Below are 230,686 nucleotides of genomic sequence, written 5' to 3' on the forward strand. Positions count from 1 at the left end.
GTCCACAGGCATCACGGCCCAGCTGCCGGCATCCGGCCAGGTGGTGCTGGCATTACTCATGTTCATCGGCAGGGTCGGCACGATCACCCTCGCGACCTCGCTCGTTCTGGGCAAGCGGCGCATGCCCTATCGTTATCCGGAGGACCATCCAATTGTTGGGTAGAATTTTCACAGAACAGTTCGCCTTTTCGGCGGGCGACAGCGTCGTCGTGATCGGCCTGGGCCGCTTTGGCGGTGCGGTTGCGCAATCGCTGATGCGCCTGGGGCACGACGTCATGGGCATCGACCGCAAGGAAGAGCTGGTGCAGCTCTGGAGCGAGCGGCTCACGCATGCCGTGCAGGCCGACTCCACCAACGAGAACGTGATGCTCCAGCTGGGCGTGGCCGACTTTTCACACGCCATCGTCGCCATCGGCTCGGATCTCGCCGCCAGCCTGATGACGCTGATGGTACTGTCCGAACTGGGCATCAAGGATATCTGGGTCAAGGCGATGACGCCCGAACACGGCCAGATCGCGCAGCGCATCGGCGCCCATCATGTGGTCTACCCCGAGGCCGACATGGGCGCGCGCGTGGCCCACCTGATCACCGGGCGGCTGATGGACTTCATCGAGTTCGAGGACGGGTTTGCGATCGCGAAGATCAATGCGCCGGCCGAGACGCACAACCTCACGCTGGCCGAGTCGCATGTGCGCGCGCGCTTTGGCGTCACGGTGGTGGGCGTGAAACGGCTCAACGAAGACTTCCAGCATGCACTGGGAGAAACCCGCATCCTGCCGGGCGACCTGTTGATCGTGTCAGGCCCGACCAAGAAGATCGAGCTGTTCGCCGGTGGCGAGAAGAAAGGCAGGAAGCGATAGAGCCGTGCCAGGGCCCCGGGTCTATGCGACCGCTTACTCGAACACTTCCGCGGTGGCGAACATGGTGCCCTTCTCGTCCTTGGCCGACACCGACGGCGTCGCGCTGATCGGCCAGGTAATCGCCAGGCTCGGATCGTTCCAGACGATGCAGCGCTCGTGCTCGGGCGCGTAGTAGTCGGTGGTCTTGTAGACGAACTCGGCCGTTTCGGACAGCACGACAAAGCCGTGCGCGAAACCTTCCGGCACCCACAGCTGGGCCTTGTTCTCGGCCGACAGGATTTCACCAACCCACTGGCCGAACGTCGGCGATGCGCGGCGCAGGTCGACCGCGACGTCATAGACGCTGCCGGCCACCACGCGCACCAGCTTGCCTTGCGGCTGCTTGATCTGGTAGTGCAGGCCGCGCAGCACGTTGCTGGTGGATTTCGAGTGGTTGTCCTGCACGAACGACACCTTGCGGCCGACCGCTTCTTCAAAGCGGGCCTGGTGGAAGCTCTCGTAGAAAAAGCCGCGGTCGTCGCCGAACACGCGTGGTTCGATCTTCAGGACGTCTGGAATTGCCAAGCGAGTAATCTGCATCAAAATACCTTTTCATTCAAAACGCGCACCAGATACTGGCCGTAGCCGTTCTTGCGCAGGGGTGCTGCCAGTTCTTCGAGCTGGGCAGCGTTGATCCAGCCCTTGCGATAGGCGATTTCTTCGGGACAAGCCACTTTGAGGCCCTGGCGCTGTTCGATCGTTGCGATGAACTGGCCGGCGTCGAGGAGCGACTCGTGAGTGCCGGTGTCGAGCCAGGCATAGCCGCGGCCCATGATCTCGACATCGAGCTTGCCGATGTCCATGTACATGCGGTTCAGGTCGGTGATCTCGAGCTCGCCGCGTGGCGACGGCTTGAGCGTGCGCGCCATTTTGGCGACGTTCTCGTCATAGAAATACAGGCCCGTCACCGCATAGTTCGAACGCGGCTTGGCCGGCTTTTCTTCCAGGCTGATCGCCTTGCCGTCATCGTTGAATTCCACCACGCCGTAGCGCTCCGGGTCCTGCACGTGGTAGGCAAAGACGCTGGCGCAGTCGGTGCGGGCATCGGCACGCTCGAGCAGCTGGTTGAAATCGTGGCCGTAGAACAGGTTATCGCCCAGCACCAGTGCCGACGGCGAATTGCCAATGAAGTCTTCACCGATGATGAAGGCTTGCGCCAGGCCATCGGGCGACTCCTGCACTGCGTACGACAGGTTCAGGCCCCAGCGCGCGCCGTCGCCCAGCAGTTGCTGGAAGCGCGGCGTGTCTTGCGGCGTCGAGATGATCAGGATGTCGCGGATGCCGCCGAGCATCAGGGTGCTCAACGGGTAGTAGATCATCGGCTTGTCGAAGACGGGCAGCAGCTGCTTGGAAATTGCCAGCGTGGCCGGGTGCAGACGGGTGCCGCTGCCACCGGCGAGGATGATGCCTTTACGTTGCATAGCATTGCTCATAGGTTTCCTTGTGCCGACAGTTCGGCGATCAATCGGTTGACGTGGTGGCGCCAGTCGGGCAGGCTCACGCCAAAACTGGCGCTGAACTTGCTGCAGTCGAGCCGCGAATTGGCAGGCCGCGCGGCCGGGGTCGGGAACGCGCTGGCCGCAATCGGCTGCACCGCATCCGGCCCGGCCTTGAGCACGGCGCCATGGCTTTGCGCCTGCGCCAGCACGTGCTGGGCATAGGCGTGCCAGGTGGTGGCGCCGGCAGCGGCCAGGTGGTACACGCCCGACAACCCCTGCGCATCCACGCCAGGAGCGGCAATGCGGTGCAGCGCCAGCGCGGTGACGTCGGCCAGCAGTTCGGCGCCGGTCGGCGCGCCATGCTGGTCGGCGACCACGTTGAGCGACTCGCGCTCTTTGGCCAGGCGCAGCATCGTCTTGGCGAAGTTGCCGCCGCGCGGTGCGAACACCCAGCTGGTGCGCAGGATCAGGTGGCGCGCGCCGCTGGCGGCAATCCGCTGCTCGCCGTCGTATTTGGTGCGGCCATACACCGACAGCGGATTGACGGCGTCGGTTTCGACCCAGGCGCCCTCTTTCGTGCCATCGAACACGTAGTCGGTAGAGTAATGCACGAGCCAGGCGTTGCCGGCGGCGGCTTCCTCGGCCAGCACGCCCGGCGAGACGGCATTGACGTTGTGCGCCATGGCGGCGTCGGCTTCTGCCTTGTCGACCGCGGTGTAGGCGGCAGCATTGACGATGACGTCGGGCGCAAACGCGCGCACGACGGCGCGCAGCGATTCGGGATCGGTGAAATCGGCGTCGGCGCGGCCCAGCGCGCGCAGTTCGCCCAGCGGCGCGAGCGCGCGTTGCAGTTCCCAGCCGACCTGGCCATCTTTACCCAGTAGCAGGATCTTCATGCGGCAGCGTTTTCTGCCGTGTACTGGCGGTCGACCCATTCCATATAGGCGCCGCTGGTGACGTTCTCGACCCAGGCGCCATTGGCGAGGTACCACTCGACGGTCTTGCGGATGCCCGTATCGAACGTTTCGGCCGGGCGCCAGCCCAGTTCGCGCTCGAGTTTGCCGGCATCGATCGCGTAGCGGCGGTCGTGGCCCGGACGGTCTTTCACGAACGTCATCTGCGTTGCGTACGACGCGCCATCGGCGCGCGGCTGCAGTTCGTCGAGGATCGCGCACAGCGTGCGCACGACGTCGATATTGGCTTTCTCGTTCCAGCCGCCGACGTTGTATGTTTCGGCCAGGCGGCCGTCTTCGAGCACACGGCGAATCGCGCTGCAATGGTCGGTGACGTAGAGCCAGTCGCGGATCTGCTGGCCATCGCCATAGATTGGCAGCGGTTTACCGGCCAGCGCGTTGTGGATCACGAGCGGGATCAGCTTTTCCGGGAAGTGATACGGGCCGTAGTTGTTCGAGCAGTTGGTGGTCAGGACCGGCAGGCCGTAGGTGTGGTGGTAAGCGCGCACCAGGTGATCGGACGCTGCCTTGGTGGCCGAGTACGGGCTGTTCGGTTCGTAGCGGTGCTGCTCGGTGAAGGCCGGCGCATCGCTACCCAGCGTGCCATACACTTCATCGGTCGACACGTGCAGGAAGCGGAAGTCGGCCTTGGCTTGCTCATCCAGACCGTACCAGTAAGCGCGCACGGCTTCGAGCAGGTTGAAGGTGCCGACGATATTGGTCTGGATGAAGGCGCCCGGGCCTTCGATCGAACGGTCGACGTGGCTTTCGGCCGCGAAGTTCAGCACGGCCCGCACCTTGTGCTCGGCCAGCAGACGCGCCACCAGGGCGCCATCGCCGATGTCGCCGCGCACGAAGTGGTGGCGGCTGTCGCCTTCCAGGCTCGTCAGGTTTTGAAGATTGCCGGCGTACGTCAGCTTGTCGAGGTTGACGACGGGTTCGTCATTGTGAGCGAGCCAGTCGATGACGAAGTTCGAGCCAATAAAGCCCGCTCCGCCAGTCACGAGGATAGTCATGCCTGCAGTTCCTGGTAAAGGTATCGGTGGCTGCGCGGCGCCCTGGGCGCTGCGCGAACCTGAGAATTGTCGTGGACGTACGGCGCTGGCCGCCCATGCACTGTTGCTTCTATTTTATGATGACTAGATAGCAAAAACGTGACATGTTGGCACATTCTCCCGGCACTGTAGGTATTTTGTCAATGCCGGATAGCCTCGTACGTTTCGTTGAGGTAATACTAACATTTGGCTGGAAAGTGTGCCGCGCGAATAGGCGACCGGCTGGGTGGAACCAGCTATATCCCGTCAGATTGCGGGAACAGCAGGGTGAAGCAATTGCCCGTGTCGTCGCTTTCAACCCGGGCTTCACCGCCGTGCAGATGCATGATCGAAGCGACAATGGCCAGTCCCAGGCCGCCCGAATCACCGCCCTGGCTGCGTGCCGGGTCACAACGATAGAATCGTTCGAACACGTGCGCAAGATGGACGGCTGGGATGGGTGCACCGGTATTGTGCACGGCAATGCTGACCGTTTCGCCATCGGCGCCCGTGTGGATCGTGACCGTACCTTCGGCAGCGCCGTAGCGCAGCGCGTTGGCCAGCAGGTTAGCCAGGGCACGCCGCACCAGCGCGCGGTCAGCAACCAGTTCGCCGGCCGCGCGCACCACCACGGCAATCCCGCGTTCTTCGGCCACGCCTTCGAAATAGTCCACCAGCTGGGCGCACAGCTCTGCCAGATCGATTGTTTCAAGCGTGACGCCGCTGGCCGGCTGCTCCGAACGCGCAAGGAACAGCATGCTGTCGATCATGCGCGCCAGGCGCTCGTATTCTTCCAGATTTGACGCCAGCAGCTGTTCATAGTCGTCGGCACTGCGGCGCTTGCGCAGCGCGTGTTCCGTGTGGCCCATCAGGTTATGCAGAGGCGTGCGCATCTCGTGGGCAAGGTCTTCGGAAAAGCGCGACAGCTGGACAAAGCCGTCGGCCAGGCGTGTCAGCATCTGGTCGAGCGCTGCGCCCAGTTGCTGCAGCTCCTGCGTTTCTTTCAGCGGCACCGGTGTCAGCTTCACCGCCACGTTCTGCTGCAGGCGCCGCACGTCGACGGCGGCGGCCTGCTGCGCCATCAGCCGCACAGGCCGCAGCGCGCGCTGGCTGATCAGCCAGCCCAGTACAAACGACAGCAGCGCCCCGCCGGCCAGCGCCGCCCCCAGGGTCATGCGGTAGCTGGCCAGCATGCGCTCGCGCTCGGCCAGCATCTTGGCAGCGACCACAGTGAAACGGCGGTTGCCCTGCCAGACATCGACCCAGGCCAGCCGCGCCGCCTGGCCGGTGGCGACATCGGTGAGGCGGATCGATGGCGCAGGCGGCAGGGACGGCAGCGCCAGGCCACCCGGATTGACAGCGATCAGCAGCTGCCCCGTGGCGTCGAGCATCCACAAGGCGTTGTCGCGGTTGCCCAGCATGTTGGCGTACAGCTGCGGGCGCCGGCGCAACGCCTCGATACTGTCGCTGTCGGCAACCAGCGCGCGCATGCGATCGATCCGGCCTGCCAGCGCGATGTCGTCGCGCCACGCCAGCTCGCTTGCCAGGGACCGGTACAGGAACACGCCGATGGCCCCCAGCAGCAGCGCGCTTGCCAGGGCAAACCACAGCGCCAGGCGCATGCTCAGCGAACGGGGCGCGAACGCAAGTCTCATGGCGTCTCGCCCAGCATGTAACCCATGCCACGGACTGTATGAATCAGTTTCAGGGGATAGGGATCGTCGATTTTCACGCGCAGGCGGCGGATGGCCACATCGACGACGTTGGTGTCGCTGTCGAAATTCATCTGCCACACGTGCGAGGCGATGACCGCACGCGAGAGCACCTCGTCGACCCGGCTGACCAGCAGGTGCAGCAGCGCGAATTCCTTGCCCGTCAGGGTAATGCGGTCGCCCTGACGCGTGACCCGGCGGCGCAGCACATCGACCTGCAGGTCAGCGACGCGAAATTCCTGCATGTCGCGCGGCGGGCCGCGCCGCAGCAAGGTACGCACGCGCGCCAGCAGTTCGGCAAACGAAAATGGCTTGACCAGATAGTCGTCGGCGCCCAGTTCGAGCCCGCGCACGCGGTCTTCGATGGCGTCGCGCGCCGTCAGGAACATCACCGGCGTGGCCGACCTGGCGCGCACCAGTTGCAGCAGCGCCCAGCCGTCAAGGCCCGGCAGCATCACGTCGAGGATCACCAGATCGAAGTCGAACTCCTCGATCATGTAACGGCCGTCAAAGCCATTGCTTGCCACCTCGACGATATAGCCAGACTCGCGCAAGCTCTTTTGCAGGTAGTCGGCCGCCTTGCGTTCATCTTCCACGATCAGTATGCGCATTGCCTGCTCCTTGTGCCGCAATCTTACTGCCCGCCGCGCGCCAGATGACAAAACTGTCATCTGGCCGTCATCTGGTTGTCGCCGGGCGCTGCGTACCATGCGGCCATTCGAACACCACCGGGATGATTCCATGTACCACCCACTGCCTGCAGGTTTGCTGATCGCGTTGTCGCTGGCCTGCCCCCAGGTCAGCATCGCCGCCCCGCTGACCGTACCCCACCGCACTATCTCACTCGATGGCGCCAGTCGCCTGCTCGACGCGGCGATGACCGCCTGCCATGCCGACGGCAGAGTGCTGGCCGCCGCCGTGGTCGACCGCGGCGGCAACCTGGTTGCTCTGCGCCGCGACGATGGCGTCGGACCCCACAACACCATCGCTGCCCAGCGCAAGGCCTACACGGCGCTGTCCACCAGAACGGCGACCCGCCTGCTGGCCGCCAATGCCCGCGCCAGCGCCGAAGGGGCCAACCTGAACACCGTCGACACGCTGCTGCTGCTTGGTGGCGGCGTGCCACTGATGGCTGACGGCGAGCTCATTGGCGCCATCGGCATTGCCGGCGCTGGCGGACCGGCCACAGACGAAGCCTGCGCGCAGGCCGCCATCGACAACGTGCTGCGCAAGACACCCTGATCGCTGGCGGCATTGAGGTTCCGATTATTTCTACACCCACCCCTACGGAGAACGCATGAAATTCATTCAGACCCTGCTCGTTATGACCCTCGGCGCTGCTGCGCACTGCGCCAGTGCTGCAGCCGCACCCACGGTCGCACCTGCCACCGCGATCAACCCGCTCAGTGTCCATGTCCTCAACCTGCAGGACGGTTTGCCATCAGCCGATGTGGCTGTGACGCTTGAGCAGCGCGTGGGCGACGGGTGGACCATGCTCGGCGAAGGCGTCACCAACGCCCAGGGCCGTATCCCGGCCCTGTTCCCCGCCGGCGTGGCCATGGTACGCGGCACTTACCGGGTCACATTCAAGACCGGCAAGTGGTTTGCCGAGCACAAGAGCCCGACGTTCTTCCCCGAGATCCCTGTCATCTTCACGGCCGACGGCAGTGTGCCGCATTACCACGTGCCGCTGCTGCTGAGCCCTTACGGCTATTCGACTTACCGCGGCAATTGAATCCGTACAGCGGGAAACACAATCAGCGGCGCGCCGGCACAGAGCATCAGGCGCCTGACGTCAAATCCCGCACCAGGTCGGTCAATACGTCGACCAGTGCTTTGCTTGCCGCTGTGCGATACGCCCCCTTGCGCCAGGCATAGACGATATGGCGCGACGGCATTGGCGGCAGCAGCGCAACCGCGTGCAGATCGGTATAGGCGGCAGAGATCGGGTTGGGCAGAACTGTTCCCAGCGTTCCCTGACGGACGATCTGGACCAACGCGCCGATGGCATTGACTTCGACGGCGACCTTTGCCGCGATACCGTGCGACGCGCAGTACGCATCGATTTGCTGGCGGGTAGCGAAGGACTTGTTGAGCAACACCAGCGGTTCGGCAGCAAACGCCGCCAGCGGCAACTCGGCAGACCGGGCGGCGAGTCGATGACTGGCGCCGGTCACGAAGCCAAGCTGCTCTTCGTACACCGGTGTGTAGTCGAATTCACCCGGCTGCTGGGGGCTGAAGGCGATGCCGAGGTCGAGTTCGTCGTTGATCAACATCGCTTCAATGTCTTCCTGCGCGATTTCCAGAAAACTGACTGTGACCCCTGGATGCAGTGTATGGAACCGGGCGATCAGCGGACCGATCAGATACAGCGATAACGTCGGCGGCGCAGCGCAACGCAGCACGCCGCGGTGTGCGGTACCGACATCCTGGATCGCGCGGGCGCCGGCGTGAAGATGCTGCATGCCGAGTTTGGCGTGGCCCATCCATGCCTCGCCGGCATCGGTCAGGCGCACGCTTTTTCCACTGCGGTCAAACAGCTGGACACCCAGCAATGCTTCGAGCTGCTTGATCTGCTGCGACAACGCCGGTTGCGACACATGCAGCGCGGCGGCGGCACGGGTGAAGTTGCGATGCTCTGCAACGGCAAGAAAATAGCGGATATGGCGCAGCAGCATGGACGTTCCGATGATTCGTTTTACTTATCAACATCATCGCATATCGATCTTGGACCTTATGGTTGTGGGTTGTTATATTCGCAGCCCTCCCACTCAGTTTTTTAGAAAGATGTCATCTTGTCGTCCTTTCAGCAATGGTGCCGCGATTTCCTCCCCGCCCCGATTCAAATAGCGCCTCGTGAACAGTTACGCAGCAGTCTGGGCGCGCTGATCGGGTATCTTCTTTACGGGCGTGATTGCCTGGTTTTTCGGCGGGCCAATCGACAATCTGCCATTGCTGGCAGCGCCCTTGGGCGCGTCTGCCGTGCTGTTGTTCGGCGTACCGGCAAGCCCGCTGGCCCAGCCATGGGCGATCATCGGAGGAAATCTGGTCGGCGCAGTAACAGGCGTCAGCTGCGCTTACTTGATCCCGATGCCGCTCCTGGCGGCGGCAGTTGCCGTGGCAGTCACGGTCATGCTGATGTTTTCGTTTCGCTGCGTGCATCCGCCGTCCGGTGCGGTGGCAATCACAGCGGTGCTGGGAGGCAGCAAGATTCATGCACTCGGCTACGCATTCGTGCTGTTCCCGATCGGTCTCAATTCTGTTGCCCTGCTTGCCGGCGCCCTGGTTTATCACAGGCTCACCGGGCATCGCTATCCTCACCGCGCGATTCACAAGACGCCTGCGGCCAACCATGACGCGACGGAGATATTTACACGTGCGGATCTTGACGCGGTATTACGCAGGCGTACCGAAATACTGGATGTCGATGTCGATGACCTGGAATCGGTGCTGGAAGAAGTGGCGCAGGAAAGTCAGCGACGTCGTGTGAGCATGGCGAGTTCGTCCTGAAATGGAAGATGGTTGAGCAGTGTGCGTCGCGGCGGAAAGTGCCATGCCACTTCCACCGATAGCAACGACGGGAAACTCTGCGCTTACTGCTTGCGAAACACGACCGCATGCTGGATCGGCAGCGACTTGATGCTGCGTTCCCACTTCAGGCCATGCGCCGTGGCTTCACGCCGTATCTGCGACTCGCTCATCTTGTGCAGCGGCTTGATCGCAACTGCCGGATCCTCGGCGCGATATTCGACAAAGACAACGCGCCCGCCCGGCTTGAGGGCGCCGACGATGCTGTCGAGGACTTCCGCGGGATAGGCAAGTTCGTGATAGACATCGACCATGATGGCCAGGTCGACGCTGGCCGGCGGCAGTTTGACGGTGGTTTCGCTGCCCAGCACCGAGACGACGTTGCGCACGCCGCGCTTTGCCATCTGGCTGTCGAGCATGGCGATCATTTGCGGCTGCACATCGACGGCGTACACACGTCCATTGGGCCCGACCTTTTTCGCCAGTTGCCAGGTGTAATAGCCGGTACCGGCGCCGATGTCGGCCACCGTCATGCCGGGCGCCAGCGCCAGTTCCTGCAACAGCAGTGCCGGCCGTTCCTCATGTGCGCGGCTTTCGCGCTCCAGCCATTGCGCGCCCTCCCATCCCATCACGCCGGAGATCTCGCGGCCCATGTAGCGCTTGCCGATCCCATCCGGGCTGGGAGCGACACGTTCATAGCGCGTGTCGGCGGTCGCCGGCTGTGCCACGGCATCGATGCTGGCGGATGACAGTAGCGTCAGCGCCGACAGGCAGGCCAGCAGGACAGGGAGTATACGGCGGGTGTGGGAATTGCTAGAGCGGGTGCGGTGCATGATCGGTTTCCATAAGAAGTCGCTGCCTGCAATCGCGCGGGCAGGCTTGCCGTGAATAGGAACGATCAGTGTAGCTGCGTCGGCGGCCCGATGTACTTTCGCGTGGCGACTGGCGTCCCTGCCGCACTTGCGCTGATACCTTCCAGCTGGAACGCCGGCAAGACGCATGAAGGGGAATCGGCCAGCCTTGACAAGGCCGGCCTCGTGGATGTTCTGGAATCAGCCCGAAAAACGACTAATCCTGGAAGTAGAATTGCTGGCTCGACGCTGCGCTATACGGCCAGGCGCTGGCCCACGAACCTGCACTGCTGGTGTCCATGGTGAGGGCGTTCCCCGTCGTCTTGGCAGTGAAGTACACCAGTCCGCCAGCCTCTCTCATGGCAAACAACTGACGATCTCCCAGCGTGCAGCTTTCCCACGTCACCGCATTCGCGTTGCTCGACCCGGCTGTCAGACACAGACCGCCATAAGTCAGCTTGTAGAAATTCTGGCCCGAGACGTTTTGGTAGACCAGATTCCAACTGGCGGCGGATGTACAAACCTGCTGCTCCGCGTGACCACTCGTGGCCGACAGGCAGAGATAGCTGGCTTTGTTAACGATCTTGTGGCTCAGGTTACCCCAATTGACGCTTGACGCTGTCGTGCTGCTGCCATTCAAGAGCTCGGTTTCTCGTGCCCAGTATGGCGGCAAGCTTCCCCAGGTATTTTCGCCAGCCTGCCAGTTGCCGCCGATGTTGGTGACATAGCCATAATCCGCACCACGGTTCTTGATTTCCTGAACAACACGTTCCATATCCGCCTGTGCAGGTACGGAGTGCACGAGATGCCATGTCAACACGCCTTTGGCGCGTGCTGCCGCCGTTGCGTTGGTGATCGGTTGGACCTGGCTCGTGTACGAGGACGTATCGCTCTCGAACAGGACGGCTATTTCGCCTGCCTGTGTTGCGGTGACCACGCAGTTGTCCGGCACGCCCGCATTGAACGCAATCGTTGCATCCGCACGGTACTTCTTCACGATGGTTCGCAGCTGCTGGTATTCGTTTACGAACGCTGCACAGTTCCAGTTTGCCGGGGCAGCTTCGTCGAAAAAGATTCCTTTGATATTGGGCATCTGCTGGAAATAGTTGCGGACCTGGGCTTCGATCCGTTCCCAGGTTTGGCAGACCCCCATTTGATTGCAGGAATGGTTGAAATAACCCGTCGGGACGTACCCGATCAGCCGTACGTTGCGGCTCGTCTGTTGATCGACGATGCTTTTGTAGCTGGCAAGATCGGGGACCAACGTCGTTGTCTGGCCCTGAAAGATGCCGCTGTCAGGGTTGATCAAGGCCAGCGATCCGGCAGGTAGCTGGTTGTACAGGCTGGCATTCGTGCCCCAGTAGCTAATGACGCCGATCTTGGTCGCGACTGCCTGCGCCTGAACCGGGGTCGACATGCCGCTTGCAACGCAAGCCAACATGGCGCTCAGAAGTACATATTTTTTCATACTGTCTCCTTTGTATGATTCGGTGAACATCAATGAATGAGCGCCGGTTGACGCAGCGCGTGAAGATAAAGCGCGAATTGACGGCGAGCGTGCGCTGACTGGCGGCAGGCACATTGTTGGCCAACAGGCCTGTTTGACACAGGTTGCGATTGACTTTCGTTTCATATCGGCCGCGCCGGGCCAGGACCTTACGTCAGCAACGGTCGAAGAAGCAAAAATCCACTTCAAAACCACGTTTCATCGCGTGTTGAAGCTTATAACGTTGCCGCGGCGCGCACAACGACTTACGAGGTACTTTTATATCTCGTTGTTTTTTTGCTTTTTCGTTACATTTTGCTTTCGAGCTCTTTCGATAAATGCGTGCCAGCTTGCGCAATGACCTTCTATTGGCTCGAGCCAGCCGGCGCTGCGCGCAGCAGCGCTTCGATGGCGTCCGGCGCCACCGGCCGGCTGTAGCAGAAGCCCTGCATCTGGTCGCACCCGTGGGCCAATAAGAAGGCGAGCTGGTCCGCCGTTTCGACCCCTTCGGCAATCACGTTGAGCTTCATCGAGTGCGCCAGGCCGATCACGGCGTCGACAATGGCGGCGTCGTCGGCATCGTCGATCAGGTCGCTGACGAACGAGCGGTCGATCTTGAGGCTGTGGATCGGGAAGCGTTTCAGGCTGGCCAGGCTCGAATAGCCGGTGCCGAAGTCGTCGATCGCCAGCTGCACGCCCATCGCCGCCAGGCGCGCCATCGTGGCAGTGGCCGCCACCGGGTTCTGCATCAGCACGCTTTCGGTGATTTCCAGCGTCAGCGCGCGCGGGTCGCACCCGGTTTTTTCGAGCAGCACCGCAACGCGCTGGGCCACGTCCTGGCCCAGGAACTGGCGCGCCGACAGGTTCACGCTGACGCGCACCGGCGGCAGGCCGCCCTGCTGCCAGGCCACCTGCTGGGCCATCGCGGTTTCCAGCACCCACTCGCCGATCGGTACGATCAGGCCGGTTTCTTCGGCCAGCGGAATGAAGTCGGCCGGCGACACCATCGGCTTGCCCTGGGGCTGCCAGCGCAGCAGCGCTTCTACGCCGCCCAGATGGCCAGTGGCGATGTCGACCACCGGCTGGTAGTGCAGCACGAATTCGCGGCGCTGCAGCGCCCGTTGCAGCTCGCTTTCCATGCGCAGGTGCAGCGCGGTCTGCGCGCCCATGTCGGCCATGTAGAAGCTGAAGCCATTGCCGCCCTCTCCCTTCGAGCCGTACATGGCGCTGTCGGCGCACTTGAGCAGCGTGGCGCTGTCGGTGCCATCGCGCGGGTACATGGCGATGCCGATCGAGCCGGTCGGGAAGACCTCTTGCCCGCACAGCAGCAGCGGCTGGAACAGGTTGTCGAGGAGTTTACGGGCCACGCGCGCGGCATCGGTCTCCCCGGTCATCTCGGGCAGCACGACAACGAATTCGTCGCCGCCCTGGCGCGCCACGGTATCGCTCTCGCGCAGCGAACCGGCCAGGCGGCGCGCGATCTCGACGATCAGCTGGTCGCCCGCGTCGTGCCCGAGCGTGTCGTTGACGTGCTTGAACCGGTCCAGGTCGATGAACATGACGGCTACTTGCGTGCCGGCGCGGTGCGCATGGGCAATCGCGCGTTCGAGCCGGTCTTGCAGCAGCACGCGGTTCGGCAGGCCGGTCAGGGCGTCGTGATTGATCACGCGCAGCAGCGCTTCTTCGGCGCCCTTGCGGCGCGAAATGTCTTCGACCACCGAGATGAAACGCTGGTTGCCATAGGCGTCGCGCATTGTTGAGACGCTGACATTGACCCAGATCGGCGTGCCGTCGCGCCGCAGCAGGCGCCGCTCGCGCTGGTAGTCGCTGATATCGCCATCGCGCAGGCGTTTGACCAGTGTCAGCTCGTCCGGCAAATCATCGACGTGCGTCAGTTGCTGGAAGAAGCGCTGCAGCAGTTCGATTTCGGTGTAGCCCAGGATCTGCGCCATCTTGCCGTTCACGCGCAGCAGGCGCCCGTCCGGGCCCAGCAGCACGATGCCCACCGCCGCCTGGCTGAAGGTCAGGCGGAAGAATTCCTCGCTCTCCTGCAGACGCAGGCGCGCCTTGCGGCGGAAGGTGATGTCCTGGCCAATCAGCAGCAGCATGTAGCCACCGGCCTGCTCGGTGCGGCGGATATTGAATTCGAGATGGCGCACGCCGTCCGGCTGGCCTTCAATTGAGACGAGCACATGGTCTTGCGGCATGCCAGTGAGGAGTGCATCGCTCACGCGAGCGGCCAGGCCGGCGTCGGGCAGCCAGCGCGCCAGTGGATGGCCGGCGCTGGCCGATTCTTCCGGCGCGTCGATCAGCTCGGCCATCATGCGGTTCATCGAGCGCACGCGGCGCTCGGCGTCGATGACCAGCAATCCCGCCGGCATGCCGTCGATCACTTGCTCAAGATAGTTTCGGTTCTGGCCAAGCAGCGCGTGGGCGTCTCGCAGCGCGTGGGCTTCGCTGGTCTCAGGTTGATCCTGGATGGCTGCGGCGTGCAGGCTGGGGGCCACATCGGTGTGTGGTGCGGGAGTCTCGTTCGTCTGGATCATGATGGGAAGCGCCTCTGGCTATCCAACATGATCGAGTGTTATTTTTTGTTGGATACGATTGTTGCATGATAGCAAAGCAACGCCATGCAGGCGACCGTTGTCGATCCTCTGTTGTTATTTTGTGTGAGATTTTTGCGTAGCAGATGACATGATTCAAGTTCGCCAATTCGCGGCGCTGCCGCGGCTCAATGTGGACAGAGAAAATAAGGTGAGAGTTATCCGGTCCAACCCAACCGGAGTCCACCATGCATTCAGGTTTTCTGCTGTCGCGCGCCGCTGGCGCACTCGCCATCGTGTGCAGTGCCGGCGCGGCGCATGCCCAGGTCAACGTCACGCTGAGCCCGGCGCAGCCGGCGGTTGGGCGCGGCGACAACGTCCTGGTTAGCGTCACGCTGACCAATACCTCGAACACGGTCCAGCAATTGCTGCGCTGGCGCACGCCGCAGCAGGTGCTTGAGGCGCCGCTGTTCGAGGTGCAGCGCGACGGTCAGCCGGTGCGCTACCTGGGCCGCCGCATCAAGCGCGCCGCGCCGGGGCCGGCTGATTACCTGCAACTGGCCCCGGGCGAGGTGCTCTCGCAGACGGTCGAGCTCTCGCGGTTCTACGAGATGAGCATCACCGGCAAATACACGATCCGCTACCGCAGTCCGGCCATGCCGGCGCCGGGCGCGACCACCGGCGCGGTAGTGGGCGAACTGGCCTCCAACCCTGTCACGATCCGGATTGACGGCAGCAGCACGCCGACACTGCAGGATGCCACGTCCACTGGTCCTGGCTTTGCCAATTGCACCAATGCGCAGCAGACGCAGCTGACAGCCGCAATGGCGGCCGGGCGCGCAATGGCGGCCGACAGCCAGGCCTACCTGACCTCGGGCACGCCGTACGGCGCCCGCTATGCGATGTGGTTCGGGGCACAGGACGCCGCCCGCGGCGCGAAGGTCACGGCCAATGTCACGGCCATCAAGGAAGCGTTCGAGAACAAGCCCGTCAAGATCGACTGCGATTGCGACGAGCCGTATTTCGCCTACGCGTATTCGGCGCGGCCCTACACGGTTTGGGTGTGCAAGGCGTTCTGGGCCGCAGCGCCCACCGGGACGGATTCGCGTGGCGGCACGCTGATGCACGAGCTGAGCCACTTCAATGTGGTGGCGGCCACCGACGACCACGTGTACGGCCAGGCCGCGGCAGCGGACATGGCGCGCAGCGCGCCGCAGCGGGCGATTAACAATGCCGATTCGTATGAGTATTTCGGCGAGAACACGCCGCGGCAGGCGACTGCGGCCCAGGCTGCCGGGGAGTGATTGACCATGACACTGCTTCCAACGACCCTTGCCGCCGCCCTGGCCGACTACCGGCTCGACACGCGTAACCGGCCCCTGCGCATGGTGCTGGGCCAGGCCGGCTCCGCCGATGCGAATGCCCTGCTGCCACACCATGCCAGCGCCAGCGAAGCGGTGTGCGGCGGCCTCGAGCTGCAGATTCTGTGCCTGTCCGAAAACGCGACGCTCGAACTGAAGCGTTTTATTGGTCTGCCCTGCGAACTGCAGATCGTGACCGACCGGGGCAACCTGCGCAGGCTGTGCGGAATCGTCACGGCGGCGGCATCGGGCCACAGCGATGGCGGGATAGCGAGCTACAAGCTGACCGTGCGCGACGCGCTGTCGGTGATGGACTCGACGCGCACGACGCGCGTTTTCCGCGACAAGAGTGAGCTCGAGATCATCGAACTGGTCCTCAAAGAGTGGCAAAGAAACAATCCCGTGATCGCGTCGACCTTCGACTTCGATATCCACAGCGGTCTGCTCAACCGCAATCTCCCGAAGCGCGCGCTCACGATGCAGTTGAACGAATCGGATGCCAGCTTCGTGCGCCGCCTGATGCAGCGCCGCGGCATCGCCTGGTTTTTCCGCCCGGGCAGAACCGACAGGCAGCGTCAGGCTGGCGGCGATGTCGCCGGCATCGGCCACTCGCTGGTGCTGTTCGACGATGACAGGGAGCTGGCCCACAATGCAGCCGGCACGATCCGTTTTCACCGCGACGGCGCGACCGAGGAGCGCGACGCGATCACGCTCTGGAGCGCCGAGCGCACGCTGGTGCCGGGCCATACGTCGTTGCACAGCTGGGATTACCTGAACCCCGGCAAGGGCGGCTCAACGACCAGTTCGCCGCTGCGCGTCAACCAGGGCAAGACGGGGAACGCACTGGCCGCCAACCTGGAACAGTACCAGGTGACGGCGCCGCATCTTGGCGACAACCGGCTCGACCTGCTGGCCATCAGCGATGCGCTGGTGGCGTACAACGAATTCGTCGCCAAGTGCTTCCATGGCGAAGGCACGGTACGCGACCTGGCCGTTGGCGAGTGGTTTGGCCTGACCGGCCATCCCGAGATCGACAAGCACCAGCCTGAACAGCGCGAATTCGTCGTGACCGCGCAGCGCATCGATACCACCAACAACTTGCCGGCGGACGTCAATGCCAAAGTCGAGCGGCTGTTTGCACGCAGCGGCTGGGACATCGTGCGGCTTGACGACACCGCACAAGCGCTGCGCTACCGGTCCAGCTTCAGCTGTGTGCGGCGCGGCATACGGATCGTGCCGCCGCCACCGGTGATTCCGCAGCCGCAGCTGCAAAGCGCAATCGTTGTCGGACCGAAGGACGAGGCCGTGTGGTGCGATCACCTGGGGCGCGTCAAGATCCGTTTTCCGGCGACGCGCGCGGAGGAGCACATGGATGGCGCCGGCGCGTCGGGTTCGGATCGCGACTCGGCCTGGGTGCGCGTGGCATCCGGCTGGGCCGGCAACCAGTGTGGCGCGCGCCTGCTGCCGCCCGTGGGCGCCGAGGTGCTGGTGGCGTTCGCCGGTGGCGATCCCGACAAGCCGGTCATCATCGCCCAGGTCTACAACGGCGCCGCCCCGCCACCGGCCTTCCGGCGCGAAGACGGCCTGCCCGCCAACCGCTTTCAATCGGGCCTGCGCAGTCGCGAAGTCCACGGCCAGCGCGGCAATCAGCTGCGGCTCGATGACACGACCGGACAGATCAGCGCGCAGCTGGCGAGCGACCATGGGGCCAGTGAACTCAATCTGGGCTACCTGACCGAACCGCGCCAGGAAGGCAGCGCCAGGCCGCGCGGCGAAGGGGCCGAATTACGCACCGAGGAAGCCATTGCACTGCACGCGGCGCGCGGCATTCTTCTCAGCGCCTGGAAGCTGCTGGGGGGCGGCAACAAGGGTGCGCAGCTGGCCCGTGACGATTATCTTGGCCTGCTGCGCGACTGCGGCGAACTGTGCGCGTCGCTGGGCAACTACGCGGCGCAGCACAACGGGTTGCCCATCGACACGGCCGAGCAAGAGGCGCTGCTGGCGCGCTTCACGGGGTGGGAAGACGGCAGCAATACCAAACCGGAAGCGGCGTCGCCGGGCGAACCGGTGATCGCCGTGACATCCCCGGCAGGAATCGGCTTTGCCAGCTCGAAAGCCGTGGTCACCTACGCGGGCACCAACGTCGACATAGCCGCGCAGCAGCACATGCAACTGACCGCAGGCCAGCGGTTCTCGGTCAATGCCGGCAAAGGGTTGTCGCTGTTCGCGCATCACGGCGGGCTGCATGCAATCGCTCACAACGGCAAGCTCCTGATGCAAAGCCAGCACGACGACACGGCCATCGAGTCAGCTCAGAACATGCAGCTCACGGCGACGGAAGGCACGGTGACGGTCACGGGCAAGGTCATCCTGCTGGTGGCTGCGGACGGCTCGTTCCTCAAACTGGGCGACGGCCCGCCTGTACTGGGCAGCAAGGCTCCTCTGCAATTTCGTGCGCCGGATTACACGTTCGACGGGCCTGGATCGATGGCGGCGCAGTTTCCTGATTTTGGCGCCGGCGGTGCGGACCAGCGACTGGAACTGCGCTATCCACGGGGCGTGGCGGACGACGACGGCGCCGAACCGCTGGGCGCGCTGGTGAAGGACATGAAGATGCACGTGGCGCTCAGCGACGGCACGAGCCTGGAGGGTGTCAGCGATGCGCAGGGCAAGTCCGAACTGATGGCACGTGATGCGATGCACATGGCTGAAATCGTGCTGTCGCGTGGTGGCAAAGACCAATAGGAGAGCGAGATGGCCAACAAATATCCGAAAAGTGAATACGTCATCAAACGCGACAACGCGCTGCTGCAACCCTGTCGCATCAGCGACAAGGTTGTCGACGTACCGCGCGAGCAACCCTGCAACATCATCGTGGTACACGGCGTAAACGATGTTGGCACCAGCTATGGCGCAGTCGAGGAAGGGCTGTGCGCGGGACTGCAGGATCGCCTGCTGCGCAAGTTCAAGCCTGGGACGTACCGGATGCCTAACGCGAAGGATAAGGAGACGCTGCTGGATGATCCTGATGCGGTGTTTTTCAAGCGCGACACGGCGCCCGACACGGATAGTCCGGTGATCCCGTTTTACTGGGGCTTTCGTGAAGTGGGCAATCTGACGAAGACTGTGAATGGCCAGAAGACGGATCGCAACGGCAATCGCCTCGACAAGGACCTGTCCAAGGGCGGCGGCCCGTTCGGCAATGCCACCAGTACCCTGCCCGACATGTGGAATAAGGGCATATATGCGCCATTCGATCCGGCCGGTGACCCGCTCCGACCTGTCAAGAACGGACCGGGACGAATGTACATGGTGCTTGCTGCGCGACGCCTGGCGGCGCTGGTGGCCATGATTCGTCAATATGAGCCGAATGACACTGTCAACATCGTCGCGCACAGCCAGGGTTGTTTGATCAGTTTGCTGGCACAGGCGTTCCTGATGGAGATGGGTGAGCGTACGGCGGATACGCTGATTCTGACGCATCCGCCGTATAGCCTGGATGAAAAGATGGGCATGGCAATGCGGACCGCTACCTTCGTCCAGGGCGACAAGGACGTAGCGATGGAAAGATTCTATGATCTGATCGATAGCAGGCAAAGCGTCCAGGCACGCTTGCAAACGCTAGTAAATATCGTTGCAGGCGTCGCGAAGTCCAAGGCAACTTCGCCCGTATTCGCCCGCATCAGCGGGTTCCAACGGCATGGTGCATGGACGCTGGACGCCAGATGCGGACCGCGACAACCGGGGCAAGGTCTACCTTTATTTCAGTCCGGAGGATATGACAGTTGCACTCGACAATATGCGCGGGATTGGCTGGCAAGGCGTGCCCGATAGTATTGACGATACGCGCACATCGGTCGACACGGGGATAAATTCCATTGCCAACGAAACGAGCTTCGAGGCGACGCGCGCATTCATGCCGGTGCAGCGCAAGGCGCTCAGTGAGCTGGGACTTGCGTTCCGCCAACGGGTGTTTACCGCCAAGCTGCGCCCCGCTTCGGGTTCAGGAAAGGCCGCGCCAGTTCTGGTGGGCCAGAGACCACATGATTTCGTGTTGCGGTTGCCCGGAGAAGACGATCGTGCGCACGTAGCTGCCACCGGCCGTACGCTGCGCGGATCGTTGCCAGCGATTCCGCATCCGGACACACAGCGCCGTGGCGTCAGGACGATTAATGGCGAGGCGCTCAAAATCCCATGCCAAGCCGACATTCAGGGTAATCAGATTGCTGCTGACAAGATTCCAGCGGATTCGATGCTCTCACAGGTCGAACTCAAGGATCGCGGGCCTTGCGAGGAAGTTGATGCAATTGACGCCGCCACTGCCGTCACAAGCAATAAAGGCCTTCACGTCAGGAGCGAAGGCCTGAAGCCTGCAGTCATTGCGTCATTGCGGTCATGGAGGACCGGCGATGTCGTGGAGTCTGATCTTAAACGGCTGGAAGCCGCGTACAACCAGGTCAAGCGTCCCGGCAACACCAACCCCGAGGATAGGGAACGCATAGTGTCAGGCGAACGTTTCGCCAATGGTGCGATCAAGGCGCAGATAGAAGAAAGTCCTAATGCGGCAAGGCTGCGCTGGCAAAAAGAATTGAGTCCGAAATCGTTTCATAGCGTGATTTTTGCAAGTAGCAAGAATCATCGGCAGGTCACTGCATACGATTTATCGATTGGGAGTGGCAAAGCAGTGAGTGATCCGGCGTTTCGCGCATATTTGTGCGCTGTGGCGGATTGGCGGCTGAAGAAACCAGACCCGAAAGTGCAGTCACGAGAAAACATACTAACTTGGGACCTGTTTCGTCAGCAATTCAATTCTTACTATGAAAGCGAGCCCGATTGGCGAAAGGGTTTGATCAGAGGGAACTGCGACTATTACAGTCTCGGCATTCTGCCAACTGCTCTGCCGCTATTAACTGGAAAGTTATGGGATATTGTTATTTCAGAAACAATATCAGGAAAACGAGTTACTTCCATATTGAGAGGTTAGTAATGGAAAATAGTCAAATCGATAAATCTCAAATCAAGTGGCCACCATTGTGGAAATATCTGCTGGGTGCATTTTTTACATTTCCAGTTCTATTTTCACTGTGGGTAGTGTTCGATATCTGGGCTTTGCGTCCGGAACTTACTGATATTGATACGGGAGCGGCGATGAACAAATTGCGATGGTTCGGTATTCCTCTGATAGCGGTGATCACCTTATTCGGCGGAAAATGGCTAATCGATGTACATGCTGCCAATGGCCGAGAGCACGAATGGCAACAAAAAAAACGATACCTTGCGGATCAAGATGCTCGCGCAAAAAAATCGGAACACTCTAGACGTGAATACGTGCTTGAAGTGTTGGGTTTAGGTATTACAGTAGAAAAGTACCGTCAAGGGAAACTTTGGCATGTACTGCAACAAGGTGGGCCCTATACAAGTATTCGTGAACCAGATCCCGAGAAGTATCCATGGACTGGATTCGACAAAATGGGCCAAACCGGTAGTCGGGCCTGCGATGCTCTCGAAAACGGCGCTAATTCGTCCCCGATGTTTTGGGGAGTACCATCGATGTATGCAGGTAGCTCAGTGGAGAATCCCAAAGACCAGCCCAGCGAAGTCTCGCCAATGTCCGGCCTTGCGGCAAGCGCAGAAGGAACTGGCATGGCGTGGCATCTATTTACAATAGGGCCGTGGCAGCTTAGTGAAAATCCTGACCAATTACTGGAACAGGCATTCGCTTTTTTCGATGCACACCCTGATCTTCCATATTTGCTGCTGCTTAGCACCGAGAGCGATTCAAGTCGTGACTATGGACAATTACCAGGTAAAAAGCCTCGTGTTCAAACTGGTCACTACATCCCCGAGTACTCCGATGCCAGTGCAGTCTTCGTTCTGGCCCGGCGCGAGCGGGTCGAGCCACTGCGGCCCTACGCATGGACCGACCCGGACAATAACTATTTGCAAGAAACCCTGCGCCAGATGTACTACCAACTCATGAGCACAGTACCCATGCGGCCAGAGTTGAAAGCCGAGTGGCCAAATAGCACCAGACAACCCACCGTCGCCGAATGGCTCCCCGCCGCCGCCAAATTCGCCAAACACCCCGTCTTCGACCGCCCCGAAAGTACACTACTCGACGACTACAAGCGCTGGGCCAATCCGCCTCCAAAAGACTGGAAACCAACCCCCTGGTTCCCGGTCCCCTGGAACCGCAACCAGCTCGCCGCCTTCGACGCCCTGCCCTCGATGGGCTTCATCCACCGCCCCGTGTTCGTCAAGTTCGAGGATGACCAGGGCAAGCCGGTCAAGCGCCGCGACGCGCGTCAAAAGCTTCTGGAAGCCGGCTGGCAGCAGGCGCTGCAAACGCTGCCCGACGCACAGCGCGCCACAGGCCCGGCGCGCATTATCGCCGCGTTCAACCACGACACCGAACAGAAGATCGCACTGGCAGGTACGCTGCACGCGTATGCCGCGCAGGGTGGCCCGGAGATCGACACCGGCAAGACGTCGCAGTTCATCGATACCGACCAGCGCATGGGCAATACCGGCGCAGCGACCTTCTTCGTCCAGATGGCCGTGGGCGTGATGGGCAGCTATATCGACGGCGGCGCCTCGGCCGCGATCAATCTGCGCGATCCCACCGGCGCCAGCATCGTGTTCATCAGCCCGCCGAGCAAGGAACGGCGCGAGTCGCAAGGCCCAAACATCTTCAAGCACATTGTCCAGCCGTCGATCGATCCGGACAATTACAAGCCACCGACCGTGGCGTCGGTACTCGGCGCAGAGGCCATTCCCGAACACGACACCGCAGCCGACTGATTCATCGTCACAAGAAAGGCTCAATCATGCGCAACATCATCAGGCTCGGCGACGCCACGTCGCATGGCGGCAAGGTTCTCAGCGTCAGCGCGCGGCATTTCAGGGTGGGCGGTATTCCGGTGGCTTGCGTGGGCGACACCTGCAGTTGCCCCATCAAAGGTCACAATGGCTGCAAGATCGTCAGCGGCTCGGCGCAGCACAAAATCGATGGCAAGTTGATTGCCTTCGATGGCGACAAGACAAGTTGTGGCGCGACGCTGATTGCCAGCGCCACCAACTGCAAGGCGCCGTAATCAGCGCGCGGCCATCCTGACCGTGTGCGAGAACTTCACCGGCAGCGCCGGGCTGCTCTTGATGCCGCCCGCGTCGAGCTTGCGCAGATCCGTCACCCACGGGCCGGCGTAGCGGATCTCGTAACTGTGCTGGCCCGGCTTGAACGCATACGCCTGCGTGATGTCGAGCGTGTTCAGGTAGGTCGTCTGCGGCTTGACCTCGAGATAATCGGCAGCGTTCAGCGGGCCGCGCTTGACCATGCGGCCCGTGTAGGCGACCGTGTCCGTCAGTGAACTGAGCGCAAAACGGGGGGCGCTCAAATCGTCGCCCAGCGCGATCTCGCGCGGGATCCATATCGGTACATCGCCCCGGTTCTCGATCAGCACCCGCACCTTGACCTTGCCGGCCCCGGTTTCCACTTCGAGCCGATGCTGGACGTTCACCTTGGCCTCCACGGCCTTGACCACGCCAACCAGGCCGACCAGCGACAACACCATTGCCAGCTTGGCCGCCGGCGAGCTTCGTTTGACATGCATTGCGACTCCTCGAGGATCACGGCAGGCGTCACCCGCGCGACGCTGCCTGTCGATTATGACATGATTCGATCAATACATTCACGGAAGTATGTTTCCACCGGTCTCGGGCAGCGCCGCCAGGATCATCACCGCCACGCGCCGGTTGCGCGCCTTGCCGGCCTCGTCGGTGTTGGGCGCCACCGGGCGCGTCGCGGCAAAGCCGATCGCCGACAGGCGCACCTCGGGCACGCCGTTGGCAGCGAACAGGCGCACCACGCTGCTCGCGCGCGCGGTGGACAGTTCCCAGTTCGATGGATACAGCGGATTGGCGATCGGCAGGTCGTCCGTATGACCTTCGACCTCGATCCGGTGCGTATCGTTCCTGAGCAGGCCCGCCACCTGCGCGAGGATTTCCTGGCCTTCGCCGTCCAGCACTGCTTCGCCCTGCGGGAACAGAATGCTGGCGTTGATCTCGACGCTGATGCCGCGCGCGTTCTGGATCACCCGCACCTGGCCCGACTTCACCAGCGGCAGCAAGGTCGCCGACAGTTCGCGCGCCATCACGCCCATCTTTTCCTGCTCGCGCCGCGCTGCTTCGTTGCGGCGGCGGTTGATGATGTGCGACAGCGGCAGAACGGGCTCGACGTTGGTGTTGACTTTGGTGGCGGCGCCGCGCCCGCCAAAGGCATCGCCCAGCGCATCGGACAGCACCTGGTACTTGCCCTCGTTGACGATGGAGATGGCGTACATGACGACGAAAAATGCGAACAGCAGCGTGATCAGGTCGGCGTACGAGATCAGCCAGCGCTCGTGGTTTTCGGTGGAGACATCGTCGTCGTAGCGCTTGCGGGCCATGGCAATGACCTAGTGGTGCGTGAGCAGGCTGGCAACGCGTTCGTCGATGACGCGGCCGTGGTCGCCGCTGGCCAGGTCGGAGAACACTTCAGCCAGGATCTCGTACTGCGACACCTTGTCGCTGACGATGGCCTTGAGCTTGTTGCCCACCGGGTAGAAGAACAGGTTGGCCATGCCCACGCCATACACGGTCGAGACGAACGCCACTGCGATGCCGGAGCCCAGGCGGGCCGGATCGGACAGGTTTTCCATCACATGGATCAGGCCCAGCACGGCGCCCAGGATGCCGATTGTCGGCGAATAGCCGGCGGCCGATTCCCAGATGCGCGCCGCCTGGCGCTGGGCAAATTCATAGCCGTTGATTTCGTGTTCGAGCAGGCTGCGCACCTTCTCGGGCGCGATGCCGTCGACCACCAGGCGCAAGCCCTTGGCGATGAACGGGTCGGCCTTGCTCATGAATTGTTCGAGCGACAGCAAGCCATCGCGGCGCGCCGTCAGGCTCCACAGTGCGATTTCGCGCGACAGTTTCTGGCGGCCGTTTTTCGGTGGCACAAACACCCAGCGCAGCATGGCGATGCCGCGCAAGAAGGTACGGGTCTCGCTTTGCAGCAGCACGGCGCCGAAGGTGCCGACCACCACGATGGCAAATGCGGCAGGCTGGATCAACGACGAGAACTTGCCGCCGTCGAGGGTGTAACCCAGAAAGATGCCGGCGATTGCCAGCACCAGGCCGATTACGCTGGCCCAGTCCATAATTGCTCCCGTAAGGTGGTGCGCAAACGTGCGACGGCCTGGGTGTGCAGCTGCGACACCCGCGATTCACTCACGCCCATCACGGCGCCGATTTCCTTCAGGTTCAGTTCTTCTTCGTAGTACAAGCCCATCAGGAGTTTTTCGCGCGGCGGCAGCTTGTCGATTGCGTCGATGACGGCCTGACGGAAATCGGTTTCCATCAGGCTGCGCAGCGGATCGGCATCGTCCACGGCATAGCGGTCGAGGAAATTGTCGCTGCCTTCGTCGGCATGAAAGTCTTCGTAATACAGCAGCTGGTGGCCGCCCGAATCGGCCAGCATGTCCTGGTACTCGTCGAGCGAGATCTTGAGCGACGCGGCCACTTCGGATTCGCTCGGCGGGCGGCCCAGGCGCTGCTGCAGCGATTGCATCGCGCCCTCGACCTTGCGCATGTTCTGGCGCGTGCTGCGCGGCATCCAGTCGCTCGAACGCAGCTCGTCGAGCATCGCGCCGCGGATGCGCAGCACGGCGTAGGTCTCGAACTGGGCGCCGTGGTCGTCTTCGTAGCGGTTGATCGCGTCGAGCAACCCAATCATGCCGGCCTGGATCAGGTCATCGACCTCCACCGAAGGCGGCAACTTCGCCTTCATGTGGTGGGCAAGACGCTTTACCAACGGCATATGCTCCGTCAGCAAAGAATTCTTGTCCGCTTTCCCTTTGACCGTATACATGCTGGCGTATGTCTTTTTCTTTATATGTCGATGGCGACTGTGTCAGGAACCGATGGACGCGCTGCCCTGGCGGCCGAACTGCGGCATTGCAGGCAGTGCGAACTTGCCGGCCAGCTGGCGAAACGCAACCGATGCGCCGGCCAGCGGGAAGGCATCGACCACGGCCCGACCCAGACGCGCGGCGCGGTGCAGGTATTCGTCGGCCGGCACGGCGCCCATGAAACTGAGCTTGACGGCCAGATAACGTGTTGCTGCCAATGACATATTATCGTATACCACCTTGGCCTCCCCCTCAGTCGCGCCGGTCACCAGGATGCCGAATGGCCGGCGGCCCAGTTCCTGCGTCAGGCGCTTGATGAGCGAGTAGGCATTGGTGATCGAGGCCGCGCTGGTCGACACCTGGATGACGATCTCCGAACTCGACATCAGGGGCACCGGGAACTCGCCGTCCGGGCCCAGTTCGCCATCGACGATCACGATGGCGGCCTGCGTGGCCAGCACGTCGAACGTCTTGCCCAGGCGCCGCACATCGTCGGTCGATTCGGGCGTGCCCATCGGCACCACCGAGAAGCCTTGCGGGGCCGGATGGATCACCTGATTCAGCGCGCTTTCCTGGCGCGCGACCTGCAGCAGCGAGGCACCGCGGTTCAGGCCCAAACGGCGGGCGACACCGTACTCGACGTTGCAGGCGTCGACGATCAGCACTTCGTTACCGGCCTGGGCCAGCGAGGCGCCCAGGTTCACCAGCATCGCGCCCTTGTCGTCTTCCGGCGTGGCCGAGAGAAATGTGACCACGCGCGGACGCGGGCCTTGCAGCATGCGGCGCAGGCCTTCGGCCTGGTCGAAGTCAAAACTAGCCATGCGACACCTCGCGGCGGCTGGCTTGCGCGGTGGCTGCCATCAGCATCGGCAGGTCGGCGTCCGCCGGGGCGGTGCCGCGGTTGCGGAACGCGCGGTCGATCAGCATCGCGCTGTCGGCCACGTGCAGGTCTTCCGGCACGCGCTGGCCGTTCGAGACGTAATGCAGTTTGAGCTTCTGGCGGATCACGATGTCGAGCACGCCGCCGGTCGAGGCAGCCTCGTCCATCTTGGTCATGATCGCGCCGTGCAGGCCGCTGCCCTGGTAGGCACGGACGACTTCGTTGAGCGTCTCGTTGGTCGACGTCGAGTTCAGGCACAGCAGGCGTTTCACTTCAGCGCCCGAGCCCGACAGCATCGCGACCTGCTCGGCCACCATGTGGTCGCGCTGCGACATGCCGATGGTGTCGATCAGCACCGTGTGCTTGTTGCGCAGTTCCTTCAGGGCGATGCGCAGGTCGGCCTCGTCCTTCACCGAGTGCACCATGACGCCGAGGATCTTGCCGTAGATGCGCAGTTGTTCGTGACCGCCGATACGGTAGGCATCGGTGGTGATCAGTGCCAGCTTGTCCGGGCCGTGGCGCATCACGCAGCGCGCGGCCAGCTTGGCCGTGGTGGTGGTCTTGCCCACGCCGGTCGGGCCGACCAGAGCGAACACGCCACCTTCGGACAGCATCGCGTCTTCGTTGCCGATGGTTGCCAGGTTGCGCGCCAGCACGGTCTTCACCCAGCGCATCGCTTGCGCCGCATCGTTCATGGCCGGCATTTTTTCGATGATGTAACGTGCCAGCGTGGCAGAGAAACCGGCAGCGAGCATTTCACGCAGGACGGTCGCCTTGTGCGGTTCGCGCTGGGCGGTCGAGCCCCACGACAGTTCGGCCAGCTGGGTTTCCATCAGGCCGCGCATGGCGCGGATTTCGCTCATCATGTTGCTCACTTCCGAGGTCGCCGATTCCTTGGCCTGGGTGATGGCGGCGCTCATCATGGCGGTCATGGCGGCCATGTCGATCGTCGGTTCAGGCGCGGGGGCGCGGCGTTCGGCGTAGGTTGCGGCCGGCTCGACCGGGGCCAGTGGGGCGACAGGTGCGACATAGGCAGGCGCGACCGGTGCGTTCATCACCGGGCCGGCATCCTGGTAGCGGCGGGCCGGCGTGGCACGCGGCGCGGCTGGTGCGAGTTCGTCAAAGTGCTGCAGCTGCGGCTTCGGCTGGGCCATCTCGGAATCGGCGACAGGCGCGGACAGCGAGGCGACATCGTCGTTATCGAGTGCCAGGATTTCGACGGCGCCGTCGACCGGACGGTTGGACAGGATGACGGCATCCGGACCCAGGGCTTCGCGCACCTTGCGCAAGGCATCCCGGGAAGTTGCCGCTGTAAATTTCTTCACTTTCATCGTGGTTCTCCGCACTTCAATCTATGTTCTGCATGACGGGCACATGCCCATCGATAGGAATCATTATTGTCGATGCCGTGTGGAAACGATCAACCGAGAAGGACGGGGAAAAGGGCCTATTTCCCCACAATCAGAAAAAGTGATACTGGTTTCTTGAAATTTGGCAGGTAGGTGCGGGTGCTGCCCGGGTTTGCGTCGGCGCAAAAAGGTGGTGTGCACGTGCCGATCTTGCCGATGCCGGCCGGGTCGAACCGTGACTGGCACGGCTGGCGTGCCAGTTCCACTCATCAGGAGACTCTCATGGCACGCTCGATCCGGCTGATCTACCGAAACATAAAGGGCCGTGTACGCCAGAATTTCGGCTGGGACGGCCTCACCGAACGCTCCGCCGTACTGATTACAGCGGCCGAATGGCGGCCGACGGCCGACCCGTTCGATTCACCACCCGGCCGCCCTCTGCTGGGCGAAGCCAATGTGTATGTCACCAATATCGGGCCGCATGATCCCGAAGGCAACGTCGGTGGTGTCGAGTTTCATCTGCATGTCGACTGGAACAGCCCCTTGCATGTGATGGTGACCATCACCGACCTGGGGCCGATCGAAGAGCAGATCGTGATTGGCTAGACGCCATGGCACGCCGCTGTGGCAGCGTCATCGGTTGTGGCACCTCATTGCACGCTTATGGCCGAGTAACTGTCCAATGAAGAGAGCACTGATACGACTGTCTCTGATCATCTGGGTCCTTGCTGGCACCGTTGTGCTCGCCCGTTTTCTGATTATCCATCACGACCTTTTCCCACCGTTCCCGGAAGCGTGGGCAATATGGCTGATCAACCTGTACGGCTCAAGGGATGGCGAAGAGCTGGCCGATCTTGAAATACTCGTCGCCCTGGGGCTGGCCTTGGGCGCGATTCTGACGGTCACGACGCTTGGCTGGCTGGTCTGGCGTCAAGTCCATCGCCCTGCTCCGGCATGATGAGCACGGGGGCAGCGCCTGCGCTGCCCCATCCCTGTTACATCGGCACACCCACGAGACTCGTCACGCGAATCGTCTTGGTCTCGGGCACTTCGGCGTGCGACAGCACCTTGAGCGCAGGCACGGCGCGGCGCAAAAAGCGCGACAGCAGCACGCGCAGCGGCGCCGGCACCAAGAGCACGGGCGACAGGCCCATCTGCTCTTGCTGGTTGGCGGCGTGCGCAGCCTGCTGGGCGATCGTGTCGGCCAGGCCCGGCTCGATGCCGGTACCGTCGCCGCCGGCGCCCATCGCCTGCATCAACAGGCGCTCGAGGCGATTGTCCAGCGTCATCACCGACAGCTCGTTCTCGCCCGGGAACAATTGCTGGACGATCGCACGGCCCAGCGACACGCGCACCACGGCGGTCAGTTCGGCCGGGTCCTGCGTCATGCCAGCGTGCTCCGACAGCGCTTCGATGATCGAGCGCATGTCGCGGATGTGCACGCCTTCGACCAGCAGGTTCTGCAGCACTTTCTGGAGCGTCGACAGCGAGACGACTTTCGGCACCAGGTCTTCGACCAGTTTCGGGGTCTCTTTGCCCAAGTGGTCGAGCAGTGCCTGCACTTCCATACGGCCCAGCAGTTCCGACGCGTGCAGCGTGATCAGGTGGTTCAGGTGCGTGGCGACGACGGTGCCCGCATCGACCACCGTGTAGCCCATGCTTTGCGCTTCGTCGCGCAGGCTCGCTTCGATCCAGGTCGCCGGCAGGCCGAAGGCCGGGTCGGTGGTGACCACGCCTGGCAGCGTGCCGCTGGCCATGCCCGGGTTGATCGCCAAAAACTGGCCGTTGAGGGCTTCGCCACTGCCCACTTCGACGCCCTTGAGCGTGATGCGGTAGGCCGATGGCTTGAGTTCCAGGTTGTCGCGGATGTGTACTGGCGGCGCCAGAAAGCCCACTTCTTGCGCGAACTTCTTGCGGATACCCTTGATGCGCTTGAGCAGCTCGCCGCCCTGGTTCTTGTCAACCAGCGGAATCAGGCGGTAGCCTACTTCCAGACCCAGCGTGTCGACTGGCATCACGTCCTGCCAGGTCGCTTCTTCGCTTTCGGCCGGGGCCGTACGGGCAGCGGCTGCGGCATCGGCCACGGCGGCGGCTTCCGCCTGCGCCGGCGCTTCTTTCTTGCGCTTCGAGATGAAATAACCACCGGCAGCAAGCGAGCCGGCCAGCAGCAGGAACACGAAGTTCGGCATGCCCGGGATCATGCCCAGGCCGCCGATGATGGCCGCCGTGATGTACAGCGATTCAGGGCGGGCAAACAGTTGCGTGGTCAGCTGCGAGCTGACATCTTCATCGTTGGCCACGCGCGAGACGACCATACCGGCCGCGATCGAGATGATCAGCGATGGAATCTGGGCGACCAGGCCGTCACCGATGGCCAGCAGCGTGTAGATCTTGGTGGCTTCGCCAATGGCCAGGTCGTGCATCACGACGCCGACGATCAGGCCGCCGATAATGTTGATGACGGTAATCATGATACCGGCGACGGCATCGCCCTTCACGTACTTCGAGGCACCGTCCATCGCGCCATAGAATTCGGCTTCTTGCGAGACTTCCTGGCGGCGCTTGCGCGCTTCGTCTTCACCGATCAGGCCGGCGTTCAGGTCGGCATCAATGGCCATCTGCTTGCCCGGCATCGCGTCCAGCGCAAAGCGTGCGCCGACTTCGGCGATACGGCCCGCGCCCTTGGTCACGACCGAGAAGTTGATGATGGTCAGGATGACGAAGACGACGATACCGACGGTGTAGTTACCGCCGATCAGGAAGTGGCCGAATGCCTCGATGACCTTGCCGGCAGCGGCGCCGCCCGTGTGGCCTTCGGTCAGCACGATACGGGTCGAGGCAACGTTCAGCGCCAGGCGCAGCATCGTCGAGACCAGCAGGATGGCCGGGAAAGCCAGAAAGTCGAGCGGCTTGACCGTGTACAGCGCGGTCAGCAGCACGATGATCGACAGCGCGATATTGAAACTGAAAAACACGTCCAGCACGAACGCCGGCAACGGCAAGATCATCATGGCCAACAGCATGATGATCAGGATCGGGGCTGCCGCCTTGCCGCCTTGTGCTCCAAGGCCGCTCATCCAGGCTGGCAGTTTCATGCTGTTGGTCATTCAGTTGCTCCATTATCGGGTGCCGGTCGCTGTTGCGAGGCCGGGTTCAGCGGGTCCATCTCGGCAGGTACTTTCAACCTGGTCGGGCGATCCGGGTAGTCGCCCTCGCCTTTCTTGTAAGCCCGCAGCTGGTACACGTAGGCCAGCACTTCCGCCACCGCCGAGTACAGCTTTTCCGGAATCTCTTCATCGATCTCGGTGTGCTTGAACAGGGCGCGGGCCAGGGCCGGGGCTTCGAGCATGGGCACCTTGTTCTCGGCGCCCATTTCGCGGATCTTGGCCGCGACGTCATCGACGCCCTTGGCCACCACCCGCGGTGCTCCCTTGCCATCCGCGTACTTCAGTGCGACTGCATAATGCGTCGGATTGGTAACGATCACATCAGCAGTAGGGACATTTTGCATCATCCGGCCCCGGGCCATTTCGCGCTGCATCTGCCGAATCTTCCCCTTAATCTGAGGATTGCCGTCCGATTCCTTCGATTCCTGGATCATTTCCTGGCGCGTCATTTTCAGTTTGTCTTTCCAATGCCACAACTGATACGGCCCATCGATGAGGGCAATCACCCCCAGCGCGCCGGTGATGAACAGGAACGAGCGGCCAATCATGTCGCCGACGTGGGCGCTGCTTTCATTGAGCGGCTCGACCGCCAGGCCCAGCATCGCCTCTTTCTGGCCGCTGACGACGATCCAGGCCACCACGCCAATGACGATCGTCTTGATGATGGCCTTGAGCAGCTCGACCAGCGCGTTCTTGGAGAACATATTGCCGATCCCCTTGATCGGGTTGAGCTTGCCGAAGTTGGGCATGAATGCCTTCGCCGAAAACAGCCAGCCGCCGATCAACATCGGCGAGATCAGCGCGATCAGCATGACGGCCCCGGCAATCGGCAGGCAGGCCAGCATGACGCTGACGATATCGTTGAGAATGCGTTCGAGCAGGATATTGGGATTGAAGATTTGCTCGCGGTCGAGCGTGAGGCCGGACTTCAGCGAGGTCGCCAGCCTGCCGACGAGCATGCCGCCAAACGCCCACAGGCAGGCGCCGGCCGTCATCAGGACCGTGAACGTCGCCAGTTCGCGCGATCGGGGAACGTCGCCTTCTTCGCGCGCTTTCTCGATCTTTCTGGGCGATGCGTCTTCGGTCTTTTCTGCGTCGCTATCATCCGACATGGTGCCCCCGCTCGATTGCTCTGGAATATCTCGGCCGCGCCTTGGTACGCGCGAGCGAGATTATCGCTGAAATTGCTGCGGGGACAGATCGAGAACAAACGTGGAAACCGGCCCCAGTTCAGGGGCGGCGTCGTGCGGAGGACTTGCTACAGACTGCGGGGAGATTACATGCGGCGGCGCGCGAGGACCGGCGCTGCCTGCTTGTGGCTGTGATCCGCCAGGCCGCTAGGCTGGTTGGCCGATGGATTGGCAGCGATGCGGGCAGCCACCAGGCCGGACGTGGCGCCCTGGCCATTGCTGCTGGTCGTGATGAGGGGCTTGACGGCGACGGTGGCCACTTTTGGCGCCAGCGGCGCGGCAGCGACCGGCATGACGGCTGGCATAACAACGGGTACGTGACCGTGGCGGCGACGGGCACGCCAGGCCGAAACGACCAGTGCATACACGCTCAAATATAGCGCGAAACTGGCCAGCGCCCCCTGCACCAGCACCGCTGGGTCGCCCGCATAATTGACGGCCAGCGCCGCCGGCACCAGAGCGATGCCCCACGAAACCGGCGAGACGAAGGCATTGCGCAGTGGCGGGGGCAGCATGCGCAGGTAGCGCGCCGTGATTGCCGTCTTGACCAGACTGTGCAGGTGCCAGCTGTCCGGATGCCCCGGATGACGACGGCACCACAGGCGGCGCATGATCGTGAAGACCGTCTCAAAAACCGGGTAGGCGCAGGCCAGCAGCGGCGCCCAGGCCGATACCGACGGATTGCGGTAGACCAGCATCACGGACAACCAGGCCAGCAGGAAACCAAGCAGGTAGGCGCCGCCATCCCCAAGGAACAGCTTGCCCAACGGGAAATTGACGACGAAAAAGCCGGCCGTCACGGCGCAGATCACGAAGCACAGCTGCGCCAAATGAATGTCGCCAGCGCCCATGGCGATCAGGCCCAGCGTGCCCAGGCCGATGACGACCGTGCCGCTGGCCAGGCCATTGAAACCGTCGATGATATTGACGGCATTGGCCACGCCGCCAACGGCAAATGCGGTGAACAACACCGAGAACGGCAGCCAGCCAAGCATGCCGTCGAGCAGTGGCAAGCCCGTGTGCTGCAGCGTGACGCCCGTGAGGAACCAGCACACCACGCCACTGCCGATCGTGGCCAGCAGGCGGGTGCGGACGGAGACAGTGCGGGTCAGGTCTTCGGCCAGGCCAAAGACAAAGGCTGGCAGCGAGGCAATCAGAACCGGCAGCAGCAAATCGCGCTGCGCCTGCGGCAGGACGCCCAGCGCCAGCCAGAGGCCGGTCATGATGGCGGCGCCGCCGATACGCGGGGTTGGGGTGATATGAAATTTCTGCACGCCACGCGTTGCATCAAGCGAGTAGCGGCCGTGCCAGCGTGTGGTGAGCACGAGCAGGAGCGATACGATCAGCGATGTGGCGAAGCCGATTTCGAGGCCGGCTAATGGCAGGTTATAAATACTCATAGAACCACTTTGTTAACTCGTCAATTCTATCGCATTTCGGGTCATTTCTCCCCCAATCGTGTTGCTGCAGAGTTTCTCAAGCAATTTCATGCATCATTAACGGTGCGGTACAAGCCCTTGATTGTGAACGATTTATTTGGTGATTTTAGGTACGTTGCGCTGCAACAATCAATAGTACAGATACTTCTCCTACCATTTCTCCACAAATTGTTACACTTTTCTCTAGTGATATTTAGATAGATTTATTTCTTATTACCCAATTGGGGCGAATCATGACGCGTCGATATTCAACCGCACGAGCGTTCTATTTGATCGTCATGTTATGTCTGGGCTCCCTGTATTCTGCGCATTCAAATGCCCAGAGTTCTGCGTCGGCCGACCTGCTCGAAGCACGGGCCCGGCTGCAGGAAGCCGAAGCCCGGCAGGCAATCGCCGAAGCCGAGCGCGCCGAATTGCTGGCGCGCCTGCCATTGGCGCAAACCAAAGCGCTGGGCGGGAGCGTCGATACACGCGGCTTCGGCGCCGCCGGTCTGGCGCGTGCGTTCGACCTGACCCTCGAACTGGCCGCCGGGGTCTGCCGCCTTCTGCCGCCCGAGCGCATCGTCATCCTGTATGACCCGCTTGTCAGCCAGGGCATCGTGGTGGCGCGCATCGTCGACGCCGCGCTGGTGCGCCAGGCGCAGGAACTGGCCACGCGCAACGCCGCGCTGCAGCGCTACATCGAGGCCAGCACGCCAGCGGCCGCGCGCCGGCGCAGCACCCTGCTGCTGTCCTGGCTGACGGCGCCGACGATGATGCTGCGCGCCGGCGCCGACCTCGCCAGCCTGTTCAAGACCGATACCACGCTGGCCGGCACCGCCTACGGCGACGGCGCCCGCGCCCTGTTTGCCAGTGCCATGGCGCGTAGCTGCCCTGCCCGCCTGGCTGGCCTGAGCGGCGGTTATATGGGCGAACTCGACGTCACGCGCCATGCGGCGCTGCTGGAACGGGTGCGGCTGGTGGGGCTGGAGCGCGCCACGCTCGCGCAGCACATCGATGCACTCGACCTCCTGGCCGCCGCCGCCAAAGGCGAGCGCAAGAAAGAGCTCGCCGCCGTGGCGGCCGCTGCGACGGTGCAGCTCAAGGCGGTCGACAGCTTCATCGACTCGCTGCGCGCGGGCGAGGCCAGCGACAAGAGCCCATTGTTCACAACGGCGCGCTATCTCGGCCAGGCCGAACGCAGCGGCGGCGCACTGGTGCTCGATGTCGACCTGCGGCTCGAAGGCCTTGCCGTGCAGCGCAATCATCTGTTCACGGGCGAGCAACTGGCCTTGTCCGGCGTGGCGTTTCTCTGGTACCGGCTGCATGAACCGGATGGGCGGCTGGTGCGCGCCGATGCGCTGCGCCGGATCAGCCGGCCAGTGCGCGTCGATCTGCGTGGCGTGCCAGATAATGATGGCTTCTGGGACGAACCCGGCGTCAAGTCCCCGCGGCCCTGAGCGTCTGCTCGATCGCCCCGAACAGCGATGTGCCCTTCTCGTCGAGCATCTCGATGCGTACGGTATCGCCAAAGCGCATGAACGGCGTGACCGCGTCGCCGCCAGCGGCCATTTCGATCCAGCGCGCCTCGGCAAGGCTGGCGTAGCCCGGCGTGTGGCGCCTGGTCGCCCGGTTCGACACGACGCCCGAGCCAAGAATTGTCCCGGCCGTCACCGGCCGCGTCATTGCCAGCGCCGACAACAGCTGCGCAAAATTGAACGTCATGTCCTCGCCCGCCTCGAGCGTGCCGACAGGGTTGCCGTTGAAGCGCACGCGCAGCGGCAGCGCGGCCTTACTGGCTGCCCAGGCGTCGCCCAATTCGTCCGGCGTGACGGCCACTGGCGCAAACGCGGTAGCCGGTTTGGCCTGCAGGCCGAAGCCCGCGGCAAATGCATCCGGCGCCAGGTTGCGCAACGTGATGTCATTGGCCAGCAACAACAGGCGGATCTGGCCCAGCGCCGCATCGGGCGTCGCACCCTGGCGCAGGTCGCCGCTGACGATGGCCAGCTCGGCGCCAAAGTCGATGCCCCATTCTTCGCGCGCCAGCACCAGATCCTGTGTGGGGCCGAGCAACCCATCGGCTGCAGCCTGGCGCAGCTGCGGCGCGTCGCGCCATGCGGCCGCCAAGCTGCTGCCAAGTGCGCGTTGTTCCAGGTCGTGATGCTGCAGATAGGTGGTACCGCACACGCGGGCACTCGCGCGCGGCAATGGCGCCATGCAACGGGTGGGGTCGAAGTCGAATGCGCGGCGCGCTTTGGCGTCGCCCTTGCCGTCGTTCAGTTGACGGTAGAGTGCATCGAGTTGCGGGGCAATGAAAACCCAGTCATCGAGTGCGGCGCGCAAACTCGGTGCGATGCCGTCGGCAATGTGGGCAGTGGACAGGTCGCGCGACACCACGGCCAGTTGGCCGTCGCGGGTGCCGTCGTCGAGCGAGGCAAGTTTCATGGGCGGGCTCGTGGGAACAAGCCCGCCATTCTACGGTACGGCAGGTGTGAAACGATCAATACTTGACGATGACACCGACGCCCAGGCTGCGCTGGAAGTAGTTGTAGTCGATCATGCTCTGGCCATAGCCGGCGAACGCATTGACATAGCCCTTGATCGGGCCGACGAGCGGGAAGGCCCAGCCGACCTGCACTGCACCCTTGTCGGTACTGAAGTTACGGCGCACGAGGGCCGAGATTTCGTGGCCACTGCCCATGCGGTAATTGCCGGCCAGTTCGAAGCGACCCATGTAATCGGTGATGTCCGGGTTGTTGTCGTCTTCCAGCGACTCATTGACGCGCTTCCAGAGCTTGGCGGTCATGGTCAGCGGACCACGTTCCAGGCCGACCTGGGCGTAGTAGCGGTTCCAGCTGCGCGACAGGCTCGACGACTGGCCGTTCGACTGGTGCACGAAGCCCAGGTTCAGGAAGCGCACATTGATGCCGGCCAGGGCGAAGTCCAGTGGCATGACAGCCATGATCTCCGGCTGGTAATTGGTTTCGCGGAACGGGCTCGATGCCTTGTGATTGGCTGCTTGCCAGAACGAATTCTGGGTGTAGCCGAACCAGACGTCGATCGGTTGCTCGAACAGGGTTTCGACCAGCTTCATCTTCACGCTGAGCTGGAATTCCAGTTCGGCCTTCGACAAGCCTTCGGCATCCGGATCGGTCGCCAGGAAGTCCGCATACGGCGCTTCGTTCGGGCGGTGGGTGCGGGTCGCGATCAGGTAGTTCGGGTGGTGCGGACGGAACTTGAACGCGCCGCGCTTGTCACGTGGATCGAGTTCCCAATGGCTGCTCAGCGTGTATTCAGCGGCGGCCTGGACGGTTGGATCGACGGTGGCGGTGTGGTCGACGGCGCTGTTCAGCGGTGCGTCGAACGCGCTCTGGGCAGCCACGGCCGGTGCGACGACCGGGGTCGATGCGGTGCTCGCGGCAGCAGCGCTGCCGGTGCTGGCAACGCGGTCGAAGCAGGCGAGGCGCTGGGCGCTGTCGAGGATCGGGGTGCATTCGGCCAGGGTGGCCGGCTGGCTCTGTGCCATGACTGGCAGCGCCAGCAGCAATGGAATCAGGGCGAGGGAATGGGAGAGGCTCGGTCGGTATGCGTACATGGTTATTTTTCTGGAAAATTCATTCGTGCGACAACCGGTGCCCGGACGCCGTCGGAACGGAGTGTCGCGGAAATCGGCTGACTATGTCGCACGAATATTGTGGTTAAGCATGTTCCGTTGTGAAATTTCCACAACAGCATGCGGATGTGGTATGTCAGCCGGGCACGAGCAAATCCAGCTGTGCCTGGTCGAGGAAGCACCACTCGCCTTCTTCGAGTCCCAGCGCGGCCAGCGTCAAGCCGCCGATCTGGGCACGGTGCAGCGCGCTGCAGTGATTCTCGGCAGCGGCCAGCATGCGCTTGACCTGGTGGTATTTGCCCTGCTCCAGCACGATCTCGATAGTGCGTTCGTCCAGTTTGACGCACGACACCGCCTTCAATGGCGCCGGCTCGTCGTGCAGCTGCACGCCAGCGAGCAGCCTGGCGACGAGTTCCTCGGTCACGGGCTCGGCCGTCGTGGCGTGGTACACCTTCGGCACGTGGCGCTTGGGCGAGCTTTGCGCGTGGATGAACGGGCCGTCGTCCGACATCAGGAGCAGACCGGTCGTGTCATGATCGAGTCGGCCGACCGGCTGCACATCGCGCCAGGTGAATTGCTCTGGCAACAGAGTCAGCACGCCAGGATGGTGGCTCGGCTTGCGCGAGCATTCGAAGTTGGCCGGCTTGTACAGCGCGATATAGACATGCTCGCGGTACGCCCACTCCTCATCGAATACGGTCAGCACCAGGCCGTCGGTTTCGAAGGTGGCCTTGAAGTTATCGGCAACCTCGCCATTGATGGTGACGTCGCCATCCTCGATCAGGGCGCGGCAGTACTTGCGGGTGCCGAATCCCTGCGATTGCAGGATGCGGTCTAGGGACAATTTACTCATGGGGCGAGACTTTACCAGAACAGGTCCGGCGCGGACAGACTGACAATTAGAGCAATGTTTTTTAGTCAACATGCATGCCGCGATTCATTTGAGCAGCGTCAAGTCTGCAGAAATTCTTATTGATAGACTTCAACATGTTAGGAATCCGCTTAACGACCATGATGGTTGTTTGCCATACATCAAGGTGCAATTCCGTCAGAGAACAGGACTGAACGTGAACGATGATCTCGATCCTTGCTACGAAAAGCTGTCCCCGCATGAAGTACACTGCGCGCGCCAGCGCCTTGCACGAGCCCATGCGGCGCTTTTTCCCACGTTGATGGCATTGTCGCGCTGGAGCAGCGGCGCCCGCCTGTTGCCGCACGACGAACAGTTCCGGCTGCGCGCTGCGTGGTTTGCCCGCATCGGCGGCGACCATCAGGGCTGGCTCGAACTCGGCGGCTTTGCCCAGCATGACGATTTGCCACCTTTGCGCCAGCCCACCATGTGGCACCCACCGCGCCTCATGTCGCCCGGCGCACCCCAGGCGGATGACAGCGTGACCGACCACTGCAATGACAATGAACTGCATCACCCGTCACGCCGCACCGGCCTCGATGACGATGCCGCCAGTGCTGCAGCCTGACCTGATTCCTGCAACGCCTGTTACGGCAGCGCCAGCCGCACTCCCTGTCCACCAAAAAAACACGGCAGCCTGGTCGGCAGACGTAGGGTGGGCGGCTGCGCCGCCCACGCGTTCAAACCAAGCGTGCTCCATGGTATGCGAAAGTGCGTTGAACGCGTAGGCGGGAAGACCCGCCCACCCTACGTCCACGATCACGCCAGATCGGACCCACAAAAAGAAAACGACGGCCTGGGCCGTCGTTTCCATTCCCGCTGCGCGCATGCACGCGCCCGGGACAGTCTTACCGCGAGGAATAAAAATTCTCTCGAAAACCGCACAGAGGTGCGGTCGCCAGCGTTCACCGTCCGGGATCAATGGGCAAGCAGCTTGACTGATCCACCGCAGCGTCGGCCACCGTTTCACTATAGCCGCATATCCTCTGGTTTCAAGGACAACATGCTCAGCGCAATTTGGGCACGGCGCTATGATACGCCGCCCGCACGGCGCTCTCGCCCACCGACGCCCCAAATTTCTTCAGCACCCGTTCCGGCAAGCCTTCGTGCGCCGTGTAATCGACGATGTCTTCGGCCTTGACGATGTCGCGCGCCACGGTGTCGACCGTGCCAAAGGCATCGGCCAGGCCCATGTCGATGGCGCGTGCACCGGTCCAGTACAGGCCCGAGAACGTCTCGGGCGTTTCTTTCAGGCGCTTGCCGCGCCCGGCGCGCACCACCGAGATGAATTGCTGGTGGATCTCATTGAGCATCTCCTGGGCATGTTCGCGGTGCTTTTCCGATTGCGGGCTGAACGGATCGAGAAACCCCTTGTTTTCGCCGGCCGTCAGCAGACGGCGCTCGACCCCCAGCTTTTCCATCGTGCCCGTAAAGCCGAAACTGTCCATCAGCACGCCGACCGAGCCGACGATCGAGGCCTTGTTGACGTAGATGCGGTCAGCCGCCGAGGCAATGTAGTAGCCGCCCGAGGCGCATATCTCGTCGACGACGACATACAGCGGCTTGTCGGGATAGCCCCGTTTGAGGCGCTGGATTTCGTCGACGATGATGCCGGCCTGGACCGGGCTGCCGCCCGGGCTGTCGATGCGCAGCACGACGGCGGCCGAGCCGGGATCGGAGAACGCCTTGTTCAGCGACGGGATCACGGTGTCGGCAGCGCCGCTGCCTTCGGCTTCGATCTCGCCGTTGATTTCGATCAGCGCCGTGTGGCGGCCGAGGTTTTCGGTGTCGCCGCTGGCGAAGTTGAAGTCGTAGTAGGCCCACAGGGCCAGCAGCGCCACGATCAGGAAGCCGAGCTTGAAGAAGATGCTCCAGCGGCGCGCAGAGCGGCGCTCCTGGACCGTGGCAAATACCAGTTTCTCGAGCGTGTCGCGCTCCCAGTTGCTCATCGTCGGATTCGACGCGAGCCGGCTGTCGCCAGGTTGGTCAATGCTCGTATGGTCACTCATAAAGTCGGAAGGTGGACAACGAAACGCCGTCCCCGCGCGTCACGCGCGGGGCTGTTCGTGCGGCAGTCAGTATATCTTGCCAGCGCCGTCGCGTACGGTTGGGAAGACCACCCGTACGCCGTGGGCCTGCTGTAGGCCCGCGTTCAAGCCTCAGCGGGCCCGACCTCAGGCGTGCTCGAGCAGCCAGTCATGCAGCTCGGGGATGTTCCTGGCAGAGAACAATGGCTGGCAGGCCTGAAGCTGGCTGACCGGATGGGCGCCGAACTCGACCGCGATTCCGGCCGCGCCGGCATTGGTGGCCATCAAGAGGTCGTGCGTCGTGTCGCCGATCATCACCGTGCGCCGCAAATCCTGGCCGAGCTCGCGCGTCAGCTCTTGCAGCATCGCCGGATGCGGCTTGGAGAATGTCTCATCGGCGCAACGTGTGGCATCAAAGATCGACAGCAGTCCGGTCGCATTGAGCGCGCGGTTCAGACCGACCCGGCTCTTGCCCGTGGCCACGGCCAGGAAATAGCCTTCATTCGACAATGCATTGAGCATCTCGGGCACGCCCTTGAACAGCACCAGCTGGTGGTCCTTGGTCAGGAAATGGTGCCGGTAACGCTCGACCATGCGCGGATACAGCGCCGGCTGGATATCGGGCATCACTGCCTGCATCGCTTCGGCCAGGCCGAGGCCGATGACGTGCGCGGCCGACGAGTCGGTTGGCACCGGCAAGCCCAGGTCACGCGCCGCCGCCTGGATGCACTTGACGATGGCGGCGGTACTGTCCATCAAGGTGCCGTCCCAATCGAAGACGATCAGGTCGAATTGTTTTCTAGCCATAATTAGTGGCGGCAAGGCCGCCGGTCCCCTGTTGTTTTTTATTGGTGCGCTGTCGTACTTGCGCGATTGGTTGCTCTGCGCCTGACGGTGTTACACCGGGGCGCCCAGACTGGTCAGGAAGCGCTCGCACTCGGCCGGCATCGGCGCGCGCAAGGTCATGCGCTCGCCCGAATCCGGATGCGTGAACGTGATCTGGTGCGCATGCAGGAACATGCGCTTGAGCGCGCCACGGCTGTCGGTCGCCTTGTGCAATTGCTTGTTGAACGCGAAGTCACCGTACTTTTCGTCGCCCAGGATCGGAAAGCCCGACGAGGCCAGGTGAACCCGGATCTGATGCGTGCGCCCTGTCTTGAGCTCGGCTTCGAGCAAGGCGAAATTGTGCCATTTTTTTAACAAACTGAAAATCGTGTGCGCTTCCTGACCACCGGCCTGGACCAGCACGCGCTTCTCGCCCTCTGCGCTCGTGTATTTATGCAGCGGCAAGCGGATGTGCTGGCGCTTGTTGACCCAGTCGCCTTTCACGGCTGCATAGTAACGCTTGTCGGTCGTGCCTTCGCGCATCTGGTCATGCAGGTGCGTCAGTGCGCTGCGTTTCTTGCCGATCAACAAGAGGCCGGAGGTTTCGCGGTCGAGCCGGTGCACCAGCTCCAGAAACTTCGCTTGCGGACGCGCGGCGCGCAATTGCTCGATCACGCCGTACGACACGCCGGAGCCGCCATGCACGGCCACGCCGCATGGCTTGTCGATCACCAGCAGATGCGCGTCTTCATAAACGACCGCAAATTCCGCGCCCGGCGCGGCGTGTTCGGCCGACTTTTCGGCGATGCGGATGGGTGGAATGCGGACGGTGTCGCCGGCAACCAGGCGGTACAACTGGTCGATGCGGCCCTTGTTGACACGGACTTCGCCGGAGCGAAGGATGCGGTAGATGTGGCTCTTTGGTACGCCTTTACAGACACGCAACAAGTAGTTGTCGATGCGCTGGCCGGCTTCTTCTTCGTCGATTGTCACGAACTGCGCTTGCAGTGCTGCGGGGGATGAAGGGGGGACACTATCGTTCTGCATTGCCATTCGGTCTGTCTTCCCAGAAATTCTCTCTAAGTCCTTCATTTTGAATATATAATCGACAGGCGGCGGTCAAACCTCTGCTGGTGTAAGAATTAAAATGAAATTTTACACTGGGGCACGCCCCATCGGCCCCGCCAAGTGCAAATTCGATGGAAAGAACGTGTACGCACATCCTTGCGCCAATCAAGGTTGCAACCGATTTGTAATCGGATTGCGCGCAATGATGCCGGATTGGATTGTCAGGATTCTTAAGGATAAGTACCAGCAAGCATCCTTAACAAAGTGCTTGCCGGTTGATGGTGTCGATAACGCTTGTCGTTTTCGCTGACCCCGCTGCTGCAGCATCCACACCGCTTGAGCAAGGCTGTCTCTTCGCCTCCAGGCCGGTCGGTTGCTGGCGCCCAGGGTCGGCTGGCTGTGGCACACCCTCCCTTGTTCGTTGCTGTGCCAACCCCAATGTGGTGGCAGGTAACGAACAAAAGTTGCGGCGTGTTTAGACAATGACGTTCGGCCCCACAGCGCCCCGTTGCGGCAGCGAAATTACTTTGCTGTACCGCACGCCCGGGCATACCCCCTCCTGTCACCCGTCCCCGCATACATCCCTGTAGCTGCGCCGCCCGTGAGGGCGGCCTTCACACGGCCCCCGGGTCACGGAGTACTAAAAATGAAACGCATGTTGTTTAACGCGACGCAGCAAGAAGAGCTGCGCGTCGCTATTGTCGATGGCCAGAAGCTGATCGACATCGATATCGAGACTGCCGGTCGCGAACAGCGCAAGTCGAATATCTACAAGGGTGTCATCACCCGCATCGAACCCTCCCTCGAAGCCTGCTTCGTCAGCTACGGCGAAGACCGCCACGGTTTCCTCCCCTTCAAAGAAGTCGCCCGCACGTATTTCCGTGAAGGTGTCGACGTGCGCAATTGCTCCATCAAGGAAGCGCTGCGCGAAGGCCAGGAAATCATGGTCCAGGTCGAAAAAGAAGAACGCGGCAACAAGGGCGCTGCCCTGACCTCGTTCATCTCGCTGGCCGGCCGCTACCTCGTCCTGATGCCGAACAACCCGCGCGGCGGCGGTGTATCACGCCGCGTCGAAGGCGAAGAACGCCAGGAACTGCGCGAAACGATGGACAAGCTCGACCTGCCGCAAGGCATGTCGGTCATCGCCCGCACTGCCGGTATTGGCCGTAACGTCGAAGAACTGCAGTGGGACCTGAATTACCTGATGCAACTGTGGCGCGCGATCGAAGGCGCCGGCAAGTCGTCCAACGGCGCGTTCCTGATCTACCAGGAATCGTCGCTCGTCATCCGCGCGATCCGCGATTACTTCCAGCCGGACATCGGCGAAGTGCTGATCGACACCGACGAAATCTATGAGCAGGCGCAGCAGTTCATGAGCCACGTGATGCCCGACATGGCGCACCGCGTGAAGCGTTACAGCGACGACGTGCCGCTGTTCTCGCGTTTCCAGATCGAACACCAGATCGAAACCGCCTACGCGCGCACCGTGCCGCTGCCATCGGGCGGCGCCATCGTGATCGACCACACCGAAGCGCTGGTCTCGATCGACGTCAACTCGGCCCGCGCCACGCGCGGCTCGGACATCGAAACGACCGCCTTCAACACCAACTGCGAAGCAGCCGACGAAGTGGCGCGCCAGTTGCGCCTGCGCGATCTGGGCGGCCTGATCGTGATCGACTTCATCGACATGGAAGTGGCCAAGAACCAGCGCGAAGTCGAACAGCGCCTGAAGGACGCGCTGCACCATGACCGCGCCCGCGTTCAGATGGGCAAGATTTCGCGCTTCGGCCTGATGGAACTGTCGCGCCAGCGCCTGCGTCCGTCGCTGTCGGAAGGCTCCCACGTGACCTGCCCACGCTGCTCGGGCACCGGCCACATCCGCGATACCGAATCGTCGGCCCTGCAAGTCCTGCGCATCATCCAGGAAGAGGCGATGAAGGAAAATTCGGCCGCCATCCACGTGCAGGTGCCCGTCGATGTCGCTGCTTTCCTGCTGAACGAGAAGCGTGGCGAAGTGCTCAAGATCGAGAACCGCCACCGCATCACCGTGATCCTGATCCCGAACAAGCATCTGGACACGCCGCATTACAAGCTCGAGCGCATCAAGCACGACGATCCGCGCCTCGAAGACGCACACGCCAGCTACGCGATGGCCGAGTCGGCCGATACCGACATGGCTTACGCGAAACGCCAGAAAGAAGAAGCCAAGCCGCGCCAGGAAGCCGTCGTCAAGACGATTACCCCGGCCCAGCCTGCGCCGCTGGTCGACCGCAGCGAAGCGGCCAAGCCAGTCAAGCCGGCTGTCGCCCCTGCGGTTGCGGTGCCCGTGCCTGCGCCGGTGGAAGAAGAAGGTTTCTTTGCCAAGCTGCGCAACTTCTTCTTCGGCAAACCAGAACCAAAAGGCGCCGCACCGGCCGTGCTGGTGGAAGTGCCTGTCGCCGCCCCTGCGCAGGCAGAGCGCGACCGCAACAACCGCACCAAGAATGGCCGCACCGGTGGCCGTCCAGCTGGCAAGCCGGGCCGTGAACGCGAAGAGCGCGAGCCGGTTGCCAAGACCGCCGCACCGGGCGAAGAGCTGGCCAAGGGCCCGGACGCCGAAGCGCGTCCACCACGCCCGCCGCGCCCGCCACGTCCACCGCGCGAAGGCCGCGAGCCACGTGAACCACGCGACCCGGCCGATGCCGCGCCACGTGCCGAAGGCGCAGAGCGTCTGGAACGCGCCGAGCGTCCTGAACGCGGCGAGCGCAAGGAGCGCCAGCCACGTCAGCCGCGCGAGCGCACCGAGCGTACGGAGCGCACCACCCAGGTCATCGAAGCCAAGCTCGATGAAATCAATGTCAGCCAGGTGGTGTCGAACACCACCGTTGCCGTGACCACCACCGGTCCGGAAGGCAGCCAGGAAGTCGTGCAGCAAGTCATCAAATCGGTGACCACGATCGGCCCGGATGGCGAAGAAGTCGAGATGGATGGCGACGAGCCACGCCGTCGTCGTCGCCGCGGTGGCCGTAACCGCAACCGTCGCGATCGTGACCAGATCGAAGGCGAAGGCGGCGAAGGCAACGAAGACGCACCAGCGTTCGCGCCGGTAGCGGACGAAGAAGTGGCCAAGGTGGCAGCAGCTGCCCGCGCCGCCCGTGGCAAGCAGGCGCAGTCCGGCGCCCAGGCGCCGTGGCCGTTCCCGACCTCGGCATCGATCGCCGCCAAGGATGATGCGGCGCAAGCTGCAACTGCAGCACCGGCACCAGCAGCTGCGCCGGTGATCTCGCAAGCGGCGCCGGTCGAGGGCAATATGTTCCCGACGTCGGCCTCGATGGCGGCAACGACGACCGAGGCAGCGCCTGCCAATGTCGAGCCGGTCAATTTCCCGACGGCGGCATCGATGGGCGTAGCGGCAGAAGTTTCGGCACCAGCATCGGCACCGGCATCGACCGAACCGGTCATGTTCCCGACGGCGGCGTCGGTGGCGGCTGAGCATGCTGCTGAACCGGTCGGGGCCGAGGCCGCTCCTACTCCTGCTCCTGCACCAGCGCCTGTCGAGCCGGCGCCGGTGGTGGAAGTCGCCCCTGCGCCAGTGGTCGAGCCTGTGACCGCGGTGGCCGTCGAACCTGCACCGGTGGCAGCCGCGGAAGTGACCACGGCGCCAGCGCCAGTGGCTGCTACCCCTGCGCCAAAGCTGGACGACATGCTGGCCGAAGCGGGCCTGCAACTGGCCGCGACCGATCCTGAGAAGCTGCGCGCCGCCCAGGCCGCAGCAGCGCAGGCAGCCACGCCGGTGCGCGTTGGCCGTGCCCGCAAGCCGGTCATCGTCCCGGTCGACGAGCCGCTGGTGCAGGTCGATACCAGCCGTCAGTAAGCAATCGGCAGTACCGTACGTCGTTCCCGCGCAGGCGGGAACCCAAGTTCATTAGCGTTGCGATAACGCTGGCACCTTGGGTTCCCGCCCTTCGCGGGAACGACGCATTTGGGCCTCGTTACTCCCTCCAACGACACACCCTCGCCCGGCAGTATTCCCGGGCGCATGCTATCGTATTGGAATGGCTGAAAAAATCATCCTTATCAATGACCTGCGCTCATCGAAGCTGCGGGTCCCGGCCGTGCCGGAAGCACCTACGGGCCTGCTGAGCGACGCGCTCGGCCGGCCGCTGCACGACTTGCGCATTTCCGTCACCGACCGCTGCAATTTCCGCTGCGTGTATTGCATGCCGAAGGAAGTGTTCGACAAGGATTACCAATACCTGCCGCACGGCGACCTGCTGTCGTTCGAAGAGATCACGCGCGTCGCGCGCCTGTTCGTCGCGCACGGCGTCGAAAAGCTGCGCCTGACGGGCGGCGAGCCGCTGCTGCGCAAGAATCTCGAACGCCTGGTGGGCATGTTGCGTGCACTCCCTACCCCCAGCGGCCGTCCGCTCGACCTCACCTTGACGACCAACGGCTCGATCCTGGCGCGCAAGGCGCAAGCCCTGAAAGATGCGGGCCTGGACCGGGTCACGGTATCACTCGACGCGCTCGACGACGGCGTATTCCGCAGCATGAACGATGTCGATTTTTCGGTGGCCGATGTGCTGCACGGCATCGACACCGCGCACGCGGTGGGCCTGGGGCCGGTCAAGGTGAACATGGTCGTCAAGGGCGGCACCAACGTCGACCAGATCCTGCCGATGGCGCGCCACTTCAAGGGCTCGCCGACAATCCTGCGCTTCATCGAATTCATGGATGTGGGCGCGTCGAACGGTTGGGACATGCGCGACGTGGTGCCGTCGGGCGACGTGGTGCGCCGCATCTCGGCCGAGCTGCCACTGGTACCGGTGGCCGCCAACTACAGCGGCGAGACCGCCTCGCGCTGGCGCTACGTCGATGGCGACGGCGAAATTGGTGTGATTTCCAGCGTCACGCAAGCGTTCTGCGGCGACTGCAGCCGTCTGCGCCTGTCGACCGAAGGCAAACTCTACACTTGCCTGTTCGCCACGCGCGGCCACGATATGCGCGCACTGCTGCGCGAAGGGCATGACGACCTGGCCCTGAGCGGCGCCATCGCGCAACTGTGGCGCGGCCGGGCCGACCGCTATTCCGAGACCCGCTCGGCAGAGACCGGTACGGGCCAGCTGGACGGGCCGCGCCGGGTTGAAATGTCCTATATTGGTGGCTGACAGCCGGTGGTTAATCAAACGATGGAGGCAGGATTGATCAGCGGGTTGATTCTGGCGGGCGGGCGTGGCTCGCGCATGGGCAATGTGGACAAGGGCTTGCAGCCGTTCCGCTCCAGCACGATGGTCGAGCACGTACTGGCGCGTTTGCGGCCGCAGGTCGGGCCCTTGCTGATCAGCGCCAACCGCAATCTCGACACGTACCGCGCATTTGGCGCGCCCGTGCTGACCGACGAAATGGCGGATTTTCCGGGCCCGCTGGCCGGGCTTGAAACGGGCTTGCGTCACTGCACCACGCCGTATCTGCTGACGGTGCCGTGCGATTCGCCATTCCTGCCACTTGACCTGGCCGCGCGCCTGTTCGCGGCGCTGCAAGAGCACGACGCCGACGTGGCCTACGCCGCGACGCAGGAAGCCGGCATGCTGGTCCAGCCGCATCCCGTGTTCTGCCTGGTGCGCGCTGACCGGCTGCCCGTGTTGTCGGCCTATCTGGCCCAGGGTGGCCGCCGGGTCGACGGCTGGTACCGCGACCTCAAGGCCGTTGAAGTCGTGTTCGACGACGCCGACGCGTTCCGCAACATCAACACGCTCGACGAGCTGCGCGGGCTCGAACAACCGGCCTTCCCTGCCAGCCTGGCCCAGGTGGCCAGTTGCATCAACGGCTATGACCCGAACGCGCTGCCGGTGCGCGACGCCCAGCGCATCATCCGCGAATTCGTCCAGCCGGTGCGCGCCGTCGAAATGGTGGCGTTGCGCGCAAGCCTGGGCCGCGTGCTGGCGCGCGATATGGTCTCGCCGATCAACGTGCCCGCGCACGACAATTCGGCGATGGACGGCTACGCACTGCGTGGCGCCGACCTGCCGCAGGACGGCGTGGCGACGTTCAAGGTGGTCGATATCGTGTATGCCGGCAAGCCGTCCGCTGTCGTACCCGGTCCCGGCGAATGCGTGCGCATCATGACGGGCGGCGTGATGCCGGCCGGTTGCGACAGCGTGCTGCCGCAGGAATTTGCCGACAGCGGCGACGATGTCGCGATGACCGTGCGCGCCGGCGCCATCCGCGCTGGCGACAACCGCCGGCTGGCCGGCGAAGATTTGAAAGCCGGCAGCGCCGCCCTGAAGGCCGGCCGCATCATCCGGCCATCTGACCTGGGCCTGTGCGCGTCGCTGGGCTTTGCCGAAATCCCCGTGCAACGGCGCCTGCGCGTGGCGTTCTTCTCCACCGGCGACGAGCTGCGCTCGATCGGCGAGCCGCTGGGCGAAGGCTGCGTCTATGACAGCAACCGCTACACGATCTACGGCATGCTCCAGCGCCTGGGCTGCGAGATCATCGACATGGGCGTCGTGCGCGACAGCCCGGAAGCGCTGGAAGACGCGCTGCGCACCGCCTGCGAAAACGCCGACGCGATCATCACGTCGGGCGGCGTCTCGGTCGGCGCCGCCGACTACACCAAACAGGTGATGGCACAACTGGGCGACGTGACCTTCTGGAAAGTGGGCATGCGCCCGGGCCGCCCGCTGGCATTCGGGCGCGTCACATCGAACGGCCGCAGTGCCTTCCTGTTCGGCTTGCCGGGCAATCCGGTGGCCGTGATGGTGTCGTTCTACTTCTTCGCACGCGACGCGCTGCTGCAAATGATGGGCGCCAACGCCCCACTCCCGCTGCTGCAGGCGCGCTCATCCGAAGCGATCCGCAAGAAACCAGGCCGCACCGAATACCAGCGCGGCATCATCACGCGCGGCGCCGACGGCACGCCCGAAGTGCGCCTCACCGGCGCCCAAGGCTCAGGCATCCTGCGCTCAATGTCCGAAGCCAACTGCATGGTCGTCCTGCACGACGGACAAGGCAGCGTGGCCGCCGGCGACATGGTCGACATCCTCCCATTCGAAGGCCTGTTCTAAGCCGATAAGGCAGCGCCACACCTACCGCAATCAGCAAATTCTTGCCCCCAGACCCTTACAAAACAATTAGGGTCAGAGTCGAATTGTTTGACAACTTTGGGTAATTGCCCATTAAGTCGACTCCGACCCTAATTAATTTTGGCTGTTTTTTCGACTAAATCGAGTCATCCTGGAAATTGAGTTCCGGCCGGAATTAGATTTGGCATTTGGCGGCTAAAAACACCCTAAAACAATTAGGGTCAGAGTCGAATTGTTTGACAACATTGGGTAATTGCCCATTAATTCTACTCTGACCCTGATTGTTTTTGTGACTTGGGGGAAATTGTAGGGGTGCTGTCAGTCTTCGCGTTCCAGGCCGTCAGAGCCCAGGAGTAATTGGGCGGCTTCGGTTGGGAGCGCTTCGACCGATTTGAGCTTGCGGGCCATCTGGCGGCTGCGCACTTCGGCGTTTTCGATGTTTTTGGCGGCGCGCTCCAGCGTCGTTTTCGTTGCAGCCAGCACGTCGCCGAATTTCGTGAATTCGGTTTTGACTGCGCCCAGCACTTGCCACACTTCGGATGAGCGCTTTTCCAGCGCCAGCGTGCGGAAGCCCATTTGCAGGCTGTTGAGCAAGGCGCTCAGTGTCGACGGGCCGGCGATCGTCACGCGCAGCGTGCGCTGCAGGTCGTCGGCCAGGCCCGGGCGGCGCATTACTTCGGCGTACAGGCCTTCGGTTGGCAGGAACAGGATCGCGAAGTCCGTCGTCTGTGGCGGCGAGACGTATTTGTCGCAGATGGTTTGCGCCTCGCGCCGCACTGCCCGCTCCAGCTCGGCGCCGGCGCGAATGACGCCTTCCGCGTCCGCAATGTCGGCCGCGGCCTGCAGGCGCTCGTACTGCTCCTTCGGGAACTTGGCGTCGATCGGCAGCCACAGTGGCGCGCCGCCGTCGACGGTGCCCGGCAGCTTGATGGCGAACTCCACCCGCGCGTTCGAGCCCGCCACCGTCTCGACGTTCTTCGCATACTGCTCGACCGTCAACACCTGCTCGAGCAGCATCTCCAGCTGCACCTCGCCCCACGTGCCGCGCGTCTTCACGTTGGTGAGCACGCGCTTGAGGTCACCCACGCCAATGGCCAGCTGCTGCATCTCGCCCAGGCCCTGGTGGACTTTTTCCAGCCGCTCGGACACCTGGCGGAACGATTCCGTCAGCCGCGTCTCCAGCGTCGCGTGCAGCTTTTCATCGACCGTCTGGCGCATCTCTTCCAGGCGCTTGCCATTGTCCGCCTGCAGATCGCGGATCTTGGATTCCAGTGTGTTGCGCACTTCGAGCATGCGCTGGGCGTTCGATTCAGTGAGGTTGCCCAGCGTCTGCTGCAGCGTGTCGGCAAAGCGCTTGAGCGCGCGCGCCTGCTCTTCGCGCCCGCTGCTCGATTGCAGCTGCATCTGCTGCCGCATGCTGTCAAATTGCTGGACCGAGGCGTTGTGATACTGGGCCAGGTGGCCGGCGGTTTCCTGGCGCGTCGACTGCGCGCTGGCCTGCAGTTCCTGGCGCAGCTCGCGCTCGAGCCGTTCGATGTGCGCGCCATTGCCGCCGCCGCTGCCGCGCAGGCGCAGCAAGACCAGCACCAGCAATGCGATGATGAGCGCAAGGCCCACCAGGATCAGGATTTCTGCTGTCGTCATCGTGTCAATCGGCCTTGTTGCGCATCCAGTCGGCGGTTTCGAAGAAAGACGTCAGCAGGCGCACCCGCAGCGCCTCGTCGTAGCCCAGGTCTTCCATCGCCCACGCCATCGCGCGCAGCCACGCGTCGCGCTCCTTGGTGCCGATCGCATACGGCAGGTGGCGCGCGCGCAGGCGCGGATGGCCGTAGCGTTCTATATACAGGTCCGGGCCGCCCATCCACCCGGACAAAAACATGAACAGCTTGTCGCGCGAGCTGTCGTTGGGCACCGGGTGCATCACGTGGATGCTGGCGAACTCTGACTCGAGCTGCATCAGGTCATAGAAGCGGTCCACCAACGCGCGCAGGCGCTCGGCGCCGCCCATGATCTCGTACAGCGTTGGCGTGTCGGCTTGCGTATCTTGCATGGCTTACGCCTCCCGCAACGTCTGCAGCGGCGGCTGACGCAGCACGCCGCGCAAGCCGAACCAGCCGCCGACAATCGCGCACAGGATCCCCACCACCAGGCCAGCGAGCCACACGCCCGGCGCGAACGTCCACGGGAACTTGAACTGGTACGTCGCCAGCGCCCAGCCCAGCGCCGCAGCGCCCGTCGCGGCGAGCAGGCCGGAAAGGCCGCCCACCAGCACGAACTCGATCCGCTGCGCCCGCGCCAGTTGCTGGCGCGTTGCGCCCAGCGCACGCAGCAGGCCGCCTTCACGCGTGCGCTCGGAGGTCGATCCCATCAACGCTGCATACAGCACCAGCACGCCCGAGGCCAGCGTGAACAGGAACAGGAATTCGACCGCGACCACCACCTGGTCCAGCACATCCTGCAGCTGGCGGATAATGCCCGAGACGTCGACCACGGTCAGGTTCGGATATGCGCGCGTGAGCGCATTGCCCAGGTTCGCGCCTTCGGCCGGCACGTGGAACGCCGTCATGTAGGTGGTCGGCGCATTGGCCATCGCGGCCGGATTGATGATGACGAAGAAGTTGGCGCGCATCGAGCCCCATTCGAGCTTGCGCACGCTGGTGATCTTCGCGTCCACCATCAGTCCTGCCATGTCGAAGCGCAGGCTGTCGCCTAGCTTCAGGCCAAGGCGGTCCATGATGCTTTTTTCGACCGACGCTTCGGCCAGGCCAGGGGCATCCCTGAACCAGGCGCCCTCGACCACCTCGTTCCCCTCTGGCAGCGCGTTGGTCGTCGACAGGTTGAATTCGCGGTTGGCCAGGCGGCGTGCCTCGCCGTCGGCAAAGGTGTCGCTCTTGATGGCGGCGCCATTGATCGCCGTGAGGCGCCCGCGGATCATCGGGAACAGTACCGGCTCCTTCACATTGGCCGCCTGCAGCTGGTCTTCGACGCCCTTCGTCTGCTCGGGCAGGATGTTGATCACGAAGCGATTCGGCGCGTCGGCCGGCGTGGCCGACTGCCAGGCCGCCATCAGGTCACCCCGCACGACGGTCAGCAGCAGCAGCGCCATCAGGCCGAGCGACAGCGAGACCACCTGCACGACCGTGGCGCCGGGCCGGCGCTGCAGCGACGTGACGGCAAAGCGCCAGGCCTGCTGCGGGAACAGGTTGCGCATGCGGCGCAGCAGTTTGAGGCCCAGCCAGGCCACGAGCGCAAACACCGCGAAGCCGCCGAGGAAGCCGCCGGCCGTGATCAGCGCCAGCGTCAGGTCGCGCGCCTGCCAATAGAGCAGCAGGACGAACGCGCCCACGCCCAGGCCATAAGTCGCCAAAGCGGCCGGTTGCGGCGCGCCGGCTTCACGCCGGATCACGCGGTTGTGCGGCACATTGCGTAATTGCAGAATCGGCGGCAGTGCAAAGCCCACCAGCAGCAGCATGCCCGTGGCCACGCCCTGCAGCGCCGGCAGGATCGACACGGGCGGCAGCTCGGTGCGGATCAGCGATGCGATCAGTTCGAGCAGCACGAAGTGCGCGCCGAAGCCCACCAGCACACCGAGCACGCTGCCCAGCAAGCCGACGAGGGCAAATTCGGTCACGTACATGACGGTGACCTGGTTCTGGGTCAGGCCCAGGCAGCGCAGCATGGCGCAGGCATCCAGGTGACGGCTCATGAAGCGGCGCGCCGCCATCGCCACGGCCACCGCTGCCAGCATCGCCGACAACAGGCCCACGAGCGACAGGAACAAGCCCGCGCGATCGAGCGTGGCGCGCATTTCAGGGCGCCCGTTCTCCAGCGTCTCGATACGCACGCCCTTGAGGTTCCCGTCCCTGATCTGCGCGCGCAGCCAGGTTTCGTAGGCCTTGATGGCCGCCAGGTCGTTGCGGTTGGTCGAGGCAATCTGCAGGCGGAAGTCCACGCGCGCGAAATCGTCCACCAGGCCCGTCGCCTTCAGATCGGCCATCGACAGCATCACGCGCGGCGCGAAGTTCGCGAACGACGCGCCTTTATCGGGCTCGGTCGCGATCAGCTGCGTGATGCGCAACTGGCTGTTGCCCAGCGTGAGCATGCCGCCCACCTGCGTCGACAGCTGGGCGAGCAAGCCCGGATCGACCCACACGGTGCCGGGCGCCGGCACGGCGCGTGTCGGTTCGCCGCGCGCGCCGCTGGCCGCGACCGGGTCGGTCGTGATCTTCATCTGGCCACGCAGCGGGTAGCCTGTCGACACGGCCTTGATCGACGAGAGCTGCGCCAGCGAGTCATCGCCCTCGCCGGCCTGCGCCATGCTCGGGAAGGTCACGGTGTCGGCCAGCAGCAGGCCGCGCCGCGCCGCTTCGTCGCGCCAGGCCTGGGGCACCGGGTCATCGGTCTTGACCAGCAGGTCGGCGCCCAGCAGCTGGTGCGCGTCGCGGTCCATGCCGGCGCGCATACGGTCAGTGAAGAAGCCGACCGACGTGAGCGCCGCCACGGCGACGATGAGCGCCACCAGCAGGAAGCGCAGTTCACCGGCGCGCCAGTCGCGCGCCGTCATGCGAAGTGCCTGGACGAACATGGCGTCGCTCCGTGGTTGGATTAAGCGGTGGCGAAAAAGTCGTCGACTTCGGCCAGGAAGGCGCGCTTGCGCTCCGGATCGATGAAGGCGGCCTGGAAGCTGTTGCGCGCCAGTTGCCGCGCGTGCGTGGCATCCAGCGGCAAGGCGTCGAACGCAGCGAAGTAATTCTCGTTGACGTAGCCGCCGAAATAGGCCGGATCGTCCGAGTTGACCGTAACGGCCAGGCCAGCGTCCAGCAGGGTGCGCAGATTGTGCGAACCCATGACGTCGAACACGCGCAGCTTGATGTTCGACAGCGGGCACACGGTCAGCGCCATCTGCTCGCGCACCAGGCGCTCGACCAGCGCCGGGCTTTCCAGGCTGCGCACGCCGTGGTCGATGCGCTCGACCTTGAGCACGTCGAGCGCGCTTTCGATATAGGCCGGTGGCCCTTCTTCGCCCGCATGCGCGACCAGGCGCAAACCCAGGTTGCGGGCGCGCTCGAACACGCGCGCGAACTTCTCGGGCGGATGGCCGACCTCGGACGAATCCAGGCCCACGCCGATGAACTTGTCGCGGTACGGCAGCGACTCGTCCAGCGTGGCGATCGCGTCGTCTTCCGACAGATGGCGCAGGAAGCACATGATCAGTTCAGCGCTGAGTGGCGCATCCTGACAGGCGCGCCAGATGCCGTTGATGACGGTCTCGAACGGCACGCCGCGCGCGGTGTGTGTTTGCGGGTCGAAGAAGATTTCGGTGTGGCGGACATTGTCGGCATGGGCGCGCGCCAGGTAGGCGGCGGTCATGTCATAAAAGTCCTGCTCGGTCAGCAACACGCTGGCACCCGCATAATAAATGTCGAGGAACGATTGCAGGTCGCTGAAAGCGTAGGCGTCGCGCAACGCTTCGACCGAGGCATAGGCCAGCTGGACGTTGTTTCTTTGTGCCAGAGCAAAAATCAGTTCTGGCTCGAGCGAGCCCTCGATATGGATGTGCAGTTCAGCCTTGGGCATGTTCTGCAGCAGGGTGCGCAAGCGATCGTCTAGCATGGTGTTCTCCAACAGGTGTTCAGTGAATAAGGTCGCGCGTTAAGGCGACCGGCAAGTGTAACGCATGCGTGCAATCGGCTCATGCCATAGCGAAAAAGCGTAAGTTCATCATGGGCCGCGCACGATGCGCGTGCACCGCCTGTTGTACCGTTGACGAAAACTCGCTACGCTTTGCATGACGCCCCGCACGCACGCGCAGCGCAGGCAAAAACCGAATTTTTTATTGTTAAATCAAGCACTTGTTACCACTTCATCATGTCGTGCAACACGACTTTGACTTCGGAAACTATTAGGGACATAATAAATTTCAGTAACGCAAAAAGACGCTCTCCATACTGCGGTTAGTTCGATATTTCCGGATCGACAACAAGCAATCGCACGCGCACCATCCACGACGCCGACCACACTGGCGCCGCACGTGACGACCGAACAAGGAGTACGCCAAAAATAACCGGGCCCCCGGGCAGCGCCATGCGCTGCTGTGACAGTGATTCGTTGTTGGCACATTAAAGGAAATTCAATGAGCATCTTTGAAAATTACACGGCCCGCTATGAGCGTACTCGCGAAGAGGAATACTCGATGTCCGAGTTCCTGCAGATGTGCAAGCGTGACCCGCTGACCTATGCCAGCGCACCGGAGCGCATGCTCGCCGCCATTGGCGAACCCACGCTGGTCGATACCCGTCTCGATTCGCGCATGTCGCGCATCTTCGCCAACAAGGTCATCAAGATCTACCCGGCGTTTCGCGAGTTTTATGGCATGGAAGAAGTGATCGAACAGGTCGTTTCGTATTTCCGCCACGCGGCGCAAGGCCTGGAAGAACGCAAGCAGATCCTGTATCTACTGGGCCCGGTCGGTGGCGGCAAATCGTCGATTGCCGAAAAACTCAAGAGCCTGATGGAGCTGGTGCCCTTTTATGCGATCAAGGGTTCGCCCGTCAACGAGTCGCCCCTGGGCTTGTTCAGTGAAGACGAAGACGGCAATATCCTCGAAGAAGATTACGGCATTCCCCGCCGCTATCTGCGCGCGGTGCCGAGTCCCTGGGCCGTCAAGCGCCTGCATGAATTTGGCGGCGACATCAACAAGTTCCGCGTCGTGCGGCGCTATCCGTCGATCCTCAAGCAGGTCGCCATTTCCAAGACCGAGCCGGGCGACGAAAACAACCAGGATATCTCGTCCCTCGTCGGCAAGGTCGACATCCGCAAGCTCGAGGATTTCTCGCAGGACGATCCGGATGCCTACAGTTATTCGGGCGGCCTGTGCCTGGCCAATCAGGGCCTGATGGAATTCGTCGAGATGTTCAAGGCGCCGATCAAGGTGCTGCACCCGCTGCTCACGGCCACGCAGGAAGGCAATTACAAGGGCACCGAAGGCTTTGGCGCGATCCCGTTCGACGGCATCGTGCTGGCGCACTCGAACGAGTCCGAATGGAAGACCTTCCGCAACAACCGCAATAACGAGGCGTTCCTCGACCGCATCTATATTGTCAAGGTGCCGTACTGCCTGCGCGTGTCGGACGAAGTGAAAATCTACGACAAGCTGCTGCGCAATTCGTCGCTCGACAAGGCGCCCTGCGCCCCGGGTACGCTGCGCATGATGTCGCAGTTTGCCGTGCTCTCGCGCCTGAAGGATCCCGACAATTCCAGCATCTATTCCAAGATGCTCGTGTATGACGGCGACAACCTGAAAGACACCGACCCCAAAGCCAAGTCGCTGCACGAGTATGTCGATTACGCGGGCGTGGACGAAGGCATGAACGGCCTGTCGACCCGCTTTGCTTTCAAGATTCTGTCGAAGGTGTTCAATTTCGACAATACCGAAGTGGCGGCCAATCCGGTGCACCTGCTGTACGTGCTCGAGCAGCAGATCGAGCGCGAGCAATTCCCGCCCGAAACCGAGCAGCGCTACCTGTCGTATATCAAGGAACACCTGGCGCAGCGCTATGTCGACTTCATCGGCAAGGAAATTCAAACGGCCTACCTGGAAAGCTATTCCGAGTATGGGCAGAACATCTTCGACCGTTACGTCACGTTTGCCGACTTCTGGATTCAGGACCAGGAATTTCGCGATCCCGATACCGGCGAGAGTTTCGATCGCGAGTCGCTCAACGCCGAACTGGAAAAGATCGAAAAGCCGGCCGGGATTTCGAATCCGAAGGATTTCCGCAACGAGATCGTCAATTTCAGCCTGCGTGCGCGCGCCACCAATGCTGGCAAAAATCCCGCCTGGACCAGTTACGAAAAGTTCCGCAGCGTGATCGAGAAAAAAATGTTCTCGAATACCGAGGAACTCCTGCCGGTGATTTCATTCAATGCAAAGGCGAATACCGAGGATGCGAACAAGCATGCCGATTTCGTGGCGCGCATGGTCGAGAAAGGCTATACGCCGAAGCAGGTGCGGTTGCTGTGCGAGTGGTATCTGCGCGTGCGCAAATCGTCGTAAGCAACAGCGTATGAGCAACGGGGCATGAGTGACAGCGCATGAGTGACAGCGTTGTCGGCTGGCCGCAGGCCGCCCGCCGGCAACGTCCCGCGCTGTGCGTGCGTCGCACGTCCGTTCACGTAGCGTATTAAGATAAGGGCGCTGCTGTTGAAAAGGCAGCGCCACAGCGCCAACGGCGTGTCCAACACGCCAGATCCGCGCTTACATTGAGCAGGAGGCCTGTTTTGACTTACCTCATCGACCGTCGCTTGCAGGGCAAGAACAAGTCTGCGGTCAACCGCGAACGCTTCCTGCGCCGCTACAAGGCGCAGATCAAGGATGCCGTCGGCCGCGCCATCAAGGGCCGCTCGATCACCGATATCGAAAACGGCGAAAAGGTCACCATTCCCGTCAAGGATGTGAACGAGCCCCACTTCGGCCACGCCCATGGCGGCGTCTGGGAAACCGTCAACCCCGGCAATACCGAATACCAAAAAGGCGACCAGTTCAGCCGCCCGCGCGGCGGTGGCGCCGGCGCCGGCCGCGGTCGCCCCGGCAACAGCGACCAGACCGTCGAAGACGATTTCATCTTTGAATTGTCGCGCGAAGAATTCATGAATTATTTCTTCGAAGACCTCGAGTTGCCGAATATGGTCAAGACGCAGCTGACCCAGACCATTGAATACAAGAATCAGCGCGCCGGCTACAACGTCTCGGGCACGCCCTCGAATATCCACGTGCTGCGCTCGCTGCGCGGCGCCCTGGGCCGGCGCATTGCCGTGGGCGGACCGACGCGGCGCCAGTTGGCCGAGGCCCAGGAACAATTGCAGGCCTTGTTCGACGAAGGCGCACCTAGCGACGACCAGGGCGTTATCGAACTGCGGGACCACATTCATCACCTGCGGATCCGGCTCAATGCGATTCCGTTCATCGATCCGTTCGACCTGCGCTACGCCAACCGGATCAAGGTTCCCAAGCCAAGTACGCAAGCGGTGATGTTCTGCATCATGGACGTGTCGGGGTCGATGGACGAAACCCGCAAGGACACGGCCAAGCGCTTCTTCATTCTGCTGTATCTGTTCCTGAAACGCGTGTACGAGAAAATCGATGTGATCTTCATCCGCCACCACACGGCGGCGGCCGAGGTCGACGAGAACGAGTTCTTCCATTCGCGCGAGTCGGGCGGCACCGTGGTGTCGTCGGCCCTGCACCTGCTGCAAAAAGTCATCAACGAACGCTACGGCAGCGCCGACTGGAATGCGTATGTGGCGCAAGCCTCCGACGGCGACAACTGGGACAACGATTCGGTGCTGTGCAAGCAGATCCTGTCCAATGCGATCATGCCGCGCGTGCAGTACTACACGTATGTCGAAATCACGGACGGCCCGCCACAGAATCTGTGGGAACAATACTGCGACGTCGCCAGCCAGCACCGCAACTTCGCGATGCAAAAGATCGTGACCCCGGCCGATATTTATCCGGTGTTCCGGGAATTGTTTAAAAAGCAGGCCAAGTAGCCACGCGAACAGCCGAACCAGCCAACCGCAGCGAGGTGCCTCATGCCAAGAGATCCGGACAACCCGCGCGCCCTGCCCGAACAGTCGGAATGGACTTTCGACCTGATCGAGCAGGCGCACGAAGAAATCAGGCGTGTGGCCAAACGCTATGGCCTGGACACCTACCCGAACCAGCTTGAGATCATCACCGCCGAGCAAATGATGGATGCCTACACCTCGGTCGGGATGCCGGTGTCATACAACCACTGGTCGTTCGGCAAGCATTTCCTGAGCACCGAGAAAAGCTACCGCCGCGGGCAGATGGGGCTGGCGTACGAAATCGTCATCAATTCCAATCCCTGCATCGCCTACCTGATGGAAGAGAACAGCCTGACGATGCAGGCGCTGGTGATCGCGCACGCAGCGTATGGCCACAACTCCTTCTTCAAGGGTAATTACCTGTTCCGAAGCTGGACTGACGCCGACGCCATCGTCGACTATATGGTGTTCGCCAAGAACTACATCGCCGAATGTGAGCAGCGGCATGGCATCGATGCGGTGGAAGAATTGCTCGATTCATGCCATGCGCTGCAAAACCATGGCGTGGACCGCTACAAGCGCCCGGCCAAGCTGTCAGTGGCGCAAGAGGCGGCGCGCACCAAAGAGCGCGAAGACTACGCGCAGTCGCAGGTCAACGCCATCTGGCGCACGCTGCCGCTGCGCGAAGAGCAGGTACACAGCGCCGCGCCCGTGCGCTTTCCGCCCGAGCCCGAAGAAAACCTGCTGTACTTCATTGAAAAATATGCGCCGCTGCTGGAACCGTGGCAGCGCGAGCTGGTGCGCATCACGCGCAAGATCTCGCAATACTTTTATCCGCAGCGCCAGACCCAGGTCATGAACGAAGGCTGGGCCACGTTCTGGCACTACACGATTCTGCAGGACCTGTACCAGGAGGGCATCGTCGGCGACGGCTTCATGCTCGAATTTTTGCAAAGCCACACCAATGTCGTCTACCAGCCGCCGGCCAACAGTCCGTATTACAGCGGGATCAACCCGTATGCGCTCGGTTTTGCCATGATGAGCGACATCCGCCGCATCTGCGAACACCCGACCGATGAAGACCGCACCTGGTTCCCCGACATCGCCGGCAGCGACTGGCGCAAGACGCTGGACTTTGCGATGCGCAATTTCAAGGACGAGAGTTTCATTGCGCAGTACCTGTCGCCCAAGCTGATCCGCGAATTTCACTTCTTTGCCGTGCTGGACGACGATCGCAGCGACAAACTGTCCATTTCAGCCATCCACGACGACGCCGGTTACCGTTATGTACGCCACAAGCTGGCCGAACAATACAATCTTGGCAGCCGCGAGCCGAACATCCAGGTCTGGCAGGTCAATACACGCGACGACCGCGCGCTGACGCTGCGTCACACGCAGTACAACCGGCGCCCGCTCAACCAGCAGGCGCAAGAGGTCCTCAAGCACGTGGCCCGCCTGTGGGGCTTCGACGTGCGCCTGGAGACGGCCGATCCCGACGGCCATGTCGTCAGCTTCATCGAGTGCCGGCGCGAAAAGCGCACACGCTGATCGGCTCTCCCTTCACCCACGGATCGGCCTGCGCGCCGATCCCGCCCCTGCTTTTCAGCCCACTTCACCTGTCAATACCACGTGTGCGTAGGATCACGTACGTACTTGTGTTCGCTTGATATCGCCAATATCGGAATTTCATGGTATGTTGCCGTCATCACATGTTGGCGCTGTCACATCTACGTCATGGCAATATGGTGGTGAAGTACCTAGCAAAACTAAGTAATATAGTTTGGCGAAGCAGGTGTGGGGCCTCGCAGCTTTCATTCCTGTGAAGTTGAACCCCTGTTAGACGCACGGTTGAGTTATCTCAATGGTGAGAAGTCGTATAACTTTTATCTATAGCTTGTGAAGGAAGGTACCTGTTCCAGGTGATTCGTTCTCCGATGCAAGACTCGGTGAACAGCGATAGTTTGCACAAAAGCCGTCGCATCGTCATAGGAAATTTGCCATACAACACAATTAACGACAATAATTTGGCTAAACCAGCCTGAGCATTGATCTTCCACGTAACGAGGAGAATCCATAGATAACACGACACATTTTCCGGACCTCCAAACCCCGCCGTGCAGCCCATCCGTTCTTGTATAGATGAGCTGGTTTGCCAGCATTTACAAGCAGTTAGCGGTCCTTTCGCTGCCGTAAAAATGTATGTGCAAAAAAGAATTCGTAGGTATAATTCCTCGAATGTCCCGGATGCGGCTCTAGGTTTCCGTCGTATTTAGTGGGTTTGGTAGCAACAAAAAAGAGTTGGCATTGGAGAAATATGGCATGAATTTTTCGAACGAAAAGCAACCCGGGAAAAATTTCACAGGATTCATCGTTGTGCTCATCTTCCACATCCTTGTGGGTTGGGCACTCGTTGCTGGCCTGGGGACCCGGATCGTCAGCACGGTGACCGAAGCTGTGGAGACCAAGCTGATTGAAGAAGTGGCTCCGCCGCCACCACCGGAAACCCCGCCACCGCCGCCACCGCCGGAAATGAAGGCTCCACCGCCTCCATTCATCCCGCCGGTCGAAGTGCAGGTGCAGCAGCCGCCACCGCCGCAGAACGTGATCGCCGCTGCGACGCAGACGCCGCCACCGACCACGTCGCTGGCACCGCCTGCACCACCGGCTCCATCGGCACCGCCAGCACCACCGGCACCGCGTGGCGTCAGCCGCAGCGAAGCAGTAGCAGACTTTAATACTTGCGCACGTCCGGAATATCCGCGTTCGTCGCAACGCAATGAAGAAACGGGTACCACGACCCTGCAATTCCTGATTGGTGTCGATGGTCGCGTGTTGGAAGCCAAGCTGGCGAAGTCAAGTGGCTTCCGAGACTTGGACCGGGCCGCGCAATCGGCTCTGAGCAAATGCCGATTCAAGCCAGCCATGATCGATGGCAAGCCGGAACAGGCGTGGACAGCGGTGCAGTACGTCTGGACGCTGGAATAAAACCGGGACAAAACACCGTCTCAAACTTTGATTGTCGTTGTCGTAAGTTCAGCGAACTGTCTATTTAAATATTTTGGAGGAAGCATGTTTAAGAATACCCGTTTGTCCGCTTTCCTGGCGGCTGTCCTGTTGTCGGTAACCGCAGCATCGGCGCTGGTGTCGGCACCAGCCTTCGCTCAAACCCCGGCAACCGACGCAGCTGCTCCAGCGGCGACCGACGCAGCTGCACCAGCCGTTGATCCGGCTGCTGCGCCTGCTACTGATGCTGCTGCTACCGCTGCTCCGGCCGATGCCGGCGCGCCAGCTGCTGCACCAGGCACCGAAAAAACCGAAGAAGTCTACAACCCGTACGGCCTGCAGGCCATGTGGGAACACGGCGACTTCGTCAACAAGGGCACCCTGATCATCCTGTCGCTGATGTCGATCGGTTCGTGGTACATCATCATCACCAAGCTGATCGATCAGCAAAAAGTGATGAACCAGGCTAAAGACATGAAAGCCAAGTTCTGGAAAGCACCGTCGATCGTCGCTGGTTCGGCTACGCTGAAAGAAGGTTCGCCATTCCGCTTCATCGCTGAAACCGGCACCAAGGCTACCCAGCACCACGATGGCGCCCTGCTCGAGCAGATCGACCTGTCGACCTGGGTTACCATGCAGATCCAGCGCGCTGTTGACCGTGTTCAGTCGCGTCTGCAAGATGGCCTGTCGTTCCTGGCAACCGTTGGTTCGACCTCGCCGTTCATCGGTCTGTTCGGTACCGTCTGGGGTATTTACAACGCACTGACCGCCATCGGCATGTCGGGTAACGCATCGATCGACAAGGTTGCAGGTCCAGTCGGTGAAGCACTGATCATGACCGCTTTCGGTCTGTTCGTTGCAGTTCCTGCCGTCCTGGGTTACAACTGGCTGGTTCGTCGTAACAAGACCGCGCTGGAAGACATCCGCTCGTTCTCGGCTGACGTGCACTCGGTACTGATCTCGGGCGCAATGTCGACCTCGAACGCAGCAATCAGCGCCAAGAAGATTGGATAAATTATGTCGATGAGTGTCGGATCCGATAACGGAGAAGATGAGCTGAATTCAGAGATCAACACGACGCCACTCGTTGACATCATGTTGGTTCTGCTGATCATCTTCCTGATCACGAGTCCGGTGGTTCTGAAACTGCAACAAGTTGCACTGCCTGCAGAAGAGAACCAGGTCACCCTGACCAAACCGGAAGACGTTAACATCACCGTCAATAAAGACGGCGAAATGTACTATAACCAGCTGCACCTCGCGAATACGGACGAGCTGTTCAAGTTCCTCGCGGAGCAGTCGGTGAAAGTGCCGCAACCGGCAGTGAAAGTTCGTGGTGACCAGGAAGCCCGCTACGAAGCGATCGGTCGGGTCATTTACACGGCACAACGTGCTGGGGTGCAGAAGGTTGGTTTCGTGATCGAACCACCGGGCTGATAGCCCTGCACGCGGCGCCAGGCTCATCGGGCCGGGCGCCGCGCCCTTCTCCCAACATTTGAAAAGGAAACACCATGAGTATGAGCGTAGGTTCGAGCTCCGCTAAGGATGCTGATCCGGAACCGATGATGGAAATGAACATGACGCCGTTGATCGACGTCCTGCTCGTTCTGATCATTATGCTGATCATCACGATTCCGAAGCAGAACCACTCGGTCAATCTGAACATGCCGACGGGTACCCCGCCACCGCTGACGGATGTCAAGCCGGTCGTGGTCACCATCGACGTGGACTTTGACGGCACCATCCTCTGGGATGGCGAAGTGATTCCGGATCGTGCAGCCCTCGAAGCAAAGATGAATGCAGTCGCAGCAATGGCTGACCAGCCTGAAGTGCACCTGCGTCCAAATAAGCTGGTAGAGTATAAAGTTGTAGCCGGCGTGATGGCATCTGCCCAGCGCATCGGCGTCACCAAAATCGGCATGGTCGGTAACGAGCAATTCCAGTAATCGTTCCATGTTTTGACCAACACGGCAGGGCTACCCCCTGCCGTGTCTATTTTGAAATAAGGATTTTTCAGATGATCAAGTTCCGTCTCGCTCACCTCAGTATCGCGATGGCCGCACTCGGCTTCGTTGCCGCCACTCCGGTGATCGGCCTGTCCTCCGCTGTCGCTGCAGAAGCACTGCGCGCGGAGATTGGCAAACCACTGCAGCAAGCCCAGGCACAAATGAAACAGGGTAAGCACAAGGACGCACTGGCGACCCTGCGTGGACTGGACAAAGTGGGCAACAAGACCGCCAACGAAACCTACACGATCGAGCGCGTGCGCGCCGCTGCAGCCTCGTCGGCCGGTGATTTTGATACCGCTGCCAAATCGTTTGAAGCACTGCTCGATTCGGGCAAGCTGAACGCCAGCGAGCGTTCGCAGTTTTCAGAAGGCCTGGTCGGCATCTATATGCGCGCCGGCGATCTGAACAAAGCCAACAGCACCATCCAGAACCTGCTCAAGCAGAAGGATGATCCAAAGCTGCGTGCTTACCTGCTGCAGAACTACTACAAGCAAGGCAACACCGCCGCGCTCGAGCAGGAACTGAGCAGAATCGAAAAAAGCGGCCGCCTGAGCGAAGATCAGCTCGGCATGCTGGCCAATATCCAGCTCAAGAAAAACGATACGGCCGGCTATGTCCGCACCATCGAGAAGCTGGCAGCAAGCTATCCAAAGGCCCAGTACTGGACCGACCTGCTGAACCGTGTGCAGCGTCAGCCAGGCTACTCGCAGCGTCTGAACATCGACGTCTACCGCTTGAAGCTGGCCAATAACCTGCTCAAGAAGCCGAGCGAGTTCATGGAAATGGCCCAGCTGGTGCTGCAGGCGAAAGCCCCGGCCGAAGCGCTCAAGATCATTGACCGCGGCTACAAGGCCGGCGCATTGGGCACCGGCACCGATGCCGCGCGCCACCAGCGCCTGAAGGAACTGGCCGAGAAGAATCTGGCTGAGCAAAACAAGAACTTTGCTGCGCTCGAAGCCGAGTACACCGCTGCCAAGGACGCAGACCAGATGGTTGGCCTGGGTTACGCAATGGTGCAGGCTGGCCAGACCGACAAGGGTCTGAAGATGATGGAAGCGGCGATCAAGGCCGGCGGCCTGCGCAATGCCGACGAAGCCAAGCTGCGCATGGGCGAAGCCTACGCCGTCGCTGGCAAGAAGCAGCAAGCCATCGCTGCCTTCAAGACCGTTGGCGGCAAGGACGGCACTGCCGAACTGGCCCGCTACTGGATCCTTGCAGTCAACCACCCGCTGTCGTAAACGCACGTTGCCGTCAACCGCAATTGCGGTCGATGGCCTTGCAATCGACCAAAAATGCCGCCTTCGGGCGGCGTTTTTATTTGATCTGCCTCTGAACGCAGCAGGTAGGGTGGACGGGTTTCCCGTCCACGCGTTCAGCTGAACGTCGCCTGCCACGACAGCGAAGGTGGTCTGAACGCGTGGACGGCATAGCCGTCCACCCTACGTTGCAATTGACCAGAACGCCGCCCTCGGGTGGCGTTTTTATTTGGTGTGCATCTGCACGCCGCGCCCTGCAAGATCGACGGCCATCCATTCCTTCTATGCAACGTCGGAGTTGCCGCGCAGTTCCCGTATAATCAGGCTTTTGGCGCCGCATACCGATAGCATGGCGCGCAACCGGAACCAGACTTGATGAAGGTATTTCGCGGACTTCCCAACGACAGGGCGCGCGCACCCTGCGCACTCACGATCGGCAATTTCGACGGTGTCCATCGCGGCCATCAGGCCCTGCTGGCGCAAGTGCGCAGCGCAGCCGACCGGCTCGGTCTGGACGCGGCCGTGATGACGTTCGAGCCCCATCCCCGCGAATACTTTGCCCACAAACTGGGCGACCCGTCCAAAGCCCCGGCACGCGTGGCCAATCTGCGCGACAAGCTCGAAGACCTCGACCAGGCCGGCATCGACCGCGTCATCGTCGAACATTTCAACGAACAGTTTGCCGCCATGTCGCCGCAGGATTTCGTCCAGCGCGTGCTGGTCGATGGCCTGCACGTCAAATGGCTGATGGTGGGCGACGACTTCCGCTTTGGCGCGCGCCGCGCCGGCGACATCGCGATGCTGACCGAAGCCGGCCGTGAACACGGTTTCGAGGTCCACACGCTCGGCGCCGTGATGCACGGCGACGGGCGCATCTCGTCGTCGGCCGTGCGCGCGGCGCTGGCCGGGGGCGACTTTTGCGCCACCAGCCGGCTGCTCGGTCATCCTTACGCGATGTCGGGCCACGTGATCCACGGCGCCAAGCTCGGCCGCACGCTGGGCTTTCCCACACTGAATTTGCGCGTCACGCACCGCCCTGCCCTGTCCGGCATCTTTGTCGTGCAGGTGCATGGCCTGGCCGAGCATCCGCTGCCGGCCGTGGCCAGCCTGGGCGTGCGCCCCACCGTCGAAGACGCCGGCCGCACATTGCTTGAAGTCCATGTGTTCGACTATGCCGGTCAGTGTTACGGCAAGCTCGTGCGCGTGGAATTTCTCGCCAAGCTGCGCGACGAAGAAAAATACGCCGACCTGGCCCTGCTCACGGCCGCGATCGACAACGACGCGCTGCAGGCGCGCGCGTTCTTTGACCGGCGTAATGGCGCCCTGAACGCGACCGACCGAATTTGAGTGCGCTTCCCGGCCAATCGACGATTGGCAGGAAGCGCCTCACCCTGTTTGCCAGACCCCATTCGACGCGGCGCACGGCGCCGTGCACACGAACACCCAACAAAAGAACCTTATGTCCGATACCAAACAGCACAACCCTGCCAAGGGCGGCAAAAAGCCCGAGAGTAAATACCCGGTCAATATGACCGACACCCCGTTTCCGATGCGCGGCGACCTCGCCAAGCGCGAACCGGGCTGGGTCAAGCAATGGCAGGACAAGAAAATCTACGAGCGCGTGCGCAAGGCCGCCAAGGGCCGCCCGACCTTCATCCTGCATGATGGCCCGCCGTATGCGAATGGCGACATCCACCTGGGCCACGCCGTCAACAAAATCCTGAAAGACATGGTGCTGAAGTCGCGCACGATCGCGGGCTTCGACGCGCCGTACGTGCCGGGCTGGGATTGCCACGGCATGCCGATCGAGATCCAGATCGAAAAACTGTACGGCAAGAATCTGCCGACGGCCGAGGTGCTGCAAAAGGCCCGTGCCTACGCGCTCGAACAGATCGACCGCCAGCGCGCCGGCTTCATCCGCCTGGGCGTGCTCGGCGAATGGGACAACCCGTACATGACCATGGCCTACAGCAATGAGGCCGATGAGCTGCGCGCGCTCGGCACGCTGCTCGAAAAAGGCTATGTCTACCGGGGCCTGAAGCCCGTGAACTGGTGCTTCGATTGCGGTTCGGCACTGGCCGAAGCCGAAGTCGAATACCAGGACAAGCGCGACCCGGCGATCGACGTCGGCTTCCCGTTTGCCGAACCGGAAAAAATCGCTGCCGCCTTCGGCCTGGACAAGCTCCCGGCCGGCGACGGTTTCATCGTCATCTGGACCACGACCCCCTGGACCATCCCGTCGAACCAGGCGCTCAACGCCGGTCCGGAAGTCCAGTATTCGCTGGTGCAGGCCGAACGTGATGGCAAGCCGCTCCTGCTGATCCTGGGTTCCGAGCTGGTCGAATCGTGCCTGGCGCGCTACAAGCTCGAAGGTACGGTCGTCGCCACCACCGTCGGCGAAAAGCTGGCGGGCATCAACTTCAAGCACCCACTGCATGCGCAGGACGCGTTCTATGACCGCTTGTCGCCCTTGTACCTGGCCGACTACGTCACGGTCGACAGCGGTACGGGTGTCGTGCACTCGGCCCCTGCCTACGGCCTGGAAGACTTCGTGTCGTGCAAGGCGCACGGCATGCAGGACGACGACATCCTCAAGCCGGTCATGGGCGACGGCCGTTTCGTGTCAACGTTGCCGCTGTTCGGCGGCCTGACGATCTGGGAAGCGAGCAAACCAATCTGCGCGGCGCTGACCGAAGCCGGCGCGCTGTTCGAACTCAAGATGTTCGATCACAGCTACATGCACTGCTGGCGCCACAAGACGCCGATCATCTACCGCGCCACCAGCCAGTGGTTCGCCGGCATGGACCTCACGCCAAAGGATGGCGGCCCGACCCTGCGCCAGACGGCGCTGGCCGGCATCGCCAAGACCCAGTTCTTCCCGGACTGGGGCCAGGCGCGCCTGCACGGCATGATCGAGAACCGTCCGGACTGGACCCTGTCGCGCCAGCGTCAGTGGGGCGTGCCGATAGCCTTCTTCATCCACAAAGAGACCGGCACGCTGCACCCGCGCACGCCAGAACTGCTGGAGCAAGTGGCCAAGCTGTTCGAAAAGGGCGGCATCGACGCCTGGCACACGCTCGACCCGGTCACGCTGCTGGGCGACGACGCCGCCATCTATGAAAAGAACCGGGACACGCTGGACGTCTGGTTCGATTCGGGCGCGACCCACCAGACCGTGCTGCGCGGCTCGCACAAGGAGCAGCTGGGCTTCCCGGCCGACCTGTACCTGGAAGGCTCCGACCAGCACCGCGGCTGGTTCCACTCGTCGCTGCTGACGTCGTCGATGCTCAATGGCGAGCCGCCGTACAAGGCGCTGCTCACGCACGGCTTCACGGTCGACGAGCATGGCAAGAAGATGTCCAAGTCGCTCGGCAACACGATGGCGCCGCAGAAAATCTCCGACACGCTCGGCGCCGACATCCTGCGCCTGTGGGTTGCCTCGACCGATTACACGGGCGAGCTGTCGATCGGCGAAGAGATCCTCAAGCGCGTGACCGAATCGTACCGCCGCATCCGCAACACGCTGCGCTTCCTGCTGGCCAATACGTCGGACTTCAACCCGGCGCAGCACGCGGTGCCGATGGGCGAGCTGCTCGAAATCGACCGCTACGCAATCGCCTCGATGGCCCAGTTGCAGAAGGACGTGGCGGCGCACTTCGAGCGCTACGAATTCCACCCGGTCGTCTCGCGCCTGCAGAACTACTGCTCGGAAGACCTGGGCGGCTTCTACCTGGATATCCTGAAGGACCGCCTGTACACGACCGGCATCGATTCTGCCTCGCGCCGCTCGGCCCAGACCGCGCTGTGGCACATCGCGCATGCGCTGCTGCGCGTGATGTCGCCGGTGCTGTCGTTCACGGCCGAAGAAGCGTGGGCCGTGTTTGCGGACCAGGAAACGTTCAACGCCAGCGATGAAACCATCTTCACGCAGACCCTGTGGACGTTCCCCGAGCTGCCGGATGGCGACGCGCTGCTGGCCAAGTACGCCTTGCTGCGCCAGGTGCGCCTGGACGTGACGAAGCAACTGGAAGAAGTGCGTACCTCGGGCGCGATCGGTTCGTCGCTGCAGGCCGAACTGGCAATCAAGGCCTCGGGCGAGAAGTACCGCGCGCTGGCCAGCCTGGACGACGACCTGAAGTTCGTCTTCATCACGTCGCAGGCGAGCGTCACGGAAGTGGCAAGCGAGGCTGAGGAAGCCGTGGCCGTGGTGCCGTCGGACGCCGAGAAGTGCGAGCGCTGCTGGCACTATCGCCGCGACGTCGGCCACGACCCTGCGCATCCAACGCTGTGCGGCCGCTGCACGAGCAACCTGTTCGGCGCCGGCGAAGCGCGCCGCTTCGCATAAGTACCGGGTCCAGACACCATGGCAACCAAAAAGAAACCAGCGCCGTCCGGCGCCACCTTAGTCAAGCGCAGCACGAACAAGAGCGTCGGCGCCAGCATGTTCCCCTGGATCGGGCTGTCCCTGATTATCGTCTTGCTCGACCAGGTGACCAAGCTCACCGTCGAACGCACCTTTGCGTACGCCGAGACGGTGCCGATCACGGGCTTTTTCAACCTGATCAAGGTGTACAACCCGGGGGCGGCGTTCAGCTTCCTGGGCGATGCGAGCGGCTGGCAGCGCTGGCTGTTCCTGGGTATCGCCATTGGCGCCGTGGTGTTCTGCCTGTACATGATGAGCAAGAACGCGACGCAGCGCCTGTTCTGCTTCGCGCTCGCGCTGATCATGGCCGGCGCAGTCGGTAACGGCATTGACCGCGTCGTGCACGGCCACGTGATCGACTTCCTCGATTTCTACTGGACCGGCATCGGCCACTTCCCGGCCTTCAACATCGCCGACATCGGCATCTCGGTCGGCGCCGTGCTGTTCGTGCTGGATGAATTCCGGCGCGTGAACAAGTCGTGACCGGGACCAAACCATGAGCATGGACCTGAAAGGCAAGCGCATCGTCCTGGGCCTGACTGGTGGTGTCGCCTGCTACAAGGCGGCCGAGCTGTGTCGCGCCCTGGTCAAGCACGGCGCCAGCGTGCAGGTCGTGATGACCGAGGCGGCGACGCATTTCATCGGTGCGGTTACCATGCAGGCGGTGTCGGGCAACCCGGTCTACCTGGACCAGTGGGATGCGCGCATGGCCAACAACATGGCCCACATCGACCTGACCCGGGGTGCCGATGCGATCCTGATCGCGCCCTGCTCGGCCGATTTCATCCGCAAGCTGGTGCACGGCGCGGCCGACGATCTGCTGTCGCTGCTGTGCGTCGCGCGGCCCCGCCACGTGCCGCTGCACGTGGCGCCGGCGATGAACGTCGAGATGTGGGACAACCCGGCCACGCAGCGCAATGTGACGCAGCTGCGCGCCGACGGTATTTGCCTGTTCGGCCCGGGCCGCGGCGCGCAAGCCTGTGGCGAAACGGGCATGGGGCGCATGCTCGAAGCGGATGAACTGGTCGACGAACTGATTGCCTCGTTCCAGCAGAAGGTGCTGGCCGGCCGGCGCGTGATGATCACGGCCGGGCCGACGTTCGAGCCGATCGATCCGGTACGCGGCATCACCAATCTGTCGTCCGGCAAGATGGGTTACGCGATCGCACGCGCCGCGCGGGAAGCCGGCGCCGACGTCACGCTGGTCTCCGGGCCGGTATCGCTGCCCACGCCGCATGGCGTGCGCCGCATCGACGTGCTCACCGCGCAGCAGATGCACGACGCCGTGATGGCCGGCGTCACGGGCCAGCACGTGTTCATCGGCGTGGCTGCGGTGGCCGACTGGCGCGTGGTGAATGCCAGCGACCAGAAACTCAAGAAGACGCCTGATGGCGCCCCGCCGGCGCTGGAATTCGCGCAGAACGCGGACATCCTGGCCTCGGTTGCGGCAACCGTGTCGCTGTCCGGCTGGCCATACTGCGTGGGCTTTGCCGCCGAATCCGAGCAGCTCGAAGCCTACGGCGCGGCCAAGCGCGAAAAGAAGGGCATTCCCCTGTTGGTCGGCAATATTGGCCCGCAGACGTTCGGCCAGGACGACAACACGATCATCCTGTTCGATGAACACGGCCACGTGCTGCTCGAGCGCGCCGACAAGCTCACGCTGGCGCGCCAGCTGGTGTCCGAGATCGGCAAACGCCTCGAACAGCGCTCCCTGCTCACCTGATTACCTGTTCACCTGATTACCCAAGAATTTGTAATGAAACATATCGATCTCAAAATCCTCGACCCGCGCCTGCAGGACCTGCTGCCGGCCTATGCCACCCCGGGCAGCGCGGGCCTCGACCTGCGCGCCTGCCTCGATGCGCCATTGACCATCGCGCCGGGCGAAACCGTGCTGGTGCCGACGGGCCTGGCGATCCATATCGGCGATCCACGTTACGCCGCGATGATCCTGCCGCGCAGTGGCCTTGGCCACAAGAGCGGCATCGTGCTGGGCAATCTGGTAGGCTTGATCGACTCCGATTACCAGGGCCAGCTGATGGTCTCTACCTGGAATCGCAGCAGCACCGCCTTCGTGCTGCAACCAATGGAACGGCTCGCGCAGCTGATCGTCGTGCCGGTACTGCAAGTGGCTTTCAACGTGGTGACGGACTTCGCATCGAGCGACCGTGGCGTCGGTGGCTTCGGCAGCACCGGCAAACAATAACAAACCATGAGGAGCACCCCGATGCGCATCCAGCGCCTATACCGATTCACTTCCCCGGCGTTGATCGTCGCCACGGCAGCGCTGCTCGCTGCCTGCAGCACGCCGGGACCGATGCAATCGTCGACCGAGCCGGGCGCCGTACCGGTCGAACAGGGGTCGGGCAAGCCCGAGGTCACGCCGCAGATGGCGGCCGCCGCCGAGGTGCTCCAGCGCATGGCAACGCAGCACGACCGCCTGTACCGTGTCGCCGCGCCCCTCCTGATCGACAACGCCGCGCTGTGCACCAAGCACGCGCGCAACCTGCTGGGCTTCACGGCAAAGAACCGCTACACCTATCCGGGCCAGTACAACGAGGCAGCGTGGGTCGTGCTGGGCATGGACGAGCACCTGCAGGTCACCAATGTATTGAACGGCAGCGGCGCGGCCAAGGCAGGCCTGCGCCAGGGTGACCGCCTGCTGGCCGCCGCCGGCACGCCGCTCCCGGTGGGGCCGAATGCCCTGAGCAAGGCCGGCGCCGTGTTCGGCCCGATCATGGCCAAGCAGGCCAGCCTGCCGCTGTCGATCGAGCGCAGTGGCAAGCCGCGCGACCTGACCATTCCCGTCACGCGCGCCTGCGCCTTCGCCATTGAGCTGGGCAACGCCGACAACATCAACGCGTACGCCGACGGCAGCCGCGTGATGGTCACGCGTGGCATGCTGGGCTTTGCGCAGAACGACGACGAACTGGCCTACGTGGTGGCGCGCACGATGGCGCACAATATGCTGGGCCACGCGGCCACGCAGCGCAATGCGGCCACCATCGGCAGCATCATCGACAACCTCACCGCCATCACGCCCGACACCTCGATGCTGATCGGCAGCGGCGGCATCAGGGCGATGCCGGCGGCCGACGACGTGGCGGCCGACCGCCTGGCGGTCTACCTGCTGGCACGCGCCGGCTACCGCTACGAAGGTGCGTCCGCATTCTGGAAGCGCCTGGCGGCGACCTACCCGGCCAAGATCCTCAATAGCTACACGGCCAACCACCCGGCCACGCCGATGCGCGTGGCGGCGATCGACAAGACCGTGGCGGAAGTCAAGGCCAAGCAAAGCGCCAAGAAACCGCTGGTGCCTTGAGCCCTGACCTGCGCGCCGACACGTGCGGCGCTTTTTTTGTATGATTGTCCATCTTATTCACCCGCTCCGGCGACACGAACACCATGGACAGCATCGACCTCGACGTACTGAAAACCTGCGCCGCCTGGCTTGACGGCGGCCAGCGCTGCCAGCTGGTCACGGTCATCAAGACCTGGGGTTCCAGCCCACGCCCGGTGGGCGCCACGCTGGCCATCTGCGAAGACGGCCAGGTGGTCGGCTCGGTCTCCGGCGGCTGCATCGAGGACGACCTGATCGCCCGCGTGCGCGACAACGGCATCGAAATCACCCTCCCCGAAATCATCAGTTACGGCATCAGCGCCGACGAAGCGCACCGCTTCGGCCTGCCCTGCGGCGGCACCATCGAGCTGGCCATCGAACCGCTGTCAGTCGACAGCGGCATCAACGAGCTGCTCGCGCGTCTTAGCGAGGGCGAACTGGTCGAGCGCAGCGTGCAGCTGGCGACCGGCGCCGTCACGCTCGCCACGGCGCAGGCCACGGCCATCCAGCGCGTCGAGGATGGCGTGCTGCATACGCTGCACGGCCCGCGCTGGCGCCTGTACATCATCGGCGCCGGCCCGCTCTCGCGCTTCCTGGCGCAGATCGCCGCCGGCATGGATTACCGCGTCACCGTATGCGACCCGCGCGAGGAATACCGCAGCGGCTTTCACATCCCCGGCGTGACGCTGGTGCACGCGATGCCCGACGATCTGGTGATCGATGCGAAGCTCGATGCGCGCAGCGCCGTCGTGGCGCTCACGCACGATCCGAAGCTGGACGACCTGGCGCTGATGGAAGCGCTCAAGTCCGAGGCCTTCTACGTCGGCGCGATCGGCTCGCGCGCCAACAACGCCAAGCGGCGCGAGCGCCTCAAGCTGTTCGACCTGACCGACGTGGAACTGGCACGCCTGCATGGGCCGATCGGCCTGTACATCGGCAGCAAGACGCCCGCTGAAATCGCGGTCTCGATCATGGCCGAAATGACGGCCGTGAAGAACGCGGTACCGCAAACGCTACTCATGCCGCATGCGGCCGCGCTGACGCTCGCCAGCGCCGCCTGACGAACGGGTATCGATGGCAAGAAGCGGCTGGCACATTGCTGCCGGCCCTGCCACAATGGTCAGCCTGACAACTGGCCATTTTTTTCGACCTCATGAACACCGCGAACATGCTGCGCCTCGTTGCGCTGGCCGCCATCTGGGGTGGCTCCTTCCTCTTCATGCGCATCGCTGCGCCGGTACTCGGTCCGGCCGTGCTGATCGAATACCGGCTTGCGCTCGCGGCCTTGTTTCTCGCGCTGGTGAGCTGGGTGCTGCATCTGCGCGGGCGTGGCGCGCCGCTGAACGTGCGGCGCCACTGGCAGCATTACCTGATCCTGGGCCTGTTCAACTCTGCCCTGCCCTTCCTGCTGTTCGCGTTTGCCGCGCGCACGCTGTCTGCGTCGGTGCTGGCGGTGCTCAACGCCACCGCGCCGATGTGGGGCGCGCTCGTTGGCGCCGTGTGGGCGCGCCAGCAGGTCACGCGGCGCAGCGCCCTCGGCCTGCTGCTGGGCACCGCCGGCGTCGCGCTGCTGGTTGGCTTCGATCACGTGGCCGAACGGCCCGGCGCGGGCCTGGCCGTCGCCGCGGCGCTGATCGCCGCGTTCAGCTACAGCGTCGCCAGCCAGTACACGAAGTCGGCCGCCGCCAGCAAGGGCGGCGTGGCGCCGTTCGCCAATGCGCACGGCTCGATGTGGGCTTCGGCCCTGCTGGTGCTGCCGCTCGTCGCGTTCTTCCCGGCGCCGGGCGAGCCAACCGCTGGCATCATGGCCGCCGTGGTCACGCTGGGCGTGGTCTGCAGCGGCATTGCCTACATCGTCTATTTCAAGCTGATCGAGGATGTGGGCGCCACGTCGGCGCTGACAGTCACGTTCCTCAGCCCCGTGTTCGGCATCCTGTGGGGCGCGCTGTTCCTGCATGAGGTGATCGGCTGGCACACGATCGCCGGTTCGGCGATCGTCCTGCTCGGCACGGCGCTGGTGACCGGGTTCAAGCCGGCCTGGCGGCGCGTGCCAGCGCCAACGGGAATTTGATGACTGCATCCCACGCGATCGCCCTGCCGCCCGGCTACCGCGTCGCCGACGTGCTGGCCTTCCATGGCCGCGATCCCGAGCGCGTGGCCGAGCAGGTCGACGCGGATGGCTTGCGCAAGGGCGTGCTGCTCGGTGGCGTGCCGACGCTGCTGGACATCCGGTTCGGGGACGGCGCAGCGCACTGCCGCGTGACCTTTGACGGCCCAAGCACGCCAGCCCTGGAGGCGCAGGCGCACGAGGCGCTGCTGAACGTGCTGGGCCTGCGAATCGATCCGACTGCATTCGGCGCGGCCGTGCAGGGCGACCCGTGGCTGGGGCCGGTCGTGGCGCGCCATCCGGGCCTGCGCATCGTGCAGTCGGCCACGATCTTCGAGGCGCTGACCTGGGCCATCATCGGCCAGCAGATCAACCTGACGTTTGCCATCGCACTGCGCCGCACGCTGATCCAACTGGCGGGCCGCGCGCATTCGTCTGGCTTGTGGTGCTATCCGGAGGCGCTAGACGTGGCCCGGCTCGACATCGGTGAACTCACGAGCCGCAAATTCTCGAATGCCAAGGCCGAGACGATCCTGCGTGTGGCGCACATGGTGGTCGACGGCAGCCTGGTGCTCGAGCGGCATGCTGGCGTGGAGGATATTTCTGCCTCGGCGAGCGCCGAGGTCAGCGAAACACTGCTGGCCATCAAGGGCATCGGCCCCTGGACTGTCAATTACGTGCTGCTGCGCGGCTATGGCTATCCCGATTGCTCGCTGGAAGGCGACGTCGCGGTGCGCGCCGCGCTGCACAAGCTCTCGGGCAGCGCAGCCCGGCCAACGGTCCCGGAAGCCCAGCGCATGCTGGCACGCTACGCGCCCCATCGCACGATGGCAGCGGCCTACCTGTGGGCCAGCCTGGCGGACACGCCGCCGACAGACAAGCCTGCCTAGTCCCTAGTTCCAGCGCGGCAAGCCATCAAACTGCTGCGCGCCCTCGCCCGAAAACCGGATTAACGCCGCCAGCGGCGCGATGGCCAGATTGTCGCATCCATATTTTCCGCCCAGGGCACTGGGGATTTTCAGGCAGTAGGTGCGCCCGTCCGTCAGCGGCCCCAGCGCGGCCTCGGCCAGGCACACGGCCTCGGGCATGTACCAGTCGTTAAGAAAATCCTGGTTGTACGATAGCGCATCGAGTGCAGCGCGGTTGCTGGCGAGCGGCTCGCAACAGAGTTCGTGCGGGCGCAGGCACCAGAACTTGTCGTCTTCGTCGCGGATGATGAGATTGCCGAAGGCATTGGCACCGAGCACTTCCACTGCGCTCATGCCGACCCAGCCCCAGGATTCGTTGATGTCTTGTACATCGATCATGGCATGCCCCTGACTTGTCGTCTGTTGCGGGTTGGACCGGGCAGGCTGCCGTGCATTGCAGCAGAGGCGCGTGACGTTGCGCTGGATCGAGGCCGTTACAGCCAAGCAAGAACCCAGGAACGAGGCCAGAAAAACGAAAAGCCGCTGATTCTTTCGAATCAACGGCCTCTAATCTTGGTTGCGGGGACAGGATTTGAACCTGTGACCTTCGGGTTATGAGCCCGACGAGCTGCCAGACTGCTCCACCCCGCGTCTGTGAAATGAATTATACGCCCCCGCGCGTCATTTAGCAAATCCAATCCTCGATGCATGGCTTATTGAAGAAACTTATATCTCGGTTGAGCGCGCGAGCGCCCGCTGCGAACACGCCCCCTGTCCCTGCCGACGCCGCATTCGGTGTACAGTATTGCCACGACCAACCTGCCCTATCCACCATGAAATTCTGCTCCGAGTGCGCCCACCCTGTCGTGCTGGCCATTCCCGAAGGCGACAACCGGCCGCGCTACGTGTGCACGCACTGCAACACGATCCATTACCAGAACCCGAAGCTGGTCGTCGGTTCAATTCCCGTGTGGGAACGCGATGGCGAACTCCAGATCCTGCTGTGCAAGCGCGCGATCGAACCGCGCTACGGCTACTGGACGTTGCCAGCCGGGTTCATGGAAAACGAAGAGACCACCGAACAGGCGGCGCAGCGCGAAACCGAAGAAGAAGCCGGCGCCAATATCGAGCTTGGCCCGCTGTTTTCGCTGCTCAACGTCGCCCACGTACACCAGGTGCACCTGTTCTACCTGGCACGCCTGCGCGACCTCGACTATGCAGCGGGCATTGAAAGCCTCGATGTGCAATTGTTCACCGAAGCCACCATCCCCTGGGACGATCTGGCCTTCCCCACGATCCGTACGACGCTGGAACTGTTCTTTGCCGACCGGATCAAAGTGCGCGAGGGTGGCGACTTCGGCTTTCACAGCGTGGCCGTGGACCGCCCCATGATGGCACCACGCGAACCGGACTGACATGATTCCCTGGCTCGAGATCGACACGCCGTTCCCCGACGTCTCGAAGGCATTGACCGTTGAAGCGCCGGGCCTGCTTGCCGCCGGCGCCGACCTGTCGCCGGCGCGCCTGCTGCAGGCTTACCGCAATGGCATCTTCCCGTGGTTTTCCGAAGGCCAGCCGATCCTCTGGTGGAGCACCGATCCGCGCATGGTGCTCTACACCGACCAGTTCAAGGTCAGTAACAGCCTGGCGAAAACGCTGCGCAAGATCGAGCGCAGCCGTCTCGATGGCGGGCGCTGGGACGTGCGCTTCGACAGCGCGTTCGACGAGGTGATGCGCGCCTGCGCAGCGCCGCGGCGCGACGGGCCCGGCACCTGGATCTCGGATGAGATCATCGCCGGCTACACGGGCCTGCACGCACTGGGTTACGCGCACTCGGCCGAAGTCTGGCTGGACGGCGAACTGGTGGGCGGCGCGTATGGCGTGTGCATCGGCCGCATGTTCTACGGCGAGTCGATGTTCGCGCGCGTGTCCGATGCGTCCAAGGTCGCGCTGGCCTATCTGGTGGCGTTTCTGCAGCGCCATGGCGTCGAGATGGTCGATTGCCAGCAGGAGACCGGCCACCTGGCCTCGCTTGGCGCCGCGCCGATCCCGCGCAGCCGCTTTCTTGAACACGTTCACCGCGCGACCGCCAGGCCGGGCATCGGGCCATGGACAGTAGCGTCACCGTTGCCTGGCTAACGGAATCGCCGCGCGGTTTTCGCTAGAATAGGCGATAACCCCACGTCGTCCCGAGAGCTCCTTGCATGACGCACCTACACGACCTGCCCTTTGCCACGCTGCAGTTCTACACCACGGCGCCCTACCCGTGCAGCTATCTCGACGCACGCCAGGCGCGCTCGCAGGTCGCGACGCCCTCGCACCTGATCAATGCCGATGTGTATTCCGAGCTGGTCAGGAGTGGTTTCCGGCGCAGTGGCATCTTCACCTACCGCCCGTATTGCGATGGTTGCCAGGCCTGCATCCCGGTGCGCGTCAGGTGCGCCGACTTCACACCCAACCGCACCCAGCGCCGCGCGTTGAAGCGCCATGGCAATCTGGTGGCGATGGTCGCCAACCTGGCGTTCTCGGACGAACACTACGCGCTCTATCTGCGCTACCAGACCACGCGCCATGTGGGCGGCGGCATGGACCAGGACAGCCGCGACCAGTACGCGCAGTTCCTGCTGCAAAGCCGCGTCAACACGCGCCTGGTCGAATTTCGCGAACCCGATGGCACCTTGCGCATGGTGTCGATCATCGACGTGCTGTCCGACGGCCTGTCGTCGGTGTACACCTTCTTTGACCCGGATGTCGAGAACGCGTCGTATGGCACCTATAACATCCTGTGGCAGGTGAACCAGGCGCACGAACTTGGCCTGTCGCATGTGTACCTGGGCTACTGGATCGCGCAAAGCCCCAAGATGGCCTACAAGATCAACTTCCGGCCACTCGAAGCACGCATCGACGGCCAATGGGGCGTTTTGGACGCCTGAACCTGTTGCGTGCCGGGTCACCGGACACAACCGCTAACAATTGCGTTGATACTTCGTTACGTACGCCCGCTCGCCGCACGTTAGAATGATGGTGATACGTCAACCGAGTACTCTATGCCAGACAAAATCCTGTATACCCTCGTTCGTCCCGCATTGTTCTCGCTCGATCCCGAAGCGGCGCACAACCTGACCTTGCCCATGCTGCGTCGCGCAGCAGCGCTTGGTCTGACAGGCGCGTTCCGGAAGCCTCGGCCCGATCCGCGCACCGTCATGGGTATCACGTTTCCCAATCCTGTCGGCCTGGCCGCCGGGCTGGACAAGGATGGCGCGTATATCGACGGTCTGGCGGCGCTGGGCTTCGGCTCCATTGAGATCGGCACGGTCACGCCGCGTGGCCAGGCCGGCAACCCCAAGCCGCGCATGTTCCGGCTGCCGCGCGCGCGCGGCATCATCAATCGCATGGGGTTCAACAACGGCGGCGTCGACGCGTTCGTGGCCAATGTGCAGGCCTCGCGCTTTTTCCAGGAAAAGCAGGGTGTGCTGGGGCTGAACATCGGCAAGAACGCCGATACGCCGATCGAGCGCGCTGCCGACGACTACCTCGAATGCCTGCGCAAGGTGTATCCGTACGCCAGCTACGTGACGGTGAATATCTCGTCGCCGAACACGCAGAACCTGCGCCAGCTGCAGGGCGCGTCCGAACTCGACAGCCTGCTGTCGCAGCTCAAGCAGGAGCAGATGCGCCTGGCTGACCAGCATGGCCACTACGTGCCGCTCACGCTCAAGATCGCGCCCGACGTCGATGGCGACCAGATCCGCGATATCGCTGGCGCCCTGCTGCGCCACAAGATCGACGGCGTCATTGCCACCAACACCACGCTCAACCGGCGCGATGTCGAGGGCATGAAGCACGCGCAGCAAGCGGGCGGCCTGTCCGGCGCGCCCGTGTTCGAGCAGTCGAATATCGTGATCCGCGCGCTCAAGACCGAACTGCGCGACGACATCCCGATCATCGGCGTGGGTGGCATCATGCGCGGCGTCGATGCGCGCGCGAAGATCGCGGCCGGTGCCAAGCTGGTGCAGTTGTACAGTGGGTTGATCTACGCCGGGCCAGGCCTGGTGCGCGATTGCGCGGACGTGCTGCGCGAACAAAAGAAGAAGTAAACACGGCCGGCACGCCAGCGTGGCGTGCCGCCAGCGCGGCCCTTATTCCGCCGTCGCAATCGCCTTTTCGATATCGGCCCGCGTGTAGCCTTGCGCAAAGCGCTCGATGAAGTGAAACGCGTACGAGCGCAGATAGGCGCCGCGCCGCACCGCCAGACGCGTCACGTTCTGCGCGAACAGGTGCGATGCCTCGATCGCGCGCAGGCCCTTGTCGCGGCCATGGTCGAACGCCATCGACGCCACGATCCCCACGCCCATCCCCAGCGACACGTACTGCTTGATCACGTCCGAATCCATCGCCGTGAGCACGATGTCCGGCGCCAGCCCGGCTTCGAGGAATGCCGCATCGATATGGCTGCGGCCAGTAAAGCCCTGGTCATACGTGATGAGCGGATGCTCGGCCAGGTCTTCCAGGCGCAGCGGCGAACCGCTGGCGAAGATCGGATGGCCTTCCGGCGCCACGATCACATGGCTCCAGCGGTAGCACGGGAACGACACCAGGTCGGGAAACGCCGACAGGCCTTCGGTGGCGATGCCGATATCGGCCTTGCCCGAAGCGACCCACTGTGCGATGTGTTCCGGCGCGCTTTGCTGCAAGGCGATGCGCACATTGGGGAACGCCGCGCGAAACGACTGGACTACCTGCGGCAGCGCGTAACGGGCCTGCGTGTGGGTCACGGCCACCGTCAGCGTGCCGCTGTCCTGGCCGGCGAATTCGCGGCTGGCCTGCTGCAGGTTTTCGGCTTCGACCAGCAGCTTTTCGACGATGCGCAGGATGCCCTTGCCGGGCGGCGTGAGCCCCGTCAGGCGCTTGCCATTGCGCTCGAAAATCACGACGCCCAGTTCATCTTCGAGTTCGCGGATCTGGCGCGATACACCCGGCTGCGACGTGAACAGGGCGTTGGCCACCTCGGTCAGGTTGAAGTCACGGCGAGCCGCTTCGCGCACCGAGCGTAGCTGCTGGAAGTTCATGCGGCGCTTCCCTGGTCGACAAACACTTCAATGCGGCGCGGGCGCACCACCAGCGTGTCACCCTCCTGCAGGCCCAGGCTGGCGAAGCGCTCGTTCGGCAGCACCGCCTCGATCATCTGGCCATTGTCGGCGCGCTCCAGATCGAGCTGCGCCAGCGGCCCGATCGCATGCGCGCGGCGCAGCTTGGCCACGACGCCCGCCGCGCCCGGGGTGTAGCGCTCGACATCGAGATCGTGCGGGCGCACGTAGCCGATGCCGGCGCCATCGCGCACGTCGATATGCTGCGGGGCCTGGAAATTGACGTCACCGCTGGCCAGCACACCTTCGTGGATGCGGCCGTGGAACAGGTTGACGTTGCCCAGAAAGCCGTACACGAACGGCGACGCCGGATGGTTGTAGACCTGATCGGGGCTGCCCAGTTGCTCGACGCGGCCCTTGTTCATCAGGACCACCTGGTCGGCCACTTCAAGCGCTTCTTCCTGGTCATGCGTGACGAAGATCGACGTCACGTGCAGGTCGTCGTGCAGGCGGCGCAGCCAGCGCCGCAGTTCCTTGCGCACCTTGGCGTCGAGCGCGCCGAACGGCTCGTCGAGCAGCAGCACGCGCGGCTCCACGGCCAGTGCGCGCGCCAGGGCGATGCGCTGACGCTGGCCGCCCGACAGCTGCGGCGGATAGCGGTCGGCGATCCAGTCGAGCTGCACCAGTTCGAGCAGTTTTTTGACCTTGTCGCGGATCTGGTCTTCGCTCGGGCGCTCGCTGCGTGGTTTCACGCGCAGGCCGAACGCGACGTTCTCGAACACGGTCATGTGCTTGAACAGCGCGTAGTGCTGAAACACAAAGCCAACCTGGCGCTCGCGCACGTGGCGGTGCGACGAATCCTGGCCGTCGAGCAGCACGGTGCCCGAGTCCGGGTATTCCAGACCCGCGATGATGCGCAGCAGCGTGGTCTTGCCGCAGCCCGACGGGCCGAGCAAGGCGGTCAGTTCACCGTCCGGGAACTGCAGCGACACGTCGTCGAGCGCCTTGAACTGGCCGAAATTTTTACGGATGTGTTGGACTTCAATCGTCATGCGTGGCTCCGGCGGATATTCAGTGAGGGGCGTCCAGCGAGGCCGATTTGGCCTGGTGCAGACGCCATTCGATAAAGGACTTGATGGCCAGCGTCACCAGCGCGAGCAGCGCCAGCAGCGACGCCACAGCAAAGGCGGCCGTGAAGTTGTATTCGTTGTAGAGGATCTCGACGTGCAGCGGCATCGTGTTGGTCTCGCCGCGGATGTGGCCCGAGACCACCGAGACGGCGCCGAACTCGCCCATCGCACGGGCGTTACACAGGATCACGCCATACAGCAGGCCCCATTTGATGTTCGGCATTGTCACGCGCCAGAAGGTCGACCAGCCCGATGCACCCAGCACCAGCGCCGCTTCTTCTTCTTCGGTGCCCTGCTGCTGCATCAGCGGAATCAGCTCGCGCGCCACGAACGGGAACGTGATGAACACGGTGGCCAGCACGATGCCCGGCACGGCAAACAGGATCTTGATGTCGTGCTCGGCCAGCCACGGACCGAACCAGCCCGACGCGCCAAACAACAGCACGTACATCAGACCCGCGATCACGGGCGAGATCGAGAACGGCAGATCGATCAGCGTGAGCAGGATGCTCTTGCCGCGAAATTCGAACTTGGTGATGGCCCAGGCGGCCGCCACGCCGAACACGAGGTTCAACGGCACCGAAATCACCGCGGCGATCAGCGTGAGCTTGATGGCCGATACCGCATCCGGATCGATGACCGCTTCGACATACACTTCCCAGCCCTTCTTGAGCGCTTCGGTAAACACCGCGGCGAGCGGGATGAACAGGAACAGCGTGAGGAAGACGAGGGCAACAGCGATCAGCACATAGCTGACCCAGCGCGGCTCGAGCACGCTCGTGTCGAGGCGCTTGCGGCGCGCCACGGGTCGGCGTGGCGGCGTGGCTTTATCCAGAACAGCGCTCATGATTTGCCCGCCCGTTTGCGTGTCCAGGCCTGCAGCAGATTGATCGTCAGCAGCAGGATGAACGAGAACACCAGCATCACGACGGCAATTGCGGTGGCGCCGGCGTAATCGTATTGTTCGAGTTTGGAGATGATGAGCAGCGGCGTGATTTCGGACACCATCGGCAGGTTGCCAGCGATGAAGATGACAGAGCCGTATTCGCCGGTAGCGCGCGCGAAGGCCAGCGCAAAGCCAGTCAGCAGCGCCGGCACGATCGTCGGCAGCACCACGCGGGTGAACGTCTGCAGCGGCGGCGCGCCCAGGCTGGCGGCGGCTTCTTCGAGTTCGCGTTCGGCTTCTTCGAGCACCGGCTGCACCGTGCGCACGACGAATGGCAGGCCGATAAAGGTCAGCGCGACCACGACGCCCAGTGGCGTGAACGCGACCTTGATGCCCCACGCGGCCAGGTATTGGCCGATCCAGCCATTCTGCGCGTACAGCGCGGTCAGCGTGATGCCGGCCACGGCGGTGGGCAGCGCGAACGGCAAATCGACGAGCGCATCGATGAAGCGCTTGCCAGGAAATTTATAACGCACCAGGACCCAGGCGACGATGCCGCCGAACACGACGTTCAGGGCGGCTGCGATCAGCGACGCGCCAAAGCTGAGGCGATACGACGCCATGACGCGCTCGGACGTGACGGTGGCCCAGAACTCGGCCCAGGTCATGCTGAAGGTATTGAGGAACACCGCCGACAGCGGGATGAGAACGATCAGCGCCAGGTAAAACAGCGTGAAGCCGAGCGAAATGCCAAAGCCGGGAATGACCCGGCCCGGTGCTTTCGACGACTTCGGCGCTGCCGTGCTGCCTGGCATAGCAAGCGATGTCATGCGAGTCCTTATTACAAATTCTTCTATCGGACACTAATATTCTCACGTGATCTTTATAACGCAAACGAAGCAATCCTTATTTGTATAGACACGAAACGCTATGTAGACGTGTGGCGCTTGCATGGCGATATGCGGAAATCTTCGATGGCCGGACAAAAAAAATGGCCCAGGCGTGTGCCTGGGCCATTTTTCTGGGCCGTACAACCTGAATTACTTGTTCGGTTGCGGCGTCATGCGCAGGTAAGGACGCGGCGCTTCAAAACCCTTTGGATACTTTTGCTTGATCACGTCAGGATCGGTGACGGTGAGCGGAATGATGACGTCGTCGCCATCTTTCCAGTTGCCCGGCGTGGCGACCGTGTAGCCGTCGGTCAGTTGCAGGGCGTCGATCACGCGCAGCACTTCGTCGAAATTGCGGCCGGTGCTCATCGGGTAGGTGATGGTCAGGCGCACTTTCTTGTTCGGGTCGATGATGAACAGCGAACGCACGGTGGCGGTGGCCGACTGTTCCGGGTGGATCATGTCGTACAGCGTCGAGACCGAACGGTCGGCATCGGCGATGATCGGGAAGCCCACGACGGTTTGCTGGGTTTCTTCGATGTCGCGGATCCAGTCGCGGTGCTTTTCGGCCGCGTCGACCGACAGCGCGATCGCCTTGACATTGCGCTTGTCGAATTCAGGCTTGAGCTTGGCGGTCAGGCCCAGTTCGGTGGTGCAGACCGGCGTGAAGTCGGCCGGGTGCGAAAACAGCACGACCCACGAGTCGCCTGCCCATTCGTGGAAACGGATAGGGCCAATGCTGGATGCTTGCTCGAAGTCGGGGGCGGTATCGCCGAGGCGTAAGGTCATGGTCATCTCCTGTGATTGATCAAACTTGTTCGGGGCGCCATCCGGTACGAATGGCGCGTTGGTCTACATGAAGCGATTGTAGAGGACGACAGCCCAGGTTGCGAACGCCAGCAGCAGCGTCAGTGCGACGGCGGCGCTGCCGATGTCCTTGGCTGCTTTCGACAATGGATGGCGCTCGAGCGAAATACGGTCGACGACCGCCTCGATCGCTGAATTGATCAGCTCGACGATCAGCACCACGAGCAGCACGCCGATCATCGCCAGGCGCTGGAAGCCCGAGACCGGCAACAGCAGTGCGATCACGCTGGCCACGACGATCAGCACCACTTCTTGCCGGAACGCTGCTTCGCTGCGCCAGGCCCAGCGCAGGCCGTCCCAGGTGTTGCGGCACGCCGCGCCAATGCGCTCGAGGCCGCGCAAGGTCTTGAATTCGCTGATCGGGTTGTCCATCGTTGTCCAGTGAGGATGCAGGAACATCATTATGCCGCCTCCCGATCAGCATGTGGCATGCAGGCCCACAATGCAAGGGCAGGTTTGCGCGAGCGTTTCACATCATGGTATAAAGAATAGGCCTACTGCACCGCACAACCATCATATGAAAATGGAAACGCCCCAACCCGCCAAGACCTCGATCCAGGTGATCGAACGCATGACCTCCCTTCTGGACGCCCTGGCCACCTATTCTGACCCGGTCAGCCTCAAGGAGCTGGCGCGCGTGTCGGGTCTGCACCCGTCCACGGCGCACCGGATCCTCAACGATATGGTGGTCACGCGCTTTGTCGACCGTGTCGAGCCGGGCACGTACCGGCTGGGCATGCGCCTGCTGGAGCTGGGCAATGTGGTCAAGAGCCGGCTGTCGGTGCGCGAAGCGGCGCTCGACGCCATGCGCGCCCTGCACCGCAAGACGCAGCAGACGGTCAATCTGTCGGTGCGCCAGGGCGATGAAATCGTGTACATCGACCGGGCCTTCTCGGAGCGTTCCGGCATGCAGGTCGTGCGCGCCATCGGCGGGCGCGGTCCGCTGCACCTGACCTCCACCGGCAAGCTGTTTTTGTCCGTGGACGATGTGAAAGCCACGCGCGCCTACGCGACCCGCACGGGCCTGTCGGGCCACACGCGCAATTCGATCACCGAGCTGGCACGGCTGGAGCGCGAGCTGAGTCTGGTGCGCTCGCGCGGCTATGCGCGCGACAACGAAGAGCTGGAACTGGGTGTGCGCTGCATGGCGGCAGGCATCCACGATGACAGTGGCAAACTGGTGGCGGGCTTGTCGATTTCGGCGCCGGCCGACCGTTTGCAGGAAGACTGGCTCGATGACCTGGTGCAGACGGCGGCGCGCATTTCGGCGACGCTCGGGTATCGGCCGATGCCGACGGTATAAACCACGAGAGCAGGCACAGCAAAAGCAGATACAACAAGGGCAGGCGCAAGGCCTGCCCTTCTTCTTAACGCGCCAGGCCTGGCGCGCTGGCGGTGATGGTCGATGGCCGGATCGCATCGACATCCATGCGGTCGGGCAGCGATTCGATCAGGCGGCGAATCCGGCCGGCGTCGGCCGTGCGCGACATCTTGCCTTTCGAATCCAGGAACACCATCACCACGTTGCGGCCATGGATCATGGCCTGCATCACCAGGCAGCGCCCTGCTTCGTTGATGAAACCGGTCTTTTGCAGGCCGATATTCCAGTCAGGCAGCGACACCAGGTAGTTAGTATTGCGATAGTGCATCGTGCGACCGCTGGCTTGCACGGTGGAGTTGGGCGTGGTCGAGAATTCGCGCAGCACCGGGTCGCCATGCGCCGCCATGACGAGCTTGGCCAGGTCGCGCCCGCTCGAGACGTTGCTGCTCGACAGGCCGCTGGAATCGACGTAACGGGTGTCGCGCATGCCCAGCTGGCGCGCCTTGGCGTTCATCGCGCCGACGAAGGCGCTGATACCGCCCGGATAGTTGCGGCCCAGCGCCGACGCGGCGCGGTTCTCGGAACTCATCAGGGCAATATGGAGCAGTTCGCGGCGTGTCATGCTGGCGCCAACCGGCAGGCGCGAGCTGCTGAACTTGTGGCGGTCGACGTCGTCGTCGGTCACGCGCAAGACTTCGTCCAGGTCTTGCTTGGAGTCCATCACGACCATGCCCGTCATCAGCTTGGTCAGCGATGCAATTGGCAACGCGACATTGGCGTTTTTCTCGAACAGCACTTCGGCGCTGTTCTGGTCGACTACGAAGGCCACGTTCGAGCGCAGCGCGAGCGGATCGACGGTGTTGTCGAGGCCAGCCATGTCGCCCACAGTCTTGGCAGCAACGCCAACTGCCACGGCAGCGGCGGCAGTGCGCACCGGCTGATACGTGACGACGCGCTTGCCGCGCACGGTCTTGACACGGCGGATCATGCGCGGACGATCGCCTGCGGCGGCAAGTTCCTGGCGTTTGGCTTTTTTGGTACGTGTGGCCGTGGTTTTGCGCACGACCTTGCGTTTGACTTTTTTCTTGGCGGCAGACGATTTCTTCGCCTGCTCGGTGGCACCCGCACCCGCGCCTGCGCCAGCACCGGCGGCCTGGACTGGGGAAAAGGCAAATAAAGCGGCAACCACGGCAGCCACAGCAAGTTTGAACATGATGAAGCCCCTGACCCGAACAGATGAGATACGTAGTGAAGTGTAGCGGAACGACGTCCGATCGCAAGCAAAATTCACATTCCGTGCGGCAATAAGCGACTTAATACAACAAGAAGCGCCCAACCATTTTCCTTTTGATATCAACAGGATATTGACGGTATTTACGTTAATCCATGAAGCGGGCGAAGCCGTGGCTCGGTTCGCGCTCGGTCACCAGCGTGTTCTCGACGCGCGCCGGATCGGCCCAGCCCAGCGCCATGCCGCAGACCACCATCTCGTTGCCCGGCAGATCGAGTTCGGCGCTGATGATCCGATGATACTGCGTGAACGCCGCTTGCGGGCAGGTATCGAGACCGCGCGCGCGCGCCGCCACCATGATGTTCTGTAAAAACATGCCGTAGTCGAGCCACGAACCCTGCGCCATGATGCGGTCAATGGTGAAGATCAGCCCCACGGGCGCATCGAAAAAGGCGTAGTTGCGGGCATGCTGTGCCGCCATGCCGGCCTTGTTGTCGCGGCCCAGGCCCAGCAGGCTGTAGAGATCCCAACCGACCTTGCGCCGGCGGTCGATATACGGCGAGGTCCACTCGCGCGGGTAGTAGGCGTATTCCTCGGTATGCCCGCGCGCCTGCTCGGGATCGGCATTGACGGCCAGGATCGCATTCGACAACCGTGCGCGCGCCGCGCCAGTGAGCACATACACCTTCCACGGCTGCGTGTTGGTGCCGGACGGCGCACGCGCGGCAACGTCGAGAATGCGCGCGATCTCGGCGCGTTCCACCGGCTTGTCGAGAAAGGCGCGGATCGAGCGGCGCGACGTGATGGCGGCATCGACCGCTTCCTGGCTGGGACTGCTGATCATTGTAGGTTCCTTGGTTTCTTGACGACAAACGCGACACCGGTCACGGCAACGACCATTCCGACCAGGCCGAGCAGGCTGAACGACTCGCCGAACAGCAGCCAGGCCATGATGGCGGTGGTGGGCGGGGTCAGGTACATCAGGCTCGTCACTTCGGTGGCCTGGCTGCGCCGGATCAGCGTAAACAGCAGGAAGATGGCACCGATCGACAGCGCCAGTACCGACCACACCAGCGCCAGAATGAAGTCATCACTCCAGGTAATGCGGCTGAACCCCGGATCAAGGTCTTCCAGCCAGATGGCCATTGGAATCAGCACCAGCACCGTGGCGCTGAACTGGATGGCGGTGCCGGTACGCAGATCAAATTGTGGGCAGAAGCGGCGCTGGTACAGCGTGCCAGTCGTGATGCACAGCAGCGCGAACAGGCACAGGGCCAGCGCGACCGGCGACATGCCGGCAACGCCCAGCTTGGCGTACACGACAAGGGCCACACCGAACAGGCCCAACAGCAAGCCCAGCCACTGCAGGCGCCGCACGCGCTCGCCGATCAGCGGCGCAGCTGCAGCGGTCAGGATGGGCTGCATGCCGACGATCAGCGCCGTCAGCCCGGCCGGCATGCCCAGGTTGATGGCAGCCCAGACGCCGCCCAGATACCCCGCCTGCAACAGCAAGCCAGCCAGTGCGACGTGCATGATCTGGCCGCGCGGCCAGGGCGCACGCCAGATCAGCACGATCGGCAGCAGCACGGCCAACACGCCCAGGCAGCGCACGATCAGGAACGTCAGCGGCGGCGCATGGGGCAGGCCGAACTTCGCGACGATGAACCCGGTGCTCCATAACAGGACAAAGAATAGCGGTACCGGCGACAGCCATGGGGCGGTCGGGACGGCAGCGGTAACCGGCGGCGAAATGGCGGGCTGTGACATGAACGCGGCAATGTCCCGAAAGAATCGACAAGGTTAAGGTAAAGACAAGAACCGAGTCTAGCACACCGTTTTGGTGCGATTAGACAGCGAAAAAGAATGTTCGTTTGCGGTAGATCAATTGAGTTTTCTCACAATAAATGCACTCTTGTCACTTCTGTACCACGGATTGTGCATCGCATCAAAATCACTTGACGCCTCAAACGAAGTGGCACAAAATCTGCCCTGTTGCGGTGCACAAAAGAAGAGTTACATCACGTTTGCCGAAGAGCCTGCCCCACCCGAGCAATAGTCCATTCACGAAACGTAACATTTTGGAGAGACACATGTTTGCAATCCCTGAGCAGTTTTCGACCGCCACCAAGACCAGCCTGGAGTCGCAGTTCGCCCTGTTTTCGTCGCTGACGTCGAAGACGTTCGAAAGCATGGAAAAACTGGTCGCCCTGAACATCAGCACCGCACGCGCCAGCCTCGAAGAATCGTCGGCCCTCACCAGCAAGCTGCTGAGCGCCAAGGATCCACAAGAATTCTTCTCGCTGGCCGCCACCCAGGCACAGCCTAACGCTGAAAAAGCCATGGCCTACAGCCGTCAGCTGGCGTCGATCGCCAGCGGCACCGGCGCCGAGTTCTCGAAAGCAGCCGAAAGCCAGATCGTCGAAGCCAACCGCAAGGTGATTTCGCTGGTCGACGAAGTGAGCAAGAATGCACCGGCCGGTTCGGAGAACTTCGTCGCCGCCGTCAAGACCGCCATCAGCAACGCCAATGCCGGTTACGAGCAGTTCAGCAAGACCTCGAAGCAGGCTGTCGAAGCCATCGAAACCAATGTGAACGCTGCCGTGTCGCAATTCTCGGCCAACGCTGCCAAGGCGACCAACTCCGCATCGGCTGCTGCTGCGTAATACTGCAGCATCGCTGATCGGTAAAAAAATGGCCGGGGCGCGCAAGCGTCCCGGCCATTTTTACGTGCGCATGGGTTATTCGCCCAGATATGCCGCCTGCACGCGCGGGTCGGTCAGCATGTCGCGCGCATTGCCGGTCATGGTGACCTCACCTGACTCCATCACATAGCCGCGGTGCGCAGCCTGCAACGCCAGCTTGGCGTTCTGCTCGACCAGCAGGATCGTGATGCCCTGCTGCGATACGTCGCGGATCACCTCGAAGATCTTTTCGACCATGATCGGCGACAGGCCCATCGACGGCTCATCGAGCAATAGCAGCGTCGGATGGCACATCAGCGCGCGCGCCATCGCCAGCATCTGCTGCTCGCCGCCCGAGAGCGTCCCGGCCAGCTGGCCCGCGCGTTCCTTCAGGCGCGGGAATACGCTGTACCACTTCTCGATATCGGCGTCGATCCCGGCCTTGTCATCGCGCGTGTACGCGCCCATCAACAGGTTTTCGTGAATCGACATGCGGGTGAACACGCCCCGCCCTTCCGGCACCATGGCCAGCTTTTGCTGGACCATGCGGAACGACTGCGTACCGCGCAGTGGCTGACCCAGATAGCTGATGTCGCCTTCGACCTTGCATGGCGGCAGCGTGCCGGTAATGGCCTTGAGCGTCGTCGTCTTGCCGGCGCCATTGGCGCCAATCAGCGTGACCAGTTCGCCCCGGGCTACCTGCAGGTCGATCCCCTTGACCGCCTTGATGCCGCCGTACGCGACCTTCAGGCCAGATACCTGCAGAATCGTTTCATTCTTCGTTACGTCCATCAGTGCGCACCTCCCAGATAGGCGTCGATCACGGCCTGGTTCTTCTGGATCTCGGCTGGCACACCTTCGGCGATCTGCTTGCCGTATTCGAGCACTGTGATGCGGTCGCACAAGCCCATCATCAATTTGACGTCGTGCTCGATCAACAGCACGGTCTTGCCCTGCGCCTTGATCTTGACGAGCAGTTCGCGCAAGCCCAGTTTTTCGGTGGCGTTCATGCCGGCCGCCGGCTCGTCCAGCGCCAGCAATTGCGGATCGGTTGCCAGCGCACGCGCGATTTCCAGGCGGCGCTGGTCGCCGTACGACAGGAACTTTGCCGTACGGTTGGCGAACTGGCCGATGCCGACGAAATCGAGCAGTTCCTGGGCGCGGACGCGGATCGCCCGCTCTTCTTCACGCGCCGCCTTGTGGCGCAGGATCGCGCCAAGCACGCCCTGTCTGGTGCGCACATGGCGCCCCACCATGACGTTTTCCAGCGCACTCATCTCGCCGAACAGGCGGATGTTCTGGAACGTGCGCGCGATGCCGGCTCTGGCCACGTCGTGCGGGGCCGACGGCGAGTACGCCTTGCCGGCCAGCTCGAACGTACCGCTGTCGGGCTGATACAGGCCCGTGATCACATTGAAGAACGTGGTCTTGCCGGCGCCGTTGGGGCCGATCAGGCCGTATATCTGGCCCTGCATGATCCGGATGCCGACATCGGTCAGTGCCTGCAGGCCGCCGAAGCGCTTGTTGACGCCGGCAATATTGAGAATGACTTGTTCGCTCATGTGGTGCTCGCTTCTTCGTCGTCACGCGCCAGCGCGGCGTTGGGCCGCTCTTCCTTGTTGGGCGACGGCCACAGGCCGGCCGGGCGCACCAGCATGATCAACACCAGCGCCAGGCCGTACAGCAACTGGCGCAGCACTTCGGCTTCGATGATCACCTTGCCAAACAGCGCCTGCTGGGCCGGGTCGACCACGTGGCGCAGCACTTCCGGCAGGGCCGCCAGCAGCACGCCGCCCAGCACCACGCCGGGGATATGGCCGATACCGCCCAGCACCACCATGGCCAGCACGGCGATCGACTCGGTCAGCGAGAACGATTCCGGCGAAACAAAGCCCTGGAAGGCGCCGAACATCGCGCCGGCCACGCCGCCGAACGAGGCACCCATCGCAAACGCGAGCAGCTTGACATTGCGGGTATTGATGCCCATTGCCTTGGCCGCGATTTCGTCTTCGCGGATCGCCACCCAGGCGCGGCCCAGGCGCGAGTGCTGCAGGCGGCCGGTGATGAAGATCGACGCAATCACCAGCGCCAGGAACAGGAAGTAATATGCGTTCACCGACGGCATCGCGTAGCTGCCGATGTGCACGGTGGCATTCGACCCCGCCTCGCCCGCCAGCGACACCCCGAAGATGCGGATCGGGTCGATCATGTTGATCCCCTGGGGCCCGTTGGTGAAGTTGATCGGGTCGTTCAGGTTGTTCATGAAGATGCGGATGATCTCGCCGAAGCCCAGCGTCACGATGGCGAGGTAGTCGCCGCGCAGTTTCAGGGTCGGGGCGCCCAGCAGCGCGCCGCACAGTGCTGCGGACAAAGCTGCCAGCGGCACGATCGCCCACAGCGACAGGTGGATGCCGTTCTGCTGGATCTCGGGACCGAAGAACGCGACCAGCGCTTCGCCGATGGCCGGCGAGTAATAGATCACCGATTCCAGCAGCGCGGCGAATTGCGGCGACGAGAACAGGCCGACCAGGTAGGCGCCGACGGCAAAGAACGCGATATAGCCCAGGTCGAGCAGACCGGCGAAGCCGACCACGATGTTCAGGCCGAGCGCGAGCATGATGTACAGCAGCGCGATGTCGATGATGCGTACCCACGAATTGCCAAATTGCGCGGCAAAGAACGGGAAGATCAGGAGCAGCACCAGCACGATCGCCATGCTGGTGTAGGCCTGGCGCGGCTTGTGCTGGGTGTCGAACGTCAGGAGTGCCATGGTGTGCTCCGGTTAAGCGCGGTCGGCCACGCGTTCGCCCATGATGCCGGACGGGCGCAGGGTCAACACGAGGATCAGTACCACGAAGGCGAAGATGTCCTGGTAGTGGCTGCCAAGGAAACCACCGGTCAGGTCGCCGATATAGCCGGCGCCCAGCGCTTCGATGATGCCCAGCACGAGGCCACCGATCATGGCGCCATAGATATTGCCGATCCCGCCCAGCACCGCGGCGCAGAATGCCTTGAGGCCCGGCAGCACGCCCATCGTGAACGTGATCGACGCGTAGTTGGCGCCCCACATCACGCCGGCCACGGCGGCCAGCGCCGCGCCGATGGCGAAGGTGGCGACAATCACGCGGTTCGTATCGATGCCCATCAGGCCCGCCACGCGCGGGTTTTCGGCCACGGCGCGCATCGCGCGGCCCATCCGCGTACGCTCGACCAGCAGCACAAGGCTGCCCATGGCCAGCGCCGCCAGCACGAGCAGCAAGACCTGGGTCTGGGAAATCATCGCGCCGCCGATCATGATCGGTTCGGACGACAGCAATTGCGGGAACGGCAACGGGCTGCGGCCCCAGATCATCATCGCAAACGTTTGCAGCAGGATCGAGATGCCGATGGCCGTGATCAACGGCGCCAGGCGCGGCGCATTGCGCAGGCGTCGGTAAGCGACGCGTTCGATCAGAATATTAACCAGCATGGTGACGGGAATGGCGCCAAGGATCGCGAGCGCCAGCTGGAGATAGCCAGGCAGGCCAGGCACATAAGCTTCGAGCAATTGCAGGATGGTCAGGCCGATCATTGCGCCGATCATCAACACGTCGCCGTGGGCGAAGTTGATCAGGTTGAGGACGCCGTACACCATCGTGTAGCCGAGCGCGACCAGCGCATACATACTGCCGAGCACGAGCCCGTTCAGTAGTTGTTGGATAAAGGTTTCCATCGTTCCGCCTGTTGTGCAATAACAAAAAACGGCACGCCGGGGTATCCCGACGTGCCGCTCAAGGTCTGAAGCTGCTGCTTTACCGTTGTCTGCGGCCTAACGACGCGCTGGTTAGCACATCGCTACGACAAATCCGAGCGCCGCCATCATAGCTTGGCTGCCGGAAAACTAACAACTGTAAATGGCGGCAGTAGCTAATTTTTGTTTTCTGCCAGAACGAAAAATAATGTTCAGCCTTCGGGCTTGAAGGCCACCTGCCGAACACCATCCAGGCCTTTCGGCAGCGGGAACGTGACGTTCTCTTCGACGCCTTCGAGCGCGCGCACACTGGCCGCGCCCAGTTGCTTCAAGCGGTCGATCACGGCTTGCACCAGTACCTCGGGCGCCGACGCGCCAGCGGTGACACCGATGCGTTTCTTGCCGGCGATCCAGGTTGGATCGATGGCGGAGGCGTTGTCGACCATATAGGCAGGCGTGCCCATCTTGTCGGCCACTTCGCGCAGGCGGTTCGAGTTGGAGCTGTTGGGACTACCGACGACGATCACCACTTCGACCTGCGGCGCGAGGAACTTGACGGCTTCCTGGCGGTTGGTGGTGGCATAGCAGATGTCGCCCTTCTTCGGCTCGATGATGTTCGGGAAGCGCACCTTGAGCGCGTCGATGATGTCGGCGGTGTCGTCGACCGACAACGTGGTTTGCGACACATATGCCAGCAGGTCAGGGTTACGCACCTGCAGGTTATCGACATCGGCGACCGTCTCGACCAGGTGCATGCCTTCTTCGGCCTGGCCCATCGTCCCTTCGACTTCCGGGTGGCCGTCGTGGCCGATCATGATGATCTCGGCGCCGAGTTTGCGCATCTTGGCCACTTCGACGTGCACCTTGGTGACCAACGGGCAGGTGGCGTCGAAGATCGTCAGGCCGCGCGCTTCGGCATCGGCCCGCACCGCTTTCGAGACGCCATGGGCCGAGAACACCAGGGTGTTGCCAGGCGGGACGTCTTCGAGCTGCTCAATGAAGATCGCGCCCTTGGTGCGCAGGTCGGCCACGACGTAGGCGTTGTGGACGATCTCGTGGCGCACATAGATCGGGGCGCCGAACTGGGTCAGGGCGCGCTCGACGATTTCGATGGCGCGGTCCACGCCAGCGCAGAAGCCGCGCGGCTGGGCAAGCAGAATTTCGTTTTCCATAGTCTTCCTTTACAGCACCGAAATCAGTTTCACTTCGAACTGGAGCGCCCGGCCAGCCATCGGGTGGTTGAAGTCGAACAACGCCGAGTCGTCACGCATTTCAAGCAGCACGCCGGCAAAACGGCCGCCCTTCGGCGCATTGAATTCGACCACTTCGCCGACCAGATAGTCGGCGCCCGGCACCGAATTTTCTTCCAGGGTCGCTTTCGACACCGACTGGATCAGTTCGGGGTTACGTTCACCGAACGCTTCCTGCGCGCTGAGCTCGAAGGTCTGGTGCGTGCCTTCGGGCAGGCCGATCAGGCGCTCTTCGAGGAATGGCGCGAGCTGGCCCTGACCGAGCAACAGCGTTGCCGGCGTGCCGTTGAAGGTGGTGATCACATCAGAACCACCGGCAACAGCCAGGCGGTAATGCAGTGTCAGGTACGAGGATTCATTGACGACAGGAGCAGCGTTGGCCATGTTCTTTGCGACGTTTCGTATGAGTGCGGGCAGCCCCGGTGGGGCAAACCGCTATTGTAAGCCACGCGCGCAGCTTGCGCCCGGGCTGCCTCTTTTTTTGGCGAGGAATCACGATGGGAATTTGTGACTGGCCCGAGCAGGACCGCCCCCGCGAGCGCTTGCTGCGCGACGGCCCGGCGGCATTGTCCGATACTGAATTGCTGGCGATCTTCCTGCGCGTGGGCGTGGCCGGGAAAAGCGCCGTGACGCTGGCCGGCGACACCCTCACCCACTTCGGCTCGCTGCAGCGGCTGCTGCATGCCGATGCCGGCGAGTTCGGGCAACTGCACGGGCTCGGCCCGGCCAAGTATGCGCAGCTGCAGGCGGCGCTCGAACTGGCGCGGCGCGCGGTGGCCGAACAATTCCGGCGTGAGGCGCTGTGCTCGCCCGAAGCCGTGCGGCACTATCTGCGCAGCCACTTCGCGCTGCGCACGCACGAATCGTTCATCGTGCTGTTTCTGGATGTGAAGAATCGCCTGATCAATTGCGACGAAATGTTTCGGGGCACGCTTACCCATACCAGCGTCTATCCCCGCGAAGTCGTCAAGGCGGCGCTGCGGCGCGATGCGGCGGCCGTGATCCTGGCGCACAACCATCCTTCGGGCGTGGCCGAGCCAAGCGATGCGGATCTGCGGCTGACGAGCGCCCTGACGCAGGCGCTGTCACTGGTCGAGATTCGGGTGCTGGACCATTTTGTGGTGGCCGGCAGCCACGTACATTCGTTTGCCGAGCATGGGCAGTTGTGACGGATTTGCTACCGGTGCGTGATGCGGCCACTGGCCTGAATTACGTCGCGTAAACAGGGGCTTACCCATGCAAATGTGCTCCAATCCGCGATTGTTAAATTTTTTATTCAATTAAATTAACTATTGTTTTTCGCAAGTGATTGATTCCGCTTCATTTTTCGCGCTATACTCTCGTTTTTCCAGTCCTGGAACATATTTAAGGAGTGCACTATGGCACGTGTTTGCCAAGTAACCGGCAAGGGTGTGATGGTTGGTAACAACGTCTCCCACGCTAACAACAAAACGAAGCGTCGTTTCCTGCCTAACCTGCAGAATCGTCGTATCTACGTCGAATCGGAAAACCGCTGGGTTTCGCTGCGTTTGTCGAACGCCGGCCTGCGCCTGATTGACAAGCTCGGCATCGATGCCGTGCTGGTCGACATGCGTGCTCGTGGCGAAAAAGTTTAATTAGGGAGCTATCATGGCAAAAACTGGCCGCGACAAAATCAAGCTGGAATCGACTGCAGGCACGGGTCACTTCTACACCACCACCAAGAACAAGCGCACGATGCCGGCGAAAATGGAAATTACCAAATTCGACCCTAAGGCACGCAAGCACGTGATCTACAAAGAAACCAAGATCAAGTAATTGATCCTGTTGTCTTTCAAAAAGCCGCCGGCGCAAGCCTGGCGGCTTTTTTTATGGCCGGACACCGTCCGCGTTACCATGACGGAATGACCAGCTCGTCCCTGCACGCATTCTCTTCTGCCACCGACCGCCTCGACGCCCTCGATGTCCTGCGCGGCTTTGCACTGATCGGCATCTGCATCGCCAACGTCGAATTTTTCAACCGGCCCGTGGTCGAATCCGGGCAAGGCATTCCCGCCGGCCTGCACGGCCTCGACTGGCTCGTGGCATTCCTTGTCGCGTACCTGGTCAGCGGCAAGTTCTGGACGATCTTTTCGCTGTTGTTCGGCATGGGCTTCGCGCTGATGCTCGAGCGCGCCCGCGTGGCGGGGCGGCCATTCGCGCCAACCTACGGCCGCCGGGTCGGCGTGTTGCTGGCGATCGGCTTGTTGCACCATACCTTGCTGTGGAGCGGCGATATCCTGATCAGTTATGCAGCCGGCGCGCTCGCGCTGATGCTCGCCCTGCTGGCGCCAGCGCGGTTGCTCGTCATCGCCCTCATCGCCTGTATTGCGCTGCCGCAGGTTCCGAGGCTGGGCCTGCTGGGCTGGCTGCTGGCGCCCGTCGTCCTGGCGTCGCTGGTCGCGCTGTACCTGCGCGCGCGGCAAGCCTGGCTGTTTCCACTGGTGACGGTCGGCACCGGTCTGCTGATGTTGCTGGCGGCACTGCTCGCCGCATCGGGCAGCAAGGGCGACGACACGACGATGCTGACCGCGGTGGGCACCATCTTCACGGGCCTTGGCCTGCTCGCCTGCTGGCACGGTCCGGCCGAACAAAAACCGCTACGCATCGGCGTCCAGATCGTGCTGCTGACCTATTGCCTTATTGCGGTAGAAGCCGGCATGCGGCACTTTGCGCCTGCCTTTGGACAGACGACAGTCGTGAGCAGCACCGGTAGCGTTAGCAGTGCTGATGACGAGTCGGTGCCCGCCGCCGATGGCCGCGTGTTGCGCTACCGGGAACAAATCGCACGCAGCACCGAAGAACGCGTCGTGCTGACGCAGGGCAGCTATCCGGATGCAGTAGCGATGCGGTTCGGGCAGCTGGACGAACGCATGGTGGACGAAGTCGGGTTCTCGGTGTTGCTGGTGGGCGTGTTCCTGATCGGCGTCTGGTTCGTGCGATCGGGCGTGATCGCACGCGCACCCGATCACAAGCCGCTGTTCCGACGGCTGGCCATCGTCGGCATCCCACTGGGCGTCGGACTTGGCCTGCTTGGCAGCCTGATCGCAACAGGGCGACCGCCTGGCGTCGACGATGGTGGCCATGATCTCGCCCACGCCCTGCTGTCGCTGGGCAGCTTGCCCGCTGCGCTTGGCTATATTGGCGCCGTCATGCTGATGCTGCAGAGCCGTGGCGCGCTGGCACGGATCCGCCTGCTGGCACCGTTTGGACGCATGGCTCTGAGCAATTATCTGACGCAGTCGCTCGTCTTCTCACTGTTGTTTTATGCCCACGGAATAGGGCTGTGGGGCATAGGACGAACGGCACAAGTAGGCATCGCGCTGGCATTATGCGCGCTGCAGATCTGTTTGAGCCACTGGTGGCTGGCGCGTTTCCAGTACGGCCCGGTCGAATGGATCTGGCGCGCGCTGACATATCTGACCTTGCCGCCGATGCGCATAAAAAGCCGGGGTCAGGTCTGACATTCGGACACGATCTCGACAGTCAAGTAGTCGGGTAGTCGAAAATAGCGGAACTGCTACCTGCTAACGATGGGCGAGACACCACAAAAACTGTTTAAGGCTGAGGTCGTGTCCGAATGTCAGACCTGACCCCGGCTGTGGTGCGCGGGCGCGGTCAAATGCAAAACGGCTCCCGAAGGAGCCGTTTCTTTTTTAATGCTTTGATACCGAATCAGGCATAGGTGCGCAGGCGCAGTGAAAAATCTTGCAACGCTTTGATGCCCGACGCCTCGGCGCGGTTGCACCAGTCTTGCAACTGATGCAGCAACTGATCACGGGTGTGGTGCGAACGTTCCCAGATCGCGCCCAGTTCCACACGCATATTGTGCATGGTCTCCAGCGCCTTGCTGTGCTGGAACAGCTCGACCAGCTGCTCTTTCTGCGACAACTCCAGCTTGGCCGGTTCGCGTTGCATCAGCTTGCGCGAGCTTTTCAGGAAGCGCGTTTCCAGGCCACTGGCGTGCTTGCGCTGCTCGAATTCTTCGTGGAATGCGTGACGCACCGATTTCGCATACTTGGCCATCACGTCATAACGGTTGGCGATCACCGATTGCAGCGTATCGAAGTCGGCCTGGTCCTTGTTCTTGGCCAGTTTCGGCTTCGGCGCCACTTTCTTGACCTTGGCCAGTCCGACCATTTCGAGCATGCGGATATAACCCCAGCCCAGGTCGAACTCGTACCACTTGCTCGACAGCTTGGCCGACGTGGCATACGTGTGATGATTGTTGTGCAGCTCTTCGCCACCGATCAGGATGCCCCATGGGAAGATGTTGGTCGCGGCATCGCTGCAATCGAAATTGCGGTAGCCCCACCAGTGGCCAAGGCCATTGATGATACCGGCAGCGGTGATCGGAATCCACATCATCTGCACGGCCCACACCGACAAGCCGATGATGCCAAACAGCGCAATGTTGATCACCAGCATCGCGACCACACCCATCATGCTGCGGCCGGTGTACACGTGGCGCTCGATCCAGTCGTCCGGGGTGCCATGGCCATACTTGTCCATGGTTTCCTGAACCTTGCTCTCAGCACGGTACAGCTCGGCGCCTTCGAACAGCACCTTGCGGATGCCGCGCGTTTGCGGGCTATGCGGATCTTCTTCGGTGTCGCACTTGGCGTGGTGCTTGCGGTGGATCGACGCCCACTCTTTCGTGACCTGACCAGTGGTCAGCCACAGCCAGAAGCGGAAGAAGTGACTTGGAATCGGATGCAGGTCAAGCGCGCGGTGCGCCTGATGGCGGTGCAGGTACACAGTGACGCTGATGATGGTGATGTGCGTGACCACCAGCGTGTACAGAACGACTTCCCATGCCGAAAAATCCAGCAGGCCGGTCGACAAGAACGACAGCACAGCGTGCAAAGTGTCGTTAAAGAAATTCATTCAGTCTCCAATGCAGGGCTTGTATGACGTCGATCAGGAAGATCGCACATGCATAACCCTTGCATTTTACGTGTTTCTACTGCCGCACGGCAGCAGCACGGCTTCAATTTTTGCCTAAATCCGCGCCAGTCTGTTTTACGCCACCTTCGGTAGCGTCTGATGCACCCTCCGGGGTGCGCGCCATCATCGACGTGATGTGCGCGTCGAGCAGGCGCGTGTCCATCGAAGGATGGCCGAGCTTGATGGCGCCCGTGTGCACCAGCGCGTAAATCTTGCGGTTGACTTCCGAGATCGGCCCGCCCTGCCCGTTTTCCGGATCGCCCAGGAAGAATCCAACTTCCAGCTCGTAGCCATCGGCAACAAACGCGGTCAGCAGCACATTCGGCGCCGGCGTCTCCAGCACGCGGTCAACGCCCTTCGGTTGCTCTTCCAGCAACGGCATCACGACCGACAGATCGCTGTCGTACGACACGACCAGCTTGGTAATGGCGCGCACGTTCTTGTTCGTCACCGACTGGTTCAGCACCACGCCGGTGATCAGCATTTCGTTCGGCAACAGCGTCTGCGTACCGTCGGCGCTACGCAACACTGTATAGCGTGTATTGATGCGCGAGACCTTGCCGGAATACTTGTCGAGCGTGATCGGATCGCCAATCGCCAGGCTGCGCTCGAACAGGATGATGAAACCGGACACATAATTACTGGCAATACGCTGCATGCCCAGACCCAGACCCACACCGAGCGCACCGCCAAACACCGACAGCACGGTCAGATCGAGCCCCGCCAGCGACAGGCTGAACAACACGGCAACGAGGATCAGCGCAGCACGGCCCACGCGCGCCAAGGCAACGCGCAGCGACGAGTGCATGCGCTCGACATGCATCAGCCGTTCTTCGAGCGCGGCGCCGGCCCACAGCGCCAGGATCATCAGCACAACAATAGAAACGACGCCCTGCAACAAATCGAGCAGCGAGGTTGACTTGGCCCCGACCGGCAGCATGGTCGTCTCGAGCGCGCGCAAGACGTCCGGCAGGATGCCGGTCAGGTGCAGCGCCACGATGATCCAGGCCGTAAAGGCAAACACGCGCTCGAACGTCTGCAGCGCCTCGCCCACTTGGCCACGGCGCGCAAACGCGCGGCGCAGCAGGTAGAAGAAGGTGCGGATGACCGCCAGCGACACGAACAGCGGCAGCGCCACGCGCAGCAGGTTCACGGTCTGGAAGTGTTCCAGGATGACTTTGCTCAGCGACAGCAGCGCGACGGTCAACAGCGGCCCGAGCACCCGGGCAACGCCGCCCAGGCCGACACGCATCAAGCGGCCCTGTTCATCCCGGTTCTTGAGCAGCGAGCGCCCGATCAACCCTGCCAACCCCCAGCCCACCGCCACGCAGACGACAAGGGCAATCGCCTGCCACAACAGGGCCGGGTTGCGGATGTCGACAATCATGACATTCCAGAGGTCGGACAAGGGCATTGCAGAGTTCCTTATTCTTCGTCGGTTGCGGTCATATCGGCGTCAACATCGGCATCTGCCTTGACTGGTGCCGCCTTGACCAGCGCCTTGCGTTGCAGCACGGCGGCGAAGAAGCCATCGGTCTGGTGCTTGTGCGGCAAGAGCTTGAGGTACTTGTCCATTTCGAGCGGAATCTTTTGCTCGGCCAGCACTTGGCTCATCGGCACCAGATCGAAGTCCGGATGCGTTGCCAGGAAGCCTTCGACGATGACGTCGTTTTCTTCATTCAGCAGGCTGCAGGTGGCGTACACGAGGCGGCCACCGTTCTTGACCAGGCGCGCAGCACCGTCCAGGATTGCGGCTTGCTTTTCCTGCATCTCGGCAATCGCGCCCAGTTGCTGACGCCACTTGACGTCCGGATTGCGGCGCAAGGTGCCCAGGCCCGAGCATGGCGCATCGACCAGCACGCGGTCGATCTTGCCGGCCAGACGCTTGACCTTGGCATCGCGCTCGTGCGCGATGAGCACCGGATGCACGTTCGACAAACCGCTGCGCGCCATACGCGGCTTCAGTTTGGCCAGGCGCTTTTCGGACACGTCGAACGCGTACAGGCGCCCGGTGTTGCGCATCAGTGCGCCCAGTGCCAGCGTCTTGCCGCCAGCGCCGGCGCAGAAGTCGACCACCATCTCGCCGCGGCGCGCGCCAACGATCTGCGACAGCACCTGGCTGCCCTCGTCCTGCACTTCGATCGCGCCTTCCTTGAACAGAGGCAGATTCTGCAGCGCAGGCTTTTGCTTGACGCGCAGCCCCAGCGGCGCATACGGCATCGGCTCGGCGACGATCGGCGCTTCGAGCAGCGTGGCGATGACGGCGTCGCGCTCGGCCTTGATCGAATTGACGCGCAGGTCGAGCGGCGCTGGCGTGTTGAGCACGGCGGCCAGTTCCAGGGCTTCGGCTTCGCCGAACTGGGCCACCAGCTTGTCGTACAGCCATTGCGGCAGATTGGCTTGCACCGGACCTGGCAGCAACGTGCGGTCGACTTCCTTGATACGGGTCAGGAAGTGGGTTTCATCTTCGGTCAGGCCACCGATCGAATCGATGCCAGCCGTTTCGGCCAGGCCCAGCAGCGCCAGGCGACGCATCGACGGCGTGCTGCCATGGCCGGCGAAATCGGTGAAGAACGACTTGTTACGCAGCACCGAATACACGGCTTCGGCAATCACGCCACGCTCACGGCCGCCAAAACGCGGATTGTCCTTGAAGAAACGCGACAGGGTGACGTCGGCTGGGGAGGTAAAACGGAGAATCTCGCGCAGGACTTCTTCAGTCTTGGCGACGATCGCTGGAGGCAATCTCATGTAAATCCTTGGGTTGTAAACTGCTTACTTAAAACAATGCGTTTTAAATACTAATGGCGTCAAAGCCAGGCTCGACGATGCGCACCGCACCGTTCTCGACGACCAGACGGTCTTCAACGAACAGGCGCACCGCGCGCGGATAAAGCTGGTGTTCTTCGACCAGCAGGCGGGTAGCCAGCGTGGCTTCGGTATCGCCCGGCAGGACGGGAATGCGTGCCTGCAAGACCGCCGGGCCGTGATCGAGTTCGGCCGTGACGAAGTGGACTGTCGCGCCATGCTCGGTACAACCGGCATCGAGCGCCTGCTGGTGCGTGTGCAATCCCGGAAACAGCGGCAGCAGCGACGGGTGGATATTGAGCATCCGGCCTGCATAATGCTCGACGAACGGCGCCGTCAGGATGCGCATGAAACCGGCCAGCACGACCAGGTCGGGCTCGAAGACGTCGATGGTTTGCTGCAGCTTGGCGTCGAATTCGGTGCGGGTGGCGAACGTCTTGCTGGGCACCACCGCAGTGGGAATGCCGCGCGCCTGCGCAAACGCCAGGCCGCCGGCTTCAGGTTTATTGCTGATGACGGCGGCGATACGGGCTGGCCAACCTTCGGCATCAAGCGCTCGCACGACCGCTTCCATATTGCTTCCGCGGCCCGAAATCAGGATCACGATATTTTTCATAGCCGGCATTGTACCGTAACGACGGGCACCAAATGCTGCCTGAAATGACGACCTTGGCCCTCGCTCAGGCGGTTGGCGGCACCGTCGCGAACGAGTAGAACACGCGGAACGGCACCTTCTTTTCGGCCCAGAATTCGGCCGCATCGCGAAATACGTCAAGCAGGTTTTCGCGCGCTTCCTTGTCGAACTTCTGGGCGCTTGGCAGCTGCTCCAGCACCACGATGAAGCCCGGCTGCGGGCCTGCTTCGTGGACGGTTTCGGTCAGGCATTTGCGCAGCGCATCGAAGTTCTTGCTGCAGGGCTTGGGGAAATAAAATTGTTCGCCGATGCGGGCGCAGACTTGTTGTTTGGTGAGCGTATTGGCGCAATGTGCGTAAAGAAAATGATGTCCGAGTTGCCCCGCCTCCTGTTGCAGATCGCCAACGTTAAACGCGCGGATCGCTTGCACAATATTCGGCGCCACTCTCATCAACAAACTCATTTTTTCCTCAAGTTGACCTGTCAATAACGCGCCATCGCGCAACCCGTCGCGACGCCATGGGGCGTTGCTGCCGCTTACCTCGCTGTCGTTGCTATACGCCAATAAGTCCATGATTTGTGTAAGGGTAACGTTTTGTGGTATTGGAAGCAACCCAAATGTGCATTGCGAATAGTCATTTGTAAGAATCGGTACCACCTTGCCTGCCTCAAAAACAAGGCGAATCGGGCTGATTCATTCTGGCGCGCTTCAACCGCCTCGCCATCGGCTGTTACATTTTGTTGCCACGGGGACTCGATGCGTTTTTGTGATCGGCGTACTATCAAGACTTGAACGCAGGCTGTATTTATTGTCTCAACCAACGTCGCACCACTGAACGAGGACCATCATGAAATTCCAAGCCAAACTGATCATCGCAGCCCTGGGTGTGGCCACCCTGCCGCTGGCACAGGCTGCCGACTTTGAAGATTTCGGCCGGGTGGTGCGCGTCGAGCCACGCGTCGAGCAAGTCCGCACCCCGCGTCAGGAATGCCGTACCGAATACGTCCAAGTGCCCGTGCAGCAAGAGCGCAACGCAGGCGGTACGATCGTCGGCGGTATCGCCGGCGCGCTGCTCGGCAGCCAGATTGGTAGCGGCAACGGTAAAGTGGCCGCATCGGCCGCTGGCGCCATCGCCGGCGCCATGGTAGGCGACCGCGTCCAGAACAATGGCCGTCAGGGCAGCAGCGTGCAAGAGCAAGCCGTGCAGCAATGCCGCACCGTCGAAGCCATCGAATCGCGCACTGCCGGCTACAACGTGACCTACGAATACCGTGGCCAGAATTACACGTCACTGATGCGCAACGACCCAGGTAACCGCGTGCGCCTGCGCGTGTCGGTCCAGCCACTGGACAGCTACGACGACGGCCAGGCCTACAGCCAGTATCAGCGCTAAGATTCGTCATTCAGCAACGACAACGCGGCCCCGGTGGCCGCGTTGTCGTATGCAGGGTGCGGATCGTGGACCGAGCTTGCGCTGCGGGAACGCAACCGCCGATAATAGGGCGATTCCATCAGGCAGTCTTATGCTCATCAAACGCAAATCCATCGAACAGGCCGAATCGTCGCGCCGCCCTTCCCGCAAACCCAAGTACGCGCCCGTCACGCTGTCCGAACAGGAGGGCGTGCGCTACCTGCATTTCGGCACCGAATGGGTCCAGGGTGCCATGCGCATCCGCAAGCCTGACTGGCCGGAACTCGAGTACGCGCAGCAGATGATGGCCTGGATGCTGTTCATCGAGTCGCCACGCGCCATCGTCCAGCTCGGCCTGGGCGCGGCCACGATGACCAAGTTCTGCTACCGCCAGTTTCCCGAGGCCACCGTCACCGCGATCGAACTGAACCCGTCGGTGATCGCCATCTGCAACTCGATGTTCAAGCTGCCGGGCCTGGACGAGCGCCTGACCGTGCTCGAGATGGACGCGCTGGACTTCGTCGAAGACCCGGAACACCACAACGCGTTCGACGTGTTCCAATGCGACCTCTACGACGCCACCGCGCGCGGCCCGGTGCTCGACACCCCCGAGTTCTACGTCGCCTGCGCCAATTGCCTGACAGACGACGGCATCATGACCGTCAATCTGTTTGGCGACCACCCGAGTTTTGCCAAGAACCTCAAGGCCATGAAGTTCGCCTTCAGCCACGTGCTGTGCCTGCCCGAAGTGCACGATGGTAATGTGGTCGCGCTCTGCTTCAAGACCCGCCCCACGCTCGACGAGGACGCGCTGACCAAACGGGCAGCGCAGATCAAACTCCAGACCAAGCTGCCCGCCGCGTCCTGGGTCAAGGGATTGTTCGCCACCGATTGATTTGCCAAGGGCCACCGTGAACGCCATCCCGCAAAAACCCGCCAGTCTGCGCAAGCTCGACCTGCAATCGATTTTTTCGTGGCTGCTGGCCGACGGGATCGTCACGAAGGACAACGTCAAGGCCCAATTCGCCCAGGCCCAGGGCATTCTCAAGAATGCACCTGGCTCGATGCACCCGCTCACGGCGGTGGCGCAATGCAAGCTCGTTTCGGAATTACCGCCCCATCGCCTGCTCACGCTGGACGTGCTGACCGAATGGTGCGCGGCCAAGGTCGGCCTGCCCTTCATCCGCATCGATCCGCTCAAGATCGATTTCACGAAAGTGGCCGATGTGATGTCGGCCGGCTACGCGGCGCGCTTCAATATCCTGCCGGTGGAAATGACGGCCACGACGCTGGTGGTGGCCACCGCCGATCCGGCGCTGACCGAATGGGAAGCCGAGATCGCGAAAGTCGCCCGGCGCCGCATCGAACTGGTGCTGGCCAATCCGCTCGACATCGCCCAGTACATTTCGCAATTCTTTGCGCTGGCCAAGTCGATCCGCGACGCCAACCGCAGCAGCGGGCAAGACGTCGCGATGCGCAACAACTTCGAGCAGCTGGTCGAAATGGGCAAGGCGAACAAGCAGTTCGACGCCAATGACCAGCACATCGTCAATATCGTCGACTGGCTATGGGGTTACGCCTTCGAGCAGCGCGCCTCGGACATTCACCTGGAACCGAAGCGTGAATTTGCTGTCGTACGGTTTCGCATCGACGGCGTGCTGCACCAGGTCTACCAGGTACCGGCCGTGGTCATGATTGCGATGACGGCGCGGATCAAATTGCTGGGGCGGATGGACGTGATTGAAAAGCGCCGCCCGCAAGATGGCCGCATCAAAACCCGCACCGCCGGCGGCCAGGAAGTCGAATTGCGCCTGTCGACGATGCCCACCGCGTTCGGGGAAAAGCTCGTGATGCGTATCTTCGACCCTGAAGTCGTCGTCAAGACATTGCCCGAGCTGGGCTTTCCGGCTGACGACGCCCTGCGCTGGGATCGCCTGACCAAGCGCCCGCACGGCATCATCCTCGTGACCGGCCCGACCGGCTCTGGCAAGACGACGACGCTGTACACGACCCTCAAGGCGCTGGCGACGAGCGAAGTCAATGTCTGCACGGTGGAAGACCCGATCGAGATGGTCGAGCCTGCCTTCAACCAGATGCAGGTGCAGCCGGGGATCGACCTGTCGTTCGCCGACGGCGTGCGCTCGCTGATGCGCCAGGACCCGGACATCATCATGGTCGGCGAGATCCGCGACCTGCCAACGGCCGAGATGGCAATCCAAGCAGCATTGACCGGACACCTGGTGTTCTCGACGCTGCACACGAACGACGCCCCATCGGCGGTGATGCGCCTGATCGAACTGGGCGTGCCGGATTACCTGCTCGAGGCCACCCTGATCGGCGTGATGGCCCAGCGCCTGGTACGCACGCTCTGCCCTGCCTGCAAGACGCCCGGTGGCGAGTTGAGCGACGATGTGTGGGACAGCGTTGGCGGTGCGTGGAAGATTCCCAAGCCTGTGGTTGTGTACCGGCCCATTGGGTGTCCGGAATGCCGCCAGACTGGCTATCGGGGCCGGACCGGGATTTATGAGCTGTTGAGTGTGAGTGAGGGGTTTGGCAAATTGATGCGGGGTGCGGGCGATCTGGTCGCGCTGCGCCAGCAGAGTGTTCTCGATGGCATGAAGCCGCTGCGCATTGCCGGCGCGATGAAGGTGGTTGAAGGCGTGACCACGGCGGACGAGGTGTTGAAGGTGACGTCGGCGTTGTCTTGAGTAGTTCCTCGCAGAAATTTATGCGGTAGGCCTAGCGCGATTCCGGATCGCCCGCTATAATGCTGCCTCCTTGGGTCGTTAGCTCAGCTGGTAGAGCAGCGGACTTTTAATCCGTTGGTCGCAGGTTCGAATCCCGCACGGCCTACCAAGAATTATCGAGAAGCCCACGAATTTCGGTTCGTGGGCTTTTTGCTTTTCTGGTTTCTCTCTGGTCGCCTTGGAAACATCCTGGGTTGCCTGATTTCGGTGTTAGAAGACATTGCGTCTTTAGAACTTCGGTTGTCGGGCCATATACATGCAGTTCTATCCTGCTCAACTAATGCATGGGGAGTCGAACGTAACTATTCGTTGGCAATGGCCAACCTTGGTAGCGTGCGCGTGCAAATCCTTTTGCATACGCGGACCTGGACGGCTAATATTGCTTCATGGCAACAGGAAACGCAGACGCTAAGTGGTCTGTGACTGGCCAGTCGGGTTGCTTCCGCCAACTCCATACTGGGCCCTTCAGTGGGCATAAGAGAAGTAGGCAGCGAAGTATGGACGCCACCGCCCGGCTCTTCAAGAGACCGGTGGCAATGGTGAAGGAGGATTGGACATGTCTAGTACAACGTAGCAATTGCGCCATAGTTCTACAGAGTTCGACGACGGACGCTTCACGGCACGAATGCGTATGCGTATGCAGAGTGAGTAAAACGCCGTCGAGCACGCCGACATCGAAATTTCTCTGACTAGGCAGGTGTAAATCGGCCCTAGCACGTAAAAAGTGTCCACTTTAACGAGCTGGCCAATTGCTCCGAATGGGGTCAAATGATCTATCCAAGCTTTCACTCCTCTTTAACCAGCTATAAACACTACAACGATGTTACGTTGTCCGTTGGTTTTTGGATGTATCGAGCTCCACAACTACACGCACTTGCCTGCGCGGTACGTTAGCATGCTCGCCTCAGCGCTGCGGCTTACTACGATTCTAGTAGAGCTGAGTGTGCTGAATGTGCTGGCTGCTTCGCTCCTCCGACGATGAGGTGCGTTCGGTGTGCCGGGTGTGCGGGGCGTGCGGGTGTCGTTTCACTTCTCCTCGTTATCCTGTGTACGGCATGTGCCGCCTGCTCCGTACTCCGTCATAACCAATGTGCCGTATGCACACGGTGTGTTTGGCATGCAGGGCGGCTAGATTGCTTGCCCAAGAATATTCCCCAGCTACTCACACAACCAGAAAGAAAATGCACGGCTCAGCAGATTTGCGATCAAAGTTGATCAAATGACCTCGTTCGCCAAACCTAAAATAAAGTAACTCCTAGCGTTGCTACAAGCATTTTAGAAGATCTTTGCCCTCATCGGTAATCAGCAGCATCTACGAGGTTCAGCGGGTGCTGGTTTAGGTCAAAATTGCGGTCGTGCCCCAAGCGGTGGAATCGGTGTACGTACGCCATGTAGCTCCCTAATCAGCGCGCTTAATTCACGTTGAAATTGCTCCCCATCCGACAGATTATAGAAATACCTGCCATTCAAAACGGTTGGAAGAACAGGAGGTCTTGATTCCTGCTTTAAAATAGGTATAAATTTTGAACTCCCTACGCTGCTCATCAACTCACCGCTCACGATCATACTTTCAAATCCCACTCCACCTACAAGAGTATTGGCACGATGCGCGTAATTCTCTGTGCAAATAACAAGGACTCTATCCGCGTCACGCAGCGAGCTTGCCATGAAGTTCGCCACATCCATTCCCCCATGCAGATACCATTGGTCAAGCACAACATCAATTCCTTGCGATCGCAAATGACTACCAAGCCATGCGACCCATTGTGAGTGCTCAGGAGTATCCCAAGAATATGAAATGAAGACCTTAGGTGGGCGTGGTTGCGCCGCTAGCGCAATGTCACCAATAATTCCATGGGCTCGCAGAACTGCTGTGAGGTCAACGTCTTTGATCGCCCAATGCGTCCTATTCCATTCCCAAGCATCCGATATATCAAGGTCATTTGCCATTTTCTGCAAAGCCTCATACTGAATCATCGGCACATTAGGGTCTCTTGCGAAGCCGATTTTCAGATCCTGCAGTCGCCTCTCGATACTAGTTATTCGGCCAACGTAAGCAGGGGCGTGAAGATAGCTTTCGTAGGTGAAAAGTGTAGGCAGATTCAGCAAGCTCAAAATCACATCATCACTAAGCTGCCTAAATCTTTCAGCAATAACATTATTTGTATACTCCAGATAACGACTACTATTTACGATCCACGTTGGCTGATCCCAATTACCTTCACCTGCCGTCATCAGTAAGTTATACATGATTTCCCTTCGAGATTATTCTAAATATGCGAGCTCGCAGACTTAAAAACTTCCAATACCAAATATCCGAAATCAAATTTGAGCTTACGTTAGGTGGGGCAAGCTCAAATATTGATACGACAACGAGAATGTACTAGATTACGGAGTCAGCCAATCCCTATCGGGTCGAGCTAACTGACGGGCGTTGTTATATGCCATATCGAGTGTCAAGCAAGTTGCTCCGCGATAAAAACCACTAAATCGGTCAACAACAAGCGCAAGATCAGCTCGCGCAGGATCTAGCAAAGTCAGTGGCAACAGTAACTGTATAGCCCCCTGATAATATTGAGGAATCGCGGTCTTGTAATTCCTCTTCACCCTTTCAGAAGCAGTATCAATGGCGCCCTTCACCAAATTTTGGAGGCCAAAAGGATTCATTGATTTAAGCTCATCGGGAAATCGATCCAGATTGTCTTCAATAATATGCTCAACGTTAACACGTAATTCTTGACGCGTATCAAATACTAAAACAGCCGGGTCATCAAAATAGTGCGCCATCTCTGGCAGTTCAGAGAATTTATTTAGATCCCATTCGCCCTTTCGACAAAAACGCGAAAAATGCCAGTGCTGCCGCATATCCAACTTGTTTTTCTCGAAGAGGATAAATATTGGCTCTTGCTTCTTAGTAATTAGACCCGTATTCCAGCAGGCCGCGCTTTCATCGGCTGTTATTGCAATCTTCTTCTCATCAGCCACCCGCTTATAGGTATAAGTCAGATAATTTCTTAAAATTGGCTTAGGATGGGACATTGGCGTCACCTTATAATCCCAGTCCTCGAGCTCAGCCAACGACGCCAAGGTTTCTATATTTTCTTCAAATTTCGGCATTAACACAAAATCGCGAAAATGCTCGGGGAAGTCGTAAGCTTTATTTTTTTCCACTATAAATCCTTACACAATAAGAAAAATCTTCCCTAAATGATTACGACATTTCGTTACTATCATTTTTAACGGAAGCATAAGATCGCAAAAGATTGGTCACTTTACAATTCTAGCCTTTCATCATTTGACGTGCAAGCTATCAAGATAACGGTAGGCACACGTACTGCCATCAGCATACCTCAATGTACCGAGGCTATGAAATAGCCCGGCGCTAAGAATTCCTGACTCGTGAATTGATTCCCTCTACCCATTAAGGGTCGCCCAGACGACTAGAACCTGCTAAAAGCACCGCAAACCGCCACCAGGACCGGAAATAGACCAGAAACGGCCAGAGTAGTCCACCAACGATTGTGCCCTCTAAATAGCCCAAGTCGGCCTCAGCCATTCGGTTTCGCAAGCTTCTGGTACGGACTGCTCCACGGATTCGAACTTCCCGGAGCATCTTCCGCGCTCTTATCAGCGCACAACCTACCACCAAGGACCTCAATGCATGAACAGACAATTTCGCTTTAACAAAAAAGTTATCGATGCGCTCCCACCGCACCCAGAAGCTGCTAAGGCCAAGGAGAGTGAGTGCTCCGACACCGAGGTTGCGGGACTGCGCATCATCGTCAACCGAAGCGGCCGCAAGTATTTTCTCTTGCGCTACTCGTTCAACGGTACCAAGTGCAGCACGAAGCTTGGGGATTATCCGCAAAATGGACGTAACGGAGGCTAGGCAGCGTGCACTGGATTGTCGCCGTCAGGTCGCTAACGGGGTCGATCCTCAAGCAGCGGTGGCAGTTGAAGTAGCCTCGGAACTAACGCTTCGGCAGTTTGTAACCGATGCCTATCTGCCTCATGCATACGCTACAAAGCGCAGTGCCAAGGACGACAAGGGGCGGATGCGGAACATCTTGCCTGAGTTCGGCGATCTACCAATCTCCAGATCAGCAGTCATGCCATCCAAGATTTCCATGACCGCCTACATATACAGAGGTGTGCTGCCACCGCCAACCGCGATCTTGCGCTGCTCAAGCGATGCTTTAACCTTGCCATCATCTGGGGCAAGCTTGACGGGGCAAACCCGGTACGGGGAATACGCATGCATCAGGAAAATAACCAATGACAGCGCGATTTGCCGGGTAGTGAACTCCGCTCGTTTTTGACCGCGCTCGACGAGGAACCAAACCGTTCACTAGCCGACGCGCTGCGCTTCCTGCTCATGACTGGCGCTCGCCGGAACGAGGTATTACAGGCACGCTGGAACTCGATCGACCTCGACAAGGAACAGTGGTATTTACCAAACACTAAGAACGGCAAGCGCCGGTTCATCTTGCTGAACGACAAGGCGATTGAGCTGCTTCGCCAGCGCAGCCGGCCTGCCTGCCGGACATCTTCATGTGTTCTCAGGCAAAATATGGGCGAACCCATCTGCAACCCGTACAAGGCTACTCTGATTGGGTCAGCCTCCCGGAAAACTTGCGGGGTTGTGTCTTCGAAAACGCCCCGCAACTCCCCCGCTCTGCGAGGAAATTATCGAATACTGGTCCGGGGAACCGCTAAACACGAATGCAGGCGGTGCTGCCTACTATAAAAATCCACTGAACGCTTAAGCGATCGACCTATATCCTCTTAACGCGGCAAATGAGGCAGGTGATTACAGCGGCAACCTAGCCAGGATGGATACTCTCTTGTCAGAAGGCGTCGTCATTCAGATCCGCGGATTAGGGAAGATACTTGGTAACACTTCAGATGAAGGGTTCGTCGAAATTGAGATCCCGCTGGACGAATCGCTGCTCGCCCTCGACAACCCTGAGTTCCTAACCGGCAAGCTCTACGACCGGGCGACAGGTCAACGCTCGGAGCGCATTTTCTTGAAGGTGTCGGACATTCGCTGCTCCCCCGATCCCGACCAGATTTTCGTGGATGCGCTAAGCTACGAGGAGCTTGACTACGGTTTCTACTACTGAGGCCATAACAGTCTGCAGCGTGGGCAGGCTGTGCAGGGGCGCTTGTCCCCCTCTCTGCCCTCTTCGCAGCAGGAATGCTTAGCATACTGCACCGCAGTGACAAAAGACAGGGCCTCGCTTAAGGGTAATTACTCTGGTCCTGTCCGGTCCTCAACGTCACCGGAGTTTTTCTGACTAAGAAGGTTGAGATCGCCGCTAGCACCGCGAAAATGGTTCACTTTGACAAGCTGAACGATTGCTCCCAAAGGTCCCCGGTGATCTAGTCAAGCTTCCCCTCGCCCCTGCTACAACGGCTAAAACGTGCTGCGCTCTTGGCTGCTGACGCCGGGCGAGACTCAACATTAAATTCGGCCGCCTCGCCGGTTGCCCAGACCCTGCTTGCCACTTACGCAACCGTTCTAATAGACTAGACTACGAGGAACTTCCGCCTTCGGCCAGAATTTGCCATTCTCCTGCGATGCGTACACCTAGCCTCCTCGCACTTTTCCAGTTAGTATTGTTAAAAAATAACCGGTTGAGATTCAAATGACTTTACGCAGTACCTCCCAACTTCACAAGTTTATGTCAGCCGACAGGGCAATCAAATTCCTGAAAGATCGGACGATAAGATTTACCCAGCCAAAATTCCTTAACGACCCATACGAATGCCATTTGACATTCGATCGCGCAGCTCGGAAGATTATCTTAGATGATTTTGCGAAATTTTGTAGAAATCGTTCACCGAGCCTTAGCGAAAAAGAGGTTCATGAACGAGTCTCCGCCAATGAACAGAGTCTTGTTGAGAACGCATTACTAGATTACCGCCGGATCAGAGACGATTTAGGAGTGTTATCGTTGACCGAGGATCCGTTGAATTTGCTCATGTGGGCTCATTATGGCGATGAACATCGCGGGATTGTAATCGAGCTTGATATTACGCACCCATCATTACTAATGACAACGTCGGGAGGAAGAGAATTTGCCACTCTTTGCGCCGTCAGGTATACGAATAAAAAGGTACGCGGAATTCCTAGACCCGATACTGTGATCCAGACCTTAATTACAAAGTCCCCAGAGTGGGAATACGAAAGGGAGTGGCGTTTTATTCGAACCATTAATCTTCTGAGAAAAGTCAGTGACGACGTCTACGTTGCTGACATACCACCAGAGGCGATAAAGCGGGTTATTCTCGGCGCGCGTTTTCCTGCTCACAGACTTCCCGATGTTATGAAACATATCAAGGACGGGGAGCTAAAACATGTAGTCGTAGAAAAAGCTGTGATGATCCCTAACAGGTTTGGTTTAAAGTTGGTTGACCCTGGGAAATTTGGTTGGACTCTACTGCACCGCGAGCATCACTTTGCTGAGGCGGCGGAAGAAGCATTGCTCTGTCTGACTATGGACGAAGACGAAGACGAAGACGAGAAAGTCCTGTAGCGGGGTAAAGTCGTTTGTCCGCTTGTGTCGTGCCGCCCGATTATCTAAGGTCTATATGAAGCTGTGATGTCTGTCTTGGGGCGAAACCGGAAGTAGCCAAGCAGCGGCTGTCGGAAGGAGCACACGATTCGTCTTGAGGCGAAGCGCATATCCTTCGTTCTCCCTTGAACTGGTGTGCATGATGTGCTGGGCACGCAGACAGTGCGATCCCCTCTTCAACACATATACGGGGTGTGCAGGGTGTGCCAGACTCGCCAGCTCACCTTTCACAAATAACACTAACCAAACCATAACTACGACCAGAGGCGGACCGGAAATACCAGCAACTGTACAGTTGGTATCCGAGCAGGCCTTGGCTTCTAAAATCGGTTAAGCGAACCCGCTACTAGCGCCGCGATGAGCCTGAGAAAGTCACCGCTGCACTCTCCTAGTGTGCATGTGTGCAAGGTGTGCAAATTGCTTCCACGCCACAACTAACCCCTTCTGATTCACGGAAGTTCCTTGTCATCGGGAAGAATGGTTCTGGTCGCTCTCTGGTCAGGGCCAGAGACAATAACGTCTATCAATATCCATCACGATCAAGTTGTGACCGAGAGCGACGGAAAGAGGCCATTCATTCATGAGCCTACCGCAGCAAGAACATACCTCGGGCGACCGAGTAAAATAGCGGAACAAAGGCCGTGCAATACTGGCCCCTACTAGCACTTTTAATCCGTTGGTCGCAGGTTCGAATCCCGCACGGCCTACCAAGAATTTGTTGTTGCGATGAAGGCGTTACGAGAAATCGTGACGCCTTTTTGTTTTCCCTCGTCTGATTTTCACAACGCTTCCATCGAGGCGTAACGGCGCTTGAGGGACAAGCATACCCACCTTGGCTACCGCGCGGCGCAACGTCGCAAGGCCTTGCGTCTCGTCAGTAAGTTCCCTCAACTCAATAACTACAGTCATAAATTCGTAATACGTTCAAGCGCGCTTACGTCGCCAAGCACGCATCCCGACGTCAACAATCTGCCGCTCAACCGATGAGCGAGACTGACCTGCAAACTATAAGCCTGATGGTAAAACCCAGCATTACATCACGGCAAAAAATCGTACAATTTTGGAAAAAGTTCACTGATGGAGTTGATAAGTCCATGATTAATTTTACTGAAGGAAAAATAAATCTCGGCGAGAAAATTGTTTCAGTATCGTCTAGTTGTGACGAATTGGAAAACTTAGCCGAAAGTGGCTTAATTGAAAGACGAGAAGTAGTTGGAGAAATGCACTGCTACGTCGAAACTGAGAAAGACAGCATGAGGTTTGGTGTTTTTATCTCTTTGCGAGAAAAAAATATTGAGTGGCTGCTGTTGCGATGGTTAGATCGTCCAATGAAAAGTTGGGATGACGTAAGCGAAAAGGCAATGACAGATGAATATCATCTACTATCGAACTTTGTAAAAAAGCATACCAAAGCTCGCCCCATAATGTTAGAACTGCGACGCGCACATGGCGTTTCAAATGGGGGCAACTTGATTTGAGCTATAAAGTACGCTCTTTTGACGTAGCTATTTTTATGAAACCTCGATGAGAGCATTCGGAAAGAAAGGCAGGTGAAATAATGATTTTTTTCTCTACACTTCGCCGAGGCTAATGAACTGAATCGATTCTCCAATTAAAATAGAGCCATGTATTCGTCAAAAACGACGATCAACGCTTTCCTGCCAAGCGCCTCCAGCAAAAATACATCCGGTATAGCGCGTGTCTCGGCTGCATGGCAAATCTTATCTCAGGAATAACTGTGCTTTCTGCAAGATTAGACTGGGGAAAAGGCACAATCCTTATAGATTCCCAACCAGTGATATTTGAAAAAAAATTTTCCATCAGCGCTATCGAAAATCTTTGTTCAGCGCCGACTCAACAGGAAAATTTTCGAATACGTTATAAATTTTTGCAAAAAGTCAATATTTTCGGAAATTTGGCCGACGGCGTGATCGAGTTTGAAAAAGACAGGTCAGTTTCCTTTACGTTTTTATTTGATTTGGTCGAATTTTTCGATCTCAGCATCCTTGAATCGAGAATAATAAAAAAATGCCAGAGTTTTTGGAATACTAAATTCATGAGTAATCATCCAAGTTCTGCTTCGCTTGATTCTTGTGACTGGGGGGAAGTCATGTTTTTCTATGATGCGAAACAAGGTGATCTAAGCTTGCAAATTAAATTTTATACGCAGATTTAGGATTTTAGAAAAATTATGTGAAGCTATTACTAAACGCGCCAAGTGATCTTTATTATTATTTTTCACGATTTGAGGCGACGTCGCCGAATGGCTAGTCAAATTTATTCTAAAACTAGGCAACGAAAGCGATTTTTAGGAGGTAGGCGACGTGGAGCTAGTAGAAATCACACGTGGCCATCTTTGGGTAAAGGTTGGAAGAAAGAGCATCACTATATATGGCGAGGCGTTTTTAAAGGGATACGGATCTGCCGACTTCGTGCTTTATCAGAACACCATTGAAAAGTGGAATGCGCCGGACGACAAAGAGAATTTGACTATCATTGAGAAAGAGCAGCTGATTCAATTTCTTAAAAGGGAGTTCTCACGTAGAAAAATGCTTTTGGAAATTGAATAGTAAGTCCGTCTTCAACGGGCATCGTCCGCTGACAGTCTAAATCACAAAAAGTCTACAGGTGAACCCCAAGCCTACCCGTACAGACTCGAGGACATGCGCCCCTCTATAGCAGACCTCTATTCAGGGCTAAGTATTTTTCTCGCCCATGTCTCATCTGAATTTTCACCATGAAAACTTCTCTAGAATTAGTTATTAAACGAATGTAACCACACGCGTCTCTGTAGCAAATAGACAGGAGTGACCTACTCGTTGCGCACGTCCCCCACTCGCTGTCGCACAACGTCCACACCCACCACCTCCTGAACATCGCCAACTCAGCCTTTACTGCTAAAGTCTCGCATCTTTACAACCACCGCTCCCCCCGTGAAAGCCATAACAAAACTCTTCGAACTCGGTTACGTGTTCATCGTCATCCTGTTCTTCGCCTGCGGCATCGGCCTTGTCGTGCTGGCTGGCGTCGAAATCTGGTCTGCCCTCAGCCCTTCCGCCGATACCGTTGCCCGCGAACGCTTCGACCTCATCCTTGAATGCATCGGCATGCTGACCATCGCCGTAGCCGCGCTTGGCCTTGGCCAAACCGTGCTGGAAGAAGAAATCCAGCGCGAAGCCAACATCAGCTCGCCTACCCGCGTACGGCGCTTCCTGTCGCGCTTCCTGATCGTGGTCGTCGTGTCCCTGTCGGTCGAGTGCCTGATCGGTGTGTTCCAGTTCGTCCATGGCAGCCCGGAATACTTGCCGCACGCTGCGTCGATTGGTGTTGCTGCTGCCGCCCTGCTCGCTACCTGGGGCCTGTTCGTCCGCATGAACGTCAGCGCCGAAGAACTTGAGCCGCACGCCATGCACGATGTGCAGGCTGAAGACAAGGTCATCGAAGGCGAAGATGTCTCGGAAGAAGGCGAACAACACGCGCAGGAACAAGGCGACGAGTACCACGCTGACATAGACAAAAAGAAAGAATGAGCGGAAGCACTTGGTAAATCTGCCAAGTGCCGCTATAATCTCGTCTTCTTCGGGTCGTTAGCTCAGCTGGTAGAGCAGCGGACTTTTAATCCGTTGGTCGCAGGTTCGAATCCCGCACGGCCTACCAAAGATTCATCGACAACGCCAACCTTCGGGTTGGCGTTGTCGTTTTCGTTGTCCTTTTACTGCGCGCCCCATGCCCCAAACCATTGCCAGCGCCGTCCACCACGAACTGATCATCAAGAAAAGCCGCTTCATCGCGTGCGTGCAGCCGATGGCTGACCGTGCTGGCGCGCAACAGGTCGTGGCGGCGCTGCGTGCGCAGCATCCTGGCGCGGCGCATGTGTGCTGGGCCTTGCTGGCCGGCGGCCAGTCGGCGGCGGTCGATGATGGCGAGCCGAGCGGCACTGCCGGGCGACCGATGTTCGATGTGCTGCGCCATCAGGATCTCGATGGCGTGCTGGCCACGGTGGTGCGCTATTTCGGTGGCATCAAGCTTGGCGCGGGCGGCCTCGTGCGGGCCTATACCGACAGCGTGGCGCAGGCGCTGCTGGGCGTGCCGAAGATCCCGATCATCAAGCTGCGCCAGCTGCGCTGCAGCGCGCCGTATGCGATGGAAGGAATGCTTCGGCGCGAGCTCGATGCGGCCGGCGCCACGCTCGATGATGTAGCGCATGGCGACGACGTGCAGTTCACGTTCAGCCTGCCGGCAAGCGACGCTGCCGGCATCCGCGCGCGGCTGGGCGATGTGGGCCATGGCCGCATCGTGTGGCCGCCGGACGACGACGAATCGCTGCCCGCTTGAGGTGCCCCATACGGGCGCCCTATACCTGTCATCACGACTGGTGAGCGGACGTTTAGTCGTGCAGCCGGTATAGTGGCAGACCCAGCCGCAAATTCCTCCGTCGGCAGGGATCATTTTCCACCGCAGTACAACCACCTCCCCTGTGATCAAGAAAAGCCTACTTCCCCTCGCCCTTGGCGGCTTCGGCATTGGCATGACCGAATTCGTCATGATGGGCATCCTGCCCGATATCGCCCGCGGTCTGCAGATCACGATTCCGCAAGCCGGTTACCTTATCACCGCCTATGCGCTCGGTGTCGTGGTCGGCGCGCCGACCCTCGTGACCATTGTCGCCGGCCGTCCGCCACGCACCGTGCTGATCTGGTTCATGCTGATGTTCGCCGTATTCAATGCGATGTCGGCGTTCGCGCCGAACTTCGAGACGATGATGGCCTCGCGCTTCCTGGCCGGCTTGCCGCATGGCGCCTTCTTTGGCGTGGGCGCGGTCGTCGCCAGCCGCCTGGCCGAGCCGGGCAAGACCGCCGCGGCGATGGCCATGATGTTTACCGGCCTGACGCTGGCCAACGTACTGGGCGTGCCGCTTGGCACCTGGATCGGCCATGCGTTCGACTGGCGCATGGTGTTCCTGATCGTTGCGGTCATTGGCTTGCTGACCATGTGGAGCCTGTATCAGTGGGTGCCGCCGATCGAGCCAAGCAAACGTACGGGCCTGATGCAGGACCTGCGCATCTTCCGGCATCTGGATCTGTGGCTGGCCCTGGGCATCGTCTCGATCGGTACCGGCGGCTTCTTCGCGTGGTTCAGCTATATCGCGCCGCTACTCACCGATGTCACGGGCTTCAGCACGGGTGCGCTGCCGCTGATCATGACGGCGGTCGGTGTCGGCATGACGGTCGGCGTGCAGTTTGGCGGCTATCTGGCCGACAAGTTCCATCCACTGCCGGCCCTGCTGATCCTGATGGTCTCGATGGTGGTACTGCTGCTGTGCAATGGCCTGATGGCTGAGTCGAAAATTGCGATGGTGGTGCTGGCGTTCCTGACTGGCGCCAACGCGCTGGCCATTGGCCCGCCGGTCCAGGTGCTCCTGATCGAGCATTCGCGCGAAGCCGAGATGCTGGGCTCGTCGCTGGGCCAGGCTGGTTTCAATGTCGGCAATGCGCTGGGCGCGTTGCTGGGCGGGATTCCGCTGACGCTGGGTTTTGCCTACACCGCGCCGCAGTGGGTTGCGGCGGCGATGGCGTTGTGCGGTGTGGTTCTGACGGCATTGATGCTGACACGTCGCCGCTGGAAGGCACGCGAATTGGCCCGGACGGTCGAGCGCATGCTGGCCGAAGCACAGCCGGTGACCTCGCCGCCGGCATAACGACCAAATCGATTCAGGCGCAGGCTGCGCGCAGGCGGCGCCTGCGCGAGGCGGCAACGCCGGCGACACCAACCGCGCCTGCCAGCATCAACGCCAGCGTACCCGGTTCGGACACCTCTGCCGGCGGCATCTTCTTGACGAGCTCGAAGCCAGCCACATCGACCGGCTTGAAGTAATGGTTCGAGTTCACCTGGACGTTCGAGTTCCAGGTATCGGCAACCACCTGACCATTGATCACGCCCCAGCCATTTTCGACAGTGGCATACGGCGCCAGCACGCTGCCGATAATGCCATTGACGTTGATGGTTTCGGCTTCGTAGAAGTTGAACAGCACGTTGTAGCCGCTCAGTGGATCAAAGCCGATATTGCCGCCATTGAAGCCGCCCTGCTTGCCGCTGATGTTGAAAATCAGCGTCTGGCCTGCACTGAGTCCGCTCAGCCTCCAGTTGTCGCCGCCGTTGAAAAAGTCGGCATTCACATTGAACACGTCGACACCGCCCTTGCCGCTGCCGATGACCTTGTTGGCACTGTACTCGCGCGTGACCGTGCCGGTGGATGAAACCATACTAAGTCCACTGGCGATGTCCTTGAACTGCTGGGCTGCAATGGCAAAGTCGACCGGGCTGACGTTGGTAGCTGGCGTCTGCGCCGCATTGTTCAGGGTGGTCGTGCCGCCGGCGTAGGTCTTGCCGTTACTGATCGCGCCATTTTGCAGGAACAGATTGCCGCCCGCGGCTACTGCGTAGCCGCCATACGCAGCCTTGCCGTTCTGATTGACCGCGTAACTGGCGATCGAGACATTGCCGCCCGAAACGATGGCGCCTTCGACATCGCTTGAATTGGCCGTGAAATTACCAGCAGTGAAGACATTTGCGCCGCCCATCACCGAACCGATATCGAGCACACCGGCGTGTGCGCCCGTCATTGCCAGTAACGCCGTCAGACATACGCCAAGCTTGATCACAATAGTTCCATGTAGAAATTAGTAATGATCAATAGTATCATTACCAACATCGTATTTACATTGAAAATCGGATCACACTAACGAGACACCACCCATTGCGCGTGCGGTCTCGGCCGCCTCTTCCAGGATCTCGGCCAGCATGGCTTCATCGAACACGAAGTCGATCGCGTTTTCGCCATGCGGCGGCAATGGCTCGCGCTGGCTGTCTAGCGGCGATGGTACCGGTGCATATTGATTGGCCATCAGCAGCGTATCGAGCAAGGTGGCGGGTGGCATATTGAGCCAGCCGCCGCGCATGTCGGCGATGGCGTCGGAGACGGCCGGTGGAATCGACAGCTTCTTCATCACTTCGGCGCTGACCACGTCCTCGCACAGCGCGCCCCAGTTGTCGGCATCGTCGTCGAGCAGGCCGGGAAATTCGTCGGCCCGCGCCAGCAGGTAGAACGCGCCCACCTCGTGCACGATGCCGGCAAACAATGCGGTATCAGGATTGACTCCGGTCACGCGGCGCGCCAGCGAATAGGCGATCGCGGCCATGTGAGTGGTGTGCTCCCACAATTGTTCGGCCTTGGCGCGCAGTTGCGGATCGTTGATGCGGTTGCCGAACTGGCGCACCACCAGACTCGCAACCAGCGCCTGCAGGCGGCGATAGCCAATGCGCGTCACGGCCGTGCGGACATTGGTCACGGGCACCGAGCCACCGCCGCCAAATGCGGCCGTATTGGCCAGAGCGACCGTGCGCGCCGCCAGCTGTGGTTCGGCCAGCACCAGCCTGATGGCCTCATCGATATGGCAATCGGGATTGTCGAGCGCCTGCTGCAGACGCAGCACGGCATTGACGCTGGTAGGGAACGTGATTTCGCCGCGGACAGCTTGCGCGGCGATATATCCAAAGGCTTCGAGTTTATTCACCGGGCGATTATAGCGCCCGCCATCTGCCCCACCGGGCGTGTCTGCACACCCCATGCCCCGTAGGTGGCAACTGTGGCGTCAAGACCACACGTACGCCAGATACAAAAACGCCGTCCGCGGAACCAGTCCGGGGACGACGTTTTCATGACAAGTGCCAGCCGCAGTGAGGTGCGGCCAGGCGCGGGTCAGGAATTACTTGGCCTTGTTGGCGTCGCGTGCTGCGTCGCGGGTCGACTTGGCTTGCATTTCGCACTTGTCTTCTGCATCGCCTTTCAGGGCGTCGCATTTTTCGTCAGCCAGGTCGTACTCGGCTTCGATGACGTTACCGCGTGCTTTCATCACGTTGTTGCCGGTGTTGTCGAACTTCACCACTGCATCGTGCTCGGCCTTTGCGCGCATCAGCTTTGCTTCATCTTCGCAGATGTCTTCTGCGTTGCCGCTCATGGCGTCGCACTTGTCTTTGGCGACTTTGTAGTCGGCCTTGGCCTTGTCCATGGCCGTTTTGTGCGCAGCCTTGTTGACGGTCTGGGCGGCTGCAGGTGCGATACCAACGGCGGCGAAGGCTGCGGCGGTGATCAAGGTGGCGATGAACGATTTCATGGTGAAGTCCCTTATTAGGTTGTTGGTGTAGTCATTAAACGCCATCCCCAACAACCGCTCTGTGCGACACCGTACACTTGTGAAAAAATCAATTAAGCAAATGCGGTTGATAGCCTGATGCCTTCGGTGCGGCATGTGCACCGGCGGGCACATCGGCGTTCAGCCGGAAGATGCTGACCAACTGCGCCAGGCGCTGCGATTCATCTTCCAGCGTGGCGGCCGAACCACTGGCCTGCTGCACCAGCGCCGCGTTCTGGCGCGTGGCTTCGTCGATCTGCGCGATCGCGCCATTGACCTGCTCGATGCCGGCGTTCTGCTCGACCGTTGCGTGGCTGATCTCGGCCATGATGTCGGTCACGCGTTTGACACCCGTGACGATTTCGCCCATGGTTTCGCCGGCGCGGTCGACCAGCACGGCGCCCGCGTCAACACGCTCGACCGAGCTACCGATCAGGACCTTGATTTCCTTCGCCGCTGCAGCCGAGCGCTGCGCCAGATTGCGCACCTCGGTGGCAACCACGGCAAAGCCACGGCCCTGCTCGCCCGCACGCGCCGCTTCGACGGCGGCATTGAGCGCCAGGATATTCGTCTGGAACGCGATGCCATCGATGACGCCGATGATGTCCACGATCTTTTTCGACGATTCGTTGATCGATGCCATCGTGTCGACCACTTGCGCGACAACCTCGCCACCGCGCAGCGCCACGGCCGATGCCGACTCGGCCAGGCTGTTGGCCTGGCGTGCATTCTCGGCATTCTGGCGCACGATGCCGGTCAGTTGGGTGACCGACGTGGCGGTGGCGTGCAGCGTGCCGGTCTGGCGTTCGGTGCGGCTGGACAGGTCGCGGTTGCCGTCGGCGATTTCGGTGGAGACGGCGCTGATTGCCAGCGTGCCATTGCGCACTTGCGAGACGATGCGCACCAGGCTGTCACGCATGCCCTGCATCGCAAACAGCAGGCTCGTGTTGTCGCCCGGACGGGTGACGATTGCCACGCCCAGGTCGCCACCGGCGATCGCCGAAGCGATCGACGCCGCGTAATCCGGCTGGCCGCCCAGTTGGCGCAGCAGGCCACGGGCCGTGTACCAGGCCGCCAGCGAACCGGCGGCAATCGCGCCCAGGCACAGCAGCGCCATCCAGCCGACGAAGCCCTTGGCCATCGCGCGTGCATCGGCGGCCGCTTCGTTATTCAGTTTTTCTTCCAGGTCGATCAGGCGGTTGATGCTGGCGAGCCAACCGGTAAAGGCCGGCGCGGCCGATTGCGACAGCAGCGCGGCGGCCTCGGCGCCCTGGCCGGCGGCGTGCAGCGCGATCACGCGCTCGATCAGCGGCTTGGTGAGGTTTTCCTGCGCCTTGATGGCGGCCAGCGCGTCTTTCTCTTCGGGCAGCATGTCGGTGCGCTCGGCAAACAGGGCGTCCAGCGGGCCGGCCGAGCGCGCGTAGTTGTCGTCCAGCGTCTTGATCAGCGCGATGGGCGCCGCAGCGCCGGCCGGGTCGGCCGCCAGCACCACATCGCGCAAGGCGATCGCGCGGTCGTGCACGCTGCCGCGGAAATTGATCGCGTAGCGCTGTTTGACGCTGTTCACGTCGTTGATGTAATTCAGGACATTTTCGATGCGCCCCACGCGGCTCGCGCCCAGCGCAACCAGGACAATCATCAGCAAAAAGACGACGCCATAGCCGAAAGCCAGCCGGGCGCCGATCGTGAGGTTCTTGTTTTTCATGGGAGGGGTCGAGATCAGTGGGTCGCAAAGAAAACTGTCTGTTTTCTTTCAGCGAGCGCAAATATATCACCCGATATTGCCCATTGGAATCTAATCTGAATCGTGTGCACCTCGTGTGCACCATTACGCAACACTTACCCGTGGTCGGTCGTGACAACCACGGGTCGACACGTTTCAGCGCACGGTGGCCAGTGCCGCGCCCTGCTCCCACCCACCACCCAGGGCACGCGCCACTGCCACCGTCGCCAGCAGGCGCTGGGTGCGGATCTGCGCCGCGGCGCGGTCGGCGGCCAGCGTGCTGCGCTGGGCGTCGGTCACGTCCAGGTAGGTCGAGACGCCGCGGTCGTAACGCGCCTGCGCCACCAGCAGCGCGCGCGCCGCTGCCTGCTGCGACTGGGCCTGCACATCGCCCTGCTTCGAGCGCTGCTCGACGTCCGACAGCGCATCTTCCACTTCGCGCAGCGCCGTGAGCAGGCGCGTGTCGTGGTTCGCCCGCGCCTCGTCGTAGCGCGCCTGCGCCAGCGCCAGGTTGGCGCGGTTGCGGCCACCGTCGAAGATCGGCAGCGACAGGGCCAGTGGCCCTGCCGAGAACTGGCGCGCGCCGCCGCTGGTCAAATCATTCAGGCTTTGCGACGCATAGCCGAAATTCCCGGTCAGCGACAGCGCCGGATAAAACGCGCCCTCGGCCACGCCGATCTGTGCATTGGCCGCCTTCAGCTGCGCCACGCTGGCCGCCAGATCGGGGCGCTGGCCCACGAGGCTGGCCGGCAGGCCCACCGGGATCGATGGCGGCTGCGGCAATGTGCCCGCCGCCGTCTCGGGCAGCAGCGGTGCTGTAGGCGAGGCGCCCACCAGCGTGGCCAGCGCGTGTTCGACCAGATTGCGCTGACGCTGGACTTCGTGCAGGTCGGCTTCGGCGTTGGCGCGCTCGATGCGGGTGCGCGACACATCGAGCTCGTTCGACAGCCCGGCATTGAAGCGCGCTTCGATCAGATCCTGCGACTCGCGCCGCGTGGCCAGTGCGTCGCGCAGGATCGCCAGCTCGGCGTCCAGCCCGCGCAACTGCCAGTAGTTCGACGCCACCTGGCCGGAGAGCATCAGCAGCACGCCATCGCGGTCGATCTGCGCGGCCAGTGCCTGCGCGTCGCTCGCTTCGACGATGCGGCGCACGCGGCCCCACAGGTCGAGCTCATACGAGAACGACGCGGCCACGCTGTAGTTGTTGCCCTCGATCGAGCGGCCACCGAGGGCCAGGCCCTGCGACGTTTCGCTCGACGTGCGGGCATTGGACACGCCCGCGCCCACCGACACCGACGGCAGCTGTCCGGCGCGCACGACGCCCAGCTGGGCCTGCGCCTGCAACAGGCGCTGGGCTGCCGCTTCGACGCCCGGGTTGTCGCGCAAGGCGCGCGTCTCGAGCGTATCGAGCGTCGCGTCGCCAAACACCTGCCACCAGGTGGCCGGCAGGCGCGCGCCGTTCGTGCTCGCATCGACGTGGCGGAAAGCCGCATCGGCGGGTGCCGGCGGCGCCTTGAAATCCGGGCCCAGCGTGGTGCAGCCGGCGAACAGGGTGCTGATGGCGATCGCAAGGACGCCGTTAAGTACAGGCTTGAACATGGTTTGTCTTTTCAATTGAATGCGGGTTCAGTGGCCACCGCCGCCACCGCCGGGCGACTTGACCTTGTCGGCCATCCAGATCGCTGCGATGCAGCCGATCAGGATGATGCCGATGATCCAGAAGCCGTCGTTGTAGGCCATCACATACGATTCACGCCGCACGAGGCGGTCGACCACGCCCAGCGCCTGGTTGGCCGCAGCCGCCGGGTCGATGCCCTTGGCAATGAAGGCCTGGGTCAGCATGTCGAGCCGCTCCTGCGTGGCCGGCGCATAGGTCGAGACGGCCTCGCCCAGGCGCGCCGAGTGAAAGTGTTCGCGGTTGGTCAGCGTGGTGGCCAGCAGCGCGATGCCGACCGAACCACCGAGATTGCGCGTCATGTTGAACAGGCTCGAGGCCGAGCCCATTTCGCGCGGCGGCAGGCCGGACATGGCGAAGTTCGACAGCGTCAGCATCACGAACGGCTGGCCGATGGCGCGCACGACCTGCGTCCACATCAGCTGGTCGTAGCCGGTGGTCGCATCCATGTACGAATTCATGATGCACGAGATGCCAAACATGAACAGGCCAAAGCTGCACAGGATGCGGTTGTCCACTTTCGAGGACAGCTTGGCCGCGAACGGCATCACCAGCAGTTGCGGCAGGCCGACCCAGGCGATCACTTCGCCGATCTGCATCGGCGTGTAGCCGGCAATCTGGCCCAGGTACAGCGGCAGCAGGTAGGCCGAGCCATACAGGCCCATGCCGATGACTGCCGACAGCGTGGTCGCGACCAAAAAGTTACGCTGGCCGTACAGCGCCAGGTTCACGAACGGATCGGGGCGCGTAAAACTGAGCGCGATCCAGCCCAGGATGCCCGTCAGCGACAGCGCGGCGAAGGTCACGATGAAGCTCGAATCGAACCAGTCCTTCGAGTTGCCTTCTTCGAGGAAGATCGTCAGGCAGGCCAGGCCCATGGCCATCAGCCCGATGCCGAGCCAGTCGGCCTTGATCAGCGTGCGGACGTTGGACTTCTCCGAATCCATCCCCCACATCATGCCGGCGATGAGCAGCACGCCCGGCACCCAGTTGATGTAGAACACCGACGGCCAGCCATACAGCTCGGTCAGATACCCGCCCAGCGTCGGGCCCATGGCCGGCGCGAGCGTTGCGGTCAGGCCGAAGATGGCCATGCCGGTGGCGCGCTTGGAGGGCGGCAGGCGCGTCATCACGAGCATCATCGCCATCGGGATCAGCGCGCCGCCGGTAAAGCCCTGCAGCATGCGAAACACGATCATGCTGTCCAGGCTCCAGGCCGCGCCGCACAGCGTCGAGAACACGAGAAACAGTGCAGTGGTGCCCATCATGTAGTTGCGCAACCCGAAGGCGCGCGTAAACAGCGCCGTCATCGGGATCACGACGATCTCGGCGCACAGGTAGGCGGTGGAGATCCACGAGCCTTCTTCCTGCGTGGCCGACAGCGTGCCAAGAATGTCACGCAGCGACGAATTGGTGATCTGGATGTCGAGCACCGCCATGAAGGCGCCCAGCATGCCGGCGGCGATCGCGACCCAGGTGCGCATGTCCACTGCAGCGCCATTCGCGGGCGCGCCCGGCATGCCGCTGCCCATCGCGCCCGACGGGGCTGATTTGCTCAAGCTGGTCATGGTGTGCTTAGCGCGCGGCTGCGGTCTGCGTCGGTTTCACGTCCTGGTTCAGCCTGACCTCGGCCACCACCGACATGCCCGGCACCAGGCGGCCCGCGTACTTCTTCACATCTTGCGGATCGAGCGTGATCTTGACCGGCACGCGCTGGACGATCTTGGTGAAGTTGCCGGTCGCGTTATCGGCCGGCAGCAGTGCAAACTGGTTGCCCGACGCCGGCGAGAAGCTGTCCACGCGGCCGACCAGATGATGGTCGGGCAGCGCATCGACTTCCAGGCTCACGGCCTGGCCCGGCGCAAGGCCGCCCAGCTGCGTTTCCTTGAAGTTGGCGACGACCCAGACGTTGTCTTCGACCACGGCCAGCATCGCCTGGCCCGGCTGCACGCGCGCGCCGACTTCAACGCTGCGCCGGCCGATGCGCCCTGCCACCGGCGCCACGATGCTGTTGTAGGCCAGTTGCTGGCGCGCGTCTTTCAGCTGCGCCTGCAACACCTTGATTTCAGCCTTGAGCACGTCGCGGCCCGCTTCGGCGGCGCCGATCTGGGCCTGCGCGGCGGCAGCGTTGTCGCGGCGCGCGGCCACGTCGGCCACGGCGCCGGCACGCGCTGCGCTCGACGCATCGACTTCGGATTTCGACACGGCCTTCATCGTGTCGTTGTACAGCTGGCCGAAACGCTCGGCGTCCTGCCGGGCGCGCAGCAACTGGGCTTCGGCCTGGCGCACCTGGGCGCCGGCGGCGCCGGCCTGGGCGCGCACCTGCAGCAGCTGGGCATCGGACTGCTTGACCTGCTGCTCCATGCTGGCGATCTGCGCCTGGATCTGCTCGACGCGCACGGCCTGGTCGGCCGGATCGAGCAGCGCCAGCACATCGCCCGCCTTGACCATCTGGTTGTCTTCCACCAGCACTTTTGTCACCACACCCGCCACGCGTGACGAGACCTGGTGCATGCGGCCGGTGACGTAGGCGTTTTCGGTTTCCACAAAATGGCTGCTGCGGTACCACATGCGTCCACCGGCGCCGATGGCCAGTAACGCAATCACACCGACCACGACCAGAACGCGCTTGTTGGGCGGCTTCTTGGCGGCGGGAGCGTCCGCCCGAGGTTGCGCTGCGCTCGCCTGCCCTGCCTTGATGTCGTTCTCTGCCATGGTGCTGCTCCGAAATGAAATGAAATGGATTCGTCGCATTATTCGCCATCAATAGGACGAAGTCAAGAAATGAAACGGTTGCATTTCATTTTATTTTGCTCTAGAGTCCAGCGTATGAACACAGCATTGACATCTATAAAATCTGCCGGGCGGCCCAAGGCAGCCGACGTCGAGACGCGCAACCAGGAACTGATCGAGGCCGCTGGCCGACTGTTCCTGAAAAACGGCTATACCCGCACCAGCCTGGAATCGATCGCGCGTGAAGCGCGGGTGGCCGTGCGCACCATCTACGTCAAGTTCGGCGGCAAGGCTGGCCTGCTCAAGGCCGTGCTGGCATCGCGGCGCGAGCGCCTGTTTGCAGAGCGCAATATGGAGCTCGACACGCGTCCGCTGCGCACGATCCTCGATGAATTTGCGCGCGATTTCTACGCGCTGCTGGTCGAGCCCGATGCCATCGCCCTGCAGCGGGTGGTGATCGCGGAGGCGAGCACGAATCCGGAACTGGCCGAAGCGTTTTACGAAGGCGGCCCGCGCATGACGCGCGACATGCTGGCGCGCTTTTTCGCACGCGCCGATGTCCGGCTGCAACTGCGCGACGACGTGCCGCCGTCGGTCATGCTGACGCATCTGATCGGCTGCATCAACGGTGATCCGGTCGGGCGCTTTCTGTTTCCGGATGCCGAGCCGTCGGGCGAGGAAGCACAGCGCCAGCTGGCGGCGCGCATGGAACTGTTCTATAGCAGCGTGCTCAAACCCGGCTGAGTTTATGCATGTAGCTTGGTGGAAAGTTCAGTGTGCCATCGTACCGACTATTACCATTAAACTGTGTCATTATGTAAATGTTCACAACGGGTGTCGTGAATGCAAATAAGAGCGGTGTGACCGCGAGGAGAAAGTATGAGCAAGTCGTCCAGATATGAATGGCGTGATCAGGCAGCTGCCCTGCAGGAGCGTATGAAGAGTTTTATCGAAAATCCGGGCGATGACCAGCTGGAAGCAGTCATCGCCGACATGCGTACCTACGCAGCAGCCGCCAAGAATGGCGCAATCGATATTCCGGAGCGTTTCGTCAGCTTCGCCTGAAGCCTGCGATGCGTCTCCATCCATGCCGCCCGGTACAAACCGGGCGGCATTTTTTTTGTGGGACGCCGTCAAACGGCCGACAGCGGGACTGGCCGGCCCTGCTCTTCGACCTCGTGCACGCGGGTCAGGAAGTGCATCTTGTGTGGCGCGCGGTGACGTTCGTGGAGTACACGCGTGACCACCTCGACGCGGCGCGGCCGCAGGGCCAGCTGGCATGGATCGGCAACACCCCCGCCACCCGGTATGGCATCGGCCAGTTGCTGCGCCAACGGCTGGGCCACGGTACCGGTGATGACGGTGGCTGCGCCATGAAGCACCGTGTGGAGTTCGAATGCGTGCGATTGCGGCAGCACGTAGATGGTGCCGATGTAGTCGTTACTGTACTCGTCCATATGCCCTCCGGCATGTTGCGAGAAAGGCGGCGACGCTGCTACCGCCATATCAATACATCTTAGACCTTTGGCGGCATGCTGCAAGCGGCGCGCACGCCCAAAAAAAACCGGGACCATGAAGGTCCCGGTTTCGCTTGCCACGTTGCCGGTCAGCGCTTGCGCGGTGGCGGCAAATCGGTGCAGACACCTTCATACGCCTCGGCTGCCATGCCGATCGACTCGCCCAGCGTTGGGTGCGGGTGGATCGTCTTGCCGATGTCCACGCCATCGGCGCCCATCTCGATCGCCAGCGCGATCTCGCCGATCATGTCGCCGGCGTGCGTGCCGACGATCGTGCCGCCGATGATGCGGTGCGTTTCAGCGTCGAACAGCAGCTTGGTGAAGCCCTCGTCGCGGCCATTGGCCACGGCGCGCCCGCTGGCGTTCCACGGGAAGTGACCCTTCTCGACCTTGATGCCCTGTTGCTTGGCTTCGTCTTCGGTCAGGCCGACCCATGCCACTTCCGGATCGGTGTAGGCCACCGATGGAATGACCTTGGCGTCGAAGTGCGTCTTCTTCTCGAAGGCCGCCTCGGCCGCCACGTGCGCTTCGTGCACCGCCTTGTGCGCCAGCATCGGCTGGCCCACCAGGTCGCCGATGGCGAAGATGTGCGGCACGTTGGTGCGCATCTGGCTGTCCACGGCGATGAAGCCGCGATCGCTCACCAATACGCCGGCCTTGTCGGCAGCAACCTTCTTGCCGTTCGGGCTGCGGCCCACGGCCACCAGGACCAGGTCGTACAGCTGCGGTTCCGGTGCAGCTGTACCCGCTTCGGCTGATTCGAACGTGACCTTGATTCCTTCCGGCAGCGCTTCCACGCCAACGGTCTTCGTCTTGAGCATGATATTGTCGAAGCGGTGCGCGTTGTACTTCTGCCAGACCTTGACGGCCTCGCGGTCCGCGCCCTGCATCAGGCCATCCATCATCTCGACCACGTCGATGCGCGCACCGAGCGTCGAATACACGGTCGCCATTTCCAGGCCGATGATGCCGCCACCGATGACGAGCATCTTCTTCGGCACCTGGCGCAGTTCCAGCGCGCCCGTCGAATCGACGATGCGCGGGTCTTCCGGCACGAACGGCAGCTTGACCACCGACGAACCGGCCGCGATCACGGCCTTCTTGAAAGCGATGACCTTCTTGCCGCCATCGACTGCCGTGACTTCGATGTGGTTCGGGCTCAGGAATGCGCCCACGCCCTGCACCGTGTTGACCTTGCGCGCCTTGGCCATGAAGGCCAGGCCGCCGGTCATCTTCTTGATCACGCCATCCTTGTAGCCGCGCAGCTTGTCGATGTCGACTTCTGGCTTGGCGAATGCCACGCCCAGGTCGGCCATATGCGTCGTTTCATCCATGACGGAGGCCACGTGCAGCAGTGCCTTCGACGGGATGCAGCCCACGTTCAGGCACACACCGCCCAGCGTTGCGTACTTTTCGACCAGCACCGTATTCATGCCAAGGTCGGCCGCGCGGAACGCAGCGGAGTAGCCGCCAGGACCGGCGCCCAGCACCATCATGTCGCACTCGATGTCGACCGGGCCGCTGTAGCTCGATGCGGCCGGCGCCGGCGCTGCGCCCAACTGGGCTGCTGGCGCCGGATGGGCCGGTGCGTACGAATCCGTCGGGCCCGTGGCCGCCGTTGGTGCGACGGCTTGCGCGCCGATCTGCGCCGCTGGCTTGGCATCGGCTGGCTTGGACTCGGCCGGCTTGGACTCGGCTGGCTTGGCATCGGCGGCAGGGCTGGCTGCGCCCTCTTCCACCGTCAGCAGCAGCGTGCCTTCATTGATCTTGTCGCCGACCTTGACCGTGATCGACTGCACCACGCCCGCGTGCGTCGACGGGATTTCCATGCTGGCCTTGTCCGATTCCACGGTGACCAGGGACTGGTCGACCTTGATCGTGTCGCCGGCCTTGACCATCAACTCGATGACTTCGACGTCCTTGAAGTCACCGATATTCGGGACTTTCACTTCAACAGTGCTCATCAGTGCGCTCCAATCACAGAAGGGTCTTGCGCAGGTCCGCCAGCACTTCGCCCAGGTAGGCGGAGAAGCGCGCGGCGCCGGCGCCGTCGATCACGCGGTGATCGTACGACAGCGACATCGGCAGCATCAGGCGCGGCTGGAAGGTCGAACCGTCCCACACCGGCTTCATCGCCGACTTGGACAGGCCCAGAATCGCCAGCTCCGGTGCGTTGATGATCGGGGTGAACGCGGTGCCACCAATGCCGCCCAGCGACGAGATGGTGAACGTTGCGCCCTGCATCGCGGTTGGCGGCAGCTTGCCGTCGCGCGCCTGCGCCGACAGTTCGCCCATTTCGGTGGCGATCTGCGAGATGGTCTTCTTGTCCGCATCTTTCACGACAGGGACCACCAGGCCGTTCGGCGTGTCGGCCGCGAAGCCGATGTTGTAATACTGCTTCGTGATCAACGCTGCGCCATCGCCCGACAGCGACGCATTAAATTGCGGGAATTTCTTCAGCGCGGCGACGCTCGCCTTGATGACGAAGGCCAGCATGGTCAACTTGACCGCCGACTTCTGCTTGGCCAGCGACGCGTTGGTGTCGACGCGGAACTGCTCCAGGTCGGTCACGTCGGCTTCGTCGAAGTGCGTCACGTGCGGGATCATGACCCAGTTGCGATGCAGGTTCGGGCCCGAGATCTTCTTGATGCGCGACAGCGGCACCGTTTCGGTCGGACCGAATTTCGAGAAGTCCAGCGATGGCCAGGCCAGCAGGTCCAGACCGACGCCACTGCCACCGGCTTTTGCCGGCGCTGCAGCAGGCGGCGCTGCCATCACGCCCTTGACGAAGTTCTGCACGTCCTGCTGGGTGATGCGGCCTTTCGGACCGCTGCCCGGCACACGGCCCAGGTCCACGCCCAGTTCGCGCGCGAACTTGCGGATCGACGGCGACGCGTGGGCTTTCGAGCCGGTCACGCCTTGTGCGGCTGGTGCTGGTGCGGCGGCTGGTGCAGGCGCAGCGACTGGTGCCGGCGCAGGTGCAGGTGCAACAGCAGCAGCAGGTGCAGCAGCGGCCGGCGCAGGCGCAGCTGCAGGTGCGGCAGCCGGCGCGCCGCCGGTCGCTTCCACGACCAGCACGAGCGAATCCTTGGCGACCTTGTCGCCAACCTTGACCTTGATTTCCTTGACCACGCCGGCATGGCTCGACGGGATTTCCATGCTGGCCTTGTCCGATTCGACGGTCAGCAGCGACTGGTCGACCTTGATCGTGTCGCCCACCTTGACCATCAGTTCGATGACTTCGACTTCTTTGAAATCGCCGATGTCCGGCACCGTCACGTCGACCAGGCCGCCGGATGCAGCGGGTGCGGCGGCTGGCGCTTCGGCGGCAGCCGGCGCAGGGGCAGCCGGTGCAGTAGCAGCAGGTGCAGCTTCGGCAGCCGGGGCAGCAGCCGGTGCGTCAGCCGCGCCGCCCGCTTCTTCGAGCAGCAGCACGAGCGAGCCTTCGGCAACCTTGTCGCCGACGTTGATCTTGATTTCCTTGACCACGCCGGCGTGGCTCGACGGGATTTCCATGCTGGCCTTGTCCGACTCGACGGTCACCAGCGACTGGTCCACCTTGATGGTGTCGCCCGGCTTGACCATCAGCTCGATCACTTCCACTTCCTTGAAGTCGCCGATATCAGGGACTTTGACTTCCACAATGCTCATAGTGTTAGCTCCGTTATTTTTTGAGTTAGCGTCCGAGCCGTCGTTCCAGCGAAGGCTGGAACCCAAGTTTGCCTGCACCCTGGCGCGCACGAACGAATCGGCTGCGCGAAGGACTTGGGTTCCCGCCTGCGCGGGAACGACGGTTCATGAGCATTACTGGGTCACCGGATTCGGCTTGTTCTGGTCGATGCCGTACTTGGCGATCGCCTGCGACACGATGGCGCGGTCGATCTTGCCTTCGTCGGCCAGTGCGCGCAGCGAAGCCACCGTGATGTAGTAGCGGTTCACTTCGAAGAACTCGCGCAGCTTGACGCGCGAATCCGAGCGGCCAAAGCCGTCCGTGCCCAGCACTTTATAGGTGCGGTCCTTCGGCATGAAGCCGCGGATCTGCTCGGCGAACATGCGCATGTAGTCGGTCGTCGCGACGATCGGACCACTGGTGGCGCCCAGCATCTCGGTCACGTACGGTACGCGCTGTGGCAGTTCCGGGTTGACCATGTTCCAGCGTTCGCAATCGTTGCCGTCACGGGCCAGCAGCGTCAGCGACGGCGCCGACCACACGTCCGCATCGACGTTCCAGTCGTTCTTGAGCAGTTCGGCTGCAAACATCGACTCGCGCAGGATGGTGCCGCAACCGATCAGCTGGACGCGCTGGGCGTTGTCCTTGCCACCCTCTTGCAGCAGGTACAGGCCCTTGAGAATGCCCTCTTCCTGGCCAGGCTTCAGGCCCGGCTGCGGGTAGTTCTCGTTCATGATGGTGATGTAGTAGAACACGTCTTCCTGTTCTTCCACCATGCGGCGCAGGCCGTCCTGGATAATGACCGCGACTTCGTGACCGAAGGTCGGATCGTACGGCAGGCAGTTCGGCACGGTCGCGGCGATGATGTGGCTATGGCCGTCTTCGTGCTGCAGGCCTTCGCCGTTGAGCGTCGTGCGGCCGGCGGTGCCGCCCATCAGGAAGCCGCGCGCACGGATGTCGCCCGCCAGCCAGACCAGGTCGCCCACGCGCTGCATGCCGAACATCGAGTAGAACGTGTAGAACGGGATCATCGTGCGGTTGTTCGACGAGTACGACGTCGCTGCAGCGATCCACGAGCTCATGCCGCCCGCTTCGTTGATGCCCTCTTGCAGGATCTGGCCTGCCTTGTCTTCGCGGTAGTACATCACCTGGTCACGGTCGACCGGCTCGTACAACTGACCCTGCTGGTTGAAGATGCCGATCTGGCGGAACAGGCCTTCCATGCCGAAGGTACGCGATTCGTCGACCAGGATCGGCACGATGCGCTGGCCAATGCTTTCGTCCTTCAACAGGCTCGTGATCACGCGCACATACGCCTGGGTCGACGAGATTTCGCGGCCTTCCGGGGTTGGCTCGAGCACGCCCTTGAACGACGCCAGTGCCGGCACCGTCAGCTTTTCGTCCGACTTTTCACGGCGCTGTGGCAGGTAGCCGCCCAGTGCCTTGCGGCGCTCGTGCAGGTACACCATTTCAGGCGCATCGTCGGCCGGCTTGAAGAACGGGATGTCGGCCAGCTGGTCGTCTGGAATCGCGATGTTGAAGCGGTCGCGCATGTCGCGGATCGCCTGGTCATCGAGCTTCTTGGTCTGGTGCGCAGTGTTGCGCGCCTCGCCCGACTTGCCCATGCCGAAGCCCTTGACGGTTTTCACCAAGAGGACCGTTGGCGTGCCCTTGTTCTCTTGCGCGTTCTTGAACGCGGCGTAGATCTTGTGCGGATCGTGGCCACCGCGGGTCAGACGCCAGATGTCGTCGTCGCTCATCTTCGACACCATCTCGAGCAGCGCCGGATCCTTGCCGAAGAAGTGCTTGCGCACGTAGGCGCCGTCCTTGGCCTTGTAGTTCTGGTATTCGCCGTCGACCGATTCCATCATCACGCGCTGCAGGATGCCGTCCTTGTCCTGGGCCAGCAGCGGATCCCACTGCGAGCCCCAGATGACCTTGACGACATTCCAGCCGGCGCCGCGGAAGTCGGCTTCGAGTTCCTGGATGATCTTGCCGTTGCCGCGCACCGGACCGTCCAGGCGCTGCAGGTTGCAGTTGACGACCATGACCAGGTTGTCCAGCTGCTCGCGTGCGGCCATGCCGATCGCGCCCATCGATTCCGGCTCGTCCATCTCGCCGTCGCCGCAGAAGACCCAGACCTTGCGGTTGTCGGTCTTGGCGATGCCACGTGCGTGCAGGTACTTCAGGAAGCGCGCCTGGTAGATCGCCATCAGCGGGCCAAGGCCCATCGAGACGGTCGGGAACTGCCAGAAGTCCGGCATCAGTTTCGGGTGCGGGTACGACGACAGGCCCTTGCCGTCGACTTCACGGCGGAAGTTGAGCAGCTGCTCTTCGGTCAGGCGGCCTTCGAGGAACGCGCGGGCGTAGATGCCTGGGGACGAGTGGCCCTGGATGTACAGCAGGTCGCCGCCGTGGTCTTCGGTCGGGGCGTGCCAGAAGTGGTTGAAACCCGTGCCCAGCATATTGGCGAGCGACGCGAATGACGAGATGTGGCCACCGAGGTCGCCGTCGGCGCGGTTGGCCTTGACCACCATCGCCATCGCGTTCCAGCGCATCCACGAGCGCAGGCGCTCTTCGTATTCGAGGTTGCCGGGCGAATTCTGGTTCAGGTGCGCGGGAATCGTGTTGACGTACGCGGTGTTGCTCGAGAACGGGACGTGCGCGCCGCGACGGCGCGCCAGGTCTACCAGGCGCTCCATCAGGTAATGGGCGCGTTCCGTTCCTTCATGTTCGATCACCGCCTCCAGCGCATCGAGCCATTCCTTGGTCTCGATTGCATCCGGATCGTTGGCGGTTTGCGAGGTCAACTGGTCGAGTTGAGCTGCCATGTCATGCGTCTCCTAGTGTGGTACGCCCCATCCGATCCCTGCGCAGGCTGGCGGCGGTTGATGAAATTCGAACTATCTTTTAGCTAAACCATCAGATTCTAACAGTGGACTTCCCCATTTTCAAACTATGATATTCGATTTCATAATGTGAAAACCTATGCTGCGAGTGCACAATTTGTATAGGGAAATGTTGAACTTCCTGCCACCAATCATCGTATACCGAAGCGCCTGAAACACGGCAAAAAAGGGTGGTTTCGGCCATGCCGAGCGGCCGACAGCGAACGGCAAGACGGGTGCGGGCCGTATAATTCTGCTTTTGCCCAGAACGAGCCTCCCACCATGCCAGCCCAACACATCGACGGAATCCTTCTCTCCCAACAACTGCGCACCGACATCGCTGCGCGCACCGCCAAGCTCACTGCAGCCGGCAAGCAGCCCGGCCTGGCCGTGATCCTGGTCGGGGAAGATCCCGCCAGCCAGGTCTATGTGCGCAACAAGGTCAAGGCCTGCGGCGACGTGGGTTTCCACTCGGTGCTCGAAAAATACGACGCCGACCTGAGCGAAGCTGCCCTCCTTGATCGCATTGCAGCATTGAACACCGACCCGGCCATCCACGGCATCCTCGTGCAAATGCCGCTGCCAAAGCACATCGACCCGAACAAGGTCATCGAAGCGATTTCGACGGCCAAGGATGTCGATGGCTACTCGGTGCTGTCGGCCGGCGAACTGATGACGGGCCTGGAAGGCTTCCGCCCCTGCACCCCGTACGGCTGCATGAAGCTGATCGAAACCACGGGTGTCGACCTGCGCGGCAAGCATGCTGTCGTGATCGGCCGCAGCAACACCGTCGGCAAACCAATGGCCATGCTGCTCTTGCAAGCCAATGCCACCGTGACCATATGCCATAGCGCGACTGCGGATCTGGGCTACCACACCCGCCAGGCCGATGTCGTGGTGGCCGCCGTTGGCCGCCGCAATACCCTGACCGCCGATATGGTCAAGCCGGGCGCGATCGTGATCGACGTGGGCATGAATCGCGACGACGCGGGCAAGCTGTGCGGTGACGTCGATTTTGCCGGCGTGCGTGAAGTGGCTGGCCACATCACCCCGGTGCCGGGCGGTGTGGGCCCCATGACGATCACGATGCTGCTGCAAAACACGGTGGAATCGGCGGAACGCGAACTGAAGAACCAACGCTAACGAATCTGGAAGGACTATTGATGACGAACGAAACGAGCAATCCCCTCCTCGACTTTTCCGACTTGCCGCGCTTTGACGCGATCAAGCCCGAACACGTCACGTCCGCCATCGACAGTCTGATCGCCGAGGCGAACGCCGTCGTGGCGCAGCTCGAGGCGCCGCTGGATGAGGTTACGTGGGCCACGCTGGCCCCGCTCGACGAGGTCAGCGAACGCCTGGGCCGCGCCTGGGGCGTGGTCGGCCACCTGAATCACGTGGTCGACACGCCGGAGCTGCGCGCGACCTACAACGAGAACCAGCCGAAGGTCGTCGAGTTCTCGACCGCGCTGAGCCAGAACGAGGCGCTGTTCACCAAATACAAGCAGTTGCGCGAAAGCGCCGGTTTCGAGGCGCTGAGCGACACCCGCAAGCGCATCGTCGAGAACGCGCTGCGCGACTTCCGTCTGGGCGGCGCCGAACTGGCCGCCGACAAGAAAGAACGTTTCGCCGAGATCCAGGAACAGCAGTCGCAACTGTCGACGCGCTTTTCTGAAAACGTGCTCGATGCCACCAACGACTACAAGCTCGTGGTCGACAGCGAAGCCGAACTGGCCGGCCTGCCGGACGATGTGAAGGCTGCTGCGAAAGCCGCCGCCGAACGCGATGGCAAGACCGGCTGGCTGTTCACGCTGCACTTCCCGTCGTACTTCCCGATCCTGCAATTTTCTACCAACCGCGCGCTGCGCGAAACGATCTACCGCGCCACCGCGACCAAGGCGTCCGACGCCGGCATCATGTTTACCGACGTCGCGAAGTGGGACAACTCGTCGAACATCGTCAAGTTGCTGCAACTGCGCAATGAAGAAGCCAAGATGCTCGACTACGGCAGCTTCGCCGATATCTCGCTGGTGGCCAAGATGGCCCAAAGCCCGCAGCACGTGATCGAGTTCCTGGAAGACCTGGCGCGCCGCGCCCGCCCGTATGCCGAGAAAGACCTGGCCGAACTGCGCGCGTTTGCACGCGACGAGCTGGCGATCGACGACCTGCAATCGTGGGACATGGCCTTCGCCTCCGAAAAGCTGCGCGAGCAGCGTTACGCGTTCTCGGCCCAGGAAGTGAAGGAATACTTCCCCGAGCCGAAAGTGGTCGCTGGCCTGTTCGGCGTGATCCAGGAGCTGTTTGGCGTGACCGTGCGCCCGGACGACGCACCGACCTGGCACCCGGACGTGCGCTTCTTCCGCATCGAGCGCGATGGCCAATTGGTCGGCCAGTTCTACCTCGACCTGTATGCGCGCGCCGGCAAGGCGCAGGGCGCATGGATGAACGATGCGCGCGGGCGCCGCCTGCTCCACGGCGGCACCGTGCAAACGCCAGTGGCGTACCTGGTCTGCAATTTCACGCCGCCGGCAATGAAAGATGGCGTGCTGCAGCCGTCGCTGTTCACGCACGACGAAGTGACCACGCTGTTCCACGAATTCGGCCACGGCCTGCACCACATGCTGACCGAAGTCGAAGAGTTGTCGGTCTCGGGCATCTCGGGCGTTGAATGGGATGCGGTGGAGCTGCCGTCGCAGTTCATGGAAAACTTCTGCTGGGAGTGGGACAAGCTGCAGCAGATGACGGCGCACGTGAAAACCGGCGAGCCGCTGCCGCGCGCGCTGTTCGACAAGATGACGGCCGCGAAGAACTTCCAATCCGGGATGCAGACGCTGCGCCAGGTCGAGTTCTCGCTGATCGACATGCACCTGCACTACGACTTCGACGCGCACAATGGGCAAGTCCAGGCGCTGATCGACGACGTGCGCCGCAACTTCGCGGTGATCACGCCGCCGTCGTTCAACCGCTTCCTGCATTCGTTCAGCCACATCTTCGCAGGCGGCTACGCGGCCGGCTATTACAGCTACAAGTGGGCTGAAGTGCTGTCAGCCGACGCTTATGCTGCATTCGAAGAAGCGGTCGAAGGTGGCGGCGCCGACCTGTTTGAAACGGGCCGGCGCTTCCAGCGCGAGATTCTGGCGGTGGGCGGTTCGCGCCCGGCGCTCGATTCATTCAAGGCCTTCCGCGGCCGCGAGCCATCGATCGATGCCTTGCTGCGCCATAGCGGCATGAATGCCTGATCAATTGGATTGACCCTGTCGGGAGTGCCAGCGCACTCCCGATTTTCCATAAGCGCCCATGACCCGCATCGACTTTCATACCAATATCCCGGATAAGCTGGCCTATGCCTGCCGCCTTGCGCGCAAGGCATATGGCGCGCGCGCCAAAATCGTCGTGCTGGCCGATAGCCCCGAACAGGCCGACGCCTTGAATGCCGCCATGTGGACCGTGTCGGATACTGATTTCATTCCGCACGTGATGGCCGGCGACCCTCTGGCGGCGCAAACGCCGATCGTGATTACCGATAATGAAGACAGCGAACTGCCGCACCACGATATGCTCGTGAACCTGACACGCCGCAGGCCGCGTAACTTCACGCAATTTGCGCGTGTGTTTGAAATTATCTCGATCGATGAAGAAGATGCCGCCGAGGGCCGCAAACGCTATATCGCGTATAAAAAAGAATCCTATCCGCTGACCCACTTCGTCGCAGGACAATCATGAGCCACGATCCCGCTTTCGATGCCAGTATTCCCGTGTTGACCGAAGTATTCGCGGAACCAACCGCGTCGGGCACGCCGCTGGCGCAGCCGGCACCGGTGGTCGAAGCCGAGGCCCCGCCGCCGCCTGCGCCCGTGGTGGCCGCGCTTGAGGATGCGCCAGAAGCGCTGGAACGGCGCGCCGTCGACCATTGGAGCGGCGAGCAATGGAGCGTGATGGAACGGCGCGTCACCGAGCGCATCCTGCAGCAATTGCAGGGCCGGATCGATTTCGTGCTTGAACAGCGCCTGCGCGACGGTATTGCCGATGCCGTCGACAAAGCAATGACCAGTTTCTCGGCCGATATTCGCAACAGCCTCGGCGATACGCTGAGCGATGTCGTGACGCGCGCAGTTTCTCAAGAAATTGCACACATCAGAATGCTGGAAAAATAAACCCGTACCACATGCCGTTCTGCCTTCCATTTGATTCGAAATTAACCCCGCGCACGATTGTCATTCCAAATTGGCGATTCAATAGTAAAATCCCTGCGCGGCTCTTCGAAACGAATCGAATCACCTAATCAAGGAAGAAACAAAATGGCAAACATCAATCTGTCGGGTTATAACCTCGCCGAACTGAAAGGTCTTCAATTCGATATCGAAAAGGAGATCAAAAACCGCCAGCAGCAAGACGTCAAGAAAGCGCGTGAGCAAATTCTCGAGATCGCCCAGAATATGGGCATCTCGGTCGAGGAACTGCTGGCCAAAGGCGGCAGTACCAAAGCCAAGAAGACGGGCGGCGGCGCGAAAGTCAATCCGCAATATCACAACCCGGCTGACAATACCCAAACCTGGACCGGCCGTGGCCGTCAACCAAAATGGGTTGTCGACGCACTGGGCAAGGGCAAGTCGCTGGACGATCTGCGCATCTGAGCCTCGCAGTAATACGCAAGACCTGCACGCCGCCGCGACCTTCGTCCGGCGGCGTTCGCATTTCTGCCTGCCCCATCCATTCACGTGTTTCGGCTAAGATTGCAACTTCAGCAATCAGCCGGTCGTCGTCGTGAAACGCACTCCCCTCATCGCAGCACTCGCCGGCGCCGCCATCCTGGCCGTCGGCACCGTCTTCTGGTTCACTGACCGGGTCGAACCCCACAGCGGCGCCACCCCGGTACTGACCGCCCCCGTCGCCAAAACGCAGCCATTCTGGCCTGCCCGCGTGCACCTGCTGGCGGGCGACGGCCAGGACGGCGTGCTCGACGGCGCAGCACCCGCCAGCCGCTTCAGCGATCCGTATGGCGTGGCCATCGGCCCGCGCGGCGCGATCTATGTCGCCGACGGGGGCGAAGCCAACCGCATCCGCGTCGTCCAGCCCGATGGCGCAGTGTCGACACTGGCCGGCGGCAAGGAAGGCTTTATCGATGGCCTGGGCGCGGCCGCCGCCTTCAATACGCCGTCCGCCATTGCGCTCGACCACCTGGGCAACCTGTACGTGGCCGACACGGGCAACCATGCGATCCGTCGCATCGCGCCCGATGGCGCCGTGACGACGCTGGCCGGCAACGGCAGTCCCGGCTATGTCGATGGCATCGGCCGCGCGGCCCAGTTCAACGGCCCGGTCGGGATCGCGGTGGACGACGCCGGCATCGTCTACGTGGCCGACACCTACAACGACCGCATCCGCCGCATTGCCCCGGATGGCACGGTGACCACGCTGGCCGGCACCGGCAAGCCGAACCTGTTCGACGGCCCCGGCCCGGCCGCCGCCTTCGATACCCCGAGCGCCCTGGCCGTCGACCACGACGGCAATCTGTACATCGCCGACACCGGCAACAACGCGGTGCGCCGCCTGCGCCCCGACGGCACGGTCGACACGCTCGCGCTGCCGCCGGAGGCCGAGCGCCGCCCCGCGCTGCGCCGCCCGGTGGGCCTGGCCGTCACGCGCGACGGCTACCTGTACATCGTCGCCAGTGCCGGCGGGCGCATCCTGCAGATGACGCCAACGGGCGAATTCCGCCCGCTGGAGGATACCGACCACCCGCTCGAGCCGAACGGTTTTGGCAGCGACGGCACCGTGCAGCTCAACGGCCCGCGCGGCATTGCCGTCGCGCGCGACGGCAGCCTGGTGGTGGCCGACGCCAACGCCCATCGCCTGCACCGCCTGGCGCCGCCGCGCGCAGGCGAAGCCGCGCCGGTGCTGGCGCGCCCGCCGCTGCAACGGCGCACGGAACCGATGCCCTGGCCGCTTGGCCCGCAAGACACCGTCCATGAAGTCGTGGGCGTGATGGGCGAAGTGCGCGGCACGTATGGCGGCGACAGCCGCGACCATTTCCATGCAGGCCTGGATGTGCGCGGCGACGTCGGCGCGACCGTGCTGGCGATCCTGCCGGCCAAGGTGACCGATCCGTATGCGAACTGGGGTTTCAACAACCTCGGCGAAGGCATGAGCGTGGGGCCGCTGTCGTACATTCACATGCGCGTGGGCCGCGATCCGCAAGGCCGTGGGCTCGATCCGCGCTTCCAGATCGGGCGCGAAGAAACCGCCAATGGCAAACCCAATGGCAAGGCCGTGCGCGTGCGGGTGCCGCGCGGCACGCGCTTTGCCGTCGGCGACAAGCTCGGCACGCTCAATGCGCTGTCGCACGTGCACCTCGATTACTACCAGGGCGGCTCGCTCGTCAATGCGCTCACACTGCCATTCATCGGCTTTGTCGACACGGTAACGCCGACGATTTCGCGCATCGCGCTGTACGACACTGCCGGCAAGCGCATCACGGCAAAAAAGGGCCAGCCCCTGCGCCTCGACCGCACGCTGGGCGAGCTGCAGATCGTCGTGAATGCCTATGACCAGGTGGATGGCAACCTGGCGCGCCGCAAGCTGGGCCTGTACAAGCTGGGCTACCAGGTGCTGCGCGCCGACGGCACGCCACTGCCCGGCTTCGAGCAGCCCGTCATCACGCAGGTCTACGACCGCCTGCCGCGCAATCCTGACGCCGTGAAAGCGGTCTATGCACCGACCAGCGGCATCACGGTCTACGGCAGCGCGTCGACCCAGTTCGACTATGCGCTTAACAACCGTCTGCGCGATGGCAGGATCGAGACGGGTAGCTGGCGCATCGCCGACCTCGCGCCGGGTGAGTACCTGCTGCGCATCCACGCCGCTGACTATGCGGGCCAGGTGGCGCAGAACGGCCGCGACCTGGCGTTCGTGATCGAGTAGGCGCGCATGGACGGCGCAGTTGCCGTCATGCACGCCACATAATCTAGACCTTGACGTCTACTTTAAATAGACATCAAGGTCTAGAAGCTTTACGCTGGCCTTGCCACGGGAATGTTCCCGCTACGACAAGGATCATCATGCTCAAGATGTTTACTACCGCACTGGCTGTCACCGCCATGCTGCACGCTGCGCCTGCGCGCGCCGCCGACCTGCCCGCCTATCCTTTTATCCACGTGACGGCCGCTGCCGACCTGCACGTGATGCCGGACACCGGCGAGATCGATTTCGACATCGTCAGCACCGAGGCCGACCTGGACGCCGCATGGAAGCTGGTCCACGAGCGCCTGACCGCGAGCCGCGCGCTGCTGGCCGCACAGGGTGTGAAGGTCGAGGACATCTCGGTGCAGGACGTGCTGCGCCGCCCGCTCAAGGAGGGCGAGCGGGTAACGGCAATCGAAACCCGCGCCGCCGTGCACGCGACGGTGCGCGACCTGAACGGGTGGACGGCGCTGATCCAGAGCCTGATGGGCCTGCCCAATGTCGAATCGCTGGCCGTGGCGTTCAGCCGCAGCGACGCCGACAAGATCGAGGCGGAACTCGTCAGCCAGGCGCTGAACGCGGCGCGCGTGAAGGCGCTGAACATCGCCCGCGGCATGGGCACTGAAACTGGGCCCGGCGGGTGGCGTGGCGCTCGCGCCACTGAAGAACCTGGCCAACGCGATGGGACTGGCCAGCGACGCGCCGCGCTACCCGTCGGTGTCGCCGCCAGGCGATCCGCTACTGGTGGGCGTACAGAAATTTGTGCAGAGCGTGGACGTGATTTACCGGATCGGCAAGTAAGCTGGTCTGCGCTGCAGTGCGCCCTGCAGTGCGCAATGTCACGTGCCTGTCATGGAGACGTGAACGGATGAGTGCTCAGGCGTATGATGGACTTATCCACTGTCCACGAGAGGCACCAGCATGAGCAAGCACCATAAAACGAAGCACCTGACGCCCGAGGTCGCGGCGGTCGCGACGCCCGATCTGACGGACGCAATCACCATCACAGAGACGACCGACGTGGCCGATGTGGCCGAGGCAGCCGACGAACCGCAAACGGACCAGCCGCTGCCAACCGAGCCAGCGGCCGATGTCAAAGAAGCGCCGATCGGTGCGGTCAAGGCCGAACCGGTCCACCTGCGCGGGCGCATGACGCTCGAAGACGCATTCCAGGCCATTGGCCTCAATTGTGTGGCACAGATCGAAGCGAACGTGCCGGGCGTGCTGAAACAGCATGTCGAAAGCCTGCACCAGATGCGCGTGGGCCTGCGCCGCCTGCGCGCGCTGCTTGCGATGTTCGAGGAACTGGCGCCGCCGCCGGTGCCGCTGCATGCAAGCATCGAGTGGCTGTCCGGCGAACTCGGTCCCGCGCGCGACTGGGACGTGCTGGCCGATTTCACCATCAAGCGCGTGCCGGGCATCGATGCGCACGCGCTGCGCCAGGCCGCGCACGACCGCGCCACGGGCCACCACGCGCAGATCCTGCACGTGCTGCGCGATGCGCGCTACACCGAGTTGATGGCGCAACTGAAAGACTGGCTGGGCGAACGCCGCTGGCAGCCCGAAGGCGGCCTGCCGAAGGATTCGCCGCTGTTGGAGCGCGCCGCGAAAAGCGCCCTGCCCCTGCTGCGTACGGCCGAAAAGCGTCTGGCCAAGCGCATCGACGGGCTGGACGAAGCCGATGCACCGGGCCGTCACCGCGTGCGTATCGCGGCCAAGAAGGCACGCTATGCGGCGGAATTCTTCCGCGACCTGCTGCCGGCGCAGCGCGTCAAGCGCTACCTCGGGCACCTTGAAAAGCTGCAGGATCGCCTGGGCGCGCTGAACGATCTGGCCGTGGCTGACCAGCTGCTCGAAGAACTCAAGGGTGGCAGCAGCCAGGTCGCCAAGCAGGCGGCCTATGTGCGCGGCTATATCGCGGCAACGGGCGAGGCCGATGCGCAGGGGTTGTCGAAGGTGCTGGCCGATGTCGCCAAGCGCCGCATCACGCGTTGATCCGCACCGGCCAGGCTGAAAAGAAAAAGGCCCGGGGTTCACCCGGGCCAGACTACAGAGTTACTTGACGTCGAAGCGATCCAGCTCCATCACCTTGGTCCAGGCCGCAACGAAGTCCTTCACGAACTTCTGGCCGGCATCGGCGCTGGCATACACTTCCGAGATCGAACGCAGCTGCGCATTCGAGCCGAACACCAGGTCGACGCGCGACGCCGTCCACTTCTTCTCGCCGGTCTTGCGATCGCGGCCTTCGAAGCGTTCGACGCCCTGGCCAGGCCGCGTGGCAGGCCGCCATTCGGTGGCCATGTCGAGCAGGTTGACGAAGAAGTCGTTCGTCAACGCACCCTTCTGCTGCGTCAGCACGCCGTCAGCGCTGCCGCCCGTGTTGGCGCCCAGCACGCGCAGGCCACCCACCAGCACCGCCATTTCCGGCGCCGTCAGCGTCAGCAACTGGGCGCGGTCGATCATCAACGATTCAGCCGGGATGCTGTACAAGGCTTTCTCGAAGTTGCGGAAGGCATCCGCGACAGGTTCCATCGCATGGAACGATTCCACGTCGGTCTGCTCCTGCGACGCATCGGTGCGGCCCGGCGTGAACGGCACGGTGATGTCGTGGCCCGCCGCTTTGGCTGCCGCCTCGACGCCTGCATTGCCGGCCAGGACGATCAGGTCAGCCAGCGAGACCTGCTTGCCGCCCGTCTGCGCCCCGTTGAACTCGCCCTGGATGGTCTCGAGCTGCGCCAGCACGCGGCCCAGCTGTTCCGGCTCGTTGGCGGCCCAGTCCTTTTGCGGGACCAGGCGGATACGCGCACCGTTGGCGCCGCCGCGTTTGTCCGAACCACGGAAGCTTGCGGCCGAGGCCCATGCCGTCGACACCAGTTCGCCGATGGCCAGGCCGGATGCCAGCACCTTGTCTTTCAGTACTTTGGCATCGGCGTCGTCAATCGCCGCGCCTTCAGCTGCAGGCACCGGATCCTGCCAGATCAGCACTTCGGCCGGGACTTCCGGGCCGAGGTAGCGGGCACGCGGGCCCATGTCGCGGTGGGTCAGCTTGAACCAGGCGCGGGCGAAGGCGTCCGCGAACTGGTCCGGGTTTTCCAGGAAGCGACGCGAAATCGCCTCGTAGGCCGGGTCCATGCGCAGTGCCAGGTCGGACGTCAGCATCGTCGGACGGTGACGCTTGGCGGCGTCATATGCATCCGGCACGGTGGCATCGGCGTCCTTGGCGATCCACTGGTGGCCGCCGGCCGGGCTTTTCGTCAGTTCCCACTCGTGGCCGAACAGGTACGTGAAGTAGTCGTGGCCCCATTGGGTCGGCGTGCTGGTCCAGGTGACTTCGAGGCCGCTGGTGATCGTGTCCGGGCCCTTGCCGCTGCCGAAGCTGTTCTGCCAGCCGAAACCCTGGGCATGCAGGCCGGCGGCTTCCGGCTCTTCCTTGACATGCTCGGACGGACCCGCGCCGTGCGTTTTACCGAAGGTGTGGCCGCCGGCGATCAGCGCCACGGTTTCTTCGTCGTTCATGGCCATGCGGCCGAACGTGTCACGGATGTCGCGGGCCGATGCGACCGGGTCGGGCTTGCCGTCCGGGCCTTCCGGGTTCACGTAGATCAGGCCCATCTGCACTGCCGCCAGCGGGTTCTCGAGGTCGCGCGTGTGGGTGATCTCGCTGTCGTCATCCTTGTCGATGACGCCGCGGCCTTCGACGCCGGGCGAGCCCACCGTGTAGCGCTCATCGCTGCCCAGCCATTTGTTCTCGCGGCCCCAGTACACGTCGAGGTCGGGTTCCCACACGTCCTGGCGACCGCCGGCGAAGCCGAAGGTCTTGAAGCCCATCGTTTCGAGAGCGACGTTACCGGTCAGGATGATCAGGTCGGCCCACGAGATTTTCTCGCCGTACTTCTGCTTGACCGGCCAGATCAGCCGGCGTGCCTTGTCGAGGCTCACGTTGTCGGGCCAGCTGTTCAGCGGCGCGAAGCGCTGCTGGCCGCGGCCGGCGCCGCCGCGACCGTCGCCGATGCGGTAGGTGCCGGCGCTGTGCCATGCCATGCGCACGAACAGGCCGCCGTAGTGACCGAAGTCAGCCGGCCACCAGTCCTGGGAATCCGTCATCACTTTGGCCAAGTCGGCCTTGACTGCCTCGAGGTCGAGGCTGTTGAACGCGGCGCGGTAATCGAAGTCGCCACCCATCGGGTCGGACTTGGCCGAATGCTGGGCCAGCAGATCGAGACGCAGCGCCTTTGGCCACCAGTCGCGGTTGGTCGTGCCGGTGCCGGCTGCGCCGCTGAACGGGCACTTGGCCGGGATATTGTCCACACTCATTTGTTTCTCCTGTCTGATCGGTAAGATTTGACAAAATTATAGAAAAACTTCGTGTACTCGTGGATTGGCAATGTTGATGGGTGCGATAGCGGGCGTTGCACGGACGAGTGCAGCGCGCACCTTTGACCCGCTCCAATTTTCCAATCGGCAACATTGCATCGACAACCGCTTGGTGGCGCGCTATCGTTCTATCTTTCCAATAAGAAAGAAATCTTATCATGTCGATCAATCAACTCGTGTACGTCAGCCAGGCCACCCGCAAGATGTCCCCTAGCGACCTGGCAGGAATCCAGGACACGGCGAAGAATAACAATGCCCCACTCGACGTGACCGGAAGTTTGTTCTACAACGGCGGCTGGTTCCTCCAGGTGCTGGAGGGTCCGGTAGAAACGCTCGACAAGTTGTACCACAAGATCGAACTCGATCCGCGCCACAAGAATTCGCGCGTTCTCTATAACGAACCAGCCAAGTTTCGCACATTCCCGCGCTGGAGCATGAACATGATCAACCTGAATGACCGTCAGGCCGACAAATACGATGAACTGGTGGAGGTGCTGGAAGCTGCGCAAGCCAACCGGCGCATCGGCTCGGCGGCCCCGGCGGTGGCGTTACTGAAGATGTTTGCGAGCTGAGACTGCGCCGGCGCTCTACCAACGGTCGAGCGTGACGAAGTCGCCCAGCGTCCCCCGCTGGGCCCAGCCTTCGAGTTCCAGCATTGGCTTCGGGTAGAACTCGGCCACATGTCCCAGGCACAGGATCGCCACCGGCTTGCCGCCTTCCGGTATGCCGAGCAAGGCCGCGAGCTGGTCGGGATCGAACAGCGACACCCACCCCATTCCCACCCCTTCGGCACGCGCGGCCAGCCACATGTTCTGGATCGCGCAAGATACCGATGCCAGATCCATCTCGGGCAGCGTGCGGCGTCCGAACACGTGCCGCTCACGCCCGTCCATCAGCGCCACGACCAGCACCTCGCCGCATTCGCGCAGTCCCTCGACCTTCAGGCGCATGAATTCGGCGCCGCGCTCACCCAGGGCGTCGGCGGTGGCCACGCGCTCGGCTTCGACGAGCGCGCAGATCTCCTCACGCAATGGCATTGACGCGATGCGGATGAAGCGCCACGGCTGCATCATGCCGACGCTGGGGGCCTGGTGCGCCGCCGTCAGCAGGCGCAGCAGCACCGCCTCGTCGATCGCGCCGGGAATGAAGTGGCGCACGTCGCGCCGCTCGGCGATCGCGCGGTAGACGCCGTCGATCTGGGCGTCGTCGAAGCGGTGCGCCATCGTCGTCAATCCTCCACGCCCGCCTGGTGAAACACCAGGTCTTCCACGCGTTCGCCCTTGCACAGGTGCTGGTCGATGATGCGGTCGATATTGTCCGGCGTGACGTTGTAGTACCAGGTGCCGTCCGGCTGGACGCAGACGATCGGCCCGCCCTTGCACGCAGCGAAGCAGCTCACCCGGCTGCGCTTGACGCGCAGCGGGCCGCCATCCAGGCCGCTGGCCTTGAACTTCTCACCCAGGCTGTCGAACAACGCCTGTGCAGCGCCATCGGCATTGCAGCGAGGGCCGGTGCAGACAAGCAGGTGGCGGCGGTAGACGCCGATGCTGGGCTTGACGACCTGGCGGGGCATATCGGGTGCGGGGGAATCGATGGTGGTCATGCTTTGGTCAGGTGGCAAAGGCGGGAGAATAGCCGGCGATCTTACACCACGCGCCCTGCTGATCGCCCATAAAAAAGCGCGCCTTGCTCACGCAGGCGCGCTTCATGTCGTGCAGCAGCCGGACGGCTTACTTGGTCGCGAGCACCCACTTGACCAGCGAGCGCGCTTCGGCCTCGCTGACCTGCGGATTGGCCGGCATCGGGATCGGGCCCCAGGTGCCAGAGCCACCCTTGAGCACCTTTTGCACCAGCTTGTCTTCGGCGCCCTTCTGGCCCGCGTATTTTTCGGCGACGTCCTTGTAGGCCGGGCCAACCAGCTTGGTGGCTGAGGTGTGGCAGGCCATGCAATTCTTGGCCTTGGCCAGGTCGGCCTGGGCCAGGGCGCTGCCCGATGCAAACGCCGACAGCACGACACACAACAACAGGGACCGCTTCATGTAATTCTCCGGATTAGTAACTGAGTGAATTTTACCGGCAATCCTCCGGGGCATCTGCAAGCGATACACTCTGTAACGCGATCACCACATTTGCTCATACGGTGTAACAGAAAACTGTTAAATTTGCCCATGAGCATCATTTACTCCGTAAGATGTGCGGCTACAAGGAGTTTTCCCCATGCCCCTGATCCTCTTGATCGCCCTGCTTGCCGCCCTGCGCGGCTTCGAGGTCTGGCGTTTTGCCGACCTGTCCTGGTGGTACATCATCGGCCTGATGGTCGTCGCCTTCATCTGGTTCGAATACATCGAAAAGGCGCTCGGCCTGGACAAGCGCAAGGCGCACGACGTCGATGAACAGCGCCGCACCGACCGCGTGAAGAAGTCGCTGGGCAAGCGCCGCTGACCGGACCCCGGCGCTGTCATGGCGGCGCTGTGATACTTGTGCTGTGATACATTGGACAACTCACCGAGTCCTGTTCATCCATCACCGCCATCAATGCATCCCGAACTGCGCCAGCTCCGCCATTTCGTCGCCGTGGCCGAAGAGCTGCATTTCGGCCGCGCCGCGCAGCGCCTGCACATGACGCAGCCGCCGCTCTCGCAAAGCATCGCCAATCTCGAAGACCTGCTCGGCGCGCCGCTGTTTTTGCGCAACCGCCGCATGGTTGGCCTGACAGCGGCCGGCAGCGCGCTGCTGCCTGAAGCGCGCCGCATCCTCGACGAAGCCGGCGCCCTGCCCGAACTGGTGCGGCGCGCGGCCAGCGGTGAGGCGGGCCGCCTGGCGCTGTCGTTTGTCTCCACTGCCGGCCTGGGCATGCTGCCCGACGTGCTGCGCCGCTACCGCGCGGCGTTTCCGGGCGTGCGGCTGGTGCTGCACGAGGCGACGTCCGACGTGCAGTTCGACGACCTGCTGTCCGGCCGCATCGATGCCGGCTTCGTGATCCCTCTGCAGCCGGGCGCACCGGCGGGCATGGCCGATCCTGCGCTCGACTACCGCAAGCTGCTCGATGAACCCCTGGTGCTGTGCGCGCCCAGCGGACTGGCGGCGCTGGCCGCACCGGGGCCGGTGTGGCTGCGCGACCTGCCCCCGCTGCCGCTGGTGATCTTCCCGCGCACGGTGGCGCCCAGCCTGCACGATGCGATCCTCGCGTGCTATCGCGCCGCCGGCGTGCTGCCCACGATCGGGCAGGAGGCAATCCAGATGCAGACCATCGTCAGCCTGGTTTCCGGCGGCATGGGCTTGGCACTTGTGCCACAATCCGTGTCGAACCTGATGCGCCCCGGCGTAGAATACCGTGCCCTGCGCGACGCCGCGCCGCTGGCCGAAACGGGCCTGGCATGGCGGCGCGATAACGATTCGCCCGTCCTCAAGGGCTTCCTGGACCTATTGAAGAAAGACTGATTATGCTGATTCATCCGCAGCCGGACCCGATCGCGCTCGCGCTCGGGCCGGTGCAAATCCACTGGTATGGCCTGATGTACGTGGTCGCCTTTGCCCTGTTCATCATGCTGGGCCGCGTGCGCATCCGCATGCCGCACGTGGCCGTGCAGGGCTGGACCAAGGATGATCTGGACGACATGCTGTTCTACGGGATGCTCGGCGTGATCCTCGGCGGCCGCCTGGGCGAAGTGCTGTTCTACCAGCCGCTGTACTACCTGGCGCACCCGCTCGAGATCTTCATGATCTGGCGCGGCGGGATGTCGTTCCACGGGGGCTTTCTGGGTGTGCTGATCGCGATGGCGCTGTGGGCCCGCAAACGCCGCCGCAATATCCTCGACGTCTACGACTTCATCGCGCCGCTCGTGCCGCTCGGGTATGCCGCCGGCCGCATGGGCAACTTCATCAACGCCGAACTGCCGGGCCGTCTGGCCGATCCGAGCCTGCCGTGGGCCATGCTGTGGCCGGGCGTGACCGGCCCGCGCCATCCGTCGCCGCTGTACCAGGCGTTGGTCGACGGCGTGCTGGTCTTCATCATCCTGTGGCTGTTCGCACGCAAAGCGCGTCCGCGCCTGGCCGTGGGCGCCATGTTCACGCTGCTGTATGGCTGCGCGCGCTTCTTCACCGAATGGTTCCGCGTGCCGGATTGGGAAACCACCGTGTTCGGCTTGCCGATCACGTCGGGCCAGGTATTGTCGCTGCCGATGATCGTTGGCGCGCTGGCCATGCTGGTGTGGGCGTATCGCAAAGCGCCGGCGCGGCCCGTGACGGCATAAGCATCCCCTGGGTGGGCGAACGCACAGAGCGCCCACCCTTGCTGCATCCACAATGGGCCTCCCCGACACGGAGTCCCGATGGTTCAAGTCCAGCGCAAACGACATACCGGGTGGTGGCTGCTGCTCGCAGCCGTCATCGTCGCCAGCGGCATCGCGTTTGCCATCATGTGGCGCCCCGCGCTGGCGCCGCAGTCCACACAGCCATCCTTCGACACTACCCGCATCGAGCGCGGCGCCAATCTGGCGCGCCTTGGCATGTGCGCCTCGTGCCACACGCCGGACCTGTCGCGGCCCTTCGCCGGCGGCAAGCCGATGAACACCCCGTTTGGCACGGTCCACAGCACCAACATCACCCCCGACACCGCGACCGGCATCGGCGCCTGGAGCGAAGCGGCCTTCACACGCGCGATGCGCGAAGGCGTCGCGCGCGACGGTCACTTGCTGTATCCCGCCTTCCCATACAACCACTATGTACGCATGACCGACGGCGACATCGAAGACCTGTACGCTTATTTCATGACGCGCCCCGCGATCGTGGCGCCGGCGCGCGAGAACCGGATGACCTTCCCATTCGGGTTCCGCCCGCTGGTGGCGTTCTGGAATGTGCTGTACCTGGACGATGCGCCATGGCAGCCGGTCGCCGGCCAATCGGCCGAATGGAACCGTGGCGCGTACCTGGCCGACGCGGTTGCACACTGCGCCGCCTGCCACACGCCGCGCACGCTGCTGGGCGGCCCAGATCTGAAGAAGCAGCTTGGTGGCGGCGAAGCCGATGACTGGTACGCGCCGGCGCTGAACGAGCATTCACCGTCGCCCCTGCCCTGGACCCGTGACCAGCTGCAGGCGTATCTACGCACCGGCGTCGCGCACGACCATGCGATGGCGGCCGGGCCAATGCAGGATGTGGTCACGCACCTGGCGCAAGCGGACGAGCGCGACGTGGCGGCGCTGGCCGCCTGGACCCACAGCCAGCTGGCCAAGGCGCCGCCGCGCGCAACGCTGGCGCAGCAGGCCGGCCCGCTGCCCAAACCGGCAAATGACGACCCCGACCTGCAGCGCATGACGCTCGGCTACGCCGTGTATGCCAATTCGTGCGCGCGCTGCCACGACGCCGGACGCGACGCCAGTTCCGGCACCGCGCTCCCGCTGCAGAAGGCGATCGCGCTGTACGACCCCGACCCGCGCGACCTGATTCACATCACGCTGGACGGCATCACGCCGCCCGATGGCGAGCCGTCGCGCTTCATGCCGGCGTTCAGGACGATCCTGACTGAGGAACAGACCGGCACCCTGGCGGCCTACCTGCGCAAGTATGGCGCGAACCAACCCGTGTGGCCCGATCTGGACAAGGCCGTGCGCAAAGCGAGCAAAGAATGACGACCTACCGCCTGCAGGTAAACGGCAAGGTGCACGCCGTCGACCAGGATGCCGACACCCCGCTGCTGTACGTGCTGCGCAACGACCTCGAACTCAATGGCGCGAAGTTCGGCTGCGGCCTGGGCCAGTGCGGTTCGTGCACGGTGCTGCTGGACGGGAAGCCGGCGATGTCGTGCATGGTGCCGGTATCCGTCGTTGGCCAGCGGCCGGTGCGCACGGTCGAAGGCCTGGGCAATGCCACCACCCCGGGCGTGCTGCAACAAGCCTTCATCGACGAGCAGGCCGCGCAGTGCGGTTACTGCATCGCCGGCATGCTGATGCAGGCCACGGCGCTGCTTGAAAAGATGCCGGCGCCGACCGACGCCCAGATCCGCGCCCACATGTCGCCGAACCTGTGCCGCTGCGGCACGCATATGCGCATCCTGCGCGCCGTGCGGCGCGCTGCCAATACGCTGGCAGCGAAGGGCAAGCCATGACGATCGATACCGGCCGCCGTGCCTTTCTCGCTGGCGGCGGCGCCCTGACGCTGTCGTTCGCGCTGCCGGCAACCGCCTTTGCCGCCCCGGGCGAGCTGCCCAAGAGCCTGGACAAGTCGCCGTGGCTCGACGCCTGGATCCGCATCGAGGCCAATGAACGCATCACAGTATTTACCGGCAAGGCCGAACTGGGCCAAGGCATCAAGACCGCGCTCTTGCAGGTGGTGGCCGACGAACTGCGCCTGGCGCCTGGCCGGCTGCAGCTCGTCACGGCCGACACGGCGCGCACGCCGGACGAAGGCATCACCGCCGGCAGTAACTCGATGAAGGACAGCGGCACCGCGCTGCGCCATGCGGCCGGCCAGGTACGCATGCGCCTGGGCGAACTGGCCGCAACGCGGCTGGGCGCGCCCGTGGGCAGCCTGGCGCTGAAAGATGGCGCGTTCAGTGCAGGCGGCCGGCGCGTCACGTTCGGGCAGCTGGTGACGGGCCAGGAACTGCACCTGCGCGCCACGCCGGTGCCCGCACCACCCCCGCCAGGCCCGCGCACGGCAATCGGCAAGTCGGTGCCGCGCGTCGATATCCCGGCCAAGGTCACGGGTGGCGCGGCCTACGTGCAGGATCTGCGGCTGCCGCAGATGGTGCATGCGCGGATCGTGCGGCCGCCGTCGCAAGCCGCGCGGCTGGTCGCCGTCGATGTCGCCGCGATCGAACGCCTGCCGGGCGTGCTCAAGGTGGTGCAGGACGGGCGCTTTCTCGCCGTGATCGCCGAGGGCGAGTACCGCGCCGTCAAAGCAGCGACGGCGCTGGCGCGGGCCACGCGCTGGGAGACGCCGGCGTCGCTGCCGGTGCATCCCGACGTGAATACGTTCATCCGCGCCCAGCCCGCCGAGGCGCTGCCGATCCTGGCGCGCGGCGCCGCAGGATCGGCCGGCCGCAAGTTCGCTGCGCGCTACACACGCCCGTTCCAGCTGCACGCGTCCATCGGCCCCTCGTGCGCCGTGGCGCAGCTGGTCGACGGCCGTTACACGGTCTGGACCCACGCACAGGGCGTGTTCCCGCTGCGCACGGCACTGGCCGAACTGATCGCCGTGAAGGAAGACACGATCCGCTGTATCCACGTCGAAGGATCGGGCTGCTATGGCCACAACGGCGCCGACGATGTCGCGGCCGACGCCATCCTGCTCGCGCACGCCCTGCCAGGGCGGCCCGTGCGCGTGCAGTGGATGCGCGAGGAAGAACACGCGTGGGAGCCGTTCGGCGCAGCGATGGTGGTGCAGGTGGCCGCCACGCTCGACAGCACGGGCCGCATCGCCGACTGGCAGCACGACGTCTTCACGCCGCCGCACAATACGCGCCCCGGCAAGGCCGGCAACCTGCTGGCGGCCACGCACCTGGCGCGCCCGTTTGCGCCACCGCTCGCCAAGCCGGCACCGCAACCCGAAGGCAGTGGCGACCGCAATGCCATTCCCTATTACGTGCTGCCCAATGCGCGCGTGGTGCACCACTTCCAGCCGAAGCCGGTCCTGCGCTCGTCGGCGCTGCGCGGCCTGGGCGCCTACTGCAATGTGTTTGCCATCGAAAGCTTCATGGACGAACTGGCGCGCGCCGCAAACAGCGACCCGGTCGCGTTCCGGCTGCGGCATCTGGACGATCCACGCGCGCTCGACGTGGTCAAGCTGGCGGCAGCAAAGTTTGGCTGGGATGGCTACCGGCGCCCTGCCCGGCGCGGACGCGGCTTCGCGTTTGCGCGCTACAAAAACCTGGCGTCGTACTGCGCCATTGCAGTGGAAGTCGAGGTGGCGCGCGAGACGGGCCTGGTGCGCATCACGCGCGCGGTGAGCGCCGTCGATTGCGGCGAGATCGTCAGCCCCGATGGCGTGCGCAACCAGATCGAGGGCGGCATCATCCAGTCGGCCAGCTGGACCCTGCTGGAACAGGTGCGCTTCGACGCATCGCGCGTGCTGACGGTGGACTGGGCGTCGTATCCGATCCTGCGCTTTGCCCAGGCGCCGGAACAGATCGACGTGCACCTGATCGACCGCCCCGGCCAGCCGTTCCTGGGCACCGGCGAAGCGGCGCAGGGCCCGGCCGCGGCGGCGATTGCGAATGCGGTGTTCGACGCCTGCGGCCTGCGCATGCGCGACCTGCCGCTGGACCGCGCGCAGGTGCGCAAAGCCTAGCTGGCGGCTAGTTGAACGCTTTCCAGAACATGTAGGCGGCGAGCGCACACAGGATGACGCTGAAGATGCGCTGCAGCTGCCGCACCGGCATCTTGTGCGCGGTGCGCGCGCCCAGCGGCGCCATGGACACGCTGGCCAGCACGATGATCGCCAGCGCCGGCAGGTAGATGAAGCCCAGCGACCATGGCGGCAACCCGGGTTCGCCCCAGCCGAAATAGACGTTCGACAGAGTGCCCATTAGCGCAACCGGAAAACCGATCGCCGCGCTGGTGGCCACGGCATTATGGATGCGTACATTGCAGCGCGTCATGAACGGCACCGAGACGAAGGCGCCGCCCGCACCCACGAGCCCCGCCAGGATGCCGATCACGCTGCCCGCTGCAAACATGCCCGGTTTGCCGGGCAGCTCACGCGCCGCCGCCGGTTTTTTCCCGATCAGCATTTGAATCGCCGAGTAAGCCACGAAGCAGCCGAAAAAGAAGGCCAGCACCGGGGTGTTCATCTGCTTGCCGATCCAGGGCCCGATCCACGCACCGAGCAAGATGCCGGGCGTGAACAGGCGTACGACATGCCACAGCACGGCGCCGTGCTTGTGATGCGCACGCACCGACGACAACGAGGTAAAGAAAATGGTGCCCAATGAGGTGGCAATCGCCATGTGCACCACGAGTTCCTCGGGAAAGCCGCGCGCCGTGAAGATCATCGTGATGAACGGGACGAGGATCATGCCGCCGCCGACGCCAAGCAGGCCGGCCACGAAGCCCCCGAATGCGCCCATTCCCAGCAGGGCCAGGATGAGCAGCGGATCGAATGCGGGCGCCATCCTCAAGCCCCCTTGCCGCGTACCAGCGCAACGATGGTCGTGTACTGGGCTTTGGTGACCGGCGAGATCGACAGCCGGCTGCCCTTCTGCAGCAGCACCATGTCGTCCAGCGCGGCCACCGTACGCAGTTCGGCCAGCGGCACGAAGCGGCCCGCTTCGACTGCCTTGACGTCGACCGAGATCCAGCGCGGCGTTTCCGGCGTGGCCTTCGGGTCGTGGTAGTGGCTGGCGGCGTCGAACTGGGAGGCGTCGGGATACGGGCCGCTGACGATTTCGGCAATGCCGGCCACGCCCGGCAGCTTGCCGCCCGAGTGGTAGAACAGCACGCCGTCGCCGACGGCCATGGCGTCGCGCATGAAGTTGCGCGCCTGGTAGTTGCGCACGCCAAACCAGGCCACGGTGGCGCCGGGGGCAGCCAGAACGTCATCGAAACTGACTTCGTCGGGCTCGGATTTCATCAACCAATAGCGCATCGCGCTGTTCTCCCTGCCAGCACACGATGCACCGGAAGCATCAGTGAATGCGCACATAAAAAAAAGCGGCTGCGTACCGAGTGCGCAACCGCTTGTATATTTAGTCCCCGCCTGTGCCGTTTTTGCCGGCATCCTGAACCACAACGGTTCAAGGCGGTCACGGTCAGATCAATTTCGGGTTCGTCGGACTAGCGACGCTCACACCCATCGAACTTGTTCCACGACCTATGCGTAAGAATGGTTCAAGGAATATATGGCAAATCTCGAACACCGCAGGGCAGAAAAGAGTTTACTCCTTTGACCAGCCCTGTCAAACGGATTCGGCCTTTCAGGCCAGATTTTCCTGGTCAGCCAGGACGCGGTCCAGCACCGTGTGCATCGACTCGAGTTTTTGCTTGACCTCGAGGATCGACATGTCCGACAGCGGTCCCTGCGGCGACTTCACCGACAGGAATTCGGCGGCCACGCTCAGCGCCGCCATCACGGCGATGCGGTCGGTGCCCTTGACCTTGCCCGAATCGCGCAGCTGGCACATCTTGCCATCGAGGTAGCTCACCGCTTCGCGCAGCGTGCGCTGTTCGCCGTCGCGGCATGCCAGGCGGTAGGACTGGCCCATGATATGGACGTCGAGATGGATCATAGTGCCCCCTGACGGTGCGTGTGGGCGAGCTGCGGCGACACCGGTGCATCGGCATCAGGCGGCGCCTCCTGGCGGGGCGCATCTGCGCCAGGTTCTGCTTCGGCGTCCGACGCATCCGGCGGCTTCGGCAATTCGTCGAGCAGCGCTTCGACCCGGCGCTGCGCCTCGATCAGGCGTTCCTTGAACGCGAGATTTTCTGCGCTGAGCAAGGTATTGGCCTGGCGCAGCAGGTAATTCTCGGCGCGCAATGACTGGGTCAGTTGCGCAAGCCGGTCGATTTTGTCTGAAAGGTCTTGGAATTCGGAAATCATCCGACACTATAGGATCGAGTTGCTTTTTCCGTCAACCGGTGCTCATTGCCGTGCGGCAGTAATAGCAGACTAGCGTGCGGCGTCAATCTGGTCAGCGGTGTACGCTGCCGGCCTTCCGTCGTTCCACGAGCGGCGGACAAGCGACGGCAAACATTGCGAATATGCCAATGTCATCATTGCGCTATATCACATGTTTAAAATGATTTCACCATCATGCGCCTTGAAAAGGCAGGTTATCGTCCCTATAATTAGCACTCGTTAGCCGAGAGTGCTAACAACTCTTTGCAGACCGGCGCAGCATTCACAATGCTTGCTGCGACGGTGTCAAAAACGCCAGTTAAACCATTGAATATTAAGGAGTTTTGCATGAACCTTCGCCCTCTGCACGATCGCGTAATCGTGAAGCGTCTCGACCAGGAAACCAAAACTGCGTCCGGCCTGATCATCCCTGATGCCGCGGCAGAGAAGCCGGACCAAGGCGAAGTTCTCGCCGTTGGTAACGGTAAAGTGCAAGATAACGGCCAGCTCCGCCCTCTGGAAGTGAAAGTCGGCGATCGCGTGCTGTTCTCCAAGTATGGCGCTCAGACCGTCAAGATCGATGGCCAGGAACTGCTGGTGCTGCGCGAAGAAGAAATCCTCGCGATCGTCGCACTGTAATTTCTGACCCCATTCACGAACATTTCGGAGAAATAACAAATGGCAGCTAAAGAAGTAGTATTCGGCGACGCAGCGCGCGCCAAGATGGTCGAAGGCGTCAACATCCTCGCCAATGCAGTCAAAGTCACCCTGGGCCCGAAAGGCCGTAACGTCGTGCTCGAGCGCTCGTTCGGCGCGCCGACCGTCACCAAGGATGGTGTCTCGGTCGCCAAAGAAATCGAACTGAAAGACAAGCTGCAGAACATGGGCGCGCAGATGGTCAAGGAAGTTGCTTCCAAGACCAGCGACAACGCCGGTGACGGCACCACCACCGCGACCGTGCTGGCACAAGCCATCGTCCGCGAAGGCATGAAGTTTGTTGCCGCCGGCATGAACCCGATGGACCTGAAGCGCGGCATCGACAAGGCAGTTGCTGCCACCGTCGAAGAACTGCGCAAGATCGCCAAGCCAACCACCACCACCAAAGAGATCGCACAAGTCGGCGCCATTTCGGCCAACTCGGAAACCTCGATCGGTGAGCGCATCGCTGAAGCGATGGAAAAAGTGGGCAAGGAAGGCGTCATCACCGTGGAAGACGGCAAGTCGCTGAACGACGAGCTGGACATCGTGGAAGGCATGCAGTTCGACCGCGGCTACCTGTCGCCGTACTTCATCAACAACCCGGACAAGCAAGTCGCCGTGCACGAAAACCCATTCGTCCTGCTGTGCGACAAGAAAATCTCGAACATCCGTGACCTGCTGCCGGTACTGGAACAAGTCGCAAAAGCTGGCCGTCCACTGGTCATCGTCGCTGAAGACATCGACGGCGAAGCGCTGGCGACCCTGGTCGTCAACAACATCCGCGGCATCCTGAAGACCGTCGCCGTCAAGGCTCCAGGCTTTGGCGACCGTCGCAAGGCCATGCTGGAAGACATCGCTGTCCTGACCGGCGGCCAGGTCATCGCTGAAGAAGTCGGGCTGACGCTCGAAAAGGTCACGCTCGAAGAGCTGGGCCAGGCCAAGCGCATCGAAGTCGGCAAGGAAAACACCATCATCATCGACGGCGCCGGCCAGGCTGAATCGATCGAAGGCCGCGTCAAGATGATCCGCGCCCAGATCGAAGAAGCAACCTCGGACTACGACCGCGAAAAACTGCAAGAGCGCGTGGCCAAGCTGGCCGGCGGCGTTGCCGTGATCCGCGTCGGTGCAGCTACCGAAGTCGAGATGAAAGAAAAGAAAGCACGCGTCGAAGATGCACTGCACGCTACCCGCGCTGCCGTGGAAGAAGGCATCGTTGCCGGCGGCGGCGTGGCCCTGCTGCGCGCCCGTGCCAACATCACCGTCAAGGGCGACAACCCTGACCAGGACGCTGGTATCAAGATCGTCCTGCGCGCAATGGAAGAGCCACTGCGCATGATCGTCCAGAACGCCGGCGAAGAGCCATCGGTGGTCGTTGCAGCAGTGTTGGCCGGCACCGGCAACTACGGCTACAACGCAGCCAACGGCACCTACGGCGACATGGTCGAAATGGGCGTGCTGGATCCAGCCAAGGTCACCCGTTCGGCACTGCAGAATGCAGCGTCGATCGCCGGCCTGATGCTGACCACCGATTGCATGGTCTCGGAACTGTCGGAAGACAAGCCAGCCGGCGGCATGGGTGGTATGGGCGGCATGGGCGGTATGGGTGGTATGGACGGCATGATGTAATTGCCGGGGCAGTCCGGGCGAAGCGCGCTGCATGCTTCGCCCCTGCTACCCACGATAAAAAACCCGCGAGGTTCACACCTCGCGGGTTTTTTGTTGTCTAGGGTTCGTACGTTTAGTGCGTTTCTTGTGCCTCAGCGGGCGCGCGGGCCCTTGCGGCGCAGCCACAGCAGGGCGGCCAGTGCGATGGCACCGAGCCACAGCGTGCCTGGTTCAGGCACTTCGGTCGGCGGGACCGGTTCGACCACGGTGTCGCCTGGCGGCGTTGGCGCAGTTGGCGTGCCTGGTGTCGTTGGCGTGCCCGGCGTGCCCGGCGTGCCCGGAATGACAACCGGCGTGTCGGTATCGGGACCCGGCGTTGGCAGGGATGGCGGGGTATAGACGGGTAGTCCGGTGCCGCCACCGTCCGGTGCCGCGACCGGGAACGGACCCGGGCTATCGACAGCGCCGACTGGCGGCGTAATGCTTCCCGGGATCGTGCTGCCGCCATTCTCCCTGACGGGCGCGGGGATCGCATTGCCGGTGTCGTCGGGGCCGCCGACCGGGCCAACAGGGCCCGGCACACCACCGGAATAGATCGGCGTGCCATACCAGCCCGGCAGGCCAGGCGGCTGCCCCTGACGGGACGGCGTCGGCGTGGGCGTCGGTGTCGTATTGGCCAGCGTCAGCAGGCCAGCGCCATTGGGGAAGCTGGTGGTGTAGTAGCGCTGCCCCACTGCCTCGCTGGTGGACAGGTCGTCCATGCTCACGGGCACCAGGCCGCCCTCTTCACCGGGCACACCCACCATATCGGACGGCACGCCGCCAGCGAGCACGGTATCGAGTTCGGCTTCGCTTGGCCCATGGGGTTCGACCGGAAACTGCGGCACGTCCGAGATGCGGTTGGCGCAGCGGGCGCGGATCTCGTGCTCGCCGTCGGTCAGCAGCGTCTCGCCCTTCTCGAGCATGACCTTCTTCGAGGTCCAGTAGATTTGATCGTTCTTCCGGTACGACACATAGACCGCGCGCGGCGCCGTCACGGTCACGGCGCGGGCATGGTCGACATTGAAGGTTGCATAGTGCGCCGCCACGAGCCGGTCGGATCGCAAGATCTGCGCCAGTTCGCCCTTGTCGGCCACGCCGCCCGGCACGACCGAGTGCCGGTAGATGCGCCGCGCCGAGGCGCTCTGCTGCGCCGTTGGCGCCGTCGGGCTCAGCACACGTGCCGGCGCCGGGGTGACCGGGGCCGCATTCGACGCTTCCCCGAACATCGGCCAGTCGATCGATGGCGATGGCAGCACGACGCCGGCCACGCCCACGGCAACGCCCAGCACGGCAAGCGTCATCAGGCGTTTTTCGCGGTGCGAGCTTCGTTCGAGACGACGTTGGTAAGTAGCGCGGCTGTCCATGCGGTGTACTGACTGGTAGGAGTGATCCTACAGAATATCATTACTTGCATCAACAAAATCAGATGCCGACATGAAACACATGGAGAGCGTGGCGTAAACCATGAAAGCATTTCCATGTGGAAATAATAACGGTCGTATGGAGGTTGCAGACAACGCATTTGCCGCTAAAACAAGCATGGTTTAGTATGGCCGTCTTATCTACCGGAACCTGCCATGTCCCCACGCGCCGCTGCCTTCCCTCCCCTGCGCACGACCCTTGCCACGCTGGCCCTGTGCTGCGCGGTCGCTGCCTGCCAGCGCGCCGAGCGGCCCGCGTCGTCGCCCGCCCCGGCGCCGGCGGCGCCCGTCGTCCAGGCGCCGGCGCACAGCAAGGAACAGGCGATGGCCGCATTGCTGGCGTTACCGGAGCTGAAGGCCTGGTCGGCGCAGATCGAGCGGCGCACGGGCGGCAAGGCGCACGGTGCCGTGGTCGAGGACAACCCGGCGCCGCGCGAAGTGAACGGCAAGACCTACTACCAGCTGAGTTTTGTCGAGAACCGCGCGCAGGACGCGCGGCGCCAGGAAAGCTTTCTGGTCGCGCAGGACGGCAGCGAGATCCTGGTCGAGGACACCGAGTCCGACACCCTGCTGAGCCTGCAAGAATGGCGCCGCACGATCGAGCGCGTCAATCTGAAAAGCGCAGATTAACTATCCAGGTGCGAGATCAGCAACCGGCGTGGATCCTGCCCCGGCGCCGGTCCATGCTGGCCATCGACCGAGATTCCGACGGCCATGATGTCGATCAGCAGCAACTGCAGAATGCGCGAAATCATCGACAGAAAACTCGTGCTGTCTTCGGCGTGATCGACCGCCAGGCACACGCTGGCCTTGCGCGCCAGCGGCGACTGGCTGTTGCTGATCGCAATGACGTTGGCGCCGGCCGCGCGCGCGATGTCCACTGCCTCCAGCAGTTCGGGCAAGCCGCCTGAATTCGACACTGCAATCACCACGTCGCCTGGCCCCAGCAATTCAGCGGCCAGCGTGAACAGGTGCGCGTCGCCATACAGTGCAGTGGGGATGCGAAAGCGGAAGAACTTGTGCTGGCCATCGAGCGCCACCGCGCGCGAATTGCCCATCGCGTAGAACTCGACGCGCTTGGCGCGGCTGACCATCTCGATCGCGCGGTCGAGCGAGCGCACATCGAGCTGGTCGCGAAAACGCAGGATCGCCGACACCGTATTGTCGATGACCTTGGCCGACAGATCGTGCGTGCTGTCGCTCAGGCGCACCTGGCTGTGGCGCACTGGGATCGAGCCGGTCAGGCTGCTGGCGAATTTAAGCTTGAAGTCGGCCAGGCCCTGGAAGCCCAGCGAGCGGCAAAACCGGATCACGGTCGGCTGGCTTACGTCGGCCAGGCGCGCGATCTCGGCGATCGGTTCATTGAGCACCATGCGCGGCTGGTCGATCACGAGGCTGGCCACGCGCCCTTCGGCGGGTGACAGCTCATGGCGCAGCTGCGTGATGCGCTCCATCAGCGTGTTGGCCCCGCTGCGCCCGCGCAGGTGTTCGGCCAGGATGGTGGCCACGCCATGGAAGGCGGGATTCGGCGTCGTGATCACCCAGGTCGGAATATCGGCCAGGTAGTCCGAAAAGCGGCCCTTGGCTTCGAAGCGCGCGCGAAACGGCGAGCTGGCAAACCACTCGCCCAGGCGCGGCACGATGCCCCCGCCGATGTACACGCCGCCAAACGCGCCGAGCGTCACGGCCAGATTGGCCGCCGCCCCGCCCAGCATGCCGCAGAAGCATTCGAGCGTTTCCAGGCACAGCGCATCGTTCTGTTCGAGCGCGCCGGCCACGATCGTCGCGGCCGTGCGCGGCGCGGCGTCGACGCCATTGCGGTCGGCCAGCGCGCGGTAGATCACTTCCATGCCCGGCCCGGAAATCAGGCGCTCGTTCGACACGTGCGGCCACTCGCGCCACGCATATTGCAGGATCGCGAATTCACGCTCGTCGAACGGCGCGAAGTTCACGTGCCCCCCTTCGCTGCCCAGCGTGACGAAACCGTCGGCGGTCGGAATGCCGCCCGAGACGCCCAGGCCCGTGCCCGGCCCCAGCACGCCGATGACGGCGCCAGGCACCGCCTTGCCCGGGCCGACCTGCATCAGGTCGTCGCGCGCAAAATTGGGCAAGGCCGTGGCCAGCGCCGTGAAGTCATTGACGATCAACAGCGTGGCCAGGCCCAGCTCGCGCCGCACCGCATCGGTGGAAAACTCCCACGCGCGGTTGGTCATGCGCACGTAGTCGCCGCTGATCGGATTGGCCACCGCAAAGGCGCCATGGTGCAGCGTGACGTCCTGGTGGTCGAGCAGATAATGGCGCAGCAGCGGCACGATGCCGGCGAAGTCGTCGCAGCGCAGCACCGCCACGTCGCGAAACACGCCGGGCGCGCATTGCAGCGCGAAGCGCGCATGCGTGGCGCCAATGTCCGCGAGCAGGCGCGGGCCATCGGCAAACGCCGTGCGCGCGAATTTTTCGGGCTGCGCGCCGGCCATCAGCGGTTCGCCGCCACGGTGCCGAACCAGGCGCCGTACGGCGCCAGCGTGACGCGGCCTTGCTGCGCACTGCCCTGCAGGCCATCGACCGGCATCTGCGCCACGCCGTCCGTTGCCGGCCAGTCGAAGCTGACTTCCTCGCCCGACAGATTGAACGCGGCCAGCACGCTGTCGTGCCCCGCCAGGTCGCGGCGCAGGGCCAGGACCGGCTCGGGGGCATCGAAGAACGCGATCTCGCCGCGGGTGAGTTGCGGCAGGCTGCGGCGCAGGGCAATGAAGCGGCGCTGGAAATTCAGCATCGAGTCATGGTCGCTGTCCTGCACGTCGACGGCCGCCTTGACGTGCGCGGCGTCCACCGGCAGCCATGGCTGGCCATCGGTAAAGCCCGCGTGCGGCGCGTCGGCGACCCACGGCATCGGTGTGCGGCAGCCATCGCGGCCCTTGAACTCGGGCCAGAAGGTCTTGCCGTACGGGTCCTGCAGCAGTTCGTACGGCACATCGGCTTCGGTCAGGCCAAGTTCATCGCCCTGATACAGGCATGGCGTGCCCTTGAGCGAGAGCTGCATCGCCAGCACCAGCTTGGTGAAACCGGGGGCCGGATTGACGCCGCCCCAGCGCGTGGCCACGCGGATCGCATCGTGGTTACCGACCGACCAGGACGCCCAGCCATCCTTGACACGTTCGTTGAATTCCTCGACCTGGCGGCGCACGTGGGCAGCGTTGAAGACCGGCGTGAGCAGGTTGAAGCTGTAGGCCATGTGCAGCTTGTTGCCGCCTTCGGTGTACTCGCTCATCTGGGCCAGCGCGTCGTCCGAGCTGATTTCGCCGATCGAGACGGCGCCGAATTCATTCAGCTGTGCGCGCACGCGCTCGAGGAACGCGATGTTCTCGGGCTGCGTCTTGTCGTACAGGTGCGCCTGCATGCCATACGGGTTCACGTCGGTCACGGTCGACGTGTCGCGCACCAGCGCCGGCGGGTTGCTGCGCAGCTGGCGGTCGTGGAAGTGGAACACGCACGCATCCATGCGCACGCCGTCGACGCCGCGCTCGAGCCAGAAGCGCTGCGCATCGAGGTGGGCCTGCTGCACCAGCGGGTTGTGGAAGTTCAGCTGCGGCTGGCTCACCAGGAAGTTGTGCAGGTAGTACTGCTTGCGGCGGGTATCCCACTGCCACGACGAGCCGCCGAACACCGACAGCCAGTTGTTGGGCGGGTTGCCGTCCGGGAGCGGGTCGGCCCACACATACCAGTCCGACTTCGGATTGTCGCGGCTGGCGCGGCTTTCGACGAACCATTTGTGGGTGTCGGCCGTGTGCGACATCACCTGGTCGATCATGATCTTCAGGCCCAGGCTATGTGCCTTGGCGACCATACGGTCAAAGTCGGCCAGGTCGCCAAACAGCGGATCGACGTCGCAATAGTCTTCGATGTCGTAGCCAAAATCGGCCATCGGCGACTTGAAGAACGGCGACAGCCAGACGATGTCCACGCCCAGGCTCGCGATATAGTCGAGCTTTGCGGTCACGCCGTTCAGGTCGCCGACGCCATCGCCATCTGTGTCGAGGAAGCTGCGCGGGTACACCTGATAGATGATGGCTTCGCGCCACCAGTTCGGGTTGTCGGTCGTCGAGATCTGGGTCATTGGCTGGTCCGGGCGGATGCGTGATGTGGAATTCTAGGCAATATACATCAGGCGAACGGTCTTGACAATTCCAGCCAGCCAGCGATAAAACCCATTTAGTCATTTGATTTCAATGACTTGAAACGTTATACGCGATTGTGCCAATTCTTCGTCCGTACCTAAACTACGTATGCATGTTGCCACTTTGTTTCTAGTTTGTTTCACGACAATTTTTATGTTGCAAAGAGAGGCGTCCCCGTCATAGCATCGCGTCTGTTTGCCAATTCAAGGAAGCGGTTCGATGACATCTCTCGCAAAGCCAGGCACCGGGCGCATGCCCCGGCAAATCCCCTACATCATTGCCAATGAGGGGTGCGAACGCTTCAGTTTCTACGGGATGCGCAACATCCTGACGCCCTTCCTGATCACGACCCTGTTGATGTTTTTGCCGGAAGACATGCGCACTGGCGAAGCCAAGCACGTGTTCCACACCTTCGTCATCGGCGTCTACTTCTTCCCGCTGCTCGGCGGCTGGCTGGCTGACCGCTACTTCGGCAAGTACAACACGGTGTTCTGGCTCAGTCTCGTGTACTGCCTCGGTCACGCCTGCCTGGCCATTTTCGAGGACAACGTCAACGGCTTCTACTTCGGCCTGTTCCTGATCGCGCTCGGCTCGGGCGGCATCAAGCCGCTGGTGGCCAGTTTTGTGGGCGACCAGTTCGACCACACCAACAAGGACAAGGCGAAGGTCGTCTTCGACGCGTTCTACTGGATCATCAATTTCGGTTCGTTCTTCGCCTCGCTCCTGATGCCGCTGCTGCTGCGCGACTACGGTCCGGCCTGGGCCTTCGGCGTGCCCGGCATCCTGATGTTCATCGCGACCATGGTGTTCTGGAGCGGCAAAAAGAAATACGTGCACGTGCCACCGGCGCCCGCCAATCCGCACTCGTTCATGCGCGTGGCGAAAAGTGCGCTGCTGGCCAGGCAGCCCGGCCAGGGCCGTCCGGGCCTGAACCTGGCCTTGCTGGGCGCCGCCGGCGCATTGGCTTCGCTGGCCATGGCCGCGCAATGGGGCTTCGTGATCGCCGCCTGTACCGCCCTGGTGCTGTTGATGGCCTTTGGCGGCATGGGCACCTCGATGCAGCTGGACCGCGCACGCGGCCTGCATCCGGACGACGCCGTGGACGGCGTACGCGCCGTGCTGCGCATCCTGATCGTGTTCGCGCTCGTCACGCCGTTCTGGTCGCTGTTCGACCAGAAGGCCTCGACCTGGATCGTGCAGGCCAACACGATGACCACGCAGGTGAACCTGCTGGGCTGGACCTTCGACGTGATCCCGGCCCAGATGCAGGCCCTGAATCCCCTGCTCGTGATGCTGCTCATCCCGATCAACAACATCGCCCTGTTCCCGCTGATGCGCAAGATGGGTGTCGAACCGACGCCGCTGCGCCGCATGACGGCCGGTATCGCGCTGTCGGCCGCGGCCTGGATCGTCGTGGGCAATCTGCAGGTCGCGCTCGACGCCGGCGACGCTGTCTCGATCGCCTGGCAGATCGCGCCGTATGCGCTGCTCACGCTGGGTGAAGTGCTGGTCTCGGCCACGGGTCTGGAATTCGCGTACAGCCAGGCGCCAGCCTCGATGAAGGGCGTGATCATGGCGCTGTGGTACCTGGCTGTCACGGTCGGCAACCTGTGGGTGCTGATCGTCAATGCCAGCGTCAAGAACGAGGCAGTGATCGCGTATATCGAAGGCTCGGGCGTCGGGGTGATGGCGTTCCAGATGTACTTCTTTGCCGCGTTTGCGCTGCTGTCGGCAGCGGCGTTCGGCTGGTATGCGACGCGCTACCGCATGGTCGACCACTATCGCAGCAGCGTCGCGGGGTAAGCGGTCCATGAAACGTCACCTTGTCCTGCTTGCAGCATCGCTGTCCTCCAGCGCGTATGCTGCTGTTCCTCTCGCCACCTGCGACAGCCCGGCCTTCCAGGAGGTGCTCAGCGCCTCGGCCACCAAGCTCGATGCGCGCGCTGTCTGGCTCGACCGCCGCCTCGTGCGCTGGCCCGGCGCCTCTAGTGATGGCGTATACCGCCTGTACCACTCCCCCGCCGGCGGGATCCAGGCCACGTCCGGCAGCAAGGTCTCCGGCAGCGCCGGTTCGATCGCGCTGGCCGTCTCGCGCGTCGCGGTGCCGCAAGCCGTCGCCACACGCTTCAAATGGGTCGCCAGCGGCCCGACCCTGAGCGTGCAGGAAGCCGACCTGGCGCGACTGCCTGCCCTGCACCGCGAACAGCTGGTGCTGGTGCACGAGAACCTTGACGGCACCGTGCGCGACGCAACGCGCGTGCAGGCGGCCGGCGCGCTCGACGACCTGTATGCGGCGGCCGAACGCATCCCGGATCTGGGCGCAACGCCCACCGCCAATAAAACCGACTTCAAGCTGTGGGCGCCGACCGCGCGCGATGTGGCGGTGTGCACCTATGACAGCACAACGGGGCGCGCGAACGCCGTGCTGCCGCTGACGCTGGACGCCCTCACCGGCGCCTGGGCCGCCAGCGTCCCGCGCGATTTGTCCGGCACCTATTACAAGTACGCGGTCGACGTCGTCGCCGATGGCGCCGGGCTGGTACGCAACCTGGTCACCGACCCGTATTCGGTCAGCCTGAATGCGGACTCCAAACGCAGCTACATCGCCGACCTGAATGCGCCGAACCTGAAACCGGCCGGCTGGGACACCACGCAGCCACCGGCCACGGTCAAGGCGCAGACCGACATGGTCATCTACGAGCTGCACGTGCGCGACTTTTCGCTGATCGACCAGACGGTGCCGCCAGCCAAACGCGGCAAGTACGGCGCGTTCGGCGAAGCCAATTCGAACGGCATGCGGCACCTGCGCGCGCTGGCACAGGCAGGCCTCACCGACATCCACCTGCTGCCCGTGTACGACATCGGCAGCATCCCCGAAGTGGCGTGCGCGCAGCCCGCCCCCGCCGGCGCGCCGGATGGCGAGAGCCAGCAGGCGCTGGTGGTCAAGACCGCCCACACCGACTGCTTCAACTGGGGCTACGACCCGCAGCACTTCAACGCCGTCGAAGGCAGTTACGCAAGCGACCCGCAGGACGGCGCGCGCCGCATCGTCGAGTTCCGCCAGATGGTCATGGACCTGCACAAGGCCGGACTGCGCGTGGGCACCGACGTCGTCTACAACCACACCTTCATCGCCGGCCAGGAAGAAAAATCGATCCTCGACCGCGTGGTGCCGGGCTACTACCATCGCCTGAACGCCGTGGGCGGCATCGAAGCCTCGACCTGCTGCTTCAACACGGCGACCGAGAACACGATGATGGCCAAGCTGATGATCGATTCGTCGGTCCTGTGGACGCGCCAGTACAAGATCGATTCGTTCCGCTTCGACCTGATGGGCCACCAGCCGCGCGAAGCGATGGTGCGCCTGCAGCAGGCCGTCGACGCGGCGGCGGGCCGCCACGTGCAGCTGATCGGCGAAGGCTGGAACTTCGGCGAAGTGGCCGATGGCGCGCGCTTCGTGCAGGCCTCGCAGCTGTCACTGAACGGCACCGGCATCGGTACCTTCAGCGACCGCGCGCGCGACGCCGTGCGCGGCGGCTCGCCCGGCGACTCGGGCGAACCCGTGGTCAAGCAGCAAGGCTATATCAATGGTCTGGTGTATGACGCGAACGCCCTTGGTGGCGATGCAAAAAAGGCCGACCTGCTGCGCGCAGCGGACCTGATCCGCGTCGGCCTGGCCGGCTCGGTGCGCACGTATCCGATGCAAGGATTCGATGGCCAGGTGCGCCAGTTGCAGGCGATGGTCTACGGCGGCAACCAGCCGGCCGGCTACGCCAGCGAACCGGGCGAAGCGGTCAACTACGTCGAGAACCACGACAACCAGACGCTGTACGACATCAACGTGCTCAAGCTGCCGGTGGCAACGAGCAGCGCGGAGCGCGCGCGGGTTCAGGTGCTGGGGATGGCGATCAATGCATTCAGCCAGGGCGTGGCGTATTACCACGCCGGCATCGACACGCTGCGCTCGAAATCGCTGGACCGCAACAGCTTCAATTCGGGCGACTGGTTCAACCGCATCGACTGGACCTACCAGGACAACTTCTTCGGCACCGGCCTGCCGCCGGCGCCGGACAATGCAAAAGACTGGCCGCTCTTCAAGCCGTTGCTGGCCAATGCCGCGATGAAGCCCACGCCCGCCGACATCGCGTTCGCGCGCGACGCGTTCCGCGACCTGCTGCGCATCCGCGCCAGCAGCACGCTGCTGCGCCTGCGCACCGCCGACGACATCAACAAGCGCCTGCGCTTCTTCAATACGGGGCCGCAGCAGGAACCGACCGTGCTGGCCGCCTGGCTCGATGGCAAAGGTTATCCGGGTGCGGGCTTTGCCGGCATGGGCTATCTGGTGAACGTCGACAAGCGGGCGCACACGATCAAGGACGCCACGCTGCGCGGCAAGCGCCTGAAGCTGCATCCGGTGCACAGCGCACCTGGCACGGCCGACAAGCGCGCGCTGAAGGCGCGCTTCGACAGCGCCAGCGGCACCTTCACGGTGCCGGCGCGCACGGCGGTGGTGTTCGTCGACATGTGAAAACGCGATTCTCGCGACTGCGCGCTGCTGACCTGAAGACCGTCATTCCAGCGAAGGCTGGAATCCAGGTCTGTTGCGGGCCGCTGTCGATGTTGCGGCAAAGGTGCTGAACTTGGGTTCCAGCCTTCGCTGGAACGACGTTGTCAGGCCAGCACGGACGCTTGCTCCACCGCCGCCACCATCGCCAGCCGTGCAATCGCAAACGTATTGCGCCCCTTGTCCTTGGCTTCATACAAGGCGCTGTCGGCCAGCTCGCTGATCGTCAGCGCCGTCACGCCCGGTGCGTCGGCCAACGCAATGCCGATCGTCGCGCTCACTGAAATCGGCTGGGAGCCGACCATGAATGGCGCTTCCATGACCTGCATGATCTTCTTGGCCACCAGCTCGACGTCGCGCGGCGAATTGACTTCGTCGAGCAGCACCGTAAATTCGTCGCCGGCCAGGCGCGCCACCATGTCGGAGCTGCGCACCACCTTGCGCACGCGCCGCGCAAATTCGACCAGCACCATGTCGCCCACCGCGTGGCCGTAGGTGTCGTTGATGCGCTTGAAGAAATCGATGTCGAGATAGAACAGTGCAAAGGCGCGCTCGCGCTGCGGCGCACGTTCGACGGCTGCCTGCAGCGCCAGCTCGAACTGGCGCCGGTTCGGGATGCCCGTCAGCGCATCGGTGTGGGCCAGCGCATGCAGGTTGCGTTCATGCATGCGCGCGGCGGTGGCGTCGGTGGTCAGGATATACACGCCCACCACTTCGCCATCGCGCAGATGCGGCAGGAAGGTCGAGTGAACGATGCGGATGTGCTTCTTGCGCACGATGTCATGCTCGCACTGCGATGCCTTGCCCAGCCAGGCGTCGTCCAGCGCTTCCTTCTGCTGCAGGTAGAAGTCTTCCCCGAAGGCTTCTACCATGGTCTGGCCGACGACCTGGTCGGACGCCTTGCCCAGCCATGACTGGTGCACTGCATTGGCGAACATGTAGCGGTGATCCTGGTCGAGGTGCGCGATCAGGACCGGCAGGTTGTCGGTAATCGTGCGCAGGCGCTCTTCGCTGTCGGCCAGGCGGTCGCGCGATGCCTTCAGTTCTGTGATGTCCTTCATCGCCACGACCGCGCCGAGGGTCTTGCCCTGGGCGCTGCGCAGCGGGCGGCCGCTGGCCAGCAGCGTGTACGGCGCGCGGCCGGCCGGTGCGACGACCATCGCGCCGTCGCGCACGACTTCGCCCTTGAGTGCGCGCACCAGCGGCACGTCGTCCATCGCCATCGGGGTCTGGCCGTCGCCGTGGTACAGCGAGTAGAACAGCGGCCATTCCGATGGCGCGATGGCCTTCAGGTCGTGACCGTGCAGGGCGCGCGCCGTGCGGTTGAACAGCGTCAGGTTGCCGACGGCGTCGCAGGCGACCACGCCAACGTCGATCGACTCGAGCACCGCGTCGATCAGTTCCTGTTTTTCTTCCAGCTGCTGCTGGGTGCGGATGCGCTCCGAGATGTCATTGACGAAGGCGCCGATGTAACGCGCGCCATTCCATTCGTGCGCTGCCACCGTCATCTGGATCGTGATCTGGCGCCCGCTCTGGGTCAGCGCCGGCAGTTCGACGTTCTGGTTCAGGTACGGGCCGGCGCCGGTATCGAGCAAGCTGCGGATATTCGCGTCATGCGCTTCGCGCTGCTGCGCCGGCATGACCAGATCGGACAACTGACGGCCGCGCGCGTACTCGCCCGACCAGCCAAAGATGCGTTCGGCCGACGTGTTCCACGCCACTACGACGCCGTTGCTGTCGGCGCCAATGAAGCCACTGAACGACGAATCGATGATCGTGCGGTTCCAGGCTTCGCTCTCGCGCAGCAGCGCTTCGGCCGCTTCGCGCTGCGTGACTTCGCGCGACAGTTGCTCGACCTTGTCTTCCAGTTCGGCAGTGCGGGCGACGATGCGCGCTTCCAGATCGGTATTGAGCGACTTGAGCGCCTGCTCGGCGAGCATGCGCGCCGTCACGGCCTTGAGGTGATTGATTTCGACTTCGACCAGCCCGGCCAGGTCGGCCAGCACCTGGCGCTGCTCCTGGTTCAGGCGGCGCGGGGCGCGGTCGATAATGCACAGCGTGCCCACGGCTTCGCCATCGCTGTAGACCGGCTGTCCGGCGTAGAAGCGGATGTGCGGTTCGCCGGTGACCAGCGGATTGTCGGCAAAACGGGGATCCTGCGCCGCGTCTTCGATCACGAGCAGCGCGCGCGCCTGCACCGCGTGGCTGCAGAACGACAGCGAGCGCGGGGTTTCCGACATGTCCAGGCCATGGTGCGACTTGAACCACTGCCGCTCGGCATCGATCAGCGACACCAGCGCGATGGGCACGTCGAACGTCATGGCGGCCAGGCGGGTAAAGCGGTCGAAGCGGGTCTCGGCAGGGGTGTCGAGAATCTGCAGTTCGGCCAGCGCGGCAAGGCGGGCCTGTTCAATTAACATTTGGCTGACGATGATAAAACCTCTTCCATGGTCCGGAACGAAGACGACAAGGCAGGACGGCCCTGTCGACACGGCGCCGGGAATTGGGGGAGCCACATGAAATGGTAGCACGCAGTGCCGTGCGGAAACTACACGTTCCGTCCCGTGCGTCGCGTAGCGTTGACGTTTTTTTGACAACTTTTAGCGATACATCGGTACAAAAGCGCGTGGACGAGCCAGGCATGACCCGCAATGGAGGCTGTGTTTACGCGTGTCCGCGACCCCGTGACGCCTGGTTCCTCAGATATCCAGGTGCGAGATCAGCAGCCGGCGTGCATCGATGTCGCCCTGATGGTCAAGGCTGCCCTCCCCTTGCGTGCCAAGGGAAATCCCGACCGACATGATGTCGATGAGAAGCAGTTGCAGGATGCGCGAAATCATCGACAGGAAGCTCGTGCTGTCTTCGCTGTGATCCACCGCGAGGCACACGGAGGCCTTCTTTGCCAGCGGCGAGCGGCTGGCCGTGATCGCAATGATGTCGGCGCCCCGTGCGCGCGCCGTGTCGACTGCCTCGAGCAGCTCGGGCAACTGCCCGCCGGTGGAGATGGCGATCACGACGTCGCCCGGCCCCAGCAAGCCGGCCGCAAGATTGAGCAGGTGTGAATCGCCATAGGATGCCGCCGGAATGCGGAAGCGGAAGAACTTGTGCTGGCCGTCGAGCGCCACGGCGCGCGCATTGCCCAGTGCGTAGAACTCGACCCGGCGCGCGCGCCGCAGCAGCTCGATGGCGCGGTCGATCGCGTGGACGTCGAGCGCATCGCGAAACTTCAGGATCGCGGAGACCGTGTTGTCGATCACCTTGGCCGACAGGTCATGCGTGCTGTCGGTCATGCGCACCTGGCTGTGGCGCACGGGGATCGTGCCGGTCAGGCTGCCGGCGAACTTGAGCTTGAATTCGGCCAGGCCCTGGAAGCCCAGCGAACGGCAAAAGCGGATCACGGTCGGCTGGCTCACGTCGGCCAGGCGCGCGATCTCGGCGATCGGCTCGGACAGCATCTTGCGCGGATGCTCGATCACGAGCGCGGCCACGCGCTGCTCGGCCGGCGAGAGCTCGTGCAGCAGTTGCTGCACACGGTCGGTGAGCGTGTTGGCGCCGCTGCGCCCGCGCAGGTGCTCGGACAGGATCGCCGAGACGCCGTACAGCGCCGGGTTGGGCGTCATGATGATGTAGGTCGGAATCTGGGCGATGTAGTCGCGGAAGCGCCCCTTGGCTTCGAAGCGCGCACGAAATGGCGACTGCGCGAACCAGGCGCCCATGCGCGGCACGATGCCGCCCCCGATAAACATGCCGCCAAACGCGCCCAGCGTCACGGCCAGGTTCGCCGCCGCGCTGCCCAGCATGCCGGCGAAGGTCTCCAGCACCTCGAGGCACAGCGGATCGTGGGCGTCGAGCGCGGCGCTGACGATGTCGGCGGTGCTGCGCGCCGGCGCCGCGACGCCATTGCGCTCGGCCAGCGCTCGGTAGATCAGTTCGATGCCGGGGCCGGAAATCAGGCGCTCGTTCGACACGTGCTGCCATTCGCGCCACGCATGCTGCAGGATCGCGAATTCGCGCTCGTCGCTCGGCGCGAAGTTGACGTGCCCGCCCTCGCTGCCGAGCGTGACGAAACCGTCGATGGTCGGGATCACACCCGAGACGCCAAGGCCCGTGCCCGGCCCCAGCACGCCCGAGACGGCATGCGTCTGCGGCGCGCCGCCGCCGATCTGCAGCAGGTCCTTCGGCTGGAAGCCCGGCAGCGCCATCGCCAGCGCAGTGAAGTCGTTCACGATCAACAGCGTCGACAGGCCCAGCGCGCGGCGCACGGCATCGGTCGAAAACTGCCAGTCGCGGTTGGTCATGCGGATGAAATCGCCGCTGATCGGATTGGCCAGCGCAAAGGCCGCGTGGTGAATGCGCCCGCCCGGATGCTGCTCGAGGTAGGCGTGCAGCAGCGGGATGATGCCGTCGAAGTCGTCGCACAACAGCACGGCGACCTGCCCCAGCACGCCGGGCGCGGTTTCCAGGCCCAGGCGCGCATGGGTGGCACCGATGTCGGCCAGCAGGCGCGGGCCGTCGGCAAAGGCGGCGCGCGGGGGTTTGCTCTTCGGATCAGGGTCTTCTGTCATACCACAAGGATACCATTGACCGAATGACAAAAGAATGAGGTACTGCGAAGGATACGAGCTATCGATGCACTTGGATTCCCACCTCCGTGGGAATGACGTGCCGGGGTAGCGGATTGTTATCCACGGCGATGGCGCGCGCCTTGAAAACCGTCGTTCCCGCAGAGGCGGGAACCCAAGATCTCAAACCGAAGCCACAACAGCAATCAGCGCACGAGCCCCTGTAACAACGCTTTGTGAAACTGTACCGGATCCTGCATCTGCGGCGCGTGCCCCATCTCGGGGAATGTCACCAGCACCGAGCCCGGGATTGCCTTGCGGGTGGTCTCGGCCAGCACCTTGTAGTTGCCCAGTGTTGGGCGCACGTCAGCGGGCGCGGCGTCCTTGCCGATCGCAGTCGTGTCCTTCAAGCCCATCAGCAGGAAGGTCGGCGTTTTGATCAGCGGGAATTCATGCACCACGGGCTGCGTGTAGATCATGTCGTAGATGAGCGCCGAATTCCAGGCCACCACTTCCTTGCCCTTGCCACGGTACATCCCGGCCAGCATCTGCACCCACACTTCGTACTCCGGCTTCCACTGGCCGTTGTAATAGGTCGTGCGCTCGTACTCGCGCACGCGCTCGGCCGACAATTTCAGCTCGCGCTCATACCACTGATCGACACCCAGCGATGGCACGCCCAGGTTCTTCCAGTCTTCCAGGCCGATCGGGTTGATCATCACCAGCTGGTCCGTCAGTTCGGGATACATCAGCGCGTAGCGCGTGGCCAGCATGCCGCCGGTCGAGTGGCCGATGATGATGGCCTTCTTCACGCCGATCGAGGCCAGGAGCTTGCGCGTGTTGTCGGCCAGTTGCTGAAACGTGTACTGGTAATGCTGCGGCTTGGTGGATTTGCAAAAGCCGATCTGGTCGGGCACCACGACGCGGTAGCCCGCGTCGCTCAGTGCCTTCGTGGTGCCCGCCCAGGTCGCGCCGCAGAAGTTCTTGCCGTGCATGAGGACGACGGTGCGGCCATTGGGGCTGGCCGGCTTGACGTCCATATAGGTCATCTGCAGGTCGACGCGCTGCGACGTGAAGCGGTATTGCTGCGTCGGCGCGGGATAGGCGAATTCTTCGAGTTCGGCGCCGTAGACTGGCGCGGCGGCCGATTGCGCCTGCGCCGGGGCCAGCGCGAGGGCGAAACCGAGACCCGCGATGGCGCGGGCGATGTGCGTAAAGACGGGCATGAAGGTAGGCGGGCAGACTGGCAGCCGAAAAGTTAACGGAACGGCCAGTCTACCCGGAACCAGGTCAGTCCTGCGCGATCAGCGCCACCTGTGCGGCGGTTGCGAACCGCACCTTGCCGTCCTTGACCACGGCGGTATTGCCGGTGTACCAGTCGCGCACCGTGGCGCCGTCGTTGAAGACGCCGCCCACCGAAATCGCCACCGGCTGCTGCGTCGACAGGCCCAGCGCGACCACCACGCGGTCGCTCACGCCATTCTGTTCCCACGTGCGCTTGAACGTGTACGGGCTCGAGCCGATCATCTGGTGCTTGCCGGCGCCGACGGCCGGATGCGCAGCGCGGAAGCGCCCCAGGCGCGCCCAGTGCGCGCGGATATCGGCCACGCGGTGCAGGCCACGCTCGGCGTTCGACGCCAGCTCGTCCCAGTTCATGAAAGTGCGCAGGTTGGCGTCGCCCTCGGCGCCATCGAACTTCAGGATGCGCGCCGTTTCGTCGCCGTAGTAGATCTGCGCCGCGCCGGGCGCCAGCAGCAGCTTGTTGGCCGACTCGAACGGCTTCTGGCGCAGCGGATCGAACGGGCTGCTGTCGTCGTGCGAACTGATGTAGTTCAGCACCGAGAAGCCCTTCATATCGCCGTGCAGGATGGTCGAGTATTCCGAGAACACCTGTTCGTACGGACGCTTGGCGTCGCTGCGCAGGCTAAAGCTGATCATGCTGTCGAAGCCCTGGTCCAGGTAGTCGACGAATTCGCCGCCGCCCAGATCGAACTTGCGCGCGTGCTTGATCTCGTAGTTGTAGACCTCGGACACCATCCAGAACGGCTTCTGGTCGAGGCTCTTGGCCGGGTTGGCGCGCTTCCAGTCCGCCAGCGCCAGGCTCGCTTCTTTCTTCAGTTCTTTCCACAGGCCAGGCTCGGTGTGCTTGACGGTGTCGGCGCGGAAGCCGTCGATACCGAACTTGCGCACCCAGTCGGCATGCCATTTCATCAGGTAGTAACGCGGTGCGCGCGGGTAGCCGGTGCGCTTGAAGAAGGCGTCAAGCTCCTTCACCTCGCGCTCGTAGCGACCTTCCTTCTTCCACTTGGCCACCAGGTGCGGCGGCAGGTCGACCGGCTTGTCACTGCCCGTCAAGAAGTCCGGCAGGTTCGCCACCAGCGTGCAATCGACCGTCGTACGCGCATCCTTGTAGGTGCAGGTCGGGCCGGTGCGCACCCACGACGCCGGCCAGACTTTATCCTGCGGCGTGACGGGGCCCGTGTGGTTCATCACCACGTCGAACACGATGCGGATGCCATTCGCGTGCGCCGTGTCGACCAGCGTGCGCAGCTCATCTTCGGTGCCAAACGCAGCGTCGAGCGCCGTGAAGTCCTTCGCCCAGTAGCCGTGGAAGGCGTAGCTCTTGCCAGTGCCTTCATCGGTCGCGCCGTGGATCTGTTCGATCACGGGCGTCAGCCAGATCGCGTTCACGCCCAGGTCGGTGAAATACCCTTCCTTGATCTTGGCCGTGATGCCGGCGATATCGCCGCCCATGAAACCGCGCAGCGGCGCTGCGTCGTCCTTGCGGCCATAGGCCTTGTCGTTGGCCGGGTTGCCGTTGTTGAAGCGGTCCGTCAGCAAAAAGTAGACGGTCGCATTCTCCCAGACGAACGGCTTGGCGGCGGGCGCCGGGCCGGGCAACTGGGCGCTGGCAGAGGCCATCGCACCGAAGGCGAGCAGCATGGCGGAAGCAAGGACGGGTAGTTTCATGCGGGGTTCCTGTGTGGTGAAGGGGTCAGGTGACGACCGTGGGTTCGCTGCGGCCGGTGCGCTGGCGCAGATCGGACAGGCTTTCGGCCAGATCGATCAGGCCTTGCAGCGCGGCCTGCGTGTCGAGGTTGTGGTGCGCCGGATCGGCTTCGTAGCGTTCGAGGTAGACCCGCACGGTGGCGCCTTCGGTGCCGGTGCCGGACAGGCGAAACACGATGCGCGAGCCGTCCGCCATGATGATGCGGATGCCCTGCTTGGTAGAGACCGAGCCGTCGACCGGATCGGTATAGGCAAAGTCGTCGGCCAGCGCGATCTGGTGGCCGGCCAGCGTCTGCCCTGCCAACTCGGGCAGGCGCGCACGCAGCGCGTCCATCATGGCGCCGGCAGCGCCGGCATCCACGGCTTCGTAGTCGTGGCGCGAATAGTAATTGCGGCCAAAGCGCGCCCAGTGCGCCGCCAGCAGCTGTTCGACCGTTTCGCCGCGCACGGCCAGCAGATTGAGCCAGAACAGCACGGCCCACACGCCATCCTTTTCGCGGATGTGGAACGAGCCGGTGCCATAGCTCTCTTCGCCGCACAGCGTGACGAGACCGGCGTCCATCAGGTTGCCGAAGTACTTCCAGCCGGTAGGCGTCTCGAAGCAGGCGATGCCCAGTGCTTCGGCCACGCGGTCGGCCGCCATCGACGTGGGCATCGAACGCGCGATGCCCTTGATGCCGCCCGCGTAACCCGGCGCCACGGTGGCGTTGGCCGCGATGATGGCCAGGCTGTCCGATGGCGTGACGGCGATGCCGCGCCCGACGATCATGTTGCGGTCGCCGTCGCCATCCGAGGCGGCGCCGAAGTCCGGTGCATCGGGCGCAGCCATTGCCGCAATCAGCTCGGCAGCGTTGACGGGATTGGGGTCCGGATGCCCGCCGCCGAAGTCTTCGCTCGGCACGCCGTTGACGACGGTGCCGGCGGGTGCCCCGAGGATGCCTTCGAGGATCGTGGTGGCGTAGGGGCCGGCCACTGCGTGCATCGCGTCAAAGCGCATCCGGAAGCCGCTCGCGAACAGGCCGCGGATCGCGTCGAAATCGAACAGGCCTTTCATCTGCTCGGCGTAGTCGGCCACCGGGTCGATCACCTCGATCTGCATGTTTTCGAGTTGCGTGGTGCCCAGCACATCGAGGTCGACAACCGGCGCGTCGCTGATGCGGTACTGCGTGACCGTCTGCGTGTGCGCGAAGATGGCGTCGGTGATTTTCTCGGGCGCCGGGCCGCCATTGTCGATGTTGTACTTGATGCCGAAGTCGCCGTCCGGGCCGCCCGGGTTGTGGCTGGCCGACAGCACGATGCCGCCCTGCGCACCGTGCTTGCGGATCACGCAGCTCACGGCCGGCGTGGACAGGATGCCGCCCTGCCCCACCAGCACGCGCTCGACGCCGTGCGCGGCCGCCATGCGCAGGATGGTCTGGATTGCGTCGCGGTTGAAATAGCGGCCATCGCCGCCGACGACCAGGTGACGGCAGGCGCCTTCGCCCAGCGTCAGGAAGATCGACTCGACGAAGTTTTCAAGGTAGCCGGGTTGCTGGAACTCGGTCACTTTCTTGCGCAGGCCCGAGGTGCCGGGCCGCTGGCCGGCGAACGGGGTGGTCGCGACGGTCTGGATGGTCATGCTTTACTCCTGTCAATGTAAGCGTTCACAACACCGCCGGACAGCGCCGGACAATGTTGATAAAACGTTACGATACGACAGACGCCGGATTCACGGCGCGCACACGCGTAGCGTGCGCGCCTGGCGCCCCAGCCGTCAGACGGCAGCGCGTACCGGCGCCGCCTTGTCGGTCACCAGGAGGGTCAACAGTGCGGCGATGAGCATGCAAACGCCGCCCAGCACGAGCGTGAGCACCGCGTGACCATCGAACAGATGCTTGGTCACGAAACCCAGCAGCAGGCCGCTGACGATCTGCGGAATCACGACGAAGAAGTTGAACAGGCCCATGAAGTAGCCCATGCGCTTGGCGGGCAGCGAGCCGGCCAGGATCGCGTACGGCATCGTCAGGATCGAGGCCCAGGCAATGCCGATACCGATCATCGGCACCACCAGCATGTTCTTGTCGGTGATGAGGAATACGCTGGCCAGGCTCAGGCCGCCGATGGTCAGGCACGTCGCATGGACGACCTTGCGGCTGGTCATGCGGGCAAACACGGGCAGGATGAACGCGGCCAGTGCCGACACGCCGCTGTACACAGCGAACATGATGCCGACCCAGTTGCCGGCGTCCTGGTAGGCACTCGACTGCGCATCGGTGGTGCCGTAGACGCTGTCGGCAATCGCGGTGCCGGTATAGATCCACATCGCGAACAGCGCGATCCAGGTGAAGAACTGCACGAACGCCAGTTGCACCATCGTGCGTGGCATCTTGGAGAAGCCCCCGAAGATCTCGGCGATGGCCACGCCCACGCTGCGCGAAGCGGCGCGTTCCTTGTTGAACGCTTCCATGTCGGGCGGCGGCAGCTCGTCGGCAGACACCACGGTCCAGGTCACGGCCAGGAAGAACACGAGGCCACCGGCATAGAACGAGTAGCGCACGGTGTCCGGGATCACGCCGCCGATGACGGCGTTCGACACGCCCATGCTTTCAAAGAACGTCGGCAGGAGCGACGCGATGACCGCGCCGCAACCGATGAAGAAGGTCTGCATCGCGTAACCGGCGGTCTGCTGTGAAGGATCGAGCTTGTCGCCGACAAAGGCGCGGAACGGCTCCATCGAGACGTTGATCGCGGCGTCCATCATCCACAGCACGGCCACGGCCATCCACAGCGCAGTGGAATTGGGCATCAGGAACAAGGCAATGGCAGCCAGCACGGCGCCGATGAAGAAGAACGGCCGGCGGCGGCCCCACTTCGGGTGCCAGGTGTTGTCGCTCAGGTAGCCGACGATCGGCTGAATCAGCAAGCCAGTGACGGGCGCAGCGAGCCAGTAGAGGGAAAAGTTTTCGGGGTCGGCGCCAAGGGTGGCGAAGATGCGGCTGGTATTCGCGTTCTGCAGTGCGAAGCCGAACTGGATGCCGAAGAAACCGAAGCTCATGTTCCACAGCTGCCAGAACGACAGGCGTGGTTTGAGCACGGTCGATTGCATATCCATGTGTGTCCCTAATTTGGCCCGCCGAAGGTACGGGTGGTGTTATCTAATCTGTAGCAAAATAACATGGGGGTATCCGAGTGTCAATCGTGTCAATCCCATAGTGCGATCGATATGACAGCTTCGCAGCCAGAAGCAGGTTTGTAGTCAAACAACACCCGGAAAACACCACCGCTGCGCCAAACCGTCAGCCCAAAAACGTCGTTCCCGCGAAGGCGGGAACCCAAGTCCGTCGCGCTGCAGGTAGCAGTGCCGAACTGAGGTTCCCGCCTGCGCGGGAACGACGTGGTAAAGCTGGTGGTAAAGCTCGCGGTAGAACTGATGGTGAAACAATCAGTCCTTGCTACCCTCGCCCTTGCGATGCGGCTTCTTGCCCGGCATCGGCTTGTCGGTCACGCGACGGTCGGCGCCGCTTTTCGTGAACGGCTTCTTGGCGCCGGCGGCAGGCACGGCTGGTGTCTCGCCATCACGCGTGATCGACAGCTGGCGGCCGGCGACCCAGATCGACTTGAGCTGCGTGAACAATTCTGCCGGCATGTCCGATGGCAGGTCGAGCGTCGAGTAATCGTCATAGATCTCGATGCGGCCGATCTGCTTCGACGGGATGTTCGCTTCGTTGGCGATCGCGCCAACGATATTGCCCGGCTTGGCGCCGTGGGCAAAGCCCACTTCGATGCGGAACGTGGCCATGCCTGGCTCAGGGTCGCGCATGACGCGCTCTTTCTTGAAGCCCGGCTCGCGCGCAGGACGCGCTGGGCGCTCTTCCCAGTCACCACGCGGCTCGCGTGGTGCACGCTCGTGACTGCCGCCAAATTCGCGCTGCGATGGCATGCTTTCCGGACGCACGTCGCGGTCAGGCTTGGTCAGCAGCAGCGGCTCGTCGCCACGCGCCATCTTGGCCAGGGCCGCAGCGATGTCGATCGCCGGCACGTTGTCGTCGCGCTCGACGTCTTCGATCAGGGCGCGGAAGACTTCCAGGTTGCCTTCGGCCAGCGTGGCGCGGATCTGGTCCTTGAAGCGCGTCATGCGCACTTCGTTGACGGCCTTGACGGTTGGCAGTTCGAGTGGCGACACCGGCTGGCGGGTCGTGCGCTCGATCAGCTTGAGCAGGCTGCGCTCGCGCGGGGTGATGAACAGGATCGCTTCGCCGCTGCGGCCAGCGCGGCCGGTACGGCCGATGCGGTGGGTGTAGCTCTCAGGGTCCGACGGCACGTCGTAGTTGATGACGTGGCTGATGCGCTCGACGTCCAGGCCGCGCGCGGCAACGTCGGTCGCGACCAGGATGTCGATCTTGCCCTTCTTGAGGTTATCGATCGTGCGCTCGCGCTGCTGCTGGGCGATGTCGCCGTTGATCGCAGCGGCCGAGAAACCACGCGCCTGCAGCTTGGTCGCCAGTTCTTCGGTGCCCAGCTTGGTGCGCGCGAAGATGATCATGCCGTCGAAGGCTTCGGCTTCGAGGATGCGGGTGAGCGCGTCGAGCTTGTGCATGCCGGCCACCAGCCAGTAGCGCTGGCGGATATTGTCGGCGGTGCCGGTCTTGGCCGCGACCGTGATCTCTTGCGGCTCGCGCAGATAGGTCTTGGCGATGCGCTTGATGGCTGGCGGCATGGTGGCCGAGAACAGCGTGGTCTGGCGCGTGGCCGGGGTCTTTTGCAGGATCTGCTCGACGTCGTCGATGAAGCCCATGCGCAGCATTTCATCGGCCTCATCCAGCACGAGGGTGGTCAGCTTCGACAGGTCGAGCGAGCCCTTCTGGATGTGATCGATGACGCGGCCTGGCGTGCCGACGACGACGTGCACGCCGCGGCGCAGCGACGACAGTTGCGGGCCGTAGCTCTGGCCGCCGTAGATCGGCAGCACGTGGAAGCCCTTGATGTGGGCAGCGTAGCTCTGGAAGGCTTCGGCGACCTGAATCGCCAGTTCGCGCGTCGGCGCCAGCACCAGCGCTTGCGGCGCGGTCTGCTTGACGTCGATGTTCGACAGGATTGGCAGTGCGAAGGCGGCGGTTTTACCGGTACCGGTCTGCGCTTGTCCCAGCACGTCGCGCCCTTCCAGCAACAGGGGAATGGTGGCTGCCTGGATCGGCGACGGCGTTTCGTATCCGACGTCTTTCAATGCTTTCAGGACAGGCGCCGAAAGATTGAGGTCGGAAAACGATGGGATTGGGGTGTCTGACATAGAGGAAGTTGCTCTTATTAAGTAAGTACGAATGCGACAGTTTACACCGTTGCTTCGTTGGGGGCGCTAAATACAATGGACCGGGCGGCCGAAACCACAGAATCCGAACAATGAAAAATGCCCTTGCAGGCACACCTGCAAGGGCATTGGCGATCGCGGCAGCGCCCCATTGGGTGGCGCCACCTTCGCTAGATACCGGATTACAGCTTGTAGTTCAGGCCGAACAGCATCTGGCGGCCATACTTGGCGTAGCCGCGCGGACGGTCTTCGGTACCAGCGTAGCTGCGGAAGGCGGTGTCAGTCAGGTTGTTGACCTGGAACAGCACGGACAGACCTTCGACTTGCTTGAAGTCATAACCCAATTGCAGGTCGACTACTTTATCAGCTTTTACGTAAGTCAGCTCGGTTGCACCACCAATTCCGCCGATTTCACCCACAAAATCGCTGCGATAACGCTGGCTGATACGTGCCGAGAAGCCATCTTTCTCGTAATACGCCGTGAAGTTGAACACGCGCTTCGACAGGCCTGGCAGCGGAATCGCGACATTGCCGAAGCGCTGGTCGAGAATCGAGATCTCGCTGTTCGTGAACGACGCGTTGGCGGTGATGCCGAAACCGTCGAGCATCGGGTGGATCATGTCCAGCGGGGTCGATGCCGCAAACTCCAGACCGCGCAGGCTACCGCCCTCGCCGTTACGCGGCTGGGTGATGGTACCGATGTTGGTCAGGGCGCCCTGCAGGTTGAACTCCGAGAAGTCACGCGGCACGGTCACGCTGTAGATGTACGAGGACAGGTCCTTGTAGAAACCAGCCGCCGAGATATAGCCCTTGTTGCCGAAGTACTTTTCGTACGACAGATCGACCTGCTTGGCGCGCCATGGATCGAGCTGCGCATTGCCGCCGTTACCGTACGGGGTGCCGGTGGTCTGGGCAGTCAGGCCCACTTCCAGCGCCGCGTTCAGCTGGTTCAGCTTGGCACGGGCCAGCGTCTTGCCGGCGCCGAAGCGCAGGAATTGCTGGTCAGGCAGGCTCCATGCCAGGTTGATGCTTGGCAGGTAGTCGGTGTACTTCTTGCCGTCGGTCAGTGGCACCAGGTCGGCGAATGGCCAGGCGCGCAGCGTGTTCGCGGTCGAGCTCTGGTCGGTTTCGATGACTTGCATGCCGATATTGCCGCGCAGTGGCATCGACATCAGTTCGGTGTCGATGTTCAGCTTGGCGTAGCCGGTCTTGACCTTCTCTTCGATGGTCCAGTTCTTGGTCGCGCCCCATGGCACCAGCACGGCTGGCGTGAATGGGCCGAAGTTGTTGGCCAGCACGCCGTCGATGTCCCAGCTCAGGCTGTTCTGCAGGCCGTACAGCGCTTGTGAGCTGTTGAGGACGTTGGCGCCGAAGGTGCCGTTGCCGATCTTCGAGAAGCCCGTTTCCAGGTGCGCCTTTTCCTTTTCGCGCTTCGAGTAGTTAAAGCCGACTTCCATGCTGCTGAAGTGCGCGTTGTCGAACTTGCGCTCGATGCTCGTGCGGAACGAGGTCATCTTGTCGGTCATGTTCGGGGCATTGACATAGCCTTCGCCGAACTGGCCGCCAATGGCGATCTGCGACGGATCGTCGTAGGTACCCGACAGGCCCAGCACAGGAATCGTGCCGCCGTTGTAGCTGTAGTTCAGCGTCTGGCGCGCAGCGCGGCCAGCGTTGATCTCGATCAGCTGTTCCTTGTGGTCAGCCTTCGAGCGGCTGATGTCGACGATGCCGACCCAGTCGCCCGTCGTGTAGCGGTTATTCCAGCCGAAGGCGGTCAGCTTGTCGTCGCGCGTCAGGCGGTTGTTGCGCACGACCGGATTGACGTTGTTGGCGGTGCCACTGATCATCGTGCCGTTCACGACCGTCGGGTTCGAGAAACGCACTTCGCCGTCGTCCTTGAGTGGCATTTCGATGCCGCGGCGGATTTCTTCCTGATCGAAACGCGAGTGGTAGACGTCGAAGGTCGAGCTGAAGTTGCGGTTAGGACGCCATTCGAGCACACCCATCAGGCCATCGCGCACCTGGTTGCCGGTCGTAGCGATCGACTTCATGCCCTTTGGCACTTTGACGGTCGAGCCTGGCACGACATTGGTGTCGTCCACCCAGTCCCACGTTTCGAACTGTTCGCCGACGTTCGGCTTGTCCTGGCGTGCGTAACCGATGGCCACACCGATCGTGCGGTTGGCGAACTGGTCGATGTACGACGCGCTGACGCGGCTGCCGGTGTCCGGCGAGCCGGCGCTGACTTCGCCTTTGGAATTCTTTTCACCGCGCACATTGACGGTGACGACGCGTTCGCGCAGCGACAGCGGCTTGATGGTTTGCAGGTCGACCGTGCCCGACAGGCCCTGGCCGATCACGGCGGCATCGCCGGTTTTATACACGGTGACGGCGCTGATCAGTTCGGATGGGTACTGGTCGTATTCGACGGTACGGTCCGAGCTGGTGGTGACTTGTTCGCGGCCGTTGAGCAGCGCGGTCGACAGATCGCCCGAGGTGCCGCGGATGCTGATCGACTGGGCCTGGCCATTGACGCGCTGCGCCGACAGACCTGGCAGACGGGCCAGCGATTCGGCGATCGACACATCCGGCAGCTTGCCGATGTCTTCCGACGAAATGGCTTCGACGATGCCGGTCGATTCGCGCTTGACGGCAATCGCGTCCTCGATGGCGCGGCGGATGCCGGTCACGGTGACGGTAGCGACTGGCACATCGGTTGCGGCGGTGTCAGTCGTCGTGGCGGTTTGCGCCTGCGCGCTGCCGGCCATGATGGTGACAAAGATGGCGCACCCGGCGGCCACTGGGCTCAGCTGGAATGCGGAACGCTTGTTGGCGAAAGTTTTCATGATCTCCTCAGAACGACGTAATTTCCCTAGAGCAGCTTTCAACCGCATGTTCGGGACTTTGTTATGACACGCCTCAACATCAACGCTCGGCGGGATTCTGTATTAAAACTAGATGCACTGTCAACGGGAGTTGGTTTCAAACGAACTCGGGTCATCCGCTGTCACGATATTCAATGAAAACAAGGACTTATTAACTGATGAGCAGCGCACGTGTGGTTTTTAACGCGTGTAGTCGCGCTACAAACGCTCCAAAAAGCAACGGTTTATGCTTGATTGCACCGAATCAGTGCGCAGGATGTAGTAAAACATTCAGGCATTGCAAGAGGGGTTGTAACTTCACTACACGAATTTTGTATTTTTACAACAGGCAAAAAAAATCCCCGGCAGCCTTTCGGCTGTCGGGGATGGCTTGGCGCGGATCGAAGGCTGCTACACAGCCTCGCCGGTCATCAGAACTTGTAGTTGGCGCCGAACTGGTAGGTGCGGCCGTAGTCGACGCGACGGGTGATCGAATCGCTGCTGTTCGTGTACTCCTGGTACGGCGCATTGTTCCAGTTGTTTGCCTGGGCAAACACCGACAAGCCCTTGGCGAAGCCCGACTGGATTTCATACGACAGCTGGAAGTCGACGATGGTCTCGCCCTTCACGAACGTGTACTGCAGCGTGTCCGAGAAGTCGGGCGACTGGCCCAGGAAGTCCGAACGCTTGCGCGCTGCGGCGGCGATCTGGAAGCCGTACTTTTCGTAGTACACGCGCAGATTGCTGACCTTGCGCGACAGGCCCGGCAGCGGGATCGACTGCGCCGACGTCTGCACGTTGCCAAAGCCCAGAGCCGGGATGTCAATGGCCGAGCTGGTGAACGAATGGTTGGCCATGATGCCGAAGCCGTCCAGCCAGTCGCTGACCATGTTCAGCGGAATGTTCACCGCCAGCTCGTAACCCTTGATGCTGCCGCCTTCGCCGTTTTCAGGACGGTTCAGCACACCGACGGTCGAGCCGGCGAAGTCGCCGGTGGTCGGCAGCGGCGTGGTCGAGGTCGTCCATGGCGCGAAGTCGTATTCCGACGGCGTGCGCAGGATGAACGTGTCGAGCTTCTTGTAGAACACGGCCGCGCTGACATAGCCCTTCTTCGCGAAGTACTTTTCGTACGACAGGTCGAACGCCTTGGCCTTGAACGGCTTGAGCCCCGGGTTACCGCCGCCACCGCTGATGAACGGGTTGGTCACGCCGGTGTTCACGCCAAAGCCGATGCCGCCGCGCAGGTCGTCCAGGTTCGGACGCGACAGCACTTGCGCCAGACCCATGCGCAGCACCTGGTCATTCTTCAGGTCGAACGACAGGTTCAGGCTTGGCAGCACGTCCCAGTAGCTGACGCTGTCGACAACGCGCACGGCCGGGCAGGCATCGGCCGTTTCGCCGGTGCAGTTGCCGCTGTTGTAGCCGCCGCCCGTCTGCTTCGTGTGCACGAATTGCGTTCCGACGTTACCGCGGTATTCGAAGCCGAACAGCTCGCCGTTCAGGTCGCCCATCAGGTAAGCGGTCTGGACCGTTTCCTTGACATCCCAGAACTTGGTCAGAATGTCGGCGTTGACCTTGGTGGCCAGCTGGTACACGGTGCCGAGCGAGCCGGACGGATTCCACGACGCGATCGGGATGCCGGTGGTGCCGGCAATGGCAGTGCCCGTGCCCGGCATCGTCTGCGCAGCGAACTGGGCGCCGCCCAGGATTTCGAGACGGCCTTCTTCGCCGCTGCGCGCTTTTTCGCGGTCGGTGAAGTTGTAGCCGAACTGCACGGCCGACATCGGGCCCCACTCCACCGGACGCTTGGCGTTCAGGCGGATCGCCTTGAGCGTGTCTTCGACGTACGGCTGGGCCAGGTAACCGGCTTGCGGCAGGATGTTGGTGGCGGTGCCCGACCAGCCGTTCACGTCGGTCAGTTGCGCGACCGCGCGGTCCGAATAGTTCAGGCCCGTGCGCCAGGCGACGTCGGTGAAATTGCCGCCGTTAAAGCCAGTCCACGAGATCGTGTCCAGCGGATTGGCATTACCCGGCAGGCCGGCGGTGGTTTCATAGCGCGCGCTCAGCTTGGTCGCTTTCGACCACGTGATGTCGGCACTGGTGCTCCAGTCGCCCAGCTTCAGTTCGTTCTTCCAGCCGACCGTCTTCAGGTCGTCTTCCGACGTCTCGACGTGGTTACGCACCACGCCCTTGTAGTTGGTCAGCGTGCCGCTGGTAGCGACACCGTTCTGCACGACGACGTTCTGCAGCACGCCGGCCGGGTCATACAGGCCCGACGTGTTCGAGCCGACCGCACCTTCGAAACCGCTGCGCTTTAAGCCCGTCTCGCCGGCCGAATAGAACAGGTCGAGGGTCGAGCGGAAATCGCGGTTCGGACGGAACTGCAGCGACATGAAGGCGCCGTCACGCTTGTGCGACGTCGATTCGGTGTCGGCGGTAAAGCCCAGCGGCACCAGCACGTTCTGGCCATTGAATGGCAGGGCTGCCGTGTTGCCGCCCCAGGCGTCGAACTTGCGCTGCTCGCCGCCGGTTTCGTCATACGACGTGATGCCCAGCGCAATGCCGAACTTGCGGTCGGCGAACTGGTCGATGTACGAGAACGAGACGCGGTCGCCGCTGCCTTCTTCGGCAGTGCGCACGCCCAGGCGGCTGCGCTTGTAGTTGGCGGCGATGACGCGCTTGCCGAAGTCCAGCGGCTGCACGGTTTTCAGGTCGATCGTCGCGGCCAGGCCCTGGCCGATGACGCTCGCGTCCGGCGTCTTGTAGATCACGACACCGCCCATCAGCTCGGACGGGAACAGGTCGAATTCAGGATTGCGGGCATTGCCGGTCGAGGCCATTTCGCGGCCGTTGAGCAGCGTGCCGTTGAAGCTTGGCGACAGGCCGCGCACCGAGATTTCCGATGCACGTCCCGAACCGCGGCTGCGCTGGGCGGTCACGCCCGGCAGGCGCGCGATCGATTCAGCGACCGACGTGTCCGGCAATTTGCCGATGTCTTCGGCCGAGATCGCTTCAACGATCGAGTTCGAATTGCGCTTGATCGAGATCGCCGCTTCGATACCGGTACGGATACCGGTCACGGTCACTTTCGAGACGGCGCCGTTCGGGAACGCGGTGGGTGCGGCGGCCGGCGCTTCTTCCGGCGTCTGCACCGTGGCGGCGGCCACGGGGGTGTTCGGTGCAACGGGGGTGGCTTCTTCGCTGCCCGAGGCTTGCGCATACGCGTTACCTGCCAGGACCGACAGCAGCACGGCGCAACCGGCGGCGAACGGGTTCAACGGGAATGCAAAAGTGGCTGCAGTACGGCGGCGGGCCTGTGTGGCCCGGGTGGCGGTGGCGTTCATGTGTCTCCTCGGTTTTTCTTAACTGCCCGTTACAGCTCTGTACTAAAACTAGAACCGGAACAGGCAGCAATGTGTGGCGAGGATCATGGCATGCTTTGCACGACAACAACATTGTGCACGTTGTACTTGGGCTACACATTTGCGGGGTTTTCAGCGCCTTAAAAGACTTTCGCACCGAATCTGAAGGCAATCTGAAGGTTGGCCTGTCTTGAGCCTATGTAGTCGGGGTGAAATCGCATCCGCCCCACATGATTGTTGGACAGCAGGGTTTATAGTAACCTTCCATCAACACAACAATTACCGGCCCCGCGTTCCAGCGTCGACATGCAGACCCTGTAGTCCAACTACGTCAGCAGTATCGCGACTGGCACCAGCCCCAGAACCCATGAGACAACTCCTCGCCACCATCGTGCTCGGCAGCGCTTCGCTTGCCGCCTTCGCCCAGGCCCCGGCCATCGACCGCATGGAGCCGCCGTTCTGGTGGGCTGGCATGCACGACAACAAGGTTCAGCTGATGGTCCATGGCGAGGCGATTGGCGATCTGACGCCGACGCTGACCTACCCTGGCGCGCGCATCGCGTCCGTCACGCGCACACCGAACCGAAACTACCTGTTCATCGACCTCGTGCTCGACGCGAAGGTGGCGCCCGGCACGTTCGACATCACGTTCAGCGGCGCCGGCCGCACGACCACGCATGCCTACCGCCTGCTGGCGCGCGATCCGGGTTCCGCCACGCGCCAGGGTTTTTCCAGCAAGGACGCGATCTACCAGATCATGCCGGACCGCTTCGCCAATGGCGACCCGTCCAACGACAACGTCGCCGGCATGCTCGACAAGGCTGACCGCAAGGGCGGCCTGGGTCGCCACGGCGGCGACATCCAGGGCGCGATCAACCACCTCGACTACATCGCGGACATGGGCTTCACGCAGCTGTGGCCGACGCCGCTCATCGAAAACAATATGCCGGGCTACTCGTACCACGGCTATGCAGCCACGGACCTGTACAAGATCGACCCGCGCTATGGCAGCAACGAAGACTTCGTGCGCCTGTCGACCGAAGCGAAGAAGCGCGGCATCGGCATCATCCAGGACGTCGTGCTGTCGCATATCGGTTCGCATCACTGGTGGATGAAGGATGTGCCGGCGCCGGACTGGATCAACTACAACGACAAGTTCGTCCCGACCCAGCACTACCACACGGCGGTGCAGGACCCGTACGGCTCGAAGGAAGATGCCGACAACTTCACGCGCGGCTGGTTCGTCAAGAGCATGCCCGACCTGAACCAGTCCAATCCGCTGCTGGCCAACTACATCATCCAGAACAACATCTGGTGGATCGAATACGCGAAGCTCTCGGGCCTGCGCATCGACACGTTCGGTTATTCGGACAGCGCGTTTTTGTCGGAGTACACGCGCCGCATCATGGCCGAATACCCGAACCTGAACCTGGTCGGCGAAGAGTGGAGCATCAAGGTGCCGGTCGTGGCGCGCTGGCAGCGCGGCAAGGACAACTTCGACGGCTACCGCGCCTACATGCCGAGCATGATGGACTTCCCGGTGGCCGAGGCGATGCGCAACGCGCTGGCGGACAAGAAAGGCGGCAACGTGTTCTCGGACGTGTACGAGACGCTGTCGCTCGACTACCTGTATCCGGAACCGGGCAACCTGGTGCTGTTCGCGGACAACCACGACATGTCGCGCATCTACAGCGTCGCCGGCGAAGACTTCGACAAGTACAAGATGGCGATGGTGTTCATGATGACGGCGCCGCGCATCCCGCAGTTCTACGTGGGCGACGAGCTGCTGTTTACCAGCCCGACGAAAGATCGCGACGATGCCAGCTACCGCATCCCGTTCCCGGGCGGCTGGGCCGGCGACAAGGTCAATGCCTTTACCGGTACGGGCCTGAAGGACAAGCCGCGCGCGGCGCAGGCGTTCGTGCGCAAGCTGGCCAACTGGCGCAAGGGCCAGCCGGTGATCCACAGCGGCCGCATGATGCATTACGGGCCGCAGAACAATACCTACGTCTATTTCCGCTACAACGCGGACAAGAAGGTGCTGGTCGCGTTCAACAACAACGCGAAAGAAATGGCGCTCGATGTCGACCGTTTCCGTGAAATGCTCACGGGCGTGACCAGCGGCGTGGATGTCCTGACCGGCAAGACGTTCGACCTGCGCTCGAAGCTGACCCTGCCCGCTCGTGCTTCGGTGATCCTGGAGCTGGAGGCAGCACGATGATGCGCAGCGCCATCGCACTGGCCGCCCTCCTCGCCTGCGGCGCCGCCCACGCGCAGTTGGATGCCGCCTTGTTCGTGCGCGGCGCGTTCAATGGCTGGGGAACGGCCGATGCGCTGGCGCCCAAGGGCAAGGGCATTTACCAGGCCGACATCGCTGTCGCGCCGGGCAACCACGCCTTCAAACTCGGCAGCAGCGATTGGGCTGCCGAGTGGGTGATCGATCCGGACAAGAGCGTCAATGTGGCGCCCGACACCGCGTACCAGCTCGAACGCTTGTCCGGACCCGAGACGTTCCTGTTCGTGCGCACCTCCGTCACTTACCGCTTCACGCTGGATGCGAGCGATCCGGCCAAACCTGCCCTGAAGGTCACGCGCCTTCCCGATGCCGACCGTGCCAGCGCGCCCGATCCGCATGCGGGCCACGCTGCCGTCGCCACGCAAGCCTGGCCAACGTGGGACGGCAAGACCGAGACGGTGCGCTACTCGACGCCCGATGCGCAGGCGCTGCTCCGCCAGTATGTCCAGTCGAGCACGATGAGCTTGCGCGATCCCGGTCCGCAGCATGTGGCGTATGCCGAGCAGGAAGGCTTGCCGCGCGCCCGCACCGGCAACCTCGCCTTCGACGCGCTGTTCGCGCTGGCCGGCGCCGAGATGCGCCTTAATTCGGTCAGCCAGATCAAGGACGGCAACTACAACGGCGGCAACGCCATCGATTGCGACTGCTTCTCCACCGGAGAAAAGTGGGCGTATGTCTGGACGCGCGACCTGTCGTATGCGGCCGACCTGGGCCTGGCCCTGCTCGACCCGCAGCGTGTGCGCAATTCGCTCGACTTCAAACTCTCGGGCTGGCGCGCCGGCGTCACGCCGGTGGCGCAGATCCCTGCCACGGCGGACGGCCTGCAGATCGTCCAGGACACCGGCAGTGGCGGCAGCTGGCCGGTCAGCACCGACCGCCTGACGTGGGCTTTCGCGGCCGAAGAAACACTGCGCATGCTCCCCGCTGCGGAGCGCGCGGCATTCGCCAGCAAGGCGTTAAAGGCGCTGTCGAACACGCTCGAGATCGACCGCGTGGCGGCATTTGATGCGGCCACGGGCCTGTACACGGGCGAAGAATCGTTCCTCGACTGGCGCGACCAGACCTACGCTGCGTGGATGCCGGGCGACCTGGCGTCGATGGCCAGCTCGAAGGCACTGTCGACCAACGTCGTGATCTTCCAGGCGCTCAAGCTGGCGGCGCAACTGGCGCGCGAACAGCGCGATGCAGCCAGGGCCGCGCGCTACACGCGCTGGGCATTGGCGCTGAAACGCGCGATCAACAAGGAGCTCTGGCTGGCCGAAGAAGGCATGTACAGCAGCCTCACCGCCGGCCATCTGGACGGCGCGCCGCTGCACAAGTTCGACTGGCTCGGCCAGGCGCTGGCGATTGTCAGCGGCGTCGCCGACGACAAACAGACGGCATCGATCCTGGCGCGCTATCCGCATGGTCCGATGGGCGCGCCGGTGATCTGGCCGCAGCAAATTGGCGCGCCGGTGTACCACAACCGCGCCATCTGGCCCTTCGTCACCGCGTACGGCTTGCGCGCTGCGGCGCAGGGCAAGAACGCGGCGGTGGCCGACGCCGCCTACGCAACGCTGATGCGCGGCGCAGCGGTGAACCTGTCGAACATGGAAAACCTCGAGTGGTTGTCGGGCCAGCCGCTGCTGCTCGACGAGAAGACTCCGGCGCTGAGCGGCCCCGTGATCAACTCGCGCCGCCAGTTATGGTCGGTCGGCGGGTATCTGGGCATGGTGATCGACAATGTGTTCGGCGTGACCGTGCAGGACGACGGCATCGCGCTGCGCCCGTTCGTGACGGCCAGGCTGCGGCGAGAAACCTTTGGCGCGACCAACGAGATTGCGCTGCACGACCTGCGCCTGCACGGCAAGCGCATCGACGTGGTGCTGCGCCTGCCACCAGCGGCCGAAGGCGACGGCTATCACCGGGTCGAACGCATTCTGTTGAACGGCAAGCAGGTCAAGGACACGCTGCGCACGGGTGATTTGCAGGCCGAGAATCGCATCGAGATCGTGCTGGGCAAACTCGTCGCCGGTGCGCAGGGCATCCGCCGCGTGCAGGCCAATCCGTATGAAGAATCGTCCGTCACGTTCGGGCCACGCGAACCGGTGATCGAGGCGCTGACGCGTGCATCGTCCGACGCCGTAGAATTGACGATTGGCGCGAACCGGAATGCGGCGGGTGTGACCTACCGCGTCTACCGCGACGGCAAACTGGTGGCCGACAAGCTGCCGGCCGGCGCCTGGACCGACGACAAGGCCGGTGTGGCGTCGTGCTACGCAGTGGAAGCGCGCTTTGCCGACAGCGGCAATGTCAGTCACCACAGCCAGCCGCGCTGCATCGACGGGGTTGCTGGCACAGGCGTCGACATCGGCGTCACCGACCCGCGCGTGACGTCGAACCTGACGCCCACGGCGCCGGATGCGCGCTTTTCACTACCCGCAATCCGCGACTGGGGCCGGCCGCAAGACCGCTTTGCCGTGGACGGGATGCGCGTCGAAAGCGCAGGCGACTACCGGTTTCAGGTGCGCTATCACAATGGTGCGAACCAGGTGAATCTGGGGATCAGCGGCGGCGTAAAGTGGCTGACATTGAAGAATGGCGCTGGCAAGGTTGTGGCCCAGGGCGTGATTCAGTTGCCGCATGCGCCGCTGTTCAAGGGCGCGACGCCCACCGTGTATTCGACGCCGCTGGCCGCGCGCCTGCAGGCCGGCAGCTACCGCCTCGAGATGACGGACTTCTACAATATGAGCTACCTGGAAAGCAACCGCACCTTCACGGGTGCCGGTGGCGCCGAACCGGCGAACCGGTTCGACATCCATGGCGTGCGCTTGCTGCGGGTGAAATAGGCCGGTTCAGGCAGCGGCGTCCGTTGTGGCGGCGGCTGCCTGTGGCGGCGCCAGCAGCAGCTTGAGGCGCCCTTCCAGCACCCGGAACTCGAACGGCGTCGCCATTTTGCTGACTTCGCCATCGACGGCGACCTTCAAGCGCTTGCGCCCGTACAGCGACGGCGTGCGCACGGTCATGCGCTTGAACGAGAACGCCACGACGTCGTCGGCGTTGCCCAGCTTGCCAAGCGCGCCGCGCACAAGCAGGCCCAGCAGACCCAACTTGCCCATCGGCTTGGGCGCCAGCGCCGCCAGCTGGCCATCCTCGACCGCATCGGTCAACTGCTCCATGCCGACCTGCTCCATCTGCAGGCGATTGTTCCCAACGAACAGCGTCGTCGTGCGCAAGCGTTGCTCCTTGCCATCCAGCTCAAGCCGGATCTGCAGGTGGCGATGCGCCCGCAGCGCCATCTTGATGGCCGACAGAAACGCGACCACACGGCTGCGTCCGAACTCGCGCTTGTCGTGCTCGCGCTCTTCGAGCAGTGCCGGGTACAGGCCAACACTCGCATTGACCAGGAAGATCTTGTCGTTGAGCATGCCTACCTGCACCGGCTTGATCTTGCCGCGCAGCAGCGCGTGAACAGCCTCGGCCAGGTCTTCCGGAATCCCGTGGGTGCGCCCGAAATAGTTGAAGGTGCCCTGCGGCAGCACGCCAAACGCGCATCCGGCCAGCACCGCCTGGTGCGCGACCGTGTTGATGGTGCCATCGCCGCCAGCGGCCACCAGCACGCCGCCACTGGCGACGGCCTTGGCCGCCATGTCCTTGGCGATCTGTTCGATGCGCTCAGGCTCGTCCACCACTTCCAGATGGCACACGCGGCCACCGGCGTCCATGACCTCGTTGATCGTGGAGATGCGCATCTCGGTTTCGGAATGACCCGACCCCGCGTTCAGAACAATGAAGAAAGGAGCGTCAGGTAGCAACTCGGTGGCTGGCATCGCAGGGTCGATTCGGTAAGAGTGGTTGATCGAGAATGCAGCCATCGTATCACCGGCATTGACGCCGCTGGGTGCGTTACACAACGCTCGCGTGCAGGGGCCAGGACCGTGAGCGCAGGTTAGGAACCATGAGCAAATTTCATCGTTGGATGAGATAACATCACTTTTATTCAATCGACTGGCTGGTCATAATCGACGGACCGGGCACACACAGGTGTGCTCTCAATCCCGGAGCAGCTGGCTATGATGAATGAAGATTTTACGTTTGCGATCAAGACCGTTCGGTTCGATGAACATTACCGCCCGGCCGACGGCACGCGGATCACGACCAATTTCGCGAACCTGGCCCGGGGAGAACATCGGCAGGACAATCTGCGCAAGGCCTTGAACATGATGGACGCGCGTTTCAATGCGCTGGCCCAGGCGGACAATCCCAGGGGCGATCGTTATGCCCTCGAACTCGATATCGTGTCGGTCGAGATGGCACTGTCGGCCGAAGGCGGTGGTGATGCGTTTCCGCTGATCGAAATCCTGAAAACCACGATCGTCGATCGCGAGACCAACCAGCGCATCGAAGGCATCGCGGGGAATAATTTTTCGTCGTACGTGCGCGATTATGATTTCAGCGTCCTGCTGTCGGATCACAACAAGGATCGACAGGAATTTGGCGTCCCGGATAACTTCGGCGACCTGCACGGAAAGCTCTTCCAGTGCTTCATTGCGTCGGCCGCCTACAAGCAACATTTCGGCAAGCCGCCGGTGATCTGCCTGAGTATTTCAACCAACAAGACGTACCACCGCGCCGACCATCAACATCCTGTACTGGGCGTCGAATACGTCCAGGATGAACCTTCCCTGACCGACCAATACTTCAGCAAGATGGGATTGAAGGTGCGCTACTTCATGCCGCCCAATAGCGTTGCGCCACTGGCCTTCTATTTCGTCGGCGATCTGCTGGGCGACTACACCGATCTGGAACTGACAGGCACGGTCAGCACGATGGAGGCGTTTCAGAAGATTCTACCGGCCCGAAATCTATAACGCCAATGCTTCGGCGGCTAAACACTTTCAGCCAAAATTGAAACACCAGGATTATTCACTGACGCAGATCGTGTACGACCGGGAAGAGCGCAGCCAGCTCGCCGTCAAGCAGGGGAAATTTGCTGAAGAACATTTCATCAAGCCATACCAGCCAATCCTCGAGCGCTGGGCAGCCAGCTACACCTTCTAAAGACCAAACACGCAAAGCGATCTGACATGAAAAAATTATTGCCCACTTCAACCGCCGGTAGCCTGCCGAAACCCGCCTGGCTCGCAGAACCAGAGACCCTTTGGTCGCCCTGGAAATTACAGAACGAGGAACTGGTTGAGGGCAAACAGGATGCATTGCGCCTGTCACTCGAAGACCAGCAACAGACAGGCATCGATATCGTCAGCGATGGCGAGCAGACGCGCCAGCATTTCGTCACGACCTTCATTGAACACCTGAGCGGTGTCGATTTCGAGAAGCGCGAGACGGTCAGGATCCGCAATCGTTACGATGCCAGCGTACCGACCGTGGTTGGCGCCGTCAGCCGTCCGAAGCCGGTATTCGTCGACGATGCCAAATTCTTGCGCCAGCAAACGGACAAGCCGATCAAATGGGCCCTGCCCGGTCCGATGACCATGATCGACACGCTCTACGACAGCCACTACAAAAGCCGTGAAAAGCTGGCCTGGGAATTCGCAAAAATCCTGAACCAGGAAGCGCGCGAGCTGGAAGCCGCCGGTGTCGACATCATCCAGTTCGACGAACCGGCGTTCAATGTGTTTTTCGATGAAGTGAACGATTGGGGCATCGCCACGCTGGAACGGGCAATCGAAGGCCTAAAATGCGAAACGGCAGTTCACATTTGCTACGGCTACGGCATCAAAGCCAATACGGACTGGAAAAAGACGCTGGGATCGGAGTGGCGCCAGTACGAATCCATCTTCCCGCAGCTGCAAAAATCGAACATCGATATCGTCTCGCTGGAATGCCACAACTCGCATGTCCCAATGGATCTGCTGGAACTCATTCGCGGCAAAAAAGTGATGGTCGGTGCGATTGACGTGGCGAGCAATATCATTGAAACGCCGGAAGAAGTTGCCAATACCTTGCGCAAGGCGCTGAAGTTCGTTGACGCCGACAAGCTGTGCCCTTGCACCAATTGCGGAATGGCGCCGTTGTCGCGGCACGTCGCAAAAGCCAAGCTTGCTGCGCTGAACGCAGGCGCAGAGATCATTCGGCGGGAACTGTCAGCCTGATCCAGATGACGTTGCAGGGCCATGCAGGCCGAGTGTAGACAGTGCATTCCTACACTCGCGCCAGCTTCGGGACTATTCTTGCGCTGAAGGTAACTGCCTATCATGAGGCTATATTTCATGAGGAGGAGATCAGCATGGCACTGCAAAATGAAAACAATGACGTCAACGCACATCGTGATCAGCAGCGTATGGGTGACGGCACAGGCAACGACGACATCGCAGGCGAGCCGGCCGCAACTGAAGACGACCAGCAGGCAGCGATGCCACCAAGTGAGACTGACGACGACCAGTACGACCAGGGGACTGTGAAGCGCGAAAGCTGAGCGTCGTCATTCAGGGGTATCCATGACAGAGATGCCCGTTTATCAGCAAAGTTCTCCCACCTGTTGAACTGAAGAACGTCTGCGCCACGCGCGGCGCAGACTGCACGTTTACATATTGATGGCGCGGACCAGTCGCACGCCCCAATCCTCATCAGGATTGGTGGTGCCGTCGCCAAGTCGCTCCTGCATCACTGCAACGCCGAGGTCCCGTCGCTTGGGTAAACGCTCGCGTTGTGCGGCATCCAGAGCAGCGCTGATCTCGGAAAACGACAGATCGGTGCAATACACGGGCGCGCCCGGTTGCTGGCGCCACGAGTCCACCAGCGAGCCGGCGTCGAAGGCGTCCAGACCAGTATCGTTAACCAGCGACATGGCGATCTTGCGATCGTGATCACGATCTGCAGCGACCGGAATAGCAATGCGGTCGGATGCGCCTTCCGGCTTTGCCTTGTTGGCCAGAGAGGCTGAACCGATTGCATTCCATGCTTTTGCAATCGGGCGGCCAAGTTGCCCGGTAACCCACACACTCTCCACCTGCCCTTCCTCGATGGCGCCGATCTTATCGTCGCGGAAAGGATAATAGTTGGAGGTGTCGATCACCACCGTGTCATCCGGCAGATCCGCGACCAGCGATGCGATACCAGGGATACGGTTAAGGGGGATGGATAAAATGACGGCATCCACCTCCTTCAACGCGTCTTCGGTCGTCACAGCGCGTGCCCCAGACGCGAGAAGTTCCTTGTCAATCGTTTCAGGGCCGCGCGAATTGGCGACCTTCACGTCATGCCCAGCCTGGCTCAAGCGGACGAGCAGTGTTTTGCCGATGTTTCCTGTTCCCAAAATGCCGATTTTCATAGTGCTTCCTTTTGACGTTGTCTGTGCTGTCATAATATGGACCAACTTCTTTAACGACAAGAACCCACCAAAAAGTGGGATACACACCAAAAGGTAAGTGCATGACGACTCGTGACTGGAAATGTGACGATCCAAAACAGCAGCTCGTGTGGGCCGCCGCGACAGGTGAGGCGCTGCGCGTGCTTGAGGGGAAATGGAAGATCGTAATCATCTTCCAGCTGTTTGCAGCGAGACAGCCGCTTCGATTCTCGGAGCTGGAGCGCCGTGTGGAAGGCGTCAATCAAAAAATGTTGATCCAGCAGCTTAAAGAACTGGAAAAAGATGAAATCGTGATACGGAAGATTTATCCGCAGGTGCCACCGAAAGTGGAATATGCATTAAGCGAGATAGGACTGGCGCTCGGCCCATCGATCGAATGCCTGATCGACTGGACATTCATGCGTCGAGAAATTCTTCATACCGACTCGATAGCGTGAACGGACAATACAAGTGATCCCTGCGACCATGTTCGAGGGACTATTTTTGAGACGGACAGAATATGAGCAAACAGCACTCCGAGATCAGCAAATTTTTGAGCTTCGTATTACGGCACCAGCCAGACGCAATCGGCATCACGCTTGACCGAGAAGGGTGGACCGACATTGGCGCGTTGATCGACGCCGCCGCCAATGATAGCAAACACCTTGACCGTGACATGATTCAAGCCGTAGTGGCAAGCAGCGACAAGAAACGGTTCGCAATTTCTGATGATGGTATGCGTATCCGCGCCGTGCAGGGACACTCCACTGAGACCGTCGACATTAACTATGTCGCGCGGTTGCCCCCGGAATTTCTTTACCATGGCACCGCCACGCGTTTTATGGAGTCGATCCAAAAAGACGGACTGTTACCCGGCTCCCGGCAATACGTCCATCTATCGCAAGACGAAGAAACCGCGCGCGCAGTTGGCCAGAGACATGGCAAACCGATGGTACTGGAGCTCAAAGCCCTGCTTATGCATGAACAAGGCTTCAAATTTTTCCAGGCAGAAAATGGTGTTTGGCTTTCGCCACACGTGCCAATAATATTTATAACTGAAAAGACGTATTAACCAAGAAGCCACTTGAATTTTCAGAGAATCTCGAAACTTAATCGAAACCAGCGCGAACAGGGTCATACGAGAGATCATGATATTCACGATACTTCGGAACGTCTGCTCTCGGCCCTGCATTAAACCACGTTAGCATGCAGCCTTGAAAAATACGCGAGTGTACCCGTAAATCTGTGGTGCGGAAAACAGATACTTGTTTCTAGTCGTCCGGACGGTAGCTCCTGGTCTGTACCTTGCCGCGATTGATCTTACGAACGATGTGGTCGGCGAGAGTTCTCATCTGGTTGTGCGATAGTCGCTACGGCGGACGTCGCAACTTGGTTCGTTGCTTGTTTTATACGAACCCCGGTCCTTGAAGTAAAGCTGGTAGTATTTTCCCTCCAGTTGTACAAAGTGAAAGTCGCAGTGCGCTTCGATGGTGACGCCTTGATACTTGAAAGACTCAAGCTGGGCGCGCCATGATTCAAAGGGTGGCTTGATGAGATCCGAACGCAGTTCATCCACAAATGCCTTTTTCGGGTCGACTTTGACATCTCCTATTGGCTCACCCACCAGCATGCTAATCAAGTACAGTTCATTAGCCGCATGCCGCGATAAATAATAGTTAATCGTGCTATCCACACCCTGTCTAGTAAGAGGGCTGGCCATGTCTAGTTCGTGGATCTCGTCGCCAATTTTTACCCGCGTCAGCTTGGCCTTAATTGGCAAACCGTATGGCCGTTCGGCATCGCGGTATTCAAAGCCATACTTCACGAAAGCGGCATTCATCTCTCGCGTAGTTGAAGCGCTTGCACTACCGGTGACAGTCAGCGAAGCAAGAGCCAAGGCCATGGCTAACATTGGATAACTGCGCAGTGTTTTAGAGGCTTGAGACATTGTTTCCTAACGCCGGCACCGGCCGGCTGAGAGCACCATTTGGCACTTTATCCTATTTTTTTGTGACCGTCTGTAGGGCATACCGCCTCTAGCCGCACAACTTGCGAACTTCTGGCTTCGACCCAAAGCAGACGTACTACCCACTCAAAACAAGTCAATCGATATGAACAATCCTACAGTCGGGACCAGGTGGCTTAACCCCGCGGTTCTGGAGTTGCCTGATGACCTCTTCAGTACACTGCCCCCATAGCGCGAACTTCATTGCATCCATACCGTCGTCCTTGCGCACATAGCATGCATCGGCGCCTTTCTCTAAAAGCAACAGAGCAACTCCACTTCCACTCTTTTTACCTTTTGAGCACGCATTCATAAGGGGTGTCATCATGTTTTTATCCAGGATGTTTAACTCTGCGCCAGCTTCAATAAGGTACTCCGCAACCTTCTTTGATCCTCCGTCAGCCGCCGCATGAAGTGCCGTGCGCCCCTCAAAAGCATCATGCTCGGTTACCGACGCTCCTTCCTCCACGGCGGCTTTTGCAGCCTTGAGGTTGCCTCTTTCGGATGCTGATATGAGGCGGCTGAGAGGGTTTGCCTGGTACTTGGCTATAACTTTGCGTCGCTCTTTTTTATCGTTCATCAGCAATCTCTTCAAAATTTGTAGAAGGTGGACGACCGCTTCTGGCCGGTTGCCGACGTTAGGTAGAGTCCGCTTATGCACCAAAGAGCAAGTACGGGGATATGTATCAAACCTTTAGTCGCAGACGCACAATCGGAACGTCTTCCTTATGGTGAAGGTCTTCATCCAAGTCTCTCGCTTGTATTACAGCATCCAATTCTTGTTCTGCAGCTTTTAGCCGATCCAGGATCGCGCTCATTGCATCTTGCAATTCTGCGCTCGAATTCTTTAGCCATAAGTCGCGGAGTTGCGCCCGACAGCCAGATAAAGCCGCCATCTCATTCTGAAGATCTATTTGCTGTTTAGTAAATTCGTTCATATTCGTCTCGATGCAATAAAGTTTGTGAGGTCCGCTTATCGCCGAACCCGGCCATTCACGTCAGCTTAGCAGTTTGCCTGGCTTGAAAAAGCACTGACTGTCACGACGGGCCGGTACCGACCCAGCCGTGTGAGGGTCAGGTCTGACATTCAGACACGAGCTCAACAAAAAGTCTATCTGTGACCGGCTTTGTGAAGGCACCAAGGAAGAGTCCGGGTCCGAATGTCAGACCTGACCCTCGCATCGTGAAAAAGCACTGACTGTCACGACAGGCCGCTACCGACCCAAAGCAGATGTAGTCCCGCAACCCGTTTTAGATACTAAGAACGAACCTACTGTAATTCCAAGCTAGTGTACTTGCCATTACTAGTGTTGAACATACTCGCTCGGAGTTCATCTGTTCGCCGGTCGGTGCGGTCGGTGCGGTCGATCATGCAATCCAACGGCTCTGCTGGACTCGCCCATTTGCAATCGGCATCTCGCAGAGAAATCCAGATGCGCTGCGCGTTTTTCAGCTTCTCGCGGTCTTTTTGTTCAAGCTGAGTCATCAGGCTTTTGTAGGCCTTATTCAGCTTGTCATTTGCAGTTGCAAGCTCAGCTGGACGAGTGTCGCCATTTACGGCCCATACGGGGTTGAGGAGCAATTGGCCGCTGACCAAGAGTAAGATTGGCAATCCCTGCCTGAACATAGCTGCTCCGTTAGAGAAACTCATGATTAATCGCGGCCCTCGATGACGCTGACCGCATGGACGTCCGCTTCTGGCCGAAATCAGCCGGTCACTGTCAGGCCAGTACTGACTCAATGCGTACCTCCGACTCATGCTAGCACTGTGGGCCGTGCAGCCTAAGGGACTGTACGTGGATTTGATTGGATTCGGTAAGACAAAACCCGTCCGCAACTGGTTCAAGATTTACGTGCTCTACAACGACCGTAACATTATCGCTAGCCTTGGCACCGGCCACTCTGAAGCCGCTTGGTTCAAGGCCAATAACTTTTACTACAATTTTCCCACGCGGTGACTGCAAGAAAAGTTCGTCGCCCACATGGACTTCGCCGCTGCCAACTTTACCAAAGAACATAACAGATCGTCCTGCGATCAAGAGCGCGTCGACTACAGCAAATTGGAAGGTCATGTCGTCTGAATTGGCGAATTATGTAGCGCTCTTCTGTTTATGAGTGGCAGTATTTAGCGCCTTAGAGATAGTCCGCTTCTGGCCGACCCCAGACGTTAAGATCATCGTAGCATTTTGCCAAGATCGAAATGCTACTGATGACCAGTTTCTACCCGAGAAGCACATGCAACTGCATCAACAGCATCCCTTATCCGCCCGGCGCGTCATCAGCCGTCGGCCAGTGATCGGGATCCTGCAGCAGCTGGTACATCACGTAGGCATCGATATAGCCCAGACGCTTGTGGCGAAACGCCTTGGGCAGCGTGCCGACAATGGAAAACCCGAGCTTCTTCCACAGACCGATGGCCGGCCCATTGGTGCTGACCACATGGTTGAATTGCATCGCCAGATAGCCGCGGCTGCGCGCTTCATTCAAGCTGTGCTGCCCCATCGCGCGGCCCACTCCCGCCCCCTGCGCCGCCGGGTTGACCATGTACGAGGCATTGGCCACGTGGTGGCCGCGACCGACCTGGTTCGGCACCAACCGGTACATGCCCAGCACGCGGCCGCCCGGGCTCACCGCGACAAAACTGCCCACGCCCTCGCCCAGCCAGTAGTGGTAACCGGCTTCGCGGGACGTCGCCGTGCTGAAAACATAGGTTTCACCCGCCTCGATATGGGCACAAAAAATAGCCCAGATCGACTCGAAGTCGGATTCGAGCGCAGGACGGATAACAAGGTCTTTCACAACAATCTACGGGAGTGCCAGGACAGGGCGGTCCGCTATTTTGCCTGAAAAACCACGAATTATCACGCGCTATATTGACAGTTTAGCCACGGCCGAGGCGGAAGTCGGCGCTGCCTGGCCGGCCCTGCAGATGCAGGCGGCTGGCGGCCGCCGGCGCTTCGGCCACGACCTGGCCGCGCCGTAACACGAAGCGGCGCGGGGCGCGCAGGCGGATCGCTTCCACCGTCGAGCCAGCGTCGAGGATCACCAGGTCGGCGTGGCAGCCCAGTGCCAGGCCGTAGCCTTCCAGGCCAAGGATGCGCGCAGGCGTTTCGGTGATGGCGGTAAAGCACGACTGCATCGCTTCGAGTCCCGTCATCTGCGCCACGTGCAGGCCCATGTGCGCCACCTCGAGCATGTCGCCCGAACCCATCCCGTACCACGGGTCGAGCACGCAATCATGGCCGAAGGCGACGTCGACGCCCGCTGCCATCAGCTCGGGCACGCGCGTCATGCCGCGCCGCTTCGGGTAGGTGTCGTTGCGGCCTTGCAGCGTAATGTTGATGAGTGGATTGGCAATCGCTGCCACGCCGCTCTCCGCGATCAGCGGGATCAGCTTGCTCACGTAATAATTGTCCATCGAATGCATCGACGTCAGGTGCGAGCCGGCCACCCTGCCCTGCAGCCCCAGGCGCTGCGTTTCATATGCCAGGGTTTCGATATGGCGCGACATCGGGTCGTCGCTCTCGTCGCAGTGCATGTCCACGCGCAGGCCCCGCTCAGCCGCGAATTCGCACAGCAGGCGGACGGATTCGGCGCCCTGCGCCATCGTGCGCTCGAAGTGAGGAATGCCGCCCACGACATCGACGCCCATGTGGATCGAACGCTTCAGATTCTCGAACGCGTTGGCGCTGCGCAGCAGGCCGTCTTGCGGGAACGCGACCAGTTGCAGGTCGAGATACGGCGCGACGCGGCGCTTGACTTCCAGCAGCGCCTCGACCGCCAGCAGCCGGTCGTCGCAGACGTCCACGTGGGTGCGGATCGCCAGCAGGCCGCGCGCCACCGCCCAGTCGCAATAACGCAACGCGCGCTCGATCAGCGCATCCTGGCTCAGCTGCGGTTTCAGCTCGCCCCACAGCGCGATGCCTTCCAGCAAGGTGCCGCTCTGGTTGACGCGCGGCAGGCCGTAGCTCAGCGTGGCATCCATATGGAAGTGTGCATCGACGAACGGCGGGCTGACCAGGTCGCCTGCGGCGTCGATCTCGCGCACGCCCCGTGCTGCCAGTTGCGGCGCCAGCGCCGCGATGCGGCCGTCCAGAATGCCGATGTCGATGCCGGTGCGGCCATCGGGCAGCGTGGTATTGCGGATCACGAGGTCCATGGTGACTCCATTGAATGGTTGTCCGATTGTAGCAACTGTGGCACAACCGTATGGCAATGCTGCAACGCAATATCATCCGCACCGAATAAGCGACCAACGTTCATTGCACCGGCCAACAATCGTGGGTACACTGACTTTATTGCAGCGCGCCATACTTGATAGATAGGAAACTTCATGACCTCACTCTCCGAGCAGTTGTCCGCAGCACCCAACAATTACCTGACTGCACCGATGAACGCTCAGCTCACGGTGCTCAATGCACTGGTCACCCAGGCAATCGACAGCGCCAGCCGTATCACGGCGCTCAATCTGACCACGTCCCAGGAAGTCCTCGAGCGCTCGGCGCAGACCGCCCGCCAGTTGATCGGCGCACGCGATGCGCGTGACCTCGCCGTGCTGCGCAGCCATGCCGAAGAACAGGTGCACAGTCTGTTCGCGTATAGCCGCGAATTGCTCGGTATCGCTGTCGGCGCCCAGCCATTCCTGCTGCGCAGCGCAACGCCCGCACCTGCACCCGCACCTGCAACAGTAACGGTGCCGATCGCCGAGATGGCGCCGGTCGCCGACATGGCGCAGGCCGTCGTCGATGCCGGCAAAGCCACCGCCGACACCGTGCAGGCAGCAGCCGAGCGCACGATCGATGCGGTTGCAGCGGCGCCAACGCCAGAACCCGTCGCCGTCGCCCCGGCGCCGGTTGCCGAAGCGCCCGAGCCGGAAGTCGACGCAGCGCCACAGGCAGAATCAGCGCCCCAGCCTGCCCCGACCATCGAGACGGTGACCAGCGTGCTGCAGGAACCAGCACCCGATGACGCGGCGCTCGATGTGCTGTCCAGCCCTGCGGCGGCCAAGCCAACGCCGATCGCCCAGGCTGCCGGCAACGGCGCCGTCATGGCGGCAACGCCACCGGCGCCAGCGGCCGCGCCAATCGAGCGGCGCGACCCGGACGCCCCTGCCACGGCGGCCACGCCACGCCGGCGCCGCAAGTAGTAACAGGGCTGGCGCTATCGCCAGAGCGCAGCAAACGACAGCCTCAACCACGGTGCCGCGCTGCGCCAACTAGGCAAAACGACTACACTAGCGGGCTCTGGCCCGCTTTTTTTTCGGGCGCAACCGCAAGGAATTCGAATGAGTTTGTCCAGGCTGATCGGCGGCTTCGTGCGCCGTCATTGGCAATCCTATGCCTCGTCGGCCGTGATGCTCGTCGGCGTCGCGATCTGTACGGTTCTCATCCCCCGCAAGGTCGGCGCACTGGTCGACGCACTCGCCAACAACCGCCTCGGCGAGCAGGACCTCCTGCTCGGTATCGCCCAGGTTCTCGGCCTGGGCGTGGCCATCTATGTGCTGCGCGTGTGCTGGCGCATCCGCCTGTATTCGGCTGCCTACCAGCTCGGCGTCGAGCTGCGCACGCGTCTGTATGCGCGCCTGGCCGCGCAAGGCCCCGCCTTCTATCAGCGCCAGCGCACCGGCGACCTGATGGCGCTGGCCACCAACGACATCGACGCCATCGAGATGGCTGCCGGCGAAGCCCTGCTGGCCGCGTTCGACGGCACGCTCACGCTGGTGATGGTCCTTGGGATCATGACGCTGGGCGTCGACTGGCGCCTGGCGCTGGTTGCGCTACTGCCGTTCCCGCTGATGGGACTCGCGTTCTGGTACATCTCGACCCACATCCAGAAGGCCGAGGGGGATGCGCTTAAAGGTTTCTCGAAGCTGAACGACCATGTGCAAGAGTCGCTGTCGGGCGTGCGCACGCTGCGCGCCCTGGGCCTCGAAGCGCGCAGCAGCACCCAGTTCGGTGTGCTGACGGCCAATGCGGCCGAGGCCAGCCTCACCGCGCAGAAATGGGAAGCGGCCTACGAGCCGGCCGTTGGCCTGGCGCTGACTGCCGCCACCGGCCTGACGCTGGGCCTGGGCGGCTACCTGGTCTGGCAGAACGAGCTGACGGTCGGCGCGCTGACCAGCTTCACGATGTACCTGGGCCAGCTGATCTGGCCCATGTTCGCCGCCGGCTGGGTGGTCACGCTGATCGAACGGGGCCGCGCAGGCATGGCGCGCCTGCAGCCGCTGCTCGAGGCGCCGCTGTCGGTCGAAGATGCCGGCACGATCGACCAGGTGGGCCAGGGCCCGCTGGTGCTCGATGGCGTCACGTTCACGTATGGCATAAACGGCGCTGGCCAAGACGGCGCGGCTGCTGACGACACGGCGCAGGCGCCCGCCCTCTCCGGCGTGTCCGTCACGCTCGAACCCGGCCAGACGCTGGGCCTCGTCGGCCCGACCGGCTCGGGCAAATCGACGCTGCTGCGCGTGCTGCTGCGCCAGGCGACGCCGCAACAAGGCCAGGTGCGCTGGGCCGGGCAGCCGCTCGACGCCTATCGCCTGAGCGCCCTGCGCAGCGCCACCAGCTGGGTGCCGCAAGAGTCGTTTTTGTTCTCTTCCACGATTGCCGAGAACATCGCGCTGGCCCGGCCTGACGCCACGCGCGCCGAGATCGAAGGCGCGGCGCGCATGGCCGCCATCCACGACGACATCCTGCGCTTCCCGTATGGCTACGACACCCCGGTTGGCGAAAAAGGCATCACGCTCTCGGGCGGCCAGCGCCAGCGCGTGGCGATTGCGCGTGCGCTGCTGGCCGACAATCCGCTGCTGCTGCTCGACGACGCGCTGTCGGCAGTGGACACCGGCACCGAAACACGCATCCTCGAACACCTGGCCGAACTGCGCCGGGCGCGGCCCGAGCGCGCCGCCATCATCGCCAGCCACCGCCTGTCGGCCGTGGTCGGGGCCGACCATATCGTGGTGCTGCGCGCCGGGCGCGTGATCGAAGCCGGCACGCACGACGAACTCTTGCTGCTGGACGGCTGGTACGCCAGCCAGTGGCGCTATCAACAACTGGAGGCCAGCCTTGACGCAACCTGAAGCAACGCTGGACACAGCCGACGCATCCACCACCACCACGCCGCCGCCCTCGACCGATAACAGCCTGGAACGCGGCGTCATGCGCGACCAGGCCAAGCTGGCCACGCGCCTGCTGCGCCGCGCCGCCGCGCCCGAACAGCGCCACCTGATCATCGCCACGCTGTGGCTGATCCTGGCGGCGGCCTTCGAAGTGGTCGGCCCGCTGCTGGGCAAGGCGCTGATCGACGACCACCTGCTCCCGCGCAATCTCGACTGGCCGCAGATGGCCCTGCTGCTGGGTGGCCTGGTGGTCACCGGCTGGGTCTCAAGCTGGGTGCGCTACCTGCAGCTGATCCGCCTGTCCGGCGTGGCGATGCGCTCGGTGCAGCGCCTGCGCGAATGGGTCTATGGCCACGTGCTGCGCCTGCCGATGGCATTCTTCGACCGCGCCATCACCGGTCAGCTGGTCAGCCGCGTGACGAACGACACCGAGGCCGTCAAGACGCTCTACATCCAGGTGTTGTACGTCATGCTCGACAATTCGATCGTCCTGATCGGCACGATGGTCGCGATGGCATGGCTCGACTGGCGCCTGATGCTGATCGTGCTGTTGCTGGTGCCTGCCGTGGTCGGCATCGTCTGGCTGTATCAGCGCCTGTCGGCGCCGGCCGTTACCCGTGCGCGCGCGCTGCGCAGCGACATCAATGCGCAGATGGCCGAGTCGATCGGCGGCATGACCGTGCTCCAGGCCAGCAATGCCGAGTTGCGCTTCGGCGAACGCTTCCTGGTCACCAACCGCACCCACTACACGGCGCGCCTGGCCGAACTGCGCGCCAACGCCTTCCTGTTGCGCCCTGCGCTGGACCTGCTCAACGTGGCGCTGCTGGCACTGGTGATCTTCGCATTTGGCCAGCGCGAGATCGGCGCGGTCGAAGTGGGCGTGCTGTACGCGTTCGTCAGCTACATCGCGCGCGTCGTCGAGCCGCTCATCCAGATCACGATGCAGTTCAGCGGCCTGCAGCAGGCGGTGGTCGCAGCCGCGCGCGTCAACACGCTGCTCGACGAAGCCGGCGCGCCCGAACATGACGTGGACCGCATCCATGGTCAGAATGCGTTCTCGCCCGATGCACCGGCAGTGAGCGTGCGCAATGTCGAATTTGCGTACGTGCCCGGCCAGCCGGTGCTGCACGACCTGTCGCTGGACGTTCCGCAAGGCGCGTTCTTCGGCATCGTCGGCCACACGGGCAGCGGCAAGTCGACGCTGCTGTCGCTGCTGCTGCGCTACTACGTCGTCGAACAGGGCAGCATCGAGATCGGCGGCGTGCCGCTGGCGAAGATCGGCAACGAGCGCTTCCGCAACGAAGTGGGCCTGGTGCCGCAAGACCCGTTCATCCTGGCCGCCAGCGCGCGCGAAAACATCGACATGGGCCGCGGCCTGCCGCTCGAACGCCTGATGGATGCGGCGCGCGCGGCGCATGCGCACGATTTCATCAGCGCGCTCGAACAGGGTTACGACACGCAGCTGGGCGAAGGCGGCTCGCGCCTGTCGTCGGGCCAGAAGCAGCTGATCGCCATTGCCCGCGCGCTGGCGGGCGAGCCGCGCATCCTGCTGCTCGACGAAGCGACGTCGCGCATCGACAGCGCCACCGAACAGGTGGTGCAACAGGCACTCGAAGAACTGCGCGGCAAGGTGACCATTATCGCCATCGCGCACCGCCTGTCGACGATCCGCGACGCCGACCGCATCATCGTGCTCAACCACGGCCGGATCACCGAAGCCGGGCCGCACGAAGAACTGATGCGCATCGAGGGCGGCCTGTACCAGCGCCTGTACCTGCTGCAGCAGATCGCCCTCTAGGCCGGTAGGCACCGACTGTGCGGCCGATTTGCCCGCCCCGGCTTATGATGACGGTTCATCATCACTGCACGCGATCATGACCTTACAACCGGCTGCAGTTCCGTCGTTCAACCAGCCGGGCCGCATGGCCCGGCGGCTGCGCGAGCGCGACTGGAGCGTCTCGACGCTGGGGCCGCGCGCCACATGGCCGCACAGCCTGAACCTGGCCCTGAACATCTGCCTCGACTCGCATTTCCCGATCGCGATCTGGTGGGGGCCTGACCTGATCCAGTTCTACAACGACGCCTACCAGCCGATCATCGGCGACGACAAGGACGTCACGGGCTTTGGCGGGCCGGCGTTCGAGTCATGGCAGGAAATCTGGGACACCATCGGCCCCATGGTCGAGCAGGTCATGCAACAGGGCGAAGCCGTCAGGGGCGAGGACCTGCCGCTCTGGATCCGCCGTAATGGCGTGCTGGGCCTCGCGCATTTCACGTTTTCGTACAGCCCGATTCGCGACGACAGCGGCGCCGTGCTCGGCATGTTCACGGCGGCCGTCGAAACCACGGCGCGCATGGACCTCGAACGGCGCCAGGCGTTTCGCCTGAAGCTGGCGCAGGACCTGCGCCAGATGCCGGGCCCGGACGCCGCGATACAGGCGGCCGGCCTGGCGCTGAGCGACTACCTGGGGGCGCCGTTCGTGCGCCTGGGTGCCATCGACGCGGCCACGCGCTGCTTGGTCCTCGAACCGGCCACGCCGGACGACGCCGCGCTGACGATCGCGCTGGACGGCCCGCGCGCTGCCTGGCACACCGCGCTCGATGGGGGTGCGCCCGTGCGGCTCGACGACCTGCGCGATCAGGCGCCAGTCCCCGGCATCGCCTCGCTGCTGATGTTGGCGGCCATCGAGGATGGCAGCGTCGGCACGGTGCTGGTCGTTGGCAAGCACGCGCCGTACCGCTGGACCGATGGCGACGTGCTGTCGGCCCGCGAAAGCCTGGACCAGATCGAGGGCGTGCTCCGGCGCCTGCGCGCCGAGCAGCTCGTGCGCCAGAACCTGGCCACCGAAATCGAACGCCTGCGCCACATGTTCGACCAGGCGCCCAGCTTCCTGGCCGTCACGCAGGGGCCGCAGCACGTGTTCGACCTGGCCAATGCGGCCTTCGGGTCCCTGGTGGGCGAGCGCGAGATCCTCGGCCTGCCGGTGCGCGCCGCACTGCCCGAGCTTGGGGGCCAGGGCTTCTTCGAACTGCTCGACGAGGTATATGCCACGGGCGTGCCGTTCATCAGCCGGGGCACGCCGATCAAGCTTCAACGCACGCCGGACGCACCGCTCGACGAACTGATGGTCGATTTCATCTACCAGCCGGTGCTGGACGCCGAAGGCACCGTCTCCGGCATCCTGATCGAAGGCACCGACGTCTCAATGCAGTACAGCGCCCAGGCCGAACTGGTGCGCGAGCGCGACCTGAGCCAGCACGTGTTGTCGAGCATGAAGGAAGGCTTTGCCATCGTCGGCAGCGACCTGACGGTGCGGCAGGTGAACGACGAAGGCGTGCGGCTGGCGCAGCGCCCGCGCGAGGCGATTGTCGGCATGCCGGCCGGCGCGGTCTGGCCCTGGCTCGACGGCGACGCGACCGACGCGCTGTCCGGGCGCGTGCTGGCCAGCCACGCCGCCGAGATCCGGGACGTGCCGTTCGCCTGGCCGGACGGGCGTCAGGCGTGGATGGAACTGCGCATCTACCCGTCGCTCGACGACAGCATGGCGCTGTTCTTCCGCGACATCACCGAGCGCAAGGTGGCGCAGCGCCAGCTGCGCGACGCCGACAGGCGCAAGGACGAATTTCTGGCCATGCTCGCGCACGAGCTGCGCAATCCTCTCGCCCCGATCGGCGCCGCGGCCGACCTGCTGCGCATGGCGCAGCTCGATGAAGCGCGCCTGCGCCAGACGAGCGGCATCATCACCCGGCAGGTCAGGCACATGACAAGCCTGATCAACGACCTGATGGACGTCTCGCGCGTTACGCGCGGCCTGATCACGCTGGAGCACGACATCCTCGACGCGAAAGCGCTGATTGCCGATGCCGTCGAGCAGACCAGGCCTTTGATCGCCGCGCGCCGGCACAGCCTGGACGTGCACACGCCGCACGAACCGGCTTTCGTGCGGGGCGACCAGAAGCGCCTCGTACAGGTGCTGGCCAACCTGCTGGGCAATGCGGCCAAGTACACGCCGGAAGGCGGCGAGATTGCCGTGTCGCTGGAGGTACGCGGGGCGCTCGTGCGCTTCACGGTGCGCGACAACGGTATCGGCATGGCGCCGTCACTGATTGCCAGCGTGTTCGAGCTGTTCATGCAGGGTGAACGCACGTCGGACCGCTCGCAGGGCGGTCTGGGCATCGGCCTGGCCCTGGTGCACAGCCTGGTCGAGCTGCATGGCGGCGCCGTGTCGGCGCACAGCGCAGGCCTCGGCCAGGGCAGTGAATTCACGGTCGTGCTGCCGGCCGTGGCGAGCGAGGTCGATGCGCTGCCGGCGCCGGCGCACCGCTTGCCGGCGCCCACCGGACCGCGCCTGCGCATCATGGTCGTGGACGACAATGTCGATGCGGCGCAGATGCTGTCGATGTTCCTCGAGGCGGCCGGGCACGACGTGGTCACCGAACACAGTCCGTACGCGGCGCTCGAACGCGCGCGGGTCGACACGGTCGATGTGTTCCTGCTCGATATCGGGCTGCCCGACATGGACGGCTACGAACTGGCGCAGCGCCTGCGCCAGCGCGCCGGTGGCGCCGCCGCTACCTTCATCGCGATCACCGGCTACGGGCAGGAGTCCGATCGCGGCTCGAGCATGAACGCGGGCTTTTCGTACCACTTCGTCAAGCCGGTCGATACGCTGGAGCTGGCGCGCCTGCTGGCGACGCTGGCCGAAAAGCCGGCCAGGTTCAAGGCCGGCTCCAGTTGATGCAGCCACCCGGCGCGCCCGCCCCGCTCACCAGCAGCGCGCCGTGCCGGTACAAAGTCAGGTGATCCCGGGTCGGGATGGCCATCACCACCACGCCCATCGCGCGGTCGCTCCAGACCAGGCGTCCGTCGACGGCGTCGAGCGCCGCAAACACCTCGCGTGGCCCGGCGCCCGGGTGAAACACGACCGTGGTGAGGTTCTGGCCGGGCGGCGGCACCAGTGCCCAGCCACCGAGGGCCGCGCTGCCGGCGGCCAGCAGCACCAGGCCGGCCACCGAACCGCGTGCGCCCGTGCCACCAGCGCCCGGCCGGCGCAGCCAGCGCAGGCCCAGCACCAGCGGCGCGATGCCGAACACGACGAGCCAGGCCAGGTCCCACAGCAGCGGATCGGGACTGTCGACGCGGATGCGGTGGATGCCCAGCAGCCAGTGCGACAGCAGCGCATCGATCGCATGCCACGACCCGAAGCCGGCCAGCATGGCGCCCGCCAGCGGCCGGCCCCAGTGCATCGCGCCGCGCCGCTGCGCGCGCCACAGGCCCGCCAGCCCAACGATCGCGACCACGTACATGAGCAAGTGGAAGTAACCGTCCCACAGCACCTGCAGGCGTAAATCGTCCATCCCGGGCACGAGGCTGAACAGGTGGTGCCATTGCAGGATCTGGTGCAGCAGGATGCCGTCGAAAAAACCGCCCAGGGCAAAGCCCAGCGTACCGCCCCACCTGACCCATGGTGATTTCCACATGGCTGACCTCTATCGGGATAATTGTCCGGCCAGTATAGGTCGATGGTTCGACGGCGCACGCACGCTTGCCTGCGCTGCGTGGGATACTTGGAAACGATGCCGCTGTGTCATTTTTGTGACATTTCATCACAAATTGAGTTTCTCGTTTGCAACGGCAATATAATAATCCAAACCAACTTCGACCGGCTCTCTCCGGCGCGACGAAACCACGGCATGTTCGCTATCCTGCATCGCGCCCTGTCGCGCTCCCGACTCAACGCCGTGGCCTTGTCACTGTGCGTTGCGTCGGCCTGTGCGCTGGCCAGCGACATCCCGGCGCTCGACGCGCGCCTGGCCGAGATCCGGGAAGCCAACCGCGTCGTTCCCGAACGCGCCCTGCCGATGCTCGAAGCCATCGAAGACGAGGCGCGCGTTGCACCGCTGCCGCAGCGGATCGAATTCCTGAACCAGATGGCCGCTGCCCGCCACGGCATGGGCCAGCATGCCCAGGCCGTTGCAGTGGCCAACGAACTCATTGCACTGGGCCGCCAGCACGATCACACCGGCGCACTGGCCAAGGGTCTGCTGATGCAGGGGTATGCCGCGTTTGCCCAGCACCGCCCGGGCGAATCCCATCGCCTGATCTGGGAGGCCGAGAAACTGGCCAACACCACGAACGATATCGACCTGCGCGTGCGCGCCGCGATTTCGTCGGGGGAATCGTATGCCGAGGAAGGCAACCTGCCACGCGCCCTGCAGGGCCTGCAGAGCGCCGCCGCGTTGGCGCGCTCGAACGGCGATCCGATCCATATCGTGATGGCGCAGTACTCCCTGGCGCGCCTGTACGCCCGGATGCGCGAACCCGAAAAAGGTTTCGACGTGCTGGACGAGGCCTACGCCGCTGCGGCCAGTGCCAACTCGCCCGGACGCACGGCGCTGCTCAAGCGGATCGAGTACGGCCTGGCGATCGACACCGGCCAGAACGAGCGCGCCCTGCGCGCGCTGCAGGAAGGTCTCGCCCTAGAGCGCAAGATCGGCGCCACCAACCGTATCGCCGGCACCCTGGTCAATCTGTCGGACTGGTATCTCAAGATGGGCGACTACCGCAACGCCGTCGTCTACGCGCAGCAGGCACTCGATGCGCTGAAAACCCTGAACGATCGCCGGCTCGACGCGATCGCGCACCTGAACCTGGGCCAGGCCTTCCTCGCCACCGGCCGGCTCGTCGAGGGCAAGCGCCATATCGAGGCCGGCATCGCCGGCTATGAAGAAATGGGCGACAAGCCCGAACTGCAGACTGCCCTGGTGGAATACGGCGTGGCGCTCGAGCGCGTGGGCGACCTGCCGGGCGCCCTGAAGGCGTACCACCGCGAGCGCACGCTGTCGAACGAACTGTTTGAAAAGCGCCGCCAGCAGGCCATGCTCGAGCTGCAAGAGAAGTACGAGGCCGAACGCAAGCAGCGCCAGATCGAACTGCTGCGCAGCGAGAACACGATCAAATCGGCCGAACTCGACAACCGCCGCCTGCAGCAGCGCGTCTGGTGGCTGGTGCTCGCCGTGATCGCGCTGGCGGCCATCGTGGTGGGGCTGTTGTACCGCAAGGTGCGCCATGCGAACGCGCAGCTGCATGCCAAGAATTTCGAACTCAAGCAGCAGAGCGTGCGCGATCCGCTCACGGGCCTGTACAACCGCCGCCACTTCCTTGAGTACATGCGCGCGCTGCCACCAGCGACGCCATCCGCGGCCGGGGCGGACGGCGTCGGCGCGCTGTTCCTGCTGGACGTCGACCACTTCAAGCATATCAACGACACCCACGGCCACGCGGCCGGCGACACGGTGCTGACCACGATCTCGGCCAGCCTGGCCGAGATCCTGCGCGAGACCGATATGATCGTGCGCTGGGGCGGCGAAGAGTTCCTGGCCTTCTTGCCCTCGGTGCCGCGCCACCGGATGGACGAAGTGGCCGCGCGCATCCTGGGCGGCATCAACGCCACCGTCATCGACCATGCCGGCGTGGAGATTACCGTGACCGTGTCGATCGGCTTTGCGCCGTTCCCGCTTGCCATCGGCAAGCAGGCGATGGCCTGGGAGCGCGTGGTCAACCTGGTGGACATGGCCCTGTACATGGCCAAGTCGCATGGCCGCAACCGCGCTTACGGCGTGCGCGGTTTCGCCGATGGCGAGCGTGTGAACCTGGATGTGATCGAGCAGAACCTGGAGCACGCATGGCGCTCGGGCCAGGTCGACATGGCCATCGTGTACGGCGATCCGGACATGCCGCGCGCCGCCAGCGCTTAGTCGTCGCCCTTGTCCTTGCCGGCGTTTTCCTGGATCACCTGGCCGGCCCGTTCGACCGACTGGCCCATTTTCTCGGTAGCGCGCTCCAGGCCCCGGCTGGCTTCCTGCGTCGCGTTGCCGACCTTGTTGCGCGCATCTTCGACGGCGTCGTCGGCGCGGGCGATTTCATCCTTGACCGAATTGGTCACCCCGGCGGTGGCCTGATCGAGTGCCTTGCCGACGCGCTCGGCCGGGCCCTTGCCCTCGTCGTCGCGCGCGCAGCCGGCCAGCGCCAGCAGCATTGCCGACGCCAGCAGCGTGTTCGTCATCGTCGCTTTCATGCTGTGCTCCTTGTTGTCAACGCGTTCGATGATACACAAGGCGTTGCGGCGTGGCTGTCCTTACGGGCTCAGCGCGAAGGATCGGCCAGCGGATGATCGCGGCGGCCGGCGTCGATGCGCGCCTTGACTTCGCGTGTGCGCGTGTCCTCGCCCCAGCGTTTGGTGAATGTGGCCAGGCGGGTGCGCGCCTGTTCGAAGCTGCCCGTATTCAGCAGGCGCTCGATGGCGTTGTTGGCGGTGGTCCACGCGGCGCGGCGCTGCTCGGCGCGGGTGCAGGCCGCAGCCGCCGTATTGAGCGCACTTTGCACCTGGCGCAGCTGCTCGGGCGTCGCACGCGTCTTGCGCAGCGCAATCAACTCGTCCTGCGCGTCCTTCGGCTTGCACTCCTTGGCCAGGGCGATGGCCGACGCCATACGGCGCTCGATGCGGGCCGCCGTCGGCTTGGTCAGCATCCAGGCCAGCCACAGAAGGCCCAGGCCGATGAGCCACCAGCGCAGGCGGATCGGCTTGCGCGTCGGAGCAGCCGGGCGTGGTGCGGGATTGGCGCGCACGGGTGGCAGCGGCGGCGCTGGGGGTGCTGGTGGTGCTGGCGCCGGAACTGGCTTCGGCGCTGGCGGCGGTTGAACGACTGGCGCCGCAATGACCGGCGCTGGCGGTACGGGTGGCGCGGGTGGCGCAGGTGGTACGGGAAGCACGGGTGGCATCACGACCGGCGGCGCTGGCACGGCATTGACCGGCCGCTGCGCAGTTCCGCACCACGGACAAAAATCGACCGGCTGTGGAAACGCGCGGCCGCAGCCGGGATTGATGCAGGAATCGTTGTGTGCCATGGTGCCCCGTATTTCGCTGTTGCCGTACATGCCGAAAAACGGCCTGCCAACCGCTGTCTTGATCGTGATGGAAGGCCGCATGATAGCGCCCCGCACGGCCACGCGTCGCGCTGTTTGCCCGGTAGCGCCGCCTGCTCCCTCACGGTGCAACGGAACGTATAATGGCCGCTTCCCTCTTGCCTCCTGTGCGCCGATGACCGCTGCCGCCCCCATTCTTTCCCACGACGACCTGCCCGCCACCGTGGTGGACGCCGCGACCGCGCATCTGGCAGCCGTGCTGTCGATCGCGCTCGAACACGGCCCGGCGCACAAGGCGCTGGTCGTGTACGACACGCGCACGCCGCTGGCGCGCGCCCTGCTCGCGGGCTACCGGCACAATCTGCCCGAGGCAACGTTCGTGGACTTCGACAGCGTCACGCCCGATGCGGTGCTGGCGGCGTTCCGCTCGATGGCCGCGCACGACCTGGTGGTGCTGGTCCAGTCGACCAATTTCCGGCTCGACGGCTTTCGCATCCGCGTCGAGCTGTTCAAGCTCGATTTAAAAGTGATCGAGCACGTGCACCTGTCGCGCATGCCCGGCATCCAGGGCGAACACTATGTCAATGCGCTGGCCTACGACCCCGCCTACTTCCGCGGCACCGGGCGCGCGCTCAAGGCGCTGATCGACAGCGCGCCGCATGGCCGCGTGGTCGGTGGTGGCGAGACGCTCACGTTCGCCTCGCCGTTCGAAGCGGCCAAGCTGAATATCGGCGACTACAGCGAGATGAACAACGTCGGTGGCCAGTTCCCGATCGGCGAAGTATTCACCGAAGCGCAAGACCTCGAAGCCGTGCACGGCCGGGTCCAGATCCACGTGTTCGGCGACACCAGCTACCGCTCGAACCATCCCGACGTACCGGTCACCTTGATCATCGAAGCGGGTCGCGTGACCGGCACCGAACACGCCACGCCCGCCTTCGAGCAGGTGCTCGAGAACATCCGCCTCGAGGAAGGCGAAGTCTGGGTGCGCGAGCTGGGGTTCGGCCTGAACCGCGCCTTCACGCGCGACCTGCGGGTGGACGATATCGGCACGTATGAGCGCATGTGCGGCATCCACCTGTCGCTCGGCGCCAAGCATGGCGTGTACACGAAGCCGGGCTTCAAGCGCAAGGATGCGCGCTTTCACATCGACGTGTTCGCGGTCACCGATGCGGTGTTTCTGGGCGACGTCCAGGTGTATGCCGACGGACGCTGGCTGGCCTGAGCCGGACCGCGCACGGCGGCCGGTGGTATGATTTCGACCTCATTCACCGAGCTACCATGATGCCAGACACCGTCCCCCAGCATGTCAGGGAAATCCAGGCCATTGCCGCCGTACCGCGCGTGCTGGAAACCGTGGCGACCATGACCGGGCTGGGGTTCGTCTGCATCGCGCACGTCACCGACACCACCTGGACCACCTGCGCCGTGCACGACGAGCTGGGGTTCGGCCTGCAGGCAGGCGACCCGCTGGACGTCACCACCACGCTGTGCGAAGAAGTGCGCGCGACACGCCAGCCGATCGTCATCGACAGCGTGCGTGACAGCGATTCGTATCGCGACCACCATACGCCGCGCCTGTACGGGTTCCAGAGCTATTTTTCGATCCCGATCTTCCGTCCCGACGGCGACTACTTCGGCACGCTGTGCGGCCTCGATCCCGAGCCGGCGGCACTGAGCGAGGGCGCCACGGTGTCGGCGCTGACGCTGTTCGCCGAACTCATTTCGCGCCAGCTCGAAACCGACCGCTCGCTGCGCGATACACGCTCTGACCTGCTGTCCGAACGCGAAACGGCCGAACTGCGCGAACAGTTCATCGCGGTGCTGGGCCACGACCTGCGCACGCCGCTCAGCGCCATCCTGACCGGCGCCGAACTGCTCAAGCGCCGCAGCACCGATCCGGCCACCGACAAGATCGTCGAACGCGTGCGCAGCAGCGCCATGCGCATGGCCGGCCTGGTCGACAACGTGGTCGATTTCACGCGCGGGCGCATGGGCTCTGGCCTCGCGCTCGAACTGTGCCAGAGCGCCGACGTGCACCTGATGCTCGACCAGGTGGTCGACGAGCTGCGCGGCGTGTATCCCGACCGCGTGATCCGGTCCGACATCGCGCGTGACATCGCGCTGCGCAGCGATCCGCAGCGGCTCGCGCAACTGCTGTCGAATCTGCTCAAGAACGCACTGCTGCACGGCGACAGCGGAGAGCCGATCCACGTGGACGCGCGCGTCGACGGCGCCAGCTTCGTGCTCGCCGTGAGCAACGCCGGCCCCGATCTGAACCAGGCCGTCATCGACCAGCTGTTCAAGCCCTACTGGCGCGCCACCTCGCGCGCCGGCGACGAAGGCCTGGGACTCGGCCTGTACATCGTCGACCAGATCGCGCGCGGCCACGATGGCGCGATCGGCGTCACCTCAACGGACGGGCGCATCACGTTCACCTTCAGCATGCCGGCGGCATAGCTTTCTTTCGGTCCTTGCCGGCCTGGCTGCGGGTGCCCATACTGTTTGCCATTTGTGCAACCATGTCTGGAGAAGAAGATGCGTTCCGCCCTGCCCCGCCACCACTCCCATGTTGTTTATCTCGCCGTCTGCATCGCAATGCTGGCCGCTGCCGGCGCACACGCCGATGACAGCGCCGACGACAGCGCCGCCATCGCCCGCATCGAGTCCGGCCTGCGCCCGGAAGTCGCCCTGGCCGATGTGCCGGTGGCGCCCCTGGCCTTGACCGACGAAATGAAACGGCTGAACGTGCCGGGCGTGAGCGTGGCCGTGATCAAGGACGGCAAGGTGGCGTGGACGCGCGGCTATGGCGTGGCCTGGACCGGCGGACCGGCCGTCACGCCGCAGACGCTGTTCCAGGCCGCCTCGCTCAGCAAATCCGTGTCGGCCATGGCGGCGCTGCGCATGGTCGAACAGGGCAAGCTCGATCTGGACGCAGGCATCGACCAGGCGCTCACGAGCTGGACGCTGCCGAAGGGTAACGGCATGCCGAGCCTGCGCCAGCTGCTGTCGCACACCGGTGGCATGAGCGTCTCGGGCTTTCCCGGCTACGCCGCCGGCAAGAGCGTGCCAACGCTGCAGCAGGTGCTCGATGGCGCCAGCCCCGCCAACACGAAGGCGATCCGTGTCAACGCCGCGCCGGGATCGGCATTCCGCTACTCGGGCGGCGGCTACACCGTGGTGCAGCAGGCTATGATCGACCGCGCCGGCCAGCCATTTGACGCGATCCTGCACGAACTGGTGCTGGCGCCGATGGACATGACCGCCAGCACCTATGCCCAGCCGCTGCCGCCAGAGCTGGCGCCCAGCGCCGCGCGGCCACATGACGAAGACGGCAAGCCGTTCCCCGGCGGCGCTTACACCTATCCCGAGCAGGCTGCCGCCGGCCTGTGGACCACGCCGCACGACCTGGCGCGCTTCGCGATCGCGATCCAGCAGGGCGCGGCGGGGGCGACGGACGGCGTGCTCACGCCCGCGATGACGCGCACGATGCTCCAGCCGGTGAAGAACAACTATGCGCTGGGCTTGCAGATACAGGACGGCGGCAAGGGCTTCAGCCACGGTGGCAGCAACCAGGGCTTCAAGGCGGTGTTCTACGCTGCCGTCGCTGACGGCAGCGGCGCGGTCATCCTGACCAATGGCGACAATGGCATCGACGTGGCGGCAGGTCTGATGCGCGCCATCGCCTACGAATACAAATGGGACACCAACCAGACCAAACTGCGCAAGGCCGTCCCCCTCGCGCCGGAAACGCGGCGCACGCTGGTGGGCCGCTACCAGCTCGACGCCGTGACGGACTTCGAGATCGCCGAGCGCAAGGGTGAGCTGGTGCTCAGGCAACGCGGCGGCCAATGGGAACCGTTGTACGCGGAATCGGACAAGGTCTTGTTCGTGTTGTCGCGCGACCTCGAACTGCACCGCTACGACGCCGACTTTGGCAAGATCGTGCAGGGCACGTGGGTTCGGGGGTACGCGCGCGTGACCGACATGTACTGAACCATGGAATAAGCATGCACGCGCCGCCATTGGTGTGGCGCGCGCCACATGTATCTGGATTTTTACAAATACGTTAAGCAATTGAGGAATATCAACGATAGAATTCCTGTCATATTTCCAACAACAAATCCAGGGGAATCATGTTTCGTTTGCCAATCGGCGTAGCAGCTCTATGCCTCGCAGCATCATCGTTTGCCGCAGCACCGTTCGACGACAAGTTCCGCCAGCTCGATGAGCTGCTGCCGACCCCAGGCACGATCCGCACCGCCTCCGGCGCCCCGGGCCACGCCTACTGGCAGCAACGCGCCGATTACACGATCCGCACCACGCTCGATGAAGCCAAACGCGCGCTCTCCGGCGCCGGCACGGTCACCTACCACAACAATTCCCCGGATACCCTCAAATACCTGTGGGTGCAGCTCGACCAGAACATCTACAAGACCGATTCGGATGCACGCCAGAGCGCCATCCTGCCGTCGCGCGATGCCTGGGCCAACGGTACCCAGACCACCGGCCTGAAATACGATGCCCTGCGCACCGTGCTCGACGGGCGCACCTTCCCCGGCGGCTTCGACATCCTGGCGGTCAAGGATGCGGGCGGGCGCCCGCTGCCGTACACCATCAACAAGACGATGATGCGGATCGACCTGCCGCAGCCGCTCAAACCGGGCGCGAAGGTGACGTTCGGTATCGACTGGCGCTACAACATCAATGAGCAGAAGGTGCTCGGCGGGCGCGCCGGCTACGAAACCTTCGACGACAAGAACGACCTGTTCGAAGTCGCCCAGTGGTTCCCGCGCATGGCGGCCTACTACGACGTGTATGGCTGGCAGCACAAGCAGTTCCTGGGCTCGGGCGAATTCACGCTGGAGTTTGGCGACTACGACGTGCGCATCACGGTGCCGGGCGACCACATCGTCGCTTCCACCGGCGAGCTGCAAAATCCGGGCGAGGTGTTGACGGCCGCCCAGCGCGATCGCCTGCAACAGGCGAAGACGGCGAAAAAGCCCGTCATCATCGTGACCCAGGCCGAAGCCGAAGCGGCCGAGAAGGTCCGCAGCACGGCGATGAAAACCTGGCACTTCAAGGCCAAGAACGTGCGCGACTTCGCGTTCGCGTCGAGCCGCAAGTTCATCTGGGATGCGCAAGCGGTCAAGAGCGGCAAGCAGGACGTGCTGGCGATGTCGTACTACCCGAAGGAAGGCAATCCGCTGTGGGAGAAGTACTCGACCCAGGCGATCATCCACACCATCGAGCAGTACAACAAGTACTCGTTCGACTACCCGTACCCGACCGCGATCTCGGTCAACGGTCCGGTGGGCGGCATGGAATACCCGATGATTTCGTTTAACGGTCCGCGTCCGAGCAAGGACAAGAAGACCGGCGAACTGACGTACTCGCAGCGCACCAAGTATGGCCTGATCGGCGTGATCATCCACGAAGTCGGCCACAACTACTTCCCGATGATCGTCAATTCGGACGAGCGCCAGTGGACCTGGATGGACGAAGGCCTGAACTCGTTCGTGCAGTTCCTGGCGCAGGAAGCCTGGGAAGCCAACTGGCCGGGCGGCCGCGGCGACCCGCGCGCCATCACCACCTACATGAAAAGCACGAATCAGGTGCCGATCATGACGAACTCGGAATCGGTTCTGCAGTTCGGTAACAACGCGTATGCCAAGCCGGCCACCGCGCTGAACGTGCTGCGCGAGACGGTGCTGGGCCGCGAGCTGTTCGACTTCGCGTTCAAGGAATACGCCGAGCGCTGGAAGTTCAAGCGCCCGACGCCGGCCGACTTCTTCCGCACGATGGAAGACGCATCGGGCACGGACCTCGACTGGTTCTGGCGCGGCTGGTTCTACACCACCGACGCGGTGGACGTGAGCGTCGACGGCATCACCGAATACACGGTGTCGTCCAAGGATCCGGAAGTCGAGAAAGCCATGGCGCGCGCACGCCGCGCCGCCGAGCCGGTCTCGATCACGGACCAGCGCAACAAGGGCATGCCGCGCCGCGTCGATGCGCACCCGGAACTGAAGGACTTCTACAACGAGAACGACGAGTTCACCGTCACCAACAAGGACCGCAACAAGTTCGCGGAAACGACGGCCGATCTGGAAGACTGGGAAAAAGCGCTGCTCAAGGAAGGCAAGCACCTGACGCTGGTCGATTTCTCGAACGTGGGCGGCCTGGTCACGCCACTGATCGTGGAACTGACGCTGAAGAACGGCCAGAAAACCATCGAGCGTATCCCGGCCGAAGTGTGGCGCTATTCGCCGACGAAGATCACGAAGCTGTTCGTCACCGATGAACCGATCGTCGGCCTGACGCAGGATCCGAACTGGGAAACGGCCGACGTCGACGTCAGCAACAATAGCTGGCCACGCAAGGCGACGCCGTCGCGTCTCGAACTGTTCAAGACCGAACGCGATCCGAACAACCTGATGCGCGACTTCAATTCGAAGCTCAAGACGAAGGATGCAAAAGATGCGGAAGACGCAGCAACGCCTGCGCAGTGACGTCCATGCGTCATTAAGTTAGCACCAGATCCGTCGTTCCCGCCCTCGCCGGGCGCCTTGGCGGGAACCCAAGTTTGCCAGCGTTTCGACAACGCGAACACCTTGGGTTCCCGCCTCCGCGGGAACGACGTTTTTACGCTGTCGCAGAAAATATTTGTCAGGCTCCACGACCATGAACATCCCCCACCTGCACGCGGCCTTCGCGACCCTCACCCTCGGCGTTGCGATGACCGCCAGCGCGGCCGGCCCGGCCTTCGACGACAAGTTCCGCCAGCTGGACGAGCTGCTGCCGACGCCCGGCGTCACGCGCAACGCGGCCGGCGCACCGGGCCACGCCTACTGGCAGCAGCGCGCCGACTACAAGCTGCGCGTGACGCTCGATGAAGCCAGTCGCGCGATCAGCGGCGCTGGCACGGTCACGTACCACAACAACTCGCCCGACACGCTGTCGTACCTGTGGGTGCAGCTGGACCAGAACATGTTCCGCAGCGACTCGGACAACCGCAAGATCACGACGCTGCCATCGCGCAGCGCGTGGCAGGCCAGGGGCAACGATGGCGTGAAGTTCGACGCGCTGCGCTTCACGCTGGAGGCAGGCAAGTTCGCCGGCGGCATCGACATTCAGAGCGTGACCGGCAGCGATGGCCGCGCGCTGGCGCACACGATCAACAAGACGATGATGCGGATCGACCTGCCGCAGCCATTGAAACCAGGTGCAAAGGTGTCGTTCAACGTGGCCTGGCGCTTCAACATCCCCGAGATGAACGTGCTGGGCCGCCGCATGGGCTTCGAGCGCTTCAAGGATGGCAACGACATCTACGAAATCGCGCAGTGGTTCCCGCGCATGGCCGCCTACTACGACGCGGCCGGCTGGCAGAACGCGCAATACCTGGGCGACGGCGAATTCACGCTGGAATTTGGCGACTACGATGTAGCGATCACGGTGCCGTCTGACCACATCGTGGCCGCCACGGGCGAATTGCAGAACGCGGGCGAGGTCTTGAGCAGCGCCCAGCGCGAGCGCCTGCAGCAGGCGAAAACCGCGGGCAAGCCGGTGATGATCGTGTCGCAGGCCGAAGCGCAGGCGACCGAAAAGGGCCGCGCCACCAACAACCGTACCTGGCGCTTCAACGCCAAGAACGTGCGCGACTTCGCGTTCGCGTCGAGCCGCAAGTTCATCTGGGATGCGCAGGGCATCAAGAGCGGCAAGCAGGACGTGATGGCGATGTCGTACTACCCGGCCGAAGCCAATCCGCTGTGGGAAAAATACTCGACGCCGGCCGTGATCCACACGATCGAGCAGTACAACAAGTACTCGTTCGACTACCCGTATCCGGTGGCGATCTCGGTCAACGGGCCGGTGGGCGGCATGGAATACCCGATGCTGTCGTTTAACGGCCGCCGCCCCGTCAAGGACGCCAAGACGGGCGAGCTGACCTACTCGCAGGCCGCCAAGTATGGCCTGATCAGCGTGATCATCCACGAGGTGGGCCACAACTACTTCCCGATGATCGTCAATTCGGACGAGCGCCAGTGGACCTGGATGGACGAAGGGATGAACAGCTTCCTGCAGTTTTTGGCCGAACAGGCGTGGGAAGAGAACTACCCGGCGCGCCGTGGCGAGCCGCGCGACATCGTCGACTATATGCGCAGCACGAACCAGGCGCCGATCATGACGAATGCCGAGTCGACGCTGCAGCGCGGCGCCAACGCCTACGCCAAGCCGGCCACCGCATTCAACATCCTGCGCGAGACGGTGCTGGGGCGCGAACTGTTCGACTTCGCCTTCAAGGAATACGCCGAGCGCTGGAAGTTCAAGCGCCCCACCCCGGCCGACTTCTTCCGCACGATGGAAGACGCCTCGGGCACGGACCTCGACTGGTTCTGGCGCGGCTGGTTCTACACGACCGACGCGGTGGACATCAGCGTCGATGGCATCAGCGAGTACACGGTGTCGTCGAAAGACCCTGAAATCGAAAAAGCCTGGCAGCGCGCGCGCCGCGCCGCCGAGCCGGTGTCGGTGACCGACCAGCGCAACCAGGGAATGCCACGCCGCGTCGATGCGCATCCCGAGCTGAAGGACTTCTACAACGAACACGACGAATTCACCGTCACCAACAAGGACCGCAACAAGTTTGCCGAAACGACAGCCGACCTGGAAGACTGGGAAAAGGCACTGCTCAAGGAAGGCAAGCACCTGACGCTGGTCGACTTTTCCAATCGCGGTGGCCTCGTGATGCCGCTGATTGTGGAGCTGACCTTCAAGAGCGGCAAAAAAACGATCGAGCGCATTCCGGCCGAAGTGTGGCGCTATTCGCCCAAGAAGATCACGAAGCTGTTCGTCACCGATGAACCGATCGTCGGCCTGACGCAGGACCCGTACTGGGAAACGGCTGACATCGATGTCAGCAACAATAGCTGGCCACGCAAGGCGACGCCGTCGCGCTTGGAGCTGTTCAAGACCGAGCGCGATCCGAACAACCTGATGCGCGACGCGGCAACACCGCTCAAGGCTGCACCGAAGGCGGCCCAATGAGGCTGCACGGATTGAAGTCGGTGCTGCTGGCGCTGCTACTGTGCGCCAGCGCTGCGGCCAGCGCGCACCGCTTCCACTTCGGCATGACCGACATCTCGTACAACGCGCGTACCGAGAGCACGGAAATCGTCCACACCTACACGGCGCACGATATCGACGCGCTGCTGCTCAATCTGTACGGGCGCCAGTTCGACCTGAGCGACGTGGAAGACCAGGCGGTGCTGCGCACCTACGTCGAGCGCCACTTCTGGCTCGCCGACAAGGACGGCAAGAAGCTGCCCGTTACCTGGATCGGCATGACGGCCGATGCGCAAAGCGTCGTGATCTACCAGGAGCTGGCCGCCACGCCGCTGTCGGCAGCGGCCGTGATCCGCCAGGGGATGCTGGTCGACTTCCTGGCCGAACAGGTCAACACCGTGAACCTCAACGAAGGCGGCGCCGTGCGTTCGCTGACCTTCCTGCGCCAGACGCTCGAACAGCCTGCGCGCTGAACCCTTACTCTGAAATTGCCATGCTGCTTCGCCCCATCCCCTGCGTGCTCGCCGCGCTGTTCGTCTCATCCACCACCCACGCCGATGATTTCCAGCTCCAGCGTGTGCTGGTCGAAGGCGCCCGCGCCAGCCAGCTTGGCATCGCCGATTCGGCCGGCGCCGGCAGCGCCGGTGCGAAGGACCTGGCCGGGCGCATCGCGTACCGGCCGGGCGAGCTGCTCGAAGTCACGCCTGGCCTGATCGCCAGTCAGCACAGTGGCGAAGGCAAGGCCAACCAGTTCTACCTGCGCGGCTTCAATCTCGATCACGGCACCGACCTGGCCACCTGGGTCGACGGCATGCCCGTCAACCAGCGCAGCCACGCGCACGGCCAGGGCTGGACTGACCTGAATTTTCTGATTCCCGAACTGGTGGGCCGGCTCGATTACCGCAAGGGCCCGTATTCGGCGCGTGAAGGCGATTTCTCGTCGGCCGGTGTGGCGTCGCTCAGCTATGCCAATCGGCTGGTGAAAAGCATCGCGTCCGCGACGGTCGGCCAGGACGGCTACGCCCGCACGATGCTGGCCGGTTCGCCCGAGGTTGCCGGCGGCAGCCTGCTGTACGCGCTGGAGCTGATGAAGAACGACGGCCCATGGACGCGCCCCGATGGCTACCGCAAGGTCAACGCCGTGCTGCGCTACAGCCAGGGCTACGCCAACAATGGCTGGAACGTCACCGCGATGAGCTACAGCGGCCACTGGAATTCGACGGACCAGATTCCGCTGCGGGCCGTCGAGGATGGCCGCATCGGGCGCTACGATCTCATCGATGACAGCGATGGCGGGCAAGCGCGCCGCCAGAGCATCTCGGGCATCTGGCGCAGCACGGACACCGATTCGGCCTCGAAAGTCAGTGCCTACGTGATCCGCAACGAGCTCGAACTGTTCTCGAACTTCACCTACTTCTTGAACGATCCGGTCAATGGCGACCAGTTCGCCCAGCCCGACCGGCGCGTGACGAGCGGCGTGGATGCCAATCACACCTGGCACATGCACCGCAGCGACACGCTGTCGTCCGACCTGACCGTGGGCGCGCAGCTCCAGAACGACAATATCTATAACGGGCTGTACGACACCCGCAAGCGCGCGCGGATTGCCACCACGCGCGAAGACCACATCGTCGAGACGAGCGGCGCGGTGTTCGTCGAGAATGCCACGCGCTGGAGCGATGCACTGCGCACGGTCGTCGGTGTACGCGCAAATAACTACCGCTTCCGCGTCGATGGCGACCGGCCTGAAAACGCCGGCAAGGCGCACGACACGCTGGTGACGCCGACGCTGAACATCGCCTACGGCCCGTGGGCCTCGACCGAGCTGTATGCCAACTACGGCCACGGCTTTCACAGCAACGACGCGCGCGGCACCGTTTCCACGGTCGATCCGAAAACACTCGATGCGGTGGATCGCACGCCAGGCCTCGTGCGTTCGCGCGGCGTGGAGTTTGGCCTGCGCACCGAGGCGATTCCGAAGATGCAGATGTCGCTGGCCGTGTACCGCCTCGACTTCGATTCCGAGCTGACCTATATCGGCGACGCCGGCAACACCGAGGCGGGCGATCCGAGCCGCCGCTACGGCATCGAGTTTTCGAATTACTACCGGCCCTACAAATGGCTGTCGGTCGATGTCGACGCCGCCTGGGCCCGCGCCCGCTCGCTGGGCAACCGGATCCCGGGCGCCATCGAAGGCGTTGCGCAACTGGGCGTGACGGTCGACCGCAGCGGCCCGTGGTCGGGTTCCCTGCGCCTGCGCTGGTTCGGCCCGCGTCCGCTCATCGAGGACGACAGCGTGCGCTCGAAGGCAAGCGTGACGCTCAACGGGCGCGTGGGTTACCAGCTGGCGAAGGACCTGCAGCTGGAGCTCGAAGCGTTCAACCTGACGAATCGGCGCGCCTCGGCGATCGATTACTTCTACGAGTCGCAACTGGCGGGCGAAACGGCGCCCGTGGCGGACGTGCACTTTCACCCGATTGAACCGCGCTCGCTGCGCCTGACGCTGGTCAAGACCTGGTGAAGTCTGGCCGGGCGGCAATGAAAGTGCTAGGCTAGCGGGATGACCACTCCGCCCCTGCCCTATCTCGATCCGTCGCACCTGACGGCCACACTGCGCGACACCGGCTATGCCCTGCTGCGCCCTGACGATGTTGCGCTGCTGGCCGGCTGCAGCCTGCCGGACCTCGCCACGCTGGTGCCGAGCTGGGACCGGCTCGAACTCGACGACTACCTGAAGGATGGCGGGCGCTATCGGCGCCGTCGCCACTCGTGCTTCATCGACGACGGCGCCAGCCTGGTGCAGACCCCGCACCGCGCGCACTGGCAGCCCGTCGAATACAACGCGCTGCACGGCGGCATGCACCGCCTGTTCGCGCCGATGGAGACGGCCACGGTCGCCAACCCGGCGTGGGAACGCCTGCTGCGCGCGCTCGGCGCGGCCTGTTCGGCGGTGACGCCAGTACAGCCATGGTTCGTCGAAGCGCACCAGTTCAGGATCGACACGGCGGACGGCATCGGCCGCCCGACACCCGAAGGCGCGCACCGTGATGGCGTGAACTTCGTGGCCGTGATCATGATTGGCCGCCATGGCATCAAGGGCGGCGAGACGCGCGTGTTCGACGCCGATGGCCCCGCCGGCCAGCGCTTCACGATGACCGAGCCCTGGACGCTGCTGTTGCTCGACGACGCCGCCGTGATCCACGAATCGACGCCGATTCAGCCGCTGGGTGAGCATGGTTACCGCGATACGCTGGTGCTGACATGGCGCGCCGGGTCGTTCCAGGGCGAAAACGCTTGAACAGAGCAAAAAAAACGCCCGCAGAACCTGTTGGTTGGCGGGCGGCAAATCCAATTTTCGGAGAAAACTGGAGGAGACAGTTCCAATATATCTCTTTTTATTGTGCAGTGCAATACGGCAGATCTACTGTTGTAAATTTGTAGAATGCCCTGCCAAACCACACATTTTTCCGCACTGCACTATTTGTAATGACACCCGTGCAGCCCTGCCGGGGGCGTCACATTTGCTACACTCAGTTGCTTGCCGGAGCGCCGGATTGCCGCAGCGCCCGCCCTCACTCGGACACCATGAAAACCATTCGACATCCACGTGCCCTTGCCATCGCCTTCGGGGCTGCGTCGCTGTGCGCCGTCATTGCGCTGACCACGATCAACCGCGCCGACGCCAAGGAAGAAAAGGCCGCGCCACGCCCTGCCCTGAGCGTCACCACCACCCGTCCCGCCACCGCCAGCCTGCCGATCAGCCTGACCGCCAATGGCAGCATCGCCGCCTGGCAGGACGCCGTCATCGGGAGCGAGTCGAACGGATTGCGCCTGAACGAAGTGCGCGTCAATGTCGGCGACGTGGTCAGGAGGGGCCAGGTGCTGGCCGTGTTTGCGGATGAAACCGTGCGCGCCGATATCGAGGGCGCGCGCGCCGCGCTGCTCGAAGCGAAGGCCAATGCCCTGGAATCCAAGGCGAATGCCGACCGCGCGCGCGCACTGGAAAGCTCCGGGGCTC

At 62.6% G+C, this 230,686-nt stretch carries 193 protein-coding genes, 3 tRNA genes, 1 other RNA gene and 3 pseudogenes (2 of these 200 cut by a window edge); 104 read left to right on the forward strand and 96 right to left on the reverse strand.

Translation table 11 applies throughout. The annotated features are described in order from the left end of the window. Positions 1-163 carry the final stretch of a TrkH family potassium uptake protein gene (locus ACZ0AJ_RS14800; RefSeq protein ID WP_499455456.1) on the forward strand. Its footprint begins 1,166 nt before the window's first position, so only the last 163 of its 1,329 coding nucleotides appear in the window; the start codon falls outside the window, past its left edge; the stop codon is at positions 161-163. Further along, positions 153-860 carry a potassium channel family protein gene (locus ACZ0AJ_RS14805; protein WP_229424789.1) on the forward strand — a complete coding sequence of 236 codons (708 nt, stop codon included), beginning with the start codon at positions 153-155 and terminating at the stop codon, positions 858-860. Before ACZ0AJ_RS14800 ends, ACZ0AJ_RS14805 begins: the two co-directional genes overlap by 11 nt. Positions 861-893: 33 nt before the next feature. On the opposite strand, the gene rfbC is transcribed toward ACZ0AJ_RS14805, so the two are convergent. From rfbC to ACZ0AJ_RS14835, 6 genes are all read right to left on the reverse strand, one after another. Continuing rightward, complete coding sequence (gene rfbC / locus ACZ0AJ_RS14810) at positions 894-1,439, reverse strand: dTDP-4-dehydrorhamnose 3,5-epimerase (RefSeq protein ID WP_183555750.1); 546 nt, start codon at positions 1,437-1,439, stop codon at positions 894-896. Then, complete coding sequence (rfbA, locus tag ACZ0AJ_RS14815; protein WP_499455459.1) at positions 1,439-2,320, reverse strand: glucose-1-phosphate thymidylyltransferase RfbA; 882 nt, start codon at positions 2,318-2,320, stop codon at positions 1,439-1,441. The genes rfbC and rfbA overlap by 1 nt, the downstream gene beginning before the upstream one ends. Before the next feature lie 8 nt (positions 2,321-2,328). After that, complete coding sequence (gene rfbD / locus ACZ0AJ_RS14820) at positions 2,329-3,234, reverse strand: dTDP-4-dehydrorhamnose reductase (protein ID WP_499455252.1); 906 nt, start codon at positions 3,232-3,234, stop codon at positions 2,329-2,331. After that, a complete protein-coding gene (rfbB, locus tag ACZ0AJ_RS14825; protein WP_499455253.1) occupies positions 3,231-4,307 on the reverse strand; it encodes a dTDP-glucose 4,6-dehydratase in 1,077 nt (358 codons plus the stop codon). The genes rfbD and rfbB overlap by 4 nt, the downstream gene beginning before the upstream one ends. Before the next feature lie 275 nt (positions 4,308-4,582). Then, positions 4,583-5,980, reverse strand: coding sequence for a heavy metal sensor histidine kinase (locus tag ACZ0AJ_RS14830; protein WP_499455254.1), 1,398 nt, complete (start codon positions 5,978-5,980; stop codon positions 4,583-4,585). Continuing rightward, a complete protein-coding gene (locus ACZ0AJ_RS14835) occupies positions 5,977-6,648 on the reverse strand; it encodes a heavy metal response regulator transcription factor (RefSeq protein WP_258835355.1) in 672 nt (223 codons plus the stop codon). Before ACZ0AJ_RS14835 ends, ACZ0AJ_RS14830 begins: the two co-directional genes overlap by 4 nt. 130 nt (positions 6,649-6,778) lie before the next feature. On the opposite strand from ACZ0AJ_RS14835, the gene ACZ0AJ_RS14840 reads away from it, so the two are divergent. Next, the gene (locus ACZ0AJ_RS14840) at positions 6,779-7,279 is read left to right on the forward strand and encodes a GlcG/HbpS family heme-binding protein (RefSeq protein ID WP_499455255.1); all 501 of its coding nucleotides are present in this window, start codon (positions 6,779-6,781) and stop codon (positions 7,277-7,279) included. A gap of 55 nt (positions 7,280-7,334) precedes the next feature. Then, on the forward strand, positions 7,335-7,772 hold the full coding sequence (gene uraH / locus ACZ0AJ_RS14845) for a hydroxyisourate hydrolase (RefSeq protein WP_499455256.1): 438 nt from the start codon (positions 7,335-7,337) through the stop codon (positions 7,770-7,772). A 46-nt stretch (positions 7,773-7,818) separates the two neighbouring features. Here uraH and cynR read toward each other — a convergent pair whose 3' ends face one another. Further along, entirely contained in the window at positions 7,819-8,715 is an 897-nt protein-coding gene (cynR, locus tag ACZ0AJ_RS14850) for a transcriptional regulator CynR (RefSeq protein ID WP_499455257.1), read from the reverse strand. Positions 8,716-8,947: 232 nt separating this feature from the next. Between cynR and ACZ0AJ_RS14855 the strand changes: the two genes are divergently transcribed. Next, the gene (locus ACZ0AJ_RS14855; protein WP_499455463.1) at positions 8,948-9,547 is read left to right on the forward strand and encodes an HPP family protein; all 600 of its coding nucleotides are present in this window, start codon (positions 8,948-8,950) and stop codon (positions 9,545-9,547) included. 83 nt (positions 9,548-9,630) lie between these two features. On the opposite strand, the gene ACZ0AJ_RS14860 is transcribed toward ACZ0AJ_RS14855, so the two are convergent. From ACZ0AJ_RS14860 to ACZ0AJ_RS14870, 3 genes are all read right to left on the reverse strand, one after another. Next, positions 9,631-10,398, reverse strand: coding sequence for a class I SAM-dependent methyltransferase (locus ACZ0AJ_RS14860; protein WP_499455259.1), 768 nt, complete (start codon positions 10,396-10,398; stop codon positions 9,631-9,633). 235 nt (positions 10,399-10,633) lie between these two features. Beyond that, entirely contained in the window at positions 10,634-11,884 is a 1,251-nt protein-coding gene (locus tag ACZ0AJ_RS14865; protein WP_499455466.1) for a spherulation-specific family 4 protein, read from the reverse strand. Between the two features lie 383 nt (positions 11,885-12,267). Beyond that, the gene (locus tag ACZ0AJ_RS14870) at positions 12,268-14,448 is read right to left on the reverse strand and encodes a putative bifunctional diguanylate cyclase/phosphodiesterase (RefSeq protein ID WP_499455468.1); all 2,181 of its coding nucleotides are present in this window, start codon (positions 14,446-14,448) and stop codon (positions 12,268-12,270) included. 245 nt (positions 14,449-14,693) lie between these two features. Here ACZ0AJ_RS14870 and ACZ0AJ_RS14875 point away from each other — a divergent pair, with 245 nt between their 5' ends. The 7 genes and pseudogenes from ACZ0AJ_RS14875 to ACZ0AJ_RS14905 all read left to right on the forward strand — a co-directional run bounded on the left by ACZ0AJ_RS14875 (position 14,694) and on the right by ACZ0AJ_RS14905 (position 22,900). Then, the gene (locus tag ACZ0AJ_RS14875) at positions 14,694-15,749 is read left to right on the forward strand and encodes a M35 family metallo-endopeptidase (RefSeq protein WP_499455264.1); all 1,056 of its coding nucleotides are present in this window, start codon (positions 14,694-14,696) and stop codon (positions 15,747-15,749) included. Between the two features lie 6 nt (positions 15,750-15,755). Then, positions 15,756-18,551, forward strand: a complete 2,796-nt coding sequence (locus ACZ0AJ_RS14880; RefSeq protein WP_499455265.1) for a type VI secretion system Vgr family protein — start codon at positions 15,756-15,758, stop codon at positions 18,549-18,551. A 9-nt stretch (positions 18,552-18,560) separates the two neighbouring features. Further along, positions 18,561-19,481: pseudogene (locus tag ACZ0AJ_RS14885) on the forward strand (T6SS effector phospholipase Tle3 domain-containing protein); the annotation flags it as partial. A 25-nt stretch (positions 19,482-19,506) separates the two neighbouring features. After that, a pseudogene (locus ACZ0AJ_RS14890) lies at positions 19,507-19,575 on the forward strand (hypothetical protein); the annotation flags it as partial. A 9-nt stretch (positions 19,576-19,584) separates the two neighbouring features. Further along, entirely contained in the window at positions 19,585-20,790 is a 1,206-nt protein-coding gene (locus tag ACZ0AJ_RS14895) for an effector protein Tle3 domain-containing protein (RefSeq protein WP_499456797.1), read from the forward strand. 2 nt (positions 20,791-20,792) lie between these two features. After that, the gene (locus tag ACZ0AJ_RS14900; RefSeq protein ID WP_499455268.1) at positions 20,793-22,607 is read left to right on the forward strand and encodes a type VI lipase adapter Tla3 domain-containing protein; all 1,815 of its coding nucleotides are present in this window, start codon (positions 20,793-20,795) and stop codon (positions 22,605-22,607) included. Positions 22,608-22,633: 26 nt separating this feature from the next. Further along, on the forward strand, positions 22,634-22,900 hold the full coding sequence (locus ACZ0AJ_RS14905; RefSeq protein WP_499455269.1) for a PAAR domain-containing protein: 267 nt from the start codon (positions 22,634-22,636) through the stop codon (positions 22,898-22,900). Here ACZ0AJ_RS14905 and ACZ0AJ_RS14910 read toward each other — a convergent pair whose 3' ends face one another. The 6 genes from ACZ0AJ_RS14910 to flhF form a co-directional block, all read right to left on the reverse strand. Further along, complete coding sequence (locus ACZ0AJ_RS14910) at positions 22,901-23,416, reverse strand: hypothetical protein (protein WP_499455472.1); 516 nt, start codon at positions 23,414-23,416, stop codon at positions 22,901-22,903. It abuts the gene before it with no gap. Between the two features lie 78 nt (positions 23,417-23,494). Continuing rightward, complete coding sequence (gene motD, locus ACZ0AJ_RS14915) at positions 23,495-24,250, reverse strand: flagellar motor protein MotD (protein WP_499455271.1); 756 nt, start codon at positions 24,248-24,250, stop codon at positions 23,495-23,497. Between the two features lie 9 nt (positions 24,251-24,259). Beyond that, positions 24,260-25,003 carry a flagellar motor protein gene (locus ACZ0AJ_RS14920; RefSeq protein ID WP_499455272.1) on the reverse strand — a complete coding sequence of 248 codons (744 nt, stop codon included), beginning with the start codon at positions 25,001-25,003 and terminating at the stop codon, positions 24,260-24,262. Then, positions 24,985-25,713 carry an RNA polymerase sigma factor FliA gene (locus ACZ0AJ_RS14925; protein WP_183555772.1) on the reverse strand — a complete coding sequence of 243 codons (729 nt, stop codon included), beginning with the start codon at positions 25,711-25,713 and terminating at the stop codon, positions 24,985-24,987. The genes ACZ0AJ_RS14920 and ACZ0AJ_RS14925 overlap by 19 nt, the downstream gene beginning before the upstream one ends. Positions 25,714-25,755: 42 nt before the next feature. Then, the gene (locus ACZ0AJ_RS14930) at positions 25,756-26,574 is read right to left on the reverse strand and encodes a MinD/ParA family ATP-binding protein (protein ID WP_183555773.1); all 819 of its coding nucleotides are present in this window, start codon (positions 26,572-26,574) and stop codon (positions 25,756-25,758) included. After that, the gene (gene flhF, locus ACZ0AJ_RS14935) at positions 26,567-27,964 is read right to left on the reverse strand and encodes a flagellar biosynthesis GTPase FlhF (protein ID WP_499455273.1); all 1,398 of its coding nucleotides are present in this window, start codon (positions 27,962-27,964) and stop codon (positions 26,567-26,569) included. The genes ACZ0AJ_RS14930 and flhF overlap by 8 nt, the downstream gene beginning before the upstream one ends. Before the next feature lie 300 nt (positions 27,965-28,264). On the opposite strand from flhF, the gene ACZ0AJ_RS14940 reads away from it, so the two are divergent. Further along, positions 28,265-28,588 carry a hypothetical protein gene (locus tag ACZ0AJ_RS14940; protein ID WP_183555775.1) on the forward strand — a complete coding sequence of 108 codons (324 nt, stop codon included), beginning with the start codon at positions 28,265-28,267 and terminating at the stop codon, positions 28,586-28,588. Between the two features lie 76 nt (positions 28,589-28,664). Next, positions 28,665-28,940: a hypothetical protein gene (locus tag ACZ0AJ_RS14945; protein ID WP_499455274.1), complete on the forward strand. Its 276-nt coding sequence runs from the start codon at positions 28,665-28,667 to the stop codon at positions 28,938-28,940. 37 nt (positions 28,941-28,977) lie between these two features. Here ACZ0AJ_RS14945 and flhA read toward each other — a convergent pair whose 3' ends face one another. The 3 genes from flhA to ACZ0AJ_RS14960 all read right to left on the reverse strand — a co-directional run bounded on the left by flhA (position 28,978) and on the right by ACZ0AJ_RS14960 (position 33,739). Then, positions 28,978-31,089, reverse strand: coding sequence for a flagellar biosynthesis protein FlhA (gene flhA / locus ACZ0AJ_RS14950; RefSeq protein ID WP_183555776.1), 2,112 nt, complete (start codon positions 31,087-31,089; stop codon positions 28,978-28,980). Then, a complete protein-coding gene (gene flhB / locus ACZ0AJ_RS14955) occupies positions 31,086-32,261 on the reverse strand; it encodes a flagellar biosynthesis protein FlhB (protein ID WP_183555777.1) in 1,176 nt (391 codons plus the stop codon). Before flhB ends, flhA begins: the two co-directional genes overlap by 4 nt. 164 nt (positions 32,262-32,425) lie before the next feature. Then, a complete protein-coding gene (locus tag ACZ0AJ_RS14960) occupies positions 32,426-33,739 on the reverse strand; it encodes an MraY family glycosyltransferase (protein ID WP_499455275.1) in 1,314 nt (437 codons plus the stop codon). A 317-nt stretch (positions 33,740-34,056) separates the two neighbouring features. Between ACZ0AJ_RS14960 and ACZ0AJ_RS14965 the strand changes: the two genes are divergently transcribed. After that, positions 34,057-35,217 carry a hypothetical protein gene (locus ACZ0AJ_RS14965; RefSeq protein ID WP_499456798.1) on the forward strand — a complete coding sequence of 387 codons (1,161 nt, stop codon included), beginning with the start codon at positions 34,057-34,059 and terminating at the stop codon, positions 35,215-35,217. Here ACZ0AJ_RS14965 and ACZ0AJ_RS14970 read toward each other — a convergent pair. The 3 genes from ACZ0AJ_RS14970 to ACZ0AJ_RS14980 all read right to left on the reverse strand — a co-directional run bounded on the left by ACZ0AJ_RS14970 (position 35,198) and on the right by ACZ0AJ_RS14980 (position 38,223). Continuing rightward, positions 35,198-36,202 carry a fumarylacetoacetate hydrolase family protein gene (locus ACZ0AJ_RS14970; RefSeq protein ID WP_499455276.1) on the reverse strand — a complete coding sequence of 335 codons (1,005 nt, stop codon included), beginning with the start codon at positions 36,200-36,202 and terminating at the stop codon, positions 35,198-35,200. The two genes, ACZ0AJ_RS14965 and ACZ0AJ_RS14970, sit on opposite strands and share 20 nt — an antisense overlap. 55 nt (positions 36,203-36,257) lie before the next feature. Continuing rightward, the gene (locus ACZ0AJ_RS14975) at positions 36,258-37,352 is read right to left on the reverse strand and encodes a phospholipase A (protein ID WP_258835378.1); all 1,095 of its coding nucleotides are present in this window, start codon (positions 37,350-37,352) and stop codon (positions 36,258-36,260) included. A 154-nt stretch (positions 37,353-37,506) separates the two neighbouring features. Further along, complete coding sequence (locus ACZ0AJ_RS14980; protein WP_499455277.1) at positions 37,507-38,223, reverse strand: pseudouridine synthase; 717 nt, start codon at positions 38,221-38,223, stop codon at positions 37,507-37,509. Between the two features lie 214 nt (positions 38,224-38,437). On the opposite strand from ACZ0AJ_RS14980, the gene ACZ0AJ_RS14985 reads away from it, so the two are divergent. Beyond that, the gene (locus ACZ0AJ_RS14985; protein ID WP_499455278.1) at positions 38,438-38,848 is read left to right on the forward strand and encodes a hypothetical protein; all 411 of its coding nucleotides are present in this window, start codon (positions 38,438-38,440) and stop codon (positions 38,846-38,848) included. A 439-nt stretch (positions 38,849-39,287) separates the two neighbouring features. Here ACZ0AJ_RS14985 and ACZ0AJ_RS14990 read toward each other — a convergent pair whose 3' ends face one another. The 3 genes from ACZ0AJ_RS14990 to ACZ0AJ_RS15000 all read right to left on the reverse strand — a co-directional run bounded on the left by ACZ0AJ_RS14990 (position 39,288) and on the right by ACZ0AJ_RS15000 (position 42,185). Further along, on the reverse strand, positions 39,288-40,289 hold the full coding sequence (locus tag ACZ0AJ_RS14990) for a S49 family peptidase (RefSeq protein WP_499455279.1): 1,002 nt from the start codon (positions 40,287-40,289) through the stop codon (positions 39,288-39,290). 165 nt (positions 40,290-40,454) lie between these two features. Continuing rightward, the gene (locus tag ACZ0AJ_RS14995; protein WP_499455280.1) at positions 40,455-41,114 is read right to left on the reverse strand and encodes an HAD-IA family hydrolase; all 660 of its coding nucleotides are present in this window, start codon (positions 41,112-41,114) and stop codon (positions 40,455-40,457) included. A gap of 90 nt (positions 41,115-41,204) precedes the next feature. Then, a complete protein-coding gene (locus ACZ0AJ_RS15000) occupies positions 41,205-42,185 on the reverse strand; it encodes an RluA family pseudouridine synthase (protein ID WP_258835383.1) in 981 nt (326 codons plus the stop codon). Positions 42,186-42,846: 661 nt separating this feature from the next. Here ACZ0AJ_RS15000 and ACZ0AJ_RS15005 point away from each other — a divergent pair. The 3 genes from ACZ0AJ_RS15005 (at position 42,847) to moeA (ending at position 49,246) form a co-directional block, all read left to right on the forward strand. Continuing rightward, positions 42,847-46,053 (forward strand): Rne/Rng family ribonuclease, encoded by a 3,207-nt coding sequence (locus ACZ0AJ_RS15005; RefSeq protein ID WP_499455281.1) that lies wholly within the window; start codon positions 42,847-42,849, stop codon positions 46,051-46,053. 181 nt (positions 46,054-46,234) lie between these two features. Continuing rightward, entirely contained in the window at positions 46,235-47,347 is a 1,113-nt protein-coding gene (gene moaA, locus ACZ0AJ_RS15010) for a GTP 3',8-cyclase MoaA (RefSeq protein WP_258835385.1), read from the forward strand. Between the two features lie 33 nt (positions 47,348-47,380). Next, positions 47,381-49,246 (forward strand): molybdopterin molybdotransferase MoeA, encoded by a 1,866-nt coding sequence (gene moeA, locus ACZ0AJ_RS15015; RefSeq protein ID WP_499455480.1) that lies wholly within the window; start codon positions 47,381-47,383, stop codon positions 49,244-49,246. 336 nt (positions 49,247-49,582) lie between these two features. Here the strand turns inward: moeA and ACZ0AJ_RS15020 are convergent, their stop codons facing one another. Genes ACZ0AJ_RS15020 through ACZ0AJ_RS15035 form a run of 4 tightly spaced genes read right to left on the reverse strand, consistent with a single transcriptional unit; the run spans position 49,583 to position 54,877 of the window. Then, positions 49,583-50,908, reverse strand: coding sequence for a DNA recombination protein RmuC (locus ACZ0AJ_RS15020; RefSeq protein ID WP_499455284.1), 1,326 nt, complete (start codon positions 50,906-50,908; stop codon positions 49,583-49,585). A 4-nt stretch (positions 50,909-50,912) separates the two neighbouring features. Further along, complete coding sequence (locus ACZ0AJ_RS15025; protein ID WP_499455285.1) at positions 50,913-51,314, reverse strand: group II truncated hemoglobin; 402 nt, start codon at positions 51,312-51,314, stop codon at positions 50,913-50,915. Positions 51,315-51,317: 3 nt separating this feature from the next. Beyond that, a complete protein-coding gene (locus ACZ0AJ_RS15030; RefSeq protein WP_499455286.1) occupies positions 51,318-53,849 on the reverse strand; it encodes an ABC transporter permease in 2,532 nt (843 codons plus the stop codon). Between the two features lie 20 nt (positions 53,850-53,869). Next, positions 53,870-54,877: an adenosine deaminase gene (locus ACZ0AJ_RS15035; protein WP_499455287.1), complete on the reverse strand. Its 1,008-nt coding sequence runs from the start codon at positions 54,875-54,877 to the stop codon at positions 53,870-53,872. A gap of 520 nt (positions 54,878-55,397) precedes the next feature. Here ACZ0AJ_RS15035 and ACZ0AJ_RS15040 point away from each other — a divergent pair. The 17 genes from ACZ0AJ_RS15040 to ACZ0AJ_RS15120 all read left to right on the forward strand — a co-directional run bounded on the left by ACZ0AJ_RS15040 (position 55,398) and on the right by ACZ0AJ_RS15120 (position 75,862). Continuing rightward, positions 55,398-57,320 carry a PrkA family serine protein kinase gene (locus ACZ0AJ_RS15040; protein WP_499455288.1) on the forward strand — a complete coding sequence of 641 codons (1,923 nt, stop codon included), beginning with the start codon at positions 55,398-55,400 and terminating at the stop codon, positions 57,318-57,320. A 224-nt stretch (positions 57,321-57,544) separates the two neighbouring features. Next, positions 57,545-58,816, forward strand: coding sequence for a YeaH/YhbH family protein (locus ACZ0AJ_RS15045; RefSeq protein ID WP_499455289.1), 1,272 nt, complete (start codon positions 57,545-57,547; stop codon positions 58,814-58,816). 42 nt (positions 58,817-58,858) lie between these two features. Further along, positions 58,859-60,382 (forward strand): SpoVR family protein, encoded by a 1,524-nt coding sequence (locus tag ACZ0AJ_RS15050; RefSeq protein WP_499455290.1) that lies wholly within the window; start codon positions 58,859-58,861, stop codon positions 60,380-60,382. A gap of 771 nt (positions 60,383-61,153) precedes the next feature. Continuing rightward, positions 61,154-61,819, forward strand: coding sequence for an energy transducer TonB (locus tag ACZ0AJ_RS15055; RefSeq protein WP_183555796.1), 666 nt, complete (start codon positions 61,154-61,156; stop codon positions 61,817-61,819). A gap of 84 nt (positions 61,820-61,903) precedes the next feature. Continuing rightward, entirely contained in the window at positions 61,904-62,851 is a 948-nt protein-coding gene (locus tag ACZ0AJ_RS15060) for a MotA/TolQ/ExbB proton channel family protein (RefSeq protein WP_221290656.1), read from the forward strand. 3 nt (positions 62,852-62,854) lie between these two features. Further along, a complete protein-coding gene (locus tag ACZ0AJ_RS15065) occupies positions 62,855-63,274 on the forward strand; it encodes an ExbD/TolR family protein (protein WP_258835394.1) in 420 nt (139 codons plus the stop codon). Positions 63,275-63,348: 74 nt separating this feature from the next. After that, on the forward strand, positions 63,349-63,783 hold the full coding sequence (locus ACZ0AJ_RS15070; RefSeq protein WP_258835395.1) for an ExbD/TolR family protein: 435 nt from the start codon (positions 63,349-63,351) through the stop codon (positions 63,781-63,783). Between the two features lie 71 nt (positions 63,784-63,854). Then, a complete protein-coding gene (locus tag ACZ0AJ_RS15075; RefSeq protein ID WP_499455291.1) occupies positions 63,855-65,084 on the forward strand; it encodes a tetratricopeptide repeat protein in 1,230 nt (409 codons plus the stop codon). Positions 65,085-65,477: 393 nt separating this feature from the next. Further along, entirely contained in the window at positions 65,478-66,449 is a 972-nt protein-coding gene (locus tag ACZ0AJ_RS15080; protein ID WP_499455292.1) for a bifunctional riboflavin kinase/FAD synthetase, read from the forward strand. Positions 66,450-66,561: 112 nt separating this feature from the next. Next, complete coding sequence (gene ileS / locus ACZ0AJ_RS15085; protein ID WP_499455293.1) at positions 66,562-69,447, forward strand: isoleucine--tRNA ligase; 2,886 nt, start codon at positions 66,562-66,564, stop codon at positions 69,445-69,447. Between the two features lie 18 nt (positions 69,448-69,465). Next, a complete protein-coding gene (gene lspA, locus ACZ0AJ_RS15090; protein ID WP_183555802.1) occupies positions 69,466-70,008 on the forward strand; it encodes a signal peptidase II in 543 nt (180 codons plus the stop codon). Between the two features lie 19 nt (positions 70,009-70,027). After that, a complete protein-coding gene (gene coaBC, locus ACZ0AJ_RS15095; protein WP_499456799.1) occupies positions 70,028-71,248 on the forward strand; it encodes a bifunctional phosphopantothenoylcysteine decarboxylase/phosphopantothenate--cysteine ligase CoaBC in 1,221 nt (406 codons plus the stop codon). A gap of 33 nt (positions 71,249-71,281) precedes the next feature. Continuing rightward, positions 71,282-71,731, forward strand: a complete 450-nt coding sequence (dut, locus tag ACZ0AJ_RS15100; protein ID WP_499455294.1) for a dUTP diphosphatase — start codon at positions 71,282-71,284, stop codon at positions 71,729-71,731. A 21-nt stretch (positions 71,732-71,752) separates the two neighbouring features. Then, positions 71,753-72,847 (forward strand): M48 family metallopeptidase, encoded by a 1,095-nt coding sequence (locus ACZ0AJ_RS15105; protein ID WP_499455488.1) that lies wholly within the window; start codon positions 71,753-71,755, stop codon positions 72,845-72,847. 83 nt (positions 72,848-72,930) lie between these two features. Continuing rightward, positions 72,931-73,926: an XdhC family protein gene (locus tag ACZ0AJ_RS15110; protein WP_499455296.1), complete on the forward strand. Its 996-nt coding sequence runs from the start codon at positions 72,931-72,933 to the stop codon at positions 73,924-73,926. A 92-nt stretch (positions 73,927-74,018) separates the two neighbouring features. After that, on the forward strand, positions 74,019-74,936 hold the full coding sequence (locus tag ACZ0AJ_RS15115) for a DMT family transporter (RefSeq protein ID WP_499455297.1): 918 nt from the start codon (positions 74,019-74,021) through the stop codon (positions 74,934-74,936). Next, the gene (locus ACZ0AJ_RS15120) at positions 74,936-75,862 is read left to right on the forward strand and encodes a DNA-3-methyladenine glycosylase family protein (protein WP_499455298.1); all 927 of its coding nucleotides are present in this window, start codon (positions 74,936-74,938) and stop codon (positions 75,860-75,862) included. The genes ACZ0AJ_RS15115 and ACZ0AJ_RS15120 overlap by 1 nt, the downstream gene beginning before the upstream one ends. A gap of 3 nt (positions 75,863-75,865) precedes the next feature. On the opposite strand, the gene ACZ0AJ_RS15125 is transcribed toward ACZ0AJ_RS15120, so the two are convergent. Both ACZ0AJ_RS15125 and ACZ0AJ_RS15130 read right to left on the reverse strand, forming a co-directional pair. Then, complete coding sequence (locus tag ACZ0AJ_RS15125; protein WP_499455299.1) at positions 75,866-76,279, reverse strand: T6SS immunity protein Tdi1 domain-containing protein; 414 nt, start codon at positions 76,277-76,279, stop codon at positions 75,866-75,868. A 175-nt stretch (positions 76,280-76,454) separates the two neighbouring features. After that, positions 76,455-76,531 (reverse strand) — tRNA-Met (locus tag ACZ0AJ_RS15130). A 182-nt stretch (positions 76,532-76,713) separates the two neighbouring features. Between ACZ0AJ_RS15130 and ACZ0AJ_RS15135 the strand changes: the two genes are divergently transcribed. The 4 genes from ACZ0AJ_RS15135 to ACZ0AJ_RS15150 all read left to right on the forward strand — a co-directional run bounded on the left by ACZ0AJ_RS15135 (position 76,714) and on the right by ACZ0AJ_RS15150 (position 79,977). Continuing rightward, positions 76,714-77,295, forward strand: a complete 582-nt coding sequence (locus ACZ0AJ_RS15135) for an NUDIX hydrolase (RefSeq protein WP_258835404.1) — start codon at positions 76,714-76,716, stop codon at positions 77,293-77,295. 1 nt (position 77,296) lies between these two features. Next, on the forward strand, positions 77,297-78,019 hold the full coding sequence (gene aat / locus ACZ0AJ_RS15140; protein ID WP_499455300.1) for a leucyl/phenylalanyl-tRNA--protein transferase: 723 nt from the start codon (positions 77,297-77,299) through the stop codon (positions 78,017-78,019). Positions 78,020-78,084: 65 nt separating this feature from the next. After that, complete coding sequence (locus ACZ0AJ_RS15145) at positions 78,085-78,813, forward strand: arginyltransferase (RefSeq protein WP_499455301.1); 729 nt, start codon at positions 78,085-78,087, stop codon at positions 78,811-78,813. 114 nt (positions 78,814-78,927) lie between these two features. Continuing rightward, complete coding sequence (locus ACZ0AJ_RS15150; RefSeq protein ID WP_499455302.1) at positions 78,928-79,977, forward strand: quinone-dependent dihydroorotate dehydrogenase; 1,050 nt, start codon at positions 78,928-78,930, stop codon at positions 79,975-79,977. A gap of 42 nt (positions 79,978-80,019) precedes the next feature. Here ACZ0AJ_RS15150 and ACZ0AJ_RS15155 read toward each other — a convergent pair whose 3' ends face one another. The 6 genes from ACZ0AJ_RS15155 to ACZ0AJ_RS15180 form a co-directional block, all read right to left on the reverse strand. Further along, the gene (locus ACZ0AJ_RS15155) at positions 80,020-80,949 is read right to left on the reverse strand and encodes a CysB family HTH-type transcriptional regulator (RefSeq protein WP_499455303.1); all 930 of its coding nucleotides are present in this window, start codon (positions 80,947-80,949) and stop codon (positions 80,020-80,022) included. Beyond that, positions 80,946-82,019: a sulfate/molybdate ABC transporter ATP-binding protein gene (locus ACZ0AJ_RS15160; RefSeq protein WP_499455304.1), complete on the reverse strand. Its 1,074-nt coding sequence runs from the start codon at positions 82,017-82,019 to the stop codon at positions 80,946-80,948. The genes ACZ0AJ_RS15155 and ACZ0AJ_RS15160 overlap by 4 nt, the downstream gene beginning before the upstream one ends. 19 nt (positions 82,020-82,038) lie before the next feature. Then, positions 82,039-82,944: a sulfate ABC transporter permease subunit CysW gene (cysW, locus tag ACZ0AJ_RS15165; RefSeq protein WP_499455305.1), complete on the reverse strand. Its 906-nt coding sequence runs from the start codon at positions 82,942-82,944 to the stop codon at positions 82,039-82,041. Continuing rightward, positions 82,941-83,813 (reverse strand): sulfate ABC transporter permease subunit CysT, encoded by an 873-nt coding sequence (gene cysT / locus ACZ0AJ_RS15170; protein WP_499455306.1) that lies wholly within the window; start codon positions 83,811-83,813, stop codon positions 82,941-82,943. The genes cysW and cysT overlap by 4 nt, the downstream gene beginning before the upstream one ends. Positions 83,814-84,023: 210 nt before the next feature. After that, on the reverse strand, positions 84,024-84,662 hold the full coding sequence (locus ACZ0AJ_RS15175; RefSeq protein WP_183555817.1) for a peroxiredoxin: 639 nt from the start codon (positions 84,660-84,662) through the stop codon (positions 84,024-84,026). A 63-nt stretch (positions 84,663-84,725) separates the two neighbouring features. Beyond that, complete coding sequence (locus tag ACZ0AJ_RS15180) at positions 84,726-85,112, reverse strand: diacylglycerol kinase (RefSeq protein WP_499455307.1); 387 nt, start codon at positions 85,110-85,112, stop codon at positions 84,726-84,728. Between the two features lie 145 nt (positions 85,113-85,257). Here ACZ0AJ_RS15180 and ACZ0AJ_RS15185 point away from each other — a divergent pair, with 145 nt between their 5' ends. Then, positions 85,258-86,043, forward strand: coding sequence for an IclR family transcriptional regulator (locus tag ACZ0AJ_RS15185; RefSeq protein ID WP_183555818.1), 786 nt, complete (start codon positions 85,258-85,260; stop codon positions 86,041-86,043). Positions 86,044-86,107: 64 nt separating this feature from the next. Here ACZ0AJ_RS15185 and pbpG read toward each other — a convergent pair whose 3' ends face one another. The 3 genes from pbpG to ACZ0AJ_RS15200 form a co-directional block, all read right to left on the reverse strand. Beyond that, a complete protein-coding gene (pbpG, locus tag ACZ0AJ_RS15190) occupies positions 86,108-87,274 on the reverse strand; it encodes a D-alanyl-D-alanine endopeptidase (RefSeq protein ID WP_499455308.1) in 1,167 nt (388 codons plus the stop codon). Positions 87,275-87,440: 166 nt separating this feature from the next. Continuing rightward, positions 87,441-88,136, reverse strand: a complete 696-nt coding sequence (locus ACZ0AJ_RS15195; RefSeq protein WP_499455309.1) for a nitroreductase — start codon at positions 88,134-88,136, stop codon at positions 87,441-87,443. Further along, positions 88,133-89,059 (reverse strand): DMT family transporter, encoded by a 927-nt coding sequence (locus tag ACZ0AJ_RS15200; protein ID WP_499455310.1) that lies wholly within the window; start codon positions 89,057-89,059, stop codon positions 88,133-88,135. Before ACZ0AJ_RS15200 ends, ACZ0AJ_RS15195 begins: the two co-directional genes overlap by 4 nt. 323 nt (positions 89,060-89,382) lie before the next feature. Here ACZ0AJ_RS15200 and phaP point away from each other — a divergent pair, with 323 nt between their 5' ends. Continuing rightward, positions 89,383-89,955 carry a TIGR01841 family phasin gene (phaP, locus tag ACZ0AJ_RS15205; RefSeq protein WP_499455311.1) on the forward strand — a complete coding sequence of 191 codons (573 nt, stop codon included), beginning with the start codon at positions 89,383-89,385 and terminating at the stop codon, positions 89,953-89,955. A gap of 75 nt (positions 89,956-90,030) precedes the next feature. On the opposite strand, the gene ACZ0AJ_RS15210 is transcribed toward phaP, so the two are convergent. The 6 genes from ACZ0AJ_RS15210 to ACZ0AJ_RS15235 form a co-directional block, all read right to left on the reverse strand. Further along, a complete protein-coding gene (locus ACZ0AJ_RS15210; protein ID WP_499455312.1) occupies positions 90,031-90,765 on the reverse strand; it encodes an ABC transporter ATP-binding protein in 735 nt (244 codons plus the stop codon). Further along, entirely contained in the window at positions 90,765-91,535 is a 771-nt protein-coding gene (locus tag ACZ0AJ_RS15215) for an ABC transporter ATP-binding protein (protein ID WP_499455313.1), read from the reverse strand. Before ACZ0AJ_RS15215 ends, ACZ0AJ_RS15210 begins: the two co-directional genes overlap by 1 nt. Then, positions 91,532-92,743 (reverse strand): ABC transporter permease subunit, encoded by a 1,212-nt coding sequence (locus ACZ0AJ_RS15220; RefSeq protein ID WP_183555825.1) that lies wholly within the window; start codon positions 92,741-92,743, stop codon positions 91,532-91,534. The genes ACZ0AJ_RS15215 and ACZ0AJ_RS15220 overlap by 4 nt, the downstream gene beginning before the upstream one ends. Before the next feature lie 12 nt (positions 92,744-92,755). Continuing rightward, positions 92,756-93,685 (reverse strand): branched-chain amino acid ABC transporter permease, encoded by a 930-nt coding sequence (locus ACZ0AJ_RS15225; RefSeq protein ID WP_499455314.1) that lies wholly within the window; start codon positions 93,683-93,685, stop codon positions 92,756-92,758. Positions 93,686-93,915: 230 nt separating this feature from the next. After that, positions 93,916-94,875 carry a 4-hydroxy-3-methylbut-2-enyl diphosphate reductase gene (ispH, locus tag ACZ0AJ_RS15230; RefSeq protein ID WP_499455315.1) on the reverse strand — a complete coding sequence of 320 codons (960 nt, stop codon included), beginning with the start codon at positions 94,873-94,875 and terminating at the stop codon, positions 93,916-93,918. Between the two features lie 9 nt (positions 94,876-94,884). After that, on the reverse strand, positions 94,885-95,337 hold the full coding sequence (locus tag ACZ0AJ_RS15235) for an FKBP-type peptidyl-prolyl cis-trans isomerase (protein ID WP_332532484.1): 453 nt from the start codon (positions 95,335-95,337) through the stop codon (positions 94,885-94,887). 113 nt (positions 95,338-95,450) lie between these two features. Between ACZ0AJ_RS15235 and radC the strand changes: the two genes are divergently transcribed. From radC to ACZ0AJ_RS15255, 4 genes are all read left to right on the forward strand, one after another. Continuing rightward, the gene (radC, locus tag ACZ0AJ_RS15240) at positions 95,451-96,122 is read left to right on the forward strand and encodes a RadC family protein (RefSeq protein WP_499455316.1); all 672 of its coding nucleotides are present in this window, start codon (positions 95,451-95,453) and stop codon (positions 96,120-96,122) included. A 210-nt stretch (positions 96,123-96,332) separates the two neighbouring features. Beyond that, positions 96,333-96,569 carry a 50S ribosomal protein L28 gene (gene rpmB / locus ACZ0AJ_RS15245; protein WP_183555830.1) on the forward strand — a complete coding sequence of 79 codons (237 nt, stop codon included), beginning with the start codon at positions 96,333-96,335 and terminating at the stop codon, positions 96,567-96,569. Between the two features lie 13 nt (positions 96,570-96,582). Further along, positions 96,583-96,750, forward strand: coding sequence for a 50S ribosomal protein L33 (gene rpmG / locus ACZ0AJ_RS15250; RefSeq protein WP_005665735.1), 168 nt, complete (start codon positions 96,583-96,585; stop codon positions 96,748-96,750). An 86-nt stretch (positions 96,751-96,836) separates the two neighbouring features. Further along, complete coding sequence (locus tag ACZ0AJ_RS15255; RefSeq protein WP_499455317.1) at positions 96,837-98,435, forward strand: DUF418 domain-containing protein; 1,599 nt, start codon at positions 96,837-96,839, stop codon at positions 98,433-98,435. Between the two features lie 211 nt (positions 98,436-98,646). Here the strand turns inward: ACZ0AJ_RS15255 and ACZ0AJ_RS15260 are convergent, their stop codons facing one another. From ACZ0AJ_RS15260 to ACZ0AJ_RS15280, 5 genes are all read right to left on the reverse strand, one after another. Further along, complete coding sequence (locus ACZ0AJ_RS15260) at positions 98,647-99,858, reverse strand: DesA family fatty acid desaturase (RefSeq protein WP_499455318.1); 1,212 nt, start codon at positions 99,856-99,858, stop codon at positions 98,647-98,649. Positions 99,859-99,961: 103 nt separating this feature from the next. Further along, positions 99,962-101,332: a mechanosensitive ion channel family protein gene (locus tag ACZ0AJ_RS15265; RefSeq protein ID WP_499455500.1), complete on the reverse strand. Its 1,371-nt coding sequence runs from the start codon at positions 101,330-101,332 to the stop codon at positions 99,962-99,964. A gap of 11 nt (positions 101,333-101,343) precedes the next feature. Then, entirely contained in the window at positions 101,344-102,669 is a 1,326-nt protein-coding gene (locus ACZ0AJ_RS15270; RefSeq protein ID WP_499455320.1) for an RsmB/NOP family class I SAM-dependent RNA methyltransferase, read from the reverse strand. A 43-nt stretch (positions 102,670-102,712) separates the two neighbouring features. Next, positions 102,713-103,342 (reverse strand): phosphoribosylglycinamide formyltransferase, encoded by a 630-nt coding sequence (gene purN, locus ACZ0AJ_RS15275; RefSeq protein WP_499455321.1) that lies wholly within the window; start codon positions 103,340-103,342, stop codon positions 102,713-102,715. Between the two features lie 64 nt (positions 103,343-103,406). Beyond that, complete coding sequence (locus ACZ0AJ_RS15280) at positions 103,407-103,934, reverse strand: barstar family protein (RefSeq protein ID WP_499455322.1); 528 nt, start codon at positions 103,932-103,934, stop codon at positions 103,407-103,409. Positions 103,935-104,208: 274 nt separating this feature from the next. On the opposite strand from ACZ0AJ_RS15280, the gene ACZ0AJ_RS15285 reads away from it, so the two are divergent. The 4 genes from ACZ0AJ_RS15285 to ACZ0AJ_RS15300 all read left to right on the forward strand — a co-directional run bounded on the left by ACZ0AJ_RS15285 (position 104,209) and on the right by ACZ0AJ_RS15300 (position 107,628). Next, on the forward strand, positions 104,209-104,754 hold the full coding sequence (locus ACZ0AJ_RS15285; protein WP_499455323.1) for a glycine zipper 2TM domain-containing protein: 546 nt from the start codon (positions 104,209-104,211) through the stop codon (positions 104,752-104,754). 130 nt (positions 104,755-104,884) lie between these two features. Further along, positions 104,885-105,667: a spermine/spermidine synthase domain-containing protein gene (locus tag ACZ0AJ_RS15290; RefSeq protein WP_499455324.1), complete on the forward strand. Its 783-nt coding sequence runs from the start codon at positions 104,885-104,887 to the stop codon at positions 105,665-105,667. 16 nt (positions 105,668-105,683) lie between these two features. Further along, entirely contained in the window at positions 105,684-107,480 is a 1,797-nt protein-coding gene (tfpB, locus tag ACZ0AJ_RS15295; protein WP_499455325.1) for a type IV pilus assembly ATPase TfpB, read from the forward strand. A 72-nt stretch (positions 107,481-107,552) separates the two neighbouring features. Then, positions 107,553-107,628, forward strand: a tRNA-Lys gene (locus ACZ0AJ_RS15300). A 1,232-nt stretch (positions 107,629-108,860) separates the two neighbouring features. Here the strand turns inward: ACZ0AJ_RS15300 and ACZ0AJ_RS15305 are convergent. Beyond that, a complete protein-coding gene (locus tag ACZ0AJ_RS15305; protein ID WP_499455504.1) occupies positions 108,861-109,769 on the reverse strand; it encodes a toll/interleukin-1 receptor domain-containing protein in 909 nt (302 codons plus the stop codon). 138 nt (positions 109,770-109,907) lie between these two features. After that, positions 109,908-110,690, reverse strand: a complete 783-nt coding sequence (locus ACZ0AJ_RS15310; protein WP_499455327.1) for a DUF3825 domain-containing protein — start codon at positions 110,688-110,690, stop codon at positions 109,908-109,910. A gap of 490 nt (positions 110,691-111,180) precedes the next feature. On the opposite strand from ACZ0AJ_RS15310, the gene ACZ0AJ_RS15315 reads away from it, so the two are divergent. The 11 genes from ACZ0AJ_RS15315 (at position 111,181) to ACZ0AJ_RS15365 (ending at position 119,795) form a co-directional block, all read left to right on the forward strand. After that, entirely contained in the window at positions 111,181-111,408 is a 228-nt protein-coding gene (locus ACZ0AJ_RS15315) for an Arm DNA-binding domain-containing protein (RefSeq protein WP_499455328.1), read from the forward strand. A gap of 399 nt (positions 111,409-111,807) precedes the next feature. Then, on the forward strand, positions 111,808-112,266 hold the full coding sequence (locus ACZ0AJ_RS15320) for a tyrosine-type recombinase/integrase (RefSeq protein WP_499455329.1): 459 nt from the start codon (positions 111,808-111,810) through the stop codon (positions 112,264-112,266). A gap of 97 nt (positions 112,267-112,363) precedes the next feature. Then, positions 112,364-112,642, forward strand: a complete 279-nt coding sequence (locus ACZ0AJ_RS15325) for a hypothetical protein (protein ID WP_499455330.1) — start codon at positions 112,364-112,366, stop codon at positions 112,640-112,642. A gap of 525 nt (positions 112,643-113,167) precedes the next feature. After that, positions 113,168-114,058, forward strand: a complete 891-nt coding sequence (locus tag ACZ0AJ_RS15330; protein ID WP_499455331.1) for a DUF2971 domain-containing protein — start codon at positions 113,168-113,170, stop codon at positions 114,056-114,058. Positions 114,059-115,080: 1,022 nt separating this feature from the next. After that, positions 115,081-115,575: a hypothetical protein gene (locus tag ACZ0AJ_RS15335; RefSeq protein ID WP_499455332.1), complete on the forward strand. Its 495-nt coding sequence runs from the start codon at positions 115,081-115,083 to the stop codon at positions 115,573-115,575. A gap of 233 nt (positions 115,576-115,808) precedes the next feature. Continuing rightward, complete coding sequence (locus tag ACZ0AJ_RS15340) at positions 115,809-116,273, forward strand: hypothetical protein (RefSeq protein WP_499455508.1); 465 nt, start codon at positions 115,809-115,811, stop codon at positions 116,271-116,273. A 148-nt stretch (positions 116,274-116,421) separates the two neighbouring features. Next, positions 116,422-116,667, forward strand: a complete 246-nt coding sequence (locus ACZ0AJ_RS15345; protein WP_499455333.1) for an Imm74 family immunity protein — start codon at positions 116,422-116,424, stop codon at positions 116,665-116,667. Positions 116,668-117,030: 363 nt separating this feature from the next. After that, a complete protein-coding gene (locus ACZ0AJ_RS15350; RefSeq protein ID WP_499455334.1) occupies positions 117,031-117,627 on the forward strand; it encodes a hypothetical protein in 597 nt (198 codons plus the stop codon). 51 nt (positions 117,628-117,678) lie between these two features. Beyond that, positions 117,679-117,754, forward strand: a tRNA-Lys gene (locus ACZ0AJ_RS15355). 69 nt (positions 117,755-117,823) lie between these two features. Continuing rightward, entirely contained in the window at positions 117,824-118,432 is a 609-nt protein-coding gene (locus ACZ0AJ_RS15360) for an IMPACT family protein (protein ID WP_499455335.1), read from the forward strand. A gap of 142 nt (positions 118,433-118,574) precedes the next feature. Beyond that, positions 118,575-119,795: an MFS transporter gene (locus ACZ0AJ_RS15365; RefSeq protein WP_499455511.1), complete on the forward strand. Its 1,221-nt coding sequence runs from the start codon at positions 118,575-118,577 to the stop codon at positions 119,793-119,795. Positions 119,796-119,808: 13 nt separating this feature from the next. Here ACZ0AJ_RS15365 and ACZ0AJ_RS15370 read toward each other — a convergent pair whose 3' ends face one another. The 7 genes from ACZ0AJ_RS15370 to ACZ0AJ_RS15400 all read right to left on the reverse strand — a co-directional run bounded on the left by ACZ0AJ_RS15370 (position 119,809) and on the right by ACZ0AJ_RS15400 (position 128,402). Then, on the reverse strand, positions 119,809-120,720 hold the full coding sequence (locus ACZ0AJ_RS15370; RefSeq protein ID WP_499455338.1) for a choice-of-anchor A family protein: 912 nt from the start codon (positions 120,718-120,720) through the stop codon (positions 119,809-119,811). Positions 120,721-120,831: 111 nt separating this feature from the next. Beyond that, positions 120,832-121,671: an HDOD domain-containing protein gene (locus tag ACZ0AJ_RS15375; protein WP_499455339.1), complete on the reverse strand. Its 840-nt coding sequence runs from the start codon at positions 121,669-121,671 to the stop codon at positions 120,832-120,834. A 192-nt stretch (positions 121,672-121,863) separates the two neighbouring features. Next, positions 121,864-122,271, reverse strand: coding sequence for a cell envelope biogenesis protein TolA (locus ACZ0AJ_RS15380; protein ID WP_183555851.1), 408 nt, complete (start codon positions 122,269-122,271; stop codon positions 121,864-121,866). 88 nt (positions 122,272-122,359) lie between these two features. Further along, the gene (locus tag ACZ0AJ_RS15385; protein ID WP_499455340.1) at positions 122,360-123,994 is read right to left on the reverse strand and encodes a methyl-accepting chemotaxis protein; all 1,635 of its coding nucleotides are present in this window, start codon (positions 123,992-123,994) and stop codon (positions 122,360-122,362) included. 174 nt (positions 123,995-124,168) lie between these two features. After that, positions 124,169-125,611, reverse strand: a complete 1,443-nt coding sequence (locus ACZ0AJ_RS15390; RefSeq protein WP_499455341.1) for an efflux transporter outer membrane subunit — start codon at positions 125,609-125,611, stop codon at positions 124,169-124,171. A 27-nt stretch (positions 125,612-125,638) separates the two neighbouring features. After that, a complete protein-coding gene (locus ACZ0AJ_RS15395; protein WP_499455515.1) occupies positions 125,639-127,255 on the reverse strand; it encodes a DHA2 family efflux MFS transporter permease subunit in 1,617 nt (538 codons plus the stop codon). A gap of 7 nt (positions 127,256-127,262) precedes the next feature. Then, a complete protein-coding gene (locus tag ACZ0AJ_RS15400) occupies positions 127,263-128,402 on the reverse strand; it encodes an HlyD family secretion protein (RefSeq protein ID WP_499455343.1) in 1,140 nt (379 codons plus the stop codon). Positions 128,403-128,516: 114 nt separating this feature from the next. Between ACZ0AJ_RS15400 and ACZ0AJ_RS15405 the strand changes: the two genes are divergently transcribed. Together ACZ0AJ_RS15405 and ACZ0AJ_RS15410 are read left to right on the forward strand one after the other, a co-directional pair. Further along, positions 128,517-129,164, forward strand: a complete 648-nt coding sequence (locus tag ACZ0AJ_RS15405) for a TetR/AcrR family transcriptional regulator (RefSeq protein ID WP_499455517.1) — start codon at positions 128,517-128,519, stop codon at positions 129,162-129,164. Between the two features lie 135 nt (positions 129,165-129,299). Next, on the forward strand, positions 129,300-129,485 hold the full coding sequence (locus ACZ0AJ_RS15410) for a hypothetical protein (RefSeq protein WP_183555857.1): 186 nt from the start codon (positions 129,300-129,302) through the stop codon (positions 129,483-129,485). A gap of 68 nt (positions 129,486-129,553) precedes the next feature. Here the strand turns inward: ACZ0AJ_RS15410 and ACZ0AJ_RS15415 are convergent, their stop codons facing one another. The 4 genes from ACZ0AJ_RS15415 to aceE form a co-directional block, all read right to left on the reverse strand. Beyond that, positions 129,554-129,877, reverse strand: a complete 324-nt coding sequence (locus tag ACZ0AJ_RS15415; RefSeq protein WP_499455345.1) for a hypothetical protein — start codon at positions 129,875-129,877, stop codon at positions 129,554-129,556. 149 nt (positions 129,878-130,026) lie between these two features. Beyond that, a complete protein-coding gene (gene lpdA / locus ACZ0AJ_RS15420; protein ID WP_499455519.1) occupies positions 130,027-131,901 on the reverse strand; it encodes a dihydrolipoyl dehydrogenase in 1,875 nt (624 codons plus the stop codon). Positions 131,902-131,914: 13 nt separating this feature from the next. Next, positions 131,915-133,588, reverse strand: a complete 1,674-nt coding sequence (gene aceF, locus ACZ0AJ_RS15425) for a dihydrolipoyllysine-residue acetyltransferase (RefSeq protein WP_499455347.1) — start codon at positions 133,586-133,588, stop codon at positions 131,915-131,917. Positions 133,589-133,741: 153 nt separating this feature from the next. Continuing rightward, positions 133,742-136,438: a pyruvate dehydrogenase (acetyl-transferring), homodimeric type gene (gene aceE / locus ACZ0AJ_RS15430; protein ID WP_258835457.1), complete on the reverse strand. Its 2,697-nt coding sequence runs from the start codon at positions 136,436-136,438 to the stop codon at positions 133,742-133,744. A gap of 339 nt (positions 136,439-136,777) precedes the next feature. On the opposite strand from aceE, the gene folD reads away from it, so the two are divergent. The 8 genes from folD to ACZ0AJ_RS15470 all read left to right on the forward strand — a co-directional run bounded on the left by folD (position 136,778) and on the right by ACZ0AJ_RS15470 (position 145,450). After that, the gene (gene folD / locus ACZ0AJ_RS15435) at positions 136,778-137,638 is read left to right on the forward strand and encodes a bifunctional methylenetetrahydrofolate dehydrogenase/methenyltetrahydrofolate cyclohydrolase FolD (protein WP_183555862.1); all 861 of its coding nucleotides are present in this window, start codon (positions 136,778-136,780) and stop codon (positions 137,636-137,638) included. Positions 137,639-137,658: 20 nt separating this feature from the next. After that, complete coding sequence (locus tag ACZ0AJ_RS15440; protein ID WP_499455348.1) at positions 137,659-139,734, forward strand: M3 family metallopeptidase; 2,076 nt, start codon at positions 137,659-137,661, stop codon at positions 139,732-139,734. Between the two features lie 58 nt (positions 139,735-139,792). After that, positions 139,793-140,218 carry a DNA polymerase III subunit chi gene (locus tag ACZ0AJ_RS15445; RefSeq protein WP_183555864.1) on the forward strand — a complete coding sequence of 142 codons (426 nt, stop codon included), beginning with the start codon at positions 139,793-139,795 and terminating at the stop codon, positions 140,216-140,218. Continuing rightward, a complete protein-coding gene (locus ACZ0AJ_RS15450; protein ID WP_499455523.1) occupies positions 140,215-140,649 on the forward strand; it encodes a DUF2486 family protein in 435 nt (144 codons plus the stop codon). Before ACZ0AJ_RS15445 ends, ACZ0AJ_RS15450 begins: the two co-directional genes overlap by 4 nt. 144 nt (positions 140,650-140,793) lie before the next feature. Continuing rightward, positions 140,794-141,129: an H-NS histone family protein gene (locus tag ACZ0AJ_RS15455; protein ID WP_183555866.1), complete on the forward strand. Its 336-nt coding sequence runs from the start codon at positions 140,794-140,796 to the stop codon at positions 141,127-141,129. 130 nt (positions 141,130-141,259) lie between these two features. Beyond that, entirely contained in the window at positions 141,260-143,416 is a 2,157-nt protein-coding gene (locus ACZ0AJ_RS15460) for an NHL repeat-containing protein (protein ID WP_499455350.1), read from the forward strand. 137 nt (positions 143,417-143,553) lie between these two features. Then, positions 143,554-144,327 carry an SIMPL domain-containing protein gene (locus tag ACZ0AJ_RS15465; protein WP_499455526.1) on the forward strand — a complete coding sequence of 258 codons (774 nt, stop codon included), beginning with the start codon at positions 143,554-143,556 and terminating at the stop codon, positions 144,325-144,327. A gap of 49 nt (positions 144,328-144,376) precedes the next feature. Further along, entirely contained in the window at positions 144,377-145,450 is a 1,074-nt protein-coding gene (locus tag ACZ0AJ_RS15470; protein WP_499455528.1) for a CHAD domain-containing protein, read from the forward strand. Positions 145,451-145,510: 60 nt separating this feature from the next. Here the strand turns inward: ACZ0AJ_RS15470 and katG are convergent, their stop codons facing one another. Next, positions 145,511-147,769: a catalase/peroxidase HPI gene (katG, locus tag ACZ0AJ_RS15475; protein WP_499455530.1), complete on the reverse strand. Its 2,259-nt coding sequence runs from the start codon at positions 147,767-147,769 to the stop codon at positions 145,511-145,513. Between the two features lie 218 nt (positions 147,770-147,987). Between katG and ACZ0AJ_RS15480 the strand changes: the two genes are divergently transcribed. Next, entirely contained in the window at positions 147,988-148,401 is a 414-nt protein-coding gene (locus tag ACZ0AJ_RS15480) for a BLUF domain-containing protein (RefSeq protein ID WP_258835464.1), read from the forward strand. 15 nt (positions 148,402-148,416) lie between these two features. Here ACZ0AJ_RS15480 and bluB read toward each other — a convergent pair whose 3' ends face one another. The 3 genes from bluB to ACZ0AJ_RS15495 form a co-directional block, all read right to left on the reverse strand. Then, on the reverse strand, positions 148,417-149,052 hold the full coding sequence (gene bluB / locus ACZ0AJ_RS15485) for a 5,6-dimethylbenzimidazole synthase (protein ID WP_499455352.1): 636 nt from the start codon (positions 149,050-149,052) through the stop codon (positions 148,417-148,419). 5 nt (positions 149,053-149,057) lie between these two features. Continuing rightward, positions 149,058-149,432 carry a (2Fe-2S) ferredoxin domain-containing protein gene (locus ACZ0AJ_RS15490; RefSeq protein ID WP_499455353.1) on the reverse strand — a complete coding sequence of 125 codons (375 nt, stop codon included), beginning with the start codon at positions 149,430-149,432 and terminating at the stop codon, positions 149,058-149,060. A 127-nt stretch (positions 149,433-149,559) separates the two neighbouring features. After that, the gene (locus ACZ0AJ_RS15495) at positions 149,560-149,868 is read right to left on the reverse strand and encodes a c-type cytochrome (protein ID WP_258835467.1); all 309 of its coding nucleotides are present in this window, start codon (positions 149,866-149,868) and stop codon (positions 149,560-149,562) included. 178 nt (positions 149,869-150,046) lie between these two features. Here ACZ0AJ_RS15495 and ACZ0AJ_RS15500 point away from each other — a divergent pair, with 178 nt between their 5' ends. The 6 genes from ACZ0AJ_RS15500 (at position 150,047) to ACZ0AJ_RS15525 (ending at position 156,118) form a co-directional block, all read left to right on the forward strand. Beyond that, positions 150,047-150,271 (forward strand): TIGR04438 family Trp-rich protein, encoded by a 225-nt coding sequence (locus ACZ0AJ_RS15500; RefSeq protein WP_499455354.1) that lies wholly within the window; start codon positions 150,047-150,049, stop codon positions 150,269-150,271. Between the two features lie 93 nt (positions 150,272-150,364). Beyond that, positions 150,365-151,270 carry a LysR family transcriptional regulator gene (locus tag ACZ0AJ_RS15505; protein ID WP_258835469.1) on the forward strand — a complete coding sequence of 302 codons (906 nt, stop codon included), beginning with the start codon at positions 150,365-150,367 and terminating at the stop codon, positions 151,268-151,270. A gap of 2 nt (positions 151,271-151,272) precedes the next feature. Further along, positions 151,273-152,082, forward strand: a complete 810-nt coding sequence (gene lgt / locus ACZ0AJ_RS15510) for a prolipoprotein diacylglyceryl transferase (RefSeq protein WP_499455355.1) — start codon at positions 151,273-151,275, stop codon at positions 152,080-152,082. A 78-nt stretch (positions 152,083-152,160) separates the two neighbouring features. Further along, the gene (locus tag ACZ0AJ_RS15515) at positions 152,161-153,459 is read left to right on the forward strand and encodes a c-type cytochrome (protein WP_499455356.1); all 1,299 of its coding nucleotides are present in this window, start codon (positions 152,161-152,163) and stop codon (positions 153,457-153,459) included. Further along, positions 153,456-153,935: a (2Fe-2S)-binding protein gene (locus tag ACZ0AJ_RS15520; protein ID WP_499455357.1), complete on the forward strand. Its 480-nt coding sequence runs from the start codon at positions 153,456-153,458 to the stop codon at positions 153,933-153,935. Before ACZ0AJ_RS15515 ends, ACZ0AJ_RS15520 begins: the two co-directional genes overlap by 4 nt. After that, on the forward strand, positions 153,932-156,118 hold the full coding sequence (locus ACZ0AJ_RS15525) for a xanthine dehydrogenase family protein molybdopterin-binding subunit (protein WP_499455535.1): 2,187 nt from the start codon (positions 153,932-153,934) through the stop codon (positions 156,116-156,118). Before ACZ0AJ_RS15520 ends, ACZ0AJ_RS15525 begins: the two co-directional genes overlap by 4 nt. A gap of 7 nt (positions 156,119-156,125) precedes the next feature. Here ACZ0AJ_RS15525 and ACZ0AJ_RS15530 read toward each other — a convergent pair whose 3' ends face one another. The 5 genes from ACZ0AJ_RS15530 to ACZ0AJ_RS15550 all read right to left on the reverse strand — a co-directional run bounded on the left by ACZ0AJ_RS15530 (position 156,126) and on the right by ACZ0AJ_RS15550 (position 158,365). Then, a complete protein-coding gene (locus ACZ0AJ_RS15530) occupies positions 156,126-156,941 on the reverse strand; it encodes a sulfite exporter TauE/SafE family protein (RefSeq protein WP_499455537.1) in 816 nt (271 codons plus the stop codon). 2 nt (positions 156,942-156,943) lie between these two features. Next, positions 156,944-157,414, reverse strand: coding sequence for an EVE domain-containing protein (locus ACZ0AJ_RS15535; protein ID WP_183555882.1), 471 nt, complete (start codon positions 157,412-157,414; stop codon positions 156,944-156,946). A gap of 100 nt (positions 157,415-157,514) precedes the next feature. Further along, positions 157,515-157,696, reverse strand: a non-coding RNA gene (gene ssrS / locus ACZ0AJ_RS15540) — 6S RNA. 46 nt (positions 157,697-157,742) lie between these two features. After that, complete coding sequence (locus ACZ0AJ_RS15545; protein WP_258835476.1) at positions 157,743-158,054, reverse strand: cell division protein ZapA; 312 nt, start codon at positions 158,052-158,054, stop codon at positions 157,743-157,745. Continuing rightward, positions 158,051-158,365 (reverse strand): hypothetical protein, encoded by a 315-nt coding sequence (locus ACZ0AJ_RS15550; RefSeq protein WP_499455359.1) that lies wholly within the window; start codon positions 158,363-158,365, stop codon positions 158,051-158,053. Before ACZ0AJ_RS15550 ends, ACZ0AJ_RS15545 begins: the two co-directional genes overlap by 4 nt. A gap of 366 nt (positions 158,366-158,731) precedes the next feature. Here ACZ0AJ_RS15550 and groES point away from each other — a divergent pair, with 366 nt between their 5' ends. Next, complete coding sequence (gene groES, locus ACZ0AJ_RS15555) at positions 158,732-159,022, forward strand: co-chaperone GroES (RefSeq protein WP_183555885.1); 291 nt, start codon at positions 158,732-158,734, stop codon at positions 159,020-159,022. A 39-nt stretch (positions 159,023-159,061) separates the two neighbouring features. Beyond that, positions 159,062-160,708: a chaperonin GroEL gene (groL, locus tag ACZ0AJ_RS15560; RefSeq protein WP_183555886.1), complete on the forward strand. Its 1,647-nt coding sequence runs from the start codon at positions 159,062-159,064 to the stop codon at positions 160,706-160,708. A 131-nt stretch (positions 160,709-160,839) separates the two neighbouring features. On the opposite strand, the gene ACZ0AJ_RS15565 is transcribed toward groL, so the two are convergent. Further along, positions 160,840-162,093 carry a PEP-CTERM sorting domain-containing protein gene (locus ACZ0AJ_RS15565; RefSeq protein ID WP_499455540.1) on the reverse strand — a complete coding sequence of 418 codons (1,254 nt, stop codon included), beginning with the start codon at positions 162,091-162,093 and terminating at the stop codon, positions 160,840-160,842. A gap of 213 nt (positions 162,094-162,306) precedes the next feature. On the opposite strand from ACZ0AJ_RS15565, the gene ACZ0AJ_RS15570 reads away from it, so the two are divergent. Continuing rightward, positions 162,307-162,780: a hypothetical protein gene (locus tag ACZ0AJ_RS15570; RefSeq protein WP_499455361.1), complete on the forward strand. Its 474-nt coding sequence runs from the start codon at positions 162,307-162,309 to the stop codon at positions 162,778-162,780. Here the strand turns inward: ACZ0AJ_RS15570 and ACZ0AJ_RS15575 are convergent. Beyond that, positions 162,777-164,624: a glucokinase gene (locus ACZ0AJ_RS15575; RefSeq protein ID WP_499455362.1), complete on the reverse strand. Its 1,848-nt coding sequence runs from the start codon at positions 164,622-164,624 to the stop codon at positions 162,777-162,779. The genes ACZ0AJ_RS15570 and ACZ0AJ_RS15575 overlap by 4 nt on opposite strands. Beyond that, positions 164,624-166,264 carry an alpha-glucosidase gene (locus ACZ0AJ_RS15580; protein WP_499455363.1) on the reverse strand — a complete coding sequence of 547 codons (1,641 nt, stop codon included), beginning with the start codon at positions 166,262-166,264 and terminating at the stop codon, positions 164,624-164,626. Before ACZ0AJ_RS15580 ends, ACZ0AJ_RS15575 begins: the two co-directional genes overlap by 1 nt. Before the next feature lie 280 nt (positions 166,265-166,544). Between ACZ0AJ_RS15580 and ACZ0AJ_RS15585 the strand changes: the two genes are divergently transcribed. Together ACZ0AJ_RS15585 and pulA are read left to right on the forward strand one after the other, a co-directional pair. Further along, positions 166,545-168,128, forward strand: coding sequence for a POT-type proton-dependent oligopeptide transporter (locus ACZ0AJ_RS15585; RefSeq protein ID WP_499455364.1), 1,584 nt, complete (start codon positions 166,545-166,547; stop codon positions 168,126-168,128). A gap of 7 nt (positions 168,129-168,135) precedes the next feature. After that, positions 168,136-170,853, forward strand: coding sequence for a pullulanase-type alpha-1,6-glucosidase (pulA, locus tag ACZ0AJ_RS15590; RefSeq protein WP_499455543.1), 2,718 nt, complete (start codon positions 168,136-168,138; stop codon positions 170,851-170,853). Between the two features lie 143 nt (positions 170,854-170,996). On the opposite strand, the gene ACZ0AJ_RS15595 is transcribed toward pulA, so the two are convergent. The 9 genes from ACZ0AJ_RS15595 to ACZ0AJ_RS15635 form a co-directional block, all read right to left on the reverse strand. Continuing rightward, positions 170,997-173,309, reverse strand: a complete 2,313-nt coding sequence (locus ACZ0AJ_RS15595) for a sensor domain-containing diguanylate cyclase (protein ID WP_499455545.1) — start codon at positions 173,307-173,309, stop codon at positions 170,997-170,999. Positions 173,310-173,588: 279 nt separating this feature from the next. Next, positions 173,589-175,454, reverse strand: a complete 1,866-nt coding sequence (locus ACZ0AJ_RS15600; protein WP_499455367.1) for a glucokinase — start codon at positions 175,452-175,454, stop codon at positions 173,589-173,591. A gap of 203 nt (positions 175,455-175,657) precedes the next feature. Next, positions 175,658-176,677 carry an alpha/beta fold hydrolase gene (locus tag ACZ0AJ_RS15605; protein WP_499455368.1) on the reverse strand — a complete coding sequence of 340 codons (1,020 nt, stop codon included), beginning with the start codon at positions 176,675-176,677 and terminating at the stop codon, positions 175,658-175,660. Positions 176,678-176,741: 64 nt separating this feature from the next. Next, positions 176,742-178,421, reverse strand: coding sequence for an alpha-amylase family glycosyl hydrolase (locus tag ACZ0AJ_RS15610; RefSeq protein ID WP_499455369.1), 1,680 nt, complete (start codon positions 178,419-178,421; stop codon positions 176,742-176,744). 25 nt (positions 178,422-178,446) lie between these two features. Then, entirely contained in the window at positions 178,447-180,078 is a 1,632-nt protein-coding gene (locus tag ACZ0AJ_RS15615) for an alpha-D-glucose phosphate-specific phosphoglucomutase (protein WP_499455370.1), read from the reverse strand. Positions 180,079-180,213: 135 nt separating this feature from the next. After that, the gene (locus tag ACZ0AJ_RS15620) at positions 180,214-181,551 is read right to left on the reverse strand and encodes an MFS transporter (RefSeq protein WP_499455549.1); all 1,338 of its coding nucleotides are present in this window, start codon (positions 181,549-181,551) and stop codon (positions 180,214-180,216) included. A 330-nt stretch (positions 181,552-181,881) separates the two neighbouring features. Beyond that, positions 181,882-183,726, reverse strand: coding sequence for a DEAD/DEAH box helicase (locus ACZ0AJ_RS15625; RefSeq protein ID WP_183555899.1), 1,845 nt, complete (start codon positions 183,724-183,726; stop codon positions 181,882-181,884). A 200-nt stretch (positions 183,727-183,926) separates the two neighbouring features. Then, the gene (locus ACZ0AJ_RS15630; protein WP_499455371.1) at positions 183,927-186,590 is read right to left on the reverse strand and encodes a TonB-dependent receptor; all 2,664 of its coding nucleotides are present in this window, start codon (positions 186,588-186,590) and stop codon (positions 183,927-183,929) included. A gap of 449 nt (positions 186,591-187,039) precedes the next feature. Beyond that, positions 187,040-189,952, reverse strand: a complete 2,913-nt coding sequence (locus tag ACZ0AJ_RS15635; protein ID WP_499455372.1) for a TonB-dependent receptor — start codon at positions 189,950-189,952, stop codon at positions 187,040-187,042. A gap of 385 nt (positions 189,953-190,337) precedes the next feature. Here ACZ0AJ_RS15635 and ACZ0AJ_RS15640 point away from each other — a divergent pair, with 385 nt between their 5' ends. Together ACZ0AJ_RS15640 and ACZ0AJ_RS15645 are read left to right on the forward strand one after the other, a co-directional pair. Next, positions 190,338-192,191, forward strand: a complete 1,854-nt coding sequence (locus ACZ0AJ_RS15640; RefSeq protein ID WP_499455373.1) for a glycoside hydrolase family 13 protein — start codon at positions 190,338-190,340, stop codon at positions 192,189-192,191. After that, entirely contained in the window at positions 192,188-195,094 is a 2,907-nt protein-coding gene (locus ACZ0AJ_RS15645; protein WP_499455552.1) for an alpha-L-rhamnosidase-related protein, read from the forward strand. Before ACZ0AJ_RS15640 ends, ACZ0AJ_RS15645 begins: the two co-directional genes overlap by 4 nt. 6 nt (positions 195,095-195,100) lie before the next feature. On the opposite strand, the gene ACZ0AJ_RS15650 is transcribed toward ACZ0AJ_RS15645, so the two are convergent. After that, positions 195,101-196,075 carry a diacylglycerol/lipid kinase family protein gene (locus ACZ0AJ_RS15650; RefSeq protein WP_499455376.1) on the reverse strand — a complete coding sequence of 325 codons (975 nt, stop codon included), beginning with the start codon at positions 196,073-196,075 and terminating at the stop codon, positions 195,101-195,103. 246 nt (positions 196,076-196,321) lie between these two features. Between ACZ0AJ_RS15650 and ACZ0AJ_RS15655 the strand changes: the two are divergent. The 3 genes and pseudogenes from ACZ0AJ_RS15655 (at position 196,322) to ACZ0AJ_RS15665 (ending at position 198,684) form a co-directional block, all read left to right on the forward strand. After that, positions 196,322-197,306, forward strand: a pseudogene (locus tag ACZ0AJ_RS15655) (DUF1852 domain-containing protein). A gap of 26 nt (positions 197,307-197,332) precedes the next feature. Continuing rightward, positions 197,333-198,361, forward strand: a complete 1,029-nt coding sequence (locus ACZ0AJ_RS15660; RefSeq protein WP_499455378.1) for a methionine synthase — start codon at positions 197,333-197,335, stop codon at positions 198,359-198,361. 134 nt (positions 198,362-198,495) lie between these two features. After that, entirely contained in the window at positions 198,496-198,684 is a 189-nt protein-coding gene (locus tag ACZ0AJ_RS15665) for a hypothetical protein (protein WP_499455380.1), read from the forward strand. A 108-nt stretch (positions 198,685-198,792) separates the two neighbouring features. On the opposite strand, the gene ACZ0AJ_RS15670 is transcribed toward ACZ0AJ_RS15665, so the two are convergent. Beyond that, positions 198,793-199,539, reverse strand: coding sequence for an NADPH-dependent F420 reductase (locus ACZ0AJ_RS15670; protein WP_499455555.1), 747 nt, complete (start codon positions 199,537-199,539; stop codon positions 198,793-198,795). Positions 199,540-199,640: 101 nt separating this feature from the next. On the opposite strand from ACZ0AJ_RS15670, the gene ACZ0AJ_RS15675 reads away from it, so the two are divergent. Further along, complete coding sequence (locus ACZ0AJ_RS15675; RefSeq protein WP_499455384.1) at positions 199,641-200,015, forward strand: winged helix-turn-helix transcriptional regulator; 375 nt, start codon at positions 199,641-199,643, stop codon at positions 200,013-200,015. Positions 200,016-200,077: 62 nt separating this feature from the next. Continuing rightward, positions 200,078-200,629, forward strand: coding sequence for an RNA 2'-phosphotransferase (locus ACZ0AJ_RS15680; protein ID WP_499455386.1), 552 nt, complete (start codon positions 200,078-200,080; stop codon positions 200,627-200,629). A 276-nt stretch (positions 200,630-200,905) separates the two neighbouring features. On the opposite strand, the gene ACZ0AJ_RS15685 is transcribed toward ACZ0AJ_RS15680, so the two are convergent. From ACZ0AJ_RS15685 to ACZ0AJ_RS15710, 6 genes are all read right to left on the reverse strand, one after another. Next, a complete protein-coding gene (locus tag ACZ0AJ_RS15685) occupies positions 200,906-201,505 on the reverse strand; it encodes a hypothetical protein (RefSeq protein WP_499455387.1) in 600 nt (199 codons plus the stop codon). A 154-nt stretch (positions 201,506-201,659) separates the two neighbouring features. After that, positions 201,660-202,223: an ankyrin repeat domain-containing protein gene (locus ACZ0AJ_RS15690; protein WP_499455388.1), complete on the reverse strand. Its 564-nt coding sequence runs from the start codon at positions 202,221-202,223 to the stop codon at positions 201,660-201,662. Between the two features lie 25 nt (positions 202,224-202,248). Continuing rightward, positions 202,249-202,500, reverse strand: coding sequence for a hypothetical protein (locus tag ACZ0AJ_RS15695; protein ID WP_499455389.1), 252 nt, complete (start codon positions 202,498-202,500; stop codon positions 202,249-202,251). Between the two features lie 332 nt (positions 202,501-202,832). Beyond that, complete coding sequence (locus tag ACZ0AJ_RS15700) at positions 202,833-203,213, reverse strand: lysozyme inhibitor LprI family protein (protein ID WP_499455390.1); 381 nt, start codon at positions 203,211-203,213, stop codon at positions 202,833-202,835. A gap of 608 nt (positions 203,214-203,821) precedes the next feature. Next, positions 203,822-204,361 (reverse strand): GNAT family N-acetyltransferase, encoded by a 540-nt coding sequence (locus ACZ0AJ_RS15705; RefSeq protein WP_258835497.1) that lies wholly within the window; start codon positions 204,359-204,361, stop codon positions 203,822-203,824. Between the two features lie 82 nt (positions 204,362-204,443). Continuing rightward, a complete protein-coding gene (locus ACZ0AJ_RS15710) occupies positions 204,444-205,721 on the reverse strand; it encodes an amidohydrolase family protein (protein ID WP_499455392.1) in 1,278 nt (425 codons plus the stop codon). Positions 205,722-205,895: 174 nt separating this feature from the next. On the opposite strand from ACZ0AJ_RS15710, the gene ACZ0AJ_RS15715 reads away from it, so the two are divergent. The 4 genes from ACZ0AJ_RS15715 (at position 205,896) to ACZ0AJ_RS15730 (ending at position 213,415) form a co-directional block, all read left to right on the forward strand. Further along, positions 205,896-206,708 (forward strand): phasin family protein, encoded by an 813-nt coding sequence (locus ACZ0AJ_RS15715; protein ID WP_499455394.1) that lies wholly within the window; start codon positions 205,896-205,898, stop codon positions 206,706-206,708. 138 nt (positions 206,709-206,846) lie between these two features. Next, positions 206,847-208,637, forward strand: coding sequence for an ABC transporter transmembrane domain-containing protein (locus tag ACZ0AJ_RS15720; protein WP_499455396.1), 1,791 nt, complete (start codon positions 206,847-206,849; stop codon positions 208,635-208,637). A gap of 79 nt (positions 208,638-208,716) precedes the next feature. Further along, on the forward strand, positions 208,717-210,474 hold the full coding sequence (locus ACZ0AJ_RS15725; protein WP_499456800.1) for an ABC transporter ATP-binding protein: 1,758 nt from the start codon (positions 208,717-208,719) through the stop codon (positions 210,472-210,474). A 76-nt stretch (positions 210,475-210,550) separates the two neighbouring features. Next, positions 210,551-213,415, forward strand: coding sequence for an ATP-binding protein (locus tag ACZ0AJ_RS15730; RefSeq protein WP_499455560.1), 2,865 nt, complete (start codon positions 210,551-210,553; stop codon positions 213,413-213,415). On the opposite strand, the gene ACZ0AJ_RS15735 is transcribed toward ACZ0AJ_RS15730, so the two are convergent. Next, the gene (locus ACZ0AJ_RS15735; RefSeq protein WP_258835502.1) at positions 213,396-214,157 is read right to left on the reverse strand and encodes a DUF2243 domain-containing protein; all 762 of its coding nucleotides are present in this window, start codon (positions 214,155-214,157) and stop codon (positions 213,396-213,398) included. The genes ACZ0AJ_RS15730 and ACZ0AJ_RS15735 overlap by 20 nt on opposite strands. 213 nt (positions 214,158-214,370) lie before the next feature. Here ACZ0AJ_RS15735 and ACZ0AJ_RS15740 point away from each other — a divergent pair, with 213 nt between their 5' ends. Then, positions 214,371-216,434 (forward strand): sensor domain-containing diguanylate cyclase, encoded by a 2,064-nt coding sequence (locus tag ACZ0AJ_RS15740; protein ID WP_499455400.1) that lies wholly within the window; start codon positions 214,371-214,373, stop codon positions 216,432-216,434. On the opposite strand, the gene ACZ0AJ_RS15745 is transcribed toward ACZ0AJ_RS15740, so the two are convergent. Together ACZ0AJ_RS15745 and ACZ0AJ_RS15750 are read right to left on the reverse strand one after the other, a co-directional pair. Continuing rightward, a complete protein-coding gene (locus tag ACZ0AJ_RS15745; protein ID WP_499455401.1) occupies positions 216,431-216,754 on the reverse strand; it encodes a hypothetical protein in 324 nt (107 codons plus the stop codon). The two genes, ACZ0AJ_RS15740 and ACZ0AJ_RS15745, sit on opposite strands and share 4 nt — an antisense overlap. Before the next feature lie 68 nt (positions 216,755-216,822). After that, positions 216,823-217,584: a hypothetical protein gene (locus ACZ0AJ_RS15750; protein WP_499455403.1), complete on the reverse strand. Its 762-nt coding sequence runs from the start codon at positions 217,582-217,584 to the stop codon at positions 216,823-216,825. 193 nt (positions 217,585-217,777) lie between these two features. Between ACZ0AJ_RS15750 and ACZ0AJ_RS15755 the strand changes: the two genes are divergently transcribed. From ACZ0AJ_RS15755 to ACZ0AJ_RS15795, 9 genes are all read left to right on the forward strand, one after another. After that, positions 217,778-218,827 carry a hypothetical protein gene (locus ACZ0AJ_RS15755; protein WP_499455404.1) on the forward strand — a complete coding sequence of 350 codons (1,050 nt, stop codon included), beginning with the start codon at positions 217,778-217,780 and terminating at the stop codon, positions 218,825-218,827. Positions 218,828-218,883: 56 nt separating this feature from the next. Next, a complete protein-coding gene (locus ACZ0AJ_RS15760; RefSeq protein ID WP_499455564.1) occupies positions 218,884-220,062 on the forward strand; it encodes a sensor histidine kinase in 1,179 nt (392 codons plus the stop codon). A 78-nt stretch (positions 220,063-220,140) separates the two neighbouring features. Then, entirely contained in the window at positions 220,141-221,598 is a 1,458-nt protein-coding gene (locus ACZ0AJ_RS15765) for a serine hydrolase domain-containing protein (protein WP_499455407.1), read from the forward strand. A 140-nt stretch (positions 221,599-221,738) separates the two neighbouring features. Next, the gene (locus tag ACZ0AJ_RS15770) at positions 221,739-224,114 is read left to right on the forward strand and encodes a M1 family metallopeptidase (RefSeq protein ID WP_499455409.1); all 2,376 of its coding nucleotides are present in this window, start codon (positions 221,739-221,741) and stop codon (positions 224,112-224,114) included. A 172-nt stretch (positions 224,115-224,286) separates the two neighbouring features. Then, positions 224,287-226,650 carry a M1 family metallopeptidase gene (locus ACZ0AJ_RS15775; protein ID WP_499455410.1) on the forward strand — a complete coding sequence of 788 codons (2,364 nt, stop codon included), beginning with the start codon at positions 224,287-224,289 and terminating at the stop codon, positions 226,648-226,650. Next, positions 226,647-227,141 carry a DUF6702 family protein gene (locus ACZ0AJ_RS15780; RefSeq protein ID WP_499455412.1) on the forward strand — a complete coding sequence of 165 codons (495 nt, stop codon included), beginning with the start codon at positions 226,647-226,649 and terminating at the stop codon, positions 227,139-227,141. Before ACZ0AJ_RS15775 ends, ACZ0AJ_RS15780 begins: the two co-directional genes overlap by 4 nt. Before the next feature lie 20 nt (positions 227,142-227,161). Then, the gene (locus ACZ0AJ_RS15785; protein WP_499455567.1) at positions 227,162-229,189 is read left to right on the forward strand and encodes a TonB-dependent receptor; all 2,028 of its coding nucleotides are present in this window, start codon (positions 227,162-227,164) and stop codon (positions 229,187-229,189) included. Between the two features lie 39 nt (positions 229,190-229,228). Further along, positions 229,229-229,966 carry a 2OG-Fe dioxygenase family protein gene (locus ACZ0AJ_RS15790; protein WP_499455416.1) on the forward strand — a complete coding sequence of 246 codons (738 nt, stop codon included), beginning with the start codon at positions 229,229-229,231 and terminating at the stop codon, positions 229,964-229,966. Positions 229,967-230,253: 287 nt separating this feature from the next. Further along, positions 230,254-230,686: the start of an efflux RND transporter periplasmic adaptor subunit gene (locus tag ACZ0AJ_RS15795; RefSeq protein WP_499455417.1), read on the forward strand. It continues 734 nt past the right edge of the window; the window shows 433 of its 1,167 coding nt (coding positions 1-433); it begins with the start codon at positions 230,254-230,256; its stop codon lies off the right edge, out of view.

This window comes from Telluria sp. AC161 (genome assembly GCF_979258535.1).

What these genes read in the sequence shown, in the direction of transcription:
- rfbC (WP_183555750.1), bottom strand. Translation starts at nt 1,439, where the DNA reads ATGCAGATTACTCGCTTGGCAATTCCAGACGTCCTGAAGATCGAACCA.
- rfbA (WP_499455459.1), bottom strand. Translation starts at nt 2,320, where the DNA reads ATGCAACGTAAAGGCATCATCCTCGCCGGTGGCAGCGGCACCCGTCTG.
- rfbD (WP_499455252.1), bottom strand. Translation starts at nt 3,234, where the DNA reads ATGAAGATCCTGCTACTGGGTAAAGATGGCCAGGTCGGCTGGGAACTG.
- rfbB (WP_499455253.1), bottom strand. Translation starts at nt 4,307, where the DNA reads ATGACTATCCTCGTGACTGGCGGAGCGGGCTTTATTGGCTCGAACTTC.
- ACZ0AJ_RS14830 (WP_499455254.1), bottom strand. Translation starts at nt 5,980, where the DNA reads ATGAGACTTGCGTTCGCGCCCCGTTCGCTGAGCATGCGCCTGGCGCTG.
- ACZ0AJ_RS14835 (WP_258835355.1), bottom strand. Translation starts at nt 6,648, where the DNA reads ATGCGCATACTGATCGTGGAAGATGAACGCAAGGCGGCCGACTACCTG.
- ACZ0AJ_RS14840 (WP_499455255.1), top strand. Translation starts at nt 6,779, where the DNA reads ATGTACCACCCACTGCCTGCAGGTTTGCTGATCGCGTTGTCGCTGGCC.
- uraH (WP_499455256.1), top strand. Translation starts at nt 7,335, where the DNA reads ATGAAATTCATTCAGACCCTGCTCGTTATGACCCTCGGCGCTGCTGCG.
- cynR (WP_499455257.1), bottom strand. Translation starts at nt 8,715, where the DNA reads ATGCTGCTGCGCCATATCCGCTATTTTCTTGCCGTTGCAGAGCATCGC.
- ACZ0AJ_RS14860 (WP_499455259.1), bottom strand. Translation starts at nt 10,398, where the DNA reads ATGCACCGCACCCGCTCTAGCAATTCCCACACCCGCCGTATACTCCCT.
- ACZ0AJ_RS14865 (WP_499455466.1), bottom strand. Translation starts at nt 11,884, where the DNA reads ATGAAAAAATATGTACTTCTGAGCGCCATGTTGGCTTGCGTTGCAAGC.
- ACZ0AJ_RS14870 (WP_499455468.1), bottom strand. Translation starts at nt 14,448, where the DNA reads ATGATCCAGACGAACGAGACTCCCGCACCACACACCGATGTGGCCCCC.
- ACZ0AJ_RS14875 (WP_499455264.1), top strand. Translation starts at nt 14,694, where the DNA reads ATGCATTCAGGTTTTCTGCTGTCGCGCGCCGCTGGCGCACTCGCCATC.
- ACZ0AJ_RS14880 (WP_499455265.1), top strand. Translation starts at nt 15,756, where the DNA reads ATGACACTGCTTCCAACGACCCTTGCCGCCGCCCTGGCCGACTACCGG.
- ACZ0AJ_RS14895 (WP_499456797.1), top strand. Translation starts at nt 19,585, where the DNA reads ATGACAGTTGCACTCGACAATATGCGCGGGATTGGCTGGCAAGGCGTG.
- ACZ0AJ_RS14900 (WP_499455268.1), top strand. Translation starts at nt 20,793, where the DNA reads ATGGAAAATAGTCAAATCGATAAATCTCAAATCAAGTGGCCACCATTG.
- ACZ0AJ_RS14905 (WP_499455269.1), top strand. Translation starts at nt 22,634, where the DNA reads ATGCGCAACATCATCAGGCTCGGCGACGCCACGTCGCATGGCGGCAAG.
- ACZ0AJ_RS14910 (WP_499455472.1), bottom strand. Translation starts at nt 23,416, where the DNA reads ATGCATGTCAAACGAAGCTCGCCGGCGGCCAAGCTGGCAATGGTGTTG.
- motD (WP_499455271.1), bottom strand. Translation starts at nt 24,250, where the DNA reads ATGGCCCGCAAGCGCTACGACGACGATGTCTCCACCGAAAACCACGAG.
- ACZ0AJ_RS14920 (WP_499455272.1), bottom strand. Translation starts at nt 25,003, where the DNA reads ATGGACTGGGCCAGCGTAATCGGCCTGGTGCTGGCAATCGCCGGCATC.
- ACZ0AJ_RS14925 (WP_183555772.1), bottom strand. Translation starts at nt 25,713, where the DNA reads ATGTATACGGTCAAAGGGAAAGCGGACAAGAATTCTTTGCTGACGGAG.
- ACZ0AJ_RS14930 (WP_183555773.1), bottom strand. Translation starts at nt 26,574, where the DNA reads ATGGCTAGTTTTGACTTCGACCAGGCCGAAGGCCTGCGCCGCATGCTG.
- flhF (WP_499455273.1), bottom strand. Translation starts at nt 27,964, where the DNA reads ATGAAAGTGAAGAAATTTACAGCGGCAACTTCCCGGGATGCCTTGCGC.
- ACZ0AJ_RS14940 (WP_183555775.1), top strand. Translation starts at nt 28,265, where the DNA reads ATGGCACGCTCGATCCGGCTGATCTACCGAAACATAAAGGGCCGTGTA.
- ACZ0AJ_RS14945 (WP_499455274.1), top strand. Translation starts at nt 28,665, where the DNA reads ATGAAGAGAGCACTGATACGACTGTCTCTGATCATCTGGGTCCTTGCT.
- flhA (WP_183555776.1), bottom strand. Translation starts at nt 31,089, where the DNA reads ATGACCAACAGCATGAAACTGCCAGCCTGGATGAGCGGCCTTGGAGCA.
- flhB (WP_183555777.1), bottom strand. Translation starts at nt 32,261, where the DNA reads ATGTCGGATGATAGCGACGCAGAAAAGACCGAAGACGCATCGCCCAGA.
- ACZ0AJ_RS14960 (WP_499455275.1), bottom strand. Translation starts at nt 33,739, where the DNA reads ATGAGTATTTATAACCTGCCATTAGCCGGCCTCGAAATCGGCTTCGCC.
- ACZ0AJ_RS14965 (WP_499456798.1), top strand. Translation starts at nt 34,057, where the DNA reads ATGTTATGTCTGGGCTCCCTGTATTCTGCGCATTCAAATGCCCAGAGT.
- ACZ0AJ_RS14970 (WP_499455276.1), bottom strand. Translation starts at nt 36,202, where the DNA reads ATGAAACTTGCCTCGCTCGACGACGGCACCCGCGACGGCCAACTGGCC.
- ACZ0AJ_RS14975 (WP_258835378.1), bottom strand. Translation starts at nt 37,352, where the DNA reads ATGTACGCATACCGACCGAGCCTCTCCCATTCCCTCGCCCTGATTCCA.
- ACZ0AJ_RS14980 (WP_499455277.1), bottom strand. Translation starts at nt 38,223, where the DNA reads ATGAGTAAATTGTCCCTAGACCGCATCCTGCAATCGCAGGGATTCGGC.
- ACZ0AJ_RS14990 (WP_499455279.1), bottom strand. Translation starts at nt 40,289, where the DNA reads ATGAGTGACCATACGAGCATTGACCAACCTGGCGACAGCCGGCTCGCG.
- ACZ0AJ_RS14995 (WP_499455280.1), bottom strand. Translation starts at nt 41,114, where the DNA reads ATGGCTAGAAAACAATTCGACCTGATCGTCTTCGATTGGGACGGCACC.
- ACZ0AJ_RS15000 (WP_258835383.1), bottom strand. Translation starts at nt 42,185, where the DNA reads ATGGCAATGCAGAACGATAGTGTCCCCCCTTCATCCCCCGCAGCACTG.
- ACZ0AJ_RS15005 (WP_499455281.1), top strand. Translation starts at nt 42,847, where the DNA reads ATGAAACGCATGTTGTTTAACGCGACGCAGCAAGAAGAGCTGCGCGTC.
- moaA (WP_258835385.1), top strand. Translation starts at nt 46,235, where the DNA reads ATGGCTGAAAAAATCATCCTTATCAATGACCTGCGCTCATCGAAGCTG.
- ACZ0AJ_RS15020 (WP_499455284.1), bottom strand. Translation starts at nt 50,908, where the DNA reads ATGACGACAGCAGAAATCCTGATCCTGGTGGGCCTTGCGCTCATCATC.
- ACZ0AJ_RS15025 (WP_499455285.1), bottom strand. Translation starts at nt 51,314, where the DNA reads ATGCAAGATACGCAAGCCGACACGCCAACGCTGTACGAGATCATGGGC.
- ACZ0AJ_RS15030 (WP_499455286.1), bottom strand. Translation starts at nt 53,849, where the DNA reads ATGTTCGTCCAGGCACTTCGCATGACGGCGCGCGACTGGCGCGCCGGT.
- ACZ0AJ_RS15035 (WP_499455287.1), bottom strand. Translation starts at nt 54,877, where the DNA reads ATGCTAGACGATCGCTTGCGCACCCTGCTGCAGAACATGCCCAAGGCT.
- ACZ0AJ_RS15040 (WP_499455288.1), top strand. Translation starts at nt 55,398, where the DNA reads ATGAGCATCTTTGAAAATTACACGGCCCGCTATGAGCGTACTCGCGAA.
- ACZ0AJ_RS15050 (WP_499455290.1), top strand. Translation starts at nt 58,859, where the DNA reads ATGCCAAGAGATCCGGACAACCCGCGCGCCCTGCCCGAACAGTCGGAA.
- ACZ0AJ_RS15055 (WP_183555796.1), top strand. Translation starts at nt 61,154, where the DNA reads ATGAATTTTTCGAACGAAAAGCAACCCGGGAAAAATTTCACAGGATTC.
- ACZ0AJ_RS15060 (WP_221290656.1), top strand. Translation starts at nt 61,904, where the DNA reads ATGTTTAAGAATACCCGTTTGTCCGCTTTCCTGGCGGCTGTCCTGTTG.
- ACZ0AJ_RS15065 (WP_258835394.1), top strand. Translation starts at nt 62,855, where the DNA reads ATGTCGATGAGTGTCGGATCCGATAACGGAGAAGATGAGCTGAATTCA.
- ACZ0AJ_RS15070 (WP_258835395.1), top strand. Translation starts at nt 63,349, where the DNA reads ATGAGTATGAGCGTAGGTTCGAGCTCCGCTAAGGATGCTGATCCGGAA.
- ACZ0AJ_RS15075 (WP_499455291.1), top strand. Translation starts at nt 63,855, where the DNA reads ATGATCAAGTTCCGTCTCGCTCACCTCAGTATCGCGATGGCCGCACTC.
- ACZ0AJ_RS15080 (WP_499455292.1), top strand. Translation starts at nt 65,478, where the DNA reads ATGAAGGTATTTCGCGGACTTCCCAACGACAGGGCGCGCGCACCCTGC.
- ileS (WP_499455293.1), top strand. Translation starts at nt 66,562, where the DNA reads ATGTCCGATACCAAACAGCACAACCCTGCCAAGGGCGGCAAAAAGCCC.
- lspA (WP_183555802.1), top strand. Translation starts at nt 69,466, where the DNA reads ATGGCAACCAAAAAGAAACCAGCGCCGTCCGGCGCCACCTTAGTCAAG.
- coaBC (WP_499456799.1), top strand. Translation starts at nt 70,028, where the DNA reads ATGGACCTGAAAGGCAAGCGCATCGTCCTGGGCCTGACTGGTGGTGTC.
- dut (WP_499455294.1), top strand. Translation starts at nt 71,282, where the DNA reads ATGAAACATATCGATCTCAAAATCCTCGACCCGCGCCTGCAGGACCTG.
- ACZ0AJ_RS15105 (WP_499455488.1), top strand. Translation starts at nt 71,753, where the DNA reads ATGCGCATCCAGCGCCTATACCGATTCACTTCCCCGGCGTTGATCGTC.
- ACZ0AJ_RS15110 (WP_499455296.1), top strand. Translation starts at nt 72,931, where the DNA reads ATGGACAGCATCGACCTCGACGTACTGAAAACCTGCGCCGCCTGGCTT.
- ACZ0AJ_RS15115 (WP_499455297.1), top strand. Translation starts at nt 74,019, where the DNA reads ATGAACACCGCGAACATGCTGCGCCTCGTTGCGCTGGCCGCCATCTGG.
- ACZ0AJ_RS15120 (WP_499455298.1), top strand. Translation starts at nt 74,936, where the DNA reads ATGACTGCATCCCACGCGATCGCCCTGCCGCCCGGCTACCGCGTCGCC.
- ACZ0AJ_RS15125 (WP_499455299.1), bottom strand. Translation starts at nt 76,279, where the DNA reads ATGATCGATGTACAAGACATCAACGAATCCTGGGGCTGGGTCGGCATG.
- ACZ0AJ_RS15135 (WP_258835404.1), top strand. Translation starts at nt 76,714, where the DNA reads ATGAAATTCTGCTCCGAGTGCGCCCACCCTGTCGTGCTGGCCATTCCC.
- aat (WP_499455300.1), top strand. Translation starts at nt 77,297, where the DNA reads ATGATTCCCTGGCTCGAGATCGACACGCCGTTCCCCGACGTCTCGAAG.
- ACZ0AJ_RS15145 (WP_499455301.1), top strand. Translation starts at nt 78,085, where the DNA reads ATGACGCACCTACACGACCTGCCCTTTGCCACGCTGCAGTTCTACACC.
- ACZ0AJ_RS15150 (WP_499455302.1), top strand. Translation starts at nt 78,928, where the DNA reads ATGCCAGACAAAATCCTGTATACCCTCGTTCGTCCCGCATTGTTCTCG.
- ACZ0AJ_RS15155 (WP_499455303.1), bottom strand. Translation starts at nt 80,949, where the DNA reads ATGAACTTCCAGCAGCTACGCTCGGTGCGCGAAGCGGCTCGCCGTGAC.
- ACZ0AJ_RS15160 (WP_499455304.1), bottom strand. Translation starts at nt 82,019, where the DNA reads ATGACGATTGAAGTCCAACACATCCGTAAAAATTTCGGCCAGTTCAAG.
- cysW (WP_499455305.1), bottom strand. Translation starts at nt 82,944, where the DNA reads ATGAGCGCTGTTCTGGATAAAGCCACGCCGCCACGCCGACCCGTGGCG.
- cysT (WP_499455306.1), bottom strand. Translation starts at nt 83,813, where the DNA reads ATGACATCGCTTGCTATGCCAGGCAGCACGGCAGCGCCGAAGTCGTCG.
- ACZ0AJ_RS15175 (WP_183555817.1), bottom strand. Translation starts at nt 84,662, where the DNA reads ATGACCTTACGCCTCGGCGATACCGCCCCCGACTTCGAGCAAGCATCC.
- ACZ0AJ_RS15180 (WP_499455307.1), bottom strand. Translation starts at nt 85,112, where the DNA reads ATGGACAACCCGATCAGCGAATTCAAGACCTTGCGCGGCCTCGAGCGC.
- ACZ0AJ_RS15185 (WP_183555818.1), top strand. Translation starts at nt 85,258, where the DNA reads ATGAAAATGGAAACGCCCCAACCCGCCAAGACCTCGATCCAGGTGATC.
- pbpG (WP_499455308.1), bottom strand. Translation starts at nt 87,274, where the DNA reads ATGTTCAAACTTGCTGTGGCTGCCGTGGTTGCCGCTTTATTTGCCTTT.
- ACZ0AJ_RS15195 (WP_499455309.1), bottom strand. Translation starts at nt 88,136, where the DNA reads ATGATCAGCAGTCCCAGCCAGGAAGCGGTCGATGCCGCCATCACGTCG.
- ACZ0AJ_RS15200 (WP_499455310.1), bottom strand. Translation starts at nt 89,059, where the DNA reads ATGTCACAGCCCGCCATTTCGCCGCCGGTTACCGCTGCCGTCCCGACC.
- phaP (WP_499455311.1), top strand. Translation starts at nt 89,383, where the DNA reads ATGTTTGCAATCCCTGAGCAGTTTTCGACCGCCACCAAGACCAGCCTG.
- ACZ0AJ_RS15210 (WP_499455312.1), bottom strand. Translation starts at nt 90,765, where the DNA reads ATGGACGTAACGAAGAATGAAACGATTCTGCAGGTATCTGGCCTGAAG.
- ACZ0AJ_RS15215 (WP_499455313.1), bottom strand. Translation starts at nt 91,535, where the DNA reads ATGAGCGAACAAGTCATTCTCAATATTGCCGGCGTCAACAAGCGCTTC.
- ACZ0AJ_RS15220 (WP_183555825.1), bottom strand. Translation starts at nt 92,743, where the DNA reads ATGGCACTCCTGACGTTCGACACCCAGCACAAGCCGCGCCAGGCCTAC.
- ACZ0AJ_RS15225 (WP_499455314.1), bottom strand. Translation starts at nt 93,685, where the DNA reads ATGGAAACCTTTATCCAACAACTACTGAACGGGCTCGTGCTCGGCAGT.
- ispH (WP_499455315.1), bottom strand. Translation starts at nt 94,875, where the DNA reads ATGGAAAACGAAATTCTGCTTGCCCAGCCGCGCGGCTTCTGCGCTGGC.
- ACZ0AJ_RS15235 (WP_332532484.1), bottom strand. Translation starts at nt 95,337, where the DNA reads ATGGCCAACGCTGCTCCTGTCGTCAATGAATCCTCGTACCTGACACTG.
- radC (WP_499455316.1), top strand. Translation starts at nt 95,451, where the DNA reads ATGGGAATTTGTGACTGGCCCGAGCAGGACCGCCCCCGCGAGCGCTTG.
- rpmB (WP_183555830.1), top strand. Translation starts at nt 96,333, where the DNA reads ATGGCACGTGTTTGCCAAGTAACCGGCAAGGGTGTGATGGTTGGTAAC.
- rpmG (WP_005665735.1), top strand. Translation starts at nt 96,583, where the DNA reads ATGGCAAAAACTGGCCGCGACAAAATCAAGCTGGAATCGACTGCAGGC.
- ACZ0AJ_RS15255 (WP_499455317.1), top strand. Translation starts at nt 96,837, where the DNA reads ATGACCAGCTCGTCCCTGCACGCATTCTCTTCTGCCACCGACCGCCTC.
- ACZ0AJ_RS15260 (WP_499455318.1), bottom strand. Translation starts at nt 99,858, where the DNA reads ATGAATTTCTTTAACGACACTTTGCACGCTGTGCTGTCGTTCTTGTCG.
- ACZ0AJ_RS15265 (WP_499455500.1), bottom strand. Translation starts at nt 101,332, where the DNA reads ATGCCCTTGTCCGACCTCTGGAATGTCATGATTGTCGACATCCGCAAC.
- ACZ0AJ_RS15270 (WP_499455320.1), bottom strand. Translation starts at nt 102,669, where the DNA reads ATGAGATTGCCTCCAGCGATCGTCGCCAAGACTGAAGAAGTCCTGCGC.
- purN (WP_499455321.1), bottom strand. Translation starts at nt 103,342, where the DNA reads ATGAAAAATATCGTGATCCTGATTTCGGGCCGCGGAAGCAATATGGAA.
- ACZ0AJ_RS15280 (WP_499455322.1), bottom strand. Translation starts at nt 103,934, where the DNA reads ATGGACTTATTGGCGTATAGCAACGACAGCGAGGTAAGCGGCAGCAAC.
- ACZ0AJ_RS15285 (WP_499455323.1), top strand. Translation starts at nt 104,209, where the DNA reads ATGAAATTCCAAGCCAAACTGATCATCGCAGCCCTGGGTGTGGCCACC.
- ACZ0AJ_RS15290 (WP_499455324.1), top strand. Translation starts at nt 104,885, where the DNA reads ATGCTCATCAAACGCAAATCCATCGAACAGGCCGAATCGTCGCGCCGC.
- ACZ0AJ_RS15305 (WP_499455504.1), bottom strand. Translation starts at nt 109,769, where the DNA reads ATGTATAACTTACTGATGACGGCAGGTGAAGGTAATTGGGATCAGCCA.
- ACZ0AJ_RS15315 (WP_499455328.1), top strand. Translation starts at nt 111,181, where the DNA reads ATGAACAGACAATTTCGCTTTAACAAAAAAGTTATCGATGCGCTCCCA.
- ACZ0AJ_RS15330 (WP_499455331.1), top strand. Translation starts at nt 113,168, where the DNA reads ATGACTTTACGCAGTACCTCCCAACTTCACAAGTTTATGTCAGCCGAC.
- ACZ0AJ_RS15335 (WP_499455332.1), top strand. Translation starts at nt 115,081, where the DNA reads ATGAGCGAGACTGACCTGCAAACTATAAGCCTGATGGTAAAACCCAGC.
- ACZ0AJ_RS15340 (WP_499455508.1), top strand. Translation starts at nt 115,809, where the DNA reads ATGGCAAATCTTATCTCAGGAATAACTGTGCTTTCTGCAAGATTAGAC.
- ACZ0AJ_RS15360 (WP_499455335.1), top strand. Translation starts at nt 117,824, where the DNA reads ATGCCCCAAACCATTGCCAGCGCCGTCCACCACGAACTGATCATCAAG.
- ACZ0AJ_RS15370 (WP_499455338.1), bottom strand. Translation starts at nt 120,720, where the DNA reads ATGACGGGCGCACACGCCGGTGTGCTCGATATCGGTTCGGTGATGGGC.
- ACZ0AJ_RS15380 (WP_183555851.1), bottom strand. Translation starts at nt 122,271, where the DNA reads ATGAAATCGTTCATCGCCACCTTGATCACCGCCGCAGCCTTCGCCGCC.
- ACZ0AJ_RS15385 (WP_499455340.1), bottom strand. Translation starts at nt 123,994, where the DNA reads ATGAAAAACAAGAACCTCACGATCGGCGCCCGGCTGGCTTTCGGCTAT.
- ACZ0AJ_RS15390 (WP_499455341.1), bottom strand. Translation starts at nt 125,611, where the DNA reads ATGTTCAAGCCTGTACTTAACGGCGTCCTTGCGATCGCCATCAGCACC.
- ACZ0AJ_RS15395 (WP_499455515.1), bottom strand. Translation starts at nt 127,255, where the DNA reads ATGACCAGCTTGAGCAAATCAGCCCCGTCGGGCGCGATGGGCAGCGGC.
- ACZ0AJ_RS15400 (WP_499455343.1), bottom strand. Translation starts at nt 128,402, where the DNA reads ATGGCAGAGAACGACATCAAGGCAGGGCAGGCGAGCGCAGCGCAACCT.
- ACZ0AJ_RS15405 (WP_499455517.1), top strand. Translation starts at nt 128,517, where the DNA reads ATGAACACAGCATTGACATCTATAAAATCTGCCGGGCGGCCCAAGGCA.
- ACZ0AJ_RS15410 (WP_183555857.1), top strand. Translation starts at nt 129,300, where the DNA reads ATGAGCAAGTCGTCCAGATATGAATGGCGTGATCAGGCAGCTGCCCTG.
- ACZ0AJ_RS15415 (WP_499455345.1), bottom strand. Translation starts at nt 129,877, where the DNA reads ATGGACGAGTACAGTAACGACTACATCGGCACCATCTACGTGCTGCCG.
- lpdA (WP_499455519.1), bottom strand. Translation starts at nt 131,901, where the DNA reads ATGAGCACTGTTGAAGTGAAAGTCCCGAATATCGGTGACTTCAAGGAC.
- aceF (WP_499455347.1), bottom strand. Translation starts at nt 133,588, where the DNA reads ATGAGCATTGTGGAAGTCAAAGTCCCTGATATCGGCGACTTCAAGGAA.
- aceE (WP_258835457.1), bottom strand. Translation starts at nt 136,438, where the DNA reads ATGGCAGCTCAACTCGACCAGTTGACCTCGCAAACCGCCAACGATCCG.
- folD (WP_183555862.1), top strand. Translation starts at nt 136,778, where the DNA reads ATGCCAGCCCAACACATCGACGGAATCCTTCTCTCCCAACAACTGCGC.
- ACZ0AJ_RS15440 (WP_499455348.1), top strand. Translation starts at nt 137,659, where the DNA reads ATGACGAACGAAACGAGCAATCCCCTCCTCGACTTTTCCGACTTGCCG.
- ACZ0AJ_RS15445 (WP_183555864.1), top strand. Translation starts at nt 139,793, where the DNA reads ATGACCCGCATCGACTTTCATACCAATATCCCGGATAAGCTGGCCTAT.
- ACZ0AJ_RS15450 (WP_499455523.1), top strand. Translation starts at nt 140,215, where the DNA reads ATGAGCCACGATCCCGCTTTCGATGCCAGTATTCCCGTGTTGACCGAA.
- ACZ0AJ_RS15455 (WP_183555866.1), top strand. Translation starts at nt 140,794, where the DNA reads ATGGCAAACATCAATCTGTCGGGTTATAACCTCGCCGAACTGAAAGGT.
- ACZ0AJ_RS15465 (WP_499455526.1), top strand. Translation starts at nt 143,554, where the DNA reads ATGCTCAAGATGTTTACTACCGCACTGGCTGTCACCGCCATGCTGCAC.
- ACZ0AJ_RS15470 (WP_499455528.1), top strand. Translation starts at nt 144,377, where the DNA reads ATGAGCAAGCACCATAAAACGAAGCACCTGACGCCCGAGGTCGCGGCG.
- katG (WP_499455530.1), bottom strand. Translation starts at nt 147,769, where the DNA reads ATGAGTGTGGACAATATCCCGGCCAAGTGCCCGTTCAGCGGCGCAGCC.
- ACZ0AJ_RS15480 (WP_258835464.1), top strand. Translation starts at nt 147,988, where the DNA reads ATGTCGATCAATCAACTCGTGTACGTCAGCCAGGCCACCCGCAAGATG.
- bluB (WP_499455352.1), bottom strand. Translation starts at nt 149,052, where the DNA reads ATGGCGCACCGCTTCGACGACGCCCAGATCGACGGCGTCTACCGCGCG.
- ACZ0AJ_RS15490 (WP_499455353.1), bottom strand. Translation starts at nt 149,432, where the DNA reads ATGACCACCATCGATTCCCCCGCACCCGATATGCCCCGCCAGGTCGTC.
- ACZ0AJ_RS15495 (WP_258835467.1), bottom strand. Translation starts at nt 149,868, where the DNA reads ATGAAGCGGTCCCTGTTGTTGTGTGTCGTGCTGTCGGCGTTTGCATCG.
- ACZ0AJ_RS15500 (WP_499455354.1), top strand. Translation starts at nt 150,047, where the DNA reads ATGCCCCTGATCCTCTTGATCGCCCTGCTTGCCGCCCTGCGCGGCTTC.
- ACZ0AJ_RS15505 (WP_258835469.1), top strand. Translation starts at nt 150,365, where the DNA reads ATGCATCCCGAACTGCGCCAGCTCCGCCATTTCGTCGCCGTGGCCGAA.
- lgt (WP_499455355.1), top strand. Translation starts at nt 151,273, where the DNA reads ATGCTGATTCATCCGCAGCCGGACCCGATCGCGCTCGCGCTCGGGCCG.
- ACZ0AJ_RS15515 (WP_499455356.1), top strand. Translation starts at nt 152,161, where the DNA reads ATGGTTCAAGTCCAGCGCAAACGACATACCGGGTGGTGGCTGCTGCTC.
- ACZ0AJ_RS15520 (WP_499455357.1), top strand. Translation starts at nt 153,456, where the DNA reads ATGACGACCTACCGCCTGCAGGTAAACGGCAAGGTGCACGCCGTCGAC.
- ACZ0AJ_RS15525 (WP_499455535.1), top strand. Translation starts at nt 153,932, where the DNA reads ATGACGATCGATACCGGCCGCCGTGCCTTTCTCGCTGGCGGCGGCGCC.
- ACZ0AJ_RS15530 (WP_499455537.1), bottom strand. Translation starts at nt 156,941, where the DNA reads ATGGCGCCCGCATTCGATCCGCTGCTCATCCTGGCCCTGCTGGGAATG.
- ACZ0AJ_RS15535 (WP_183555882.1), bottom strand. Translation starts at nt 157,414, where the DNA reads ATGCGCTATTGGTTGATGAAATCCGAGCCCGACGAAGTCAGTTTCGAT.
- ACZ0AJ_RS15545 (WP_258835476.1), bottom strand. Translation starts at nt 158,054, where the DNA reads ATGATCCATCTCGACGTCCATATCATGGGCCAGTCCTACCGCCTGGCA.
- ACZ0AJ_RS15550 (WP_499455359.1), bottom strand. Translation starts at nt 158,365, where the DNA reads ATGATTTCCGAATTCCAAGACCTTTCAGACAAAATCGACCGGCTTGCG.
- groES (WP_183555885.1), top strand. Translation starts at nt 158,732, where the DNA reads ATGAACCTTCGCCCTCTGCACGATCGCGTAATCGTGAAGCGTCTCGAC.
- groL (WP_183555886.1), top strand. Translation starts at nt 159,062, where the DNA reads ATGGCAGCTAAAGAAGTAGTATTCGGCGACGCAGCGCGCGCCAAGATG.
- ACZ0AJ_RS15565 (WP_499455540.1), bottom strand. Translation starts at nt 162,093, where the DNA reads ATGGACAGCCGCGCTACTTACCAACGTCGTCTCGAACGAAGCTCGCAC.
- ACZ0AJ_RS15570 (WP_499455361.1), top strand. Translation starts at nt 162,307, where the DNA reads ATGTCCCCACGCGCCGCTGCCTTCCCTCCCCTGCGCACGACCCTTGCC.
- ACZ0AJ_RS15575 (WP_499455362.1), bottom strand. Translation starts at nt 164,624, where the DNA reads ATGGCCGGCGCGCAGCCCGAAAAATTCGCGCGCACGGCGTTTGCCGAT.
- ACZ0AJ_RS15580 (WP_499455363.1), bottom strand. Translation starts at nt 166,264, where the DNA reads ATGACCCAGATCTCGACGACCGACAACCCGAACTGGTGGCGCGAAGCC.
- ACZ0AJ_RS15585 (WP_499455364.1), top strand. Translation starts at nt 166,545, where the DNA reads ATGACATCTCTCGCAAAGCCAGGCACCGGGCGCATGCCCCGGCAAATC.
- pulA (WP_499455543.1), top strand. Translation starts at nt 168,136, where the DNA reads ATGAAACGTCACCTTGTCCTGCTTGCAGCATCGCTGTCCTCCAGCGCG.
- ACZ0AJ_RS15595 (WP_499455545.1), bottom strand. Translation starts at nt 173,309, where the DNA reads ATGTTAATTGAACAGGCCCGCCTTGCCGCGCTGGCCGAACTGCAGATT.
- ACZ0AJ_RS15600 (WP_499455367.1), bottom strand. Translation starts at nt 175,454, where the DNA reads ATGACAGAAGACCCTGATCCGAAGAGCAAACCCCCGCGCGCCGCCTTT.
- ACZ0AJ_RS15605 (WP_499455368.1), bottom strand. Translation starts at nt 176,677, where the DNA reads ATGCCCGTCTTTACGCACATCGCCCGCGCCATCGCGGGTCTCGGTTTC.
- ACZ0AJ_RS15610 (WP_499455369.1), bottom strand. Translation starts at nt 178,421, where the DNA reads ATGAAACTACCCGTCCTTGCTTCCGCCATGCTGCTCGCCTTCGGTGCG.
- ACZ0AJ_RS15615 (WP_499455370.1), bottom strand. Translation starts at nt 180,078, where the DNA reads ATGACCATCCAGACCGTCGCGACCACCCCGTTCGCCGGCCAGCGGCCC.
- ACZ0AJ_RS15620 (WP_499455549.1), bottom strand. Translation starts at nt 181,551, where the DNA reads ATGGATATGCAATCGACCGTGCTCAAACCACGCCTGTCGTTCTGGCAG.
- ACZ0AJ_RS15625 (WP_183555899.1), bottom strand. Translation starts at nt 183,726, where the DNA reads ATGTCAGACACCCCAATCCCATCGTTTTCCGACCTCAATCTTTCGGCG.
- ACZ0AJ_RS15630 (WP_499455371.1), bottom strand. Translation starts at nt 186,590, where the DNA reads ATGAAAACTTTCGCCAACAAGCGTTCCGCATTCCAGCTGAGCCCAGTG.
- ACZ0AJ_RS15635 (WP_499455372.1), bottom strand. Translation starts at nt 189,952, where the DNA reads ATGAACGCCACCGCCACCCGGGCCACACAGGCCCGCCGCCGTACTGCA.
- ACZ0AJ_RS15640 (WP_499455373.1), top strand. Translation starts at nt 190,338, where the DNA reads ATGAGACAACTCCTCGCCACCATCGTGCTCGGCAGCGCTTCGCTTGCC.
- ACZ0AJ_RS15645 (WP_499455552.1), top strand. Translation starts at nt 192,188, where the DNA reads ATGATGCGCAGCGCCATCGCACTGGCCGCCCTCCTCGCCTGCGGCGCC.
- ACZ0AJ_RS15650 (WP_499455376.1), bottom strand. Translation starts at nt 196,075, where the DNA reads ATGCCAGCCACCGAGTTGCTACCTGACGCTCCTTTCTTCATTGTTCTG.
- ACZ0AJ_RS15660 (WP_499455378.1), top strand. Translation starts at nt 197,333, where the DNA reads ATGAAAAAATTATTGCCCACTTCAACCGCCGGTAGCCTGCCGAAACCC.
- ACZ0AJ_RS15665 (WP_499455380.1), top strand. Translation starts at nt 198,496, where the DNA reads ATGGCACTGCAAAATGAAAACAATGACGTCAACGCACATCGTGATCAG.
- ACZ0AJ_RS15670 (WP_499455555.1), bottom strand. Translation starts at nt 199,539, where the DNA reads ATGAAAATCGGCATTTTGGGAACAGGAAACATCGGCAAAACACTGCTC.
- ACZ0AJ_RS15675 (WP_499455384.1), top strand. Translation starts at nt 199,641, where the DNA reads ATGACGACTCGTGACTGGAAATGTGACGATCCAAAACAGCAGCTCGTG.
- ACZ0AJ_RS15680 (WP_499455386.1), top strand. Translation starts at nt 200,078, where the DNA reads ATGAGCAAACAGCACTCCGAGATCAGCAAATTTTTGAGCTTCGTATTA.
- ACZ0AJ_RS15685 (WP_499455387.1), bottom strand. Translation starts at nt 201,505, where the DNA reads ATGTCTCAAGCCTCTAAAACACTGCGCAGTTATCCAATGTTAGCCATG.
- ACZ0AJ_RS15695 (WP_499455389.1), bottom strand. Translation starts at nt 202,500, where the DNA reads ATGAACGAATTTACTAAACAGCAAATAGATCTTCAGAATGAGATGGCG.
- ACZ0AJ_RS15700 (WP_499455390.1), bottom strand. Translation starts at nt 203,213, where the DNA reads ATGAGTTTCTCTAACGGAGCAGCTATGTTCAGGCAGGGATTGCCAATC.
- ACZ0AJ_RS15710 (WP_499455392.1), bottom strand. Translation starts at nt 205,721, where the DNA reads ATGGACCTCGTGATCCGCAATACCACGCTGCCCGATGGCCGCACCGGC.
- ACZ0AJ_RS15715 (WP_499455394.1), top strand. Translation starts at nt 205,896, where the DNA reads ATGACCTCACTCTCCGAGCAGTTGTCCGCAGCACCCAACAATTACCTG.
- ACZ0AJ_RS15720 (WP_499455396.1), top strand. Translation starts at nt 206,847, where the DNA reads ATGAGTTTGTCCAGGCTGATCGGCGGCTTCGTGCGCCGTCATTGGCAA.
- ACZ0AJ_RS15725 (WP_499456800.1), top strand. Translation starts at nt 208,717, where the DNA reads ATGCGCGACCAGGCCAAGCTGGCCACGCGCCTGCTGCGCCGCGCCGCC.
- ACZ0AJ_RS15730 (WP_499455560.1), top strand. Translation starts at nt 210,551, where the DNA reads ATGACCTTACAACCGGCTGCAGTTCCGTCGTTCAACCAGCCGGGCCGC.
- ACZ0AJ_RS15735 (WP_258835502.1), bottom strand. Translation starts at nt 214,157, where the DNA reads ATGTGGAAATCACCATGGGTCAGGTGGGGCGGTACGCTGGGCTTTGCC.
- ACZ0AJ_RS15740 (WP_499455400.1), top strand. Translation starts at nt 214,371, where the DNA reads ATGTTCGCTATCCTGCATCGCGCCCTGTCGCGCTCCCGACTCAACGCC.
- ACZ0AJ_RS15745 (WP_499455401.1), bottom strand. Translation starts at nt 216,754, where the DNA reads ATGAAAGCGACGATGACGAACACGCTGCTGGCGTCGGCAATGCTGCTG.
- ACZ0AJ_RS15750 (WP_499455403.1), bottom strand. Translation starts at nt 217,584, where the DNA reads ATGGCACACAACGATTCCTGCATCAATCCCGGCTGCGGCCGCGCGTTT.
- ACZ0AJ_RS15755 (WP_499455404.1), top strand. Translation starts at nt 217,778, where the DNA reads ATGACCGCTGCCGCCCCCATTCTTTCCCACGACGACCTGCCCGCCACC.
- ACZ0AJ_RS15760 (WP_499455564.1), top strand. Translation starts at nt 218,884, where the DNA reads ATGATGCCAGACACCGTCCCCCAGCATGTCAGGGAAATCCAGGCCATT.
- ACZ0AJ_RS15765 (WP_499455407.1), top strand. Translation starts at nt 220,141, where the DNA reads ATGCGTTCCGCCCTGCCCCGCCACCACTCCCATGTTGTTTATCTCGCC.
- ACZ0AJ_RS15770 (WP_499455409.1), top strand. Translation starts at nt 221,739, where the DNA reads ATGTTTCGTTTGCCAATCGGCGTAGCAGCTCTATGCCTCGCAGCATCA.
- ACZ0AJ_RS15775 (WP_499455410.1), top strand. Translation starts at nt 224,287, where the DNA reads ATGAACATCCCCCACCTGCACGCGGCCTTCGCGACCCTCACCCTCGGC.
- ACZ0AJ_RS15780 (WP_499455412.1), top strand. Translation starts at nt 226,647, where the DNA reads ATGAGGCTGCACGGATTGAAGTCGGTGCTGCTGGCGCTGCTACTGTGC.
- ACZ0AJ_RS15785 (WP_499455567.1), top strand. Translation starts at nt 227,162, where the DNA reads ATGCTGCTTCGCCCCATCCCCTGCGTGCTCGCCGCGCTGTTCGTCTCA.
- ACZ0AJ_RS15790 (WP_499455416.1), top strand. Translation starts at nt 229,229, where the DNA reads ATGACCACTCCGCCCCTGCCCTATCTCGATCCGTCGCACCTGACGGCC.